165 protein-coding genes and 1 pseudogene (2 of these 166 cut by a window edge) are annotated in these 230,686 nt (G+C 70.7%); 73 read left to right on the top strand and 93 right to left on the bottom strand.

Going from position 1 to position 230,686, the window contains the following annotated elements:
* The 3 genes from K8640_RS07700 to K8640_RS07690 all read right to left on the bottom strand — a co-directional run.
* Positions 1 to 1,267, bottom strand: the 5' portion of a protein-coding gene (locus tag K8640_RS07700; protein WP_223746464.1) for a radical SAM protein. The gene continues 278 nt to the left of window position 1, outside the view; 1,267 of the gene's 1,545 nt are visible here — the first part of the coding sequence; the start codon lies at positions 1,265 to 1,267; its stop codon lies off the left edge, out of view.
* Between the two features lie 117 nt (positions 1,268 to 1,384).
* Positions 1,385 to 2,080 (bottom strand): hypothetical protein, encoded by a 696-nt coding sequence (locus K8640_RS07695; protein WP_223746463.1) that lies wholly within the window; start codon positions 2,078 to 2,080, stop codon positions 1,385 to 1,387.
* 36 nt (positions 2,081 to 2,116) lie between these two features.
* Positions 2,117 to 5,323, bottom strand: a complete 3,207-nt coding sequence (locus tag K8640_RS07690; RefSeq protein WP_223746462.1) for a TonB-dependent receptor — start codon at positions 5,321 to 5,323, stop codon at positions 2,117 to 2,119.
* A gap of 231 nt (positions 5,324 to 5,554) precedes the next feature.
* Here K8640_RS07690 and K8640_RS07685 point away from each other — a divergent pair, with 231 nt between their 5' ends.
* The 5 genes from K8640_RS07685 (at position 5,555) to K8640_RS07665 (ending at position 8,802) form a co-directional block, all read left to right on the top strand.
* Positions 5,555 to 6,307 (top strand): energy transducer TonB, encoded by a 753-nt coding sequence (locus K8640_RS07685; protein ID WP_223746461.1) that lies wholly within the window; start codon positions 5,555 to 5,557, stop codon positions 6,305 to 6,307.
* A gap of 66 nt (positions 6,308 to 6,373) precedes the next feature.
* On the top strand, positions 6,374 to 7,057 hold the full coding sequence (locus K8640_RS07680; RefSeq protein ID WP_141325234.1) for a MotA/TolQ/ExbB proton channel family protein: 684 nt from the start codon (positions 6,374 to 6,376) through the stop codon (positions 7,055 to 7,057).
* A gap of 128 nt (positions 7,058 to 7,185) precedes the next feature.
* Positions 7,186 to 7,599 carry a biopolymer transporter ExbD gene (locus K8640_RS07675; protein ID WP_223746460.1) on the top strand — a complete coding sequence of 138 codons (414 nt, stop codon included), beginning with the start codon at positions 7,186 to 7,188 and terminating at the stop codon, positions 7,597 to 7,599.
* Positions 7,599 to 8,099 (top strand): biopolymer transporter ExbD, encoded by a 501-nt coding sequence (locus tag K8640_RS07670; protein ID WP_046711534.1) that lies wholly within the window; start codon positions 7,599 to 7,601, stop codon positions 8,097 to 8,099. Before K8640_RS07675 ends, K8640_RS07670 begins: the two co-directional genes overlap by 1 nt.
* A gap of 79 nt (positions 8,100 to 8,178) precedes the next feature.
* Positions 8,179 to 8,802: a DUF2378 family protein gene (locus K8640_RS07665; protein WP_074949874.1), complete on the top strand. Its 624-nt coding sequence runs from the start codon at positions 8,179 to 8,181 to the stop codon at positions 8,800 to 8,802.
* Here the strand turns inward: K8640_RS07665 and K8640_RS07660 are convergent.
* A complete protein-coding gene (locus K8640_RS07660; RefSeq protein ID WP_223746459.1) occupies positions 8,703 to 9,275 on the bottom strand; it encodes a hypothetical protein in 573 nt (190 codons plus the stop codon). The two genes, K8640_RS07665 and K8640_RS07660, sit on opposite strands and share 100 nt — an antisense overlap.
* Positions 9,276 to 9,572: 297 nt before the next feature.
* Between K8640_RS07660 and K8640_RS07655 the strand changes: the two genes are divergently transcribed.
* Positions 9,573 to 11,333 (top strand): YifB family Mg chelatase-like AAA ATPase, encoded by a 1,761-nt coding sequence (locus tag K8640_RS07655; RefSeq protein ID WP_223746458.1) that lies wholly within the window; start codon positions 9,573 to 9,575, stop codon positions 11,331 to 11,333.
* Here the strand turns inward: K8640_RS07655 and K8640_RS07650 are convergent.
* Positions 11,216 to 12,577 (bottom strand): NAD(P)/FAD-dependent oxidoreductase, encoded by a 1,362-nt coding sequence (locus K8640_RS07650; protein ID WP_223746457.1) that lies wholly within the window; start codon positions 12,575 to 12,577, stop codon positions 11,216 to 11,218. The two genes, K8640_RS07655 and K8640_RS07650, sit on opposite strands and share 118 nt — an antisense overlap.
* Positions 12,578 to 12,875: 298 nt before the next feature.
* On the opposite strand from K8640_RS07650, the gene recA (K8640_RS07645) reads away from it, so the two are divergent.
* Positions 12,876 to 13,904, top strand: a complete 1,029-nt coding sequence (gene recA, locus K8640_RS07645) for a recombinase RecA (RefSeq protein ID WP_223746456.1) — start codon at positions 12,876 to 12,878, stop codon at positions 13,902 to 13,904.
* Here the strand turns inward: recA (K8640_RS07645) and K8640_RS07640 are convergent.
* The 4 genes from K8640_RS07640 to pssA form a co-directional block, all read right to left on the bottom strand.
* A complete protein-coding gene (locus tag K8640_RS07640) occupies positions 13,901 to 14,410 on the bottom strand; it encodes a DUF1285 domain-containing protein (RefSeq protein ID WP_223746455.1) in 510 nt (169 codons plus the stop codon). The genes recA (K8640_RS07645) and K8640_RS07640 overlap by 4 nt on opposite strands.
* 58 nt (positions 14,411 to 14,468) lie before the next feature.
* Positions 14,469 to 15,929 (bottom strand): hypothetical protein, encoded by a 1,461-nt coding sequence (locus K8640_RS07635; RefSeq protein ID WP_223746454.1) that lies wholly within the window; start codon positions 15,927 to 15,929, stop codon positions 14,469 to 14,471.
* Complete coding sequence (locus K8640_RS07630; protein WP_223746453.1) at positions 15,926 to 17,188, bottom strand: CinA family nicotinamide mononucleotide deamidase-related protein; 1,263 nt, start codon at positions 17,186 to 17,188, stop codon at positions 15,926 to 15,928. The genes K8640_RS07635 and K8640_RS07630 overlap by 4 nt, the downstream gene beginning before the upstream one ends.
* 189 nt (positions 17,189 to 17,377) lie before the next feature.
* On the bottom strand, positions 17,378 to 18,238 hold the full coding sequence (pssA, locus tag K8640_RS07625; protein WP_223746452.1) for a CDP-diacylglycerol--serine O-phosphatidyltransferase: 861 nt from the start codon (positions 18,236 to 18,238) through the stop codon (positions 17,378 to 17,380).
* Between the two features lie 123 nt (positions 18,239 to 18,361).
* On the opposite strand from pssA, the gene K8640_RS07620 reads away from it, so the two are divergent.
* Complete coding sequence (locus K8640_RS07620; protein ID WP_223746451.1) at positions 18,362 to 19,483, top strand: alpha/beta fold hydrolase; 1,122 nt, start codon at positions 18,362 to 18,364, stop codon at positions 19,481 to 19,483.
* A 19-nt stretch (positions 19,484 to 19,502) separates the two neighbouring features.
* On the opposite strand, the gene K8640_RS07615 is transcribed toward K8640_RS07620, so the two are convergent.
* Entirely contained in the window at positions 19,503 to 20,990 is a 1,488-nt protein-coding gene (locus K8640_RS07615) for a hypothetical protein (RefSeq protein WP_223746450.1), read from the bottom strand.
* 450 nt (positions 20,991 to 21,440) lie between these two features.
* Here K8640_RS07615 and K8640_RS07610 point away from each other — a divergent pair, with 450 nt between their 5' ends.
* Complete coding sequence (locus tag K8640_RS07610) at positions 21,441 to 21,710, top strand: HU family DNA-binding protein (RefSeq protein WP_002635502.1); 270 nt, start codon at positions 21,441 to 21,443, stop codon at positions 21,708 to 21,710.
* 109 nt (positions 21,711 to 21,819) lie between these two features.
* Here the strand turns inward: K8640_RS07610 and K8640_RS07605 are convergent, their stop codons facing one another.
* Together K8640_RS07605 and ltaE are read right to left on the bottom strand one after the other, a co-directional pair.
* On the bottom strand, positions 21,820 to 22,728 hold the full coding sequence (locus K8640_RS07605; protein WP_255652698.1) for a M23 family metallopeptidase: 909 nt from the start codon (positions 22,726 to 22,728) through the stop codon (positions 21,820 to 21,822).
* A gap of 596 nt (positions 22,729 to 23,324) precedes the next feature.
* Complete coding sequence (ltaE, locus tag K8640_RS07600) at positions 23,325 to 24,350, bottom strand: low-specificity L-threonine aldolase (protein WP_223746448.1); 1,026 nt, start codon at positions 24,348 to 24,350, stop codon at positions 23,325 to 23,327.
* A gap of 47 nt (positions 24,351 to 24,397) precedes the next feature.
* Here ltaE and nth point away from each other — a divergent pair, with 47 nt between their 5' ends.
* Positions 24,398 to 25,162, top strand: a complete 765-nt coding sequence (gene nth, locus K8640_RS07595; protein ID WP_223746447.1) for an endonuclease III — start codon at positions 24,398 to 24,400, stop codon at positions 25,160 to 25,162.
* Here the strand turns inward: nth and def are convergent.
* The 4 genes from def to K8640_RS07575 all read right to left on the bottom strand — a co-directional run bounded on the left by def (position 25,122) and on the right by K8640_RS07575 (position 37,850).
* Complete coding sequence (gene def / locus K8640_RS07590; protein ID WP_223746446.1) at positions 25,122 to 25,649, bottom strand: peptide deformylase; 528 nt, start codon at positions 25,647 to 25,649, stop codon at positions 25,122 to 25,124. The two genes, nth and def, sit on opposite strands and share 41 nt — an antisense overlap.
* An 88-nt stretch (positions 25,650 to 25,737) precedes the next feature.
* The gene (locus K8640_RS07585) at positions 25,738 to 32,244 is read right to left on the bottom strand and encodes a hypothetical protein (RefSeq protein WP_223746445.1); all 6,507 of its coding nucleotides are present in this window, start codon (positions 32,242 to 32,244) and stop codon (positions 25,738 to 25,740) included.
* 15 nt (positions 32,245 to 32,259) lie between these two features.
* Complete coding sequence (gene priA / locus K8640_RS07580; protein ID WP_223746444.1) at positions 32,260 to 34,653, bottom strand: primosomal protein N'; 2,394 nt, start codon at positions 34,651 to 34,653, stop codon at positions 32,260 to 32,262.
* A 170-nt stretch (positions 34,654 to 34,823) separates the two neighbouring features.
* The gene (locus tag K8640_RS07575; RefSeq protein WP_223746443.1) at positions 34,824 to 37,850 is read right to left on the bottom strand and encodes a sensor histidine kinase; all 3,027 of its coding nucleotides are present in this window, start codon (positions 37,848 to 37,850) and stop codon (positions 34,824 to 34,826) included.
* 346 nt (positions 37,851 to 38,196) lie between these two features.
* Between K8640_RS07575 and K8640_RS07570 the strand changes: the two genes are divergently transcribed.
* Entirely contained in the window at positions 38,197 to 38,868 is a 672-nt protein-coding gene (locus K8640_RS07570; protein WP_223746442.1) for a GNAT family N-acetyltransferase, read from the top strand.
* Positions 38,869 to 39,134: 266 nt separating this feature from the next.
* On the opposite strand, the gene K8640_RS07565 is transcribed toward K8640_RS07570, so the two are convergent.
* From K8640_RS07565 to galU, 3 genes are all read right to left on the bottom strand, one after another.
* On the bottom strand, positions 39,135 to 39,764 hold the full coding sequence (locus K8640_RS07565) for a glutathione S-transferase family protein (RefSeq protein WP_141332251.1): 630 nt from the start codon (positions 39,762 to 39,764) through the stop codon (positions 39,135 to 39,137).
* Between the two features lie 160 nt (positions 39,765 to 39,924).
* A complete protein-coding gene (locus K8640_RS07560) occupies positions 39,925 to 40,680 on the bottom strand; it encodes a hypothetical protein (RefSeq protein WP_223746441.1) in 756 nt (251 codons plus the stop codon).
* Positions 40,677 to 41,579, bottom strand: a complete 903-nt coding sequence (galU, locus tag K8640_RS07555) for a UTP--glucose-1-phosphate uridylyltransferase GalU (RefSeq protein WP_223746440.1) — start codon at positions 41,577 to 41,579, stop codon at positions 40,677 to 40,679. The genes K8640_RS07560 and galU overlap by 4 nt, the downstream gene beginning before the upstream one ends.
* Positions 41,580 to 41,639: 60 nt before the next feature.
* Between galU and K8640_RS07550 the strand changes: the two genes are divergently transcribed.
* Positions 41,640 to 42,491 (top strand): hypothetical protein, encoded by an 852-nt coding sequence (locus K8640_RS07550; RefSeq protein ID WP_223746439.1) that lies wholly within the window; start codon positions 41,640 to 41,642, stop codon positions 42,489 to 42,491.
* A 4-nt stretch (positions 42,492 to 42,495) separates the two neighbouring features.
* Here K8640_RS07550 and K8640_RS07545 read toward each other — a convergent pair whose 3' ends face one another.
* Complete coding sequence (locus tag K8640_RS07545; protein WP_223746438.1) at positions 42,496 to 48,297, bottom strand: hypothetical protein; 5,802 nt, start codon at positions 48,295 to 48,297, stop codon at positions 42,496 to 42,498.
* On the opposite strand from K8640_RS07545, the gene K8640_RS07540 reads away from it, so the two are divergent.
* Complete coding sequence (locus K8640_RS07540) at positions 48,296 to 49,339, top strand: glycosyltransferase (RefSeq protein WP_370640320.1); 1,044 nt, start codon at positions 48,296 to 48,298, stop codon at positions 49,337 to 49,339. The two genes, K8640_RS07545 and K8640_RS07540, sit on opposite strands and share 2 nt — an antisense overlap.
* A 6-nt stretch (positions 49,340 to 49,345) precedes the next feature.
* Here K8640_RS07540 and K8640_RS07535 read toward each other — a convergent pair whose 3' ends face one another.
* A complete protein-coding gene (locus tag K8640_RS07535; protein WP_223746436.1) occupies positions 49,346 to 50,269 on the bottom strand; it encodes an RluA family pseudouridine synthase in 924 nt (307 codons plus the stop codon).
* A gap of 139 nt (positions 50,270 to 50,408) precedes the next feature.
* On the opposite strand from K8640_RS07535, the gene K8640_RS07530 reads away from it, so the two are divergent.
* Complete coding sequence (locus K8640_RS07530) at positions 50,409 to 51,923, top strand: peptidase M3 (RefSeq protein WP_223746435.1); 1,515 nt, start codon at positions 50,409 to 50,411, stop codon at positions 51,921 to 51,923.
* Positions 51,924 to 51,941: 18 nt separating this feature from the next.
* Here the strand turns inward: K8640_RS07530 and K8640_RS07525 are convergent, their stop codons facing one another.
* The 3 genes from K8640_RS07525 to K8640_RS07515 all read right to left on the bottom strand — a co-directional run bounded on the left by K8640_RS07525 (position 51,942) and on the right by K8640_RS07515 (position 54,365).
* Positions 51,942 to 52,286: a hypothetical protein gene (locus K8640_RS07525; RefSeq protein WP_046711509.1), complete on the bottom strand. Its 345-nt coding sequence runs from the start codon at positions 52,284 to 52,286 to the stop codon at positions 51,942 to 51,944.
* Positions 52,287 to 52,429: 143 nt separating this feature from the next.
* Positions 52,430 to 52,957 (bottom strand): hypothetical protein, encoded by a 528-nt coding sequence (locus tag K8640_RS07520; protein ID WP_141332550.1) that lies wholly within the window; start codon positions 52,955 to 52,957, stop codon positions 52,430 to 52,432.
* 370 nt (positions 52,958 to 53,327) lie between these two features.
* Positions 53,328 to 54,365 carry a hypothetical protein gene (locus tag K8640_RS07515; RefSeq protein ID WP_141332551.1) on the bottom strand — a complete coding sequence of 346 codons (1,038 nt, stop codon included), beginning with the start codon at positions 54,363 to 54,365 and terminating at the stop codon, positions 53,328 to 53,330.
* 499 nt (positions 54,366 to 54,864) lie between these two features.
* On the opposite strand from K8640_RS07515, the gene K8640_RS07510 reads away from it, so the two are divergent.
* Positions 54,865 to 55,362: a DUF2058 family protein gene (locus tag K8640_RS07510; RefSeq protein WP_223746434.1), complete on the top strand. Its 498-nt coding sequence runs from the start codon at positions 54,865 to 54,867 to the stop codon at positions 55,360 to 55,362.
* A gap of 78 nt (positions 55,363 to 55,440) precedes the next feature.
* Here the strand turns inward: K8640_RS07510 and K8640_RS07505 are convergent, their stop codons facing one another.
* The gene (locus K8640_RS07505) at positions 55,441 to 56,622 is read right to left on the bottom strand and encodes an acyl-CoA dehydrogenase family protein (protein ID WP_223746433.1); all 1,182 of its coding nucleotides are present in this window, start codon (positions 56,620 to 56,622) and stop codon (positions 55,441 to 55,443) included.
* A 126-nt stretch (positions 56,623 to 56,748) separates the two neighbouring features.
* On the opposite strand from K8640_RS07505, the gene K8640_RS07500 reads away from it, so the two are divergent.
* Entirely contained in the window at positions 56,749 to 57,510 is a 762-nt protein-coding gene (locus K8640_RS07500) for an SDR family NAD(P)-dependent oxidoreductase (RefSeq protein WP_223746432.1), read from the top strand.
* Positions 57,511 to 57,714: 204 nt separating this feature from the next.
* Here the strand turns inward: K8640_RS07500 and K8640_RS07495 are convergent, their stop codons facing one another.
* Positions 57,715 to 59,541, bottom strand: coding sequence for a methyl-accepting chemotaxis protein (locus tag K8640_RS07495; protein ID WP_223746431.1), 1,827 nt, complete (start codon positions 59,539 to 59,541; stop codon positions 57,715 to 57,717).
* Between the two features lie 149 nt (positions 59,542 to 59,690).
* On the bottom strand, positions 59,691 to 60,437 hold the full coding sequence (locus K8640_RS07490) for a PP2C family serine/threonine-protein phosphatase (protein WP_194869534.1): 747 nt from the start codon (positions 60,435 to 60,437) through the stop codon (positions 59,691 to 59,693).
* Positions 60,438 to 60,740: 303 nt separating this feature from the next.
* Here K8640_RS07490 and K8640_RS07485 point away from each other — a divergent pair, with 303 nt between their 5' ends.
* Positions 60,741 to 61,796 carry a hypothetical protein gene (locus K8640_RS07485; protein WP_223746430.1) on the top strand — a complete coding sequence of 352 codons (1,056 nt, stop codon included), beginning with the start codon at positions 60,741 to 60,743 and terminating at the stop codon, positions 61,794 to 61,796.
* An 86-nt stretch (positions 61,797 to 61,882) separates the two neighbouring features.
* Here the strand turns inward: K8640_RS07485 and K8640_RS07480 are convergent, their stop codons facing one another.
* The 3 genes from K8640_RS07480 to K8640_RS07470 all read right to left on the bottom strand — a co-directional run bounded on the left by K8640_RS07480 (position 61,883) and on the right by K8640_RS07470 (position 65,380).
* A complete protein-coding gene (locus K8640_RS07480) occupies positions 61,883 to 63,187 on the bottom strand; it encodes a choice-of-anchor X domain-containing protein (protein ID WP_370640319.1) in 1,305 nt (434 codons plus the stop codon).
* A 21-nt stretch (positions 63,188 to 63,208) separates the two neighbouring features.
* Positions 63,209 to 64,093: a hypothetical protein gene (locus K8640_RS07475; protein ID WP_223746429.1), complete on the bottom strand. Its 885-nt coding sequence runs from the start codon at positions 64,091 to 64,093 to the stop codon at positions 63,209 to 63,211.
* Positions 64,094 to 64,261: 168 nt separating this feature from the next.
* Positions 64,262 to 65,380: an aminotransferase class I/II-fold pyridoxal phosphate-dependent enzyme gene (locus tag K8640_RS07470; protein WP_223746428.1), complete on the bottom strand. Its 1,119-nt coding sequence runs from the start codon at positions 65,378 to 65,380 to the stop codon at positions 64,262 to 64,264.
* Positions 65,381 to 65,542: 162 nt separating this feature from the next.
* Between K8640_RS07470 and K8640_RS07465 the strand changes: the two genes are divergently transcribed.
* On the top strand, positions 65,543 to 66,013 hold the full coding sequence (locus K8640_RS07465; RefSeq protein WP_141332529.1) for a TlpA disulfide reductase family protein: 471 nt from the start codon (positions 65,543 to 65,545) through the stop codon (positions 66,011 to 66,013).
* Positions 66,014 to 66,034: 21 nt separating this feature from the next.
* A complete protein-coding gene (locus K8640_RS07460) occupies positions 66,035 to 67,084 on the top strand; it encodes an SDR family oxidoreductase (RefSeq protein WP_223746427.1) in 1,050 nt (349 codons plus the stop codon).
* A gap of 20 nt (positions 67,085 to 67,104) precedes the next feature.
* Here K8640_RS07460 and K8640_RS07455 read toward each other — a convergent pair whose 3' ends face one another.
* Positions 67,105 to 68,202: an MJ1255/VC2487 family glycosyltransferase gene (locus K8640_RS07455; RefSeq protein WP_223746426.1), complete on the bottom strand. Its 1,098-nt coding sequence runs from the start codon at positions 68,200 to 68,202 to the stop codon at positions 67,105 to 67,107.
* Here K8640_RS07455 and K8640_RS07450 point away from each other — a divergent pair.
* Both K8640_RS07450 and K8640_RS07445 read left to right on the top strand, forming a co-directional pair.
* The gene (locus tag K8640_RS07450; RefSeq protein ID WP_223746425.1) at positions 68,201 to 68,572 is read left to right on the top strand and encodes a hypothetical protein; all 372 of its coding nucleotides are present in this window, start codon (positions 68,201 to 68,203) and stop codon (positions 68,570 to 68,572) included. The two genes, K8640_RS07455 and K8640_RS07450, sit on opposite strands and share 2 nt — an antisense overlap.
* Positions 68,573 to 68,709: 137 nt before the next feature.
* A complete protein-coding gene (locus K8640_RS07445; protein ID WP_046711496.1) occupies positions 68,710 to 69,615 on the top strand; it encodes a LysR family transcriptional regulator in 906 nt (301 codons plus the stop codon).
* A 7-nt stretch (positions 69,616 to 69,622) separates the two neighbouring features.
* Here K8640_RS07445 and rsmB read toward each other — a convergent pair whose 3' ends face one another.
* The 4 genes from rsmB to K8640_RS07425 are packed head-to-tail and all read right to left on the bottom strand — an operon-like array spanning position 69,623 to position 73,557.
* Positions 69,623 to 70,939 carry a 16S rRNA (cytosine(967)-C(5))-methyltransferase RsmB gene (gene rsmB, locus K8640_RS07440; RefSeq protein ID WP_223746424.1) on the bottom strand — a complete coding sequence of 439 codons (1,317 nt, stop codon included), beginning with the start codon at positions 70,937 to 70,939 and terminating at the stop codon, positions 69,623 to 69,625.
* Entirely contained in the window at positions 70,936 to 71,970 is a 1,035-nt protein-coding gene (locus tag K8640_RS07435) for a type II 3-dehydroquinate dehydratase (protein ID WP_223746423.1), read from the bottom strand. Before K8640_RS07435 ends, rsmB begins: the two co-directional genes overlap by 4 nt.
* 41 nt (positions 71,971 to 72,011) lie before the next feature.
* A complete protein-coding gene (fmt, locus tag K8640_RS07430) occupies positions 72,012 to 72,947 on the bottom strand; it encodes a methionyl-tRNA formyltransferase (RefSeq protein WP_074949816.1) in 936 nt (311 codons plus the stop codon).
* A gap of 28 nt (positions 72,948 to 72,975) precedes the next feature.
* Complete coding sequence (locus K8640_RS07425) at positions 72,976 to 73,557, bottom strand: hypothetical protein (protein WP_046711492.1); 582 nt, start codon at positions 73,555 to 73,557, stop codon at positions 72,976 to 72,978.
* Between the two features lie 107 nt (positions 73,558 to 73,664).
* On the opposite strand from K8640_RS07425, the gene K8640_RS07420 reads away from it, so the two are divergent.
* Positions 73,665 to 75,257 (top strand): HEAT repeat domain-containing protein, encoded by a 1,593-nt coding sequence (locus K8640_RS07420; protein ID WP_223746422.1) that lies wholly within the window; start codon positions 73,665 to 73,667, stop codon positions 75,255 to 75,257.
* A 9-nt stretch (positions 75,258 to 75,266) separates the two neighbouring features.
* Here the strand turns inward: K8640_RS07420 and K8640_RS07415 are convergent, their stop codons facing one another.
* The 4 genes from K8640_RS07415 to K8640_RS07400 all read right to left on the bottom strand — a co-directional run bounded on the left by K8640_RS07415 (position 75,267) and on the right by K8640_RS07400 (position 80,913).
* Positions 75,267 to 77,378, bottom strand: coding sequence for an FUSC family protein (locus K8640_RS07415; RefSeq protein WP_223746421.1), 2,112 nt, complete (start codon positions 77,376 to 77,378; stop codon positions 75,267 to 75,269).
* Between the two features lie 297 nt (positions 77,379 to 77,675).
* Positions 77,676 to 78,365, bottom strand: a complete 690-nt coding sequence (locus K8640_RS07410) for a dienelactone hydrolase family protein (protein ID WP_223746420.1) — start codon at positions 78,363 to 78,365, stop codon at positions 77,676 to 77,678.
* Positions 78,366 to 78,501: 136 nt separating this feature from the next.
* On the bottom strand, positions 78,502 to 79,866 hold the full coding sequence (locus K8640_RS07405; protein ID WP_223746419.1) for an LETM1 domain-containing protein: 1,365 nt from the start codon (positions 79,864 to 79,866) through the stop codon (positions 78,502 to 78,504).
* Positions 79,867 to 80,067: 201 nt separating this feature from the next.
* The gene (locus tag K8640_RS07400) at positions 80,068 to 80,913 is read right to left on the bottom strand and encodes a metal-dependent hydrolase (protein WP_223746418.1); all 846 of its coding nucleotides are present in this window, start codon (positions 80,911 to 80,913) and stop codon (positions 80,068 to 80,070) included.
* 216 nt (positions 80,914 to 81,129) lie between these two features.
* Between K8640_RS07400 and K8640_RS07395 the strand changes: the two genes are divergently transcribed.
* The 3 genes from K8640_RS07395 to K8640_RS07385 all read left to right on the top strand — a co-directional run bounded on the left by K8640_RS07395 (position 81,130) and on the right by K8640_RS07385 (position 84,670).
* On the top strand, positions 81,130 to 82,977 hold the full coding sequence (locus K8640_RS07395) for an HSP90 family protein (RefSeq protein ID WP_223746417.1): 1,848 nt from the start codon (positions 81,130 to 81,132) through the stop codon (positions 82,975 to 82,977).
* A complete protein-coding gene (locus K8640_RS07390; RefSeq protein ID WP_223746416.1) occupies positions 82,977 to 84,095 on the top strand; it encodes a hypothetical protein in 1,119 nt (372 codons plus the stop codon). Before K8640_RS07395 ends, K8640_RS07390 begins: the two co-directional genes overlap by 1 nt.
* A 290-nt stretch (positions 84,096 to 84,385) precedes the next feature.
* Entirely contained in the window at positions 84,386 to 84,670 is a 285-nt protein-coding gene (locus tag K8640_RS07385) for a hypothetical protein (protein WP_223746415.1), read from the top strand.
* Between the two features lie 84 nt (positions 84,671 to 84,754).
* Here K8640_RS07385 and K8640_RS07380 read toward each other — a convergent pair whose 3' ends face one another.
* The 11 genes from K8640_RS07380 to glmU form a co-directional block, all read right to left on the bottom strand.
* Entirely contained in the window at positions 84,755 to 85,123 is a 369-nt protein-coding gene (locus K8640_RS07380) for a VOC family protein (protein ID WP_223746414.1), read from the bottom strand.
* Positions 85,120 to 85,554, bottom strand: coding sequence for a MarR family winged helix-turn-helix transcriptional regulator (locus K8640_RS07375; RefSeq protein WP_223746413.1), 435 nt, complete (start codon positions 85,552 to 85,554; stop codon positions 85,120 to 85,122). Before K8640_RS07375 ends, K8640_RS07380 begins: the two co-directional genes overlap by 4 nt.
* Positions 85,555 to 85,616: 62 nt before the next feature.
* Entirely contained in the window at positions 85,617 to 86,036 is a 420-nt protein-coding gene (locus tag K8640_RS43070; protein ID WP_223746481.1) for a DUF6438 domain-containing protein, read from the bottom strand.
* 430 nt (positions 86,037 to 86,466) lie between these two features.
* Positions 86,467 to 88,863 (bottom strand): helix-hairpin-helix domain-containing protein, encoded by a 2,397-nt coding sequence (locus K8640_RS07365; protein WP_223746412.1) that lies wholly within the window; start codon positions 88,861 to 88,863, stop codon positions 86,467 to 86,469.
* Positions 88,864 to 88,908: 45 nt separating this feature from the next.
* Entirely contained in the window at positions 88,909 to 89,454 is a 546-nt protein-coding gene (locus tag K8640_RS07360; protein WP_223746411.1) for a GNAT family N-acetyltransferase, read from the bottom strand.
* A gap of 48 nt (positions 89,455 to 89,502) precedes the next feature.
* Positions 89,503 to 89,682 (bottom strand): hypothetical protein, encoded by a 180-nt coding sequence (locus tag K8640_RS07355; RefSeq protein ID WP_223746410.1) that lies wholly within the window; start codon positions 89,680 to 89,682, stop codon positions 89,503 to 89,505.
* 217 nt (positions 89,683 to 89,899) lie between these two features.
* Positions 89,900 to 92,062 carry an alkaline phosphatase gene (locus K8640_RS07350; protein ID WP_223746409.1) on the bottom strand — a complete coding sequence of 721 codons (2,163 nt, stop codon included), beginning with the start codon at positions 92,060 to 92,062 and terminating at the stop codon, positions 89,900 to 89,902.
* A gap of 229 nt (positions 92,063 to 92,291) precedes the next feature.
* Positions 92,292 to 93,380, bottom strand: coding sequence for a recombinase RecA (recA, locus tag K8640_RS07345; protein ID WP_141325914.1), 1,089 nt, complete (start codon positions 93,378 to 93,380; stop codon positions 92,292 to 92,294).
* Positions 93,381 to 93,492: 112 nt separating this feature from the next.
* Entirely contained in the window at positions 93,493 to 94,320 is an 828-nt protein-coding gene (locus K8640_RS07340) for a hypothetical protein (protein WP_223746408.1), read from the bottom strand.
* Positions 94,321 to 94,493: 173 nt separating this feature from the next.
* Positions 94,494 to 96,329 (bottom strand): glutamine--fructose-6-phosphate transaminase (isomerizing), encoded by a 1,836-nt coding sequence (gene glmS / locus K8640_RS07335; protein ID WP_223746407.1) that lies wholly within the window; start codon positions 96,327 to 96,329, stop codon positions 94,494 to 94,496.
* 109 nt (positions 96,330 to 96,438) lie between these two features.
* Positions 96,439 to 97,848 (bottom strand): bifunctional UDP-N-acetylglucosamine diphosphorylase/glucosamine-1-phosphate N-acetyltransferase GlmU, encoded by a 1,410-nt coding sequence (glmU, locus tag K8640_RS07330; RefSeq protein WP_223746480.1) that lies wholly within the window; start codon positions 97,846 to 97,848, stop codon positions 96,439 to 96,441.
* Positions 97,849 to 98,306: 458 nt separating this feature from the next.
* On the opposite strand from glmU, the gene ggt reads away from it, so the two are divergent.
* The 3 genes from ggt (at position 98,307) to K8640_RS07315 (ending at position 103,105) form a co-directional block, all read left to right on the top strand.
* Positions 98,307 to 100,103, top strand: coding sequence for a gamma-glutamyltransferase (gene ggt, locus K8640_RS07325; protein WP_223746406.1), 1,797 nt, complete (start codon positions 98,307 to 98,309; stop codon positions 100,101 to 100,103).
* Positions 100,104 to 100,107: 4 nt separating this feature from the next.
* Positions 100,108 to 100,890, top strand: coding sequence for a TatD family hydrolase (locus K8640_RS07320; RefSeq protein ID WP_223746405.1), 783 nt, complete (start codon positions 100,108 to 100,110; stop codon positions 100,888 to 100,890).
* A 319-nt stretch (positions 100,891 to 101,209) separates the two neighbouring features.
* Entirely contained in the window at positions 101,210 to 103,105 is a 1,896-nt protein-coding gene (locus K8640_RS07315) for a M3 family metallopeptidase (protein WP_370640323.1), read from the top strand.
* A 112-nt stretch (positions 103,106 to 103,217) separates the two neighbouring features.
* Here K8640_RS07315 and K8640_RS07310 read toward each other — a convergent pair whose 3' ends face one another.
* The gene (locus tag K8640_RS07310) at positions 103,218 to 103,496 is read right to left on the bottom strand and encodes a hypothetical protein (RefSeq protein WP_046711478.1); all 279 of its coding nucleotides are present in this window, start codon (positions 103,494 to 103,496) and stop codon (positions 103,218 to 103,220) included.
* A 285-nt stretch (positions 103,497 to 103,781) separates the two neighbouring features.
* Here K8640_RS07310 and K8640_RS07305 point away from each other — a divergent pair, with 285 nt between their 5' ends.
* From K8640_RS07305 to K8640_RS07290, 4 genes are all read left to right on the top strand, one after another.
* The gene (locus K8640_RS07305) at positions 103,782 to 104,027 is read left to right on the top strand and encodes a hypothetical protein (protein WP_141325909.1); all 246 of its coding nucleotides are present in this window, start codon (positions 103,782 to 103,784) and stop codon (positions 104,025 to 104,027) included.
* Positions 104,028 to 104,174: 147 nt separating this feature from the next.
* Positions 104,175 to 104,552, top strand: a complete 378-nt coding sequence (locus K8640_RS07300; protein ID WP_046711476.1) for a response regulator — start codon at positions 104,175 to 104,177, stop codon at positions 104,550 to 104,552.
* Between the two features lie 63 nt (positions 104,553 to 104,615).
* Positions 104,616 to 105,434, top strand: coding sequence for an ABC transporter ATP-binding protein (locus K8640_RS07295; protein ID WP_141325908.1), 819 nt, complete (start codon positions 104,616 to 104,618; stop codon positions 105,432 to 105,434).
* Positions 105,431 to 107,086, top strand: a complete 1,656-nt coding sequence (locus K8640_RS07290) for a hypothetical protein (protein ID WP_223746403.1) — start codon at positions 105,431 to 105,433, stop codon at positions 107,084 to 107,086. The genes K8640_RS07295 and K8640_RS07290 overlap by 4 nt, the downstream gene beginning before the upstream one ends.
* Before the next feature lie 211 nt (positions 107,087 to 107,297).
* Here the strand turns inward: K8640_RS07290 and K8640_RS07285 are convergent, their stop codons facing one another.
* Positions 107,298 to 108,539, bottom strand: coding sequence for a VWA domain-containing protein (locus K8640_RS07285; RefSeq protein ID WP_223746402.1), 1,242 nt, complete (start codon positions 108,537 to 108,539; stop codon positions 107,298 to 107,300).
* 252 nt (positions 108,540 to 108,791) lie between these two features.
* Between K8640_RS07285 and K8640_RS07280 the strand changes: the two genes are divergently transcribed.
* Positions 108,792 to 109,496: a hypothetical protein gene (locus tag K8640_RS07280; protein ID WP_223746401.1), complete on the top strand. Its 705-nt coding sequence runs from the start codon at positions 108,792 to 108,794 to the stop codon at positions 109,494 to 109,496.
* A gap of 97 nt (positions 109,497 to 109,593) precedes the next feature.
* Here K8640_RS07280 and K8640_RS07275 read toward each other — a convergent pair whose 3' ends face one another.
* Both K8640_RS07275 and K8640_RS07270 read right to left on the bottom strand, forming a co-directional pair.
* The gene (locus K8640_RS07275) at positions 109,594 to 110,289 is read right to left on the bottom strand and encodes a pirin family protein (RefSeq protein ID WP_223746400.1); all 696 of its coding nucleotides are present in this window, start codon (positions 110,287 to 110,289) and stop codon (positions 109,594 to 109,596) included.
* A gap of 161 nt (positions 110,290 to 110,450) precedes the next feature.
* Positions 110,451 to 110,999, bottom strand: coding sequence for a YceI family protein (locus K8640_RS07270; RefSeq protein WP_223746399.1), 549 nt, complete (start codon positions 110,997 to 110,999; stop codon positions 110,451 to 110,453).
* A 257-nt stretch (positions 111,000 to 111,256) separates the two neighbouring features.
* On the opposite strand from K8640_RS07270, the gene K8640_RS07265 reads away from it, so the two are divergent.
* The 6 genes from K8640_RS07265 to K8640_RS07240 all read left to right on the top strand — a co-directional run bounded on the left by K8640_RS07265 (position 111,257) and on the right by K8640_RS07240 (position 118,863).
* A complete protein-coding gene (locus tag K8640_RS07265) occupies positions 111,257 to 111,637 on the top strand; it encodes a peptide chain release factor-like protein (RefSeq protein WP_223746398.1) in 381 nt (126 codons plus the stop codon).
* Between the two features lie 209 nt (positions 111,638 to 111,846).
* Positions 111,847 to 116,091 carry a hypothetical protein gene (locus tag K8640_RS07260; RefSeq protein ID WP_223746397.1) on the top strand — a complete coding sequence of 1,415 codons (4,245 nt, stop codon included), beginning with the start codon at positions 111,847 to 111,849 and terminating at the stop codon, positions 116,089 to 116,091.
* On the top strand, positions 116,088 to 116,666 hold the full coding sequence (locus K8640_RS07255; protein WP_223746396.1) for a type II secretion system protein: 579 nt from the start codon (positions 116,088 to 116,090) through the stop codon (positions 116,664 to 116,666). Before K8640_RS07260 ends, K8640_RS07255 begins: the two co-directional genes overlap by 4 nt.
* Positions 116,663 to 117,736, top strand: a complete 1,074-nt coding sequence (locus K8640_RS07250) for a PilW family protein (protein ID WP_223746395.1) — start codon at positions 116,663 to 116,665, stop codon at positions 117,734 to 117,736. The genes K8640_RS07255 and K8640_RS07250 overlap by 4 nt, the downstream gene beginning before the upstream one ends.
* A 14-nt stretch (positions 117,737 to 117,750) precedes the next feature.
* The gene (locus K8640_RS07245) at positions 117,751 to 118,350 is read left to right on the top strand and encodes a hypothetical protein (RefSeq protein ID WP_223746394.1); all 600 of its coding nucleotides are present in this window, start codon (positions 117,751 to 117,753) and stop codon (positions 118,348 to 118,350) included.
* A gap of 90 nt (positions 118,351 to 118,440) precedes the next feature.
* Positions 118,441 to 118,863, top strand: coding sequence for an HD domain-containing protein (locus K8640_RS07240; protein ID WP_046711464.1), 423 nt, complete (start codon positions 118,441 to 118,443; stop codon positions 118,861 to 118,863).
* A 105-nt stretch (positions 118,864 to 118,968) separates the two neighbouring features.
* Here the strand turns inward: K8640_RS07240 and acnA are convergent, their stop codons facing one another.
* The 5 genes from acnA to K8640_RS07215 all read right to left on the bottom strand — a co-directional run bounded on the left by acnA (position 118,969) and on the right by K8640_RS07215 (position 126,867).
* On the bottom strand, positions 118,969 to 121,704 hold the full coding sequence (acnA, locus tag K8640_RS07235; protein ID WP_223746393.1) for an aconitate hydratase AcnA: 2,736 nt from the start codon (positions 121,702 to 121,704) through the stop codon (positions 118,969 to 118,971).
* A 214-nt stretch (positions 121,705 to 121,918) separates the two neighbouring features.
* Positions 121,919 to 123,166, bottom strand: a complete 1,248-nt coding sequence (locus K8640_RS07230) for a phosphatidylserine/phosphatidylglycerophosphate/cardiolipin synthase family protein (RefSeq protein ID WP_370640318.1) — start codon at positions 123,164 to 123,166, stop codon at positions 121,919 to 121,921.
* 138 nt (positions 123,167 to 123,304) lie between these two features.
* Positions 123,305 to 124,906, bottom strand: a complete 1,602-nt coding sequence (locus K8640_RS07225; protein WP_223746391.1) for an FHA domain-containing protein — start codon at positions 124,904 to 124,906, stop codon at positions 123,305 to 123,307.
* Between the two features lie 6 nt (positions 124,907 to 124,912).
* Positions 124,913 to 125,842, bottom strand: coding sequence for a YafY family protein (locus tag K8640_RS07220; RefSeq protein WP_141332140.1), 930 nt, complete (start codon positions 125,840 to 125,842; stop codon positions 124,913 to 124,915).
* The gene (locus K8640_RS07215; RefSeq protein ID WP_223746390.1) at positions 125,839 to 126,867 is read right to left on the bottom strand and encodes a YafY family protein; all 1,029 of its coding nucleotides are present in this window, start codon (positions 126,865 to 126,867) and stop codon (positions 125,839 to 125,841) included. The genes K8640_RS07220 and K8640_RS07215 overlap by 4 nt, the downstream gene beginning before the upstream one ends.
* A gap of 246 nt (positions 126,868 to 127,113) precedes the next feature.
* Between K8640_RS07215 and K8640_RS07210 the strand changes: the two genes are divergently transcribed.
* Positions 127,114 to 127,578, top strand: a complete 465-nt coding sequence (locus tag K8640_RS07210; RefSeq protein ID WP_141332142.1) for a hypothetical protein — start codon at positions 127,114 to 127,116, stop codon at positions 127,576 to 127,578.
* Positions 127,579 to 127,588: 10 nt separating this feature from the next.
* Here the strand turns inward: K8640_RS07210 and proB are convergent, their stop codons facing one another.
* A complete protein-coding gene (gene proB / locus K8640_RS07205; RefSeq protein WP_223746389.1) occupies positions 127,589 to 128,716 on the bottom strand; it encodes a glutamate 5-kinase in 1,128 nt (375 codons plus the stop codon).
* Between the two features lie 163 nt (positions 128,717 to 128,879).
* Here proB and hflX point away from each other — a divergent pair, with 163 nt between their 5' ends.
* Together hflX and K8640_RS07195 are read left to right on the top strand one after the other, a co-directional pair.
* Positions 128,880 to 130,532 carry a GTPase HflX gene (gene hflX / locus K8640_RS07200; RefSeq protein WP_141332144.1) on the top strand — a complete coding sequence of 551 codons (1,653 nt, stop codon included), beginning with the start codon at positions 128,880 to 128,882 and terminating at the stop codon, positions 130,530 to 130,532.
* A 51-nt stretch (positions 130,533 to 130,583) separates the two neighbouring features.
* Entirely contained in the window at positions 130,584 to 131,024 is a 441-nt protein-coding gene (locus tag K8640_RS07195; RefSeq protein ID WP_223746388.1) for a hypothetical protein, read from the top strand.
* A 157-nt stretch (positions 131,025 to 131,181) separates the two neighbouring features.
* On the opposite strand, the gene K8640_RS07190 is transcribed toward K8640_RS07195, so the two are convergent.
* Together K8640_RS07190 and K8640_RS07185 are read right to left on the bottom strand one after the other, a co-directional pair.
* Positions 131,182 to 135,120, bottom strand: coding sequence for a non-ribosomal peptide synthetase (locus K8640_RS07190; RefSeq protein ID WP_223746387.1), 3,939 nt, complete (start codon positions 135,118 to 135,120; stop codon positions 131,182 to 131,184).
* Positions 135,121 to 135,241: 121 nt separating this feature from the next.
* Entirely contained in the window at positions 135,242 to 138,262 is a 3,021-nt protein-coding gene (locus K8640_RS07185; RefSeq protein ID WP_223746386.1) for an amino acid adenylation domain-containing protein, read from the bottom strand.
* A gap of 365 nt (positions 138,263 to 138,627) precedes the next feature.
* Here K8640_RS07185 and K8640_RS07180 point away from each other — a divergent pair, with 365 nt between their 5' ends.
* Complete coding sequence (locus tag K8640_RS07180) at positions 138,628 to 142,347, top strand: type I polyketide synthase (RefSeq protein ID WP_223746385.1); 3,720 nt, start codon at positions 138,628 to 138,630, stop codon at positions 142,345 to 142,347.
* Here the strand turns inward: K8640_RS07180 and K8640_RS07175 are convergent.
* The 3 genes from K8640_RS07175 to K8640_RS07165 all read right to left on the bottom strand — a co-directional run bounded on the left by K8640_RS07175 (position 142,344) and on the right by K8640_RS07165 (position 159,039).
* Positions 142,344 to 156,944: a non-ribosomal peptide synthase/polyketide synthase gene (locus K8640_RS07175; protein ID WP_223746384.1), complete on the bottom strand. Its 14,601-nt coding sequence runs from the start codon at positions 156,942 to 156,944 to the stop codon at positions 142,344 to 142,346. The two genes, K8640_RS07180 and K8640_RS07175, sit on opposite strands and share 4 nt — an antisense overlap.
* A 123-nt stretch (positions 156,945 to 157,067) precedes the next feature.
* Positions 157,068 to 157,334, bottom strand: a complete 267-nt coding sequence (locus K8640_RS07170) for a phosphopantetheine-binding protein (RefSeq protein WP_223746383.1) — start codon at positions 157,332 to 157,334, stop codon at positions 157,068 to 157,070.
* A gap of 22 nt (positions 157,335 to 157,356) precedes the next feature.
* Positions 157,357 to 159,039, bottom strand: a complete 1,683-nt coding sequence (locus K8640_RS07165; protein ID WP_223746382.1) for an AMP-binding protein — start codon at positions 159,037 to 159,039, stop codon at positions 157,357 to 157,359.
* Between the two features lie 221 nt (positions 159,040 to 159,260).
* Between K8640_RS07165 and K8640_RS07160 the strand changes: the two genes are divergently transcribed.
* The 8 genes from K8640_RS07160 to K8640_RS07125 all read left to right on the top strand — a co-directional run bounded on the left by K8640_RS07160 (position 159,261) and on the right by K8640_RS07125 (position 166,946).
* Positions 159,261 to 160,070, top strand: coding sequence for a 1-deoxy-D-xylulose-5-phosphate synthase N-terminal domain-containing protein (locus K8640_RS07160; RefSeq protein WP_223746381.1), 810 nt, complete (start codon positions 159,261 to 159,263; stop codon positions 160,068 to 160,070).
* Complete coding sequence (locus K8640_RS07155) at positions 160,067 to 161,101, top strand: transketolase family protein (protein WP_223746380.1); 1,035 nt, start codon at positions 160,067 to 160,069, stop codon at positions 161,099 to 161,101. The genes K8640_RS07160 and K8640_RS07155 overlap by 4 nt, the downstream gene beginning before the upstream one ends.
* Positions 161,098 to 161,949 (top strand): RimK family alpha-L-glutamate ligase, encoded by an 852-nt coding sequence (locus K8640_RS07150; protein WP_223746379.1) that lies wholly within the window; start codon positions 161,098 to 161,100, stop codon positions 161,947 to 161,949. The genes K8640_RS07155 and K8640_RS07150 overlap by 4 nt, the downstream gene beginning before the upstream one ends.
* Positions 161,946 to 162,989: an N-acetyl-gamma-glutamyl-phosphate reductase gene (gene argC, locus K8640_RS07145; RefSeq protein WP_223746378.1), complete on the top strand. Its 1,044-nt coding sequence runs from the start codon at positions 161,946 to 161,948 to the stop codon at positions 162,987 to 162,989. Before K8640_RS07150 ends, argC begins: the two co-directional genes overlap by 4 nt.
* 45 nt (positions 162,990 to 163,034) lie before the next feature.
* Positions 163,035 to 164,033 carry a sulfotransferase gene (locus K8640_RS07140; RefSeq protein WP_223746377.1) on the top strand — a complete coding sequence of 333 codons (999 nt, stop codon included), beginning with the start codon at positions 163,035 to 163,037 and terminating at the stop codon, positions 164,031 to 164,033.
* A 228-nt stretch (positions 164,034 to 164,261) separates the two neighbouring features.
* Entirely contained in the window at positions 164,262 to 165,044 is a 783-nt protein-coding gene (locus K8640_RS07135) for an SDR family oxidoreductase (RefSeq protein WP_223746376.1), read from the top strand.
* Entirely contained in the window at positions 165,041 to 165,898 is an 858-nt protein-coding gene (locus K8640_RS07130) for a [LysW]-aminoadipate kinase (protein WP_223746375.1), read from the top strand. Before K8640_RS07135 ends, K8640_RS07130 begins: the two co-directional genes overlap by 4 nt.
* On the top strand, positions 165,885 to 166,946 hold the full coding sequence (locus tag K8640_RS07125) for a M20/M25/M40 family metallo-hydrolase (protein ID WP_141325651.1): 1,062 nt from the start codon (positions 165,885 to 165,887) through the stop codon (positions 166,944 to 166,946). Before K8640_RS07130 ends, K8640_RS07125 begins: the two co-directional genes overlap by 14 nt.
* Before the next feature lie 4 nt (positions 166,947 to 166,950).
* Here the strand turns inward: K8640_RS07125 and K8640_RS07120 are convergent, their stop codons facing one another.
* From K8640_RS07120 to K8640_RS07110, 3 genes are all read right to left on the bottom strand, one after another.
* On the bottom strand, positions 166,951 to 168,189 hold the full coding sequence (locus tag K8640_RS07120) for an MFS transporter (protein ID WP_223746374.1): 1,239 nt from the start codon (positions 168,187 to 168,189) through the stop codon (positions 166,951 to 166,953).
* Between the two features lie 71 nt (positions 168,190 to 168,260).
* On the bottom strand, positions 168,261 to 169,262 hold the full coding sequence (locus K8640_RS07115; RefSeq protein ID WP_223746373.1) for an NAD(P)H-dependent glycerol-3-phosphate dehydrogenase: 1,002 nt from the start codon (positions 169,260 to 169,262) through the stop codon (positions 168,261 to 168,263).
* Positions 169,263 to 169,298: 36 nt separating this feature from the next.
* Positions 169,299 to 170,261 (bottom strand): hypothetical protein, encoded by a 963-nt coding sequence (locus K8640_RS07110; RefSeq protein WP_223746372.1) that lies wholly within the window; start codon positions 170,259 to 170,261, stop codon positions 169,299 to 169,301.
* Positions 170,262 to 170,447: 186 nt separating this feature from the next.
* Between K8640_RS07110 and K8640_RS07105 the strand changes: the two genes are divergently transcribed.
* Positions 170,448 to 171,026: a hypothetical protein gene (locus K8640_RS07105; protein ID WP_223746371.1), complete on the top strand. Its 579-nt coding sequence runs from the start codon at positions 170,448 to 170,450 to the stop codon at positions 171,024 to 171,026.
* Positions 171,027 to 171,055: 29 nt separating this feature from the next.
* On the top strand, positions 171,056 to 171,778 hold the full coding sequence (locus K8640_RS07100) for a double-CXXCG motif protein (RefSeq protein ID WP_223746370.1): 723 nt from the start codon (positions 171,056 to 171,058) through the stop codon (positions 171,776 to 171,778).
* Between the two features lie 101 nt (positions 171,779 to 171,879).
* Here K8640_RS07100 and K8640_RS42475 read toward each other — a convergent pair whose 3' ends face one another.
* Together K8640_RS42475 and K8640_RS42470 are read right to left on the bottom strand one after the other, a co-directional pair.
* Entirely contained in the window at positions 171,880 to 172,308 is a 429-nt protein-coding gene (locus tag K8640_RS42475; protein WP_370640322.1) for a transposase, read from the bottom strand.
* A pseudogene (locus K8640_RS42470) lies at positions 172,286 to 172,450 on the bottom strand (transposase); the annotation flags it as partial. The pseudogene K8640_RS42470 and the gene K8640_RS42475, both read right to left, overlap by 23 nt.
* Positions 172,451 to 172,674: 224 nt before the next feature.
* On the opposite strand from K8640_RS42470, the gene K8640_RS07090 reads away from it, so the two are divergent.
* Together K8640_RS07090 and K8640_RS07085 are read left to right on the top strand one after the other, a co-directional pair.
* Positions 172,675 to 173,379, top strand: coding sequence for a TIGR02269 family lipoprotein (locus K8640_RS07090; protein ID WP_223746369.1), 705 nt, complete (start codon positions 172,675 to 172,677; stop codon positions 173,377 to 173,379).
* On the top strand, positions 173,380 to 174,129 hold the full coding sequence (locus K8640_RS07085; protein ID WP_223746368.1) for a double-CXXCG motif protein: 750 nt from the start codon (positions 173,380 to 173,382) through the stop codon (positions 174,127 to 174,129).
* A gap of 504 nt (positions 174,130 to 174,633) precedes the next feature.
* On the opposite strand, the gene K8640_RS07080 is transcribed toward K8640_RS07085, so the two are convergent.
* Complete coding sequence (locus K8640_RS07080; protein ID WP_223746367.1) at positions 174,634 to 176,628, bottom strand: c-type cytochrome; 1,995 nt, start codon at positions 176,626 to 176,628, stop codon at positions 174,634 to 174,636.
* Between the two features lie 259 nt (positions 176,629 to 176,887).
* Between K8640_RS07080 and K8640_RS07075 the strand changes: the two genes are divergently transcribed.
* Together K8640_RS07075 and K8640_RS07070 are read left to right on the top strand one after the other, a co-directional pair.
* The gene (locus K8640_RS07075) at positions 176,888 to 178,420 is read left to right on the top strand and encodes a cell wall metabolism sensor histidine kinase WalK (RefSeq protein ID WP_223746366.1); all 1,533 of its coding nucleotides are present in this window, start codon (positions 176,888 to 176,890) and stop codon (positions 178,418 to 178,420) included.
* A complete protein-coding gene (locus tag K8640_RS07070; RefSeq protein ID WP_141332557.1) occupies positions 178,417 to 179,109 on the top strand; it encodes a response regulator transcription factor in 693 nt (230 codons plus the stop codon). Before K8640_RS07075 ends, K8640_RS07070 begins: the two co-directional genes overlap by 4 nt.
* 9 nt (positions 179,110 to 179,118) lie before the next feature.
* Here the strand turns inward: K8640_RS07070 and K8640_RS07065 are convergent, their stop codons facing one another.
* A complete protein-coding gene (locus K8640_RS07065) occupies positions 179,119 to 179,817 on the bottom strand; it encodes a bifunctional 2-polyprenyl-6-hydroxyphenol methylase/3-demethylubiquinol 3-O-methyltransferase UbiG (RefSeq protein WP_223746365.1) in 699 nt (232 codons plus the stop codon).
* Positions 179,818 to 180,019: 202 nt separating this feature from the next.
* Between K8640_RS07065 and K8640_RS07060 the strand changes: the two genes are divergently transcribed.
* Positions 180,020 to 181,624: a hypothetical protein gene (locus tag K8640_RS07060; RefSeq protein WP_223746364.1), complete on the top strand. Its 1,605-nt coding sequence runs from the start codon at positions 180,020 to 180,022 to the stop codon at positions 181,622 to 181,624.
* Between the two features lie 95 nt (positions 181,625 to 181,719).
* Here K8640_RS07060 and K8640_RS07055 read toward each other — a convergent pair whose 3' ends face one another.
* On the bottom strand, positions 181,720 to 184,410 hold the full coding sequence (locus K8640_RS07055) for an amidohydrolase family protein (RefSeq protein WP_223746363.1): 2,691 nt from the start codon (positions 184,408 to 184,410) through the stop codon (positions 181,720 to 181,722).
* A 128-nt stretch (positions 184,411 to 184,538) separates the two neighbouring features.
* Between K8640_RS07055 and K8640_RS07050 the strand changes: the two genes are divergently transcribed.
* Positions 184,539 to 185,903, top strand: a complete 1,365-nt coding sequence (locus K8640_RS07050) for a sigma 54-interacting transcriptional regulator (RefSeq protein WP_046711432.1) — start codon at positions 184,539 to 184,541, stop codon at positions 185,901 to 185,903.
* A gap of 5 nt (positions 185,904 to 185,908) precedes the next feature.
* Here the strand turns inward: K8640_RS07050 and K8640_RS07045 are convergent, their stop codons facing one another.
* Positions 185,909 to 186,727, bottom strand: coding sequence for a M15 family metallopeptidase (locus K8640_RS07045; RefSeq protein ID WP_223746362.1), 819 nt, complete (start codon positions 186,725 to 186,727; stop codon positions 185,909 to 185,911).
* Positions 186,728 to 186,865: 138 nt separating this feature from the next.
* On the opposite strand from K8640_RS07045, the gene K8640_RS07040 reads away from it, so the two are divergent.
* A complete protein-coding gene (locus tag K8640_RS07040) occupies positions 186,866 to 187,510 on the top strand; it encodes a DUF3332 domain-containing protein (RefSeq protein WP_141328777.1) in 645 nt (214 codons plus the stop codon).
* 243 nt (positions 187,511 to 187,753) lie between these two features.
* On the opposite strand, the gene K8640_RS07035 is transcribed toward K8640_RS07040, so the two are convergent.
* Together K8640_RS07035 and K8640_RS07030 are read right to left on the bottom strand one after the other, a co-directional pair.
* A complete protein-coding gene (locus K8640_RS07035; RefSeq protein WP_223746361.1) occupies positions 187,754 to 188,305 on the bottom strand; it encodes a hypothetical protein in 552 nt (183 codons plus the stop codon).
* On the bottom strand, positions 188,302 to 189,669 hold the full coding sequence (locus K8640_RS07030; RefSeq protein WP_223746360.1) for a hypothetical protein: 1,368 nt from the start codon (positions 189,667 to 189,669) through the stop codon (positions 188,302 to 188,304). Before K8640_RS07030 ends, K8640_RS07035 begins: the two co-directional genes overlap by 4 nt.
* A 137-nt stretch (positions 189,670 to 189,806) precedes the next feature.
* On the opposite strand from K8640_RS07030, the gene K8640_RS07025 reads away from it, so the two are divergent.
* Together K8640_RS07025 and K8640_RS07020 are read left to right on the top strand one after the other, a co-directional pair.
* Positions 189,807 to 190,460 (top strand): gluconate 2-dehydrogenase subunit 3 family protein, encoded by a 654-nt coding sequence (locus K8640_RS07025; RefSeq protein ID WP_223746359.1) that lies wholly within the window; start codon positions 189,807 to 189,809, stop codon positions 190,458 to 190,460.
* A complete protein-coding gene (locus tag K8640_RS07020; RefSeq protein ID WP_223746358.1) occupies positions 190,457 to 192,127 on the top strand; it encodes a GMC family oxidoreductase in 1,671 nt (556 codons plus the stop codon). Before K8640_RS07025 ends, K8640_RS07020 begins: the two co-directional genes overlap by 4 nt.
* Here K8640_RS07020 and K8640_RS07015 read toward each other — a convergent pair.
* Positions 192,124 to 192,612, bottom strand: a complete 489-nt coding sequence (locus K8640_RS07015; RefSeq protein WP_223746357.1) for a hypothetical protein — start codon at positions 192,610 to 192,612, stop codon at positions 192,124 to 192,126. The genes K8640_RS07020 and K8640_RS07015 overlap by 4 nt on opposite strands.
* Positions 192,613 to 192,660: 48 nt before the next feature.
* On the opposite strand from K8640_RS07015, the gene K8640_RS07010 reads away from it, so the two are divergent.
* A complete protein-coding gene (locus tag K8640_RS07010) occupies positions 192,661 to 193,107 on the top strand; it encodes a hypothetical protein (RefSeq protein ID WP_223746356.1) in 447 nt (148 codons plus the stop codon).
* Positions 193,108 to 193,423: 316 nt separating this feature from the next.
* On the opposite strand, the gene K8640_RS07005 is transcribed toward K8640_RS07010, so the two are convergent.
* From K8640_RS07005 to K8640_RS06980, 6 genes are all read right to left on the bottom strand, one after another.
* Complete coding sequence (locus tag K8640_RS07005) at positions 193,424 to 195,850, bottom strand: hypothetical protein (protein ID WP_223746355.1); 2,427 nt, start codon at positions 195,848 to 195,850, stop codon at positions 193,424 to 193,426.
* 14 nt (positions 195,851 to 195,864) lie between these two features.
* Positions 195,865 to 197,613 (bottom strand): VWA domain-containing protein, encoded by a 1,749-nt coding sequence (locus K8640_RS07000; RefSeq protein WP_223746354.1) that lies wholly within the window; start codon positions 197,611 to 197,613, stop codon positions 195,865 to 195,867.
* Positions 197,610 to 199,598 carry a cell-cell cohesion protein MtsD gene (mtsD, locus tag K8640_RS06995; RefSeq protein WP_223746353.1) on the bottom strand — a complete coding sequence of 663 codons (1,989 nt, stop codon included), beginning with the start codon at positions 199,596 to 199,598 and terminating at the stop codon, positions 197,610 to 197,612. Before mtsD ends, K8640_RS07000 begins: the two co-directional genes overlap by 4 nt.
* Positions 199,599 to 199,632: 34 nt before the next feature.
* Positions 199,633 to 200,961 (bottom strand): cell-cell cohesion MYXO-CTERM protein MtsC, encoded by a 1,329-nt coding sequence (mtsC, locus tag K8640_RS06990; protein ID WP_223746352.1) that lies wholly within the window; start codon positions 200,959 to 200,961, stop codon positions 199,633 to 199,635.
* 170 nt (positions 200,962 to 201,131) lie between these two features.
* Positions 201,132 to 202,721, bottom strand: coding sequence for a thrombospondin type 3 repeat-containing protein (locus K8640_RS06985; RefSeq protein WP_223746351.1), 1,590 nt, complete (start codon positions 202,719 to 202,721; stop codon positions 201,132 to 201,134).
* A 142-nt stretch (positions 202,722 to 202,863) separates the two neighbouring features.
* On the bottom strand, positions 202,864 to 205,206 hold the full coding sequence (locus tag K8640_RS06980) for an MtsA protein (RefSeq protein ID WP_223746350.1): 2,343 nt from the start codon (positions 205,204 to 205,206) through the stop codon (positions 202,864 to 202,866).
* Positions 205,207 to 205,439: 233 nt separating this feature from the next.
* Between K8640_RS06980 and K8640_RS06975 the strand changes: the two genes are divergently transcribed.
* The 8 genes from K8640_RS06975 to K8640_RS06940 all read left to right on the top strand — a co-directional run bounded on the left by K8640_RS06975 (position 205,440) and on the right by K8640_RS06940 (position 216,810).
* Entirely contained in the window at positions 205,440 to 205,847 is a 408-nt protein-coding gene (locus K8640_RS06975; protein WP_223746349.1) for a hypothetical protein, read from the top strand.
* A gap of 39 nt (positions 205,848 to 205,886) precedes the next feature.
* The gene (locus K8640_RS06970) at positions 205,887 to 208,109 is read left to right on the top strand and encodes an AgmX/PglI C-terminal domain-containing protein (protein ID WP_223746348.1); all 2,223 of its coding nucleotides are present in this window, start codon (positions 205,887 to 205,889) and stop codon (positions 208,107 to 208,109) included.
* A gap of 63 nt (positions 208,110 to 208,172) precedes the next feature.
* Entirely contained in the window at positions 208,173 to 208,808 is a 636-nt protein-coding gene (locus K8640_RS06965) for an outer membrane beta-barrel domain-containing protein (protein ID WP_046711417.1), read from the top strand.
* The gene (locus K8640_RS06960; protein WP_223746347.1) at positions 208,805 to 210,454 is read left to right on the top strand and encodes a hypothetical protein; all 1,650 of its coding nucleotides are present in this window, start codon (positions 208,805 to 208,807) and stop codon (positions 210,452 to 210,454) included. Before K8640_RS06965 ends, K8640_RS06960 begins: the two co-directional genes overlap by 4 nt.
* Positions 210,451 to 213,723 carry a tetratricopeptide repeat protein gene (locus K8640_RS06955; protein WP_223746346.1) on the top strand — a complete coding sequence of 1,091 codons (3,273 nt, stop codon included), beginning with the start codon at positions 210,451 to 210,453 and terminating at the stop codon, positions 213,721 to 213,723. Before K8640_RS06960 ends, K8640_RS06955 begins: the two co-directional genes overlap by 4 nt.
* The gene (locus K8640_RS06950) at positions 213,720 to 214,250 is read left to right on the top strand and encodes a hypothetical protein (protein WP_223746345.1); all 531 of its coding nucleotides are present in this window, start codon (positions 213,720 to 213,722) and stop codon (positions 214,248 to 214,250) included. The genes K8640_RS06955 and K8640_RS06950 overlap by 4 nt, the downstream gene beginning before the upstream one ends.
* Positions 214,247 to 214,885, top strand: coding sequence for a hypothetical protein (locus K8640_RS06945; RefSeq protein ID WP_223746344.1), 639 nt, complete (start codon positions 214,247 to 214,249; stop codon positions 214,883 to 214,885). The genes K8640_RS06950 and K8640_RS06945 overlap by 4 nt, the downstream gene beginning before the upstream one ends.
* Positions 214,885 to 216,810 (top strand): tetratricopeptide repeat protein, encoded by a 1,926-nt coding sequence (locus K8640_RS06940; protein ID WP_223746343.1) that lies wholly within the window; start codon positions 214,885 to 214,887, stop codon positions 216,808 to 216,810. The genes K8640_RS06945 and K8640_RS06940 overlap by 1 nt, the downstream gene beginning before the upstream one ends.
* Positions 216,811 to 217,015: 205 nt before the next feature.
* On the opposite strand, the gene K8640_RS06935 is transcribed toward K8640_RS06940, so the two are convergent.
* The 10 genes from K8640_RS06935 to K8640_RS06890 form a co-directional block, all read right to left on the bottom strand.
* The gene (locus K8640_RS06935) at positions 217,016 to 217,864 is read right to left on the bottom strand and encodes a DMT family transporter (RefSeq protein ID WP_223746342.1); all 849 of its coding nucleotides are present in this window, start codon (positions 217,862 to 217,864) and stop codon (positions 217,016 to 217,018) included.
* A gap of 65 nt (positions 217,865 to 217,929) precedes the next feature.
* Complete coding sequence (locus K8640_RS06930) at positions 217,930 to 218,322, bottom strand: hypothetical protein (protein ID WP_223746341.1); 393 nt, start codon at positions 218,320 to 218,322, stop codon at positions 217,930 to 217,932.
* Positions 218,323 to 218,835: 513 nt separating this feature from the next.
* Positions 218,836 to 220,587, bottom strand: a complete 1,752-nt coding sequence (locus K8640_RS06925) for a hypothetical protein (RefSeq protein WP_223746340.1) — start codon at positions 220,585 to 220,587, stop codon at positions 218,836 to 218,838.
* A gap of 210 nt (positions 220,588 to 220,797) precedes the next feature.
* Entirely contained in the window at positions 220,798 to 221,601 is an 804-nt protein-coding gene (locus K8640_RS06920; RefSeq protein ID WP_223746339.1) for a heme ABC transporter ATP-binding protein, read from the bottom strand.
* On the bottom strand, positions 221,598 to 222,695 hold the full coding sequence (locus tag K8640_RS06915; RefSeq protein WP_223746338.1) for an iron ABC transporter permease: 1,098 nt from the start codon (positions 222,693 to 222,695) through the stop codon (positions 221,598 to 221,600). The genes K8640_RS06920 and K8640_RS06915 overlap by 4 nt, the downstream gene beginning before the upstream one ends.
* Positions 222,692 to 223,564 (bottom strand): hemin ABC transporter substrate-binding protein, encoded by an 873-nt coding sequence (locus K8640_RS06910; protein WP_223746337.1) that lies wholly within the window; start codon positions 223,562 to 223,564, stop codon positions 222,692 to 222,694. The genes K8640_RS06915 and K8640_RS06910 overlap by 4 nt, the downstream gene beginning before the upstream one ends.
* A complete protein-coding gene (locus K8640_RS06905; RefSeq protein WP_255652692.1) occupies positions 223,561 to 224,652 on the bottom strand; it encodes a hemin-degrading factor in 1,092 nt (363 codons plus the stop codon). The genes K8640_RS06910 and K8640_RS06905 overlap by 4 nt, the downstream gene beginning before the upstream one ends.
* A 37-nt stretch (positions 224,653 to 224,689) precedes the next feature.
* Positions 224,690 to 225,370 (bottom strand): HmuY family protein, encoded by a 681-nt coding sequence (locus K8640_RS06900; protein WP_223746336.1) that lies wholly within the window; start codon positions 225,368 to 225,370, stop codon positions 224,690 to 224,692.
* Between the two features lie 29 nt (positions 225,371 to 225,399).
* Positions 225,400 to 227,541, bottom strand: coding sequence for a TonB-dependent siderophore receptor (locus K8640_RS06895; RefSeq protein WP_223746335.1), 2,142 nt, complete (start codon positions 227,539 to 227,541; stop codon positions 225,400 to 225,402).
* A 1,157-nt stretch (positions 227,542 to 228,698) separates the two neighbouring features.
* The gene (locus K8640_RS06890; RefSeq protein ID WP_223746334.1) at positions 228,699 to 229,337 is read right to left on the bottom strand and encodes a hypothetical protein; all 639 of its coding nucleotides are present in this window, start codon (positions 229,335 to 229,337) and stop codon (positions 228,699 to 228,701) included.
* A gap of 56 nt (positions 229,338 to 229,393) precedes the next feature.
* Here K8640_RS06890 and K8640_RS06885 point away from each other — a divergent pair, with 56 nt between their 5' ends.
* Complete coding sequence (locus K8640_RS06885) at positions 229,394 to 230,236, top strand: LEA type 2 family protein (protein ID WP_223746333.1); 843 nt, start codon at positions 229,394 to 229,396, stop codon at positions 230,234 to 230,236.
* Positions 230,237 to 230,248: 12 nt separating this feature from the next.
* Positions 230,249 to 230,686: the 5' portion of a leucyl/phenylalanyl-tRNA--protein transferase gene (gene aat, locus K8640_RS06880; RefSeq protein WP_223746332.1), read on the top strand. It continues 261 nt past the right edge of the window; the window shows 438 of its 699 coding nt (coding positions 1–438); the start codon lies at positions 230,249 to 230,251; its stop codon lies off the right edge, out of view.

Here is a 230,686-nt window from a genome sequence, read left to right as displayed (position 1 = left end):
GCCGGTTCTCCACCTCGCGGATGCCCGCGAAGGGCGCGCCGTCCAGCGGCGTGTTCCGCTTGGCCACGAAGGGTGCCACGCCCAGCGCCACGGGGAGGATGCGCGACAGCTCCGCCGTGAAGCGGATCAACTCGTCGATGTCCGTCTCGTCCTCGAACGGAAGGCCCACGACGTTGTACACCTTGAGCTGCTTCATGCCGGCGGTCCGGGCATACCCGGCCGCGCGCACAATCTGTTCCTCGGAGTGCTTGCGGTCCACCATGTCCCGCATCCGCTGCGAGGCCCCGTCGGCCGCCACCGTCAGGTTCGTCGCCCCGCCCCGGCGGAGTTGATCCACCAGCTCCTGCGTCAGCCGATCCGCCCGGAGCGACGACACGCCCACCTCGCGCCCCGAGTCCACGAGGGTGCGCAGCAGCTCGACGATGCGCGGGTGGTCCGTCACCGCCGCGCCCACCAGGCCCACCCTCTTGGCGTTCTCCGGGATGAGCGACAGCACCCGCTCGGGCGGCACCGTCCGCATGCCCCCGTTGGTGGTGCGCCGCATGACGCAGTAATGGCACCCGCGAGAGCAGCCGCGCTCCGGCTCGATGAGGAACATCGAGCGCAGCTCCGTGTGCGGCGTGATGATCTGCGAGCGGGCGGGCAACCGCGAGTCCGTCGCCCGGGCCACGTGGTAGCGCGCCCCTCCCCTGCCCGGCACCCGGAAGCCGGGGATGCGCGCCAGATGATCCAACAGCGCCTCGCGCTCCATGGAGGCCGCGGCCTCCACCAGGACGTGGATCAGCTCCTCGGACTCGCCCTGGACGAGCACGTCGACAAAGGGCTCCAGCGGATCCGGGTTGGAGAACGTCAGGGGCCCACCGGCGACCACCAGCGGATGGCGACCATCCCGGCGCTCCTCCGCCAGCACGGGCAGCCCGGCGAGCTCCAGCAGCGAGAAGAACCCCGTCAGCTCCAGCTCGTACGCCACCGAGAACGCCAGCATCTGGAAGCTGGAGACCGGGGCCTGGGACTCCCAGGTGAACAGCGGCGTGCGCGTCTTCTTGAAGGCCTCCACGTCATCCGGGAGGAACACACGCTCGGCGGTGGCACCGGGGTGCTGGTGGATTTCCCGGTAGATGGCCTGGAAGCCCAGCGAGCTCATGCCCACGTGGTAGGGGCTCGGGTAGCAGAGCGCCACGCGGAAGGGCGCGTCCTTGTAGAGGGTGCCCTCTTCGTCGTCCAGCAGCGAGCGGACGTGGTGGATGAGTGAGTAACGGCCCTCCATGTGCCTCCAGTGGGTACTGCCTCCAAACACCGCGGCCCCGACAATCCACTCCCTGAGGAGGGCTGCCGGGGCCGCGAGGCGCCACCCAGGCGGGTGGCGCTGTTCAGCGATGGACGACTACTTGAACGACGGGACCGGCTTCGACGGCACGCAGATCGCCGTCGTCGCGCTCACCTGGAGGCACTCCGTGGCGAAGTCCGGGTTCAGGTTCGCGTTGGTCGCGCACGAGGTGGCATCGGACGGGTCGCAGGCGACCGCCGGCCACATCGAACGGATGGCGTAGTTCGAGGTGCACCCATTGCGCGTGTACTTCACCTGGCCACGCAGCTGCGTACCCGGCGTCGACGGCGCCGCGTACACCTGGATGTTGCTGAACTCGTAGCTGATGGTCGTCGCCGGAAGCGTCTGGGTGGCCGCGGCGTTGACCGAGGCAACCGAGAGCGTCTCCGCCGTGCAGAACTCATCCGCGTCCGGCTCGGTGTCGAACCGGCCCAGCGCCGTCTGATCCGTCGTGGGGCCCGGGTCGCGGTTCGCGATGGACGCCACGCCCTGCGGACGCAGGGTGAGCAGCGAGTTGCTCAGGTCATCCGGATCGCTGAACTTGTAGACGCCCACCAGCTCACCGACGGGAGCCCGCAGTTCACAACCCACGCCATTGGCATCGACAGGGTCGTCGATGGGGTCATACCGGGTCGCCCAGCTCGCGCTGTCCTGCACGAAGCAGGGAGCCTCGGGCTGGTCGAAGTTGCAACCCGTCAGCAGACCCGCCGTGCCAACAAGGACCATTGCCGCATTGAAGATGTTCTTGGTCATGTGACTTGAAATCCTGGTTCCGTGAATGGCCAGTGACTAGAACGTGTACCGGACACCAAGGCGCATCTGGCGCGGCGGCTGGTAGCTGGTCGGGTTCTTGAAGTTGGGGTTGACGTCGTTCTCGACCGTGCCGAACGGCTCGTCGCGCTCCTCGCCGGCCTGCCACTGGACGTTGCCAGGGAGGTCGGACGGCTTGCCGCCCGCGATGGGCTGCACGGAGAGCAGGGTGTACGTCTGGTCGACCGTGCTCACGCCCTGGAAGTTGAACAGGTTGAACACGTCCAGGGTGACGGAGATGACGCTGTCCTTGCTGACGCGGTAGTTGACGCCGATGTTGGAGTCAATGACGTTCAGCCAGGGCGTACGACCACCCGCGCCACGAGGGAGGACGAAGGACTCGTCCGGACCGTAGAGCGAGTGCGCGCCGAAGTAGTTGATCGGCGAGCCGGAGTTGCCGCGGTAGGACAGACCCAGGCTGGCGGACAGCTCGTTCGTGAAGTTGAACTCCTTCGCGCCGAACACCTTGATCTGGTGCGTACGGTCGAACGGCAGCGGACCCGTGCGGTTGGCCAGGAGGCTGACGAGGTCGAAGTCCGACAGGATGTTCGGGTCGAGCTGAGCGGTCTCCGGGCGGAACAGACCGGGGTAGTTACCGTTCAGGCGGGACCAGGTGTAGTTCGCCGCGGCGAGCCAACCATCCGAGAACGTACGGTTCAGGTAGACCGTGACGTTGTCGTAGTTACGCTCCGGCTTCGGGAACTCCTTGGCGAAGCCGCTGCCCGGGTTGCCGAGGAAGTACGACGCACCGTCATCGCGGCTCATGTCCTCGATGACCATGTTCATGTTGCGGTGCGTGTAGCTGGCGCCCACGCGGGTGTTGGCGATGAGCTCGTACTCAGCGCCGACCACCAGCTCGTTGGACGACTGCGGCTTGATGTCCGGGTCGATCGGCTCGTTCTCGACCTTGCCACCCGTGTAGAGGCGGTTCGGGTTGCGGTTGCTCTCGGGCTGCGCGAGCACGTAGGCCGGGTCACGGCACTCCGTCTGCTGGCTCTGGCGGTCCGTGGGGTTGCAGCCCGCCTGCGTGTCCGACGCGAGCGCGCGGCGGGCCTCGTAGCGACGCTCACCCGGGAACGCGCGGTCGAGCATGTTCAGGGGAACCTGCTCGTAGTAGCGAGCGAAGTTCACGAAGAACTTGGTGCGGCCGTTGGCGAACGGGTCGACGATGGCGCCGAGGCGGGGCGACCACTGGTTGCCCATGATGAGCGCCAGCTCGCCGTCGCCGCCGTACATCGCCTGCACGTCGTAGCGCACGCCGAGGTTGAGCGTGACGCGGTTGGCGATGGACCAGGAGTCCTGCAGGAAGCCACCGACCGTGGTGCTGGTGGTCTTCGACTGCTGGGTCAGCTGGGTGATGGGGCTGTCGGGCGAGGCCTGGTAGCCGTAGCGACGGTAGTCCTGCACCGCGCCGCCGGAGTAGGGCTGGCCGTTGAGCGTCGCGCCCGCATACGGAGCGGACTCACGGAAGTACACGCCACCGCCGTACGCCTTGAGCTGGTCGTAGGACAGGAACTCCGCGTCCGCACCGGCCTTCAGCACGTGGGTGCCGAGCGCGTTGAGCAGGTAGGTGGCCTTCGCGTTGAACTGGTAGCGATCCAGCTTCGAGTCGTTCATGTAGCCCGGGCCACCGACCGTGTAGCCGATGACGGGGCAGCGCTCGACAACGACGGGATTGCCGTCCTCATCGACCGTCTCGAACGGGGCGCAGGCGCCCTCCTGCCCGGCGGGCAGGGCCTCGAGGTCCGCCAGGGAGCGCTGGCTGGTGTACTGGAAGCGGGAGTAGCCCGCGAGGCCCTCGGAGGAGCCCAGCTTGCTGCCGTCCGCCGGCAGGGTGGACGCCGTCTGGTGGAACCAGCCGGCCGTCGCGTCGACGAGGACCTTCTTGTCCATGAACGCGCCGCCGTACTTCAGGGCGACGGACGTGGCGTTCGCGTTCGTCTCCGTGAAGGCGAAGTCGCCCGGACGGGAGAAGATCGCGCCCGGCAGACCACCGGACTGCGGGTTGATGGACAGCTTGCCCATGCCACCCGTGGTCGTCGGCGTGCCGTTGAGGGCGAGCGAGACCGTGTGGTCCTGGTTGATGAGGTAGGTCAACTTACCCATGTACTGCACGGTCCGGGAGTCAGCGTAGTACTGACGATCCGAGCCCGCGATGGGGTCGACGACCGTGAAGCCCGTGTCGTCCGTGACCGTGTTGCCCTGCGCATCCAGGCGGATGGCGTTGAGCGTGCGGGTGTGCTGGTAGCGCGTGAAGGACGGCGCGAAACCGGCGAAGAACCACAGCTTGTCCTTGAGGATCGGACCACCGAGGGTGGCGCCGAAGTCGCCCATGTTCTTCAGCTCGTTGAGGCCGCTGATGACCGAGCCTTCCGACCGGATCGTCTTGCGGGTACCCTCGAACGTGCCAGGCGTCCAGTTGGCGAACACGGAGCCGTGGAACTCGTTGGAGCCCGACCGGGTCACCGCGTTGATGACGCCGCCCGTGGAGCGACCGAACTCCGGCAGGTAGCCGCCGGTGATGATGTTCACGTCCTGCACGAACTCGATGCTCATCGGGCTCGCGTTCACGCCGTAGGCCGGGTCGTTCGTGGACAGACCGTCCACCACGTAGCCGTTCTCAGGCGAGGTCGCGCCGTTGATGGAGACACCGTACTGGTCGTTCTGGGCGCCAGGCGCCAGCTCGGCCAGGGACTCGAAGGAGCGAGCCGCGCCGCTCTTGCCACCCGGACGGGCGACCGCGATGCGCTTGATGAACTCCTGATCCACGTTGACGCCCGTGGTCGTGGAGCCCACGTCGATGGTCGGCGGGGCGCCGACGATCTCGACCACCTCACCGAGGGACTCGGGGAGCAGCTCGACGTTGACGCGGATGGTGCGGTTCAGACGCAGCTGCACGTCCGACCGGGCGTAGGGCTTGAACTGCTCCTTCTCGAACCGCAGGGTGTAAACACCAGGCGGAAGCTGGGGAATACGGTAGTTGCCCTGTGCGTCGGAAACCACGGTCTGCTCACCCTGAAGGTTGGGCGAGGTCGCGGTTACCACCACGTCAGGAACAGGCTGCCGACTCTGAGCGTCGATGATCGTTCCGATCATCGTGCTCGACTGCGCGAAAGCCGCCGATCCATAAAGCAGACCTGCGGCCAGGACAACTCCGGTTTCCCGGAGCACTCGGTTCAAGTGCATACCAGACCCCTCCAAGGTGGGCTGCAACCGAAAATGACTGGGGAAAATATCCGAGGTCGAGCAGTTGTCAATAGACCGTTGCTTTTTGGTAACCAGTGGGGCAATTGCGCGATCACGTCAGTTACCCTTGACCGTGCTCACTTGAACCCGGAACGCGTTTCTGTATGGTGGCGCGCCCTTTCAGCCGGGGGTGGCGTGGTGGGTGTCCACTGGTGAAGAGGAGTCTAGTACATGTTTGATTCAGTCCTTGACCGCGGTCAGGCGCCCAAAGCGCGGTTCGGTGTGGGAACCACCATCTCGGTGATCCTGCATGTGGCGCTGTTCGTGGTGGCCTACGTTCTTTCGACGAGGCCTCCGGTCGAGGAGGAGAAGGAGATCGAGGTGACGCTGAAGGCCACCATGGCCCCGCCGCCTCCTCCGCCGCCGCCCCCTCCCCCGGCGGCGACCTCCAAGCCGAAGACGACCCCGAAGAAGCCCAAGAAGCCCGACGCCATCGTCCAGCCCAAGGAGATCCCGAAAGAGGTCCCCAAGGAGGTCGAGCCGACCGAGCAGCCGGAAGAGGCCGCCGAGGAGCCCAGTGAAGAGGCGGTCGAGGGCGGTGTCGAGGGTGGCGTGGCCGGTGGTGTCGTGGGCGGCGTCGTCGGTGGTGTGATCGGCGGCGTGGTCGGTGGACAGCTGGGTGGGACGGGCACGGAAGTGCTGCCGTTCGGTGCGGGCATGACCCGTCCGGAGAAGGTCTCGGGTCCGCAGCCCGAGTACACCCGCGAGGCGCTCGAGTCTCGCGTGCAGGGCACGATGATCGTCAAGTGCGTCATCACCGTGGAAGGCCGTGTGGAGCGCTGCCGAATCATCAAGCCCCTGCCCCACATGGAACAGGCCGTCATGGACGCCCTGACGTCGTCACGTTACAAGCCCGTCACGTTCCAGGGCCGTCCGGTCCAGGTGGATTACACCTTCACCCTGAATCTGAAGCTGCCGCGCTGATCCGGGCGCGCCGTAGAGAAGCACCGCCGACCACCCCGCGCTCGTGAGGAGGAGCGCTCCAAAGCCATGCAATTCACTCTCGTCGAAATCTGGGCACACACGGGCCTCTTCGCCCGTATGATCATCTTCACCCTGGCCATCATGTCGGTGGCGTCCCTGGTCGTGATGGCGGAGCGGATGATCGTCTTCCGCAAGACCCGGTCCGACAGCCGCAACTTCGCGGCCAAGATGGGTGCCATCCTGGCAAAGGGTGACCTGACCACCGCGGCCAACACGAACCTGGGCAAGGACGTGGGCCACCTGGGCCGGGTGATCAACTCCGGTCTGACGGCCTACCGCATCAGCCCCAACAACAAGGACGTGGCGGTGGAGTCCGTGGCCCGCGCGCTCGAGCGCCAGGCGCAGCGCGAGGTGCAGAGCATGAAGCGCGGCCTGGGCCTCCTGGCCACGGTCGGGTCGACGGCCCCCTTCGTCGGTCTGCTCGGCACGACGATGGGTATCGTCAACGCCTTCCAGCTCATGGCGGCGGCCGGCTCCGGCGGTCTGGGCACCATCTCGGCCGGTATCGCCGAGGCGCTCATCACCACGGCCTTCGGTCTGCTCGTGGCGATCCCCGCCGTGATGGCCTACAACTTCCTGCAGGGCTGGGTGGATGCTCGCGCGGTGGACATCAGCGAGTCCTCCAACGAGTTCCTCGACGTCGTGGCCCGCCACCTGGGCGGCGGCGCGCAGTCCTCGCACGCGGCCTGAGCAGTCACCGGCGAGCCCGGGGACGACCCGAGGCCCGCCTCCTGACGTGAACGCGGCTCCTGAACCTCGGGGCCCGCGACGCCACCTTGGGAAGGCGGGCTTCCACCATCCGGAAGCAGGTTAAACGCATGGGAATGTCAGCAGGCCCCAAGGGGGGCATCAAGAGCGACATCAACGTCACGCCGCTGGTGGACGTGGTGCTGGTGCTCCTCATCATCTTCATGGTCGTCACCCCCATGCTCCAGCGCGGCAAGTCCGTGGAGCTGCCCAAGGCCACCGAGATTGAAAAAGAGAAGGGCAAGGACTCGGACCCTCTCTACGTCTCCATCACCCCGGACAAGAAGGTGTTCGTGGAGAATGATCAGGTGGACGAGCAGGCCCTCCAGGACCGCATCGCGGAGGAGCTGGTGAAGGACCCGGGCAAGAAGATCCTGCTCAAGGGTGACAACACGGTGAACGTGGGCGACGTGCGCAAGGTGCTCGACGTGGCCCGCAAGGCCAAGGCGAAGCAGATCGCGCTCGGCGTCGAGGAGAAGAAGTAATGGCCGGCCACAAGCAGCGCCAGTGGGTGAAGCCGCAGTCGGCGCCCAACTCGGAGATCAACGTCACGCCGCTGGTGGACGTGGTGCTGGTGCTCCTCATCATCTTCATGGTCGTCACGCCCCTGCTGGAGAAGGACATCCTGGTGCGCGTGCCGGACACAGAGGTTGAGAACGAGCCTCCTCCCGAGGATCCGAACAACCAGCAGCTGGTGGTCCTGCTGGACAAGGACGGCAGCTACTCCATCAACACGGAGAAGGTGCCCGCGTCGGACTACATCAACCGGCTCAAGCGCATGCTGGCGGCGAAGAAGGCGGACGAGAAGGTCGTCTTCTTCATGGCGGACGACGCGACCAACTACGGGCGGCTCATCGCGGCCCTGGACGGCGCGAAGGCGGCCGGCGCGAAGGTGCTTGGCATGGCGACGGAGCTGCCGTCGAACGCCATCATCCAGGGCACGCAGGTGGACACGGGCACCCCGGCGCCCGCTCCCACGCCCTGACATCTCCCTCCCGGAGCCTACGCTCCGGGTTGGAGTCGCGGTTCACAATCAGAAGCTCGTCGGCTAGAGTCCACTCCTCATGGCCGACGAGCTTCTCGTCTTTGAACAGACCATCGAAGCCCTCTTCCTGCGCGCGCTGCACGGGCGGCTGACGCCTGCCTGCAAGCAGCGCCTGAAGCAGGCGGGGCTCGACGTGGACCAGAAGCTGCGTCCCGCCTACTCCTTCACGTCCTGGATGGCGTTCCTACGCATCGCCGCGGAGGAGCTGTTCCCCCAGGAGGCCGTCGCCCAGGGGACCTGGAAGCTCGGTGAGGCTTATATCGAGGGCTTCCGCGAGACGATGCTCGGCCGCGCGGTGCTGTCGCTGCTGCGGGTGCTGGGGCCTCGCCGGACGCTGATGCGGGCCACGCAGAACTTCCGGGCGGGCAACAACTACACCGAGTCGAAGCTGGTGGAGCTCACGCCCACCCAGTTCGAGCTGTGGATGAACGAGGTGGGCGACTACCCGGACTTCACGGCGGGCATCATCCACGCCGGCCTGCGAGTGGCCGGCGCCCAGGAGGTGCGCGTGGAGCCGTCAGGCTACGACGGCCACGCCTGCACCTATCGCATCAGCTGGAAGGAAGCCTCGGTCTCCTCGGGCGTGGCCGGCAGCGGCGACTCCAAGGCAGCCATGAGGTCCGGGTCCATCAGCTCCCTGTAGATGAACTCGGCGATGAGGCCGGTCACCATCCAGATGGGCAGGATGTAGAGCGACGTCATCTGCCCCATGATGGCGCCCGCGTCGCCGTAGTACCAGATGCGGTAGCCGGTGAGCCGCTCCAGGACCAGGCCGCTGAAGCCCTCGAACAGCAGGATGCCCACGCCATAGACGGCGGCCCGGAGGCTGGCGTGCTGGTAGAGCATCCAGCGGAAGACGGGCTCCACGAAGAAGAAGCAGGCGATGGCGTAGATGAAGAACATCCACAGCGAACACTGCCCGTAGGCGGTGACGGCGGGGGTGTCCCAGATGGCGTTGAGCCCCAGGCGGTCATCCACCCGCCACTGGAACTGGAAGAGCGAGCCGAGGACGGGCACGTCCCGGGATACGCGCACCAGGTTGTAGAAGAAGATCTCCGAGCTGATGCCCACCATGCCGTAGAGGCAGAAGCGGAACATCGCGAAGGCGACCTTCATCCGCTGACCCCGCTTCATGTCTGCCCGGCGGATACGGACCGGACGACGCCGCTGAATCTCCTGCGACTCCATTTGCGTCATTCCCCCTGCGTTCCCCAACTCCCCGTCAAGCTACCCAAGGCGCACCCGCCCTGGCTAGAGGCCCCTTCACTTATCCAGTGAGTGTGGAACCCTGGTGTTCCTGGGGATGGGACAGGCATCCGCCCCAGGGGATTGGCTCTCCACGGGATTCTCCTCGGAGGGCTGGCGGTACGCGGGTTGCTCCACGCGGAGCCGGGCGATGCGGGAGGGGGACGGATGCTGGCGAGGGTGCGGTCGGGGGCGTTGATGGGCATCGACGCGGTGGTGGTGGAGTGCGAGGTCGACATGGCGCTCGGCCTCCCCTACTTCAACGTGGTGGGACTGCCGGAAGGCGCGGTGCGCGAGTCGAAGGTGCGCGTGGTCTCCGCGCTGAAGAACACCGGCTTCGAGCTGCCACAGAAGCGCGTCACGGTGAATCTGGCACCGGCGGACCTGCGCAAGGACGGCGTGGCGTTCGAGCTGCCCATCGCGTTGGGAGTCCTCGCGGCGGCGAAGCTGCTCGAGGAGGCCCCCCTGGGGCGCTATCTCTTCGGCGGGGAGCTGTCGCTCGACGGCACGCTCAAGCCCATCAAGGGCGTGCTGCCGCTCGCGGTGGCCGCGCGGGACAAGGGCTTCGAGGGGGTCATGGTGCCCGCGGCCAACGCGGCCGAGGCCGCGCTCGTCGAGGGCTTGAGTGTGTTGCCCGTGACGAGCCTGCGCGAGGCGGTGGACCACCTCACCGGGACGCGCGTCATCCCTCCCTTCTCTCGTCAGGGTGTCTCGCATCCGGTGGGCCGTGGACGCGCGGAGCCGGACATGGCGGACGTGAGGGGACAGCCCGACCTCAAGCTGGCGTTGGAGCTGGCGGCGGCGGGCGGGCACAACGTGTTGATGTGCGGCCCCCCCGGCTCGGGCAAGACGATGCTGGCGCGCAGGCTGCCCGGCATCCTTCCGGCGATGACCTTCGCCGAGTCACTCGAGGTGACGAAGGTCTACTCGGTGTTGGGGCTGCTCAACGAAGGCCACGCCCTGGTGCGCGAGCGTCCGTTCCGCGCGCCCCACCACACGCTGTCCGACGCGGGGCTCGTGGGAGGTGGCCCCCTGGCCCGTCCTGGAGAGCTGTCGCTGGCGCACCACGGCGTCCTGTTCCTCGACGAGCTCCCGGAGTTCCGTCGCAACGTGCTGGAGGTGCTGCGACAACCGCTGGAGGAGGGAATCATCCACCTGGCGCGCGCCAACCAGAACATCAGCTACCCGTGCCAGGTGATGCTGGTGGCGGCGATGAACCCCTGCCCTTGCGGCTACTTCAACGTGCCGGGACACACCTGCACGTGTCCGGAGCACCGCGTGTTCGACTACCACGCCCGCGTCAGTGGCCCGCTGTTGGACCGCGTCGACATCACCTTGCAGACCCGGCCGGTGGAGTACCACCACCTCGCGCGCGCGGAGGCGAAGGAGTCCTCCAGTCGCCACCATCGGGAGCGCGTGGAGGCCGCGCGGCAACGTCAGCGTGAGCGGTACCGGGACGAGCCGAGCGTGCACTGCAACGCGCAGCTGCCGTCCCACCTGCTGCGGCGTCACTGCGTCCTGAGCCCCGGCGCAGAGCGGATGCTGGAGCTGGCGGTACGGCGCCATGGGCTGTCCGCGCGAGCCCATGACCGGCTCCTGAAGCTCGCCCTGACTCGCGCGGACCTGGAGGACCACGGACGCATCGAGGACGTGGACATGCGGCTCGCCATCGACTCCAGGGCGCTGGACCGACGAGGCTGGCTGCACTCGAACACCCAGGGAGGTCCCCCTCCCCTTCGTTCAGGCGCGGGCGGGCGGTGGAGACCGCCCGCCGCCGATGGGTCCCTGCCCAGTGCCCGAGGCGTCAGGCCTCAGTGGGTCGACGGAGGAGACAGCTCATTCGAGGAGGAGACGAGGCGCGACGCCCCCTCCGTGTCATCCGTGGGGGCCCCCTTCCCGTCCGGCGACGAGGCCACGAGCGTGAGCTGATCCAACCTGGGCGCGGGGCCGGTGATGATTCGGGCCGACTTGCCGAACGTCAGATAGGAGTAGGCCCAGTTGAGCATCACCGCCAGCTTGCTCCTGAAGCCGATGAGGAACATCAGGTGGATGAACAGCCAGGCGCCCCACGCGGGCAGCCCTGTCTGTTTGAAGCGCCGGAAGGCGATGCCCACGGCGTGGCCACGGCCAATCACCGCGTAGGAGCCCCTGTCCCAGTACTTGAAGGGCACCATGGGTTCCCCGCGCAGCCGGCGCAGGATGTTGGCCGCCGCGTGCTTGCCCTCCTGCATCGCGGCGGGCGCGAGCCCCGGCACGGGCGTGCCGTCCTCTTGATTGAGCGAGGCCAGGTCTCCCACGACGAAGACGTCCTCGTGACCGGGGACGGTCAACTCAGGCGTCACATGCACGCGCCCCGCGCGGTCCAGCGGCACACCGAGCGAACGAGCCACCGGCGAGGCTGCGACACCGGCGGCCCAAATCACGGTGCGGGCCGCGATGAACTCCGTGCCGATGTAGACGCCCGTCTCGTCGATGTTCGTCACCCGGGCGCCCGTGCGGACCTCCACCCCAAGCTTCTCCAACGTGCGACGCGCCTTGTCCGTCAGGTCGTCCGGGTAGACGGGCAGGACCTTGCCCAGGCCCTCGATGAGGATGATGCGCGCATCGCGCGGGTCGATGTTCTTGAAGTCGCCCGACAGGGACTTGCGGCTGATCTCCGCCAGTGAGCCCGCCATCTCCACGCCCGTGGGCCCCGCTCCGATGATGACGAAGTTGAGCAGGGCCTTGCGGATGCGAGGGTCCGTCTCACGCTCGGCCAGCTCGTACGCCAGCAGGACCCGGCGTCGAATCTCCACCGCGTCCTCGATGGACTTCAGACCCGGTGCATGGCGCGCCCACTGGTCATTGCCGAAATACGAGTGCGTCGCCCCCGTCGCGATGACGAGGTAGTCGTACTTCAGCTCTCCATCCGAGAGCAGCACCCGCTTCCCCGCGGTGTCGACACCCGTCACGTCCGCCAGCACCACCGCGACCCCCTGGGGTCCGAGCAGGGCCCGCAGCGGCGCGGCAATCTCGCTCGGGCTCAGCGTCGCCGTGGCCACCTGGTACAGCAGCGGCTGGAAGAGGTGGTGGTTGTGCCGGTCGACCAGGGTGAGACGGACCGGCGCCTTGGCGAGCTGCTGCGCGGCCCGAAGCCCGGCGAACCCGCCGCCGAGGATGACCACATGGGGCATGTCTTCGCGTTGGGTTTTCACGAGCGAAAGGTCATGCCGCCCCTTCCAAACTTCAACGCAAAGCGCCGTGAATTCAGCAGACGGGCGAGCAGCCGCTCGCTCATCCTGGAAATCCAGACGTGGGCTCGCCCTCCACCCCGTGAGACGCCCGCAGTCCCTCGCGGACGCCTCTCTTCATGTGTTCACAGGGAGTACCTCGCGGCATGCCTGTTGCTCTCTCCCGCGCCGATGCGTCGGGCGCCCCGCTCCGGGGCGACAGGGCGCAGCACGGACTCAAGGACAGGGCGGCGAGGGAGCGATGAGCAAGCTGACGGAGAAGCTGAAGGCAGTGGCGGCGGCGGTGGCGTCCATCGAGAAGCAGTTCGGACGTGGCTCGGTGATGACGTTGGGCGGGGACACGCAGGAGCACAAGGTCGCGGTGATTCCGTCCGGCTCGGTGGGGCTGGACCGGGCGCTCGGCGTGGGAGGCTATCCGCGGGGCCGCGTGGTGGAGGTGTTCGGCAACGAGTCGTCCGGCAAGACGACGCTCACGTTGCATGCGATTGCGCAGGTCCAGGCCGCCGGCGGCGTGGCGGCGTTCATCGACGCGGAGCATGCGCTCGACATCTCCTACGCGCGCAAGCTGGGGGTGCGGGTGGAGGAGCTGCTGGTGTCCCAGCCGGACACGGGTGAGCAGGCGCTGGAAATCACCGAGCAGCTCGTGCGCTCGGGAGCGGTGGACCTCATCATCGTGGACTCGGTGGCGGCGCTGGTGCCTCGCGCGGAAATCGAGGGTGAGATGGGCGACGCGCACATGGGTGTGCAGGCGCGGCTGATGAGCCAGGCCCTGCGCAAGCTCACGGGCGCGGTGAGCCGCTCGGGGTGCTGCATCGTCTTCATCAACCAGATTCGGATGAAGATTGGCGTGATGTTCGGCAACCCAGAGACCACCACCGGAGGGAACGCGCTGAAGTTCTACTCCTCGGTGCGCATGGAGATTCGGCGCACGGGCAACCTCAAGGAGGGAGACGCCGTGGTGGGCTCGCGGGCCCGGGTGAAGGTGGTGAAGAACAAGCTGGCCCCGCCCTTCCAGGAGGCGGAGTTCGATTTGTTGTACGGCAGCGGCATCCACCGCGCCGGGGAGGTGCTGGACCTGGGCGTGGCCACGGGACTCATCGACAAGTCCGGCAGCCACTTCAGTCTCCGAGGCGAGCGCATCGGCCAGGGAAGGGAGCGCGCCGCGGAGTGGCTGCGTGAGCACTCCGACACGATGGAGGCGCTGGCCCGGGAGCTCGCGGGGACACCGCCGCTCCCCTGCCCCTCGCCCGCCGTGGAAGCCGCCGCCTAGACGGAGCCGGTCAATGACTCCAGGGAGAGCGCCACCGGGTGCTGGCGCTCTCCGGCGCGCACGACCAGCCCGCCATCCGGGCCCGACTCCAACAGCGCTCCGAACTGGTACTGGCCATCTCGCGAGAAGCGCGCCTTGGCCCGGCCCTGCTTCACCCGACATGACAGGACGCCCGCGCCATCCACCTGGAGCGAGTCCAGCTCCAGGGCCTCGGCGGTGCGGTCACTCAAGCGGATGGACACACGTGCGTCCGGCGTGACGTCCACGGTCCGGACTTCGTACGCGGCGTCCTCGACCTGCACGTAGCACCAGTCCTGCCCGATGCGCAGTTGGTAGCGACCCTCGTCGTCCAGGATGAGAGAGGCGTTGAAGAGTTCGATGATTTTCGGGTGCTCGATGGGCTCGTCGTCATGCCACCAGCGCAGGGCGGCATCGAGGCGGATGCCGCTGTCCTCGCGAGTGTGCCAGCGCTTGCCGGCGGGGGGCTGTCCGGTGGGAGGTTGCATGGCTCTTCTCTATCTGCGCGCCCGGCCCGGGGGTTTCAACCCCTCGGGAGGCAGCGCCCTACCAGTTCCGGACAAGCTCCGTGTAGCCACGGAAGGCCACCGCGCCCCAGAAGTTCACCAGCACGCCCAGCACCAGCGTGCCCATCACCACGCGCTGGCGGAGCGACCAACCCCCGATGGCGAAGAGCAACAGGAGGTAGGGCGTGTAGTCGAGGCTGAAGCGGAAGCCGAACTGCATGTAGCCCGTGTTCTGGTAGAACAGACCGGGCAGCGCGCACACGGCCACGGTGAGCCACAGGGGCCAGTGAAGGCGAGGCCGCAGCTTCGGCACCAGCAGGAAGACGAGCAACGGCAGCGTCAGGAGCAGCGTGAGCCCGCGCGGGTCATACCCGAGCTTGAGCGGCGACAGCGACAGGGAGGGCCACTTGAGGAAGGCGGCCTCCAGGTTGCGCCCCAGGTATTCCCAGTGGAAGAGCCCCCACCGGTCGATGTCCACGTTGACGCGGTTGTTGAAGAGATACGCGTGGCCGAACTCGCTCAGGCGACCGAAGCGATACACGTTGTAGCCGGCGGCGAGCAGGCCCAGGGGCGCGGCCCCCAGGGCGAACAGGCCCACCTTCCTCGCGGCCTGCTTCCAGTGGCGCCCCAGTTCCTTGAGTTGCTGCAAGCGGGGCTCGGGGCCCGGACACAGGGCCTCCAGCACGAAGAAGAGCCCCGCGAAGAACAGCGGCGTGCGCGTGAGCGTCGCCATGGAGAAGAACACACCCGCCAGGACAGGACGGCGGGCCCGCAGTGCATTGCGCACATAGAGGCAGGTGAGGGCCACGCCCATGACCTCGGCGCTGAACCACACCTCGCCACGGATGGCGCAGTAGAAGAACAAGGTCCCGAAGGCGAGCGTCAGCGCGAGCACGACGTTCTCGTCGCGGGTGCGCGCCGTCTCGCCTTCCCGGGCAAGGAAGCGCAGCAACGAGTAGAACAGCGCCACCGCCAGCGCGCCGATGATGACGCCGAAGGAGGTGTCGTTGAACTGGTACCCGTGCAGCGCGACGAAGGGCAGCATCGCCACGGCGGGGAACGACGGGAAGCTCACGAACCAGCGGTCATCGGGCAGCGGCCGGCCCTCGCAGCGGACCTTCTGGCCATTCACCTGCCGCACACAGGCCCAGTCCTCCAGGTTCGGAAGCACCTGGGGGTCCACGTCCAGCCGCCCCTCCAGCCACCCCTGCGCCTGGTAGATGAAGTGCGGCGCGGCGCTCTGGCGCAGGAAGCGCTGCGAGCTGAAGCTGGCGAGCACGACGAACGCCACCAGGAACAACAGCACCTCCACCCGGTAGGCCGCGAACCACACGCGAAGGACGGCGCCGACCGAGCCTCCACTGCCCACGGGCCCGGCCACCCCTTCGGTGACGGCGGGAGCGGCGGGCTCCACGGGCGCGGTGGCGGCGGGCTCGACCGCGGGCGCGGGCCGAGGCTCGGGCATGGACGGCGCGGGGCGCTTGGACTTGGAGCGGCTCATGATTGGGCGGCGGTCAGCAGGTGCTGCCGCAGCATCTCCAGGGTGTGGGAGGCAGCGAAGAGGCGCACGCGCTCCCTGTCTCCGGAAAAGGACATGCGCTCGCACCGCGTGGCGAACCCCGGCCCCGCGAGCGCGCAATACACGGTGCCCACCGGGTCATCGGGCGTCCCGCCTCCGGGCCCCGCATACCCCGTCACCGCCAGGCCATATGTGGCGCCGCAGGCGGCACGCACACCCTCGGCCATGGCCACGGCCGTCGGAGCGGAGACCGCGGTATGACGCTCGAGCACTTCGGTGGGGACGCCCACCCAGGCGGTCTTCATCTTCTCCGAGTAGACCACCGCGCCACCGATGAAGACGGTGCTCGACCCCGGCACCGCCGTCAGCCGCTGGGCGATGAGGCCTCCCGTGCAGCTCTCCGCCGTGGCCAGCGTGGCCCCGGCGCGCCCCAGCGCCGACAGCAGCGCGGGCGCGTACTCCTCGCCGTCCGCGGCGAAGACATGCCGCCCCAGCAGGCGACGACACTCGGCCTCCACCGCGGCCAGGGCCTGGTCGGCCTCGGCCTGCGTGGGCGCCTCCGCCATCAGCTTGAGGTGGTTCTCCGGCGCGTGCGTTCGGAAGCCGAACACCACCCTGGGGTGGCTGGGCACGAGGGGCGCCACGGCCAGGTCCAGTTCGGACTCGGGGATGCCGACGGTGCGCAGCAGCCGGAAGGCCCGGAACAGACGGCCCGGCCTCGACTCCAGCTCCGCGCGGATGCGCGGCAGCACCTCGTTGTCCAGCAGGGCCCGATATTCGCGCGGCACCCCTGGCAGGAAGAACAGGCGACAGCGCCCCAGCGTGAGCACGACGAGCGGCGCGGAGCCCGCGGGATTGCGCACCGGCTCGGAGCCACGGGGGATTCGCGCCATGCGCAGCGCGCTGGGATTGATGGGGATGCCCCGCGCCGCGTAGCGCTCGCGCAGCCACTCCAGGACCCGGGCGTCCTCCTCCAACGGAACCCCCGCGGCGGCCGCGGCACACTCCAGGGTGAAGTCATCCGCCGTGGGGCCCAGCCCGCCGGAGACCACCACGACATCCGCTCGCGCCGCGGCCTCGAGCAGCGTCTGGGTGATGTCCGGTCGGACGTCCCCGACGAGCACCACCCGCTCCACCTTCACGCCCAGGTCGAAGAGCCGGGCCTCCAGGTAGGTGCTGTTCGTGTCCGTGATGAGGCCGGTGACCAGCTCGTCACCCGTGCACAGCAGTTCGACCCGCATGGGGCGCGCATCCTAGCGACACGCGAGGACCTCGGCACGGACGGATGCGTCTTCGGGCCCTGCCCTCCAGGCGGGAAGCCGGCCGGGTGTCTGGCAGCCTCCACCCTGGACCCGGCTGGCGAGCGGGCCACACCCCCCGGGACGGGCCGGGCAGGACGTGCTGCCCGGCGGCGGCCTGGGGACCTCAACTCAGAGGAAGGCGGGTCCGTTGCTGCGGGGACCTTCGCCGTCCTCGGACTCCTCGTCGTCGTCCTCGTCATCGATGACGCCAGCGACGGCCGCGGAGCCCGCGGCGAGCTTGCGCGCGGCCAGGTGCGTGCGCACCTGCACCGCGGACTCCACCAACCCGAGCGCGAGGTAGGCGCCACAGCAGGCCACCAGCAACCAGGCGGGATGATACTGCGTCGCGATGGCCACACCGGCGGCCACCATCAACATGAACACGGCCGCGCTCTTCCGGTTGGGGCGGGTGTCCTTGAAGGTGCGGTAGCGCACCGTCGACACCATGAGCAGCGACAGGCCCGCCACCGCCACCGCCACCGGGACGTAGGCAGACTCGCGCAGAGACTCCCCCTGCGAGGCCACGTGATGGGAGATGATGACCGAGACGAGCATGCCCGCGGCGATCGGGATGGGCAGGCCCACGAAGAAGCTCCCGCCCCCCCCGTGGGGATTGCGCGCCGCCAGCACGTTGAAGCGCGCCAGCCGCAGCGCGCCGCACGCGGCGAACGCGAACGAGACGAACAGCCCCGCGAAGCCCAGGGGCGCCAGCGCCCACTTGTAGACCAGCAGCGCGGGAGCCGCCCCGAAGGAGACGACGTCCGCCAGACTGTCCAGCTGGACACCGAAGTCGCTCTGCGTCTTGGTCAACCGGGCGACGCGGCCGTCGAACCCGTCGAAGAACATCGCGAAGAAGATGGCCAACGCGGCCTGGTAGAGGTGGACCGGCTCCGCCTCGCCCGCGCACAGCGTGATGGCATAGAAGCCACAGAAGATGGACGTGACAGTGAAGAGGTTCGGCAGCACGAACATCAGTTTCCGTAACTTCATCGATCCCTCGACTTCCTCTGATGCCCATGAGTTCCTGGCAGCAGGACGGCCGGAGAACGAACCTTAGCAGGGTTTTATTCGAGGAACCGTCAGCCCCAGGGGTCGGCAAGGAGAGCAGGCGCGATGGGAGACGGGCGCTGGGTCGTGTGGGTGCTGGTCGCTGGCCTCGTCGTGGTGCTGGGGAATGTCCTCTGGGTGGCGCTGGTCCGGCGGTGGTACCGTCTACGCACGCCCCTTCCCCAGGCCTTCAAGGCACGGTGCGCGGACGGGTGGGAGGTGGCGGTCCATGTCCGGCGCGCGCCGGTGAGGCGCTTCGAGGAGCCGGTGCTCCTGTGCCATGGGCTGGCGGCCAACCGGTTCACGTTCGACTTCGAGCCCCCCTACTCCGTGGCCCACTACCTGGCCGAAGCGGGCTTCGACTGCTTCAGCGTGGAGTGGCGGGGCACCGGGCACTCACGCCTGCCACCGCGAGGGCGGCGGTACACCGACTTCACCATCGACGACCACATCCTGCAGGACGGGCCCGCGCTGCTGGAGCTGGCGCTGAATGAGACGGGCGCGAAGCGGGCGTTCTGGCTGGGGCACTCGCTGGGCGGGCTCGTCGGTTATGGGCTGGCCCAGGGGCCGGAGGGCAAAAAGCTCGCGGGGCTGCTCACGCTCGGCGCGCCCGTGCACTTCAAGTCCGAGCCGTTCCTGCGCACGCTCATCTCGCTCGGCGTGCGCGCCGCGTGGCCGGCCCGCTTCCGACAGGAGTGGATGAGCGCGAGCCTGGCGCCGTTCCTGGGCTACGTGACACTGCCCCTGTCCGACCTGGTGGTGAATCCGCTGCACATCCCTCCGCGCATCCAGCGGCAGGTGTACGCGAACATGATGTCGTCGATGAGCCGCAAGGTGCTGCTCCAGTTCCAGGACTGGATCGAGCACGATGCGTTCCGCTCGTTCGACCGCACCCGCGACTGGCGCGCGGGCATCGCCGGGCTCCAGCTGCCCATCCTCGTCATGGGCGGAAGCGCGGACCGGCTCGCCACCGCGGAGAACGTGGAGAGCCAGTTCGCCCTCGTCACCGCGCCGGACCGCACCCTCCACGTCTTCGGCAAGGACCACGGCGACGCGATGGACTACGGCCACGGAGACCTCGTGTTCGGCAAGGGCGCTCCCACGGAGGTCTATCCCGTCATCCGCGAGTGGCTCGAGAAGCATGCCACGCCGCTCGGCGCCTCCGCCGCGCCCCCGCCGCCCGCCTGAGCCGCCGCGTGCCCGCGGCTCAGCGCGGCCCCGGTGCGGGCTCGACCGTTCGCTTCACGCAAGACAGCTCGGTGCCACGCGAGTCTTCGCTGTCCACGCGCCCCAGATGGATTCGCGTGGCCCCGGTGCACTCGGCCCCGACCAGGCCCTGGCCGCTCTTTCTCGAGCGGAGGACGTCCACGCGGAGGACACCGTCGCCCATGGCCGACAGGGCCGTCCGCGCGCTGTCGCGCACCTCCACGCTCCGGGCATCGAGCGTCGCGAGCGTGTCCGCGACCAACGCGGCCTGACCACAGCGTTCGAGGTCCGCGTCACGCAGCGCCACCCGTGCGTTCTGCGTCGCCAGCACGCAGGCGCCCGAGGCGCCCCGCACCACCACGCCCTCCACGTCCGCGACGACCTGGCGCAGGTGCAGGGCATCACCCGTGATGCCGTCCGACGAGTGCACGCGCGACACGATGGCATCTCGCAGCCGCAGGCGACCTCCCACCGCGAGCACCCCATACTCCTCCGCGGCCTCCACACGCAGCCGCCGCACCTCCACCTGCGAGCCCGTGAGCTGGAGCGCGCCGTGGCTGCCGCTGCCCCGCACCACCACGTCCTGCAACAGCACGTTTCGCGAGGCGACCACGGCGAGCCCCGCGCGCCCGGCGCCCACGGACTGGAAGCCGCGGACCTCGAGCCGAGGTGACTGCACGACGGAGAGCGCGAGCTCGTGGCCCGCCACACTCACCTCCCGCAGCACCAGCGTGCCCTCCACCACCGAGAACGCCGCGCCTGTTCCCGCCTGGGCCGACGAGCGCCGTACCTCGGCGTGGCCGCCATCCATCCCCAGGGCCGACACCGCGCCCGAGACGACCACCTCCTCCAACAAGGCGGAGGCCTGCGCGCCGCGAACGCGCACGGCCCGGCGGAAGGGGCCCGTGAAATGGATGTCCCGGAGGCGCGTGGTCCTCGGTGACACGGGCGCCACCGCGGCCTCCGGCGGGGCCTCCAGAACCACGCCCACGGTCTCCGGAATGCTCGCCTCGAAGCGCGAGGACTCGGCGTCGAATCGGCCGGCGCGGACCTGGACGCCGCCTCGACGCTGCCCGGTGAAGGACACCTTCTCCGCGCGCACCTGCCGGCCACGCGTCACCTCCACCCCCCAGGCCCCCCCTCGGATGGACAGGTTGCGAAGGAGCGTCACGCCCTGCTCGGCAACGAGGGGTTGATCCGCGCCCGAGGCGCTTCGTGATTCCGGGCTCGGCGCGTCGAGGACCGGGGGCAGGACGTTCTGCTCTGATCCCTCGGCTCGCAGCACCACGGCCTCCGGGCCCTCCGCCACCAGCACCGTGGCGGGCCCCTCGCCCTCCAGCCGGACACCCTCGGGCAAGGTGAAGCTCCCCCGGTACTCCCCCGCCGCCAGGTGCACCGTCACCACCCCTGGCCGCCCCAGGGCCTCGGCCAGGGACGACCACGGTCTCTCGCGCGTGCCGTCCCCTGGCCCCGGGGTCGTACCGTCCACCCAGAGCTCCGTCCGCCCGGACTCCGGCCTGGAGACGACCGCGGGCGCCTGGGCCGAGGGGCCCGGACTCCGGCAGGCGCCCAGCGCCAGGATCACGACGGTCGGAAACGTTTGGAAACGCACGAGAGGCAGCAGCCTACCCCATTCCGGCCCCGCCCCGCCCGGGCGCGATCAGCCACACACGCCAAACGATCGGAATCTCAAAGACTTTCTTCCAATCACGATCAGCCAGAGTGCTTTTGGCGTGTGATTTCCGCGCGGTGTGTCGGTGGCTCCGACGTGGATTCCCCACTCTGTCTACGCCCGGTGTTTCACCGAGCCAACTTTTCGTCCGGAGGCCGATTTTCCGGCCTCGGAACGCGGTCAGCATTGACAGGGAAAAGAACGATTTGTTACCACCGGTTGGCTTTCGCGCATTCAAGGCCAGACAACGCAGGACGGAGGGGCGTAATGACCAAGGCAGAGCTCGTCGAGGTGGTGGCGGCGCAGACACGTCTCACCAAGAAGTCGGCGGCGCAGATCCTCGACATCGTCTTCACGAACATCGGCAAGGCCGTGAAGAAGGATGCGCGCTTCAGCTACCCCGGCTTCGGCACGTGGTCCGTGCGCTCCCGCAAGGCGCGCAAGATCCGCAACCCCCAGACGAACGAGATGATGAAGCTCAAGGCGTCGAAGACCATCGGCTTCCGCCCGGCCAAGGAGCTCAAGAACTCGCTGTGAGCTGACGCCACCCCGGTCCAGCCCGCGGAGTCCCCGGGACTCGCGCTGGGCCGGGCTCCTCCTCAGGGGCGCTACCTTCGTGGGTGGCGCCCCTGATGCGTTGCGGGCCTCAAGAGCCCGTCGCGCCGCGGGCCACGGGCGGCGCGCGAGGGTGCTCGTCACCGGCGTCCTCGAGCGCGTCCAGCGGGTCCACCACCTCGCCGTCCTTCCACAGCTCGAAGTGCAGGTGCACGCCCGTGGCCAGCCCCGTCTCGCCCGCGAGCCCCACCGCGTGGCCCGGGTCCAGTATCTCGCCGGGCTCCACCAGCACGCGGGACAGGTGGCTGTAGCGGGTGAGCCAGCGTCCCTCGTGCTGGACCTCCACCTGGAGGCCATGGTCGCCGTTCCAGCCCGCTCGCAGCACCACGCCCTTCGCCGCGGTGTAGATGATCTGCCCCTGCTTCGCCGCCAGGTCCACGCCGAGGTGACGGCGCTGCTCGCCCCGGATGGGGTGCCAGCGCTGACCGAAGACGCTGGTGATGGTGACCGGGTCCACGGGCCAGGCCAGCCGGGGCAGGCCGTCCGCGTTCTCCGGGTGCTCGAGCCGGCGCAGCTCCGCCATGCGGACCGCGAGCCGTCCCACCCTCAGCACCACCGCCTCGGCGAGCGCACCCGGCATGTCGCCGTACGTCCTGCCGTCCTGCTCCAGCTCGGTCTCCAGGACGCTTCGGGCCTTCGCCACGTCGCGGGCGTCCGTGCGCTCCAGGGCGCGCTCCAGGAAGGCGTCGAGGACGCCGTTCATCACCTCCCAGCCCTGCACCTGTGCCAGCGGCATCGGGCCGCCCCGGGCCACCTTGCGGCGATGGGCGCGGGCCCGCTCCGCGAAGGTGGAGAGGGCGCCCTGCAGCGCCTCGGAGGGCTCCGGCGAGGCCATGCGCGAGAGCGTCCGCGCGGGGGCGGGCTGGGGCTCGCGGGGAGCGACCGGGGCGGGCTCGGTGTCGACGTACTCCGAGGTGTCGTAGACCTCGTCAAAGCTCATCTTCTGCTCCGACCGGGTCGAGGAGCAGGCACAGAGACCGACGAAGGCGAGGAGGGGCAGTCGACGCACGGCCCGGCGAGCGTACCACGCCCCTGCCGCGAGGCATGCCCACCCCGCCCCCCGGTGCAGCAGGCAAGGGAGCTCGGCCGAGGGGCTCCATCCGTTGGCGCCGAGCCCGCATCCGCGTTGCGCCCAGGGCACACCAGAGTCGCCGCGGGCCCTGCCCTGCGGCGCTGCGTCCCGCGGCCACCGCGCGACATGCTCACGGATTGAACGCCCAGGCTGCCCGGCGGCGACTGCCGGCACAGCAAGCGCGGATGCCGTGTCCACGATGACGGCAACCCATCGCATCGAAGTGAAACGAGAGGGGCCTGACCTGAGCACGCGGTGGACGCAGGCAATCGCCTTGTCGATGCCGGTGGCGGACGTGCTCCGCGGTGTCACCCCACGGCACAGCTCGCGCTGCCGGGCACTCACGCGCGACGGCAGCGTGCGACGTACGCACGCCGTGGCCTTGTCTCGAGGCCCGTGGCGGACACCTTCGCAAGGTGCGGCCCTCCACGGTCCAGCTCAAGCCGCCGGGCGCGGCACGCGCGCTACTTCAGCGCGCGACGCACACGCGCCACGGCCTCGTCGATGTCCGCGGCGGACACATCCAGGTGCGTCACCAGGCGCACCGTGTGGGGGCCGCCCGCGGGGTTCGTCAACACACCTTGGGTGCTCAGCAGCGGCACCATCTCCCGGGCCGGACGCGCGAACTCGGCGAAGACCATGTTCGTCTCCACCCGCTTCACGTCCACCTTCACGCCCGGCACCTCCGCGAGCCCCGCCGCGAGGCGACGCGCGTTCGCGTGGTCCTCCGCGAGCCGCTCCACGTGATGCTCCAACGCGTACAGCGCCGCGGCCGCGAGGATGCCCGCCTGACGCATGCCTCCGCCCAACCGCTTGCGAAGCCGGCGCGCCTCGCGGATGAGGTCCGCGCGTCCCACCAACGCCGAGCCCACCGGCGCTCCCAACCCCTTCGAGAAGCACACCGCCGTCGTGTCCGTCAGCTTCGCCCACGACGACGCGGGGACTCCCGCCGCCACCTCCGCGTTGAACAACCGCGCGCCATCCAGGTGCACCGCCAGCCCCGCGTCACGCGCCACCTTCACCACCTGGGCGAAGCGCTCCACGGACCACACCGCGCCACCGCCCCGGTTGTGCGTGTTCTCCAGCGACAACAACCGCGTGCGCGGATTGTGGATGTTCTCCTCGCGCACCGCCGCCGCCACCACCTCCGGCGACAACACACCCCACTCGCCCGGCAAAGGCTGCGGCTGTACGCCCCACAGCGCCGGAACCGCGCCGCCCTCGTAGTGCAGGATGTGACTGCCCGCCTCGGTCAGCACCTCGTCCCCCTGCCGGCAGTGCGCGCCGATGGCCAGCTGGTTGGCCTGCGTGCCGGAGGGCACGAACAGCGCCGCCTCCAGCCCGAGCCGCTCGGCCACCTTCGCCTCCAGGCGCAGCACCGTGGGGTCCTCGCCATAGACGTCGTCGCCGACCTCCGCCTCGGCGATGGCTCGCCGCATCGCCGCGGTGGGCTTCGTGACGGTGTCGGAGCGAAAGTCGATGGGCTTCATGGTTCTCCCGAGAGTGGACACAGCCGGTGCTTGGGGACCCGGCAAGGGTGACATACAACGGCCGCGTGCCCGGACGTGAGACAGCGGCGGCGAAGCGCGAGCGCGCGGTGAAGGTCATGGAGCGACTGGAAGCCTCCATGCCCGACGCGCGCATCGAACTGGACTACCAATCCCCCCTGCAGTTGCTCGTGGCGGTGATGCTGTCCGCCCAATGCACCGACAAGCGCGTCAACATGGTGACGCCCGCCCTCTTCCAACACTTCCCCGACACCCAGGCGTACGCCCAGGCCAAACCGACCGACGTGGAGCCGTTCATCCGCACCTGCGGCCTGTACCGCGCCAAGGCGAAGAACATCGTCGCGGCGGCGAAAATCCTCGCCGAGAAACACGGCGGCAAGGTGCCACTCGAGCGTGACACGCTGGCGGAGCTCCCCGGCGTGGGCCGCAAGACGGCGGGCGTGGTGTGCATCCACCTGGGCGGCGACAACGCCTTCCCCGTGGACACGCACGTCAAGCGGCTCGCGTACCGGCTCGGCTTCACCCTCCAGGAGGACCCCGACAAGGTGGAGGCCGACATGCAGGCCGTCCTGCCCCCGGAGCGCTGGATGATGGGTCACCAGCTCCTGGTGTGGCACGGACGACGCACGTGCTTCGCCCGCTCGCCCGAGTGCGCCCGCTGCGTCGTGGCGGAGCTGTGCCCGAAGAAGGGCGTCGATGCGCGTGAGGCGGGGCCGGAGAAGTCCCCGGCCCCGGCTCGCGTGAAGAAGACGGCTACCGCGAAGCGCCCAGCTCGTTCTCGCGCGAAGCCTTGAGGCGCTTCATCCGCTTGCGGATGAACTCGCGCTTCAGCGTGGAGACGTGGTCCACGAACACCGTGCCGTTCAGGTGGTCCGTCTCGTGCTGCACGGCGATGGCGAGCAGCTCGTCACAGCGCAGCGTCTGCTCGTTGCCGTCCACGTCCAGGTACTTCACCGTGACGACGGCGGCGCGGTCCACGTCCTCCGACTCACCGGGGATGGAGAGGCAACCCTCGGTGTAGGTCGTCTCGCCCTCCAGGGTGATGATTTCGGGGTTGATCATCGCCAGGGGCTTGGACTCGGGCTGGCGGGGCGTGGTGTCCAGGACGATGACGCGCTGGAGCACGCCCACCTGCGGCGCGGCGAGCCCCACGCCATCGGCGGCGTACATCGTCTCGAACATGTCCTTCACCAGCGCGCGGACGGAGTCGTCCACCTTCGTCACCGGCTTGGCCTTCTGCTTCAGGATGGGGTCGGGCCAGATGAGGATTTCACGAACCATGCGGGCCGTCTTAACGCCCCCCGCGCGGACGGGCAACCCCGCCCCGGCCGCCGCCCGCCCTCCCTTCGCGCAGGACGTCCACCCCACGTCAGTCGAGCAGGCTCCGTGCATACTCGGCGCGCAGTCGGTCATCCCCCAGGGCCTGGGCCGCCTCGGACAACACGCTGCGAATCTGCTGCGCGCGGTGCTGGAGGGCCGGGTCCGGATGACCCGCGAAGCGCAGGGGGTGGAACTCGGCGGTGAGCAGTTCGTAGGCCCGCTTGACCTCCTCGCCGCCCGCCGTGCGCGCCAGCCCCAGCACGGTGAAGTAGTCCGCGTCTTGAATCTCCTCGAACTTCGACTCCAGCCGGCGCACGTCAAGCTCGGGAGGCAGCTCGTCGGAGTCCTCGGTGCTCGCGGGCTGGAGGGTGATGAGGCCCAGCGTCCTCGCCACGGAGAGGGCCTTCAGCGCCGAGTCCTGGGGCAGCCCCGCCCCGAGCAGCAGCGCCTCCAGCGTGTGCTCGCCGTCCACCTGGGAGAGCAGCTGCAGGTCCCTGGCGGGCAGGCCGAAGTCGTCGGGCGCGAGGTGCAGGTCGCCACGGGTGACGCGGGCGCGCAGGCTGCCGGCGGCCTCGAGCAGGGACTCGGCGGTCAGCGTGTTGCGCAGGGACTCGGCCAGGAGGAACAGGGGCGGCCGGGTGGCGGCGGCGAGCGCCACCTCGTGCGGCACCGGCTCCTGGACCAGTCGGTACAGCGTGGAGGGCTCGGAGAGGGCGTCGAGGAAGACCTGCTCCGTGTAGCGCTGGACCAGGGGCACGGACTCGGACTCGCGCAGATAGCCGCGTCCCCGGAGCGCGTCGAGCAGCGCGCCGGTGGTGGCGCTGCGCACCAGCCGCAGCTCGCCTTCCTGCCTCGCGTCGATGAGGCCATCCGCGCGGGCGCGGTCGATGAGCGACTCACCGGGAGCCGATGAGACGGCGCCCACGAGCAGGCCGTCTCGCAGCCACAGCACGCGCAGCGCGTTCATCACCTTCAGCTCCAGGCGCACCTCCATGCGCGCCTCGCAGAGCCGGAGCACCAGTCGGGCGAGACCTTCCTGTGTGACGCTGCCGCTGCGCGAGACCGCGAGCTCCGGACGTCCTGGAGGTGCCTCCAGGGGGAGCAGCGCCGCTCGGGCCTGCGCGGCGGCCTCCTCGGCCTCGCGACGACCCCGCTCCTCGAGCTCCAGTCGCTCCTGCTCGGCGCGGACACGCTCCTCCGCGGAGTCCTTCTCCAGGCGGGCCTTCTCCTCGCGCAGCGCCTCCAGGGCCGCGCGGGCCTCCTCGTGCTCCGTGCGCAGGCGCGCGAGCTCCGCATCCGTCTGCTCGAGCTGTCCCTGAAGCTGGGTGGCGCGGGCCTCGGCGGCGCTCAACGCCTGGGCCTGTTCCTCGATGCGCGTCTCCACGGCGGCGCGCTGACGGGCTTCCGCCTCCAGGCGCACTTCCAGGGCGGTGCGGTGACGGCCCTCCGTCTTGGCTCGAGCCTCCGCGTCGACCAGGGCCTGCTCCGCCTTTCGGGCGCGGGCCTCGGCGTCCGCGCGGACCTCGGCCTCGGCGGCGGCTCGCGCGTCCGCCTCCGCTCGCTGACGGGCCTCTGCTTCCGCTCGCGTCTCCGCGACGACTCGCTGCTTCGCGTCCGTGTCCGCTCGGGCCTCGGCATCGGCGCGCTGACGGGCCTCCGACTCGGCGAGCGCCTGGGCCTGCTTCGTCTCGGATTCGGTTTCCTCGCGCCGCTTCGCCTCGGCTTCGATTCGGGCCTCGGCCTCCTCGCGCAGCTCCACCTCGAACGCGGCCTCGGCTTCGGCGTCCTCGCGCCGCTTCACCTCGGCTTCGATTCGGGCCTCGAGTTCCGCGCGCTGTCTTGCCTCGGCCTCCGCCCTCGCTTCGGCTTCCTGGCGCTGCTTCGCTTCGGACTCGGCTCGCGCCTCCGCGTCCTTGCGCTGCGACTCCTCAATCTCCGCACGGGCCTCGGCTTCCTTGCGCTGCTTCTCCTCGGCCTTGGCGCGAGCCTCGAGTTCCTTGCGCTGCGACTCCTCAATCTCCGCGCGGGCCTCGGCCTCCTTGCGCTGATTCTCCTCGGCCTTGGCGCGAGCCTCGAGTTCCTTGCGCCGTGATTCCTCGGCCTTGGCGCGGGCTTCGAGGTCCTTGCGCTGCTTCTCCTCGGCCTTGGCTCGGGCCTCGAGTTCCTTGCGCTGCTTCTCCTCGGCCTTGGCGCGCGCTTCGAGGTCCTTGCGCTGTTTCTCCTCGGCCTTGGCTCGGGCTTCGAGCTCCTTGCGCTGTTTCTCCTCGGCCTTGGCTCGGGCTTCGAGGTCCTTGCGCTGCTTCGCTTCGGATTCGGCTCTCGCTTCCGCCTCTTCGCGGCGCTTCGCTTCGGATTCGGCTCTCGCTTCCGCCTCTTCGCGGCGCTTGGCTTCAGCCTCGGCGCGTGCGGTGGCTTCCTCTCGCTGCTTCTCCTCGAGCTCCGCTCGCGCCTCGGCCTCCTCGCGCGCCTTGGCTTCCGCTTCCGCTCGGGCTTCGGCCTCTTCACGAAGCTTCGTCTCGGCCTCGACCTTCGCTTCGGCTTCGGCGCGAGCCTGCTCCTGGGCTTCGGCCCGGGCTTCCGCCTCTTCGCGCGACTGGGCCTCCTGCGCGAAGCGCTCTCGTGCCTCGGACGAGGCTTGGGTCTCCAGTTGCGTGAGCGCCTGGACCTCGGCCCTGGCGCGCGCCTCCGCCTCCTGGCGCGCCTTGGCTTCCGCTTCCGCTCGCGCCTCGGCTTCGCTCCTCGCTCGCGACTCCAGCTCCGCCTGGGCTTCCGCTTCCGCGCGAGCCCTCGACTCCGCCCTCGCTCGAGAGTCCGATTCGAGCCGGGCCGCATCCGCGACCTCCGCCCGGGCCTCGGCCTCTGCTCGGGCCAGGGCCTCCGCGCCCGCCCTCGCCTCCGCTTCGACGAGCGCCACTTCCGCGGACTTCACTCGTGCCTCGAGCGCCTGTCTCGCACGGACCTCCGCCTCGGCTCGCGCCTCCGCGTCGACACGGCCCGCGGCCTCGTCCTCGAGGCGGAGCTCGACCTCCTTCATCGCCTGCGCCGACGCGGCCTCTCGCGTTTCAGACTCCGCGAGCTTCGCCTCCAGCTCCACGAGCCGGGCCTGCGCCTCCGCCCGGGCGAGCGACTCACGGTCGGCGCGCTCCTGCGCATCATCCCGGGCGATGAGCGCCTCGCGGACCTCCGCCTCCGCGCGCGCCAGGGACTCGGCCGACTGCTTCGCCTGCTCGCGCGCCTCCGACGTCGAGGTCTCCAACAACGCGCGCAGCTCGATGAAGTCCTGCTCTCGCGACTCGATGCGTCCGAGCGTCGCCTTCGCGGCCTCGTCCACGGAGGCCCGCGCGCGCGCCTCGGCTTCCGCGAGCGCCTCCGCCTCCACCAGTCGCGCCTGGAGCTTCGCGAGCTCCGTGCGCAGGGTCTCCGCCTCCGAGCCACTGCGCACACCCTGCTCGGACTCACGCTGGCGAAGCAGCTCCAGCTCGGCCTCGAGCTCCCGCCGCGCACGAGCCTCCCGCGCGAGCGCCGCCGCGTTCTCGTCTTCTCTCGCTCGGGCTTCCTGGAACTGCTGGTCCACCTCCGCCAGCAACGTCGCGTCGCCAGAGCGCTCCTCCTCGAGGACCTCGAGCCGCGTCTGGAGCGATTGGAGCTGCTCCGTCTGTCGGTCTCGCGCGGTCTCCGCGTCCACGCGCAGCGCGGCTTCGCGGTCCAGGATGGTGCGCAGGGACTCGCTCAGCTCGCGGGCCTCCTGGGCCTGTCGCCCGGTCTCCTGGCGAAGCGCGCGCTCCTCATCCAACGCGGCCTTCAGCGCGTGGACCCGCTCGTGCGCTTCCTCCAACTGGCGCTCGAACTCCTCCCAGCGCGCGCGCAGGGTCGGGTCGTCCACGGTGCTCGCCGACACCGCGTCCGCGGTCTGCTCCGGCGCGGTTCCGACGGAGGGCTCATTCGGCCCGGGCTCGTCGGGAGAGGCGGTCCTCGCGGTCTCATCCGGAGACTCCGTGTCGGCGTCGAACCACCCTTCGCTCGCGGAGGGCAGCGTCGAAGCAGGCAGCTCGGGCTCCGCGTCGAACCAACCGGAGGAGGCCTCGGGCTCTTCGGGAGACGCGACGGCTCGCGCGTCCGCATCCGCTCCCGACGCGGTGGGGTCGGAGGGCTCGACCGTGTCAGCCCAGCCCGCGGCGACGTCCGCCATCGAGGTGTCGGCGTTGGCTCCCGCCGTCCCCCAGCTCACCGCCACGCCGGATGCCGAGGCGTCCGCCCTGGCGCTGGTCCAATCGTCGTCGTCCCCCGGCTCCGACTCTCCGAGGGCAGAGGGTGGAGTCGTGGACTCGGCCGACTCCGGTGCATCACCGGAGGGCTCCGGATGCGCTGCTTCCGTCGTGCCCTCTCGAGTGTCGAGGGCGGGCGCCTCGAGGTCGCTGCCGCTCGAGGCCGTGACCTCCGGAGGCGACTGCTTCTCGTCGGACTCGGAGTCGAACCAGTCCTCGCCCACCTGGCGGTTGTTGGCGGACTCGGGGGGCGTGCTCGCGGGGTCTTCGTCCTCGGCTCGGACCTTGGCTTGGAGCTCGGCCTCCAACACGTCCCAGGGCGAGGCAGGCAAGGCCTCTTCTTCTTCGCCTGTCGCTTCGGCGGAGGACTCGGTTGAAGGTGCATCCGCGCTCGCGTCGATGTGCGCGGGCAGGGTCGGTTCATCCGACGTCGTGAAGCCCTTCGCGGCGTTCTCGACCTCGGGGTCGGGCGGAAGCTCGGTCCAGGCAGACGCGTCGACCGGCTCGGGTACGCGTTGCTCGGCATCACGCATCGCGGCCAGCTCCGCCTCGGCCGCCGAGAGCGCATCGCCTTGTGGCGCGGGAGCGTCGACGTCGAAGAAGCCTTCCTCACCGAGCTGCGGCGACTGGGTCTCGGGCCGAGTGGCGGCGGAGACGGGCTCCTCCGTCCAGGCGAGCTTGCCCACCGGCAACGGGGCTTCGTCCCCCGCCGAGGACGCGGCGGACCACTCCGCGGAGACGGCCCCCGTGTCGGAACCACTCACGCCATACAGCACGGTCGCTGGACCGCCTGAGGCGCCACTCGTGCTCCCGGCGTCTGACGCGGGAGGCCCGAAGCCAGCCGAGAACGTGTCGTCTCCCGCTCCCTCCACCATCGCGTCGGGGCCCGGAGCCACTGCGTACCCCGTGTCGGTTCCCTCCGCGGGAAGCGCATCCGCGCCGTCGGACAGTTGCGCGTCAGCGGGTGACGTCGTGGCCGCCGTGAAGCGGGCCTCCGCGGACTGGGGCGACGTGGCCTCGAACGCCCCCTGTTCCGTGGGCTCGCTCGTCCACTCGTCGCCGATGGACGCGTCGTCAGCGCCCTCGCCCAGGAGGTCGCCGCGCTCGTCGGTGACGGCTCCCGTCCACGGCGCGTCGCCGTACACGCGGGTGTCTCTTCCGACACGAGCCACGCCTGGTGGTGTTCCCCATGCATCGGCGCCGTAGTCATCCGACGCATCTCCCTGCTCGGGAGCGACACCTGTCCAATCCGTGCCGTCGTTCGTGCTCACGGAGTCCAGGCCGGGTGTGGTGCCGTGCTCCGGAGTCCCCTCCGTCATTCCATCGCCACCGTAGGCGTCCGCGCCCGAAGGCGTGCCCTGTTCCGCCGCGTCGTCGAACCAGGTCTGTGGACCGTGGGCTGCTTCCGGATTCGAAGCGGGGGCCGTTTCCTGCTCGGTCCATTCAGCGTTCTCCGTCGCCGGAGCCTCGCCCTCCCACGACGGTGCATCCGCCTGGGGCCCCGCGGCGCCATCGCCCGGAAACGCGGACTCGCCCTCGCCCCGGAACACCTCGTCCGCGGGCAGCGCGCTCTCGTCGAACGCGCCCTCCCCCGCCACCGCCGCGCCCCAGTCCTCGCCGCCTCCCGCCAACGCGGTCTGCGCCGAGGCCAGCACCGCGGCCTCCTCCTCCTGCTGAACCTTCTCCAGCGTCGACTGCACGTCGAGCGGCGCGCGCCGAGCCTGCTCCTCGTGCTCGCTGCGCTCCTCGCGCGTCATCGCCGCCAGCTCCCAGTCCGTCTGGTGCAGCGGCGCCAGGTCGCCGAACAGCGCGTTCGCCAGCGTCGGGTCCCCACCCACCGCGGACCCGGGCGCCGTGGCGTGCCACGTCTCCGCGTCCTCCGCCCCCTTCGCCTCGGGCATCCCCGGCAGGCTCCGGTTCTCCAGCACATGCCACGCGTCCGCCGCCGACGGCGCGCGGATGAGCGAGTCCACCAGCTCCACGAAGCTCGTCCCATCCAACGGCAGTGGCGCCACCGGCGCGCTGAACCCCGCGATGGGCTCGCCCAACAACAGCACCCGGGCAACCTTGCCGTCCGGATGCTGGAGCAGCTCCTCCAGCACCAGCCGACCCCGGCCGCTCTCCACGCCAGGAGCCAGCACGATGAGCGCCGGCAGGTGATGCCCGTAGGCGATGAGCGCATCCGCGGCGGAGGTCGCGAGGATGACCTCGTGCCCCTCACGGGTGAGCAGACGCCGCACTGCGGCGATGGTGGCGATGTCGTCGTGGACGAGGAGGACCGGTGCGCCCATGGGGGGGCACCGAGTCTACAGCATGGCCCCCGGATCCACGTCGAGGACGACCTTCACCGCGGAAGGAACGTCGGCCAGGGCCGTCTCCACCCTGGCGAGCAGCGGGGCGAGCGCCACATGTGTCGGCCCCTTCAAGAGCAGCTGCCAGCGCGTCTTCCCCCGGATTCTGGCGATGGGCGCCACCGCCGGCCCCAACAGCCGCACCCCCGCCGACGCCGGGGGCATGTTCCGGGAGACGAGGTTGCCCAGGTGCCGGGCCACGCTGGCCACCTGCTCCGGGTGCTCCCCCTCCAGTCGAATCGAGGCCATGCGCGCGAAGGGCGGGTACGCCAACGCCTTGCGCCACTCCAGCTCCTGCTGGGCGAACCCGTCGAAGTCGTGCGCCAGCACCCGCTTCACCGGCTCCGCGTCCGGGTTGTAGGTCTGCACCAGCACCCGCCCCGGGTCCTTGCCCCGCCCCGCCCGCCCCGCCACCTGGGTCAACAGGTGGAAGGTCCGCTCGGCGGCTCGGAAATCGGGAATGGCCAGGGACGTGTCCGCCATGACGACACACACCAGCGTCACGCCCGGGAAGTCGTGCCCCTTGGCCACCATCTGCGTGCCCACCAGCACGTCCAGCTCCCGGCGGGCGAACGAGGCCAGCAGCTCCGTCAGCCGCTCCGCGCTGGTGGCCGAGTCCCGGTCCAGCCGCGCCACCCGCGCGTTCGGGATGCGCTCGACGACCTCCGCCTCCACCCGCTCCGTGCCGATGCCCAGCTTCAGGATGGGGCCCGTGCACTCCAGGCACCGCTCGGGCACGGGCATCGTCAGCCCGCAGTAGTGGCACACCACCCGGTTCTGCGAGCGGTGGTGCGTCAGGCACACGTCGCACGAGGTGCACTTGAGCGACAGGCCGCACACCTCGCACAGGAGCACCGTGCTGTGGCCCCGGCGGTTCAGGAACAGGATGACCTGCTGGCCCTTGGCGAGCGTCTCCTCCATGGCCTGCAGCAGCGGCGGGCTCAGGATGGGCGCCTCCTCCGTCACGATGCCCTCGCGGGGGCGCTCCTGACGCAGGTCCACCAGCTCGATGGAGGGCATGGGCCGGTCATCCACCCGCCGCTTCAGCTCGAGCAGCCGATAGCGCCCCTTCTTGACGTTCTCCAGCGTCTCCAGCGCCGGCGTGGCCGAGCCCAGCACCACCACCGCGCTGGCCTGCTTGCCGCGCACGACGGCCAAATCACGCGCCTGGTAGCGCAGGCTGTCGTCCTGCTTGAAGGACGGGTCGTGCTCCTCGTCCACGACGATGAGCCCCAGGTTCTCCACCGGGGCGAACACCGCCGAGCGCACGCCCACCGCGATCTTCACCTCGCCCCGACGCAGGGCCTGCCAGTGGAACAGCCGCTCGCGGTCCTTCAGCGCCGAGTGCAGCACCGCCACCTCCGCGCCGAAGCGGCTGCGGAAGCGGCCCACCAGCTGCGGCGTCAGGGCAATCTCCGGCACGAGGATGAGGCTGCTCTTGCCCAGGGACAGCGCGTGCTCGGCCGCGCGCAGGTACACCTCCGTCTTGCCGCTGCCCGTCACGCCGTGCAGGAGGAAGGGCTGGAACGCGCCCGCGTCCAGGGCGCCGCGCAGCTGCTCACCGGCGGCGGCCTGTTCGGGGGTGAGGCGGTCGGGGCGGCCCTGAATCAGCCCCTCCTTCACGCCCGCCTCCAGCTTCTTCTCCTCGATGCGCACGAGGCCCTTGGTGGCCAGGCTCTTGAGGTGCGCTCTCGCGCCGGGAATCGCGTGGCTCACCTCCTCCAGCGGGGCGCTGCCGCCCACGGCCAAGAGGTACGCGAGCGCGGCGGACTGGGCATGCGCGCGCGCGAGCGCCGCGGGCACCTCGTTGACGAGCGCCACCGCGAACTGCTGCACATCTGGCTGGGCCTCCTTGCCGTCCACGGGCTTGGACAACCCCGGGGGCAGCGCGCCGCGGATGACCTCGCCCAGGGGGTAGCGGTAGTGCTCGGCCGCGAAGCGCAGGAGCGCGATGAGGTCCTTGGGCAGTGACGGCGAGTCCTCCAGCACGCGCTGGATGGGCTTGAGCCGGACCTTCTCGCCCAGCGTCACGGTGGAGGGGCCCAGGTAGAAGCCGAGCGCGGTGCCTCGGCCGAAGGGCACGAGCACGCGCTGCCCCGGGGCCAGGTTCCCCAGGAGGGCCTCCGGCACGGAGTAGGTGAATTCACCCCGGACGGGGCGGGCCACGGCGACGGAGGCCAGGACGGGAGGGTGCTCGCTCACTGCGAACGCCACTGTAGCGGCCTGTTCCGGTTGGGACAGTTCCCGGCGACGTCTCGCACCCAAGGTACGCAGCGGGATGGAACCCCTGGTGGAGGCCTCCTCCGCGTCGTCCGCCGTCGGCTCGTCCCACAACGGTCGCTGTTCCATGGCGCTCCCTTCGACCCACCGCCCCTGCCCCGTCCGTCCTGCTACCGGGGTCCACAGTGCCAGGGCTGTCTGACATGGGCGTCCCGAGGGACGTGGGCCGTCCGGCGCCAGCGCGTGCTCGCCCACCACCCGTCCGGGCGTGCGAGCCGTCCGACTCCGGCACGCGGACCTCAGCGCCGACCGAGCCGAGGCACCAGTCGCCGCAGTCCCTCCAGTGGCCGGCGCAGATAGGCGCGCTGGGCTTGCACCACGACCTGGATTTCGGTCCCGCGTCCCTCGCCGCTGATGATGTCGAGCCGGCCGCCGACCTTCTCGGCGCGCTCGCGCATGCCGCGCAAGCCCCAGTGCCCGGCGCGTCCGCCCCGCTCCAGCGTGGCCACGTCGATGCCTCGGCCGTCGTCACGCACGCACAGCCGCAGCTCGGGGTGCTCGAACAGCAGGCTCACCTCGACCTCGCGCGCCTGGGAGTGCACGAACGCGTTGCCGATGGCCTCGCGGCCGATGCGATAGAGCTCGTCCGCGACCAGGGGCTCCAGCGTGCGCGCCTCGCCCCGCACCACCATGCGCAGCCGGGGCCCCTCCCGCTCGTCGAGCTCCCGCGCCAGGGACGTGAAGGCCTCGGCCAGGTCGTCCTTGCTCGCGGAGGTGTCCCGCAGGGAGCTCACCCGGTCCCGGCCCTCCGTCAGCACGGAGTCCGCGCGGTCCAACGCGGACTCGAGCCCGAGCCGCGCATCCCCCGCTGGAAGACTCGACGTCACCACGTGCACGTTGAGCACGAGCCCCTGGATGCCCTGCAGCAGGGTGTCGTGCAGCTCCCGGGCGATGCGCTCGCGCTCCGCGTGGCGCTCCTCCAGGCGCAACCGCAAGCGCTGCGTCACGCGCCACATCCGCAGCGCGTACAGCAGCCACAGGAGCCCCGCGCCTCCGACGACACACAGCACCGCGAACGCGCGCGTCTGGAAGAAGGTCGGCGCGATGTCGACCTCGAGCGACGCGCCCTGCTCGTTCCAGACGCCGTCCTCGTTGGCCGCCATCACCTGGAAGCGATAATGGCCCGGCCCCAGGTTGGTGTACGTCGCCTCGCGCCGGGCGCCCGCGTCCTTCCAGCCGTCATCCACGCCTTCGAGCCGGTAGCGGAAGGTGACCCGCTCCGGCATCCCCAGGCTCAGCGCCGTGTAGGCGATGCGCAGCTCGCGCGTGCGCGGCGGGAGCGCCAGTCGCGCGGTGCCCGCGTACGACGTCTCGCCGGAGGACACGGAGCGAATCATGACCGGCGGGGGCAAGGCGTTGCGCTCGATGCGGCGCGGGTCCATCCAGCCCAGGCCGTTGACGGCGGCGAACCAGAGCCGACCGTCTGCTCCCCGCACCAGCGTGGGCAACGGGCGGATCTGCTGCGCGCCGCCGGGCATGCCGTCGTTCATGTCGAAGCGCTCGACGGGCATCACGAAGTCCGGCTCCGCCAGCGCGCGGCGCAGGTCCTCCGCGGCGATGCGCGCGCCACCCGCCTGGCCGTTGAGCCACAGTGCTCCGTCGTCCGTCTTCACCAGGCCGGTGAGGCCCGTCAGCACCTCGGCCTGCGTCGCCTTCAGCATCCGGAAGCGCGCGCCGTCGAACGCGGCCAGCCCCAGCGCGCCGCCCACCAGCGTGGTCTCTCCAGGGAGGATGGCCGTCACCGTGCCGGTGCGCAGGCCCTGTGCCTCGGTGAAGGAGCGCACGTGCGCGCCCTCGAGGATGACGACCTGGTTGGAGCTGTAGCCGAACCACAGGCGGCCCTGGTCATCCAGCACCGCGCGCGCGGGCGGCAGGTCCGGCAGCGCGGCGAGGCCCCCCTTCGGCGTCCAGGTCTCCCCATCCAGCCGGTACACCGTCGAGGCGCGGAATGAGACCCACAGCCGGCCCTCGGCGTCGCGCACGATGGCCTGGATGCGCTGTTCCTCTTCCTGCTCGGGGCGGGAGAGGGTCTCCACGTGGCCGGTCTCCGGGTCGAAGCGCCAGAAGCCCGACGAGCCGCCCAGGAGCAGGCGCCCGTCCGAGTCCAGCAAGGTGGCGGTCATCTCCCCTTCGATGCCGGGCACGCGGACCGGGGATGCCTCCAACCGCCACCAGAAGTCGGTGTTGCGCACCCGCATGGCGGAGCCCGACCACACGCGGCCCTGACGGTCCGCCACGAGCGCGAAGTAGCTCGTATGCGTGGGGAAGCGCAGGGTGGCGACGTCATTGCGCCGGAAGCGGTCCACGCCGAGCTGGGTGCCGACCCAGACGTTGCCCTCGCGGTCCCGGAACAGCGTCATGGCCGCGTCCGACGAGAGCCCCTCGCGAGCGCCGAAGACATCGGTCGCCTCGGTGCGCCGGACGAACCGCCCCCCTTCGAAGGGCTTCGCGACCCGGCAGATACCGCCTTGCGGACACCCGACGAGCCAGTTGGAGCCATCCCGGTCGAAGACGGAAATCACCGCGTGGCTGCTCCACGCCTCGGCTGGGACGTGGGCCGAGGGCGCTGGAAAGCCAGGTCCTCGCAGGGGGCTGGCGCCGCGCTCGTCGTACCGCCAGAAGCTCCCATCGTGGCCCAGGACCAGGGAATGCAAGGTGGGGCCGTCGTGCTCCACGCGCTCGAAGCGACGGGTCCCGGGTCGCAGCACGTACACGCCGCTCGAGCCCACCATCCACAACGCGCCGCTCACGTCCTGGAGGCTATCGGACCATTCATCCTCCGGCAGCCCCCAGCGAGCGTCCGCACGCGACCAGCCGCCCGCCTCGAAGACATGCAGCCCCTGGGGCGTGTGGGCCCAGGCACGCCCGTCGCCGTCCTCGTCGAAGGACTCCACGGGCTTGCCCTCGGGCAGCCCGCCCGGGGCGAAGTGGCGCACCTCGCCGCCCGCCCCGAGGACACTCGCGCCGCCGAAGGAGTAGCCGACCCAGAGGTCTCCGTTGCGAAGGGCGTGAAGCACGCCCACCGAGCGCGACGCGAGGCTCCCCTCGGGCAGCAGGTCGTGGCGCTCGAAGTGGACGCCGTCGAAGCGATACAGCCCCGAGGCCGTCCCCAACCACAGCCAGCCATCGCGCGTCTGCGCCATGGCCCAGACTCCGGCGGGCGCGCCGTCCTTCTGGGTCCACGCCGTGTGATGGAAGTCCTGGAGCGTGGCGTTCCGAGGCGCCTGGGCCCACGCCACCGACGAGGTCAGGACGAGCGCGAGCACGAGCCCACGGAGTCGTCCGCTCCTGTCATCGCATCGCGCCGGCCCGGGGGTGGCCTGGCCCCCGTCACACCCTGGTCGAACACCCATCGGGTCGCACCATAGAACGAGTCCCCACCCCGGCCAGGGCCCACGTGACGCGAGGGCTCCGACGTGAAGCCGGTCGGTTCGCCCGCGACCTGGCTGGCACGAAGGCGAGCGTGTCACCAGGTGCTCGGCGGAGGCCCTGGGTGGTGAGGCTCGCTCCAGGAATGGCGCACCGCGGAGGCGCCTGACTTCAGAGCAGGCGGACGGCACGAGCGGGATGACGGACCCGCGCAGGGTGAGCCCGGGCTACAGTCCCTGACGCATGAGCGTGGGCATCGAGAGCCTGGGGCCGGAGCTGTTGGGACAGGTGGGCCCGATGTGCGCGCGTGCCTTCGATGACTACCCGTTCCTCGCGGAGCTCTTCCCCGGCCCCTCCGAGCGCCGGGCGCGGGTGTCGGCCGAGTTCTATCGGGCCACCGTGGAGGACTGCCTCGCGCACGGCGTGGTGCATGCCACCGTCGCGGACGGGCAGCTCACGGGCGTGGCGGCGTGGTTGAGTCCGGGCGGCTTCCCCCAGTCACTCGGGCGGCAGGCCATCTTCCTGCCCACGGTCTGGGCCGGACTGCGGTACTTCCCAGGGCGCGCGCGGCTGGCCCTCCAGGCGCTGGCGAGGCTGGAGCGATACCACCCGCACACGCCGCCCCACTGGTACCTGGCCACCATCGCCGTGGACCCGGCGCACCAGGGCAAGGGCGTGGGCGCGCGGTTGATGCGCGCGGGGCTGGCGCTGGCCGAGGAGACCCGCGCGCCGTGCTTCCTCGAGACGGCCAAGGCCTCCAACCGCGACTGGTATCAGGGCTTCGGCTTCGACCTGCAGCGCACCGAGCCCTGCTTCGACGGCGGCCCGCCGCAGTGGTTCATGTGGCGCCCCGCGCCCGCGCACGAGGCGCCCCGAGCTGACTCCGACGTCGCCCGGCGCACCTCGGGGGCATAGCAGGACGCACCCGCGAGCATCTCGCGCGAGGTGGCGGTCCGCCGACGAGCGACACACCACTGCATGCGCGAAGCACGTCGAGCGAGGGACCTCGCCCGCGCGAGAGGGGGCTCCCGACAAACGCCGCACCGCCACACGCGCGGCACCGGGCTCGACGCGCATCCGTCCACGGCCGTCGGGCCCGATGCGAAGCCGCGCGACAGCACCTCCCGCTCAAAGCCCACGGGACCGCGCTCACGGGCGAGCACGGCCCCGTCGCCGCTCGGCTACGCTCCGGTCACCTTGCGCCACGCGGGGCGGCCGCTGATGCGCTCCCACCACGCGGCCACGTGCTTGTGCTCGGCCAGCAGGGCCTTCTCCTCGTCGAAGGTGAGGAAGAACGTCAGGTCCGGCAGCCACGCCACCTCCGCGAGCGAGAAGCTGTCACCCGCGAGGAACGGCTGCTTCGCCAGCACCGGGTCGAGGATGGCGAACACCTTCGCCACGCCCTGACGCCCCTCGGCCACGCGGGCCTCGTCCACCGGGCCGCCGCCCATGTGCGGCTTGAAGAGCCGCTCCCACGACACCTTGAAGGCCGAGGGAGAGAAGTAGCACTGCTCCACGCTGAGGTACTGCTCCATCAAGCCGTAGGCCTTCGGCGCCGCGGGCGTGAGCGACGGCCCCGGCAGCACGCGGTCCAGGTAGCGGATGATGGCGCGCGACTCGTACAGCATGAAGCCGTCATCGTCCTCGAGCGTCGGGATGACGCCGAACGGATGCCGCGCGAAATGCGCCGGCGACTTGTGCTCGCCCTTCGTCAGGTCGACGAGCACGAGCTCCGCCTCGCGCCCCTTCTCCGCCAGCGTGGCGAGGACCTTGCGCGTACAGGTGCTCAGCGGATGGCCAAAGACCTTCATGTGCGTTCCTCCGTCAGTGGGCCGGCGGACAGCGACCGGACGGGCGTGACTCTTCAACGCGCCACCGGAACGTCGCAAGCGAGTCGCAAGGAACACCCGGCACCGCCCTCGCGCCTCGCCGTGACGCGTCAACGTCTCCGGCGAGGGGAGCGGTGTCTGGCTACGGCGTGAAGAGCTTTTCGGGCACGGTGGCCCGGGTGTCGCCCTTCAGCGCGGTGAAGCGCACGGCGCGCTGGTCTCCACGCCACACCTCGATGGTGCGCGGCATGGCCTCACCCACCGCGGGCGAGTTGTAGTCGAGGAAGCGCACGTCCCAGGCCACCTTCGCCGCGTCCGTGTAGCGCAGCCGCGCGGGGCGGAACGAGTCCTTGTACACCCAGAACTGGGGACGGTTCTCCCCCTGCTCGCCGAGCACGTACGTCACCTCTCCGCTGAAGCGCGCCAGGCCCGTGCGCGTCGTGTCGACGCCCAGCCCCTGCAGGTACTGCTGCACGGACTCCTTGAGCTGCTGCACGGGGCCGCCGCCCGCGGCGAACAGCGGGCACACCTGCGCGACGAGCACCGACAGGGACGCAATCTCGTTGCCCTCCAGCCGGCGACGCCCCGCCACCTGCACCACCGCGGAGCGCGAGTTGCCATCCGGCACGGACGCCTCGAAGCGGCAGCGCCCCGGCATGCGCAGGTACAGCACGCCGTCTCCCTGCACGTCGGGGCGGTCCGTCGCCGCGCCCAGCGCGGCGCCAGCCTCCTTCACCGCGGGACCCAGGAAGCTCAGCGAGCCCTCCACGCGCAGCCCGGACAGCTTGAGCTCGTCGCGCTCGGTCACCATGCGCCGGAGGATGGAGCCCCCGGGCAGCACGTAGGCGAAAGCGGTGAAGGACAGCAGGACTGCGACGAGTGCGACGATGCGCTTCACGGCTTCTCCGTCTTCACGACCTCACGCATGTACTCGAGCAGCCCGCCCCGCAGGTCGGGGCGCTTGAGCGCGTAGGCGATGTTCGCCTTGAGGTACCCCACCTTGTCGCCCGCGTCATAGCGCTGACCCTTGAATTTGTAGCCCAAGAGACCGTGCGACTGCTGCAGCGTGGCCAGACCGTCGGTGAGCTGGATTTCCCCGCCGACCCCGGGAGTCTGCTTCTCCAGGATGGGGAAGATCTCCGGCGGCAGCACATAGCGGCCGATGACGGCGAGGTTGGAGGGAGCGGTGCCCTTCTTGGGCTTCTCCACCACGCGGTCGATGCGGATGACGCCGTCGCCCAGGTCCGTGCCCGCGGCGATGCCGTACATGTGCGTCTCGTCGTCGGGCACTTCCATCAGCGCGATGACGGCCTGGTTGTACTTGCGGAACACGCGGGCGAGCTGGCGGATGCCCGGCTCCTCGGCGTCGATCATGTCATCGCCCAGGAGGACGCCGAAGGGCTCGTCACCGATGGCGCTCTTGGCGCAGAGCACCGCGTGGCCCAGGCCCTTGGGCTCCTTCTGGCGGATGCTGACCACGCGCACCAGGTCCGCGATGGCGCGCAGCTTGTCGGCGTCCGCCGTCTTGCCGCGGGCGCGCAGGGTGGTCTCCAGCTCGAAGCCGATGTCGAAGTGGTCCTCGATGGCGCCCTTGCCGCGGCCATTGATGAGGACGACATCCTCGATGCCGGCGGACACGGCCTCCTCCACGATGTACTGGAGGGTGGGCGTGTCGACGATGGGGAGCATCTCCTTGGGCACCGACTTGGTGGCCGGCAGGAAACGCGTGCCCAGCCCGGCTGCCGGGATGACACACTTGCGGATGAGGGACTCTGCCTTCGGTGTGTTGGCGGACATGAGGGCAGCGAATCTATTGGCGCCCTTCCCCCCCATCAAGCTGGTTAGGATGGCCATCCCATGTCGCTCCGTCCCGTCGTCCTGTTGTTGGCTGTGTGTGTCTCCACCGCCGCTTCCGCCCAGCCCTCCGAGGACCTGAGGGACATCATGAGCGCGCGCGCCTATGGCATGGGGGGCGCGTACCGCGCCCTGGGGTTGGGCACGGAGGCGGTGCTGGGCAACCCCGCCGCCATGGCGCTGTGGCCGGCCTACCGCTTCGAGGGCACGGGCGCGTGGGACACGGCGCTCAAGGAGGGCATGCTCGGCATCTCCGTCATCGACGGGGCCACCAGCAAGCTGGCCATGGGGGTGGACTACCACTGGGTCAGCCTGGGCCGGGGCGGTGCTCGCACCAGCGCGCATCTGAGCTCGCTGGGCGTGGGGTTCCCGCTGACCCCGGGCATCCTGATTGGTGGCGTGGCGCGCTACCTGCGCATGAGCGGCACGGGGCGATATGCCAACTCGGTGACAGTGGACACGGGCGTGCTGATGCGGCTGTCGCAGTCGTTCGTGGCCGGCGTGTCGGGGCACAACCTCATCAACACCGACAACGTGGAGCTGTCGCGCTACTACACGGGCCACATCGGCATCATGTCGGGGATGTTGACGCTGGCCGGTGACGTGCGCGCGGACTTCGAGACGGACGACAAGACGACGCTCACGTACGCGGGTGGGCTGGAGTACCTGATGGGGATGCAGGTGCCGATCCGCGCCGGCTATTCGTATGACGGCTTCACGCGCACGTCGCGGCTGAGCACGGGCCTGGGCTTCATGACGGAGCAGGGCGGCGGGCTGGACATCGCGTACCGGCACGAGCTGGGTGGGGAGAAGAGCCGCATGCTGGCGCTCACCATCCGCCTGCAGGTGAATTGAGGCTTCAGCGCGAGGGGGCGCGCAGCGCGAGGTAGCGCTCGGACGCGGCGAAGCGCAGCAGCTCCACCAGCTCCGGGTCCTGGGAGCGGCGGGAGCGAATCACCGTGACGGCGGGGCCCACGCCGCCGCAGGCCACCAGGCCCGCGCGGTTGGCGGAGTCGCGCGCGGCGTCCGCGAGGGCGGAGGCGTTGAAGTCGCGGGTGCCGGGCTCGAGCAGCTCCAGGGTGCGCTCCAGGGCGCGCGGGGACAGCGCGTCGCGCACGAGCCGCGCGTCGGCGCTGGAGTCCTTGGGGTCCTTGAGGACGGTGGACAACAGGGCGAGGGCGCGCAGGAGCTGGGCGCCCTTGAGCGCGCGCAGGGCGAGCAGGTCCGGGGAGAGGGACAGGAGGGCGCGGCCGGCGTGGAAGCGCAGCTCGGCGGCGGGCAGGGGCTGGCGGATGGCGGCGCGGCCGACGAGCAGGCGCGGCTTGTCGGTGTGGACGGCGGTGAAGGGCGGGCCGTCGTCGTCGGCGAGCACGAGCTCCGGCAGGTTCATCGCGAGGATGCGCGCGGAGGTGTGGAGTGCGTCGAGGACGGCGGGCGCGCCCGGGCCGGCGACGGCGCGCAGGGGCTCGGAGGCGTCCGCGGCGCGGCCCTGGGCGGGGAACAGGCGGCACAGGGCGATGCCGGCGCAGGCGAGCAGCTCGCCCGAGGCGGTGCGCAGGCCCGGGTGACGCAGGCCCGCGCGCTCGTCGCCGGTGAGGGGTGGACGCTGGAGGCGGGGGGCGGGCGTTTCGCGACCGGCGAGGGCCTCGACGATTTCGCGCATGAGGACGGCGCGGGGGGCGTCGCCTCGGGTGTCGAAGAAGTCGGCGAGCTGCTCGTAGGTGGCGGTGTCGAGCGGGCGCTCGCGGAGCTGGCGGAAGACCTCCGGCTCGGTGTCCGAGGCGGGGGCCGGTTCGGGGACGACGATGGGGTTCTCGCGCGTCTCGGCGGCGCCGACGAGCGGAGCGGCGGGCGGCGGGGGCTTCGCGATGAAGGTGCGGCCCGGCGCGGGGCCGGCGGCGGTGCCCTCGGGGCGGTTGGCGCGGTGGACGCGGCGCACGGGGTCCATGCGGCCCGGCGGGGCTTCCCAGGAGATGATGCGCGTCTCGGGCACGGGCGGAGCGTCGAGGTCCATGGCGCCGCCGCTCATCAGGTCGATGGCCCTGCCACCTCGCGGCTGGGGCTCCGGGGGACGCGCGGGGCTCGGGGCTCGGGGCTTCTCGTCTCGGGGCGCGCGGGGCTGCGGATCCGCGCGAGGCGCGGGGGCGCTCTCGCCGAAGACGACCGTGGAGCCCGACGGGGCGGGACGCTCCAGCTCCGGACCGAGCGCGGCGAGACTGTCCTCGCGGGGCGCGGGCTTCTCCACGCGAGCGAGGACCGGGGGCGCGGGTTTCTCCGTGCGCGCACCGGAGGGCGCAGGCTTCGCGGCGCGGGGCGCGGGGTTCTCCCCGCGAGACGCGTTGCCGGACGCGGCGCCGGTGGAGAGCGCGGGCTTCTCCGGGCGAGACGCGTTGCCGGGCGCGGCGCCGGTGGAGAGCGCGGGCTTCTCCGGGCGAGGTGGGTTGCCGGGCGCGGCGCCGGTGGAGAGCGCGGGCTTCTCCGGGCGAGGTGCGTTGCCGGCCGCGGCGCCGGTGGAGAGCGCGGGCTTCTCCGAGCGAGGTGGGTTGCCGTCCGCGATTCCCGCGGACGCAGCAGGTCTCTCCATGCGAGATGCGTTGCCACCAGCGTCTCCCGCGGACGCAGCAGGTCTCTCCGTGCGAGATGCGTTGCCAGGTGCTGCGCCCGCGGATGCAGTTGGCATCTCCGAGCGAGGTGATTTGCCGGCTGCGGCTCCTGAGGACGCAGCAGGATTCTCCGGACGAGGTGCGTTGCCAGATGCGGCCCCCGCGGACGCTGCAGGCTTCTCCGTACGAGCTGCCTTGCCGGATACAGGCCCTGCCGAGGGCGCCGGCTTCTCCGTGCGAGATGCGTTGTCGGGAGCGGCGCCGGTCGATGGAGCGGACCTCTCATTACGAGGCGCGTTGCCGGATACCGCACCTGCGGAGGGGCCAGGCCTCTCCGTGCGAGATGCGCTGCCGGGTGCCGCACCCCTCTCCGTACGAGGCGCGCTGGCGGGCGCACCACCGCTGGGCAGAAGGCCCCTCTCCGCACGAGATGCATTGCCGGGCGCGACATCGGCGGACGCAACGGGCTTCTCCGCGCGAGGCGCGTTGCCAGCCGCTGCACCCTTCTCCGCACGAGGCGCGCTGGCGGGCGAGACACTCGTGGGCGCATGAGTGCGCGGAGAGGAAGCGTTGGCGGACAGCCCGTCGGCGGGCTGCGCGGACTTCCCACCTCGCGGACCCGGGCTGTTCGTACTCGACGGCGTCGCGACGTCGCCGGGTACGCCCCTCTCGCCCCTGGCACTCGGGCTGTTCGCCCCCGGGGGAAGTGCGGACCTCTCGGCTCGTGGTGCGCCGGAGGGAACGGCAGCGGCGCCCGCCTGCGGCTGTGAAGCGGCTGCCCCGGACGCACCACTCGCCGCCGACGGTCCCGTCGTCCTGTCGCCTCGAGGAGGCGCGATGCTCGTCGCCTCGACGCTCCCTTGTCCCGGAGGGACATTCGGGTCGGAGCTCGAGGTGATCTCCTCGGACAGGTCTCCGCCCGCCGCCACGAGCGACGTCGACTTCGCGGGCGAGGGAGCCAACGGAGACCTCGGCCCACTGGACTCGCGGCGAGGCGTCGCGCTGCGGGGCGGCTCGGGCGGCGGCAGCGCCGCTTCCCGCTCCTCACGCGCCAGCCTCAACCCTTCCGCGCGCCGCGCGTAGACCTGCGCCCGCTCCGCGTTGCCGAGCGACTCGCGCCACAGGCGCGCCAGCCGCTCCCACGTCTGCTCGCGTTCGAGCTCGTCCTCGGTCGCGGTGGCCGCATGCTCCAGCGCCCAGGCCGCCTCGCCCTGGTTGCCACGCGCCCACAACCGCTCCACGAGCAGGAGCCACGCCTCCTTGTGCCCCGGCTCGAAACGCACCGCCTGGCGAAGCTCCCCCAGCGCGGCCTCCATCTCCCCGGCGGCCTCCAACGTGGCCACCAGCTCGAGCCGCGCCTGTCGCGCCGCGGGGCCACGTGACTCCCGAGCCAGCTGCGCGCGCAGGAGCTTCCCCAGCGACTGCGTGTCCCCCAGCTCGCGCGCGAGCCACAAGAGCCGCTCCCGAGCCTGCTCACTCTCGGGGTTCTCGGCGAGCACCTCACTCCAGGCCCACTGCGCCAGCTGCGAATCACGCAGCTGCTCCTCGGCGGTGCGCGCGAGCACCCGAAGCGCCTCGGCCCGGTCGGGCGTCCGACGCTGCAATCCCGCGAGCACGGTGCGCAGGCGAGACGCCAGGGAGCGTCTCTCTTCGCCCTCGACACAGAGCAGCAGCCCCGCCAGCGCGGGCACCATCCCCGGCACCAGCGCATCCGCGACCTCGAAGTCCGCACGGGCCTTCTGGAGCTCCCCCATGTGCAGCCAGCGCTCGCCTCGCGTCAGCAGCGCCGTCGCACGCGCCCGCCCGGTCCGCGCTCGCTGGATGGCCTCGTCGAGCGCGCGCCGGACCAGCGAGGCATCATCACGAGAGGACAACAGCCGCACCTGCTCACGAAGCGCGACGCGATCTCCCGTCAGCTCGACGATTTCGCCGTACATGCGCGCGGCGCCCGCGGGGTCCTGGAGCTCGGTCTCCATCACCTCCGCCAGTCGCGTCAGCGCCTCCGCGCGCATCGCCGGGTCCTTCGCCCGGTCCGCGCGCTTCAGGTACAGCTGGGCCAGCTCCTTCCACGCACGACGGGCGATGAACTGGGCCTCCAGCTTCTGGGAGTGCGCCCACTCCTCCGTGTCCTCGCCGTGGACATGCTCGCCCGACCCCGGACGTCCCGAGCGCGGCGGCACCGGGGCGCTGCTGCTTCCCACGGGAGCAGGCGCGGCTCGACCCGCGTTATCGCCGCCCGTGGATGCGCGCCCGAGCGCGGCGAGGAGGTCCGCTAGCGGAACCTCCGTCGTCTCCGAGCGCGGAGCATCCTCGATTCGAGTGGGGCCAGCGCCCCGCGCGGACGGCTCCGTCTCCGCGGGCTGGAGGACGGGAGGCTCCACAACCGACGGGTTCCCCTTCGGGGGTGCGGGCCGCGGCGCAGCCGGCTCCTCGGACGCGTCGTCCCAGGGAACCGAGAGTGCACCCAGGCGGACCGCGGGCATCTCGACCTGGGTCTTCGCGGGCAGGTCGGTCTCGGAGGGCGGAGCCTCCAGCAGCGGACGCGCGGAGCCCTCGATGGCATCCGTCGAGGAATCATCCGGAGCCCAGTTCCGGCCGATGGCGGCCGAACCGCTCGCGTCAAGAGACTGAGGACCCGACGCGCCTCCAGCGCCCTGCTCCGCGTGAATCATTTCCGCAGGATTCCTGAACGACGAAGGTGTCTCCGGACGGATGCTCGGAGCCGCGCGCTCGGTCGGACTCGTGCCCGATGAAGTCTCGGCCGCCGCAAAGCCCAGGCCGACGTGTGCTTCGCTTCCTTCCGCCGAGGCCCCGCTCGCCCCTTCGCCAGCAGACGCATCCGCGCGGTCAGCAGCCAGCGCACTGCCGACCGCCGGGGTCGTACTCGACGAAGCATCGGCAGCCGTATCCGTCGGGCCAACACGCGTCGGGAGCCCGACAGCAGGGACCGCGCCCGACGAACCATCGGGAGCCCCTTCGACGGGGACACCGTTCGTCGTGCCCGACTCTTCGCGAGCTTCATCGCCCAGTGGCAGGGCCAGCACATCGGTACGACTCACACTCGGTTCCGTGCTGGCGAGTGGCGAGGCCGCCACCTCCGTCGGCTCACGCGTCTGCGCGTCCTCTCCCGCCGAAGCCCGAACATCCTCTCCCGCACCAGACTCGGAAGACCGACTGGCCGCGCTCGACGCCTCGACCCGCGACACACCCTCGACCGCCGACGCCTCACCCGTCGTCGCCGAAACCCGCGCGTGCGCCACCGGCTCCGTCGGCGTCACCTCCCATGGCACGGCTCCACCACGCGTGCTCTCCCGAGGCTCGCCCTCCAGCGACCGAGCAGCCCCGGACGTCTCCAATCCCAGGGGCGGTCCCTCCACCTGGAACTCCACCCGCGACAACTCCATCGTCAGCGAGCGCGGCGGCGGCGCCACCGGTGTCACCTTCGGCGCCACGCCCGAGGTGTCCACCACCGTCGCCGCGTGGTAGTCGACCTCGTCCTCCTCCCAGATGGACACGCCCTGCGCGCCCGTCTTCTTCGTCGGCAGCTTCTCCAGCACGCTCCCCACGGGCGCGGCGGCGGGCTTCGTGCTCTTCGCACGGAGCGCCTCCAGGACCCGCCGCGCGCGGCGCTCGTCCGGGAACTCCCACGTCAGCGCGTCGAGCACCGCCACCGCGCGGGTCCCCTGCCCCGTCTTGCGCAACAGGCGCGCGAGCTGTCGGCGCACGGCGAGCCGGACGTCGGCGGACTCGGTGGGCGGCACGGCTTCCAGCAACCCGATGGCAACAGTTTCGGCCCCCGCCAGCCGCCCGAAGCGCACCAGCGCGGCGGCCAGGCGCGGCGTCATCGGCAGGGTGCGGCGGGCGGTCGTCAGCTCCTCGAACGCCCGGGCGGCGGAGCCCTCGCGCAGCCAGCGCGCGGCGGCCCGGAAGTGCCGAGCCACCCCTTCCGCCGCCTCATCCGTCGACCCGACGTCGAGCGTGCCGGCTCGCGGCACCTCCTGTCGGACGGCCGCGGGCTCCGGCGTTCCGGCGCCCTTGCCGTTTCTCACGCCACCCATGGGTGCGGCAGTCTACACAACGATGGCCATCCCGGTTGTCACCGTCCTCCTTCCCGCTCGAAATGCCGAGGCCACCGTGGCCCGCGCCGCCCGGAGCCTGCTCGACGGCACCCTCCAGGACCTCCGGCTGCTGGCCATCGACGACGGCTCCACCGACGCCACCCGCGCCGTCCTGGAGGCCCTGGCCGCCCGGGACTCGCGCGTGGAGGTCCTCACCGGCCAGGGCCGGGGCCTCGTCTCCGCGCTCCACCTGGGCCTCCGGCAAGCCACCTCCCCCTACGTCGCCCGGATGGACGCCGACGACGAGGCCCTGCCCCGGCGCCTCGAGGCCAGCCTCCACGCCCTGGAGGCGGACCCCGGGCTCGCCGGCGTGGGCACCGCCGTGGAGCTCTTCCGGGACGACCAGCCCGTGAGCCCCTCCCTCCAGTCCTATGCGCGGTGGATCAACAGCCTGACCTCCCCCGAGCAGCTCTTCCACGCCCGCTTCATCGAGAGCCCCCTGTGCCACCCGTCCGTCTGCCTGCGCCGCGACGCGCTGACGTCCACCGGCGCCTGGCGGGACGGGGACTTCCCCGAGGACTACGCCCTCTGGTTGGAGCTGCTCGAGCAGGGCCACGCCCTCAAGAACCTGCCCGAGGTCCTCCTGCGCTGGCGCGACAGCCCCGCGCGGCTGACGCGGACGGACCCGCGCTATGGCCTCGAGAGGCTCATGTGGACCAAGGCCCGCTACCTGGTGGCCCGCCGCGGCCCCCTCTCGAAGGCCCGCGTCTGCACGCTCTGGGGCTCGGGCCCGAGCGGCAAGCGGATGACGCGACTGCTCCGTGAGCACGGCGTGGAGGTGCGGCGCTACATCGATGTGCATCCGCGCAAGAAGGGCACCCGGCTCAACGGGATTCCCGTCGTGGGCCCCGAGGAGCTGGGGCCGCCGGGACAGGAGCCGCTCCTCGTCTGCGTCGGCGTGCGCTGGGCCCGCGAGGAGCTGCGTCAGGACCTGGCCCGCCTGGGCTGGGTCGAGGGCCGGGACTTCACCTGCGTGGCCTGAGGCGCGCTACTTCTCGGGCACCGCGCCGCTCGGCACCGCGACGCCCGCGAGGGTGAAGAAGCCCAACAGGTCCTCGGGCACCGGCGCCTCCACCGAGAGCGTCCGCCCCGTGTCCGGATGGGCCAGCTCCAGCGCGTGCGCATGCAACAGGCACCGCGCCGCCTCCGTCCCCGCCGCCCTCGCCGCGCCGCCATAGCGAGCGTCCCCCAGAATCGGTGCCCCCAAGGCCGTCAGGTGCGCGCGCAGCTGATGCGTGCGGCCCGTGTGCGGCAGCAGCTCCACCACGCAGAACTCCGGCCCGGCATACAGCGTGCGGAAGTACGTCAACGCGGGCACCCCGTTGGCGGCCCGGCTCGCCCGCCACCGCCCCGGACGCGACGGGTCCTTGGACAGCGGCAGGTCCACCTTGCCCGACGCGGGCAGCCCCGGCCCCGTGGCCGCCACGTAGCGCTTGCGCGCGCGCCCCTCGCGAAACTCCGCCGCCAGCGCGGACGTCGCCCGCGCCGACTTGCCGAACACCGTCACGCCCGACGTCTCGCGGTCCAACCGGTGCACCAGCCCCGCCTCGCGTCCCAGGTACCGGCTCACCTGGTCCACCAGGTTGCCCCCCACGCGCGCCTCCGTGGGCTGCGCGGGGAGCCCCGCTGGCTTGTCCACCGCGAGCACCTCCGCGTCCTCGTGAAGGACCCGGAACGTGGGGGCCTCCGGCGCCTGGGCCAGCGAGCTCGTCCCACCCTCCTCCAGCACCACCGCCACCACCTGCCCGGACGTCAGCCGCAGCTTCGCGTCGCGGCAGCGCTTGCCGCCCACGTACACGGCGCCCACGTCCACCAGCTCGCGCGCCTGCGCCTCGGACAGTCCGAGCTCCCCGGCCACCGCCTCCGCCACGGCGCGCCCCGCGCCCTCCACCCGGAATGTCCGACGCTTCACTCGCGGCACCTCACTTCCAGTCCGCTCGCTACAGAAAGGCGCGGCCCACCACAAGGCCCACCCGCCAGGTCCACGAGCCACCAGGGCCCCTCACCTGTTCCCCCGGGCGAGCGCGTCCCCTGGTAGCTTGCGCGGCCCCATGGACCGCCCCCTTCACTCGGTGCGTACGCGGCTGGACGACTTCCTCGCCGAGCTGGCCACGCTCCAATATCGCCACGGCGCCGGGCTCTCCTCCGAGCCCCCCAGCCTCCACGCCTCCTTCCCCGAGCTGTCCTCCCCGGACACCTTCATCGCCGCCAACGAGGCGCTCGCCAAGGCCCGCGCCAAGGAGGACCCCCTCGCGGTGCGCCGCATCCAGCTGTTGCGCGAGCTGGTGGCCACCCACGTCGAGGAGGCGCTCGCCGCCCGCGCCGCCCGGGCCGTGGCCGACCTCGAGAGCAAGGCGGTGCTCACCGTCGACGACCAGACCTACGCCTTCACGGAGGCCCTCGGCCGCCTCCCCCGCGAGCCCCGCCGCGCGCGCCGCGCCGGCCTGGAGCGCGCCGTGGGCAACTTCCTCTGGGAGCAGCGCGGCCCCTACGGAGACCGCCGCGACGCCGCCCTCCACGCCGCCGAGCGCCTGGGCGCCACCGACTACCCCACGCTGCGCCAGGACGTCACCGGCATCCCCTACGCCGACCTCGCCAAGGCCGCGGACGAGACGCTCCGGCGCACCGAGGACGCGTACCGCGACGTGCTCGCGTACGTGCTCAAGAAGGTGGACCCGCTGCTCAGGCCCCTGCCCGGCGGCGACGCGCGCCGACACGACGTGCAGGCCGCGCTGCTGGCGCCCTGGATGGACGAGCACCTGCGCCGCGAGGACGCGTGGCCCGCCGTGGTGCGCTGGCTGATGGAGTGGGGCTTCACGCCGCACGCGGACGGCCGCATCCGGCTGGACGAGGAGGACCGCCCCGGCAAGTCCTCGCGCCCCTTCGTCGTCACCGTGCGCGTGCCGGACGACGTCCGCCTGGTGCTCCAGCCGCGCGGCGGACTGGACGCGCTGGGCAGCCTGCTCCACGAGCTGGGCCACGCGCAGCACCGCGCGCACGTGTCCGCGACGCTGCCCATGGAGCTGCGCCGCCTGGGCGACGCGGGCATCACCGAGGCCCACGCCGCCGTCTTCGAGCGCCTGCTGCTCTCCCCCGAGTGGCTCAAGCGCTACCTGGGGCTGGGCGCGGTGCTCGCGCGCGACACGGCGAGGCTGGCCGCGTTCCAGGCCCTGGCCGTGCTTCGGCGCCACTGCGCGAAGCTGTCCTACGAGCTGTCCCTGAGCCAGAAGGGCGCATCCACCGAGCGCGCGGACGAGTACGCCGACGGCCAGCGCCGCGCCCTCTTCGCCGAGCCACATCCCGGCTTCTTCCTGTCCGACGTGGACCCGCAGCTCTACGTGGCGCACTACCTGCGAGCGTGGGCGCTGGAGGCCCGGCTCACCGGGCGCCTCACCGAGCGCTTCAACGAGGACTTCTGGCGCAACCCGCCCGCCGCCGCCTGGTTGAAGGGGCTGTACGCGCGGGGTGGAACGGATGACGCGGAGGGACTGGCCACGGAAATCTCGGGCACGCCGCTGGCGCTGCCCGAGGCGGGAGAGCGCCTCGTGGCCATCCTCAACCGGTAGTGGTGACCGCGCGGGCGACTACTTCTTCTTGCGCAGCGCCCGGACAATCTTGTCCTTCGTCGGGTTGGCGGCCGTCTCGCGAGCACGCGGCGCGGCGGGCGCCGCCGCCTTCGTGGCGGGCGTCTTGGCCGCGGCCCGGGCGCGCATGGCCTTCATCAGCTGCATCTCGATGAAGAGCAGCTCGTCACCCAGCTCCTCGTTGTCCCCTGCGGCGCGCGGCAGCGGAGCCCGCGTGCTGGAAGCGTCGGCGCCGTGCCGCATGCGCAGCACCTTCTCCTCCTCGGCCGACAGCGTGCGCGTCTTCTCCAGCGCCGCCTTGACCTCCTTGGCCGTCACCGTGCTACTCCCGACCTTGCGCTCCATCTCCGCTCCCTTGCTGTACAGCCCACTGAACTTCCGAGCATGTCGGACGCGTCTGGGCCGCAACCGACGAGGATTGTAGAGGACGCAAGAGTCAGCGCAAATTTTCTTCCAACAGGTTGGGCCCGCCCTGTAGCGCGAGGCGCCTACAGGTGCATTCCCAGCCCCAGGAATCCGGACGAGAGCGCCTGTCGCTCCCCGGCGAACGGGGAGCCGGTGGCGGAGAAGTTCTGGTAGCGGGCCTCGGCGGAGAGGAAAAGTCCCCGGCCCAGCTCCACGTCCAGGCCCCCGCACAGCTCCGCCCCCAGTTGGAGGGAGCGCGTCGCCCCCTCCTCCCGGAGCGCGTGGGCCACCATGAAGCTCAGCCCGAGGCCCAGGTAGGGACGGACCCGTCGGGGCCCCGGGGGCGTGATTCGCAGGGACATGGGCGTCGCCTCGGTGAGCTGTCGACTGGAGGCCACGTGGCCGCCCACCTCGAGGAGGGACGCCTCCCGGCGATAGCTCCAGGCCAGTCCCGCGCTGTAGCCCGCCTCGCGCCCGCCCTCCGTGTCCGACAGGACGTAGGCGCCCACCGGGAACACGGTGACGCCCAGGCTCCGGGCAGGGGGCTGCGCCTGGACGCGGGACGCGAGCAGCCCGCAGAGACAGGCCAGGAGGGGGCGGAGACGACGCATGGCCCTGCGGGAGAGCAAGCCACACGCCACGGTGGAACCCGTGTGAAAACAGTGGGTTGAGGCGATTCTGCGTGGCCCTGACGCGGGCGTCCGGGCGGAGCCGTCAGGGCAGGCGGGCGGACGTCGAGACGACGGAGAGGAGGGGCCCCATGACGCGACTGTCCGGGTGCGGCGATCCCCTCGAACCGGGCCCAGGCGGAGGCGTCACCCGCCTCCACGCCCAGGACGTCCAGCGACTTCAAAGGGGCGTCACGGGAAGCCCCGCTCGGGGCGACTCGCCGCCACCATCGTCCTCGGGCGACGAGGACGCCTCACACGGGGCGACTCGCCGCCGCCCCATCCTCGGGCGGCGGGAACGCCCCGCAGCGGGCTACTCGCCGCCGCCCTCGTCCTCGGGCTCCGGCGGAGCCTCACCGGCCGTCGAACCCTTGGCGCCCTCGGGCTTGGCGCGCTCGATGCCGAAGCGGTCCAACGCGTCGGCGATACCCTGCGGCTTGTCCGCGTCGGGCAGGAAGCTCTCGGGAGGCGCCAGCTTCTGGTCCTTGCCCACCTCGGTCAGGGCCGCCTCCAGCGTCATCCGCAGCTCCGCCGCCTCGGGCGTCTTGTCCGACGGCACGCCGATGCGCCCGTCCAGCCGCGCCTTGAGGACCACCGACGTGGCCGCGTCCACCAGCACCTCGCCGTCCAGCGAGCGCGGCAGCCGGTGGGCGAAGAAGTTCCCTCGGCGACGCGTCGTCTCGTCCGCCCCGTTCTTGGGCTGCAGCAGCGCCGGCAGCGGCCGGGAGGCATCCCCTTCCGAGGCGGGAGCCAGCGTCACCTGGTAGCGCCACGCCGTGCGCCCCTCGTAGGTGACCGTGCCCTGGGGCGACAGCTTGAGCCGCCCCTGGAACAGGCTGTCGAAGTCGCGGATGGCGCCGGTCAGCTCCGCGCGGGTGCGCTCGGCCATGCCGCGGTCGCGCAGCCGCTGACGGAACGGGCCATACCGGTTGCGGGCGAACACCTGCCCCGCGATGCGCATCACCTCCAGGCCCTGGTCCCGGGAGTTCTCCAGCACGCCGTGGAAGTCCCCGCTGACCCCGCCCGCGCCCGCGCGGAAGGTGCGCGTCTCCGTGAGCTTCACCGGGTTGGACTCGGCGGAGGTCCACTCGTAGCCCAGGGTGGCCTGGTAGCGGTGGGGCCCCAGCCGCTCGGTCACCTCGGCGGCGTCCATGCCGAGGATGCGGCGCGCCACCTGCGGGTTGTCCGCGACATCCTCCGGGGGCAGCTTCTGCTGGGCGGAGGCCACCACCTTGGGCGGGTCCTCGGGGGAGAAGATGCGGGCCTTGGCCGCCTTGTCGACCGGGTCCGAGCAGCCCGAGGCCGCCAGTGCCACGGCGAGGATGAAGGCGGACTTCTTCGAACGGCTCACGACTCCTCCGGAGGGGGTACCACGGGGGCGGCAAGTTACGTGGCGCGTACAGGAGCGGCAAGCTGCGGCTTGCGTGCGGCCGTGCAAGGGATAGAACGCCCATCTCATGCAGAACCTGCGCGACAAGTTGTTGAAGGCGGGCCTCGTCACCGAGGAACAGTCCAAGAAGGCTGATACGGCGGCCAGCCAGGCGGAAGCCCGGAGGCCCTCGTCCCAGGACGGCGGACGTCCAGGCGGAAACCGTCCCCCACCCCGACGTGATGACCACCGGACATCCGGGGGTCCTCCGGCGCGGAGTGAGGAGCGGCCTCCCCGCGAGGGTGGCGGTCGTCCCGGTGGCGGCGGTGGCAGGCCGGGTGGCGGTCGTCCCGGTGGCGGCGGCTCGTTCCGTCCCAGCGGCGGTGGCGGCGGTGGCTCCTTCCGTCCCAGCGGCCCCCCCCAGCACGGCCGGCCGTCCTCCTCCGCTCCGCCCGAGCGGCCCATCCCGAAGCTGCCCCCCATGCCGGGCTCCAAGGCCTACCAGCGCGCGGAGTCCAAGCGTCAGGTGGAGCTGGACAAGGCGCTGCGCGAGCTGGTGATGGGCTCGCAGGTGGCCCAGGAGCCGGGCGAGACGGCGTTCTACTTCATGACCCGCAAGGGCAAGCTGCGCCGGATGGAGCTGACGCCGGAGCAGGCCAAGCGGCTGGAGGACGGCGAACTCGGCGTGGTGGAGCGTCCGGACCCCGCGCAAATCGAGCACGCGCTGGTGCCGGCCGCGGCGGCCGAGCAGATGTTCGCGCTCTCGAAGAAGGCGGTGCGCTTCCTCAACCGGAAGGACAGCCCCATCGGCTTCATGAACGACGAGGAGCTCAAGGCGCAGCAGGCGGCGGAGGCCGCTGGCACCGCGCCCGAGGTCTCCGACGAGCCCGAGGCCGAGGCCGCCCCCGAGGCGCCCCCCGCCGAGGCCGAGGCGTCCGCCGAGACGCCCAAGCCCGAGGGCGGCGAGAACCAGGGCTGACGTCAGGCCCCCGCGAAGCGCACGAGGCCCTCCCCTCTTCCCAACGGAACGAGGGGAGGTGCCTGGCGCGGAGGCCTTTCAGTCGAACGCGTCGAGGCCGGTGATGGCCTTGCCCAACACCAGCGTGTGCACCTCGTGGGTGCCCTCGTAGGTGAAGACCGATTCGAGATTCAGCATGTGGCGCACGGGCGGGTACGCGTCGGTGATGCCATTGGCGCCGTAGATGCTCCGCGCGACGCGGGCAATCTCCAGCGCGCTCTTCACGTTGTTGCGCTTGGCCAGGCTCACCATGACGGGCGTCACCTTGCCCTCGTCCTTGAGGCGCGCCACGCGCAGGCCCACCAGCTGCGCCTTCACGATGTCCTGGAGCATGTCCGCCAGCTTCTCCTGCGTGAGCTGGTAGCCGGCCACGGGCTTGCCGTGGAACGACGCGCGTGACAGCGCGTACTCGCGAGCCCCCTCGAAGCACGCGATGGCGGCGCCGGTGACGGCGAAGGCGATGCCCAGCCGCGCGTTGTTGAGGCACGACAGCGGACCGCGCAGGCCCACCACGCCGGGCAGCACGTTGCGCGCGGGGACTCGCACGTCCTGGAAGGACAGCTCGCTGGTAATCGACGCGCGCAGGGAGAACTTGCCGGGGATGTCCCGCGCGCTGAAGCCGGGCATGCCCTTCTCCACGAGGAAGCCGCGGACGGACTCGGGGCCGCCGTCGTCCGTCTTCGCCCAGACGATGGCCACGTCGGCGATGGCGCCATTCGTAATCCACGTCTTGGTGCCGTTGAGGACGTAGCCGTCGCCGTCCCTGCGCGCGCGGGTGCGCATGCCGCCGGGGTTGGAGCCGAAGTCGGGCTCGGTGAGGCCGAAGCAGCCGATGCTCCTGCCTCGCGCCATGGCCGGCAGGAAGCGCTCCTTCTGCTCGTCGCTGCCGTACGCGTGGATGGGGAACATGCACAGCGAGCCCTGCACGGACGCGAAGGAGCGCAGCCCCGAGTCACCGCGCTCCAGCTCCTGGAGGATGAGGCCGTAGCTGACGGTGTTCATCCCCGCACAGCCGTGGCCGTGCAGGTTCGCGCCCAGCACGCCCATCTCCGCGAGCTGGGGGATGAGGTGCACGGGGAAGGTGCCGTCGCGGAAGTGTCCGCCGATGATGGGGAGCACCTCGCGGTCCACGAAGGCGGCCACGGTGTCGCGCGCGGCCTTCTCCTCGGGGGACAGCAGGTCGTCGAGCCGGAACAAGTCCGTGATGTCCGCACGTGCCATGGCGCCGTCCTAGTGCCCGCCTCGGGGAGCGTCAAACGGGGCGAGGGCTTGTTGGCACTGACGGGCTGCGAAACGCAGGTGAAGACGTGCCCCTTGTCGACGCCGGGGGCGCTAGGCTCGCGCGCCATGACGACGACCCAGAAGACCGTGGTGGTGACGGGTGCGAGCCGGGGCATCGGCCGCGCCGTGGCGCTGTCCTTCGCGCGTGAGGGCTATCGCGTCTGGGCCCTGGCCCGCGCGGCGGATGCACTCGAGGCGCTCGCGAAGGAGGGCGGCGAGGGCGTCCGGCCGCTCGTCGTGGACGTGGCGAGCGAGGACGCGCTGATGGCCGCGACGAAGACCATCCTCGCGGAGGGCGCGCCCCGGGTGCTGGTGAACAACGCGGGCATCACCGTGTCCGCGCCGCTCACCAAGACGCGCACCGAAGACCTGGCGCGGGTGATGGCCATCAACGTGACGGCGCCCTTCATCCTCTGCCGGGAGCTGATGCCCGCCATGGCCAAGGAGGGCGGCGGCCGCGTCATCAACATCGGCTCCATGGCCGCGGTGCGCGGCATGAAGTACACGTCCGCGTACTGCGCCTCCAAGCACGCCCTCCTGGGCCTGACGCGCGCGCTGGCGGTGGAGTACGCCAAGAAGAACATCACGGTGAATGCGGTGAACCCGGGCTGGGTGGAGACGGACATGTTCTCCAACGCCACGGCGGCCATCACCCAGACGACGGGCCGCAGCGGAGAGCAGGCGCGCGAGGCGCTGGCGTCGATGAACGCCATGGGCCGCATCGTCCAGCCGGAGGAGGTGGCCGCGCTGTGCCTGTTCCTCGCCTCGGACGCCGCGGGCGCCATCACGGGCGCCGCGCACGCCATCGACGGCGGCGAGCTGGGCTGAGCGCCCGCGCCTCGGCCCCTCGTTCACGCACGGGGGCCGTCGCGCCTCACGCGGCCCGCCCGCGCCTCGCCAAGCGGAGCACCACGCCTCCGGTTGCGAGCGGTGGGGGTGAGCCGCTCCTCGTCCCGCCCATCAGCGGCCTCCCGCCTCGACGCACGGAGCAGCCCACAGGGGGGCGAGCCGCTCGACGGGCCTGCGGGCCCCTCAAATCTGGTAGCGGCCGACGATGGCGGAGAGCTCGCCCGACGCGGCGGAGAGCTGGATGGCGGCCTGCTCGCTCTCCGCCATGCGGTCGACAATCTGGTCCGCCACGTCCGCCATGGAGCTGAGCGCGGCGAACAGCTCCGCGATGCCCGCGTCCTGCTGGCGCACGGCGTCCGAGATGCTCTTCACCGTCTGGCCATTGCTCTGGATGATGCCGGCCAGCGAGCGCAGGCTCTCACCCGCCGCGCGCACCTGCTCCAGGCCACCCTCCACCTCGCGCGCGCCGCCCTCGCTGATGCGCACCGCGTCCGAGATGGCCCGGCCGATGTCGCCCAGGATGCCCTGCACCCGCGTCGTCGCGCCCGCGGACTGGTCCGCCAGCGAGCGCATGTTGCGCGCCACCACCGAGAACGCCCGGCCCTGGTCCCCGCTGCGCGCCGCCTCGATGGACGCGTTGAGCGCGAGCACGTTGGACTGGTCCGCCAGGTCCTTCACCGTGCGGGTGATGTCGCCCACCAGCCGCGTGCGCTGATGCAGCTCGGAGATGGTGCGGCCGATCTGCTCGACATGCGAGCGGATGTGCGTGAGCCCGCCCACGCTGCCGGACACCGCCGCCTCGCCCGCCTGACCGAAGCCGCTCGCCTTCTCCGCCTCGCGCTGAATCGTCTCCACCCGCTTCGCCGCCGCGCGCGAGCTCTCCTGGAGCTGCTGCGCCGCCAGCTGCGTCTCGTGCAGCGCCACCGCCTGCTGGGACACCGCCTCGTTCTGCACCGTCGCGGAGTCGGTGAGCTGCGACGCCGCGGCCTCCAGCTGCTCCGCCGAGCCCTTCAGCGCCATCAGCAGCGAGCGCAGCTGCACCATCATCTCCGCGAAGGACGACGCCAGCTGACCAATCTCATCCCGCGAGTGCACCTCCAGCGTGCCCCGGAAGTCGCCCTCCGCCACCACCCGCGCCGCCGCCGCCGTCAGCTCCCGCAAGGGGCCCGTCATCCGCCGCACCAACAGGAAGATGATGCCGCCGGCCGCCAGCGCCGTGAACAACCCCAACCCGACGATGAGCACCACCGCCGTGGTGAAGCGCGACGCCTCCGTGCTCTCGTCCCGCGCGAGCACCAGCTCCAGCCCCGCGCCCACCGGCTGACGCGCCACGCGGAAGCTCACGTCCTCCACCTCCACCCGTCCCTCCCCCTCCGCCGCGTCCACCGCCGCCAGCAACGCCTCCGGCGACACCGTGTCCACCGAGCGCGCCACCAGCCGCGAGCCCGCGTGCAGCACCAGCTCCACGCCCCGCTGGTTGCGCAGGTCCTTCAGCGGCGCGTCGTCGAACCGGCTGCCGAGCACCAGGTGCCCCACGCCGCGCCCGTCCACCTCCACCGGCCGGGACACCGCCCAGTACGGCGTCTCCCCCACGAACAGCACGCCCGGCGTGCCGGACTTCACCATCCCCACGAGCGCGGGCAGCGCGCCCGCGTACGAGCCCGCGACGAGCTCACCCTCGGGCCGGGTGATGAGCAAGAGCTCCACCGACACCAGCGCCTGCTGCTCCTTGGCGAAGGCCTGGAGCGCGGCGGAGTCCAACGTGGGCCCGGACAACAACTCCCGCAGCCGGGCGTTCGCCGCGGCGCTGCGCAGGAGGACCCGCAGCGTGCGGCCCTCCTGGGCCACCAGCCGGCTCCAGGCGGACTCGTCCTGGGTGAGGGAATGCGCCAGCTCCGTGTCCATCCGGGAGCGCAGCACGACGCCCGTGAACGTCACGCACAGCGCGGTGAGGACCAGGATGACCAGCGTGATGGCGGCGGTCAGACGAGCGGCGAGGCTGTGCGTCATGCGCTGCGATGTCGGACGAGAGGGGGAAGGGCCCCGGATGGGAGCGCCACCGGGAGGGCCCACCCTACCGCAACATCCGGGGATTTCGCAGTAAGGCGAGGATGACCCGGGAGCCCCCGGTTGACCCTCCCACCTTCACTGACGTGTTCTCACGCGTCGGCCACGCGCAGGACGACGGCGGTGATGTTGTCCTTGCCCCCCGCCTCGAAGGCATCCGCCACCAGCGCGTCGCAGACCTCACGCGCCGAGGACAGACACAGCCTGCGAGTCAGCCCCTCCAGGCCCAGCGGCTCGTAGAGGCCATCCGAGCACAGGAGGAAGACGTCGCCGGGCTGGGCATGCAGCCGCTGGAGCGTGGGCTCCGCGTTGTCGGTGCCCAGCGCCCGGGTGATGAGGTGCCGCCAGTTGGAGGCGCCGCCGGGGGGCTCCATGCCCACGTCGCGCAGCTCCTCGATGAACGAGTGGTCGCGGGTGAGCGACTCCAGCTGGCCACCCCGCAGGCGGTACAGGCGGCTGTCGCCGACGTGCACCACCGCCGCGCCGTCCCGCCCCACCGCGAGCGCCACCACCGTGGAGGCCATCTCCGCCAGCCGGCCCACCCGCTGAGCCCGCAGGTTGGCCTGGGCGAGCTGTGAGCACGCCGCCAACAGGTTCTCCTCGCGCGTGCGCCGGGGGTCGGCCACCTCCGGCCACGCCGCCTCGTGCTCCCGCTCCCATCGCTGGCCCAGGCCCGCGAACGTATCCACCACACAGCGGCTGGCGACCTCGCCGCCCTCCTGCCCACCCAGCCCATCCGCCACCACGTACAACCCCAGCTCCGGCAGGACACAGTAGGAGTCCTCGTTGTGGGGCCGGCGACCGATATGGGTCTGTCCCGCGCTCTCGAAACGCAGCATGACACCGCCTCCTCGGGCCCTCCCCCAGCAAGCGGGAGGCCAGCGCCCATCCCCAGGTGGGCACCCACTACGGATACCTCTCTTTGTGTGACGGCTGGGACCTGAGTGCCAGGGGACCTCGGCGCGCGCCCCGCACTCGTTCGCTGGCGGACGTTGCAAGCGCCCGGGGCTCGCGATTGTTGACCAGCCCAAGGGGGGTGCACCCCCCAGGTGATGGGCGCGCTCCCCCCGTCCCCTGGCAACTTCTCCGTGGGAGAACCGACAATATGGATGCAGCCCGTCGTGCGTCCCGGGAGGTGACAGATGACATCCATCCGCCGACTGTCCTCGAGCATCCTGTCGTCCCTGCGGCGCACGTCGCTGGACGCGGACGTGGGCTCCGTGGCGCCCACGAAGCCTGGCGAGTCGCTCGAGGCCGTGGAGAAGGTGCGCCGGGGGTTCTCCGACGAGAGCGACTTCCAGGTGGACGGCGCGGACGGCGCCGACGCGCTCCTCGCCTCGCTGGAGTCGGCGGACATGGAGCCGGGCGACACGCGCGAGCTGGACCACGCCGCCCTGCGCGTCTTCTCCGGGGAGAGTTCCTTCGAGGCCGCCGCGCCCCGCTACGCGCAGCGCCTGGGCTCGCAGCTTCCCTCGTCGCTGGGCGCGCCTCGCGACTCGGGCAACGCGGTGGGGCCGTCGTCGCGTCGCGGGGGCGCGAGCGTGCCGGATGCCTCGGACATCCTGTCGCCGGACGAGGCCGCGTGGGAGCTGCAGAACCTGGACACGTCCTCGCCCAGCGTGGATGCGCCGGAGGATCTGCTCTCCATGCTGGACCCGCCGGGCAACGCGTGGGGGCCGGTGCACCCGGCGCTCGACCTGCACATGGACGGGTTCGAGGACGCGGTGGGCGGCGCGGATGGACTGGACGCGGGGAGGTACGCGGCCGCGGAGTGGATGGACGCGTCGGTGCGTCCGGCGGGGCCGAGCGAGTTCCTCGCGGACCTGGATGACCTGGGCGACATGGTGCCGGAGGACATCGGCCCGGGGGACGCGGCGCTCGCGGGCGTCATGGGCTCGCTCGCGGCGAACCCCGCGGCGGCCAGCGTGCCCGTCAGCGCGGCGATGAGCGCGCAGGGCGTGGACGTGGTGGCGGAGTCGGTGGAGCTCCAGCCGGACGCGCAGCCCGTCGACACGGCGACGTCGCTTGATTCGTTTGCCTCGCCGGGCGTCGTCACCGAGGCCTCGGCCGAGGCGCTCTCGCAGCAGGTGGCGTCGCTCACGGAGCAGTCGGTCTTCGTCGAGCCCGCCGTGGCCCAGGCCGACCTCCCGGGCGAGCCCTCCGCCTCCGAGCGCGGCACGGAGCCGACCTCGACCTGAAGCTCGCGAACCGCCGCGTCACGCGCGGCCTCGAGCCCACCGGGCCGCTGGCGACGCCTGCCGTGCGTGGCAGGCCCGTCCCTCCCTCAAGGCCGCTTCTCGCTCGGCTCCTCGAAGGTGGCGTCGTACTCCCGCTGGGCCTCGTCCACCTGGCGCTGGTACTCGTCGATGTAGCGCAGGCGCTGCTCACCCTGCCACTCCGAGGGAGAGAACACGGACGACGGATACACCTGGGTGGTGTGCAGATAGCCACGCTTCGTGGCCATCAGCTCGCGGTCCGGGTCTCCGGACTCCTTGAGCAGGAAGCCCTCCACGTCGCGCAGCTGCAGCGGGAACGTGGGCGCGTCGTCGAGCACGAGCTTGCCGAAGACGGTCAGCTTCACCTCCCGCGCACCCTCTTTCAGCTCCTCGTTGAAGGACACGTGCGCGAAGGGCTCGCCGCTCTCGTCGTCCAGACGACCGGCGACGACGTACCGCCCCGCCTTGCGCACGTCGATGCCCAGGTACAAGGACAGCGAGCCATCCTCCACCACCTCGCGCACCTTGCCCGTGAGCACCGCGGGCGGCGTCGGCGTGTAGAGGATGTCCAGGAACGCCGACCCCTCCGCGCGCCCCGAGCGCACCTGCACGTCCACGCGCAGCGTGCCCGAGTACAGCGGGAAGCCCTGCTTCGACGGCTGGAAGCGCCCGGTGAAGACACCATCCCCCGCGAGCGCGTCACCCGCCGCGCCGTCGTCCGTGAAGGCCACCGGCACCGCGGGCATGCCCCCCGCGCCCGGCATGTGGTCGGCCTCGCGCGCGGTGGCGGACAGCACCTCGCACGGCCTCGGCGCGCGGTGCGCGTCCTCACAGGACACGGAGAAGAGCACCACCTCGTCACCCACCACGAACACCCGGTCCTGCTTGAGCCGCAGCTGCACGTCGGTGTGCTCGCGGCTCAGCGGACGCGTGCGCTCCGGCTCGGCGAGCACCACCTGGTCCGGATGGTCGCGGATGGAGCGGGACTGCGGCGGATATCGCGTGGAGGCCACGTACGACTCCAGCGTCTCCTTCGCCCGCGCCAGTCGCTCGGCCCACAGCTCCCGCCGGGCCAGGCGCTCGCGCTGCTCCAGGTTCACCACCGACACGTGCGTGCCCTGCGCATTCGGCGACGGCCCCTGTGCCAGCCCCACGCCGTCACCGATGCGCTCCATCCTGGACGCGGGGCCGGCCGGCGAGCCCCTCCAGGCGGCTTGCGCAGTGGCGGACGCCACGTCGGCGTCCCCCTGCCCGGACCTCACGCTCCATCGCCACCACGCCGCGCCTCCGAGCGCCAACGCAATCACCACGAAGCCCCCCCCGAGACGGCGCGGGAGGGAGACACGAGCGGACTCAGGGCGGGCGGGCATCATGCGTGCTTCGCGGCGACGTCCCTACTTCGCTTCCGCCACGACGGCCTCGCGAACCTTGGCGACGATGCCGCCCCAGTTCCCGTTGGCGTAGTGATTGAACGACTCGCCGTCGTCCCGCAGCTTCACGTCGTGGTTGAGCCACTTGGCCAGGCCGTTGCTCGTCTTCCCCGTGCCCGTGGTCAGCGTGCCGCCGCAGAACCAGTCACCGGGGTTGCACAGCGAGCTGCCGGCGCTGCCCGACACGCCGCCCGTCGAGTGGTACGCCACCGCCTCGTCGTCCTGGCCCGGCAGGAGCCCCGAGTACAGCGTGCCCTTGGAGGCCGCGTACATGTAGAACTTCACGTCCGCCGTGACGTTGTGGTTGTACATCGTGCGCGCCGTGGTGGTGACCAGGTCGCTCACCAGCGGCTCGCTCACCGCCCACTCGCCCAGGTCCGCCAGCTCGCTGCCGCCGCCGGCGCCGGACGCCACGCGCACCGAGCGGATGTTCCAGCCCGTCTGGGTGGAGCCGTCCGTGTTGCCACACACGCCGCTCGCGTTGGGCGACGCGTTCTTCTTGGTGCGCTGGCTCGTCCCATACATGGCGAGCGCATAGCCAATCTGCAAATCACCCGCGCTGTGCACGGCGATGTAGCACCAGTTGTTGCCCGTGCAGAAGCAGTCGAGCGCGTCGCGGATGCGCGCGTTCTGCCCGCCGATGCGCTCCTTGCCGTTCCAGTTCACCGCCTTCTTGTTCACGCCCGCCGCGGTGCCGGCCGGTCCCCAGTAGCTGAAGTCGGCGTAGTTGCCCGCCTGCGTGGTTCCACCGTTGCGTCCGTGAATCCACAGCGTGTAGTCGGTCGCGAAGGCCTGCGTACCGAACAACAGCGTTGCTGCGGCAACCGCCGTACCCATCAGCTTCTTCATCGTGGAACGCCTCCGGCTCGGAGTGGGGGAGCTGCCCGTCGGGTGGGGGACCGGACAGGGGAGCGTCCACTCTAGAGTCTCGGGGTGTAAAAGGTCGAGAACACGGAAACCGTGAACCCGGCGCAAAACCTGACGCACTGCGTCGCCCTCTGTCACACGTGTGTTGCCTCACCGGGTGTCGGAGACGAAGCGCTCCAGGCGTGACAGGGCTTCGGGCAGGCTGGTGCGCCCCAGGCCGAGACGGAAGTGATTGCCCGGGAAGTCATAGACGTCTCCGGGGAGCAGCAGCACGCCCTCGCGCTGGACGAGCGCGTCGGTGAAGTGCGCCACGGGCTGTTCGCGGAGCAGCCGCGGGAAGGCCACGCTGCCGGCGCGCGGACGCACCCAGTGGAACGTGTCCGCGTGGCGCGCGAAGAAGTCGTCCAGCAGGGCCAGGTTCGAGGCGAGCAGCGCGCGGCTCCGCGCCAGCACGCGCTCCTTGGCGCGCAGGGCGATGAGGGAGAGCACCTCGCTGGGGGCGCTGTTGCAGATGGTCGTGTAGTCCTTGTACGCCATGCACCGGCGCAGCACGTCCACGTCGCGGCAGGCGAGCCACCCCACGCGAAGCCCCGCGAGGCCGAAGGCCTTGGACATGACGCCCAGGCTGAAGGCGCGCGGCGACAGCGACACGGCCGCGGGCAGCCGCGCCGACGCGTCGTGCTCCAGCAGCCGGTACACCTCGTCGGAGAGCAGGTGGATGCCGCGCTCGTCGCACAGCGCGCACAGCGCCTGGAACGTGGCCAGGTCCGGCAGCGCGCCGGTGGGGTTGTGGGGGAAGTTCACCACCACCAGCTTCGTGCTCGGCGTGAGCGCGCGGCGAAGCGCCTCCACGTCGAACGCCCAGCCATCTTCCTCGCGCAGGGGCAGCAGCGTCACGTCGGCGCCGGTGGCGCGCGCCACCTCGTACAGGGACTGGTAGCCCGGCCAGGTGACGACGGCGTGGTCGCCTGGACCCAAGAGCACGTTCATCAGGATGAACACCGCCTCCTCGGCGCCCGCGAAGGTCAGCACCTCGTCCGACGACAGGCCCGGGTAGAGCGTGGCGATTTCGTCGCGCAGCGCGGGCAGCCCCGGGGCCTCCGTGTAGCCGAGCGTGAGCGCCTCCCAGCGCCCCAGCGCGTCCGGGTCGGCGAGCGCCAGCAGCTCCTTCATCTTCCAGCCCTCGATGTCGGAGGAGCACAGCGTGTAGGGCGCGGCGAACTCCCAGCGCGCGAAGTACCGCTCCAGCTTGAAATCGGGGATGCGCATGAGAGCGACTGTCTGCCCTCTCGGAGGGCCTGCCGTCCAGCGACAGCCGCTCCGGACGTTCTGCTCCGGGCAGGCGGCCGGCACCCCGGTCCGGGCGGGCGTTGGGGGATGCATAGCTTGAGGAGCGTCCCTCAAGTCCCAGCCCCTTTCGCGGGAGCCCGTATGCCCACGCATGACATTCCCCTCACCCTGTTGGACCCGGATGGCGGGTGGATCAACGCGCCCGTCCACGTCTCGGAGCTGGACGAGCTGCCGGTGCTCCTCCACTTCTTCTCGCTGGCCGAGGACGCGGACGCCAACGACTTCGCGTCCCTGCAGCGCTTCCTCGCGGAGTTCGGTCCGCGCGGGCTGAAGGTCATCGGCGTGGACGTCACCCACTCCGCCAGCGAGCTGCGCGACACCAACGCGGTGGAGGCCTTCGCGCGCGAGCACGGGCTGGTCTACCCCATCGCCGTGGATGACGGCTCCATGGCCCGCGCGTACGGCGTGAAGCAGACGCCCGCGTGGCTCGTCTTCGACGCGGACGGGCGGCTGCGCCACCACCTGTGCGGCAAGGACGCGGCCCGGCGCGTGCGCCCGCTGCTCGAGCGCTTCACCCAGTACGACACCTCGGCCGCGGCTCCCGCGCCCTGAAGGCTTCCCGGAGGTCACCTCATGGCGGACTGGCGCAAGAACAGGACGGCGGCGCGCTTCACCCCCGGCACGCTGGCGGCGGCCGGCATCGGCGCGGCGCTGGGGCTGCGCGGGCTCCTCAGACGCCCGCGCTATTCATTCGAGGGGCGCACGGTGCTCGTCACCGGCGGCTCGCGCGGGCTGGGGCTGGTGCTCTGCCGCCAGCTGGTGCGCGAGGGCGCGCGCGTGGCGCTGTGCGGCCGCGACACGCAGTCCCTGGAGCGGGCGCTCGAGGAGCTGGAGCGCGAGGGCGGCGAGGTGCTCGCGCTGCCGTGCGACGTGCGCGACTCCGTGCAGGTGGAGGCGATGGTGGGCGCGGTGCTGGAGCACTGGGGCGCGGTGGACGTGCTCATCAACAACGCGGGCACCATCCAGGTGGGGCCGATGGAGTCCATGACGGTGGAGGACTTCGAGGACGCGGTGGACACGCACCTGTGGGGCCCCCTGTACACGACGCTCGCGGTGCTGCCCGCGATGAAGCAGCGGCGCGAGGGGCGCATCGTCAACATCGCCTCCGTGGGCGGCAGGCTCAGTGTGCCGCACCTGTTGCCCTACTCCGCCAGCAAGTTCGCGCTGGTGGGCCTGTCGGATGGACTGCGCGCGGAGCTGCGCCAGGACGGCATCCGGGTCACCACCGTGTGCCCGGGCCTCATGCGCACCGGCAGCCCGCTCAACGCGCGCTTCAAGGGCCAGCACGAGGCGGAGTACGCGTGGTTCTCCATCAGCGACTCGCTGCCCGGCGTCTCCGTGAGCGCCGAGCGCTCCGCGCGCATCATCCTGGACGGCTGCCGTCGGGGCGACGCGGAGGTGCTGGTGGGCGCGGCCGCGAAGCTGGGCGCGGTGGGCCGCGCGCTCGCGCCCGAGCTCACCGCCACGCTGCTCGCCTGGGCCAACCGGCTGCTCCCGCAGAGCAGCAGCCAGGACGCGCACCGAGGCGTCGACAGCCAGACGCCCCTCACCCGCTCCTGGCTCACCGAGCTGTCGCGCAGGGCCGCGGAGCGCAACAACAACCAGGACGTGCCCCTGCACTGACAGGGGCGCCGCGCGGGGCGTCAGTCCTGGGCCATCTCCATGGCCCAGTGCCCCCGGTGCTCGTACGCCAGGGCGAGCTGCTCCTCGAGCGCGGTGAGCATCTTCGTGTTGCCCTCCTGCTCGTAGCCCTGGAGCGCCTGCTGGCAGCGCGGCACGCGCGAAAGGAACTCCTTGAGCGCGTCCACCGTCAGCGTCTTCACGTACATCCCGTACCCCAGCTTCTCCAGGTACAGGGCGTTGATGATCTGCTCGAACTGGCCCTCCAGCGGGATGCTCAGCACGGGCTTGCGCAGGTAGACGGCCTCGCTCATCAGCGTGAAGCCGCCGCTGGCGACCACGCCGCGGGAGGTGCGCAAGTCGTCGATGAAGCCCTTCTCGCTGAACGGCCGGTACGTGAGGTTGGCGTCCACCAGGTCCTCGGTGAGGTCCCTTCGCAGCCCGTACACGCGGCAGGGGATGCCCGCGGCCTTGAGGATGTCCGGCAGCGCGGTGTTGGTGGTGGACGTCTGGTAGACGAGCAGGTGCTCGCCGGGCTCCGACCTCGCCTCGATGATTTCGGGCCGCAGGATCGACGGGGCCAGCGTGGTGCGGCGCTTGCGCACGGGCGGGTAGAAGAACGTCGTCACCAGGTAGTGGAAGGCGCCCGGCAGCTTCGCCTTCACGATGGCGCGCGAGGTCTCGAAGCTGTCCTCGTACCCGGCCAGCAGCGACGGCTCGTGCTGACAGCGGTTGATGACCTGCATGTTGTCCACGCTGATGACGGGCAGCCGGTGGGTGCGCGCGAACAGGTAGCTGAAGGACTCGAAGTCGCTGACGACGACGTCGGGCTTGAAGTCGTCCACCAGCTCGAAGTACTGGCGCACGTTCTGCGGCCAGCCCTTCACCGCGCCGGTGAGGTTCTGCAGCACCGTCTGCCACTTCTTCACCGAGTTGCCCTCGTACGCCAGGGTCAACCCCCAGATGCCGTGCACGTTCTGGAAGCGCCTGGCCAGGTAGTCCTGGGCCCGCCCGGAGACGACGATGTGGACCTCGTGCTTCTTCGTGAGCTCCTCGAGGAGCACGCGTGAGCGCGTCGCATGGCCCATGCCTTCGCCGACGACACCGTAGAGGATTCGCATGGTGCGCGAGCATACGCGGCCTGCCCCTCGCCCGTTGAGCCCGCCCGCCGCTCGCGGCTATAGCTACCCTCCCACCATGCCCTCCGCTCCGCCGCCCCCTCCCAAGCCCTCGCTGCCGCGCGCCGCCGCGCTGGGGCTGGCCGGAGGGCTGCTCCTCGGGGGCCTGGGCCTCCTCGCCGCGGGTCTCAGGGGACTGTTCGGCACGCTGGAGTGCGCGGGGCTGTCCGGCCCCGAGTGCGAGCTGCTCCAGCAGGCCACGCACGAGCTGGGCCGCTTCCAGAGCCTCGCGGGCGGCGCCCTCGTCGCCCTGGGCAGCGCCCTCTTCGTCCTGGTGCGTCGTCGCCCGCCCGTCCCGCCCCAGGCGCCCTGAGCACCAGCCCTCCGGGGCCCTCGTCCTTCTTTCGCCCGACAGCCGGCCGACTTGAAGGGTTAGCTCATTTGGCGGTGTGACGTAGGCTGACTAATTAATAGTGGCCAGGCCATTAGGTTCGGGAGTAGGGAGCGGCCATGCAGCTCGAGTCCCTGAAAATGTTCTGTGATGTGGTGGAGACCGGCTCCTTCTCGCGAGCGGCGCAGCTCAACCACGTCACGCAGTCGGCGGTGAGCCAGCAGATTCGCGCGCTGGAGAACCGCTACGAGCAGAAGCTCCTGTCGCGCAGCGCCCGGCAGGTGACGCCGACGCCGGCGGGTGAGCGGCTGTTCCGCGGCTGCAAGGAGATTCTGGCCCGCTTCGCGGAGGTGGAGCAGGAGATTCGCGAGCAGGCGACGGAGGTGGCCGGCACGAGCACCGTGTCCACCATCTACTCGGTGGGTCTGCACGAGCTCAACGCGGTGCAGAAGCAGCTGCTCAAGGCGCACCCCAAGGTCAACATGCGGCTGAACTACCGCCGCAACGACCAGGTCTACGACGACGTGATTCTGGGCGCGGCGGAGATTGGCATCGTCGCGTACCCGCAGCCGCGCGCGGGCGTGGACATCCTGCCCTTCCGCGACGACAAGCTGGCCGTCGTGTGCGCGCCGGGCCACGCGTTCGCCTCCAAGGCGAAGGTGAGCCTCACGGCGCTGTCGGGCGTGCCCTTCATCGCGTTCGACCGCGAGGCGCCCACGCGCAAAGCGCTGGACCGGCTCTTCCGCGAGAAGAACATCGACATCAACCCGGTGATGGAGATGGACAACGTGGAGACCATCAAGCGGGCGGTGGAGATGGGCCTGGGCGTGGCCATCCTCCCGGTGTCCACCGCGCAGGGCGAGGTAAAGGGCGGCTCGCTGGTGGCCAAGCCCTTCGCGGAGGGGCCCGTGTCGCGGCCCATCGGCCTGCTCATCCGCAAGGGCAAGTACCTGGACCGCGCCTCGGCGGCGGTGCTGGAGGCCTTCAAGGCGGCGGCGAACCTGCCCGCCACCGAGGAGGCCTGAGCGTCTCTCAGTAGAGCTTCCGGAGGCGCGCGGCGAAGAACCCGTCGAAGCCCTCCGGACCCGGCAGGGTCCTCAAGTAGGCCTGGGTGAGCGGCAGCTTGAGGCCCGGCAACACGGGCGGCTCCGCCGTCCACTCCGGGTGGCTGCGCAGGAACATCTCCACCTGGTCCTGCCCCTCCTGCGGCTCCATGGTGCACACCGCGTAGACGAGCAGCCCGCCCGCCGGCACCGACTCCTGGCAGTTCTCCAGGATGCGCCGCTGCAGCGTGGCCAGCCGCGAGAGGTCCTCCTCCTTGCGGCGGTAGCGCAGCTCCGGGTGACGGCGCAGCGTGCCCAGCCCCGAGCACGGCGCGTCCACCAGCATCGCGTGGAACTCGCCCCACGCCTCCGGGAACGGCTCCGCCGCGTCGTGCGCGTAGGCCTTCAAGCGCGACGTCAGGCCCAGGCGCTTCGCCTCGCCGTCGATCTTCCTCAGCTTGTGGGCGTGCAGGTCCACCGCGACGACGTCGTGCTCCTGCGCCAGGTGACAGGACTTGCCACCGGGGGCGGCGCATGCGTCCAGCACGCGGGCGGACGCGGGGATGGCGCCGTACACGCCGACGAGCTGGGCGGCCTCGTCCTGCACCTGCCACAGGCCCTCCGAGTAGCCGTAGACGTCCTCCACGCGGCCCACCGGCGGCAGGATGATGCCCACGGGGGACACGGTGGCGGCCTTCGCGTCGACGCCCACCTCCTGCAACTGGGTGAGCAGCGCGTCGCGCGTCACCTTGGAGGTGTTGGCGCGGATGACGACGGGCGGGGACTGGTTGTCGGCCACCAGCATGGCCTCGGCGCGCTCGCGGCCGAACTGGCGCAGCCAGCGCTCCACCAGCCACTGCGGATGGCTCTCGCGCACGGACAGGTGGTGGGCCACGTCGGACGGCGACGGCAGCGGCGGCGAAGGCAGCTCCGCGAGCTTGCGCAGGATGGCGTTGGTGAAGCCCGCCGCGCGGGTGAGGCCGACCTCCTTGAGCGCCTGCACCGTCTCCGCCACCGCGGCGCGAGCGGGCACGCGGGTGTGGAAGATTTGATAGGCGCCGATGCGCAGGGCCGCGAGCACGCGGTCCTCCATGGCGTCCAGCTTGCGGTCGGCGAAGCGGGTGATGGCGTAGTCGAGCGCGAGCTGCCGGCGGGTGGCGCCGTAGGTCAGCTCCGTGGCGAGGCCCGCGTCGCGCGGGTCCTTGGGCGGTGACTCGGACAGCATCGTGTCCAGCACCACGTTGAGGTAGGCGTCCGTTGCGCGGACGCGCGCCAGCACGAGGATGGCGAGAGCGCGGGGATTCATCCTTCGTCGAGCCGGGTCATCAGGTCCACGAGCTGCTCATCGGAGAGCCGCGTCGAGGGAAGGTGGGACAGCGTGAGGCGCTGGAGCTGCTCCTCGAGCACGGCCCGCTGGCCCTGCTCCGCGGGCAGTCCGCGCTGGAGGGCCTCATAGCGGGAGCGCGCCCAGGAGGCCAGCTCCGCGGCGGTGAGCCGGCCCGCGAGCCGGTCGGAGATCTTCTGGTGCACCAGCGCCCGCGTGAGCAGGTCCGTCGTCACCGAGGCGGACTTCGTCCCCCGCCCCAGCGTCTTGCCGCCCTTCGACTCGGGGGCGTCGTCCTTCGACGGGGATGCCTTGCGCCCGAGCGTCTTGCCGCCCTTCGAGGCCGGCGCGTCGTCCTCGTCCGAGGACGCCTTTCGCCCGAGCGTCTTGCCGCCCTTGGGCTCCGGAGCGTCATCCTCGTCCGAGGAGGCCTTGCGCCCAAGGCTCTTGCCGCTCTTCGACGCGGGCGCATCCGCCTCCGAGTCCTTGCGCCCCAGCGTCTTGCTCGGAGCGAGCGCCAGCGCCTTCGCGGGCGCGCTCTTGGACCTCCTCGGGGACTGGACGAGGTCATCGTCACCATCGGGCGCCTTGCTCGCGCTCCCCGGCGTGAAGACGCCGCTGGCGAAGGTCTCCAGCGCCTCCAGGTACGGCTCGAAGCCACCGGCCCCGTGCACCTGGAGGACACACGCCTCGGCCACCACGGACTCGCGCGCGGGCGGCCGCAGCATGACCTCGATGGCGGGCAGCCCCACCAGCTCCAGTCCCTCCTTGAGCGCGTAGGAGCCGAACAGGCCCGCCGGGTTGACGAGGACGCCGTCCACCTTCTCACGATGGGCGGCGAGCGCGTCCAGCAGCGCGCCCTCGTGGTTGGACTGGAGGACGGTCAGCTCCATCCCCAGCGACTTCGCGCGCGCCTTCAGCGCGGCATCCAGGTCCGACAGCCCGCGCCCGCCCTCACGCACGCCCAGCAGGTTCAGGTTCGGCCCGTGCAACACCAGCAGTCTCATACCCATGCGCCTGTACTCGAAAGAGTCCGTCTCGTCGTGGCCATCGACTAGGTGCCGAACGGCTGGCTGCCCACGGCCAGCTTGTGGCCCGTGAGGAACTCCGCCGCCTTCATCACCCGCTTGCCTTCCAACTGGATGTCCAGCAGCACGAGCGAGCCCTCGCCGCACGCCACCTCGATGCCCTCCGCGCCCGCAGACAACACCGTGCCCGGCGCGCCCTTCCCCTGCGCCACCTTCACGCGGTGCACCTTCACCAGCTTGCCGCCCATCGAGGTGAACGCCCCGGGCCACGGCGTGAAGGCGCGCAGCCTGCGCTCCAGCGCGATGGCGGGACGGGTGAAGTCCAGCTTCCCCTCCTCCTTCTCGATGATGGGCGCCAGCACCACACCCTCCGAGGGCTGGGGCACCGGCTTGAGCGCCCCGCTCAGGTACGCCGGCAGGAACTCGCGCAGCACCTCGCCGCCCAGCGCGGCCAGCTTCGGGTACATGGTGGCGCTCGTGTCCTCGGGGCCGATGGGCAGGCGCTTCATCGCGAGCACGGGGCCGGTGTCCAGGCCCTCGTCCATCACCATCAGCGACACGCCCGTCTCGGTGTCCCCGTGCGCGATGGACCACTGGATGGGCGCGGCGCCCCGGAAGCGCGGCAACAGCGAGCCGTGCACGTTGACGCAGCCCTTGGGCGGCAGCTCCAGGATGTCCTTGGGGAGGATGCGGCCATAGGCCGTCACCACGCAGACATCCGGCGAGAAGCGGCGCAGCTCCTCGACGAACGGGGGCGTGCGCAGCTTGGCCGGCTGGAACACGGGCACGCCGCGCGCGACGGCCAGCTCCTTCACCGGCGGCGCCGTCACCGTGTTGCCGCGCCCCTTGGGCTTGTCCGGCTGGGTGACGACGGCGACCACGTCGCCCAGGTCGAAACAGGCTTCGAGCGATGACACGGCGAAATCCGGCGTGCCCATGAAGACGATGCGGGGTCTGCTCATGTTGTTCGGGCTCTCCTCGGGGCAGGCTTCAAGCCACGGACTTGAAGGTGCTCGCGGTGGGATTGTCCACTGCTTGACGCTTGCGCGTGCACAGCGCGGACAGGGTTTCCAGCGCCTCGCGCGCCTCAGGGGTGGTGGCCACCGGCTTCAACGCGGCCAGGGCGCCCTCCAGGGCGTGCGCCTCGTCCGCCTCGCGCTGGCGGATGCGGTCCACCGCCTCGCTGAAGCGGTCGAAGAAGCGCTTCAATTCGTCCTTCTTGCGCAGGGGCCGCAGCCGGGGATAGCGCCCGGCGGCCAGCGCGGCGACATACAGGCTCATCACATGGACGGGGCCCGCCACCCGATGGGTGAAGAGCAGGCCGAACAGGCCCAACAGCGCCCCCAGCCCCACCGAGCCCAGCACGGTGAGCCACATGATGGAGTCACCCGCTTCCACGCCGGAGTCCACCGAGGAGGCATGGAGCCGGTACGCCAGGGCTCCGAACACCGCCACGCTGCCCGCACCGATGCCAGCCAGCAGAAGGATGTACTTGAGCTGGAATTCCCGGTCGAGCAGGTAGGTCCGTCGGGTGTAGCCCGGGCGCGGCGCCTTGTGAGTGTCGTCGGACATGTCGTTGACCAGCGTACCCCAGGTGACCTGGGTGGTTTGCTTCCTTCGTGACAGGAGGTTTACGACTGCCGACAGGACAACCCCGCAGACGACGCCCAGGAGCCTCGATGAGCCGCCCCCTCGCAGCGTGGTGTGTTGCCGCTGTTCTCTGTTTTGTCGCCTGTAAGTCGGACCCGAACTCGCCCGACTACTGGGCCGGGACGCTCCAGCAGACGCGGCGAGCCGAGGACCGGGTGCGCCTCATCGAGGCGATGCGGACGAAGACGAAGATCAACGAGAGCTTCCTGCCCATGCTGCACGAGGCGCTCTCGCAGGAGCGCAAGCCCGAGGTGAAGGCGGCGCTGGCCCGCGCGATTGGCGACGTGCACCACGCCTCGTCGGTGGAGGCGCTGTCGGCGGCCATCGACCCGGCCGCGGGCGACATGTCCTCGCAGCTGGCGAACAAGGCGATGGTGACGGCGCTGGGCGCCATCGGCGACGTGCGCGCCGTGCCCGCGCTGGTGCCGCTGTTGAGGGCCAAGGACACGTACGCGCGCATCGAGGCCATTCAAGTCCTGGGGAGCATGAAGGCGAAGGAGGCGGTGGAGCCGCTCATCGTCCTGGCCACGGACGAGGGCGTGGAGCCGTTCCTCAACAAGAAGGCCATCGAGGCGCTGGGCCACATCGGTGACGGCCGCGCGGCGCCGGCGCTCATCCGGATGCTGACCAAGGAGCGCAAGGGCAAGTCCTTCTACGTGGAGAGCAGCTTCGCGCTGTTCCAGCTGGGCCAGCCCGCGGCGGACGCGCTGCTGCCCGCGCTGGAGGGGCGTGACGCGGAGCTGCTCGCGTGGGCGAAGACGAACGGCGTCAACCCGGCCAGCTACCCGATGAAGGCGGCGACGGTGCTGGGGGATTTGCGTGAGAAGCGCGCGGTGGAGCCGCTGCTCAAGCTGCTGTCGTTCTCGCACTCGGACGTGCAGATCCAGGCGCTGGTGCGGATGCAGGCGGCGGACGCGCTGGGCCGCCTGCGCGCGACGGAGGCGGTGAAGCCGCTGACGACGCTGGTGCTGGAGACCGACCCCACGGTGCGCGACGCGTACGTGAAGGCGCTGGTGCGACTGGGCGGTCGCGACGCGCTGCCCGCGCTGGAGAAGGCCGCGGGCACGGGTGACTGGTATGCGCGCGAGGTGGCGGTGAAGGGGCTGGCGATGTTGGGTGACGCACGCGAGCAGCCCATCCTGCAGAAGCTGGCCACCGGTGAGCCGGCGCGCACCGCGGCCGACTGCAAGGCCACGCAGGAGGAAGGCTGCGAGGACGCGGCGGGGCTGGGCAAGAAGCGCGCGGATGAAATCACCGCGCACGCGGCGCTGCTGGAGGCGGGTCAGGCGTGCACGGGCAACGCGGGCTGCTGGGTGCAGCGCATGGACAAGGCGACCAAGCCGATGATGGAGCGCGCGGCGCTGGAGGTGGGGCGCGCTGGCTCGGCGGAGCACGCGCCGGCGCTCGCCGCGAAGCTGTCCGAGCGCGACACGGAGGTTCGCCTGGCGCTCATCCTCGCCATGGGGTGGTTGGTGGACGGCTCGCAGGACGCGGCGAAGAAGGTGCGAGAGACGTCGCTGCCGGACCTGCGCAAGCAGCTCCAGGCCGAGCAGGGCGTCACCCAGTACGCCAGCGTCAACGAGGACCTGCGCCGGCTGCTGGCGCGCATCGAGCGGACCTGATTCGAGGACTCACCCCGTGAGCTGCGGCGCCGCGCGCACAGTGGCCTTGTGAAGCACGGTGAGCTGACGCACCAGCCGGTCCATCTGGGTGCGGGAGAGCACGTCCAGGCCCTCCTGCGCCGCGGACCGGGGCAGCGGGGACGGTGCGCGGCGGTGCTCCACGGCGAGCGCCAGGTCCTCGAGCACGTTGCCCGCGTAGCCAATGACGGGCGCCAGGTCCTTGCGCCCCTGCCGACTGGCGGCGAGCGCCGTCACCGCCGAGCCGAAGCGCCGGGCATACGCGAGCAGCGCCATGGCGGGCTCGAGCTGGTGTGAGGAGCCGCGCCACTCGGAGAGCAGCCGCTGGAAGGAGGCCTCCGCGGACAGCAACTGGAGGCCCAGCTTGCGCCGCGCCTCGCGCACCTGGGGCTCCGCGTCCGAGCGCGCGGAGGCCACGCTCAACAGGTAGTCGCGGTCGGCGCGCAGCGCGTTGGCCACCTCCTCCGGGAAGCGCGAGTGCTCGGGGCTGGGCCACAGGAGCCACGCGCCCACCAGGGCCAGCACGCCGCCGAGCAGCGTGTTGATGACGCGCACTCCGGCCAGCTCCCAGTCTCCGGTCTGGATCTCCGCGAGCAGCACCAGCGCGGGCGCGAGCAGCACCTGGAAGGCCGCGAGGCTCATGGGCTTCACGGCGATGGCCACGGCGAAGAACGCCATGATGGCGCCGAGCAGCACCACCGGGTCCCTCACGAGCGCCACCAGCCCCGCCGCCAGCGCGCCACCGAGCAGCGTGCCCGCGGCGCGCTGCACCCCGCGCTCGAAGGTCATCCCCGAGTAGGGCTGGAGTACGACGATGACGGTGATGATGACCCAATAGCCGTGATTCAGCCCGAGTCCGCGCACGAGCGCGGTGGCGAGCGCGGCGGTGATGCCCAGGCGAATCGCGTGGCGGAAGATGACGGAGTCGGTGCCCCAGTTGTCGCGCAGGGGCTCGAGCAGGGGACGGCTCCGCGCCGACGCGGGATGCGGCCCCATGGGCAGGTCCGACTCGACGGGGCCGCCGTCCTCCAGGTGGTTGGCCACCTCCAGCAGGGCCTCCGAGTATTCGCGCAGACGGACCAGCAGGGCCTCCGCATGTGAGTACGCGGCGCGCGCGGAGTCGGGCAACCGGCCCTCGGTGACAAGGGACGCGAGCGCGCGACGGACCCGGTCCGTGCTCCAGACCGAGGGCTCCACCTCGCGCTTCTCCTGTTCCAGCGCGCGGGCGATGTGCAGGAGGTCCCGCGAGTGGTCCGCGAGCGCTCGCTGAATCTCGGCGCGCAGGGCGTGGAAGCGAGGCTCGCGGGGCGCGAGCTCCAGGGTCTCCGGCAGCGCGACCAGCATCGCGAGCAGCGCGTCCGCGCCTTCGAGCAACACGAGCAGGTGCTCACCCCGGTTGCTCTCACCCGCGCGGTTGCGGCGGGTGGAGGCCAGCACGCTTCGCGCGTCCTCGAGCGACATGCGCACGCGCGACTCCCAGTCGACGACCTCCACCAGGTTGGCGGGGGGAGGCGGACCCTCGAGTGGCCAGCGACCGACCTCCTCGGCGCGGGAGGCCAGCGCGCGGTAGCAGCGGGAGATGGCGAGGCGCGCGGGGCGATAGGGGCGCAGCGGCCAGAGCACCAGCGCGAGCATCATGGCCCACAGGCCACCGAGGATGAACAACCCGGAGCGGGACAGCGCGTCGGCGAAGCCCTGCGCGGGCAGCGCCAGTGAGACCACCGTGTAGTTGGCGAGCACCACGCCCATGAGTCCGGGGGTGTCGCCATAGGAGCGCGCGAAGCCGCACGCCGTCACCCAGGCGAGGGTGAGCAGGACATCGGCCCAGTCGGGGAGCTGCAGCGCGGACACGAGCCCCATCACTGCGCCCAGGAGCGTCATCGCGCCCATGTTGATGGCCCTGTCGCGGTAGGGACCGCCGCGGTCCACGAGCGTGACGAAGAGGCCCGCCATGCCCACCCACGTCACGGCGGGCAGGTGCTGGGTGGCGGCGACCACCATGGGCAGGCCCACCGCGAGCGCCGCGCGCAGGCCCGCACCGAGCGCGGGGCGCACGGGCTCCACCCGGACGAACGACTCCAAGTGGCGCCGGAACACATTCATGGAACCCGCGACTCCCTCATCACGCCCCTCCACGCCACAGCACCGGAGTAACGCCAGGGCGCGGCGCTCGCCATGCGAGGCGACGAGCGCCATCGAGCCGTACGTGAGGCATCGATAAGCCACGGAGATGAGGCGCACCATGCGGACGCGCGCCGCGCGGTCCAGCGCACGTTCCGTTCAAGCCGCCCGCGCCCATCCGGCTCCGACATGGCCGAATGGCGCCGAGAGCACCAACCTCCCGCGGTCGCGGTGTCCCCGCTCGTCCAACATGTGACGAGAGAGGCCATTCGCAGGGGGTCACGCGGTGCCCTCGCTCCACTCGACGACCCCGGGCCCCGCGACCGCGCGGAAGCAATCCGAGAACCACGCCGCCGCCATGCGCGCCGCGCGCGCCCGTGGCTCCGCCTCCTCGAACCGCCGGCTCGCGCCCTCGACCAACTGGAGCCCCTTGCGCACCCCCGGCGCCAATCCGTCGAACACCCGCCGCGCGAGCATCGCCCGGTCCGCGTCCTCCCCTGCCCCGAGCACCAGCGTGGGCACGCGCACCTCCGCCACCACCGAGCCCGCCTTGTCCGGCCTTCCCCCCAGCGTGACGACCGCCTGCACCCCCCGAGGTTGATGCGCCGCCGCCACCAGCACCGCGGCCGCGCCCAACCCCATCCCCAGGAACCCCACGGGCAACAGCGACAACACGTCGTCACGCTGCAACCAGTCGCGCGCCACCTCCAGCCGATGCGCGATGAGCTCCACGTGCGCGCCCTCGCGCACCGTCCAGTCCTCGGCCTGCTCCTCGTCCGCGGTGCGCCAGTCGAGCCCCAGCGTCGCGAGCCCCGCCGCGTGCAGCACCTCGCGCACGGAGGAGTCCTTCGCCAGCTCCTCGTCCCCCACGAGCATCACCAGGCCGCTCGCCCGCTCGGGGACACACAGGAACCCCGCGAGCAGGCGTCCGGCGACGCCGACCTCCACATCACGCTGATGGACGCGCATCGGCCTTCCTCCCGCGGGGAATGGGCGCCACGCGGGCCCGGTCCGCCCCCTGAAGCTGGGGACCGTCCGCGCCGATGGCAGCGCCTTCACGCCAGGAGCCAGGGCAGGCCGACATCCAAGCGGCCGACCTCCCGTCTCACCCCGCCTCGCGCTCCGGGCCGAAGTCCTCGACATCGTCGGGGAGCACGTCGGGCACGTCGTCGTCCTGGAACGCGCTGGGCAACAGGCTGAACGGCAGCAACTTGGCCAGCGCCGCCAGCAGCAGCAACCCACCGGGCGCCGCGAAGATGGCGAGCGCCGGAATCGCCTTCGCCACGTCGATGAGCTGCGCGCGCATGCGCTGCCGCTCGTCCTCCGTGAGCTTCTGACGCCGCGCCACCTTCGCCACCAGCACCGCCAGGTCCCCCGTCTCGCGGACCTCCTGCATCAGCCGGTAGAAGTTCTTCTCCAGCGTCTCCTGCATGCCGGCCACCATGTCGTCACCCATGGCGCTGGCCGCGTCCCGCACCGTGAACACATCCACGATGGAGCGATGGCGCGCGTAGAACTCCGCCATCTCCAGCTCCAGCCGATGCAGCTCCTCCTTCGACACGTGCAGCGCGTCTGCCAGCGTGTCGATGAAGGCCCGCTCCCGCCGCGTGCGCCGCCCGTCCACCAGCGCCGCCAGCAGCGTCTGCTCCAGCAGGAAGTGGCGCATGTCCACGCTGCGCACCTGGCGCACCACGTCCCGCACCGAGCGCCGCCGCTCGAAGGACTGCTTCACCGCTGACTTCAGCTCGGACGCCATCGCCGCCGGCAGCCGCAGGTCCTCCACCTGCTTGAGGATGGCCCGCCGCGCGGGCGTCCCCGGCAACCGGTCCACGCACGCCAGCCCCGTCAGCACCTCCACCAGCAGCGCCTTCTGCTTCGACGCGAAGTCCAGCCGCCGCCGCGTCTGCTCGCGCGACAAGCGCCCGCTCGCGAAGTAGTCGATGGCCTGCCGACAGAACAGCTGCGCGTCCGCGTACTGCGCGCCGTTGTGCAGCACCAGCCCGTACACGGGGTCACCGGCCAGCGTGGGCTCGCGCTTGCGCAGCGCCATCTCCACCTTGGCCACCTGCCGCTTCGTCACCGGCGTGCCCTGGGCCAGCTGCTCCGCCAGCACCTCCGCCAGCACCAGCTCCCCGCCCAGCACGCAGAAGAGCACCAGCAGCTGCTCCACCCGGCGCCCCTCGGGCGCGCCCACCTGCCGCGCCAGCTCCAGCGCGAGCGCCGCCAGCGTGCGCAGCACCGCGTGGAAGAGCTGGTCCTCCAGCGCCTGCGCCTGGAACTCGGTGTCCGGCATCGCGTCCAGCGCCGTGGGCGCGTCCGCGGGAGTGCCGTACAACAACCCGCTGGCGCGCAGGGTGCGCCGCAGATACGCCCGAGCCCGGGCACGCCCGGGCCCCAGCCGCAAGGCGCTCTCCTCCGGAGCGGGCGACCCCAGATGGGCCGCGACCGCCTCGTTGAGGAGCGGGGTCAACCACCCCGCCTTGCTGAAATCCAACACCGGAACACCCCCGGACCCGCCGACGGACGCCTGGAGACGGTCCGCCGGATGTAACCCAGGGGGCCTCCGCGACGCCACCCGGCCTTCGGGAGATTCGACCGCCCGGAGTCAGCCCCTCCAGAACCCAGACTTCTACGGCGCCGGAAGAGTCCCACCCCGGACGCAGACCCGGGCCTACAGCGCCGTGGACTTGCCCGGCTCCAGCTCCAGCACCTTCGTGCCCGGGCGCGTCTTCTTCAGCTCGCCACGCAGCGCATCGGGCGTGCCCTGCAGGAGCGGGAAGGTGCCGAAGTGCATGGGGACGATGCTCTGCACCTTCAGCAGCCGCGCTGCCTGCGCCGCCTCCGCGGGCCCCATGGTGAAGTGCCCGCCGATGGGCAGCATCGCCACCGTGGGCTTGAACTGGGTGGCGATGAGCGACATGGACTCGAACGCGCCCGTGTCACCCGCGTGGTACAGCGTGGGCCCCTTGTCGACCTTCAGCACGTAGCCCAGCGGCGCGCCCGCGTACTGCGCCGGGGCCTTGGGGTCCGCCTGGTAGCTGCTGGAGTGCACCGCCTCCACCAGGTGCAGCGTGACGTCCTTCACCTGGAACGTCCCGCCCGCGTTGGCGCCCACCGCCTGCGTCTCTGGCAGGCCCAGCTGGTTCACCAGCTCGAACGAGCCGAACACCTTGGCGCCCGTCTTCTGCGCCAGCGCCTTGGCCTCGCCCACGTGGTCGAAGTGGCCGTGGGTGAGGAGGATGGCGTCCAGCGCCTCCGGCTGCGGGGCGTCCTTGGGCGCCTTCGGGTTGGTGAGCCACGGGTCGATGGCAATCACCGCCCCGCCCGGGGTGCGCACCACGAAGGCCGCGTGGCCCCACCACGTCACCTCCACCTTGCCCTTGGTGGCCGCGGGCTTCGCGGCGTCCGCCTTCTTCGGGGCCGGGGCCGCCGGGGGCGTGGCGGCGTCCTGCGCCATGGCCGTGCCACCGAAGGTCAACAGCGCCCCCACCGCGACTGCCCTGAGCTCGTTCCGCATGGTTGTCCTCTCTCGGGTCGAAAGTCTCGACGTGTCGCCGGGTTGCCACGAGGGCACACCCCCGGCCGGGCCGCCGCTTGGCACTGTCCGGGCGGCCAATCAAGGGCCTGCGCACATCGCCTGCCCCGGGGCGGACAGATGCCCCGGCGGCGCGAAGGCCGCAATCTCGAAAGAACGGTCGACATGACGCCCTCCGGGAAGGATGGTGGACCCAGCGTGGACCACCGATTCCAAGTCAGCCTCCGTGGGGTCATCGACCTCCTGTCCCACCATCTGTACAGCTCCCCCGGCGTCTACCTCCGAGAGCTGCTCCAGAACGCCACCGACGCCATCCGGGCCCGCCAGCACCTGGAGCCCTCCCACACCGGCACCGTGCGTCTGGAGCTGGTGGAGAAGCAGGACGGAGGCCCCCCCACCCTGGTCTTCAGCGACGACGGGGTGGGCCTGACGGAGGAGGAGATCCACCGCTTCCTGGCCACCATCGGCGAGTCCTCCAAGCGCGAGGCCCTGGAGGCCCGCCGCAAGGACTTCATCGGCCAGTTCGGCATCGGCCTGCTGTCGTGCTTCATGGTGTGTGACGAGCTGCTGCTCGTGACGCGCTCGGCACGCGGGGACGGGCGGACGCTGGAGTGGCGCGGCCGGCACGACGGCACCTACGCGGTCCAGGAGTCCGCGCATCCCTTGGACAAGCCGGGCACGCAGGTGTTCCTGGTGGCGCGCGCGGACATGGCGGAGTGGTTCGCGGTGGAGCGGGTGCGGCAGCTGGCGCGGCACTACGGCGGCCTGCTGCCCTTCCCCATCCAGCTGTCGGTGGGCGGCGAGGTGGAGCGGCTGGACGCCGACGGGCCGCCGTGGCGGCGCGAGTACGCGAGCGCGGCCGAGCGTCGCAAGGCGCTGCTCGACTACGGGCGCGAGGTCTTCGAGACGGACTTCATCGACTGCATCCCGCTGCGCTCCGAGGCAGGCGACGTGGACGGGGTGGCCTTCGTGCTGCCGGCGTCGCCGCACTTCAATGCGAAGCAGAAGCACCGCGTGTACCTGAAGCACATGCTGCTGTCGGAGAGCGCGGAGAATCTGCTGCCGGAGTGGGCCTTCTTCGTGAAGTGCGTGGTGAACGCCAACGCGCTCAGGCCCACCGCCAGCCGCGAGTCGTTCTACGAGGATGACTCGCTCGCCCAGGCCCGCGTGGCGCTGGGACAGGGGCTGCGCAAGTACCTGATGGACCTGGCGCACGAGGACCCGCGCGCGCTCCAGCGGCTCATCGGCCTGCACGGGTTGAGCGTCAAGGCGCTGGCGCTGGACGACGACGACTTCTACCGGCTGGTCATCGGGTGGCTGCCGTTCGAGACGTCGCTGGGCGTGACGACGCTCTCGGAGTACCGCCGGGCATACCCGGTGGTGCGCTACACGTCCACGCTGGATGGCTTCCGGCAGGTGGCGCGGGTGGCGGGCGCGCAGGGGCTGTGCATCATCAACGCGGCCTACACGCACGACGCGGCGCTGCTGGAGAAACTGCCGCACGTCATCCAGGACGCGCAGGTGGAGCCGTTCTCCTCGTCCGACCTACCGCAGAGCTTCGAGGAGCTGACGATGGACGAGCGCGACGCGGTGTTCCCGCTGTTGCGCACGGCCGAGCAGGTGCTGGCGCCGTTCCACTGCGGCGTGGCGGTGAAGAAGTTCTTCCCGGCCGAAGTGCCCACGCTCTACAGCTCGGACGAGGAGGGCTCGTTCCGGCGCGACGCCGAGCGGGCCCGTGACGAGTCCGACGACTTGTACGCCAGCGTGCTGGAGGGCGTCATGGCCGCCGCGGGCGGCGAGCCGGTGCAGCTGTGCTTCAACCTGCACAATCCGGTGGTGCGGCGGCTGGCGGCGGTGTCGGACCGGAACATGATGAAGCTGTCGGTGGAGATGCTCTACGTGCAGGCGTTGCTGCTCGGGCAGCACCCGCTGAACGCGCAGGAGATGACGCTGCTGAACCAGGGACTGTTGGGGCTCATCTCCGCGCAGTTGGGCACGGGTGGCGGAGAGGGAGACGGAGGCGGAAGCTCGGGAGGGCTGCACTGATGTCGACGGACTGGCGCGAGGAGGCCCAGGCGCTCTGGGACAGGGCGAGCCGGCAGCGCTCCAGCGAGAGCAAGGTGCGGCTGCTGGAGGAAGCGGTGCGGATGGCCGACTCGCACGGCGACGTGCAGCTGGGCTACGAGCTGCGCGACGACCTCATCGACGCGGCGACCTTCGGTGGCTACCCGGACAAGGCGCTGGTGGCCTTCGCGTGGTGCCGGGGTCAGCAGAAGAAGGACCCGGAGCGCTTCGACCCGGAGGCGATGCTCTGGAAGCAGAAGTGGGTGGTGGGGCGCATCAAGGAGTTCCCGCACATCTCCCGCAAGCAGATCGTCGACGCGCTGGACGACATCGAGCAGTGCTTCACCAAGGTGGACGCGGGCAAGCGCTCGGTGCTGAAGCTGCGCTACCAGGCCGCGCGGGACATGGGGGATGACGCGGCGGAGGTGGACCGGCTGTGGGAGGCGTGGCTCGCGGCGCCCCGGGACCACCTGACGGACTGCCGGGCATGTGAGCTGGACGACGAGCTGGACCACCACGTGGAGAAGGGCGAGTGGGAGCAGGCGCTGCGCAAGGCGAAGCCCATCCTGGACGGGCGGGTGAAGTGCGCGGAGATTCCGCACCTGACGCTGGGCACGCTGCTCTATCCCCTGTTCAAGCTGGGGGAGCTGGAGCGCGCGGCGGAGCTGCACCGGCGTGGCTACGCGCTGACGTCGAAGAACCGCGACTTCCTGGCCACGGTGGGAGACCACCTGGAGTTCCTGACGCTGACGGGCAACCTGGCGCGAGGGCTGACGGTGCTGGAGAAGCACCTGGAGTGGACGCTGGACCACGGCAGCTACAATGACCGGTTCATCTTCCTGGTCGCGGCGACGTTCCTGCTGGAGCGCGTGCTGGCGGCGGGAGACCGGGACGTGGTGAGCCTGCGCCTGACGAAGTCGTTCCCCGAGCACCGAGCGGACGGCGGCTACGAGGTGAAGGCGCTGCACGCGTGGATGCGCCAGCAGGCCCAGGCCATCGCCACGCGGTTCGACACGCGCAACGGCACGGACCGCTACGCGCGCAGGCTCGCGCGCATCCAGCGGCTCACCGAGGAAGTGCGCGAGTTCCCGCTCGATTGATGGTGAGAGGCGCCCACGGGGTCATCACGGCCTCGTGGGAATCCACCAGGGATTGATTGGAATCCTGCGTTTGTCTCGCGGTGTCTGTGAAGCAGCCGGCAATCCAGACACAGCCCATACCCTGGCCGGATGGACTTCCCTTACAAGGGTCCTGCGCCCATCCCAGGCGCTCCCGGCGGATGTCTGCCATTCGCACGGACACTCGAAGCCAGACAGGACCCACCATGCATCTCGCGAGGCACTCCCTTCTGACGATGTTCGCAGTGGTCGCAACGGCTTGTGGTGGCGGTATGGAGTTGGACGAGGGTGGCGCGACGGAGCCCGTCACGCCGCCCGCCGAGGAGCAGGTTTCGCCCGACACGTCGTCCGAGGACGGCCGGGTCAGCGCGTTCGCCACGTGTACCGGCTATGACGGCAACAACTACTGTCTGGCCGAGTGCAACGACTCCGTCAGCTATTGGTACGTCGTCGGCCACGTCTCCGTGGTGGGCTATGGCAACTGCGCCTCGGCGGCGTTCGATTTCTGCCGGTCCCTTGGCTACAACGGCCACAACGGCGCCTGCTGGGGCTACTAGTCGTCAGTCATTGCTTCGCCGCACATGAACAGACGTCATGCCCCACCACGTTTCAGTGGTGGGGTGTGGCGCACGGGCCTGGGCTCAGCACGTCACCTCCCACAGGTGGCCATTGCTGTCATTGAAGTACACGCGGCCCGCGCCACCGAGGGGGTCCTGGGTCTGCCCGTTCGCCGTGTCGAAGTGGTCATTGCCGAAGGGGACGCGCTCGGCCTGGAGCCGCTCCACGACCTCCGCGAATCGCTTCGCGTCGACGCGGAAGGCCACGTGCGAGAAGCGCGGCTCGGACGAGGCCGAGAACAGGACGAAGCACCCGTGGTCCAGGTCGATGCGCCGCATGTCGTCATCGGCGCCCTCGGGGACGGGGGCCTGCGCGCCCAGGATCCGCGCGAGGAATCGGGAGGACGCGTCGACGTCGCGTGCGTCCACGGCCAGGTGGTCCAGCTGCATCATGTTGGTTCTCCTTCGAGCTCTGTGAGGGCGGCTTCGAGCGCGGACACCAGCCGCTGCTTCGTGGGCTCCGAGAGGCGAGCGGAGCCCAGGGCGAGCTCCTCGGCGCGCACCTTCTTGAATGCGGCGAGGAAGCGGCTCGCCTTCGGAGTCACCTGGAGCGACTTGCGCCGGCGGTCCTCCGGATCCTCCCGCCGCGTCACATAGCCGAGCCTCACCAGGCGCTCGGCCATCTGACTCACCGAGGGCAGGGAGAGCCCCATCCGCTCCGCGAGGCTCGACAGGGGCTCGCCCGGCTGCTCGCGCACGTGGCGCAGCAGGATGCCCTGGTCGGCCGTGACGCCGTGCTCCGAGAGGAGCGAGAGCACCTGGCCACGCGAGTGCGACACGTGGCCCAGGAAGGATTCGAGGAGGCGGCCGAGCCGTTGGTTCATGCGCCCATATAGTTAACGCGCATGAATCAAATTCGCAAATGAAGCAGGCCCTGGAGCTGGCCTCAACACCCGCCGAATCCCTTCAAGTCGGCAGCGCACCCCGCCCAACGGTGGCTGCCGACAAGCTCTTCAATCAGGTAGTCGACCCCACCCAACAAGGGGGGGGCTCGGAGGAAGACATAATTCACATAGCAGATGGGCTCGGACACCCCCACCTCCGGAGCCAGGAGCACCACCCCCCCGAGGCCCAGGCCTCTGTGGGGGCACGTATACCAATCCCGCTCGCGCTCGCCGTAGATGACCTCGGTCTTCACATGCTCGGCGAGGGTTCGTCTCAATCGCGCCAGTTGTTCGGGCGTCAGGCGAGACTCTCGCCTGCCTCGGACCTTCACATGGAATTCACATGCGTAGACCACCCGCCCATCGCCATGGATGGAGAGACTGTAGTGAGGGCAAACCCCGTCACACCCCGTCCGTCGCATCTCGACGACAAGCCCTGGGTCTTCAGGTGCTGTTCGCACGTCGGCACGCTGTGGTGACGAAGGTGTCGCCGCTCCACTCCGGCTTCCACCGCACCCCAGCATCAGGAGTACACACCCCATCGACATGCCCAATGAGCGCAGCGTCCATGGATGCGGACGAGCCATGAAGGAGAACCTACTCGCGTGTGTCGAAGACATGTCCCGCAGACTACGAGGGGGCTTCACCTGTCGCGCCATCCGCCACACATCATGAAGATTTCATGCGTGAGCGATGTGTGAAGCATGCCTTTGCGCGGAAAAGGTGAGTCCTCGACAAGCGCGACTGAGGGGCCATGGAGGCGCCCCCGAGGGCCCTGTTTCGAAACGTCGAGTCATCCGATGACGCGGGCACTCACCGGGTGAGCACACGCGCCATCGGCTGGGTTCCACATCAGCGCTTCAGCTTCGCGAACGGATTGTTGAATGGCTCCGGGCCCTTCTTGTCGCCGCCACCCGGACGCTGGCCACCTGACGACGAGCCCGCGCCTTGCGGCCCTCCGGGGCGTGCGCCCGACGAGCCCTTGCCACCCGTGCCCGCGCCACTGGGCCGAGGCGCCCCCGCCCCACCCCGCTCCGTCATCCGCCCCGCCCCAGAAGCCCCACCCACCGCGGGCCGGCCCGAAGGCTGCGCCGCCCCGCCCTCCTGTGCCGCGCGCACCGACAACGCCAAGCGCTTGCGCTGCAAGTCCACGCTGAGCACGCGCACCGTCAAACGGTCCCCGACCTTCACCACCTCGGACGGGTCCTTCACGAACTTCGTCGAGATTTGCGACACATGCACCAGTCCATCCTGGTGCACGCCCACGTCCACGAACGCGCCGAAGGCCGTGACGTTCGTCACCACGCCCTGCAACACCATCCCCTCCTTCACGTCCTCCAGCGTGCGCAAATCATCACGCATCGTCGGCGCCGAGAAGTCTCCACGCGGGTCCCGGCTCGGCTTCTCCAGCTCCGACAGGATGTCCTTCAACGTCAGCTCGCCCAGGTCCGGGCCCAGGTACTTCTTGGGGTCGATCTTCCGCACCAGCGACGCGTTGCCCACCAGCGCCCCCACCTCCACGCCCAAATCCTTCGCCATGCGCTCGACCACCGCGTACCGCTCCGGGTGCACCGCGCTCGCGTCCAGCGGCTCCGGCCCTCGCACGCGCAGGAAGCCCGCCGCCTGCTCGAACGTCTTGGGCCCCAGCCCGCTCACCTTCAACAGCTCCCGCCGCGTGGTGAACCGCCCCTTCGACGCCCGGTGCGCCACCAGCTTCTTCGCCAGAGACGGCCCCACGCCGGACACGTGCTCGAGCAACTGCGGCGACGCGGTGTTCACATCCACGCCCACCGCGTTCACACACGAGTCCACCACCTCGCCCAGCTTCTTCTTCAACAACCCCTGGTCCACGTCGTGCTGGTACTGCCCCACGCCGATGCTCTTCGGGTCGATCTTCACCAGCTCCGCCAGCGGGTCCTGCAACCGCCGCCCAATCGACACCGCGCCGCGCAGGCTGACGTCCATCTCCGGGAACTCGTCACGCGCCACCTCCGACGCCGAGTAGATGGACGCACCCTGCTCGCTCACCGACACCACCGGCACCTGCACGCCCAGCGCCTTCAGCGTGTCGCGAACGAAGGTCTCCGCCTCGCGGCTGCCCGTCCCGTTGCCCACCGCGATGAGCTCCGGCTTGTGCTTCTGCACCACCGCGGACAACAGCTTCGCCGCGCGCACCCGCTCGTCCGCGCTCCGCTCCGAGTACAGCGTCAGCGTCTCCGCCACGCTCCCCGTGTTGTCCAGCATCGCCAGCTTGATGCCGGTGCGAAGCCCCGGGTCCAACGCCAGCACCGCCCGAGCCCCCGCCGGCGCCGTCAACAACAGGTGCCGCAGGTTCTCTCCGAACACACCGATGGCCCCCTTGTCCGCGCGCTCCTTCAGCTCCGCGCGCAGCTCCGACTCCAGCGACGGCCCCATCAGCCGCTCCCACCCATCCTCCACCGCCGCGCGCAGCTCCGAGGCGAACAGCGCCTGCGGCTTCGTCACCACCCGGCTCGCGAGCAGCGCCTTCACCTCGTCGTCCGGCAGGTTCAGCCGCACCTTCAACACGCCCTCCTCCTCACCCCGCAGGAGCGCCAGCACGCGGTGGGACGGGGCCTGCGACAGCGGCTCCTCGTGGCCGTAGTAGTTCTCGAACTTGGTGGGCTCGCCCTTCTTCGCCGGCACCACGTCCGAGCGCAGCGTGCCCCGCTTCGCGCACACCTCGCGCGACTCGCGGCGCAGCCCCGCGTCCTCGCTCACCCGCTCCGCGCAGATGTCCCGAGCCCCCGCCAGCGCCGCCGCCAGGTCCGGCACCTCCTTCTCCGCGTTCACGAACGGCCGCACCTTCGCGTCCGCGGCCTCGCCCTTGCGGCCATCCTGCTTCCACAGGAGGTCCGCCAGCGGCTCCAGCCCGCGCTCCCGGGCAATCGCCGCGCGCGTGCGGCGCTTGGGCCGGTACGGCAGGTAGAGGTCCTCCAGCTCGGTGCGCGTCTTCGCCGCCTTCAGCGCCTTCGCCAGCTCCGGCGTCAGCTTCCCCTGCTCCTCCACGGAGCGCAGAATCGTCTCGCGACGCGAGTCCAGCTCGGCGCGCTCGCCGGCCCGGTCCAGGATGGTCTGGATCTGCACCTCGTCCAGCCCTCCGGTGACCTCCTTGCGATAGCGCGCGATGAAGGGGACGGTGGCTCCGTCGGCGTTCAGCGCCAGGGTGCGGTCCACCTGCTCGGGCTTCAGCCCCAGTTCCTGCGACAGCTCAGCGGCGTAGGCGTGCATGACGCCGCTTCTATAACCCGCCCCCCACACGGCTCCCAGCGCGCGTCACCCGCGCCGGCGCGCCTCCCAGTCACTGCGCGACATTCCCCAGAATTGCTGGTCCTTGCGCTCCCCCCGCAGGACGCTGTGCCCCCGCATCGTCCCCTCCAGCGAGAAGCCCAGCTTGCGCGCCACGCCCTGGGAGCCCAGGTTCTCCGACAGCGTCGTCAGCCACACCCGGTGCAGGAACGGCAGCGTGAACAGGCGCTCCAGCATCATCCCCACCGCGCGCGAGCCCAGCCCGCGCCCGTGGTACGCCTCCGCCATCATGTAGCCAATCTGCAGGCGCCCGTGCTCCCGGGACACGTCGCGCGCGGACACCGTGCCCACCCACGCGTCCCCCAGGCGCACGAACCAGCGGAACCCCTTCGCGCGGGGCTCCTCCAGCGTGCCCGCCTCCAGGATGCGCTTCACCAGCACCTCCCGCGAGTCGTCCTCCGTGTCCACGTAGCGCCGGGCTCCGGCCTCGGCGCGCAGCGCCAGCCAGAAGTCCACGTGCTCGGGATGCGCCGGAACGAGCAACAGGTCCGAGGCCACAGCGCCAGTCACCATGCCCGGACTTCTAACCCGTTCCGGCGAGCGGGACACTTCCCGCGGAGCTCAGCGCGTCTTCAGCGTGAGGCGGCTGGGGTCGTGCGTGGCGGTCAGCGTGACGGCGTTCTCGAGCCCCAGGCCCGCGCCACCGACGACGCCCTCCAGCAGCGACGGCTCCACCGTCTCGAGCGCGCGGAGCGTCTCCTTCTTCAGGGTCAGCTTCTTCTTCGGGGACTGAGCGCTCATCGTGCTGCCTTCCTTTCCAGGTGAACCCGCCAGGTGTCTCACCGTGCCGGACGACGACACGGAGGACTCGAGGGTAATTCACGGAAAACGCCAGTCCCTAGGAAATTTTCCAATCCCACCAAAGCGGCAAGGGCCGCCACCGGAAGAAGCCCTGGGCTTCCGGCGCGGCCCTCGTCCTCCCACGGGTGAGCGTGGGAGCGCTTCGGTGCCCGTGGGCTCAGAGCTTCGTGATCGCCCCGTTCTGCACGCGGAAGTCCACGCGGGTGAACTGCGCCTGCAGCTCCGCGGCGCCGCGCACCGAGTAGTCCTTCGTCACCTCGGTGCTGGGGATGAGGTGGAAGGCGGCCAGGGCCTCGTCGCCCTTCACCTCCAGCACCACGAAGCCATGCGCGTCACCGTTCACGTAGCGCATGCCGGGGTTGCCCGCGGCCAGCGACTCGTTGAGCTCCGTGACGACGTACTTGTAGACGGCGCTGCCCGGGCCGTAGCCCGCGCCGATGACGGCCAGCCCCGCCAGCTCCTTGATGGAGCCGGAGGTGATCGCGGGCGCCGTCAGCGCGGGCACGCCGCCCTCCACGGACGCGAACGACGCGTGGATGTCGCCGGAGATGAACATCGCGTTCTTCACCTGGTTCTGCGCGATGAACTCCAGCAGCTCCTTCTTCTTCGCGGGGAAGCCGTCCCACTGGTCCGCGTTGAAGTAGAAGACCTGGCGCAGCGTCGGGTCCGGGATGTCCGTCTTCGCCGACAGGTCGAACACCATGGACGTCATCGACACGGAGCTGACGACAATCTTCCAGGTGTTCGCCGCCTTCAGCTGGTTCTGCAGCCACGCCTGCTGCGTCGCGCCCAGCGCGTCCTCGCTCAGCCCGGCCGAGGTGGCGTAGCGCAGGGCGGAGAACAAGTCGTAGATGGGCTTCACCACGATGTAGCGCGAGCCCTGGATGTTGAAGAGCGAGCCCTTGCCCAGGTGCACGTACGCGAGCCCTCGCAGCGTGCCCGCCGTGGAGAGCAGCGGAATCGCGGGCTGCCCCGCAGCCTCGCGCGCCGCGTTCACCGCCGTCAGCACCTGGTTGGCGTAGAAGAGCGACACGTTCCCGGACACCCACGTCTGGGCCTTCACCGTGGCCGCGTCCTGGGTGAGGCCCGCCGCCACCGCCTGCTGCACGTACGCGCCCTGGAGCACCGCCTTCTGCGTCGCGTGCTCCGGCAGGTCCAGGCTCGTGTACGCGAACGTCTCCGACTGGAGCAGCGCCTGCACCGGCGCCGGCAGCGTCGGCAGCGCCAACCCCAGCACCGACGCCTCCACCGCCACCTTGCCCGGGTACGCGTCCTCGGGGATGAGGTGGTCCGGGCGGTAGGTGCGGTAGTCGGACACCGCCAGCTTCAGGTGCTTGCCGAAGTCGAAGTCCCGGTAGACGCGCGTGTTCGGGAACACCGGCGCGCTCGCCACGTCGATGGCGCCCTCCGCCGAGGCCGTGTTGTCCAGCGGGATGTACTCGAAGAAGGCGCGCTCCGAGTTGCGCTTGCGCTCAATCTGGTTCTCCGCCGCGCGCCCGTCCAGGTACGTCGCGTTGGAGCCCCAGCTGTCGTCGGAGAACTCGTGGTCGTCCCAGATGATGATGAACGGGTAGCGCTCGTGCACCTGCTGGATGAGCTTGTCGGTGCGCAGCGTCTTGTAGAGGTCGCGGTAGTTCGACAGCGCGTTGGCCGCGTAATACGTCGACTCACCCGAGCCCAGCTGCAGCGCCTTGTCCGGCTCGCTGAACACCACGCGCCGCTCGGTGTTGCCCGACTGGAACGACTTGTCCCCCGTCGTCTCGTAGATGTAGTCGCCGAGGAACACGATGAAGTCCAGGTCCTCGTCCAGCTCCAGCAGCCGCTGCCACGCGTTGTAGTAACGGCCGATGTAGTCCTGGCAGCTGGCGAAGGCGAACTTCACCGCCACGTCCGCCCCGGCCGCCGGCGCCGTGCGGGTCCGGCCCGTCGCCGTCGTGTACTCCGTCCCGTTCTTCGTCAGCACGAAGCGGTAGTAGTACGTGGTGCGCGCTGACAGCTTCGTCACCTTGACCTTGAGCGCGTGGTCGTTCGCCGCCAGCGCCGTGAAGTCGCCCCGGAACACGAAGTCGCTGAACTCCGCGCGGGTGGACACCTCCAGCCGCACCGGCGCGTCCGCGCCCGCGTTGTCCGGGTCCCACGCGCGCACCCACAGGATGACGCTGTCCGGCCTCGGGTCTCCCGAGCAGACCGACTGCGGGAAGTACTTCGCATCGGCGGTGGGCTTCTTCGTGTCGTCATCATCCGAGCACCCGAATGAGGTACTCGCCGCGACGGCGACCACGGCCTGAAGGAAGCTGCGACGATTCAGACGGTCGAACAAGGTGACACTCCCAGGGGCAAGCGCTAGCGAAACGAAACGCCCGGGAGTCTACGGCCCTCGTCCATCACTCCGGCAACATCCCCGCCACACGCCGGACACAACGCGTCGTGTCAGCACTCGGCGCCCGGGGCCACCCGTGCGCCCCGCATGCGTGGGGCCGGCAACGACGACGGGGCCGCCCCCACGAAGGAGGACGACCCCGTCTGTCGAAGTTCCGCGAGGGAAGGCGTTACTTCACGGCCTTCACGCGCTGACGCTTCTCGCTGGCACCCTCGGCGGGGGCCTCCTCTGCGGGGGCCGCGGAGAGGGGCGCGCCCTTCGCGATGCCGTACTTCTCCAGCACGCGGGTCTCGATGTCGCGCGCCACCTCCGGGTGCTCCCGCAGGTAGTCCTTCGCGTTCTCCCGGCCCTGACCGATGCGCTCGCCGTTGAACGAGAACCAGCTGCCGCTCTTCTCCACGATGTTGTCGTTGGAGGCCAGGTCGATGAGGTCGCCTTCACGGGAGATGCCCGTGCCGTACATGATGTCGAACTCGACCTCCTTGAACGGAGGCGCCACCTTGTTCTTCACCACCTTCACGCGGGTGCGGCTGCCCACCACGTTCTCGCCATTCTTGATGGCGCCGATGCGGCGGATGTCCAGGCGCTGCGACGCGTAGAACTTCAGCGCGTTGCCGCCCGTGGTCGTCTCGGGGTTGCCGAACATGACGCCGATCTTCATGCGGATCTGGTTGATGAAGATGACGCACGTCTGGCTCTTGGCAATGGTGCCCGTGAGCTTGCGCAAGGCCTGGCTCATCAGACGGGCCTGCACACCCATGTGCGCGTCGCCCATCTCGCCCTCGAGCTCCGCCTTGGGAACGAGCGCGGCCACCGAGTCCACCACCAGCACGTCGATGGCGCCCGAGCGCACCAGCATCTCCGCGATTTCCAGCGCCTGCTCACCGGTGTCCGGCTGGCTCAGGAGCAGGTCGTCGGTGCGCACGCCCAGCTTGCGCGCGTAGCCCACGTCCAGCGCGTGCTCGGCGTCCACGTAGCCGCAGATGCCGCCGCGCTTCTGCGCCTCGGCGACGATGTGCAGACACAGCGTCGTCTTGCCGGAGGACTCCGGTCCGAAGATCTCGATGATGCGGCCCTTGGGCACGCCGCCCACGCCCAGGGCGATATCCAGCGAAATCGAGCCCGTCGAAATGGCCTGCACGTCCCGCATCAGCGGCTCGTCGTTGCCGAGCCGCATGATGGACCCCTTACCGAACTGGCGCTCCACCGCGGACATCGCCAGCTCGATCGCCTTTTCCTTCTCCTGATTCACGGCCATTTCTCTTGGCTCCTTGTATTGGCGAGCCACCCCGGCTCACCTGAACGCGCTTTTAGTACGCGATGGGTAGACCCTAGTCCACCCCTCTGACATCCGTGTTGAATCCTGCCGGTCAGCTCTCGCGGAGGGCAGCCAGGAGGACGGCCACCGCGCCTGCCACACCTGCCCACAGCCCCCCGGCATGCCCCGCCGAGCCGAGGGCCAGCAGCAGCCCGTAGCCCGACACGAGGGCCAGCAATCCCAGGCCCAGGCGGTACACGGGAGTCCGGGGCGGGGCAAGCCACAAGGCCAGCATGGCCAGCACGCACAGGCCCACCTGCAAGGTCACCGTGCCCTCGACCACGCCGGGACGCAGGAACTCCTCCACCATCTGGGCGAAGAGGCCGCCGCCCAGCACCAGGGCGGGGACCTCCGGGCCGAAGTCGAGCGCGCCGGGGCGGCCCTGGGGGCGCGAGGCGTGGTTGGCGCGCAGGTGCTTGAGGTCCTCGGGCTGGACCTCCAGGGCGTAGGGGAAGCCCAGGGACAGGAGCGCCTCCACGGCCACGGCGCGGCACGAGCGCCCCCGGGCGTCCACCAGTCCCTCCAGCCGGCCGCTGTCGAGCAGCCGGTGCAGGGTGTCCGCCACCTGACGCTCCCCGCCGCCCTGGGCGAGCTGGGCGAGGACTTCATTGAGCCGCGAGGCGGCCTCGGGGCGCTCTGCCTCGGGCGCGGCCACGGCCTGCTCCACCCGGACGAGGACGGGCAGGGGCAGCTCCACCGGAGGCGTGGGCCGGACCAGGTGCGCCGGGGCGGGCGCGGCCCAGGAGGAGAGGTCCGTCAGGCCCTGGGTCCCGGCCTCGGCGCCAGTGGGCGTCCAGGGCGCCAGGTCCCCCAGACGCTCCTCGCCGGGCTCCTGCTCGGTCTGGTGCAGGGGAGGCTGGGTGCGCGTGGCGTCCGACACCCGGTGACTGTATCCACGCAAGCGGGTGGGCATCAAAGCGCGAGGCGCCCGCGACTTCCTCCGGGCGACAGCATGCCGGCCCACCGGGGAGGCCCGAGCCCCGGGATGACAGGAGCCCGGGCCCCCATCAGGGGAACCCGGGCTCCGCGTGCATCAGGAGGCGCGAGCGACGGCTACTCCACCGTCACGCTCTTGGCCAGGTTGCGCGGCTGGTCCACGTCGTTCCCGCGCATCTCCGCCACGTGGTACGCGAGGAGCTGCAGCGGAATCGTGGCCACCACCGGCGCCAGCAGCGCGCACGCCGCCGGAATCCGGATGACGTGGTCCGCCAGGCCGTCCACCTGCTTGTCGTCCTCGTCGATGACGGCGATGACCTTGCCGCCGCGCGCGCGGACCTCCTCCACGTTGCCGATGATCTTCTCGTAGGCCACGTGCGGCTGCTTCGGCGCGATGACCACCACCGGCATCTTCTCGTCGATGAGGGCGATGGGGCCGTGCTTCATCTCGCCACCCGCGTAGCCCTCCGCGTGGATGTACGAAATCTCCTTCAGCTTCAGCGCGCCCTCGAGCGCCACCGGGTGCATGGGGCCACGGCCGAGGAAGAGGAAGTCCTGCGCGTTCATGAACTCACGCGCCACGCGCTTCACGGCCGGCTCGCACTTGAGCACGTCCTCGATCATCTTCGGGATCTCGGTCAGGTGCGTCAGGTGCTCCTGCGCCGCCTGCACCGACAACGTCCCACGCATGCGGCCCAGCTTCACCGCCAGCAGGTAGAGCGCCACCAGCTGCGTGGTGAACGCCTTGGTGGACGCGACGCCAATCTCCGGGCCCGCGTTCGTCAGGACGGAGAACTCCGCCTCGCGCGTCATCGCGCTGCCGATGACGTTGCAGATGGCCATCGCCGTGGCCCCGCGCGCCTTGGCCTCCTTGAACGCCGCCAGCGTGTCCGCCGTCTCACCCGACTGGCTGATGGCGATGGCCAGGTGCGTGCCCTCGACGATGGGGTCGCGGTAGCGGAACTCGCTCGCCAGCTCCACCTCGACCGGCAGCCGCGCCAGCGTCTCAATCATGTGCTTGCCGGCCACGCCCGAGTGCCACGACGTGCCGCACGCGAGAATCGTGATCTTCGTGAGCGAGCGCACCTTCTCGGGCGTCAGGTTCCAGCCCTCGAAGTGGACGTCGCCCTCGGACAGGAGCATCCGGCCGCGCAGCGTGTCCGCGACGGCGCGGGGCTGCTCCCAGATCTCCTTGTGCATGAAGTGCTTGTGGCCGCCCTTCTCCGCCATCATCGGCGTCCAGTCGATGCGGCGGGTGGCGCGGTTCACCGGCTGACCCTGGCGGTTGAAGATGTCCACCTTGGAAGCGGTGACGATGGCCAGGTCACCCTCCTCCATGTAGACGATGTCGCGCGTGTGCTCGAGCACCGCGGGCACGTCGCTGGCGATGAAGTTCTGCCCCTCGCTCAGGCCCAGCACCATGGGCGACGCGTTCTTCGTCGCGACGATGCGGTTGGGGTCCGTCGCGCTCACCACCGCCAGCGCGTACGTGCCCTTCACCTGCTCAATCGCGCCGCGCACCGCGTCCGGCAGGTCCTTGCCCTTCTCCAGCTCCTCCGAGATGAGGTGGGCGAAGACCTCCGTGTCCGTCTCCGAGGAGAAGACATGGCCCCTGGCGCGCAGCTGCTCCTTGAGCGCCAGGTGGTTCTCGATGATGCCGTTGTGCACCACCGCGACGTTCTTGTACGTGTGGGGGTGCGCGTTCTCGTCCGAGGGACGCCCGTGCGTGGCCCAGCGCGTGTGACCGATGCCGATGTTCCCCTTCGGCTGGTCCGCCACCACGCGGTTCTCCAGGTTGCGCAGCTTGCCCGTGGCGCGCACCACGTTCAGCTCGTTGCGGTTCACCACCGCCACGCCCGCCGAGTCATACCCCCGGTACTCGAGCTTCTTCAGCCCGGAAACGAGGATGGGAGCCGATTCCTTGTCACCGACGTAACCAACAATCCCGCACATGTTCTGACCTCTCTCTCACGCCCACGCCCGCCGGAGCAAACCGAGGGATACCCGTACATCTCCGGGAGCGGCAGTCCGGCCGCTCCCCAAGCAAGAGCCACGCCCTGGCTCAACCACCCTTGGCCGCGCGACGCGCCTTCTTCGCGGCCACCCAACCTTCCTTCGTCACCTGTGGCGCACGTGACACAGCGAGGCTCCCAGGAGGCACGTTTTTCGTCACCGTGGTGCCCGCCCCGACATAGGCCCCGTCGCCCACCTTCACGGGCGCCACCAGCTGCGTGTCGGAGCCGATGAAGACCCCGTCGCCCAGCTCCGTCAGGCTCTTGTTCACCCCGTCATAATTACAGGTGATGGTGCCCGCGCCGATGTTGCAGCCCGCGCCAATCCGGGCGTCCCCCAGATAAGTCAGGTGGTTGGCCTTGCTGCCCTTGCCGATCTGCGCCTTCTTCGTCTCCACGAAGTTGCCCAGATGCACGTCCTCTGCCAGCTCCGTCCCCGGGCGCAGGCGGGCGAACGGGCCGATGACGTTCCGCACTCCCACCTTCGCCTCCTCCAGCACGGAGTAGGGCTTGAGCACGGAGCCGTCCGCCACCGTGGAGGCGCTCACCACGCAGCCGGGGCCAATCACCACGCCCTCGCCGATGACGCTGCCCGCGGTCAGCGACACACCCGGGCCCACCTCGGAGTCCGAGCCCACCACCACGTCCTCCTCGATGAAGGTGGTGTCCGGGTCGTGCAGCGTGACGCCCGCGCGCATGTGCGCGTCGTTGATGCGCCGCTGGAGCACCTTGGCCCGCGCCGCCAGCTCCACCTTGTCATTCACCCCCGCCGTCTCGGTGGCGTCCGCCACGACGGTGCCCACCGGGCCCTGCCTCGCGGCCAGCTCCACCAGGTCCGTGAGGTAGTACTCGCCCTGCGCGTTGTTCGGCTTGATATCGGCCAGCGCCTTCCAGAGGAAGGCCGCGTCGACGGAGTAGATGCCCGCGTTGCACTCCTTCACCGCGCGCTGCTCGGGGCTGGCGTCCTTCTGCTCCACCACCCGCGTCACCCGGCCGCCCTCGCGCAGGACGCGCCCGTAGCCGGTGGGGTCCTCGAGCACCGTCGTCACCATCGCCAGCACGCCGCCCGCCGCGTCATGCGCGGCCAACAGCGACGCCAGGGTCTCCTTGCGCAGCAACGGCACGTCCCCGTAGAGGATGAGCACGCGCCCGGAGAACCCCTTCAGGGCCTCCTCCGCGGAGCGCACCGCGTCCGCCGTACCCCGCTGCTCACGCTGGAGCGCGAAGGTGAGGGGCGCTTGGGGGAACAGGGCGCGGACCTCCTTCTCCACGCTCTCCGCTTGATGGCCCACCACTGGCACCACCGACGTGGCACCGAGCTCGAGCGCTCGCTTGAGGGGATACGCGCACAGGGGCTTTCCGAGGATGGCGTGAAGGACCTTGGCCTTCTTCGACTTCATCCGCGTGCCCTTGCCCGCACACAGCACCACCGCCGACAGAGCTGTCATGCGGCGGAGGATTAGGGACCGGGATTCGAGTCGTCAACCGGGCGAAGCTCCGAAGTCTCCGAGGTGTTGTCGGGTCGGGGCTTTGCCTGCACGGCGACACACAGCGCGTTGCTCTTCACCGTGATTCCAAAGCTGGGCTTGAGGAAGAGGGTGACCCGGCCGGAGGGCGGAACAGACCCGGGTCGGGGCTGTTTGTCTGGGATGACCGGTGCGCTCATGTGCTCCCCCACTCGCGGCTCATGATGGGGGAAGGATGCTCCCTCTGGAGGAACAATCCAAGAGGAAAAATGTTGCCGAGTTGAAATCATGGTCCGGTGCGGACAGTTCGTGCATACCGGGAGAGGTGTAGTCGCTCAGGCGCCCCCGAGTCCCGGCCCCAAGGTGTGGGTGAGTGTCCGCCGGGTAACACATCCCCTGCGACGAATGCCAGCCACAAGGTATTGATTGCGCCCCGAGGAGGGGTGGATTCCGTGAACGACACGAGCTTCGAGAAGCAGGCCCCGCGCACGCGCGCGAAGGTGCTGGAGGCGGCGGCGCTGGTGGTGCTGATGCTGGTGGCGGGCGTGGCCCAGGCGGCGCGACCGTACCGGGGTGGCGCGGTGGCCACGGCGTACCCGCCCGCGAGCGAGGCGGCGCTGAAGATGCTCGAGCGCGGCGGCAACGCGGTGGACGCGGCGGTGGCGGCGGCCTTCGTGGCGGCCGTCGTGGGGCCCTACCACTCGGGCGTGGGCGGCGGCGGCTTCGCGCTGGTGCACGACGCGAGGACGGGCACCACCCGGGTGCTGGACTTCCGCGAGGTGGCGCCCAAGGCGGCCACGCGCGACATGTTCGTCAAGGACGGCAAGGTGGTGCCGGGGCTGTCCACCGACGGCGTCTTGAGCGTCGCGGTGCCGGGCGCGGTGGCGGGCTACCTGGAGCTTTTGGAGAAGCACGGCACCCTGCCGCGCGCCGTGGTGCTGGCGCCGGCCATCGAGGCGGCGAAGAAGGGCCTGTGGGTGACGCCCCGCTACCGCGCGCTGGCGGAAGGCCGGCTGGAGTGCCTGCGCAAGGACCCGGAGGCCCGCCGCATCTTCCTGACCAAGAACGAGCAGGGCGAGGCCATCATCCCCCCGGTGGGCCACCTGGTGCGCCAGCCGGACCTGGCGCGCACGCTGACGGCGGTGTCGAAGAGCGGCGCCAGGGGCTTCTACGCGGGCAGCGTGGCCAAGGGCATCGTCGACACGGTGAAGGCGGGCGGCGGCATCGTCACGCTGGAGGACCTGTCGTCGTACAAGACGCGCGAGCGTCAGGCGCTGGAGGGCAGCTACCGCGGCCACCGCATCCTCACCATGCCGCCGCCGAGCGCGGGCGGAGTGGCGGTGCTCCAGGTGCTGGGCGCCATGGAGCAGCTCAGGCCCCAGGGCTTCACCTGGAGGGAGCCGGACAGCGTGCACCTGTACGTGGAGGCGCTGCGGCGCGCGTACGTGGACCGGGCCAGGTACCTGGGCGACCCGGACTTCGCGGACGTGCCCACCCAGCGGCTCATCTCCAAGGGACACATCGCGGACCTGGCGGGCTCCATCGACCCGAAGAAGGCCACCTCCAGCCTGGCGCTGCTGCCGCAGGCGGCGGGCACGCAGCAGGGCTCCACGCTGACGGACAAGCCCGCCACGCTGACGCCGGAGCCGGAGCGCAAGAACACCACGCACATCTCCATCGTCGACAAGCAGGGCAACGCGGTGGCGCTCACCACCACGGTGAACTACAGCTTCGGCTCGTGCGTGGTGGCCAAGGGCACCGGCGTGCTGCTCAACGACGAGATGGACGACTTCGCCGCGCAGCCCGGCGTGCCCAACGCGTACGGCCTCGTCACGGGCGAGCCCAACGCCGTACACCCCGGCAAGGTGCCCCAGTCCTCCATGTCCCCCACGCTGGTGTTCTCCAGGGAGGACCCGAAGAAGGTGATGCTCGCGGTGGGAAGCCCCGGGGGCTCCACCATCCCCACCACCGTCATCCAGGTCATCAGCAACGTGGTGGACGGCGGCATGGACGTGGTGCGCGCGGTGAACGAGGGCCGCGTCCATCACCAGTACCTGCCGGACGAGCTGTGGGTGGACCGCTGGGGGCTGGAGCCCGCCACGCTGTCGGCGCTGGAGGCCAAGGGCCACAAGGTGCGCCGCGTGGAGCAGTGGGGCGACGCGGAGGCCGTCTTCGTCGACCCCAAGACGGGGCTGCGCTTCGCCGCGAGCGACCCTCGCAACGAAGGTGTCTCCCTGGGACAGGATTGACGCCGTGGCCGAGCCCCTCCCCATCTTCGACGCGCACCTGCACCCCGAGAGCCTGAGCGACCAGGACCTGGAGTCGATGCGCTTCTTCGGGGTGGAGCGGGCGCTCGTCGTCGCGCACCACTTCCCAGAGCCCACGTCCAAGGCGCTGCTGCGCCACTTCGACGACATCGTCGAGCGACAGCTCCCCCGGCTGGAGAAGCTGGGCATCCGCGCGTACGCCGCGCTGGGCGTCCACCCGCGCTGCATCCCCCGGCGCGGGCTGTCGGAGGTCCTCTCCACGCTGCCCGACTACTTCCAGGGCGGCCGCGTCGTGGCGCTCGGCGAGACGGGGCTGCACGCCGGCGGCGAGGAGGAGGAGGAGGCCTTCCTCGAGCAGCTCGCCCTGGCGCGCCGCCTCAAGCTGCGCGTCGTGGTGCACACGCCTCTGGCCGACAAGGAGCGACACACGCGCCGCATCCTCACGCTGCTGCGCCAGTCCGGCGTGCTGCCCTCGCGCGTGCTGGTGGACCACGCCAGCGCGCGCACCGTGCGCACCATCCTGGAGGTGGGCCACTGGGCCGGGCTGACGCTGCACCCGGAGGCGCTCGTCGCCGAGCGCGCCGTCATCCTCGTGCGCAGGCTCGGCAGCGAGCGGCTGGTGCTCAACTCCGACGCCGGCGACGGCGCGGGCGACATCCTGGGCCTGGCCCGCGTCACCAACCTCCTGTCCAAGGCCCGCCTGTCCGAGCGCCTCGTGCGCCGCGTCACCCGCGACAACGCCGCCCGCTTCTTCCAAATCACCCCCTGAGCGGCCCTCGGCGGCGCCTCAGGCCCCACGCGGGGTGGCCCGCACGACTCCGCTTTCACTGAAATTTTGCAACAAACTGGACTCCCATCCGTCCTCTTTGCGAAAGCGGGTACGGGTTAGCCCCCAGGTGGCGCGCTCCGCTTCCACACTTGCCGGTTCGGGAGGGCCTTTGCGTTTCAGGTTCGTCATCGTCGTCACGCTGCTGCTGGCGGGCTGTACGGGCCCGTCCCGGCAGGGCCCTGTCCGCGCGGGCGACGCACGAGGCGCGCTGCTGGTGCCGGACGCGGGGCGACTGCTGGCCGTGAGCCCCTCGCGGTTCATGGAGGCGTGTCGGCGCGACATCCAGACGGCGCGCGCGGCGGTGGCGAAGCTGACGGCGCCGTCCACGCGAGCGGCGCCCGAGGTGGAGGTGCTCACCACGTACGACGACGCGATGGCGCTGCTGGACGACGTCGTGGGGCGCTCGGGCATCGGCGCCAACGTGCATCCGGACGCGGCCTTCCGCGCCGCCGCCGAGCGGTGTGAGCAGGCGGTGGAGCGGGTGCGCACGGACATCGCGCTGGACCGGCGCGTCTACGACGTGCTGTCGGGGCTGACGCTCGCGGGCCAGGACGCGGTGACGCGGCACTGGATGGCGCGGGTGCTGCGTGGCTTCAAGCGCGCGGGGGTGGACCGCGACGAGACGACGCGCGAGCGCGTGCGGCAGCTGCAGGAGGAGCTCATCCTGCTGGGCCAGGAGTTCAGCCGGCACATCCACGAGGACGTGCGGCACCTGGACGTGGCGCCCTCGGCGCTCGCGGGCCTGCCGGAGGACTACGTGCGCGCGCACCCGCCGGGCCCGGACGGGCGGGTGCGGCTGCGCACGGACACGTCGGACCTGGGCCCCTTCATGACGTACGCGCGCGACACGGCCACGCGCGAGGCGCTGTGGCGGCTGGGCCGGCGCCGGGGCCACCCGCGCAACCTGGTGACGCTCGCGCGCATGCTCCAGGCGCGCCACGCGCTGGCGACGCTTTTGGGCTACCCGACGTGGGCGGCGTACGCGGCCGAGGACAAGATGGTGAAGCGCCAGGACGTGGCGGCGGACTTCATCGAGTCACTCTCCACCACCGTCACCGGGCGCGTGCGCGAGGAGTACGACGCGCTGCTCGAGAGGAAGCGCCGCGACGAGCCCGAGGCCACGCGCGTGGAGCCCTGGGAGCAGGCCTTCCTGGAGGACCGGGTGCGCGCCGAGCGCTTCCGCTTCGACTCGCGCGAGCTGCGGCCCTACTTCGAGTACACGCGCGTGAAGGAGGGCGTGCTGGACCTCACCGCGCGCCTCTTCGGGCTCACCTACCGGCGCGTGGTCGACGCGCCCGTGTGGCACCCGGACGTGGAGGTCTACGACGTCCTCGAGGGCCCCGTGCGCCTGGGCCGCTTCTACCTGGACATGCACCCGCGCCCGGGCAAGTACACCCACGCGGCGCAGTGGGACCTGGCCGTGGGCCGCGCGGGCAAGGCGCTGCCCGAGGGCGTGCTCACGTGCAACTTCCCCCGCCCCGGCGCGCGCCCGGCGCTCCTGCAGCACTCCGAGGTGCGCACCTTCTTCCACGAGTTCGGCCACCTGCTGCACCACCTCCTGGGCGGCCGCACGCGCTGGGCGGGGCTGTCCGGCACGCGCACGGAGGTGGACTTCGTGGAGGCGCCCGCCCAGGTGCTGGAGGAGTGGGCGTGGAGCGTGGAGACCCTGCAGCGCTTCGCCCGGCACGTGGACACGGACGCGCCGCTGCCCGAGGACCTCATCACGCGGATGCGCCGCGCGGACTCGTTCGGCAAGGGGCTGTGGGTGCGCCAGCAGCTCTTCTACGCCGCCGTCAGCCTGCACCTGCACGACGGAGACCCCGCCGGCCGCGACTCCACCGCGCGCGTGCTGGCGCTCCAGGAGCGCTACCTGCCCTTCCGCGCCGTGGACGGCACCTACGCCCACCTGGCCTTCACCCAGCTCGACGGGGACTACTCGGCGCTCTACTACACGTACCTCTGGTCGCTCGTCATCGCCCGCGACCTGCTCACCCCGTTCGAGGCGCACGGGCTGATGGACGTGGAGACGGCCCGGAGATACCGCGACAAGGTGCTGGCGCCCGGGGGCTCCGAGGACGCCGCGGACCTGGTGCGCGACTTCCTGGGACGGGGCTACGACTTCGGGGCCTACTCGCGTTGGCTGGAGGGCCGCTGACGCGTCACGCCGGCGGCTGTAAATTCAAAGGGCCCCGCGATGTGAATCGCGAGGCCCCTTGTGTTGTGAATCCGTCAAACCGGCTCCGCCGCGCTCACGAGGAGCGTGGGAGTCAGTGCACCGCGGGTGCGGACGGAGCCACTTCGGGCTGGAGGGTGATGGCCTGCGCCTCCGGATCCAACCGGACCTGCACGGGCACGCCCTGGTAGCGGTACTGGGCCAGCGAGTCCGCCGCCCCGTCGAGCAGGAGCTGGTAGCGCTCCTCCAGCTCCACCGCGATGAGCAACATGGTCTCACCCGCGTCCGCCACGCCCGGGCGGTACACCTGGCACCGCTGGAACCGCGCCCAGCGACCGTTCTGCATCTTCACCAGCTCGCCGTCGTAAGCCATGCGCAGCTCCTTTGCGTCCAATGCGACGTGGGCAATGTAGGGATCAATTAACTTCCTGTCATCCCCCCTCTTGAAAATTCGTTAAGCGCCTTTGATATCCGTGGGTTACGCGACAGTCAGGGGGTGCGGGCGAGCGAGGTCCGCGGTGACTGCTCAAAAATGTAAATTTGCTGGGCCATCAATCCGGTTAAGGGGCCTGGCGGCGCCCGGTCTGGAGGCCCGCGCGGCGCCCGGGCCCCGTGGGGGCGGTGGCGCGGGGCGTCGGGGTCTCCTAGATTTGGAGGAATGAGGTTGCCAGGGCTGTTCCGCAAGGAGCGAACCACCATCAAGAACGCCGATGCCCAGGACCACGCCGAGAAGTTGTTGGCGGAGTCCTTGAGGCTCTTGAGCCAGGTGTGCACCAAGGTCGCGGACGCCATCGAGTCCCAGCGACTGTCTCGCCAGGGCTACGCGCACAACACGTACCTGCGCCGCACGGACACCGCCCAGGCGCCCGGCGACGCGGACGTGACGAAGAAGACGCACGAGTGACGCGGGTCCCGAGGATGGCTGTATCCCGAGGGTGGTTGGCTGTTGAAAAGTCGCGTGCCCCCTTCCGGAATCCCGCAGCCGTTCCCATCTTGCGGCCCATAGAATCCCGCGGTTAGAGACGCCGCAGCTCCCCTCTGAGGCCCTGCCATGTCCCACATCCTGGTCGTCGATGACGACGCGAGTCACCGCACGCTCATCTGCGATGCCCTCGAGGAGATGGGTTACCAAACCGCCCAGGCCGCCAATGGCCGGGAGGCGTTGGATCATCTCGAGGGCGACATGCCCGCCGCCGTGCTGCTCGACCTGCGAATGCCGGTGATGAGCGGCTGGGGGTTGCTCGACGCGCTGAAGAAGATGCCGCGTGCGCGCGGGCTGCCCATCATCATCATCTCGGGCTACGGCTTCGAGTGGGAGGCGGAGCTGGTGGGCGCCGCCGGCTACATCTCCAAGCCGGTGGACCTGGACAAGGTCCGGCAGACGGTGCAGCAGATCGTCGGCATGCCGGAGATGACGTTCGTGCACTGACGCCTCCGGGCCCCGGGTGGGGTTGTCGGCGGGGTGCCGGCTCGGGTGAGATGGCGCCACTTCATGACGCCCTCCTCTTCCGATGAACTGGCCGTCGACGCGCGCGGACTCGTCAAGCGCTTCGGTTCCTTCACCGCGCTCAACGGCCTGGACCTCCAGATTCCGAAGGGGGCCTTCTACGCGTACCTGGGCCCCAACGGCGCGGGCAAGTCCACCAGTATCGCGCTCCTGACGGGCGTGTATGGCCCCGACGCGGGCAGCATCCGCATGCTGGGCGTGGACGCGGTGCACAAGCCCATGGAGGTCAAGCGCCGGGTGGGCGTGGTGCCCGAGGAGCTGAGCCTCTTCGAGCGGCTCACCGGCCGGCAGTACCTGACGTTCTGCGCGCGCATGTATGGCCTGGACGGCGACGAGGCGGCCTCGCGCGCGGCGGAGCTGCTGGAGCTGACGGAGCTGACGTACAAGGCGGGCGCGCTCGTCGCCGAGTACTCCAAGGGCATGCGGCGCAGGCTCGCCATCGCCGCGGCGTTGATCCACGCGCCGGAGCTGGTGCTGCTCGACGAGCCCTTCGAGGGCATCGACGTGCTGGCCGCGGGCGTCATCCGGGAGCTGTTGCGCGAGCTGTCGCGTCGCGGGGTGACGCTGCTGCTCACCACACACGTGCTGGAGATCGCGGAGCGGCTGGCCACGCACGCGGGCATCATCCAGGGCGGGCGGATGCTGGACCAGGGGACGGTGTCGTCGCTGCTCGGACGCTACGACTGTCCCTCGTTGGAGGCGGTGTTCGAGAAGCTCATCGCGGTGCCGGCCTCGCGCAACGCGCGCCTGTCCTTCTACGGTGAGGCGCCCGCGCCCGTCGTCGCGCTGCGGGAGCCGGCATGAGCCGCCCCGCCGTCCCGGGCTTCTTCCGGCACCTCTTGTTGTTGTGGGGGCTGCGCTTCGACATCGGGCTGAACCAGGGGCCGGGCAAGAGCCGGCTCCTGGCGGTGGGCGCGTTCCTCGCGTCCAGCGCGCCGGGTGTGTTCTTCGGCCTGTTCTTCTTCGGGCTGATGCGGCTGGGCCCGGTGGCCCGGAGCGACGTGTGGCCGTACTTCATCCTCAACCTGCTGTGCTTCGTCACCTTCTCCGTCTGGGTGACGTGGCCGCTGTTGTCCGCGGGCGTGGATGACCACTCGGAGCTGAGCCGGTACGCGGCCTTCCCCATCTCGCCATTCCGGCTGCTCATCGCCTCCACGGTGGCCAGCCTCTTCGAGCCGCGCGCGCTGGTGTTCTACGCGCCGCTCACCGGCGCGGCGCTGGGCTTCGCGTCGGTCAACCGGCTGTGGGCGCCGTGGCTCGCGGTGGTGCTGTACGTCTTGTTCGCGCTCCTGTGCGCCGCGTGGAGCCGGGTGGCGCTGTACGCCGTCATCAACGTGCTGCGCGAGAAGCGCAGCGCGGAGATCATGGGCGGCGGCCTGCTGGCCTTCCTGGTGGCCGCGTCGTTCATCCCGCCCATCGACACGTCGTGGCTGACGGCGGTGGGCACCGAGGGCGTGGACGCGCTGGACATGAGCCTCATCATCAACGCGGCGGTGGCGCTGGGCCGCGTGCCGCCAGGCTTCTTCGGGGACGGGCTGGGGCAGCTCGCATGGTTCCGCCCGCGCGTGGCGATGGCGGAGGCGGTGGGCCTGTTGTTCTTCGCCGCGCTGGGCATGGGCGTGGCGTACGCGCTGCTCATGCGCTTCCACCGGCAGGCGGGGCGCGCGGGGCCGCAGTCGAAGGACTCGCAGGATGGGAACCCGTTCGCGCGCACGCGCACGCGCTTCTCCACGCTGGTGACGCGCGAGGCGCTGGACCTGTGGAGAAACCCGCGCGCGAGGCTGCTCGCGTCGGTGCCCTTCATCCTGGCCATCCTGCTGAAGCTGCTGTCCGGGCGGGACCTGTTCGTGTTCCTGCTGGGGGCTTCCGCGGACACGTGGTTGATGGGCGGCTTGTGCATCTATGGCGCGGTGGTGATTGCGTCCACGTTCTCGCAGAACACATTCGCCTATGACGGGCAGGGCTTCGCGGCGTTCCTCGCGGCGCCGCTGAACCTGGCGGAGGTGCTGCACGCGAAGAACCGGGTGCAGGCGGCGGCCGCGCTCGGGATGGCGGTGCTGGTGGCGCTGTTCTACCGGGTGTACTTCGGCTTCGGCACGTGGGTGGACATCTCGTGCGCGCTCGCCGCGGTGGTGGGCGTGCTCCCCATCCTGCTGGCCGCGGGCAACTTCCTGTCGCTGTACTTCCCGGTGAAGTTCCACGCGAACCTCAAGCGGCGCGACAAGGTGCCCCTGACGGCGTCGATGCTCGGCATCATCGCGGCCAGCATCGGGTGCATGCCCTTCGGCTGGACGCTGAAGCTCGCCGGCAAGGACGGGCCCACCTGGCAGTCCGCGATGATGATCGCGCTGTGCGCGGGGCTCTACCTGGCCATCTACCGGGCCTCGCTCCCGCTGGCGCTGCGCCTCTTGGACCGGCGGCGCGAGGCCATCCTCCAGGCGGTGACGCGCGAGTAGCTCGTCGCGCCGACGAGCCCCGCGACGCGAGCAGACTCCACGCAAGGAGCGGGTCCTTTTCCGGACGCATCGCACCGGGCGGCGTCGCAAGCATCGGCCTTGCGAGGGGCAGCCCGTCTCGTGCGGCACCACATCAAGTAGCGTCGCCACGCCGCGCCGACACGCATGCGCCTCTGGCGCCGGAGCCCCCCGCTCCGGCCGCCCAGCGACCTCAGTACGTCACGCCGTGCCGCGCGGCCTGCGCCTTGACGCCCTTCATCACGTTGGCGTCGAAGGCGTCCTCCTTCTCGGAGCGGTTCTTCGCGAGCCACGCCTCGCGCTCCGCGGCCAGCTTGGAGGCCTTCGCCTCCAGCACCTTCTTCTCCTCGCCCAGCTGCTTCACCTTCGCCGCGCGCGCCTTGTCATCCAGGCCCTTGAGTTCATCGGGCAGCTCGTCGGCACTCACCCGAGCGAGTGCCCCCGGCGCGACCACCAAGTCCACCGCGCCATCCACCGCGACGGGCGCGCTGCTCGGAGCGGCGGCGCCGGACGAGCCCTTGTCCGCCGTCTTGCGCATGTAGCTGATGCGCTCCGACGCGGCCTCCGGCGCCAGCTCCGCCATCGCCTTGGCCCGCTCCTTGTTCTTCGCCTGGACCGCCGCCTTGCCGGTGTAGAGCGTCTTGGAGGCCAGCTCCGAATTCACCTTCGCCAGCTCCGCGTCATAGGGCGTGGTCACCGCCACCATGCCGCCGGACTGGTCGATGGAGTCGTAGGTGCCGTCCGTCAGCTTCGCCACGAACTTCCACGACTTCTGCGTCTCGGCATCCAGGCCGCACCGCACCGTGTTCACCACGATGTGCTTGTCGCGCGCCCGCTGCGCCCAGTGATTGAAGTCCCAGTCGTCGTTGCGCGCCGCGGGAGGCGCGTCCCCCACCAGGAAGATGGCCTTCATCACCGTGCGGTCCTGGCTCCACGACAGCTTCGACACCGCCTCACCCAACCCGCGCCCCACGTGCTCGGGCGTGTCTCCTCCACCGCCCGCCTGGAAGCGACGCAGGTTCGCGAACACCGTGTCCAGGTCGTCGCTCAGGTCGAAGCGCTTCGTCACGTAGTCATCGCCGACGTCCCGGTACGCCACCAGGCCGACCTTCAGGTGCGGCGTGGGCCGACCCTGCGCGATGCGCGAGGCGATGGAGTAGATCTTCTGCTTGGCCCCCTCCAACAGGCCGCTCATCGAGCCCGTCGTATCCAGCACGAACACCACCTCGATTTCGGGCCGGGCCGCATTCACCTCGACCTTGTCGGGGACCTTGGGCGCCACGACGTCCTGGACCTTGGGCGCCACGTCGCCCTGCGGCAGGGCAGGCGTGGTGACCGCGGCCCTCGGCAGCGACTCGGCCAGCGCGGGGGTGGAGGACAGGGTGAGGGCGAGCGCGGCCGACAGCACGGCCCGCGACAGGGACGAAAGGTCCATGGCGAACTCCGGAGGAAGGGTCTGCGTGGAAAAAGGGGTGGCTGCGCGCGCGTTCCCCTCCATGAACGGACCAGCCCGTCCAAAGGTCTACGCCCCCCACATTTCGCCGAGGAATGCCCCTGAATCCCGGACGTTGGGATGTCCTGCTTCCTTCACGCCGCCGATGTCGCTCCGCGCACGCTGTCCATCCAGGCGGCTTGCTCCACGGGGGCGGCGGTTTCATGCTGAGCCGTTCCCGGGAGAACCACGCCCATGATGCCCGTCCTCCGCCGAAGCCTCTTCCTCCTCGGCTGTCTGCTCGTCGCCTCGTGCAACAGCAACTCGCCCTACTACCGGCTCCAGTTCACCATGCCCTGGGCCGTGAGCCTCGAGCCCGGCCAGTCCACCCAGTTCGAGGTGACGCTCAACCGCGTGGGCGACCAGCCCGGTGAGCTCCGCGTGAACATGGAGTCCGCGCCCGAGGGCATCACCATGACGCCCGAAATCATCGTCCCCGAGGGCGAGGGCATCACCACCCAGATGGTCACCGTCAGCGTCGCGCAGGACATCGCCGTCACCGGCGCCCAGCGCACGCTGCTCCTGGCGAACGACTCCGGCAAGGACCTGGTCTCCGGCGCCGAGCTCTACGTCGTGGTCCTCCCGGCCACCACCAGCCAGCCCGACTTCTCCATCGCCCTCGCGCAGCGGCAGCTCACCCTGTTCGTCGGACAGTCAGAGCTCACGCCCGTGCAGCTCACGCGCGCCGAGGGCTTCACCGGCCCGCTGACGCTCACCCTGGAGTCCGACTCGCGGCGCATCACCGCCCAGCCTGTCGTCGTCCCCGGTGACCAGGCGTCCGCCAACATCCTCATCGCCACCACGACGAGCGTCGCCCGCATCCCCGTGGCCGTCACCGTGGTCGCCACCGCCGAGGACGGGCGCACGGCCAGGACCAGCCTCACGCTCGACATGCGCTGAAGTCCCAGGACGCACGAGGGCCGGGGAGCAGGGACCTTCATCCAGGTCCTCGCCACCCGGCCCGGGTGCGACTCGCGAACGCCCGGCGCTCGCGCGCTCAGGCCATGTCGAACAGCAGCGCCTCCACCGGCGTGTCGGCGGTGAGCACCAGCTTGTCCTCGGACGACACCGCCACGCCGTCACCCGCCTTCACCTTCACCCCGTTCAGCGTGCCCGAGCCCCGCGCCACCTGCACCCAGGCGTGACGCCCCGGCGAGAGCGTGTACTCGGCGGACTCGCCCTTGCCGAGCAGCGTGCCGTGCAGCAGCAGGTCCTGGTGCACCGTCAGCGAGCCCTCCCGCCCATCCGGCGACGCCACCACCCGGAAGCGCCCCTGACGCTCCTTCACGTCGAACGCCTTCTGCTCGTAGCCCGGCTTCAGGCCCTTCTCGTTCGGGAGGATCCAGATCTGCAGCATGTGCAGCGGCTCCGAGAAGTTGTTCATCTCGCTGTGCACCACGCCCGTCCCCGCGCTCATCCGCTGCACCTCACCCGGCTGGATGACCGCCTGGGTGCCCATGCTGTCGCGGTGCTCCACCTTCCCGCCCAGCACGTAGGTGATGATCTCCATGTCCCGGTGCGGGTGCATGCCGAACCCGCGCTGCGGCGCCACGGTGTCCTCGTTGATGACCCTCAACGTGCGGAACCCCATGAAGTCCGCGTCGTAGTAGTCCGCGAACGAGAACGTGTGATGCGTGTCCAGCCAGCCGTGGTTGGCATGGCCCCTCTCCTCTGCATTCCGGACGTAGATCATCGCCTGCCTCCCTTTCCCTTCGAGTTGCAACTCAGATGCATCAACCTCGCCCCGCGTTGCGGGGCGCGACAGGAGCCCGCCACCCACCAGGCCCGAGGCTCCGACCAACAGCCCGCCCGTCACGGACCTGCGGGACAGCGGGCGCCCCGCCGCATGCCACTTCACGCCGCCTGCTCCGCCGCCACCGCCACCGCCTGCACGTCCAGGGTGATATCGACACGCTCACCCACCAGGAGCCCGCCTGCCTCCAGCGCCTGGTTCCACGAGAGCCCGAACTCCTTGCGCTCGATGCTGGTGCTCGCCTGGAAGGCCAGTCGCTCGTTGCCCCACGGGTCCTTCACCTTGCCCAGGAACTCCGTGTCCAGCGTCACCTCGCGCGTGACGTCGCGAATCGTCAGGTCGCCCACCACGCGGTAGTGCCCCTTGCCCGCGTCCTGCACGCGCTTGCTGCGGAAGATGAGCTTGGGGAACGCCGCCGCGTCGAAGAAGTCCGGCGAGCGCAGGTGGTTGTCACGCTGCTCCACGCCCGTGTCGATGCTCGCCGCTTCAATCTTCACCTCCGCCGAGCCCTGCGACAGGTCGTCCCCGTTCACCACCACCTTCCCCTCGAACTTCGTGAACCGGCCGTGCACCTTCGCCACCACCATGTGGCGAACCATGAAGCCGACCGTCGTGTGCGCCGCGTCCAACTGCCAGGTCTTGAGGGCCATGTCCGTGTCTCCTTGGGTTACCGCGTCTGACCACCCATAGAGCAACCGTCAGGCCAACATGTAACCCATTGGAATTACTTCAGACCCAAGCTTGAGTCGGCACAAATCATCTCAAATTGATACAACCACCCTCTCACCCCGAGAGCCTGCCCGGCCGCCTGGAGGACGGAGGCAGGCCGGGTGGGAGCGGGAGCGCGAGGGCGCCGAGTCAGTCGGTGCAAGACACCGGCGTCGAGGGCTACCTTTCGAGAGACGCCATGACCACCACGACCTCACCCACCCGCCGACAAGCCGCGCGAGAGGCCCTCGCGCTCGACGACGAGGCCCTGCTGAAGACGTGCGAGGTGGATTACTTCATCGCCTCCGGTCCCGGCGGGCAGCACCGCAACACCACCGCCAGCGGCGTGCGCCTCACGCACGCGGCCACCGAGCTGTCCGTCTCCGCCACCGAGCGGCGCAGCCAGACGCAGAACAAGGGCGTGGCCCTGGAGCGACTGCGCGAGGGCCTGAAGGCGCTCACCATCGTCCCCAAGGTGCGCCGGCCCACGCGCCCCTCCGCCGGTGCGAAGCGACGCAGACTCGAAGGAAAGAAGCGCACGTCGGAGAAGAAGTCCCTGCGCGGCAAGGGCGACTGGTAGCTCGGGATTCCCGGGCGCCTGGCTACGCAAGCCGTTGCGGAGTCGCAAAGTTTTCATAGCCGTTCGTCCCCCGAGCATTCGGGGCTGAAGAGAAGTTTCCAGCGCCCTACTGGGAGCAAGCGGGCGTCGGAGCCGGGCACAGGGTGTGCAGTCGGGTGGCCAGGCTGACCCTGTCCCGGGTCGGCTCACCCCCCCGGTGGGAGCACCCCATGAGCCCTCGGCCCCCCTCCTTGCTGCTGCGTCGCGCGCTGGTCGCGATATGCGTCCTGCTGGCGCTCCCCGCGTCCGCGGCGGACCTCGTCACCTTCAGTCGCGGCTCGCTCATCATCCCCGAGAACGCGACCTTCCAGCAGGGCTGCGGCTCGCTGTCCGCGTACGGTCTGGTGTGGCGAATCCTCCAGGCGAACCAGCCGGGCGGCTTCAACGCCAACAACCCGGTGACGGTGTATCTGGCCATCAACGACCAGAAGACGTCCCCCAACCGGTGCGTGCCCACCAACCGTCACACCGCGCCGGCGCCCGCCAATGACGACCGGTGGAACGACGGCTGCGACTTCACCATCACCAACACCAAGGAGAACGAGCAGCCCGTGGTGCCGGTGAACTACGGGGTCCCCTTCCCCGCGAGCGGCGTCTATCCCAACGCCGCCATCGAGAACTTCACCACCACCGCGACCCAGGCCCGGCCCTACTTCACCGCGGTGACGCTGAACCACACCGTCGCCAACCCGCGCTTCACCACCGCGCGCTACTCGGGCGGCGCCTTCATCATCGCCGCCGAGGACGCGAAGAACGCCATCGACTTCATCCGCTCGGGCTCCGGCGACCTGTCCCCGGAGAAGTTCCGCACCACCTGCGCCCGGGGCTGCGCCACCTTCACCAACAACAGCGGCTGCCACCACGTGCGCATGCACCAGGCCACCATCGAGTTCACCGCGCCGGTGGCCCGCCGCATCAACCGCGTCCCGCCCAAGATCGCCCTGCTGGACTTGTCGGACGGCTTCAACAGCGCCGGCGACCCGCTGGTGAAGGGCGGCATGCTGGACGACTACCTGCGCAACGCCGGCCTGGACTTCCCGGGCGCGGGCGGCTGCCCCGAGGGCACGACGTCCGGCTGCACGCTCAACGGCAAGAAGCCCGGCCTCATCTACGACGCGCTCCACGCCAACGCGGACCTGGTCTCCACCGCCACCTTCAAGAACGGCCTGCTCAACGCGGTGGACCCCGTCACCAAGAAGCCCCGCTACAAGGTGTTCTGGGCGCCCCACTGGGAAATCGGGAACATCGCCCGCCGCGAGTACGTGCCCAACGGCGACGGCGCCACCACCCAGCGCGAGAACGCCCTCAACAACGTGGAGTACTTCACCAACCAGCGCGGCAACGGCCTGTTCGCCGAGTGCGCGAGCATCTGGTCCTACGAGGCGACGCTCAAGCCGGACCGCACGCCCGTGCTCTCCTCGCGCTTCCAGGCCGAGTCCGGCTTTCAAATCAACCAGCTCAGCGGCGGCAGGAGCTGGGACGGCCGCAACTGCACGGACCCGGACTACATGGCGCAGGCGGAGCGCAACCGCGGCCAGTGCGTCATCTACCCCAACGCCGGGGACCCGTTCTCCCAGATGGGCGACTTCCGCTTCAACAACGTGGTGGGCCACACGGAGAACTACCGCGCGACGTACAAGGACGGCGTGCGGCGGCTCGCGGTGAGCTGGTACGGCCACAAGGACGAGCACGTCTACGACAACGCCACCCACGTCGGCCAGGACGCCCGGCGCGGTCACGACTTCTTCTCCTTCAACCAGAAGGACAACGACCCGAAGAAGGCGACCATCGTCTACCTCGCCGGGCACGACTTCAAGGCGAGCGTCCCCGGCACGCGCATCGTGCTCAACACGCTGCTCAACCTGGGCTCGGAGCCCTTGAGCAACGAGCGCGCCCTCTCCGCGCCCGTGGCCTTCGAGGACCCCAACGGCAGTGACGGCGACGGCTCGCGCGCGCTGGTGATGGCGGCCACGTACGACGCGGTGAGGGGCTACCCGCCCGGCGCGGACACGTTCCTGCCGACGCAGGGCTCCCACTGGGTGTTCCCCTACTACCCGGGCCACCTGCGCGCCCACTCGCTCATCGGCGGCAACGCGCTCGCCACCGGCGAGAGCGCGCTGGACGAGGCCACCCTGTGGGACGCGGACACCGTCATGCCCCACCCGCGCGAGCGCAACCTGTTCACCTACTTCGGTGGCCAGGTGAAGGAGAACCCGTCCCTGGGCACCGGCCTGCGCGCGCCGCGCGGCGTGCTCCAGGTGGGCTGGAAGCCGCAGAACGTGGCCGGCACCGCCATCAACGCCAACTACGGCTCGGGCCCCAACCCCCACTGCGTGGACGTGCTCAAGCTGGGCGAGGTCAAGAACCCCGACGGCACCTCGCGCTTCGACTTCGTCACCACGCCCACCGGCGACGGCGTGTGTGACTTGCAGCAGGCGGTGCAGTTCACCGAGCAGCTCGCGGGCACCGACTTCGGCCAGAGCACCGCCGCCGTCAACAAGGCGAAGCTGGCCAACGACTTCAACGCGGTGGCGCAGATGCTCCAGCGCGTGCGCGGCTTCTGCTACGCCACCTCCACCGGCAACGACGGCTCGGGCAGCCCCGTGCTCGAGCCCTCCGACAGCCAGTGCAACAACGAGGACGCGGAGAACCGCGCGCGCCTGGGCGGCTTCGTGCACTCCTCGCCCGCGGTGGTGAAGCCCAGCGGGTACATCCCGGACAAGGTCGCGCCCCGGCCCACCGTGGCCTACGCCGCGGGCCTGGACGGTCAGCTCCACGCCTTCTACGTGTCCGGCGGCGCGCGCTACGCGGGCCCCGCGGAGAACCTGTCCTTCCCCAACGTCAGCCCCGCGGACACGGCCTTCCCCAAGAACTGGAGCGCCAGCTTCCAGGGCGGCTCCACGCCCCCGCCGGGCACGGAGCTGTGGAGCTTCCTGCCCGCCACCCAGCTGCCGTGGCTGCGCAGCAACGCGGCGGCCGTCAACAGCGCGCCGGTGGTGCTGGACGTCTTCGCGGACTTCGTGGGCAGCGGCAAGCGCGAGTGGCACACGGTGCTGGTGGCCAACGCGGGCCAGAAGGGGCGGGACCTGTTCGCGCTCGACATCACCAACCCGCTCAGGCCCGTGCTGCTGTGGCACCTGGTGGGCAGCCACTTCCAGGCGGGCAGCTTCCCTCCGCACGCGCCGGTGGAGCTGGCGGACCGCGACACGGGCGGCACCCAGTGGGCGGCGAAGTGGCGCGAGGAGACGGCCCACTTCGTCATGGCGCCCCTGGACGACCCGGGCCGCCACCCGACGGGCCTCTACAACTACACGGAGATGGGCGGCACCCGGGGCCTGTCGGTGGGCGTGGTGCGCCAGGGCCTGGAGCCCACGTACACCGTCTTCGTCGGCGCCAGCAGCTCCGGCGCGCAGGGCTCGCCCACCTTCGGCATGCAGGTGTTCGCCATCGACATCGCCACCGGCCAGAAGCTGTGGCAGTGGGAGCGCGGCTACACCCAGGCCTGGGTGGACAACACGCCGCCCCACGCGCCCACCGTCCTGACGGACACCGGCGGCGCGGCGCGCGTGTACACGGGCGACATGGAGGGCAAGCTGTGGGAGCTGGACGGCGCCACCGGGCAGAACGTCAACGTGGCGCGCGCCAACCCGCCGTGCGCCACGCCGTGCAAGTTCACCGGACTGGACGCGCAGTCCGTCACCGGTGACCGTCGGCCGCTCTCCACCAACGTGGCGCTGGCGCGCCTGCCCCAGAACATCACCGCGGGCAGCGCCCTGAAGAACTACGAGGGCGAGCTGGTGGCCCTGGTGGGCACGGGCGGCGTGGACTGGGTGCCGGCCGACGACGCGGGCCAGCTGCACCTGGCGCTGCTGGGCACCTCGCGCCGGCTGCCGCTGGGCACCGCGGGCCTCAAGCTGGACGGCACCAACATCAGCGCCTCGGAAGCCAAGGGGCTGGCCACCCAGCAGGGCATCCTCCAGGAGCCCACGCCCTTCCCGCTGACGTTCGGCGCTCCGCAGCACGTGTACGGCACCATCACCGTCGCGGGGCGCACCGCGTACTTCTCCACCGCGAACGGGAAGATCGGCTCCGACCTGATGTCCGTCGAGGGCAACATCAGCGGCAAGACGTGGGCGCTGGACCTGGGCAACACGGCGACGTCGGGGACGGGGGCCGTCAGCAGCCTGTCCTCCATGACGGTGGCCAACTTCGGCGGCGTGGCGGTGTTCCAGCAGGGCAGCGGCGCGTCGTCCCAGAGCCACGTCATCGGCCTGGGCGTGAGCAAGATTGCCCGCCACACGATGAACGACCCGGCGGGGGCGAACACCCCCGAGGCGAAGGAGCAGATGCGCGTCAACGGCCAGAACGGCTTCGTCTTCCGGCTGCTCAACTGGAGCCAGAGGTTCTTCGAATGAGCTCGCAACGTCTCGCCGCGCGCCGCGGCGCAAGTCTCGTCGAGGTGCTCGTGTCCATGGGCGTGCTGGCCCTGGCCGCCGCGGGCGCGGTGGGAGGCATGGTGTTCGCCTCCCGCGACGTCCATGACGGGCAGCTCTTGCAGGCCAAGCGGATGATGCTCGACGCCAGCATGCAGCGGCTGCGGCTGGCCTCGAAGTCGAGGCTCATCGTCGACGCGGTGGAGCGCCCCGCCACCTTCCCCACGGAGCTGGCCCCGGGCGCGGCGCCGTGGAAGGCGGACGTGAGCACGCACGTGCCGGGGGACCCCTCCTCCGGCGCCTACTTCAAGCTGTCCGCCGACGGCACGGTGGAGCCCCTGGCGGGCATCCCCGCCGGCACGCCGTGCAACGCCCCCGCGCTGCCGGACGGCACGTACTGCCGGGAGATGCTGGTGACGAAGGGGCTGCCCAGGGAGCCCGCCGTCCCCGGAGTCCTCCCCCCGGGCGCCCAGCCGGTGACGGTCTGGGCCCGCATCGTGCGCAAGGGCGACACGGCCGCCCGCGCGCAGGCGCACAGCGAGGTGTTCGTCCAATGAAGACGCGAGGCATGACGCTGCTGGAGACGATGGTGGCGCTGGCGCTCACCAGCATCATCATCGCGGCCGCCGCGGCGCTGATGGTGGCCGGCAGCCGCGTGGTCCACAACACGGAGCACACGACGGACAGCCACGACTCGGCGCGCCTGGCGGGCGAGGCCATCATGAGCCTGGTGCGGCAGGCGGGCGCGGGCGCGCCCAACGGCATCTGGGTGCGCCGCAACGGCGTCCCGGTGCGCACCAGCGCCTTCTTCGGACGCGACGGCACCACCGGCGCGGGCACCTCCGGCAACGTCACCACGGCCGACGGCAGCGACGACCTGTGGCTGGTCGTGCCGGACCGCGACTACCTGGGCGAGCCCTGCGTCACCCCGGGCGCCGCCGTGTCCGTGGTGCGCCCCGGCACCGGCGAGCTCGAGGTCAACTGCACCCAGAGCCTCAAGGCCCCGCAGCTCCACCTGGTCAGCAACATGACCTCCGCGGCGCTCATCTCCGAGCTGAACATCGTCCCGTCCACGCCGGGCGTGCCGGGCCGGGTGAACTACGCCGAGTCCGGCACGCCGGGCTTCTCCAACGCCCCGGAGAAGGGCGGCTTCCAGAAGGGGGATTTGGTGTACCCGGTGCGGCTGGTGCACTTCTTCATCGGCCCGCATCCGGTCTCCAGGCGCCCGTCGCTCCTGCGCACCGAGGGCCGGCTGGTGGCGGACGCGCTGGGCCGCCCCTTCTCCGACATGGCCGGGGCGACGCCCTTCGTCGTGCAGGAGAACGTGGAGGACTTCCAGGTGGCCTTCGGGTTCGACACCACGGGCATGGATGACCCGGCGCAGTACACCTGGAGGCACGGCCAGGGCGCCGACCATCAGTCGGGGCTGCGCACGCTGCGCATCAGCGTGGTGGCCACCGGCCGCAACCCGCGCCGCAACAGCCAGAGCTCCGCGGTGCTGGCGGACGACAAGCCCGTCACCGTGGAGAACAACGTCCGGGCGCCCACGGTGGCCGCGGACGGCTACTACCGCAGCCTCTTCACCCGTCGCATGGAGCTGCCCAACCTGGCGGCCGCCAACCTGTGAGCCCGAGGATTCCCATGCGCACCCCTCCCTCCCCTCGCGGGGCCACGCTGCTGGTGGTGGTCCTGCTCGTCACCGTGCTGCTGGGCCTGGTGGCCAGCCTGATGATGTACGCGGGCGGCGAGCGCATCCGCGCCGTGGCCAGCAGCCGCGCCAGCCAGCGCCAGAGCTGCGCGGACAGCGGCCTGCAGCTCGCGCGCAGCTACTTCGGGCGCAACTACCCCAGCTGGAACACCTACCTGTCCCAGCCTGCCGTCTATGACCCGGTGCGCTCCAGCTTCAACCCGAACCCGGCCAACCCCGCCGACCCGACCCTGCGCTCCAACCACCCGGAGCTCTTCGCGGACGTGGACGGCGACGGCAAGCCCGACGTCTACATCTACATCCGCGACAACGAGGACGAGTTCGCGCCACTGACGGTCGACTGGCGGCGGGACAACGACCAGGTGGCGCTGGTGGGCGCCATCTGCATCTCCGAGACGCTGCGCCCCCGCCGCGCGGACGGTGCCCAGACGCCCACCCAGCTCGCGCTCGAGGGCCTGCTCAGCTACAACGGCGGAGGCGGCACCAACTGCGCCCAGGGCACCGCGGGCTCGGGCTCCGGCAACTGCAACTGACGACGCGTCGCGCGAGGGGGCCCACCCACGCGCGACGCCCCGGCCTCCCGCGGCGACATCCTGGGCCTCCCGTCACGGAGGACACCTGGAATGCGCACGCTCGAAGACGCGATTGCCCTCGCGGTGGAGGCGCACCGCGGGCAGCGGGACAAGGCCGGACAGCCCTACATCCTGCACCCGCTGCGGCTGATGCTGAAGCTGGAGACGGAGGAGGAGCGCACCGTCGCCATCCTCCACGACGTGGTGGAGGACACGCCCTGGACGATTGAGCGCCTGCGCGAGCAGGGCTACGCGGAGCCCGTCCTGCGCGCGCTGGAGGGCCTCACCCGCCGCCAGGAGGAGTCCTACGAGGCCTTCATCGAGCGGCTGCGCCCGGACCCGCTGGCGCGCCGGGTGAAGCTGGCGGACCTGGAGGACAACATGGACGTGCGCCGCCTCACCCAGGTGACGGCGAAGGACATGGACCGGCTGGCGCGCTACCGCGCCGCCTGGGCGCGCCTGAAGCAGCTCTGAAGACACCACGGCCCGGAGCGCCGCAGCGGGCACTCCGGGCCGTCGTGTGAGCCGGCACCCCGCCGAGGAAAGCGGGGCCCGTCTCGTCTTCGTCTTCGCGGCGCGCTACGCCTTCGCCAGCTGGCGCAGCACGTACTGCAGGATGCCGCCGTGGCGGTAGTAGTCGAGCTCGTTGGGCGTGTCGATGCGGCACACCACCGTGAAGCTCTTCTCGCCGCCCTCGCCCGTGGCCTTCACGGTGAGCTTCTTCTGCGGCGCCAGGTCCTGCGCGACTCCGGTGATTTCGAACGCCTCGTGGCCGGTGAGGCCGAGCGACTGCGCGTCCTGGCCCGCCTCGAACTGCAGGGGCAGCACGCCCATGCCGACGAGGTTGGAGCGGTGGATGCGCTCGAAGCTCTTGGCGATGACGGCCTTCACGCCGAGCAGCTGCGTGCCCTTGGCGGCCCAGTCACGGCTGGAGCCCGTGCCGTACTCGGCGCCGGCCAGCACCACCAGCGGCGTGCCGTCCGCCTGGTACTTCATGGACGCGTCGTAGATGCTCATCCGCTCGCGGGTGGGGATGTGGACGGTGACGCCACCCTCCACGCCGGGCACCAGCAGGTTCTTCAGGCGGATGTTGGCGAAGGTGCCGCGCACCATCACCTCGTGGTTGCCGCGGCGCGCGCCGTAGGAGTTGAAGTCCTTGGGCTCCACGCCCTCGGCCATGAGGTACTTGGCCGCCGGGCTCGTCTTGGCGATGTTGCCCGCGGGCGAGATGTGGTCCGTCGTCACGGAGTCACCCAGGAGCGCCAGCACGCGCGCGCCCTTGATGTCCTGCGTGGCCTTGGGCTCCTTCGGCAGGTTCTCGAAGAAGGGCGGCTTGCGCACGTAGGTGGACTTCTCATCCCACTGGAACGTGGAGCCCTTGCCCACGGGCAGCTGCTGCCAGAGCGCGTCGCCCTCCATGGCGTTGGCGTACTGGCTGCGGAACTGCTCGGGCTTCACCGACGCGCGGATGACCGCCTTGATTTCGTCGTTGGTGGGCCAGATGTCCTTGAGGAACACCTCGCGGCCGTTCGGGTCCGTGCCCAAGGGCTGCGTGTCCAGGTCCAGCCCCACCTCGCCCGCCAGCGCGTACGCCACCACGAGCGGGGGGCTCGCCAGGTAGTTCATGCGCACGTGCGGGTTGATGCGGCCCTCGAAGTTGCGGTTGCCGGAGAGCACCGCGGCCACCACGAGGTCGCCCTCGACGACGGCGTTGGCGACGGGCTCCGTCAGCGGACCCGAGTTGCCGATGCAGGTGGTGCAGCCGTAGCCCACCACGTGGAAGCCCACGGCCTCCAGGTACGGCAGCAGGCCGGAGTCACGCAGGTACTCGGTGACGACGCGGCTGCCCGGCGCCAGGCTGGTCTTCACCCAGGGCTTGGGGTTGAGGCCCTTCTCCACGGCCTTCTTGGCCAGGATGCCCGCGCCCACCAGCACCGCCGGGTTGGACGTGTTGGTGCAGGACGTGATCGACGCAATCACCACCGCGCCGTGGCCCAGCTGGTAGCTCTGGCGGCCCTGCTTCACGGTGACGCTCTGGGCCAGCCGCTCGGCGGGGACCTCGGCCGCGGGGGCCGCCTTGGCCTTGCCGCCGCCCTCGTCATCCTCGCCCTTGCTCTTGCCGGCGGAGAGCATCTCCACGAGCGACTTCTCGTAGCCGGACTTCATGTCCTTGAGGGGCACGCGGTCCTGCGGGCGCTTGGGGCCGGCGAGGCTGGGCACCACGGTGGACAGGTCCAGCTCCAGCGTGTCGCTGAAGACGGGGTCCTTCGCGTCGGCGGCGAGCCACAGGCCCTGCTCCTTCGCGTACGCCTCCGTGAGGGCCACGACGGCCTCGGGGCGGCCGGTGAAGCGCAGGTAGTTGAGGCTCTCCTCGTCCACCGGGAAGAAGCCGATGGTGGCGCCGTACTCGGGCGCCATGTTGGCGATGGTCGCGCGGTCCGGCAGGGACAGGCCCTTGAGGCCGCTGCCGTAGAACTCCACGAACTTGCCGACCACGCCCTTCTTGCGGAGCATCTGCGTGACGGTGAGGACCAGGTCCGTCGCCGTGGCGCCCGCGGGCAGCTGGCCGGTGAGCTTGAAGCCCACCACCTGGGGGATGAGCATGGTAATCGGCTGGCCGAGCAGCGCGGCCTCCGCCTCGATGCCGCCCACACCCCAGCCCACCACGCCCAGGCCGTTGATCATCGTGGTGTGGCTGTCGGTGCCCACCAGCGTGTCCGGGTACACGGTGCTGCCCTGGCGGAACGTCACCTGCGCCAGGAACTCCAGGTTCACCTGGTGGCAGATGCCGATGTCCGGCGGGACGACGCCAAAGCCCTTGAACGCGCTCTGGCCCCAGCGCAGGAAGGCGTAGCGCTCGCGGTTGCGCTCGAACTCCAGCTCCGCGTTCTCCTTGAAGGCCGCCGTCGTCGCGAAGGAGTCGATCTGCACCGAGTGGTCGATGACCAGGTCGGCGGGGTTGCGCGGGTTGATCTTCGACGGGTCGCCGCCCATGGAGGCGAGCGCCTCACGCATGGCGGCCAGGTCCACGACGGCGGGGACGCCGGTGAAGTCCTGCAGCAGCACGCGCGCCGGGTGGAAGGAGATCTCCACGTCCGGGGTGGCCTTGGGGTCCCACGCGAGCATCTTCTCCACGTGCTCGCGCTTGACGACGCGCCCGTCCTCGTTGCGCAGCAGGTTCTCCAGCAGCACCTTCAGCGAGAAGGGCAGGCGGTCCACCGACGGGTGGGCCTTGGCCAGCTTGCTCAGGCTGAAGTAGTCATAGGTGGCCGAGCCCACCTGGAGCTTGGACTTCGTGCCGAAACTGTCGGTCATGTGCGGTGCCCTTCCGTGCGCAGGATGTGGGGACTTCTAGGCTCGCCTTTGACGCGTTGCAAAGGGTTCCTGCACACGCATCCGGCGATGGACGGTTGACCCAGCAAGGGTCCAGCCCCGCTCATCGGAACCATGCGTCCCGCTGGGGGAATGTCGTCCGCGACACCTCTTGCGTCACGGCGGGGCAGCCCCAGGACAACCCCGGGGCGGGCCTTCAGAGCACCTTGCGCAGGGCGTACAGGGCGCGCTCCAGCAGCTTGCGCCACAGGGGCCGGCGGCGGAACTCCGCCAGCGTCACCTCGCGGCAGTCGCCGCAGTCCGTCCGGAAGGACTCCTCCAGTTGCCGGCCCAGGCGCGGGTCGGCGAAGACGGCGTTGACCTCGTGGTTGAAGGCCAGGCTCAGCCGCTCCAGGTTGAACGAGCCCAGGGTACCCCAGGCCCCGTCCACGACGGCCGTCTTGGCGTGGAGCACGCCGCGCTGCCACTCGAAGATGCGCACGCCCGCGCCCAGGAGCTTCTCGTAGAAGGCGCGGGTGACGAACTCGAGGAGGGGGTGGTCCGAGCGGGCGTTGAGCAAGAGGCTCACCTCCACGCCCCGCCGGGCCGCGTCGCGCAGCGCGGCGACGAGCCGCCGGTCCGGCACGAAGTAGGCCGCGGCGATGAGCACGCTCTTGCGCGAGCGCTGGATGGCGTGCAGGTACGCCCGGTGGATGCTGCGGCGGCTGGACAGCACCGCCAGCCCCACCTGGCCCCGCGCGCCCCCGCCGCGCCGGCGCCGCAGCCGCCCCAGGCCCGTGGCCCAGCGGTGGAAGCGGTCCTGGAACATCATCCTCCACGTGGCGAGGAAGCGGCGCTCCAGCGCGTGCACCGCGGGCCCCTCGATGCGCAGCACGTCATCGCGCCAGCCGCCGCCCTCCCCCGCCGGCGCCCAGTGCGCGGAGATGTTGACGCCCCCGGTGAAGGCCACCTCCCCGTCGACGATGAGGATCTTCCGGTGGTCCCGGCGCAGCAGGTGGCGCCAGCCGCGCGACAGGTTGAAGGGCTTGAAGGGGCGGATGTCCACGCCGCGCTGGCGCAGGGTGTCGAAGTACGACTTGCGGCTGGTCCACGAGCCCACCGCGTCGTAGAGCACCTTCACGTGCACGCCCCGCTCGGCCGCCTCCGCGAGCGCCTGGCCGAACAGCTCACCGACGGCGTCGGTGATGAACATGTACGTCTCCAGGCGGATGTAGCGCCGCGCCCGGCGGATGGCGTCCAGCATCGCCGGATAGGCCTCCACGCCGTCGCGGAGCAGCTCGCACGCGTTGCCCCGGACCACCGAGTGGCCGCGCGGCAGGTAGTAGCGCGCCAGCAGGAGGCTGGAGACACCAGGGCTCCAGACGGGCGCCTGCTCCGGCAGGGGGCCCTGGGAACAGCCGGCCTCGGGCGGCTCCTCACCCGAGACACCCGTCCTCTCGCTCATGACCTCCAGGTCGCGCATGGCGACCTTACGGTGCGGACGGCCCCTCGCGCCGGCAACCCGACGGGCCTCGCGGACGGCCCCTCGGGGTGATGCACCGTCCTGTGCAGGACGGTGCATCCCGGCGAAAACCCGCGACGACTACAGCCCGTACTCGGCGCGCTTGTTCTCGGCGCGCGTGGCACACGGCTGGTCGTACTCGGGGAAGTACTGCTTCACGTGGTCCAGGGTGGCGGCGGCGCCCTTGTAGTTGCCCTGGTTGTAGTACTTCTCCACCTCGAGCAGGAGCTTGGCGCAGGTGCGGTCCAGCTCCTGCTGCGCGGTCTGCATGCGCTCGCGGGCCTCGTAGTAGAGGTCCGGCTTGGGCTCCGGGTGGGCCTCCAGCATCAGCCACGCCTCGCGGAAGCCCTTCCAGGCCTCGTAGCGGTTGCGCGCGCCGATGTCCGGCGTGTCGCTGTTCTTGCGGCCGCGCTTGTAGGACTCGCTGGCCTGGCGCACCAGCTCCTCGGGGAGCAGGTCCGGCAGGAGCGCGCGCTCCACCCACACGTTCCAGATGCGCCAGGGGTCCTCACCCGGCGGGTTCTTCGTGTTGTCGAAGACGATGCGGTTGGGCTCGCCCTTCTTCAGGTGCTGGGCGGGAATCATCAGCTCCAGGGAGCGGTCCTGGCTGGCCAGCGTGTCCGGGGGCACCTTGCCCACGTCCACGCCGTTGACGCTCACCATCACCTCGTCCTTGGAGATGCCCTGCGCCTGGTAGTGGAGGATGACCACCGCGCGGGTGGCGGCGGTGTACTCCCACTCGAAGATCTTCATGTCCGGGCGGTTCCACGTCACGTCCGGCCCCAGGCCGAACGAGTCGCGGATGGGCTGCCCGGTGAGCATGGCGGGCTCCTCGCCCACGGGGCCCGTGTCCACGCCGCTGAGCACCAGCCAGTACAGGAGGCCGAAGATGCCCAGCACCAGCACCACGGCGCCGCCGATGATGCCGCCGCGCACCATGTTGGTGGCGTCCGCCCAGAACAGCTTCGCGCTGGCGACCAGGCCCGGCGACTCGCGGCGGATGCGGGCGCGCTCGGCGGCGGACAGGCCGCTGGCGGCGCCCGCGTTGGAGGTCGGCCTGGAGCGCACGGGCGCTGAAGCCCCCGTGCCGGGACGGGCGCGCGCGGGGGCGGAGGACGCGGCGCGCTCGATGGCCGCGGGGGCCTCCGCCGACGCCGACGCGGGCAGCGCGGCGCGCGCGCCACTCTGGCCGGCCGGACGCAGGGCCCGGAGGTTGTTGCGCGTGGCGCCCTGGCGCATCTCCGCCAGGGACTGCTCGTCGGCGCCCTCGGGGGCCAGGGCCACGCCCTTGTTGCGCTGACGCTTGAGCGCGTCCACGGACACGATGCGCGTGCTGTTCGCGCCGTCCTCGGCGCCGGCGGGTATCTCCTCCTCGCCGGTGGCGGCGTCGGCCGTCATCAGCGTGAAGACGAACGTCACCGGCCCCAGGGTCAGCTTGTCGCCGTCCTCCAGGGCCTGCGTCTGCACGGAGGTGCCATTGAGCAGGGTGCCATTGGCGCTGCCCTGGTCCTCGACGCTGTAGGCGTCACCGTCGAGGAACAGGCGGCAGTGGCGGCGGGAGACACCTGGGTCGTACAGCACGACGTCGCATTCGGACGTACGACCGATGAGCACGGAGTCCTGGTCGAAGACGAACTCCTTGCCGGCGTCTTTTCCCTCGGAGATCGTCAGCTGGAAAGGCATGGGGCTCTACAATCCTATCGAGGCTCGCGCCGCTCGGGCAACGGCGGCTCGCGCGGAGACGGGTTCCATCACCTCCGCCTCGCCCCCGAAGGACAACACCCACTGCGTGAGCCAGCGCTCGCTGTCGCCGGCCACCAGGACCTCCACGCCCCCGTCAGCGAGCGGGCGGGCGTCCTGGCCGAAGCGCTCCTTCACGTAGGGCGCCGCCACGGGCGAGAAGCGCACGCGGACGGACGCCTCGGAGCGGCTCCGGGCGGGATTGGGGACATCCGCCCGGGCATCGGGCGGGGGGAGGAAGGGGGTGTCGGTGACGGCCAGGTCCTCCATCCGGTCCAGCCGGAACAGTCGGGCGTCCTGCCGGGTGTGGCAGAAGCCCTGCAGATACCACTGCCCCCGGTGACTGAGCAGTTCGTACGGGCGCACCCTGCGGGGCTCGGCGGGGCGTCCGGGGCTGGCATATCCGAAGGTGACTTCTCGCCGCTCGAGAATCGCACGGGTGAGCGGCCCCAGGGCCTGGGGCGCCTCGGCGGAGGCGTCGATCTTCCGGTACATCTCCCGGTAGCGCTCGCGCACCTGGGGCGGCAGCACGCGCTCCAGCTTCTGCAGGGCGCTCTGCAGCGCGTCCCCGGAGGCCGGCCGGAGCAGCTCCGCCGCGGCGGCCAGGGCCGCGGCCTCCCCCGCCGTCAGCCGGGGCGGCGCGAACAGGCGCTGGTCCAGGTCCACGTAGACGCGGTCGTTGTCCACGTAGATGTCGATGTAGTCGTCCGGGTTGAAGGGCGGCCGGCCCACGCACGTGAGCAGGTCCAGCTCCTCCAGCAGGTCCTCCCGGCTGACGTTGAGGGCGCGCGCGAGCGCCTCCACCGTGACGCCGGGGTTCTTGGACACGTAGGGGACGAGGAACAGCAGGCGGCGGAGCCGCTCGTGGACGTTGCTCATGCGCTCACCTTGTCTTCCTGCGCGTCCGCGTGGCGGTTGGCCACGCGCGCGGCCATCTCCCGCAGGCGGGCACAGGCGCTCTCGGGTCCCTCCACCACGCAGTCCGCCCCCAGCGACAGGCAGAAGCGCACCAGGCCATCCAGGAAGCTCACCTTGAGGTGGGCCCGGGTGATGCCCCCTTCGGCCACCTGCTCCAGCACGGCGCCGGGGAACAGGCCCGAGGCGCGCGAGGCCAGCGCGCCCGACAGCCGCAGCACCACCTCCTGCGGCTCGTGGAAGCGGTGCTGCCACGGGAAGTACGCCACGTGGTTGTCGAGCGAGAAGTCCTCCGGCACCTGGAAGTCCGGGGTGCGCGGGCGCGCGGTGTTCACCTTCAGCTCACGCACGCGGTGGACATGGAAGGTGCGCAGGCCGCCGCGCAGCTGGCAGTGGCCCACCAGCGTCCACACGCCGCGCCGGAGCGCCAGGCCATACGGGTCCACGCGGCGCTGGGTGGCGTGGGGGTGCTTGGGGCTGGCGTAGGAAATCTCCACCCACTTGCGCGCGGCGCACGCGTCCCAGAGCTGCTCCAGGCGGGCGGAGATCTCCTTCTCCTGTCCCTCCTGCACCGCGCCCAGCTCCATGCGGACCCTGGGCGTGGGCAGCGACTGGCCGGCGAAGAAGCCAATCTTGCGCAGGGCGTGCGCCAGGTCATCGCGGCCGGGGAAGGCGCCGGACGTGAGCGCGGCGGAGCCGGCGGCGTAGAGCACGGCCAGCTCCTCCTTGGTGAGGTCCGCCTCCGGGAGGTAGTAGGCGTCGCGGTCGACGATGTAGCCGTCGCGGCGCTCGTCGTCTCCCTGGACGTAGGTGAGCGGGAAGCCCAGCTCCACCAGCTCCGCCTTGTCGCGCTCGAACTTGCGCTCGGCGGCGTCGTCCGAGCCTCCGTAATCAGCGGGGAAGTGCTCGCGCAGCTCGGCCCAGGAGATGGGCTCGCGCGCGTCGAGCAAGAGGGCCACGAGGTCGAGGATGCGTTCGGTGCGGTCCATTCGGGAAGGTCGGCGACGATGCCGGGCGGACCCCAGGGGGTCAAGGAAGGGGCACGTGACAGGAGGAAAACAACGGCCCGGCCCGCGCGCGTCCAGGCTGATAGCCACCCAGGACTGAACAGGCAAGCAGGTAATTAATTGTGTGATGGTTGCAACACAGGTGGGAAGGTTGAACCCGCCAAGGAGGGCTCGCACTATGGGCGCGACTTGGGATATTCCTGCGCCAGCTTCAGAAGGGACCTCTCCATGAACCGCACCTTCCGTGACGTGGTCGCCGGGCTGGCACTGCTGGTGGGGTTGTTCTGCGGGATGATGCCTGCCTCCGCTGAAGCCGAGCCCCTCTATTTCGCCGTGGAGGTCTGGCGCGACGGGCGGCTGGTGGCCCAGCCCAAGCTGCTCGGAGAGACGGGCCGCACGCTGCGCGCCGAGCGCCGTCGCCCGGGCGCCGCCACGGCGGACTACCGACTGGTGCTGATGCCGCGCGCCGAGGGCGAGTCCTTCCTCCTCCAGCTGGACCTGCTGCTGCCGGAGGCCAAGGGCCACTCGGAGCTGGCGCTGCTCCACGGCCAGCAGCGCAAGCTGCAGCTCGGCCGCGTGCCGGGCGAGCTGGAAGTGTCGCTGCTCCTGATGAAGGTGGACTCGCCCGAGTTCCGAGCCCTCATGCAGCTGGGCACCGACGGCGGCAAGAGCGGCACCTCCTGCTCCATCTGATCCACGCCGGCTACAGCACCGCCAGGTCGTCGCGGTGCACGGCCTCATCCAGGTAGCGGTACCCCAACACGGACTCGATGTCCGACGTGCGCCGTCCGGCGATGCGCCGCAGCTCGTCCGCGCCGTAGGACGCCAGCCCCCGCGCGAACACCTCGCCGGACGCGTCCGCCAGGTCCACCGGGTCGCCCCGGTCGAAGTCGCCCGTCACCTGCTTCACGCCGCTGGGCAGGAGGCTGCGCTTGCCGTGGACGATGGCCTCGCGCGCGCCGGCATCCACGGTGAGTGTGCCCAGGGGCCGCAGCGCATGGGCAATCCACGCGGCGCGGGAGCCCCGGCGCGCGCCGGTGGGCTCGAAGAGGGTGCCCATGGGCTCACCCTCCAGCACGGCGCGCAGCCGGCCGGGCAAGGCGCCCGAGGTGATGACGCCCCGGATGCCCTGCTCGGCGGCGCTCGCGGCGGCGCGGACCTTGGTCGCCATGCCGCCGGTGCCCACGCCGCTGGAGGTGCCCCCCGCGAGCGCGAGGACGTCGGAGGTGACCTCCTCCACGGTGTCCAGCAGGCGCGCGCCCGCGTCGCGGCGGGGGTCCGCGGTGAACAGGCCCTCCACGTCGGAGAGCAGCACCAGCGCGTCGGCCTCCACCACGCCGGCCACCAGGCCCGCCAGCGTGTCGTTGTCACCGAACTTCAGCTCGTCCACGGAGACAGTGTCGTTCTCGTTGATGACGGGCACCACGGACGCGGACAACAGGCGCTCCAGGGTGTGCTTCACGTTGAGGTAGCGCCGCCGGTCCCGCATGTCCTCGTGGGTGAGCAGCACCTGGGCCACCGCCTGTCCCTGGGCGCCGAAGACGTCCTCGTACGCCTGCATCAGCCGGCTCTGTCCCACCGCGGCGCACGCCTGCTTGCCCGGGATGTCGCGAGGGCGCGAGCCCAGGCCCAGCCGCTCCATGCCCAGGGCGATGGCGCCGCTGGACACCACCACCAGCTCGCGGCCCTGGGCCGCCCACAGCAGGTCCTCCCCCAGCGCCACGAAGTGCTCGCGGTTGAAGCGGCCGGTGGCGTGCGTGAGGGCGTTGGTGCCGATCTTCACCACCACGCGCTTCGCGGCGCGCAGGGCGTTACGTCCCGAGTGAGTCACGTCCGCGAGCGTAGGACGGAAAAGGAAACAGGGCGCAAGGGCCGTGTGTTCACTACGGTTCCGGCAACCCGGGCCGGAGGGGCGTGTCAGCCACATCGTTGGGGCGCCGTATAAAGTGCCGGGAAGGACGGGGTCAGCCGGCTTCCGTCAGGAGAGCAAGCGTTTGAAGGAAATCTACGGCAACACCCTGGGCCTCAAGGCGAACGAGCAACACCGGCTGCGGAACACCTTCCGCCGGCGCGTGTCGCCTCACGAAATCGTGTCGCCCGAGCTCGCCCGCCACCTCACCGAGCTGTCCCACGAGACGAACCGACAGGTGGGCGTGCTCATCAACCGCAAGGGGGAAATCGAGCACGTGGTGGTGGGCAATGCTCACAAGCTGGAGCTGCCGGACATCGGCCGCGCGCGTGCGGGCCAGGTGCGTCTGCGTGGCCTGCGGCTGGTGCACACGCACCTCAAGAGCGAGCCGCTCACCAAGGACGACCTGACGGACCTGGCGCTGTTGCGCCTGGACTGCGTGGCCGCGGTGGGCGTGGGACAGGAGGGGCTGCCGGGCGTGCTGCACTACGCCCACCTCGTGCCGGAGAACGGCACGGGTGAGTTCTGGCAGGTCACCACCCTGCCCTCCGTGCACCTGGAGCAGCCGGACCTCATCGACACGCTGGACGCGCTGGAGGAGGAGTTCAACCGCAAGGCGGCGGCGCGCGCGGTGAGTGGGCGGGAGAAGGCCATCCTCGTGGCGGTGTGCCTGGACGGCAACCGGGCGCAGGCGGAGGCGAGCCTCGCGGAGCTCAGGGAGCTGGCGCGCACCGCGGGCGTGGAGGTGGTGGACAGCGTGCTCCAGGTGAAGCGCGAGGCGGACCCTCGCTACCTCATCGGGCGGGGCAAGCTGGAGGACCTGAACCTGCGCTCGATGCAGTCCATGGTGGACCTGCTCATCTTCGACAAGGACCTCACCCCCTCGCAGGGGCGCCACATCGGCGAGGCCACCAGCCTCAAGGTCCTGGACCGCACCCAGCTCATCCTCGACATCTTCGCGCAGCGCGCGCAGAGCGCCGAGGGCAAGCTCCAGGTGGAGCTGGCGCAGCTGAAGTACCGGCTGCCCAGGCTGGTGCAGAGCGATGACTCGCTCAGCCGGCTCGCGGGTGGCATCGGCGGGCGCGGCCCCGGTGAGACGAAGCTGGAAATCGACCGACGCCGGGTGCGCGAGCGAATCACGCATCTGGAGAAGCGCATCGACACGATTGGCCGGGAGCGCAGCGTGCGGCGGGCGCAGCGAAACCGCCGCGAGCTGCCGGTCATCTCCATCGTCGGGTACACCAACGCGGGCAAGTCCACGTTGCTCAACGCGATCACGAACGCGCAGGTGCTGGCGGAGAACAAGCTGTTCGCCACGCTGGACCCGACGAGCCGCAGGCTGCGCTTCCCGCAGGAGCGCGAGGTCATCATCACCGACACGGTGGGCTTCATCCGGGACCTGCCCAAGGACCTGGTGGCGGCCTTCCGCGCGACGCTGGAGGAGCTGTACGACGCGAGCCTCCTGCTGCACGTGGTGGACGCGGGCGACCCGGCGCGCGACGACCAGGTGGAGGCGGTGGAGAAGATCCTGTCGTCGCTGGGGTTGATGGAGAAGCCCCGGTTGATGGTGTGGAACAAGGCGGACCTGCTCTCCGCGGAGGAGGTGGAGTCGCTGCTTCGCTCGCGGGGCGGGGTGGCCATCAGCGCCCAGACGCGCGACGGGCTGCAGACGCTCCTGGCGAAGGCGGACACCACGCTGTTCGCAGAAGGGGCGTCCGAGTCGATGGGCATCGTCTGACGCGGCGTGCGGGTTGCGAGGTGGCATGGCTCCCCCTAGAGTCGGGGGGCCGTGTCCATCTCCCTCGCGTCCACCTTGTCGTCGGTCCTGCTCGCCCAGGCGGTGCCGGACTACACCCGTCCCGTCTCCTCCATGTCTCCGAAGTACTTCGAGATTTTGGAGCAGAACAGCCACATCATCTACCCGCTGGTGGCGATACTGACGCTGGTGCTCATCGCCGCGGGCATCCTCCAGGCGTGGAGGACGCAGGACCTGGACGGCCTGCAGAAGAGCGAGTTCAAGAAGGCCATCGTCAACGAGCTGCGCAGCAACATCACCGGACTGCCGGGTGACGTGCTGGCGAAGGCCGTGGGGCTGGACCGACTGAAGACCCACCGTTTGCTGGAGCAGATGCAGCAGGACGGCATGGTGGTGAGCCACACCAACTCGCAGCGCCTGACGGTCTGGCGCATCCGTGGCGCCGCCCCCGAGGCGAGCGCTCGGCGCTACTGAGGTCGTCTGTGAACGAGGGGGGAAGCATGCAGTTCACGATTGCTCACTGCGACTACCCCAGCTCCGGGGAGATGTTCCTCTACTTCAGCCTCTTCCTTGTCATCACTCTCGGTCCGTTGCTCGTGTGGTGGCTGCGTCGCGGCGCCAGGCGCTCCGGCTACGGACTGTCTTCGACCTCGTCCAGGTAGCCCCGAAGGACTGACGCCACCTGTCCCACGTCGGGGGCGCGCAGGATGGAGTAGTGGTCTCCTGCAATCGCGTGCACGGTGAGCGCGCCTGTCGCCACCTGCTCCCAGCCGTGAACACGGCGAGTGCCCGTCGCTTCGATGGAGACGACAGGCCCTGAATAGGGCTTGGGCACGTAGCGCCACGCGGCCAACAGGTTCACCTCGAAGACGCGGCGCAAGGCACTGAGTGACGGTGTGACGCCACTCCCCTGCTCGCGAGCGTGGGTCTCCAGGATGCGCAGCAGCGCCTCGGGTGTCTCGGCGCTCTGCGCGGCTTCGCCGTGTCCCATCGCGCGCAGCAGGTCGAGGTGGAACAGCTCGCCGAAGCGCTGAGCCTCGTCGTGCCCTGGCGCGGCGCCGTCTCCATCGTACGGACGCACGAAGCCGTCGATGAGCGCGAGCACCTCCACCCGCTCTCCTCGCTGCTCGAGCTGCTGCGCCATCTCCCACGCGATGCTGGCGCCCATCGACCAGCCTCCGAGCCGATAGGGCCCGTGCGGCTGCACGTCTCGCATCGCCGCGAGGTAGAGGCTCGCCATCTCGGGGATGCTCTCGCAGGGCGGCGCTTCACCATCGAGCCCGCGTGACTCGAGCCCGTGGAACGGCTGCTCCGGCCCCAAGTGCTTCGCGAGCTCCGCGTAGCTCAGCACCGTGCCGCCCACGGGATGCACACAGAAGAAGGGACGACGTCCACGTCCCTCGGTCAGTCGCACCAGCGGCGTCCAGGACGACGACTCACGTCGCAGCACCGAGGCCACGTGCTCCACCGTCGCGCGCTGGAAGAGCGCGGCCACCGGCAGGCTCCTGCCCACGACGCCACGGATGCGCGCGAGCAACCGGATGGTCATCAGCGAGTGACCTCCCAGCGCGAAGAAGTCCTCCGTCACGCCGACAGGGCGGACGCCCAGCACCTCTTCCCACACGCCCACCAGCGCGCGCTCCAGTGCGTCGCGAGGTTCCTGGTGTCCTTCGCGAGCCACGCGTTGGAACGAGCCCGGAGCGGGCAGCGCCTTGCGGTCCACCTTACCCGTGGGAGCCAGGGGCAGTGTGTCCAGGCGCACGAGCACACTCGGCACCAGATACTCCGGCAACCGTGCTTCGAGGCGCCCGCGCAGCACCTCCACGTCACACGGCGCCTCGTGCACCACGTAGCCCACCAGTCGCTTCTCGCCGCCCTCCTCCTGTCTCGCCACCACCACCGCGTCCCTCACACCCGGCAGCGCCTTCAGCGCCACCTCCACCTCACCCAACTCCACACGGAAGCCACGCACCTTCACCTGTCCGTCCACGCGCCCCAGGAACTCCAGGTTCCCGTCGCCGAGCCACCGCGCCTTGTCGCCCGTGCGATACAGCCGCGCACCCGGCACCTCACTCAGCGCATCCGGGATGAAGCGCTCCGCGGTCAGCTCCGTCCTGCCCCAGTACCCGTGCGCGAGGCTCGCGCCGCCGACGTACACCTCTCCCACCACGCCCACGGGGCTCGGCGCGCCCCGCTCATCCAGCACGTACACCTTCACGTTGGAGATGGGCGTCCCCACGGGAGGCAACGCTGGCCAGGTCGATGGCGGGCCTCGCGCCCTCCAGGCCGTGACGACGTGCGCCTCCGACGGGCCATACTGGTTCTCCAGCACGCAGCCTGGCAGTCGCTCGAAGAAGGACACCAGCGCGGGCGTCACCTGCAACTGCTCACCCGCCGTCACCACCTCGCGCAGGGGCGGCAGCTCCGCTTCATGCTGCGCCACCTCGCACAGCGCCTGGAGCGCCACGAAGGGCAGATACAAGCGCCCCACTCCATGCGCCACCATGCGCCCGAGCAGCGCCACCGGGTCCTTGCGCTCCGCCTCCCCCACCAGCAACACCGTGCCGCCCAGACACCACGTGCCGAACAGCTCCTGGAACGACACATCGAAGTTCAGCGACGCGAACTGCAGCGTCGTCGCACCCGGGTCCACGGTGCGCGCGAGCAGCCACCGCAGCATGTTCCCCACCGCGCGATGGGACATGAGGATGCCCTTGGGACGCCCCGTGCTCCCCGACGTGTAGACGAAGTAGCAGGGCGTCTCGGGAGACAGGGACAGCGCTGGAGCCTGTCCGGGCCTCGTCCGGATTCGCGAGGCCTCATCCTCCAGGCGCACCCGCCTCGTCCCCGGATGCTCGGGAAGCGCGCGTCCGAGCTCTCCCTGCACCAGCACCACCGGCGCGCCCGTGTCCTCCAGCATCTGCGCCAGCCGCTGTGCCGGATAGCTCGGGTCCAGGGGAAGGAACGCCGCGCCTGCCTTCAGCGTGGCCAGCACCGCCACCGGCATCTCCAAATCACCGCGCTCCAGGCACAGGCCCACCGTGCTCCCAGGCGTCACCCCCAACGCGAGCAGGTGATGCGCGAGCTGGTTCGCGCGCTGCTCCAGCTCGGCGTAGGTCAGCGAGGCCACGCCATCCGTCACCGCCACGGCGTCAGGCGAGCGCGCCACCTGGGCCTCGACCCACGCGTGCATCAGCCCCGCGACAGCGTCCGGGGTCTCGCGCCCGCTCCACTCGCGCAGCAGCTCCCGCCGCTCCGACTCCGCGAGCAAGGGCGCATCACCGACGCGCACGCTCGGGTCGGCCACCAGCCCCTCCAACAACGTGACGTAGTGCCCCGCCATCCTCCGCGCCGTCGCCGCGTCGAACAGCGCGGTGTTGTACTCCCAGAAGCCCACCCACCCCTCGGGCGTCTCGCGCAGGAAGCAGATGAGGTCGAACTTCGACATGCCGGAGTCGAAGGACACCTCCTGCTCCACCAACCCCGGCAACGACGGCAGCGAGCGCGGCCCCTGGATGACGAACATCACCTGGAACAGCGGCGAGCGACTCAAGTCACGCGGCGGGCGCAGCGCCTCCACCAGCGTCTCGAACGGGACGTCTTGTCGCGCATAGGCGCCCAGACATACCTGCCGCACCCGGCCCAGGAGCGAACGGAAGGACTCCTCCGGGTCCACGTCCACACGGGGCGCGAGCGTGTTGACGAAGAACCCGATGAGGTTCTCCAGCTCGCGCCGGTTGCGTCCCGAGATGGGCGTCCCCACCACCACGTCCCGCTGTCCGCTGTAGCGCGACATCAACACCTGGAAGCACGCGAGCAGCAGCATGAACGGCGTCACGCTCTCGGCGCGCCCCAGGGCCTTCACCGCCTGGGAGAGTGATGGAGACAGCGGCACCGCCACGGTGGCGCCCAGGAAGGTCTGCACGGGAGGTCGGGGCCGGTCCAGGGGAAGCTCCAGCGAGGGAGAGGCTCCCGTCAGCAGCTCCGTCCACCACGCGAGCTGCTCATCCAGCAGCTCCCCCTTCAGCCAGTCGCGCTGCCACACCGCGTGGTCCGCGTACTGGATGGGCAGCGCGGGCAACACGGGCGCGCGCCCTTCGGTGTGGGCCGCGTAAAGCTCCCGCAGGTCGCGCTCCAGCACGCCCAGCGACCACCCATCGCAGGAGACATGGTGCAGCATCAGGAGGAACACATGGTCGTCTTCCGCCACGCGCAGCAGCCGGGCGCGCAGCATCGGCCCCGTGCCCAGGTCGAACGGGCGCCGCGTCTCCGCCTCCGCTTCGCGCCGTGCCTCGGCCTCGTCGGCGACCTGCGTCACCCGCAGCGTCACCTCGACGTCGGGCAGGATGTGCTGCACCGGCCGCCCCGCCTCCTCGCCGAACGTGGTGCGCAAGGACTCGTGCCGTCGCACCAGGTCCGACAACGCGCGCTCCAGCGCCGGGACATCCAGGCGCCCCTGGAGCCGCGCGAAGAAGGGCACGTTGTAGGAGAAGCCTCCCGCGTCCACCTGAGAGAGGAACCACAGGCGCTGCTGGGCGAAGGACAGCGGAGGGGCCGTGTCCCTCGACACGGGCACCAGAGGAGGGAGCCCCCGCCCCCTCCCCACCACTCGCTTCGGCTCGGGCGCGGCCATGGCTGCACCTCCGCCGACACTTATAGCGCCAAGCGACGTGCGGGTTCGAGCAACGGCCTCAGCCCGCCGCCTTCCACCGCTGCTTGGGGCGCCAGGACATCATCCCCGGGCTGCCGCGCACCTTGTCCAGGTAGAAGCCGAGCAGCTCGGGGTTGAAGGTGGGCTCCTGAATCCCCGAGCCGGCCAGGTGCTGGCGCACATGGGTGCAATCCCAGACGTAGTTGTCCTGGTACAGCTCCACCATCGCCTGTCCCCCACTCAACGGGTCCCTGAAGATGCTCAGCAACGGGAAGATGGGCGCCTCGGGGTCCGTGTCCCACAGGGAGACCCATTCCTTGAACGGCACCACCGGCAGGGGACGTCCCAGGGACTTTCCCACCCGCTCGAAGAACTCCAGGAGCGTCAGGTCGTGCTCCGGGGCGGGCGCGACGTGGAACTTCTTGCCCAGCCCCTTCGGGTCGCGGGCAATCACGGCAATCGCCGACGTCATGTAGTCCACCGTGGTCAACCCCTCGTGCAGCCCCCGCAGGTCCGGGACGGCATCCAGGATGAGGCAGGTGCTGACCAGCCGTCCCCACCACTGGTAGCTGGCGAAGGCGCCCGTGCGGCTGTGCAACGTCGCGTAGCCCAGACGGAACGTCATCAAGGGCAGGCCCTGCGACTGCGCGAGGTCGGCGATCTTCTCCATCACCCACTTGCTGCTCGCGTAGCCGATGTCGGAGATGACGGCGGGGAGGTTCTGGTCGATGTCGTCCGTCTCCCGCATCACCTTCTTGCCGGTGAGCCGGTTGCCCCAGCTGTGGATGGAGAGCGTCGAGAACAGCATCAGCGCCTTGACCCGCTGATGGCCGGCGAAGGCAATCACCTGCCGCACGCCCTCGACGTTGTCGCGCTTCATCTGGGAGTAGGGCTCGATGAAGTTCACCGCGCCAGCCGAGTGATAGATGACGTCCACCGACGCGGACAGCTGGCGGTAGTCCTCCTCGGACATCCCGAAGCGGGGCGCGGCGATGTCTCCGGCATGGACCCGCACCCGCTCCCAGTCACGCTCGCTCAGCGGCACCTGATAGTGGTCGACCACCTGTCGCAGCCGCGCGCGTCCCAGCGCGTCGCTGACATCGCGCACCAGACAATGGACGTCGGCGTCGTTGCGCGAGAGCAACTCCGACAGCAGGTGGACGCCCACGAAGCCCGTGGCCCCCGTGAGCAGGATGTGCCGCGGCCGCGCGAGCCGCCCGGGGTCGAAGCCCGAGGAGAAGTCCGTGCCGGGCAGGAGCCAGACATCCTCCCGGAGCGCGCGCAGGGGCTCCGGGTCATGCATCGCGCCCCCGTGCGCGGCTCGCGGCTCCAGCGCCGAGGCGAGCTTCCGAACGGTCCTGTGCTCGTAGACATCACGAATGTAGGCCTTCAGCCCGAGACGACGGGAGACGCTGGCGGCGAGCGTGGAGGCCAGCAACGAGTGCCCTCCCACCTCGAAGAAGCTGTCGTCCGCCGTGAACCCGGAGTGGCCGAGGACCTCCGTCCAGGCGCTGGCGAGGCTCTTCTCCAGTTCGCCGGAGAACGCCTCCTCGCCCTGCGTCCGCACCGTGGAGGTCCGCAGCATCTCCCGCAGGGCCTGCTTGTCCGTCTTGCCATTGGCGGTGGTGGGGAGCGAGGCCAGACAGAGGTACTGGCCAGGCAGCATGAAGTCGGGCAGCTCCACGCGCAGCGCCGCCCTCAGGCTCGCGATGAGCGTCGAGGTGGGGACCTGGGTGTCACGCGGCGAGACGAACGCCACCAGTCGCTTGTTGGAGGGACCCGCGGAGTCATCGACCAGTACCGCGGCGGCCTTGAGCGCCGGGCCGCGCATGAGGACGGACTCCACCTCGCCCATCTCCACGCGATTGCCGCGAATCTTGATCTGCTCATCCTGTCGCCCGAGGAACTGGATGCTCCCATCCGGCAGCCCACGCGCCAGGTCCCCCGTGCGATAGACGCGGCCACCGAGCGAAGGCGGCGTGACGAAGCGCTCGGCCGTCAGCGCGGCATCTCCGAGATAGCCGCGCCCCAGGCAGTCACCCGCGATGCACAACTCCCCCGCCTCCCCCCAAGGCACCACCTCCAGTCGCTCATCCAGGATGAAGACCTCGGCGCCGGCGACGGGCGTCCCGATGGAGGCGGGCCGGTTCAGGCGCCTGCTCTCCACCACCCGGTGGGTGACGAAGATGGTGGTCTCCGTCGGTCCGTAATAGTCCACCAGGGTGTAGGAGAGTCCCTCGGTCTCCACCGGATGGAGCTTCTCGCCCCCGGTGAAGAGGTAGCGCAGGGCCAGCTTCTGGTGTGCGGACCTTCCGACGAAGTCTGGCACCATCACCGTCGGGAGGAAGGCGTGGGTGATGCCGTGCTCGGCGTAGAACGCCAGCAAGGCCCCCACGTCCAGACGGATGTCGTCCGTGAGCACGTGGATGCAAGCCCCCGCCGCCAGGGCTGAGCCCACCTCCCATTGCGAGACATCGAAGGCCACGCTGGCCATCAACAGCGTGTGACTGCCAGGCCCCATGTCGAACCGGGCGTTGTGCCACCGCACCAGCTTCGCCAGGGAGTGGTGCTCGATGACCACGCCCTTCGGCTGCCCCGTGGTCCCCGACGTGAAGATGGCATAGGCCGCGTCATGCCCCTGGATGTCCACTTCACGGAAGGCCTTCACGGGCGCCTGGCGCAGCAGCTCATCGAGGGACTGCACCTCCCAGCCCGGCAACGTCATGGTCGAGGACGTGGTGGAGAGCACGAGGGGCGCATCACATTGGCTGGCAATGGCTTGCTTGCGGCGGTCCGGGAAGGCCTTGTCGATGGGCACGTACGCCGCGCCCGCCTTCATGACGGCCAGGAAAGCGACGATGAGGCTCTCCGAGTGCTCGGTCACCACGGGCACCAAGGAGCCCCTGGCGACACCTCGCGCCTGGAGATGGGCCGCGACCTTGCTGCTCCTCGCGTCCAGCTCCGCATAGGAGAGGCGCTCACGGAGCCCCACCACCGCGGGGGCACTGGGATTGAGGGCACACTGACGACGAAAGCCGTCGAGCACGGATTTGTTCGACACGAGAGGCCTCCATGGACAGAGAAGGAGCCAACAATGGAAGACACAACCGCTGGCCCACACAACAATCACACAACAACCGCGCCTCATTCCACCCGAGCCCTCGGACGCAAACCCATCGCGGCATACCCAGTCCCGCAAGCCCTCTCGGGCTGAAAGACAGTTCATCCAACACCCCGCACCTCCCTGCGCCTGCGGGCCAGGCACGACCCGCGACACAACGCGGGTCTGGAACCTGGGCGACCTCGTCGGAACGGGTGCGCCGCTCCCGCGCGGGATGGCAAGCGGTGGCACATCCCCTCGGGACTCCACTGGAAATATCGTGGTGCGGGCTCAACTCGCGGAGCGGGGCATGCTCTATTTCAGGGATGAGTGAGCATGCGTCCGCCATCGCCATCATCGGGTTGTCGCTCCGCTTTCCGGGCGCCTCTGACGCGCGGAGCTTCTGGTCCAACCTCATCTCGGGTGTCGACAGCGTCACGGTGCTGGACGCCGAGCAGCGGGCGAGGGCCGGCCATCCCTCGGAAGAGGGGTGGGTCGCGGCGGCGGGTGTCATCGAGGGCGCGGACCTCTTCGATGCGCGCTTCTTCGGCTACTCACCGCGCGAGGCCGAGCAGTTGGACCCGCAGCAGCGGCTCTTCATGGAGTGTTGCTGGGAGGCGCTCGAGGCCGCGGGCTACACCGCTCGCGCCCGGCCCCTGCACGTGGGCGTCTACGGCGGTGCGTCCCTCAGCAGCTATCTGCTGACGAACGTCCTGCCCAACATGGAGCGCCGCTCCAGCGACTGGACGGAGAGCGTCCTCGGCACGCACAGCGACTTCCTGGCGACGCGCGTGGCCTACAAGCTCAACCTCACCGGCCCCGCGATGACGGTGCAGACGGCGTGCTCCACATCGCTGACCGCCGTGCACCTCGCGTGTCAGTCGCTGCTCGCGGGCGAGTGCACGCTCGCGCTCGCCGGTGGCGCGGCCGTGCGCTCGCCGCAGTTGAGCGCCTACCCCACGCAGGAGGGTGGCATCTCCTCGCCCGATGGACACTGCCGCGCCTTCGATGCCCAGGCGGCTGGCACCGTGCCGGGCAACGGCGTGGGCGTGGTGCTGCTCAAGCGCCTGGAGGACGCGCTCGCGGATGGCGACCCCATTCGCGCGGTCATCCTCGGCTCGGCCGCCAACAACGACGGCAGCGGCAAGGCGGGGTTCACCGCGCCCTCCGTCTCCGGACAGGTCACCGCCATCGGCGATGCGCTGGCGCTCGCGGGCGTCGAGCCGGGCTCCGTCTCCTATGTCGAAGCGCATGGCACGGGCACGCCACTGGGTGACCCGGTGGAGGTCACCGCCCTCAAGCAGGTCTTCGAGGGCGTGGCGCCGGGCTCCATCGGCCTGGGCTCGGTGAAGAGCAACCTGGGCCACCTCGACTCGGCGGCCGGCGTGGCGGGACTCATCAAGACCGTGCTGGCACTGGAGCACCGCCAGCTCCCTCCCACGGTCCACTTCCGTCGGCCCAATCCGCTCCTGGGCCTCGACGACAGTCCCTTCTACGTCGTGGCCGAGCCTCGTCCGTGGGACTCCAGCGGGCCGCGCCGCGCGGGCGTGAGCTCCTTCGGCATGGGCGGCACCAACGTGCACGTGGTGCTCGAGGAGGCCCCTGTCCGTCCCGCGTCACCTGCGTCCCGCGGGACGGAGCTGCTGCTGCTCTCCGCTCGCTCCGACGCCGCGCTGGAGCGGATGACCACCGAGCTGGCCGAGCACCTGGAGCACACCCAGGACGCGCTCGCGGACATCGCACACACGCTCCAGGTCGGACGTCACCGCTTCGAGCACCGGAGCTTCGTCACCGCGAGCACCGCGAAGGACGCGGCCGCGCGCCTGCGCGACCCGGGACAACGTCCACGCACGAGCCACGACCCGGCGGAGAAGCGTGGCGCGGTCTTCTTGTTCCCCGGCGCGGGCTCCCAGCGGGTGAACATGGGCGCGGAGCTGCTCGACGAACCCGTCTTCCGACAGGCCATCGACCGCTGCGCGGCGCTGCTCCGAGGTCCTCTCGGCGCCGACGTGCGCGACGTGATGTTCGCCCCCGCCGAGCGCTACGACACCGCGGCGCGAGAGCTGTCACGCCCCCTCTGGACCCAGGCCGCGCTGTTCACCTGCGACTGGGCGCTCGCGCAGCTGTGGCTCGCCCGAGGCGTCCAGCCCGAGGCGCTGCTCGGCCACTCCCTCGGCGAGTACGTGGCGGCGTGTGTGGCGGGCGTCTTCACGCTGGAGGAGGCACTGGAGCTCGTCACCGCGCGCGGAAGAATCATGGAGCAGCTCCCGCCCGGTGGGATGACGGCGGTCCTCGCGCCCGTGGCCCAGGTGGAGGCGCTGCTCCATCCACGACTGTCCGTGGCCGCGCTGAACACGCCCTCCGATTGTGTCATCGCCGGCGCACTGGAGGCGCTCGACGCCCTCGAGTCGGAGCTCGGCGCGCGAGGCATCGAGGCCCGACGGCTCCGGCTGGGACAGGCCGCGCACTCGTTCATGTTGGAGCCGCACCTGCCGGACTTCGCGCGCGTCGTGTCCCGCATCAAGCCGCGCGCGCCCAAGCTCCCCATCGTCTCCAGCCTCACCGGAGACTGGCTCACCGAGCGCGAGGCCGTCACCGTCGACTACTGGTGCCGGCATCTGCGAGAGACGGTGCGCTTCTCGGAAGCCCTGCACCTGCTGCTCTCGGGCAAGGAGCGAGCCTTCATCGAGGTCGGCCCCGGAACGGCCCTGTCCTCGCTCACCCGACGCCACCCGAGCCGCTCCACCCAGCCCGTGGTCTCCACGCTGCCGTACACCTCCGAGGAGCCGACGCATCCGCTCGCGTCACTCGGCGAGGCGTGGCTCGCGGGCATCACCATCGATTGGGAGCGCTTCCGAGCGGGCGACCAGCGGCGGCGTGTCACCCTCCCCGGCTACAGCTTCGACCGCGAGCGGTACTGGATTGAACCCGTCACGGCCACTCCGCGCTCCGTGGGGCCCCGTGAAGAACCCAGGCCCGCGCCACCACGGCCCGAGGGTTCGCGCGCCGCGCCACCTCGCAACGACACGGAGGCCACGCTGCTGGAGTGCTTCCGCCTCACGTTCCACCTCGACAACATCGGCATCCACGATGACTTCTTCGCGCTGGGTGGCGACTCCCTGCTCGCCTTGCGCCTGAGCGCCCGCATCCAGGAGCGCCTCGGCGCGAAGCTGCCCTTGAAGGCCGTGCTGGAAGCCTCCACCGTCGCCCGACTCGCCGAGCGCATCAGCGGTGCTCGCCCGACACCGAAGACGAGCCCCGACTGTGTCGTCCAGCTTCAGACCGGCACGTCCTCGAAGGCCCCCCTGTTCTTCGTGCATGCCGCGGGCGGACAGGTGCTCTTCTATCGGGAGCTGGCCCGACAGCTCGCGCCCGACCGGTCCGTGTACGGATTCTCCGCCGTGGGCCTCGAGAGCGACGAGCCCTGCCTCACCACCGTGGAGCAGATGGCGGCGCACTATGTCGCCGCGCTCCGAGTCATCCGACCGACAGGCCCCTACCTGCTCATCGGCGCCTCACTGGGCGGCACCATCGTCTACGAGATGGCGCGGCGCCTGTCGGCCGAAGGCGAGGCCGTGCCCCTGTGCGCACTCCTGGACACGCCGCCTCCTGGCTCCTTCTCCACCGAGCTCGCCGACCGGATATCCCTGCTCGCCTTCCGCGCGGGGGAGATGTTCGACCCCGCCGCGAAGTGGCCCGAGGACCTCCCCGTGGAGGAGCAGTTCCGCAGGCTCCAGGAGGAGGCGGAGCGCCAAGGTCTCGCGCCGCCCTTCGCCACCGTCGAGGACGCGCGTCGGCAGCTCGACGTGCTGCGAGCGAACTCCCGGGCCCTGAGCCTCTACACGCCACCGCGCTGGGAGGGAGGAGAGGTCCAGTACTTCCGCGCCCGACGTCCGCCCCCGGGGTTCCCTCCACACCCCGAGCTGGGCTGGCTGGACCTGGGCGCGGCGACGCGCGTGGACATCACTCCTGGCGACCACTACACGATGCTCCAGGCACCTCACGTCGAGGTGCTCGGAGCGAAGCTGGCGCGGCTGCTGCCCTAATCCGAGCCCGGCCGCTGACGCCGCTGGCGCGCGAGCCGCTGGAGTCCCTCGCGCCGGTTCTCCGCCGTCGACGGAGACTTCGGCGCCTCCTGCGTCGGGGACAGGTGCTCGGCCAGCGCTCGCACGGAGGGGAACTGGAGCAGGGACACCAACGGCACCTTGCGCGACAGCTCCGCCTCCACCTTCACCTGGAGCGTCTGCAACAGCAGCGAGTTGCCACCCAGGTCGAAGAAGTTGTCTCCCGCGCCCACGCGGTCCAGCCCCAGCACCTCCGCGATGAGTCGCGCGAGCACGGCCTCCAGTCCCTCCCGGGGCGCCACGTAGCCGCCACTGAGCTCCGGGCGACTCGACTCCGGCGCGGGGAGCGCCTTCCAGTCCGGCTTCCCGTTCGGCGTGAGGGGCAGCTCGCGCAACAGCACGAAGGCCGACGGAATCAGCGCCTCCGGGAGCGTGCGCTTCATCCACGCTCGCAGCACGTCCACCGTCAGCGTGACGTCCTCCTCGGGCACCACGTAGGCCACCAGTCGCATGTCCCCCGGAGTGTCCGCGCGGCCCATGACGACGGACGACCGCACTCCCGGGCACGTCGCGAGCGCCGCGTTCGCCTCGCCCGGCTCGATGCGCACGCCACGCACCTTCACCTGGGTATCGGCTCGACGCAGGTACTCGAGCCGTCCGTCCTCCAGCATGCGCACCACGTCGCCCGTGCGGTACAGGCGGCCTCCGTCCGCGTACGGGTCCGGGACGAAGCGCTCCGCCGTCAGGTCGGGTCGGCCCAGGTAGCCTCGCGCGAGCCCCATCCCTCCGAGATACAGCTCACCCCAGACACCGGGCGGCACCAGGTGCCCCGCCTCGTCCATCACCCTCACGACCACGTTGTGCAACGGCCGGCCAATCGTGAGCCGGGCGCCCGCGAAGCACTCACCCCAGGTGCCGCACACCGTCCCTTCCGTGGGGCCATAGCCGTTGACGAAGCGACGCCCGGGGCTCCAGCGCGCCACCAACTCCGCGTTGCACGCCTCGCCCGCGGAGAGCAGGACCCGAAGCGAGGGCAGCTCCACCACCGGGGACACCGCGAGCACCGAGGGCGGGAGGATCGTCACCGTGACTCGCTCCCGCGCGAGGAGCTCCGTCAACGGGCTGCCGGGTGACATCTGCTCGCGACGCGCCAGGCACAACGTCGCCCCGTTCAACAACGTGGGGATGAGCTCCGCCACCGAGCCATCGAAGCTCACGGGCGCGAACTGCAACACGCGGTCTCCTGGCCCCAGCCCTCCGAGCACCGTGGGGAAGGACCGCGCCAGATTCGCCGCGCCACGGTGCTCCAGCAGCGTGCCCTTCGGGCGGCCCGTGCTGCCGGACGTGTAGATGACATACGCGAGGTTTCGCGCCGTGACCTCGGGCGCCACCTCGCCCGCGCGGCCCTCCGGCACCACCACCCGGTCCAACAACACAGTGTCTCCCGAGTAGTCGAGCCGCGAAGCCTCTTCCGAGCGGGACACCAGCAGCCGCACTCCGGAGTCGTTCAGCAGGTAAGCGAGCCGCTCCGTCGGATGGTCGGGGTCCAGCGGCATGTAGGCGCCTCCCGCCTTGAGGATGGCGAGCATCGCCACCACCCACTCGAAGCCCGGCCGCAGACACAGGCCCACCACCATGTCGGGCCTCACACCCCGCTCGCGCAGCAACACCGCCAACGCCTGGGAGCGCAGGTCGAGCTCCGCGTAGGACAGCCGCTGTCCGTCCATCTCCACCGCGACGCCGTCGGGCGTGCGCGCGGCCTGGGCAGAGAAGAGGCGATGCAGGCACTCGCCTTCGGAGGGTTCCGCGTGGCCTTGCTGGGTGAGCAGCTCACCGTGCGCGGCCCCGGACAGGAGCGGGAGGTCCCACAGGCGCGTCCGCGGCGCCTCCACCGCGGCCTCCATCAACCGGACCAGGTGCTCGGAGAAGCGGGCCATGGTCGAGACGTCGTACAGGTCCGCGCCGAACTCGAGGAGGCCGTCGATTCCATCGGCCGTCTCCCGCAGGCCCAGCGACAGGTCCACCTTCGCGGCCTTCAGTCCCAGGTCCAGGGGACGCTGCGTGAGTCCCTGCAGGGACAGGTCTCCGGACGGCGTGTTCAGCAGGTGGAACACCACCTGGACCACGGGCGCGCGGCTCATGTCCCGCTTCGGGCTCAGCGCCTCCACCAGCTTCTCGAACGGCGTCTCCTGGTGGCTGAACGCACCGAGCACGGACTCCTTCACGCGCCCCAACAGCTCCAGGAACGTCAGCGCCCCCGTCGCCTCCGTGCGCAGCACCAGCGTGTTCACGAAGAAGCCGATGAGTCCTTCCACCTCCTTCACCGTGCGGCCCGACACCGGCGAGCCCACGACCACGTCCCACTGTCCGGTGTAGCGCGCAAGCAGCACCTGGAACCCCGCCAGCAGCGTCATGAAGAGCGTCGTGCCCTCCTTCTGGCTCAAGCGCTTCAACTTCTCGCTCAGCTCCCGCGAGAACCGCACCGGGACGCTCGCGCCCCGGTAGCTCTGCACCGGCGGCCTCGGGCGGTCCGTCGGGACCTCCAGGTACTCCGGCGCTCCCGACAGCCGCGTCTTCCACCACGACAGCTGCTCGTCCAGCACCTCACCCTTCAACCACTCACGCTGCCAGACCGCGTAGTCGGCGTACTGCACCGGCAGCTCCGGCAGCGTCGCGGACTCCCCCCTCACGTATGCGCCATAGAGCGTCTCCAGCTCCTTCGCGAGCACACTCATGGACCAGGCGTCGGACACGATGTGGTGCACCACCAGCACCAGCACGTGCTCCCGCTCGCTCAGCTTCAACAGCGTCACGCGCAGCAGCGGGCCCGTGACGAGGTCGAACGGACGACGGCTGTCCTCCGCGCCCAGACGCAGGGCTTCCTGCTCGCGGGCCTCAAGCGTCAGCCCACTCAGGTCCACCACCGGCAGCACCAGCGCCGCGGAGGCGTGGATGTGCTGCACCGCCCCCCGTGCCTCCTGCTGGAAGGTGGTTCGCAGCGACTCGTGACGCTGGATGAGCGTGTTGAAGGCGCGCTCCAGCGCCGCGACGTCGAGGTCTCCCTCCAAACGCATCCCGAAGGCGATGTTGTAGAGCGAGCCCCCGGGCTCCAGGCGGTCCAGGAACCACAGGCGCTGCTGCGCGAAGGACTGCGGCATCCCCTCGACCCGCGTCACGGGGACGAGCTCCGGCCGCCCCGTCCCGCCTCCGCCGCGCACCAGCGACTCCAGCTTCGCGGCGAGGGCGGACACCGTGGGCGCCTCGAAGAGCAGGCGCACCGGCACGTCGCGCCCCAGCACCTTGCGCAAGCGCGAGGCCACCTGCATCACCAGCAACGAGTGTCCACCGCGCTCGAAGAAATTGTCCTCGGCGCTGATTCGCTTCACGTCCAGCAGCGGGGCCCAGGTCTCCACGACCAACTCCTCCATCGCTGTCCTCGGCGCGATGAAGCCCTCCGTCACCTGTCGCGACTCCGACCTCGTGGAGCGTCCGACCTGGATGCGCGACACAGGGTGCTTCACCGGCACCTCGCGATGCCCCGGCATCGCCAGCTCGCTCAGCTTCGTCTCCGGCACTTCGACCGCAGCCTCCAGGAGCGACTGGAAGTGGTCCGCCATGCGCTCGATGGCCGCGCGGTCGAACAGGTCCGTGTTGAAGACCCAGTACCCCGCCAGCCCCTCCGCGTCCTCGCGCATCGCCAGGGCGAGGTCGAACTTGGCCACCTGCGAGCCCAGGTCCAACGGTCGCTGCGTGAGCCCCGGCAAGGACAGCTCACCCACGGGCGCCGTCTGGAGCGCGAAGGACACCTGCACCAACGGCGAGCGGCTCAGGTCGCGACTCAACTGCAACGCATCCACCAGCTTCTCGAACGGGACCTCCTGGTGACCGAACGCGCCGAGCACCGACTCCCGCACCCGTCCCAACATCTCCCGGAACGTCAGCTCTCCGGCCGCCTCCGTCCTCACCACCAGCGTGTTCACGAAGAAGCCGATGAGCCCCTCCACCTCCTTCACCGTGCGCCCCGACACCGGCGAGCCCACCACCACGTCCCACTGTCCGCTGTAGCGCGCCAGCAGCACCTGGAAGCCCGCCAGCAGCGTCATGTACAGCGTCGCGCCCTCCTGTCGGCTCAGGTGCTTCAGCTTCTCGCTCAAGGCCGGAGAGAGTCGCGCCGGCACGGCGGCGCCGCGGAAGCTCTGTACCGCGGGCCTCGGACGGTCCGTCGAGACCTCCAGGTACTCGGGCGCGCCCGTCAGCTGCTCCTTCCACCACGACAGCTGCTCCTCCAGCGCCTCGCCCTCCAGTCGTCCCCGCTGCCAGACGGCGTAGTCCGCGTACTGAACCGGCAGCTCCGGCAGCGTCGCGGCCTCGCCTCTCACGTCCGCGCCGTAGAGCGCCTCCAGCTCCTTCGTGAGCACCCCCATCGACCAGCCGTCGGCCACGATGTGGTGCACCACCAGCACCAGCACGTGCTCGTGCTCGCTCAGCTTCAGCAGCGTCACTCGCAGCAACGGCCCCGTGACGAGGTCGAACGGACGCTGCTCCTCCTGGGTCCCCAGTCGCAGGGCTTCTCGTGCTCGCTCTTCCGGGGGCAGGCCCGTCAGGTCCACCCGGGACACCTGGATGGAGGCGGCGGGGTCGATGTGCTGCACCGCGCCCTGCTCGGTCTGGCGGATGGTGGTCCGAAGAGACTCGTGGCGCCGGACCAGTTCCTGGAACGAGCGCTCCAACGCTCCGACCTCGAGCGCACCCTCCAGCGTCAGCGCCAGGGCGATGTTGTAGAGCGGGCTGTTCGGCTCCAGTCGATCTAGGAACCACAGGCGTTGCTGGGCGAAGGAGAGCGGCGGGGCTTCGTCTCGTGTCGACTGGACGAGCACCGGGCTTCGAGGCGTCGTGCCCCCTCGGACCCATCCCTCCAGGCTCTCCGCGAGCGAGGACACGGTGGGGGACTCGAACAGCATCCGCACCGGGACCTCGACGCCCAGCGCCTCACGCAGACGGGACGCCGCCTGCATCACCAGCAACGAGTGGCCGCCCTTCTCGAAGAAGTGGTCCTCGGCGCCGATGCGCCCCACGCCCAACAAGGGCTCCCAGACCTCCGCGACCCGCGTCTCCATCGCCGTCCTCGGCGCGATGAAGCCTTCCGCCTGGGAGCCCTGCGCCTTGCCCCGGGCGGAGATGCGCGCGCCCGTGACCTTCCGTGACGGCTCGCGATGGCCCGGCATCGGGAGCGCATTCAGCTTCGCCTCCGGCACCTCCGCCGCCACGTCCAGCAAGCGCAGGAGGTGCACGGTCATCCGCTCCACGGTCGCCGTCTTGAACAGGTCCGTGTTGAACTCCCAGGCGCCGACCAGTCCCTCCTCGTCCTCCCGCAGGGCCAGGGCGAGGTCGAACTTGGCGGTCCTCGTTCCCAGGTCCAGCGTGCGCGCGGTGAGCCCCGGCAAGGACAGCTCACCCACGGGCGCCGTCTGGAGCGCGAAGGACACCTGCACCAACGGCGAGCGGCTCAGGTCACGGCTCAACTGCAGCGCGTCCACAAGCTTCTCGAACGGGACCTCTTGATGCGTCAGCGCTCCGAGGACGGCGTCCTTCACCCGTCCCAGTATCTCCCGGAACGTCAGCTCCTCCGCCGCCTCCGTGCGCACCACCAGCGTGTTCACGAAGAAGCCGATGAGTCCCTCCACCTCCTTCACCGTGCGCCCCGACACCGGCGAGCCCACCACCACGTCCCACTGTCCGCTGTAGCGAGCCAGCAAGACCTGGAAGCCCGCCAGCAGCGTCATGTACAGCGTCACGCCCTCCTGTCGGCTCAGGCGCTTCAGCTTCTCGCTCAGCTCCCGCGAGAATCGCACCGGAGCGCTCGCGCCTCGGTAGCTCTGCACCTTCGGTCTCGGACGGTCCGTCGGCACCTCCAGCGCCTCCGGTGCTCCAGCCAACCTCGCCCTCCACCAGGACAGCTGCTCCTCCAACACCTCCCCCCGCAACCACTCTCGCTGCCAGACGGCGTAGTCCGCGTACTGCACCGGCAGCTCCGGCAACGTCGCGGCCTCGCCTCTCACATGCGCGCCGTAGAGCGCCTCCAGTTCCTTCGTGAGCACCCCCATCGACCAGCCGTCCGCCACGATGTGGTGCACCACCAGCACCAATACGTGCTCGTGCTCGCCCAGCTTCAACAACGTCGCTCGCAGCAGCGGTCCCCTGCCCAGGTCGAACGGGCGACGTCCTTCCTCGACGGCCAGCCGCAGCGCCTCCTGCTCACGACGCCCCCCGGACACGCCACCCAGGTCCACCACAGGCAGCGCCACGGGGCCTGCGGCCTGGATGGACTGAACCGCACCCTGCCCTTCTTGATGGAAGGTCGTCCGCAGGGATTCGTGGCGGCGGACCAGCGACGCGAAGGCACGCTCCAAGGCACTGACCTCGAGCGCGCCTTCGAGTCGCAGCGCGAGCGGGATGTTGTAGAGCGGGCTGTCGGGCTCAAGGCGGTCCAGGAACCACAGGCGCTGCTGCGCGAACGACTGCGGCAAGGCGCCGATGCGCGGCACGGGCAGCAGCGCGGAACGCTCCTCTCCAGTCCCTCCACGGACCAGGGTCTCCAGGCTCCTCGCGAGCGAGGACACCGTGGGGTTCTCGAAGAGCGTCCGCACGGGGACGTCTCGCCCGAGCACGTCACGCAGCCGAGAGGCCACCTGCATCACCAACAGCGAGTGCCCCCCCTGCTCGAAGAAGTGGGCCTCCGCGCTCACATGCTTCACGCCCAGCAGCGGCGCCCAGACGCCCGCCACCAGCTCCTCGAAGCCCGTCCGAGGCGCGATGAAACCCTCGGGCACGGAGTCGCGCGCCACACGCTCGAGCCGACGCGCCTGGATGCGCGCGACGTCCACCTTCTCCGGCACCTCGCGATGTCCCGACAGGGGCAGCGTCCCCACTCGCGCCTCGGGGTCCGCCACGGCCGCCTCCAGCACCTGCTGATAGTGCGCGGCCATCCGCTCCACGGTGGAGACCTCGAACAGGTCCGTGTTCAGCTCCCAGAAGCCCGTGAGGGCCTCCGCGTCCTCCCGGACGGAGAGCGCGAAGTCGAACTTCGCCATCCCGGGCTCGTACTTCACCTCCGACGCCTTCAGGCCTCTCAACGCGGGCAGCCGCGCCGGCCCGTTCAATCCGAAGGCCACCTGGACCAACGGAGCCCGACTCGTGTCACGCGTCGCCTGCAGCGCCTCCACCAGCTTCTCGAACGGCACCTCCTGGTGACCGAACGCACCGAGCACCGACTCCTTCACCCGTCCCAACATCTCCCGGAACGTCAGCTCTCCCGCCGCCTCCGTCCTCACCACCAGCGTGTTCACGAAGAAGCCGATGAGCCCCTCCACCTCCTTCACCGTGCGGCCCGACACCGGTGAGCCCACCACCACGTCCCACTGTCCGCTGTAGCGCGCCAGCAGCACCTGGAAGCCCGCCAGCAGCGTCATGTACAGCGTCGCGCCCTCCTGTCGGCTCAGGCGCTTCAGCTTCTCACTCAGCTCGGAGGGCAGGCCCACCTCCACCGTCGCCCCTCGGTAGCGCTGCACCGCGGGCCTCGGCCGGTCCGTCGGCACCTCCAACACCTCGGGCGCTCCTGTCAGCCTCGCCCTCCACCAGGACAACTGTTCCTCCAGCACCTCGCCCTGCAACCGCTCGCGCTGCCAGACCGCGTAGTCCGCGTACTGCACCGGCAGCTCCGGCAGCGGCTCAGCGCTCACGCCGTAGAGCGACTCCAGCTCCTTCGCGAGCACCCCCATCGACCAGCCGTCCGCCACGATGTGGTGCACCACCAGCACCAGCACGTGCTCACGCTCGCTCGACTCCAACAGCGTCGCCCGCAGCAGCGGCCCCGCGCCCAGGTCGAACGGCTCGCGCGCGAGCTTCTCCACCGCGTCACGCAGCTCGCCCTGCACGGAGGCCACCGCGAGCCGCACCACCGCCTCGGAGGCGATGCGCTGCACCGGCTGTCCCTCCACCTCCTCGAATGTCGTCCTCAGCGACTCGTGTCGCCGCACGACCTCCGCGAGCGACCGCTCCAACAACTCCACGTCCAGCGGGCCACTCAGGCCCACGACGAACGGCAGGTTGTACGAATACCCGCCCGCGTCGAGTTTCCCCAGGAACCACAGACGCTGCTGCGCGAACGACAGCGGCATCCCCGCGAGCCTCGGCACGCGCGACGGCACGGAGAGGCTCGCACCGGAGCCTCGCGCCGTCAGCCCCTCCAGTCGCTCCGCCAGCGCCTCCACCGTGGACGTCTCGAACAACCACCGCACCGGCACGTCACGCCCCAGTGCCTCCCGCAGTCGCGACACCACGCGCGTCGCCAGCAGTGAGTGGCCCCCCAACGCGAAGAAGTCGTCCTTCACGCCGACCCGCGCCACGCCGAGCAGCGGTGTCCAGATGCGCGCGACCAGTGACTCCATCACCGTCCGAGGACTCTGCACCTCCTCGATGCCCGGCCCCTCCTGGTCCGGCGACGGCAAGGCCCTGCGGTCCACCTTCCCGTTGGCCGTCAGCGGCAACGCCTGTAGTCGCACGAAGGCCGAGGGCACCATGAACTCGGGCAGCTTCTGCTTCAGCCAGTCGCGCACCTTCAGCGTCTCGGGCCCTTGCTGCTCGACGTAGTACGCGACCAGCCGCTTGCCGCCGGCTCCGTCCCGCACCACCACGAGCCCCTCCTTCACCGAGGGATGCGCGAGCAACGCCGCCTCCACCTCGGCCAGCTCGATGCGATAGCCCCGCACCTTCACCTGGCTGTCGCGTCGCCCCAGGAACTCCAGCACCCCGTCCGGGCGCCACCGCGCCAGGTCCCCCGTGCGGTAGAGGCGCTCTCCCGGCGCCGCGCTGAAGGGATTCGGGATGAAGCGGTCCGCCGTCACGTCGGGCTGGCGCAGATAGCCTCGGGCCAGTCCATCGCCACCGATGAACAGCTCTCCCGCCACGCCCACGGGCACCGGCTCCATCCCTTCATCCAGGATGTAGACCTGCGTGTTGCCGATGGGCCGGCCGATGGGCACCGACGTCCCCACGTCCTCCACTCGCGTCATCCGATGCGTCGAGGTGAAGAGCGTGCTCTCCGTGGGCCCGTAGCAGGCCGTCACCGGGATGCGCAGCTCCTCCAGCGAGCGCCTCACGTGCGGCGCGGACACCACGTCGCCGCCCGTCAGGAGCTGACGCACCGTCTTCAGCCCCTCCAGCCCCAGCTCCACCATCTGGCTGAACAAGCCCGACGTCAGGTGCAGCAACGTCACCGAGTGCCGACGGAGCACCTCGGACAGGAGGTCCAGGTCACTCGGAGAGCGCGGCGGGAAGACCACCAGTCTTCCGCCGAGACACAGGGGCCCCCAGACCTCCAACGTCGACGCGTCGAAGGAGATGGGCGCGATGAGCAGGAACGTCTCCTCCGGTCCCAGCTTCGCGTAGGGCGCGCCGTACAAGAGCCGCAGCACGCCCCGGTGCTCCACCGCCACGCCCTTGGGACGGCCCGTGCTCCCGGACGTGAAGTCCACGTACGCCAGATTGCGTCCCGACACCGGCATGCGCGGCGCCGTCGTCGGCTGTCCGTCCAGCCGCTCCTCCTCCAGCAACATCAGCTCGGGACGTCCCTCCCGAGGCAGCTGCTCCAGGAGGACCCGGGTGGTGATGAGCAACCGCGGCGCCGAGTCCTCCAGCATCTGCTCCAGTCGCTTCGCCGGGTAGCTGGGGTCGAGCGGCACGTACGCGCCACCGGCCTTGAGGATGGCCAGCAGCGACACGATGAGCTCCACCGAGCGGTCCAGACACACCGCCACCAGCACATCCACGCCGACACCGCGCCCTCTCAGGGCCCAGGCGAGCTGATTGGCCCGTGACTCCAGCTCACGGTAGGTGAGCCGCTCGTCCCCGAACTCCAGCGCCACCGCGTCGGGGCGCAGTGCCACCTGCTCCTCGAAGAGGTGGTGGACACACGCCTCACGCGGGAACTCGACCGACGTCTGGTTCCACTCGACCAACAGCCGCGCGCGGTCCTCCGCGGGCAGCAGGGACAGCGTCGACAGTCGGGCCTGGGGACGGGCGGACAGGTTCGACAACAGCTCCAGGAAGCACGCGGCGATTCGCTGCACCGTGGACGAATCGAAGAGGTCCGCGTTGTAGATGAACTGGCCCTCGACGCTCGCGTCGGGGGCGTCCACGAGCAACAGCTCCAGGTCGAACTTGGCGATGGTGCTCGCGAAGTCCCAGGGGCTCGCGGTGACACCGGGCAACGACAACAGCGGCGCGGCGTCCTGCAACGTGAAGAGCACCTGGAACAGCGGCGAGCGGCTCAGGTCCCGCTCCGGACGAAGGTGCTCCACCAGTCGCTCGAAGGGCACGTCCTGGTGCGCGAGCGCCCCGAGCACCGACTCCTTCGTCTGACGCAGGAACACCTCGAAGGAGCGCGCCGCATCCGGCTGCCCCCGCAGGGCCAGCGTGTTGACGAAGAAGCCCATGAGGCCCTCCGTCTCCCTCGCCGAGCGACCCGACACCGGTGAACCCACCACCACGTCCCACTGTCCGCTGTAGCGCGCCAGCAGCACCTGGAAGCCCGCCAGCAGCGTCATGTACAGCGTCAAACCTTCGCGCCGCCCCAGCTGTCGCAGGGACTCGCTCAGCTCCGCGGACAGCCGCACTGGCACGCTCGCGCCCCGGTAGCCCTGCACCGGCGGCCTCGGCCTGTCCGTGGGCAGCTCCAACACTGGCGGCGCGCCCTTCAACCCCTCGCCCCACCACGCGAGCTGCGCGGACTCCACCTCGCCCTTCAACCAGTCCTGCTGCCACGCCGAATAGTCCGCGTACTGCACCGGCAACTCAGGCAGCTCCGCCCCGACGTACAGCGACTCCAGCTCCCGCGTAAGCACGCCGAGCGACCAGCCATCCGCCACCAGATGGTGCAGCACCACCACCAGCACCTGCTCGTCCCGGCCCGCCCTCAACAGGCTCGCCCGGAGCAGCGGGCCTCGCGTCACATCGAAGGGCGACTGGACCTCGCGAACCACCTGCTCATGCACCGCCGCCTCCACGTCGACGGCGTCCTCGACGGACGTCACGCACAGGGAGATTGCCGCGTCCGGGGCGATGCGCTGCACGGGCTCTCCGCCCACCTCCACGAAGCTCGTGCGCAGCGCCTCGTGTCTGCGCACCACCTGCGTGAGGGCCTGCTCCAGGACACGCGCGTCCACCGCCCCCTGGAGCCGGACGACGAAGGGCAGGTTGTACGAGTGTCCGCCCGCATCCAGCTGCGCGAGGAACCACAGCCGTCGCTGCGCGAACGACAGCGGTGGGTCCACCGGTCGGTCCCCGCGAGTCAGCGAGGGGCGCCGCGGACTCCCGCCCGCCGTCGTGCCCAGTCGCTCGGCCAGCGCCTCCACCGTGGGCACCTCGAACAACAGTCGCACGGGGACGTCGTGGCCCAGCTCGTCCCGCAGGCGCGACACCACGCGCGTCGCCAGCAGCGAGTGTCCACCCAGCGCGAAGAAGTCATCTCGCACGCCGACACGCGGCACGCCCAGCACCTCGCGCCACACGTTCGCGAGCATCTCCTCCATCGCGGTGCGCGGCGCTTCGTAGCGCGTACCCGGCTCTTCTCGTGCTGACTCCAGCTGGGGCAATGCCCGGCGATTCACCTTCCCGCTCGGCGTCAGCGGCAGGGCCTCCAGCGGCACCAGCACCGAGGGCACCATGTACTCGGGCAGCCGCTTCGCGAGACGACGCTTCAGCGCCTCGGCATCCCAGGCGCCCGTCGCGACGACGTAGCCCACCAGTTGCTTCCCACCCCGCTCGGAGACACGCGCCACCACCACCGCGTCCTCCACGCCCTCCACTTCCTTCAGGGCGACCTCGACCTCGCCGGGCTCCACGCGGAAGCCACGCACCTTCACCTGCTCGTCCGAGCGCCCCTGGAGCTCCAGGTTCCCATCCGCGAGCCACCGTCCCCGGTCACCCGTGCGGTACAGGCGCCTCCCGTCCCGGCCGCCCTGCACCGCATTGGGGACAAAGCGCTCCGCCGTCGGCTCCGGACGTCCCCAGTAACCGTGCGCGAGGCTCCGTTCTCCCAGGTACACCTCTCCCGTGACGCCGATGGGACACGGTTCTCCGAACGCATCCAGCACGAACACCGTCGCGAGCGTGATGGGCTTGCCTACCGGGGGGAGCGCGGGCCACGTCGACGGCGGGCCCTCCGCCCTCCAGGCCGTCACCACGTGCGACTCCGTCGGACCGTACTGGTTCTCCAGCACGCACCCGGGCAGCCGCTCGAAGAACGCCACCACCGCGGGCGTCACCTGCAGCGGCTCGCCCGCCGTCACCACCTGCCTCAACGGAGGGAGCGCCGGCTCGTGCCGGGCTCGCTCGGCCAGTGACTGGAGCGCGACGTACGGCAGGAAGAGCCGCTCCACGCCATGCTCCCGCATGTGCGCGAGCAACAGGGCCGGGTCCTGCCGCGTCGTGGCCGAGACGAGCACCAGCGTCCCGCCCTCGCACCACGTGCACAGCATCTCCTGGAACGACACGTCGAAGCTCAACGCGCTGAACTGCAACGTCCGCGCGCGCGGCGCCGCCGTGCTCTCGAGCTGCCAGCGCACCAGCGTGTCCAGCGCGCCGTGGGACATCGTCACGCCCTTGGGCCGGCCCGTGCTCCCGGACGTGAAGAGGACGTAGCAGGGCGTGACGGGAGACAGCACCCACGCGGGCGCCAGCGTGGACGCCTCGGCGATTCGCTCGGCCTGCTCATCCAATCGCACCCGACGCGATGCACCCTCCGGAGGAAGCACGGCCTCCAGCGACGAGTGCGCCAGCACCACCGGCGCGCCCACGTCCTCGAGCATCCGGGCCAGTCGCTCCCGTGGGTAGCTCGCATCCAGGGGCATGCACGCAGCGCCCGCCTTCAACGTCGCCAGCACCGCCACGGGCAGGTCCAGGCTGTCCCGCTCCAAGCACAGACCCACCACGTCACCCGGGAGCACCCCCAGCGTCCGCAGGTGGTGCGCGAGCTGATTGGCCCGCGCCTCGAATCGCGCGTACGTCAACGACTCGCGTCCATCCGTCACCGCCACCGCGTGCGGCGTGCGCGCCACCTGGGCTTCCACGCGCCGATGCAGCAACCAGGAGGGAGACCGGTACTCCTGCCTCCAGTGCCACTCCTGCACCACCGCCTGTCGCTCCTCGTCATCCAGGAGCGGGACCGTCCCCACCCGGGCCTCCGGGTTGCCCACCACGCCCTGCAGGAAGCGGACGAAGTGCCCCGCGAGCCTGCGCACCGTCGCCTCGTCGAAGAGCGCGGTGCTGTACTCCCACAACCCCATCCAGCCGTCCGGCGTCTCGCGCACGAAGAGCGTGAGGTCGAACTTGGCCACGCCGGGCTCGAAGTCCGCGTCGCGCGACTCCAGCCCCGGCAGTCGCACCAGCGGCGGCGCGCTCTGCAGGACGAGCAGCACCTGGAACAGCGGCGAGCGGCTCAGGTCACGCACCGGCCGCAGCGCGTCCACCAGTCGCTCGAAGGGCACGTCCTGGTGCTGATACGCCCCCAGGCACGAGCGGCGCACCCGCGCGAGCAGCGACTTGAAGGACTCGCCCCCATCCACGTCCGTGCGCAGCGCGAGCGTGTTGGCGAAGAACCCGATGAGCCCCTCCACCTCGCGCCGCGTGCGCCCCGCGATGGGCGTGCCCACCACCACGTCCGGCTGGCCGCTGTGCCGCGACAGCAGCACCTGCAGGCTCGCGAGCAGCCACATGAACGGCGTCACCGACTCCTGCTTGCACCGCTCGTGCAGCGCCCGCATCAACTCCGCGGGCAGCGGCACGCCCAGCACCGCGCCTTGCGTCGACTGCACCGCGGGCCTCGGCCTGTCCGTGGGCAGCTCCAGCGCCGGCGAGGCCCCCGCCAGGTGCTCTCGCCACCATGCGAGCTGCGTCTCCAGCACCTCGCCCGTCAACCACTCCCGCTGCCACGCCGCGTGGTCCGCGTACTGCACCGTCAGCGCCGGCAGCGCGGGCTCGCGCCCCTCGACGAGCGCGCCGTACAGCTCGCGAAGCTCGCGCTCCAGCAGCGACAGCGACCACCCGTCGCACGCGATGTGGTGCAGGGTCAGCAGCAGCACGTGGTCGTCTTCGCCCAGCCGCAGGAGCCGGGCGCGCAGCATCGGTCCGGTGCCCAGGTCGAACGGACGCCTCGCCTCCTCCTCCGCGTGCCGACGCGCCTCCTCCTCCCCTTGCACCCGCTCCGCGTGCAGCGTCACCGTCGCCTCGGGCGAGATGTGCTGCACCGGCTCGCCCGCGACCTCGGCGAAGGTGGTCCGCAGCGCCTCGTGCCGGCGCACCACCTCCGTCAGCGCCCGCTCCAGCGCGGCCACGTCCAGCCGGCCCTTCAGCCGCGAGAAGAACGGCGCGTTGTAGGCGAAGCCCGAGGGGTCCAGCCGCGAGAGGAACCACATGCGGCGCTGGGCGAAGGAGAGCGGCGGCGCGCCCTCGCGGCGGACCGGCACCACGGGGGGCGGCCTGCGAGCACGGGGGCTCGCGGGCTTCGACTCATTCGCGGACATGTCGACACCTCAACTCAAGGAAGCAGATCTCGAAGACACGAAGCCCCACGACACGGACAGGTCGCTTCACTTCGCGAAGGCGTGAGGCGTGAGGCGTGGGCCCGGACGAAGCCGGGCGGGACTTCAAGCCGCGGGGAGGGTGCGGCCCTGCTCGCGCAGCTGCTCCTCGCAGACCGCGGTGACGTGCTCCAGCGTGTCGAACAGGTCCACCATGGAGAGCTGGACGCCCAGCTCCTCCTCGATGCGGTTGGCGAGCATCGTCGCCATCAGCGAGTTGCCGCCCACCTCCAGGAAGTGGTCCTGCGGCCTCACCACCTCGGCCCCGAGCAGCTCGCGCCAGTACGCGGCGAGCCTGTCCTGAAGCGGCGTGGTGCTCGTGTCAGTGCTCACGTGTGCTCCTCATGGTGACGCCTCAGCCCACCTTGGCGGTGGGGCCCTTGAGCCGCTCGCGCAGCAGGTACTTGCGAATCTTTCCCGACGGCGTCTTGGGCATCTCCTCCACCACCTCCAGCCGGTCCGGCCAGTACTGGTTGGACATGCCCAGGCCCTTCAAGTGCGTGCGCAGCTCGTCCAGCGTCGGCGCCTCGTCGCGCGCCACCACCACCGCGCACACCCGCTCGCCGCCGATGCGGTCGTCGGAGTGACCGATGACGGCCACCTCCTTCACCTTCGGATGCGAGTACAGCGCCGACTCCACCTCCACCACCGGCACCTTCTGGCCATAGCGGAAGATGACGTCCTTGAGCCGCCCGACGATGCGGATGCCCCCGCGCCCGTCGTCCCGCGCGAGGTCCCCCGTGTCGAACCAACCCTCCGCGTCCACGCTCGCGCGGTAGAGGTCCTCCCGCTTGAAGTAGCCCAGGCACTGGCTCGCGCCCCGGACGAGCAGCCGTCCCGTCCCTTCCGGATAGGGCGAGCCGTCCTCCGCCAGCGCGGGGACGATTCGCACCTCCATCCACTCCACCGGGCGCCCGTCGCTGTGGGACGGCCAGTCCGGCGGGTCGTCGCGCCGCGTAATCGTCACCGCGCCGTTCTCCGTCATCCCCCACAGCGTGTGCAGTGGCACGCCAAAACTCTCGCGGACCGCGGCGATGAGGTGCGGCGGCACGGGGATGGAGCCGGTGGACAGCCGGCGCAGCGAGGATGTTTCACCGCCGCGCTTCTTCTTCGCCGCGATGACGTTCATCACATACGTGGGAATCCCATACATGAACGTGACGCCGTGCTCCTGGATGCAGCGCAGCGTGAGCTCCGGGTCCCCCACGTCCATGTAGACAGCCGTCGCCCCCAGGTTCACCGCCATCAAGTACAGGTAGGTAAATCCGCTGGAGGCGGTGAGCAGCGAGGGCAGGCACACCACGTCGTCCTCGCCCAGGGCCATGACGTCCGCGATGGCGCGGGTGATGCCGTAGTTGGTGTTGTGCGAGTGGACCACGCCCTTGGGCTCGCCCGTCGTCCCGGAGGTGTAGAGGACATTGCAGATGTCGTCGGCGCGCGCGGACCTGGCGTCCAACGTCGCCGGGGCGACTTCGTCCTCCCAGCGCCGCTCGACGAAGCAAGCCTCGAAGTCCAGCTCGCCCGGCTGGGTGGCGCCCTGCGCGCCGAGGAAGACGCGGTGCTTCAACGCCGGCAGCGACGACACGGCCTCGCGCAGCATGTCCCGGTGCGAGTGGCCGCTCCAGCTCAGCGGTCCGATGTAGACGGAGGATTCCGTCCTGCCGAGGATGAACTCCACCTCGCGGCGCCGGTAGTCGGGAGGGATGGGCGCGATGACGGCGCCGATGCGCGCGCACGCCAGCGCCAGCGCGGTGAACTGCCACCAGTTGGGAAGCTGCACCGCCACCAGCTCGCCCCGGGCCACGCCCAGCGACACGAGCGCGCCCGCGAAGCGCTCCGCGTACCGTCCCAGCTCCGCGTAGCTGATGCGCGTGACGTCCTTGGCGAAGTAGCGCGCCGCGACGATGGCCGGCTTGTCCGGGTGCTTCTGGATGGCACGACGCAGGTCGTCCAGCACCGTCTCGTCACGCCACCAGCCCCTGCTCCGGTACAGCGCCGCCTGCTCCCGCGTGGGGCCGCTTCCGAACCGTGCGTCCATCGTCCACATCCTCCATGGACCGCGTGACTTTCCGGACCGCGCGAACCATACCGATTCGCATGTAAAACCAGCAAGACTGCGAAAGCTCACATGTCTGCACCCCAAGGACCCTCACTCACATTGACGGGGCCGCTCTCGGTTTCCTACTTTGGAATGAATAGCCAGGATTGTGCGTCCCACGCGATGATGACACCGGGCACGCTTCCACCGGCATGACACCCATGGTCCAGGTACCCCTCGAGGAGCGCGCCCGTCGCATCCGCCGGACCATCCTCCGGCTCGCCGCCACGCCCGTGGGCTGCCACCTGGGAGGCTCGCTCTCCATGGTGGAGCTGCTCGTGGTGCTGCTCGGCCGCGTGATGAACGTGCGGCCCCAGGAGCCCCGCTGGGAGGAGCGCGACTCGCTCATCCTCTCCAAGGGCCACGCCGCCGCGGGGCTCTACGCCGCCCTGGCCGAGTTCGGCTTCATCGACGCTGAAGAACTGGTGCAGCGCTACAACGCGGAGGGCAGTCCCTATACCGGACACGTGAGCGCGGCGGTGCCGGGTGTCGAGTTCCCCACGGGGAGCCTGGGACACGGCGTGGGCCTGGGCGTGGGGATGGCGCTGGGGCATCGGCTGCGGCAGCGCGCCAACCGCGTGTTCGTCATCTGTGGAGACGGTGAGATGGGCGAGGGCTCCAACTGGGAGGCGCTGCAAATCGCGGCGCAGCACAAGCTGAGCGGGCTCACGGTGCTGGTGGACCGCAACGGCGGACAGAACGACGGGCCCACGGAGAGCATCCTCTCCCAGGCCGCGCTGGTGCAGCGGCTCTCCGCGTTCGGCCTGGGCACCGTGGAGGTGGACGGGCACGACCTGGACGCGCTGGCCTCCGCGCTGGAGGCGCCCGCCGAGGGGCCTCGCGCCATCGTGGCGAACACGAAGAAGGGCGCGGGGGTGCCGATGCTGCGCGGCAAGGGGCCGCACTACGCGACGTTCAACCCGGAGCAGCTCAAGCGGGCGCTCGCGTCGCTGGGGGAGGTGACGCCATGACGAGCTCCACCTCCAGCGGCGCGGACCTGCTGACGGCGCCCTCGGACTGGCTCGCGGAGCAGCCGGGCCTGTCCAACCGGCTGGTGTTCCGGCACGCGCTGGCCCGGCTCGCGGACCAGGATGAGCGCGTGGTGCTGCTCGAGGCGGACCTGGCGGGAGGTGGAGACCCGTACGCCGCGCGCCACCCGGAGCGTTTCCTCAACCTGGGCATCTGCGAGGCGGCGATGCTGGACATCGCCAGCGGCATGGCGGCCACCGGCCACGTCGTCTTCGCGCACACGTTCGCGCCCTTCGGCGCGATGCGCGCGTGCGAGCAGGTGCGGTTGGGGCTGGCCTATGCGCGCGCCAACGTGAAGCTGGTGTGCGACTACGGCGGCCTGTCCGGCGCGTTCTTCGGCCCCACGCACCACGCCATCGAGGACCTGGCCATCCTGCGCGCCATGCCGAACATGACGGTGGTGTCGCCGGCGGACGGGTTGGAGACGATTCAGGCGACGCGGGCGGTGCTGGAGCTGGAGGGCCCGGTGTATCTGCGGCTGGGCCGCAACCGCGTCACGCGGCTGGACGTGGCCCGGCCCGCGTTCGCGCTGGGGCGCGCCATGTGCCTGCGCGAGGGCGGCGACGTGGGCATCATCGCGCACGGCGAGGTGGGCGTGAGCGTGGCGCTGGACGTGGCCGCGAGGCTGGAGACCCAGGGCGTCTGTGCGCGCGTGGTGAACCTGCACACGCTCAAGCCCTTCGACGAGGAGGCGCTCCTGGAGACGGCCGAGCGGACCCGGCTGCTCGTCACGGTGGAGGAGCACTCCATCCTCGGCGGCCTGGGCGGCGCGGTGTGCGAGAGCGTGGCGAGTCATGGGTTGGGCCGGCGCGTGGTGCGCGCGGGCATCCAGGACCGCTACGACTCCACGGCCGGCACACACGAGTCGCTGCTGCGGCGCCACGGCCTGGAGGCGGGCGCGCTGGTGGAGACGATTCTCGGCGCCCTGCCCCGCCCCCGGCTGGCGGCGCTGGCACCGGCCAGGAGGGGATGATGCAAGGCCACGAGGTCCACCTGGTCTACACCCGCCTGCGCACCGAGGAGCGCATGCTCGCGGACGCGCTGCGCGCGCGGGGCTTCGGGGTGAGGACGCACGCGGACTCGGAGCTGGTGCTCCCGCTGAGTCGCGAGCGCTGGCAGGACGGCGGCCCCGTGCTGATGCGCAGCATGTCCTTCACGCGGGCTCGCTACCTGGCCTCCATCCTGGAGGTGAAGGGCTCGCGCGTGCTCAACACCGCGCAGTGCATCGCCACGTGCGGGGACAAGGCGCTCACCACGCTCGCGCTCGCCAGGGCCGAGGTGCCCATCCCCTGGGCCTTCGTGGGCTTCGAGGAGGAGGCCTGCGTCGCGCAGATGCAGGAGCGCGGCTTCCCCGTGGTGACCAAGCCCGTGCTCGGCTCGTGGGGGCGCATGGTGGCGCGCGTGGACGGCGTCCACGCGGCGGAGGGCATGATGTCCATGCGCTTCGAGATGGGCGGCGCGCAGGACCACGTGGCGCTGGTGCAGCAGTACATCGACAAGCCGGGCTACGACTTGCGCGTGTACGTCATCGGCAAGGCGGTGGGCGGGATGCGCCGACGCTCCGAGCACTGGGTGACCAACACCGCCCGGGGCGCGGTGCCGGAGCGCTACGAGGTGCCCGAGTCCCACGCCCGGCTCGCCGAGCAGGCCGCGCGCGCCGTGGGCGGGGAGATGGTGGCGGTGGACCTGCTGGAGACGCGGACAGGCGAGGTGATGGTGAACGAAATCAACCACTGCGTGGAGTTCGCGCGGAGCATCGAGTTCACCGGCATCCCCCTGCCGGAGCTGATGGCGGACTACGTGCGGGAGACGTTGCGATGACGCGCGTCGCGGTGCTGGGGGCCGGGGGCTACGCGGGCGGCGAGGTGCTGCGGCTGCTCCTCGCGCACCCGGCGGTGGAGGTGGCCCAGGCCACGTCCGAGCAGCACGCCGGCAAGCGGCTCGACTTCCCCCACCCGCACCTGCGCGGCGCGAGCACGCTGCGCTTCGCGCCCCACGACGCGCTGGAGCCGTGCGACGTGCTCGTCTCCTGCATGCCCTCCGGCGAGCTCATCCGCCGCTGGTCGCAGGTGAGTCCGCTCGCCGCGCGCATCATCGACCTGAGCGCGGACTTCCGGCTCGGCCCCGTCGAGCACGCGCGCTGGTATCCCCGCGCGCCCCGGCCCGCGGAGCTGCCCGAGTTCGTCTATGGCCTGCCGGAGTGGGCGGGCGCTCGACTGAGGGACGCGCGGCTGGTGGCGGTGCCCGGGTGCATGGCCCACGCGGCGCTGCTCGGGCTGTTGCCCCTGGTGCGTGCGGGGCTGGTGCGTCCCGAGATGGTGGTGGTGGACGCGAAGACGGGCTCGTCGGGCGGCGGAGCGACGCCGGACCGCTCCTCGCATCATCCCGAGCGGGCCTCGGCCCTGCGCTGCTATCGGCCCACGGGACATCGGCACACGGGCGAAATCGAGGCCGCGACGGAGCGCTTCACCGGCACGCGCGCCACGGTGCACTTCAGCGCGACGGCGGTGCCCAGCGTCCGCGGCATCCTCGCCACCGTGCACGCCTTCGCCGCGCGTCCGCTCGAGGACGCCAACGAGCCCCTGCGCGCGCTCGCGTCGACGTACCGTGAGCATCCGTTCGTGAACGTGCTGCGCGCCAACGCGAGCGCGTCACCGTTCCCCGAGCCGGGCCCGCTGTCGGGCACGAACCACTGTGACTTGTCGGTGGACGTGGACGCGGAGCGCGGGCGCATCGTGGTGAACGCGGCGCTGGACAACCTGGTGAAGGGCGCGGCGGGTACGGCCGTGCATGCGTTGAACCTGATGCTGGGCAGGCCCGAAACGGAGGGCCTCGGCTTCCGCGGCCTCCACCCCCTCTGACGTGAAAGACTCCCCCATGCGCCACCTCCCCCTCGGTGCCCGCCCATGAGCACGCTGACCGTCCTCTACATCACCGGCTGGTGCCGCAGCGGCAGCACCATCATCGGCAACGTGCTCAACGAGGTGGCGGGGTGCTTCCACACCGGTGAGCTGAGCTTCCTGTGGAAGAACGCCTACGGGAACGGCTCCAACACGATGTGCGGCTGCGGCACGCCGCTGGTGCAGTGCGCCCTGTGGGCCAAGGTGCTGGAGCAGGGCGTGGCGCCGGGTGAGTCTGCGCAGGGCCACGCCGCGCGGGTGGTGCGCCGACAGCTGGACACGGTGCGCACGCGGCACACGTGGCGCGTGCTGCGGCAGGGCACGCCCTCGCCGGCGCTGTACGAGCACGCGGAGCTGCTCGCCCGGACCTACCGCACCATCGCGGACGCCACCGGCAGCCACATCATCGTGGACAGCGGGAAGTTCCCCTCCGAGGCGGCGCTGCTGCCGCACGTGGACGGAATCACTCCGTACTACCTGCACCTGGTGCGGGACCCTCGCGCGGTGGCGCACTCGTGGACGAAGACGAAGCAGTACGTCGTGCCGATGTCCGCCGCGCGGAGCACCGCATACTGGCTGGGTTTCAACGTGGCCTCGGAGCTGGTCACCCGGCGTCACCCGGAGCGCTCGCTGTTCCTGCGCTACGAGGACTTCATCGCGTCGCCTCAGGCCACCATCGACTCGCTGCTGGAGCTCATCCAGGTCGACCGCTCTGTGAATCCGGTGAAGGGGCGCACGGTGGTGCTGGGCCGCAACCACACCGTCACCGGCAACCCGGACCGGTTCCTCAGTGGCTCCACGCTGCTGCGGCCCGGCGACGATGCGTGGCGCAAGGAACTTCCGGCGAAGGTGAAGACGCTGGTGTCCACGCTCGCGTGGCCGCTGACGGGGCGCTACCAGTACCGGGGAACGCCAGCCCCCGTGGACGTCGGCTCCGGAGCGGAGCCCGCGAAGAATGTGTCGAACGCTCGGAGTGGGAACCTGGGGACCGGGACTCATTCATAAGGCCGCGCTCATCGACGGTGGAGCCCGGGGACCGGGGCTGGCGAGGAGCCCCGCGATGGTGCAGGCCCCACCAGGACATGTCGGACACTTGAGGGAGAACCGTGGAACCGGGACTCATCCATGAGGTCGCACGCATTGCCGGAAGCATCAGTGGACTGGGGCTGGCGATGAACCCCTGCGCTGGAGCAGGTCCCGTCAGGCCCGTGTCGGACATTCGGAGGAAGAACCTTGGAACTGGGACTCACCCATAAGGTCGCACTCATCGCCGGTGGCTCCAGCGGACTGGGGCTGGCCGTGGCCGAGGAGCTGGTGAAGGAAGGCGCGCATGTCGCCATCGGCGCGCGCGACGCTGAGCGGCTGGCTCGCGCCGAGGCGCACCTGCGCTTGATGTCGCGCGGCGGGAAGGTCCTGGCCACGCGTGTGGACCTGAAGGAGCACGGCGCCGCGAAGGCGTGGGTGGAGGACGTGGCCAGCAAGCTGGGCGGCCCCCACATCGTGGTGACGAACAGCGCCGGGCCTCCGCCGGGGCCTGCGACGAAGTTCGACATCAGCGCGTACCAGGAGGCCATCGACACGGTGATGTTGCCGGCCATCAACCTGGCCCTGGCCTCGCTGCCGTACATGAAGGCCGCGAAGTGGGGACGGCTCTTGCTCATCACCTCGGAGACGGTCGTGCGGCCGGTGGCGCGCTTCGCCCTGTCCGGAACGGCGCGCCTGGGCATCGTGGGGTTTGCTTCCGCGCTGGTGCAGGAGCTGGGCGACTGCGGTGTCACCGTCAACGTGCTCGCGCCGGGCTATACGCGCACGCCTCCCGTGGAGCGCACGGCGGGGAGCAATACGTCGGGCGATGTCGAGGCGGGGCTTCGGGCCATGGCCGCGCACATCCCGCTCCGGCGGGTGGGTGAGCCGGAGGAGTTCGCCGCGGCGGCCGCGTTCCTCGCCAGTGAGCGCGCGTCGTTCATCACCGGCACCGTGCAGCTCATCGACGGCGGCGCGAGCGTCATCGGATGAGCACCGTGTCCCAGCCGGCGCCCCTGGTGGTGAAGATTGGCGGCGCCGCGGGCGTGGACCTGGAGAACGTCTGCGCCGACGTGGCGGAGCTGCGTCAGCGTGGCGAGCGGGTCGTCGTGGTGAACGGGGGCTCGGAGGCGGGCGACTCGCTGCTGGCCTCGCTGGGCATGGAGCGCACCGAGGCGCTGACGGCCTCGGGCAACGTGGTGCGGCTGACGAACGAGGCCACGCTGCGCGTGCTGACGATGGCGTGGGTGGGGGACGTCAACAAGCGCGCGGTGCTCGCGCTGCTGTCGCGCGGTGTCCCCGCGATGGGGATGTGCGGCGCGGACGGGCGGGTGCTCGTGGCCCGGCGCAGGCCGCCCTTGAAGATTCAGGACGGGACTCGCACGCGCATCGACCGCACGCACCTGGCCGGGGAGATGACCGAGGTGAACACGCGGCTGCTCGGCGTGTTGATGGACGCGGGCCAGACTCCGGTCGTGTGTCCTCCGGCGGTGACGGAGGACGGGACGTTGGTGAACGTGGACGCGGACCAGGTGGCCGCCGCCATCGCCGCCGCGCTGGGGGCTCGCGCGCTGGTGATGTTGTCGAACGTGGCGGGGCTGCTCGAGGACCCCACGGACCCAAGCTCGCTCATCCGCGAGAGCGATGAGGTCGAGCGGGTCATGGGCTTCGCGCGGGGACGCATGCGCTACAAGCTGGAGGCGGCTCGGCGCGCGCTCGCGGGAGGCGTGCGGTCCGCGCACGTCACGGCCTCGGCGGCGCCCCGCCCCGTGCTGTCCGCGCTGGCGGGCGAGGCGGGTACGAAGCTCACTTCTTCGGGTGTGAAGGTGGCTGATGCGGGTGCGTGAGGCGAGCTCGGAATTGCTGCGGTGGATGCTGGAGCACTACAGCCCCAGTCACCAGGAGCGCGATTTCTCCCGCGCGCTCGCGGACCGGCTGGAGCGTCGCGGCTGGCGCGCCCATGTCGACGAGATGGGCAACACCGTGGCCAGCCTCGGCGACGGCGACACCTGCGTCGCGCTGCTGGGCCACATCGACACCGTGCCCGGCGACATCCCCGTGCGCCTCGAAGGCACGCGCCTGTTCGGCCGAGGCGCGGTGGACGCCAAGGGCGCGCTGGCCGCGTTCATCGAGGCCGCGGAGCTGCTCGATGACTCCGAGCGCGCCGGCAAGCGCTTCCTGCTGCTGGGCTGTGTGGAAGAGGAGGTCGCCATCACCCGGGGAGCGCTCCACGCTCGCGAGCACCACCGCCCGGACTTCGTCGTCAACGGCGAGCCCAGCGGCGCTCACGCCATCACCCTGGGCTACAAGGGCCTCGTCCGGCTGGAGCTGGAGTACCGCGCCGCGCGCAAGCACACCGCGAGCCGCAACTATCGCGCCCCCGCCGAGCACCTCGTCGACGCCTGGAACGCCCTGCGCCGCCGCTGCGACGAGCGCAACCCCGGCTGCACCCTCTTCGAGCAGGACCTGCCCTCGCTCCTGTCCTTCCACACGGGCACCGACCACGACACCGAGTGGGCCACCGCGAACATCAACATCCGCACCGGCCCCACCAGCGACGTGGACGCCCTGCTCGCGTGTCTCACCCGCGTGCCCGACGTCTCGGTGAAGACGGTGTCCCGCAAGGGCGCCGTGTCCGCCGAGGGCAACGACGCGCTCACCCGCGCCTTCAAGCAGTCCATCCGCGAGCGCGGCGCGCGCCCCACCCTTCGCGTGAAGACGGGCACCTCGGACTGGAACACCGTGGCGGACACCTGGGCCGTGCCCACCGTCGCCTATGGCCCCGGTGACTCGGCGCTGGACCACACGCCCGACGAGCACATCGAGCTGGGCGAGTACGAAGAGGGCGTCGCCGTGCTGGCCCGCGTGCTCGCGCTCCTGCCGAACAAGGGCTGAGACGTCAGGTGCTCGCGACGTCCGCCGTACGCGGGCGCTGCCAGCGCAGCCCCACCATCGACAGGAAGAACAGCGCCGCCGCCGTCGCCGTGACGCCACGCACGCTCACCCGGTCCGCGAGCGCACCCTGCGCCCAGACGCCCACCGAGTAGCCCACGTTGACGAGCATCATCGCGAGGCTGCTCACCCGGCCCTGCAGCTCGCGCGGCGCGCGCTCCTGGTTGCGCGTGCTCAGCCCCGTCATCACCACCAGGTACACCGCGCCCAGCACGAACATGCTCCCCATCGCCACGGGCAGCGTGGGCGACAGCCAGTACGCCATCGTCACCGGCCCCATCAACATCATCGACAGGTCCACCACCCGGTCCTTGCCCCAGCGCACCGCGAGGCCGCCCACCAGGCCCGACGCGACGAGCGCGCCCACACCCTGCACCGCGATGAGCACCGACGCGGCGGATGCATCCGCGCCGAACACCTGGAGCGCGAACACCGGCACCAACGCGATGAAGGGCGAGATGAACAGCGCGAGCAGGAACAGCGCCACCATCGACAGGCGGATGCCCGAGTCGCCGCGCGCCAGCCGCGCGCCCTCGAGGATGTCGCCCCACAGCCCCCGGGAGGATGCGGGCAGCGAGGCCCTGGGCTCCGCGCGCACCTGCGCCACCGCGAACAACACCGCGAAGAACGACAGCGTGTTCGCCACCATCACCCACGCCACGTTGCCCGCCGCGAGCAACCCCGCCGCGAGCACCGGCCCGACGATGCGCCCCAGGTTGAACTGCGCCGACATCAGCGTCATCGCGCTGTGCAGGTCCTCCTTCGCCACCAGCCCCGCCACCAGCGCCGTGTACGCCGGCCCCGACAGCACGTGCACGCAGCCATTGAGGAAGCAGATGCCCGCCACCGCCTGCACGGTGAGGCTCCCGGTGAAGGCCAGCGTCGCCAGCACCCCCGCGAGCAGCGCCTGCGACGCCGCGCACACCGCGACGTACTTGCGCCGGTCGAACCGGTCCGCCAGCGCGCCGCCCAACGGCGACAGGATGAGCGAGGGCAGGTACGTCAGCGCCGCCACACCGCCCGTCCACTCCGCGCGCCCCGTGACCTTCGTGACGAAGACGCCCAGCGCGAGCACCTCCATCCACGTGCCCACGTTGGAGACGAGCGCCCCCGACCACACCGCGAGGAACTCCCGGTGACGGAAGGCACGGAAGGACGGCAGGTTCGCCAGGCTCGAGAGGGACACGCTGAGCCCGGTTTCTAACAGCACCCCGACGCGCGCCGGAACAGCGCGCGGGGCCCACATCCCAACCCGTGTCAGACGAGCTCGGACTTGGGCTGCCGCGTCATCAGGTCCACCACCGCCATCTTGGCGTTCTTGTCCTCGTAGGCAATCAGGTAGACCTGCTGGCAGATGGGCAGCTCCACGCCCGTCTTGAGCGACAAGTCCCGGGCGCTGCGCGCCGTCTTCACGCCCTCGGCGACCTCCTTCATCTGCCCGAGGATGTCCGCCAGCTTCTTGCCCTTGCCCAGCTCCATGCCCACGTGCCGGTTGCGGCTGAGCTCACCGGTGCACGTGAGCACCAGGTCGCCCATGCCGGACAGGCCCGACAGCGTCAGGGGGTTGGCGCCCTTGCGCACCGCCAGCCGGGTGATTTCGGCCAGGCCGCGCGTGATGATGGCCGCGCGCGCGTTGTGGCCCATGCCCAGGCCGTCCGCCATGCCCGCGGCGATGGCGATGACGTTCTTCAGCGCGCCGCCGTACTGCACGCCCACCACGTCCGTGGACGTGTAGCTGCGGAAGGTCTCCGTCTGCAGCGCCTTCTGGCAGCGCACCGCCACCTTGTCCCAGTGCGACGCGATGGTCACCACCGTGGGCATGCGCCGCGCCAGCTCCTTGGCGAAGCTGGGGCCGGAGAGCACGGCGATGTACGGGTGGAACTCCTCGGGCAGACAGTCCTCGAGCAGCTCCGTCATCGTCAGGAGCGTCTCGTTCTCGATGCCCTTGGACACGGTGATGATGGGCACGTTGCGCGGCAGGAAGTCCTTGGCGCGCGCGAGCACCTGGCGCGTGGCGTGGCTGGGCGTGGCGAGCACCACCAGCTCCGAGCCGTCGAGCGCCTCCTGCAGGTCCAGCGTGGCGCGCACGCGCTCGGAGATGGGGATGCCGGGCAGGTAGGTGGGGTTCTCGTGCCGCGTGTTGATGGCGTCCACCACCGTCGGCTCACGGCCCCAGAGGCGGACGTCCTCGCAGTTCGCCGCCAGCACGTTCGCCAGGGCGGTACCGAAGGAACCCGAGCCGATGACACTGCCACGCATGAAGACCTCGCTTCGAGGGGGTGGAGGACACCGGCGCTAGAGGCCGGTGACGATGCCGATGGAGACGACCGGCATGAAGGTCGCGTCCTCGGGGCGGCTGCGGAAGTCACCGCCCAGGGAGACAGAGTAGGACGTTTTCTCGCTCAGCGGCACTTCGGCGCCCAGGCGCACGGGCACGGAGCCGGAGGACACCAGGTCGGGCGGCAGTCCGCCCAGGGGCGTGCGCTGGATGGGCTCGGTGTCCAGGGCCACGTGATAACGCACGTCGGCGAAGAAGCGCGTGGCGCGTGGGCCGCGCAGCTGGAAGGTGCCGACGAGGCCGGGCATGAGGTTCCAGTTGCGGCGTCCGCTCAGGTAGCGCGCGCCCCGGTCCTCCAGGCTGGCCGAGCGCAGGAAGAACGCGTGGCTGCCCTCCATCACCAGGCCCAGGCTCCAGCGCGGGCCGCCGTCCAGCGCCGTCCAGCGCAGGCCCAGGCGCGGCTCGTTCATCATCCCATAGAGGGTGTCGAAGCCCGCGAGCACATCGACGCGGGGCAGCACGCCCAAGGCCGCGCGGACGGAGGCGACGGGGAAGCCGAGCGACAGGCCCACGGCCACGCCGCCCGGGCCCACGGAGCGCGCGCCCAGGAGGCTGACGCGGTTGGGGACGGGAGGCGGGCCGGGTGGGGGCTCGGGGATGCGCGGTGTCGAGGGCGCGACGGGGACGGGCTCCTCGTCGTCCGGCACGGGGACGAGGGGTGGGACTTCGGGCAGACGGGGCAGCGTCGCGGCTTCCGGTCCGGTGGGCGCGGTGGCGGCTCCGGGAAAGCCGGTCCAGGAGGTGTCGTCCGGGGAGTCGTTCCGGGAGGGCGCGGGCACCTGCTCGGCGGGCTGTGGGGCCGAGGGGTCCCACGGTCGCTTCTCGGGCGGCGGGGTGCGGACCACGGGGGCCTGGGCCCAGGCGGTGGCATGCCCGAGCGTGAGGGCGAGCGGCACCAGGAGCAAGCGGACGGAGGGCATGGAGACGGCCGCGAGCTTAGTCCACGGCGCGGGAGGGACACGAGCCGGGTGCGGGACGGAGCGCGACCCTGGGTGTGCCCCGTCGGCTGGTAGGCAGGGGGCGGTGGGAAACGTGTCCTCGCCAGCGCCGCACCGGTCTACCATCCGCGGCGCGCCGGGTGGTGGGCGACCGAGGAGAGCCAAGGGATGAGGGCAGGAGGGCGCGTGGCGTTGTGGGTGACACTGGCCATGGGGTTGGCGTGTCGCTCGCGCGCGACGGAGGCGGACGCGGATGCGGGAGTGGCGGCGCGGGTGGCACAGGTCAACGCGATGCTGCCCGCGTGCGAGGTGCTGCTGCCCTCGGACGTGCGTGAGTCGATGCTGCCGGGCTTCACGATGAAGGAGGACCGGGCGTGTCCCACGTGCGGTCCGCTGTGCACGTTCCGCTCGGCGTCGGAGAAGGACGTCACGGTGTCGGTGACGTGGGACTGCAAGCCGCACTATTCACAAGCGGACACGCAGGCCTTGTTGCAGCCGACGTTGAACCTGGGCGGCGAGGAGATTCCGGCGCTCGGCAAGGCGGCGGCGCGCAGGGCTCCGGCGCAGGGGATGTTGCAGGTGATGGCGTGGGACGACGACACGCCGTGCGCGCTCATCGTCACGTGGCTCGGGGGTTCGCCGGAGCAGGCGCTGGATGTCGCGCGCCTCGCGCTCGGCGCCACGCGTCCGGACTCCTTCCGCGTGCCGACGCCGCCGGAGCCCGAGGTGGACTCCGGGACGCCGTGAGCCGATCCCGGCCGGGAGCCTCGCCACGAATGAGCCGCTACTTCTTGTTGGACGAGGACAAAGCAGCCACGGCGAGGCACGGCGGCGAACTCGATGGAATGCACAAGTGGCGACTGCCCGGTGTCCGCTGCCACGCCTGTGGCGCGACCTGGAGCAGCGTGGGTCATGACCATCCCGAGGTCGACCTCTCGGGGATCACCGAGCACGCTGAGTTCGAGCGACCAAGACCCGAGCCCTTCACGGAGTTCGTGCGCCTGCGGGAGTTGGCCCGCCCCTTCGTCCCACCCGGAACGCCCCTTCCACCAGGAACGACCTTTGGGCCCCTGGTGGGACGCGCCTCGGGCAGGTTCGGCCCCATCGACTGGCTCGGAGGAATCCGGCTGCTGATGCAGCCCGATGCGCTGGAGCGACTTCAAGCCGAGGGCATCCGCGGTCCCCGAGGCTGCCGCACCGAGCTGCGCTTCCGGCAGAAGAACCCACCAGAGCTGCTGGAGATTCAGCTCAACCCCCTAGGGCGACTGCACCTCGACTGCATGCCGCCCGACCATCCACCGCCCTGCGCAACGTGTGGTCGCCTCAACCTCCGGTGGCCCGAGGCCCCCATCCTGGATGCGGCCTCACTCCCCACGGAGCTGGACCTGTTCAGGCTGGGCAACTTCGCCACCATGCTCATCGGCACCGAGCGCCTCGTGGACACCGTGAGCCGCCTGCAACTGGACGGCATCACGTTCCGCGAGCTTCCCATCCGCTGAGCGCACGCCTCACAGCGTACGCAGGTACTCCACCAGGTCGTCGACCTCCGACTCCGTGAGGTCCACGGTGGTGCCGTGCTTGTTGGACGCCCTGCCCTGCATCAGCCAGCCCTTGAGCGACAGCGCGCTGCCGTCGGTGACGAAGCGCGTCCGAGGGCGCCCCTACTCGCCCCCTTCTTCACGGGTAGGTGCGGCGCAGTTCCTGGAGGGCCTAGCGCCAGCTCCCATTTACGCGCTGCTCCCACCGTCTCGGGCACACCTACCGCCTTGCGCCGCACTGTGTCCGTGACCCGGTCCTCGGGCAGGTACAGCCGCATGCCGATGCATCCGCTGCCTCGCCGCCCTGCCAGATGCAGGCTGACGGCCACCTGGCAGTTGTCCGTGCGCCCCAACGTGCCCGAGGACTGCCGGCCACCCCACCGAGTGCTGCCCCTTCTTCGGAAACCCCGTGTCGTCCACCACCAGGGTCTCCAATTCCGGCACCTCGGTTTCCAGTGTCCTCGCCAGCCGCTCTCGCAGCGCTTCGTCACTCCACGTCCCCTGCGAGACGCACTGCTGCAGCCGCTGGCGCATCACCTCCACCTCGCGGGTGTCCTCAACCAGTCGGGACGCCATCGGCTCGACGCTCTTGCGTTCCCCGTCCAGCAGCAGGCCCGTCAAATACGCCTCCATGGCCCGGCGGCGCTCCAGCCGTCCCATGCCGACCACCATCTCATCGAGGTAGGCGCTCAGCGCTTCATCCAGCTTGCACAGATGTGCGGGTGTCTTCCCGACCGAAGATCATGACCGCCACCTGGATTCATGTGACCGGGCAACACTAGCACTGACTGCAAATCCGTAAAAACATGCACTCACAACACGACTGCATCCAGCGATTCAGCGTGGCCGGGGACCTCATGAAGACGCTCAGGTGGTGGGTTTTGCTGCTGCTGTTCTCCGCTGGCTGCGCAGGTGCGCCGGCACATGTTGGAACCGACGACTTGCGCACGGCCAACGTTGAAGACTCCTCGGAGTCCTGCGCCGCGTCAGCAGGGGCGTCCGAGGAGGGCTGCTATGCCCCGTCGTGCAGCGAGGACGAGTGCGGCCTCTTCCGCTGCGAGGATCTCGCCTCGCCGCCGTATGCCCTTCGAGTTGCACCTGCCCGGAGCGCAGACGCCGCGACAGCACGTATCCAACGGTACTGGGGTGGTGCGGTTCCCCTTCCAGGCCGCGAGGCTGTTTTCATCATCCCGTGGTACCGAAAGGAGGAGCTGCCGAGCGTCAAGGCTGCACGGAAGGCAATCTCGGAGTGGAAGCGCCGTGAGAAGGAGCGACACCATATCTTTCCGCGCGCCTTCGAGGCGTACTTCCGGAGGAACGGCATCGACATCCACAAGTACACTCTGCTCGTCGACGTTGCTGAGCATCGGAGGGTTCACGCCGGAAATGATGGCGGACCATGGAATCGAGATTGGCGCATGTGGATTGAGAGTCAGCGAACACCACCGTCTCAAGCGGCGCACTTCCGGCATGGCGGAGTGATGGTCGAGCGCTATGGGCTCATCGGTGTTCCAATGACGTACTGGCAGAAGCTGGCGATGACCGCTGCCGCGGGAGAGTGAATGCGCTACTACGCGCTGAGGGAACGACGCGATGTGGAGCGGTCTAAATGGAGCGGGAGCTTCCACCTCGACCGGCAGTGGGGATTGCCCGGAGTGAAGTGCCCAACCTGTCGGGAGACTTGGGCTGGTGTCGGCTACGACTATCCGACCGTGGACCTCTCCTCACTGACGGAGAGGCGCGAATTGGAACGAGCGCAGTGCGTGCCCTGGGAGCAGTTCGTAAAGCTGAGGGAGCGGGTGTTGCCGCTGGTGCCCCGCGGAGCCGTCGTTGAGCCGGGCACTGGGTTTGGCGCGTTGACGGGGAAGGCCAAGGGGAAGTTCCCCCCGGTGGTCATCCACATGCCGTGGCTACTCCTCATCCAGCCGGCATTGGCGGCGCGACTCACGGGGCTCACCGGCGCCATCCCTGTCCCGACACGCTTCAAGGCACGTCCGGGAGTGGCAGAGCTGCTGGAACTTGAGGTTCAGCCTGGCGGGAGCATTCGGGGAGTCGATGCCGGCGAGCCCTGCAGGACGTGCGGCCGCGGAGACTCCGAGATGCCGCTGCCCCCGTTCGACGAGATGCGCCTGGACAATGTGCCAACGGTCGATTTTTCGAGAGTCTTCCGGACCGTCGTGGTCGTAAGCGAGCGCGTCCTCGAGCGGCTGGGCCGCGAGTTGGAGGAGTCGGAGATTCTCGCGGTGGACGTCACCAGCGACCGACCGACGAGGACGTCGGCCCGGCGAGCCGGTGTTGACGTTTCGCCGTGAGCTGGTGGTCCGCGGCCTCGTCGGCTGCCGCTATCCCGGGCTCGTCAGCCTCCGGGCGCCGCCGAGGCCTCCACGCGCGATCCAGCGCCGCCGCGCTCACCGCGCCAGGGACTACCATCCGCTTTACCATCTGCGTCTTGAATGCATCCGTGTACGGCACCAAGTCCTGCCTGCTCTCGCCCCCAAGGCGTCGTCAGCTCGGCTTGTTCGCCGAGGCGACAACTTCCCTGACACAGGGGGCTACTCTCCCTACCCGAAGGATCGTCCCGGCACGGAGCTTTCGACCGCTGCTGACCTTATCGATGTCTCGCAGGTGCGAGTCCTGAAACACATCGGACTTGATGGAATTGGAGAACCGCTCGTGGACCGGGGTATCAACCAAGGCCTCCATGACATCGCTCACCCATGAAACAGGCGTTGTCACAAGCTCGACCAAGGTGCTGGCCCAGTCCTTCGGCATCGTTGACCTCGCGTTCTTCCGTCACATCGTCGAACGCTGTCACCTCACAGCGTGCGCAGGTACTCCACCAGGTCGTCGACCTCCGCCTCCGTGAGGTCCGCGGTGGTGCCGTGCTTGTTGGACGCCCTGCCCTGCATCAGCCGGCCCTTGAGCGACAGCGCGCTGCCGTCGTGCAGGTACGGCGCCGTGCGCGCCAGGCCCAACAGCGACGGCGTGTTCAACCCGCGCTTGCGCGTGTTGTCGTCGTCCCGCATCGGCCCCGTGGTGATGAAGGTCCCCACGTCCGCCTGCTTGTTGTTCGTGAAGTGCGCGCCCTCGTGACACGTGTCACACGCGGCCTTCTTGAACACCTGCTCCCCCCGCGCCTGCGCCGCCGTCTGCACACCGCTCCGATACGGATTGTCCGGCGTGGGAATCACGTCGATGAACGCGGACAGCTGCGCCACCATCACCCCATCCAGCGACGTGCCGCCCATCCGCCCTCGCACCGTCGCGTCCAGGAAGTCCCTCATCGACGGGAACTCCCCGCTCCAGTGGAACGGCCCCGTCTCGGTCACCTTCCGCCCCGCCAGGCTCGGCGTCTGCCGCGGCCCGTCCGGGAAGCCCCACACGTGCCCGTCATCCCGCCCGTCCAGGTGACACGACGCACACGACGCCGCCACCCCCGCGCTCGTCATCCGCGAATCCAGCGCTGAATAGAACAGCTTGCGCCCCGCCGCCTCCTGCGCCGTCAGCACGTCCTCCCCCACCACCGGAATCGGCGCCCCCTGCGTGCGCACGTTCGCCACGTTCCCCGAGCCGTCGTTCACCAGCGTCGTCACCGTGTGGTCGAACGCGTTGTAGACGTACACCTTGCGCCCATCGCGCGTCATCGCGATGCCGCTGGGCCCCGAGCCCACCCGCACCAACTGCCGCACCGTGCTGCCCCGCTCCCCCGTCAAATCCAGCCCCGTGCGCCGCTGCGTCGGAAGGATGGCCACGTTGTCCGTCTCGCGGTTCACCAGGAACAGCCACTGCCCGGACGGGTCCACCACCGCCGCCACCGGCCCCTGGATGGGGTGACTCGACTCCGGGCTGACGATGGTCGACGGCGGGAAGTCCGGCTCCTCGCTCGGCGGCGGACGGCACTGGTCCAAGTCATCCACCCGCGGCGAGCCGTCCTCCGTGTTGAACGTCAACACGCCCGGCGCCACCACGCCCGCCGTGTTGCACGGCCCACCCCCGCCATAGAGCGACCCCCCAGGCCCCCGCCCGTCACTCGTGAGCGAGTCCTCGCGCGCCCACAACGTCGGCGCGAAGGCCCGCGCGCCGTCCGGTGCCACCACCACGTCCGCCATGCCTCGCGGACGGAACAGCACGTCCGACGAAGGGAAGGGAATCGGCTCATCCGCCACCACGCCCTGCCGCGTGTTCGCCCGCGCGTACAGGTCCGTGCCCTCGCGCTGCATGCGCGGCTGGTGCGCGTCCGACAGGTCCACCGTCACCAGGTCCGCGTGCCGGAACAAGCTGACCAGCGCCCTGCGTCCACCATCCACCAGCGCGACACCGCGCGGCTCCTCGCCCACCGGCAGCTCCCAGCGCACCTCCAACGTGCGCGTGTCCACCGCCATCAGCGTGCCGTACACCGAGGAGTCCAGCGCCGTGCTGTTCACCACGTAGAGCGTGTCCCCGTTGGGAGACACCGTCAGCCCCATCGGCTCCACGCCCACCGCCACCCGCGCGGCCTCGTTCCAGTCACCCCGGCGGATGACGGACACGCTGCGGGCCCCGCGGTTGGAGACGTAGACCGTGTCGTCCGGGCCCACCACCACCCGCTCCGGCCCCGCGCCCACCTTCACCTCGCCCACCTTCTGTCCGCTCGCGGTCTCCACCACGGCGAGCACGCCGGTGTCCGCGTCCACCACGTACAGGAAGGCGTCGTCCCGGCTGAGCGCCACCGAGCCCGAGGCGTTGGTCCACGCCGCTCCCGTGGAGCGGTCCTCGCACGCACACAGCCCGAGCGCCGCCGCCAGGACCCCGGCCAGAAGATGCCGCTTCATGAAGTCTCCTCTCGCGTCCCCCGACGGGACCCCACCCACCGTGCCTCGTCGTCGGAAGTTGCCGCGCTGTGTCGGAGGGGAGGACACGCCCGGCCCTGGTCGCTCGCCTCCCCCGCGAGCCTGGCATGCTTGCACCAGACACCCCGCGAAGTCGATGGCCTCCCGGGGCGGCCTCCGGGTGCCGGACAGACGGCCTGGCCGCCCCCCGGGGTGAAACGCCACGAGCGTGTCGCACCGGGTGGGAGTAAAGGAGTGGGACGTGTCCCGTTCGTCCTCCGTCATCCTGAGCTTCCGGCGCACCTTCGCCCTGCTCATCATCCTGGTGGTGCTGCCCTCCGCCGGCCTGTCCGGCTTCGGCGTGGTGGCCATCATCAACGAGCGCGCCGCGGTGGAGAAGCGCCTGGAGTCCGCCTGGCGCGGGACGCTGGAGACGCTCTCCCAGGAGCTGCCCCGGCAGCTCGCCGAGGCCCGGCTGGAGCAGGAGGCCGGCACCCTGCGCCTGGAGGCCGCCGACGGCCGCATCCTCTCCGAGCCCGACGGCACCTTCCAGTTGGAGGGCGGTCGCGCCATCACCGAGGACCCCCAGCTCGCCGAGGCCCTGGGCACCGTGCTGCCAGAGGTCGGCTCGCTCCCCGAGGCGCCCACCTTCTTCTCCCTGTCCACCGGTGGACGCTCCGTCGTCGTGGTGGCCGAGCGTGACGGCGCCGTCGTGCGCGGCGTCCGCCTGTCCGTGCGCGCCCTGGAGACGCTGATGACGGAGCAGGTGGAGCCGCGCGCCGTGTCCAGCGAGCCGGTGCGCTTCGGCCTGATGCCCGTGCCCCGCGAGTCCTCCGGCGAGGGCGGCCTCATGGGCAAGCTCGTGTCGGAGGTGGCCCAGGCCCGCGCCAGCGCGCTGGGGCCGCAGGTGCTCGCTGAGCGCGTGCTGTCCCCGCCCCTGCAGGACTTCCGGCTGGTGGTGCTGCCCACCGGCGAGGACCCGGTGGCCCGCGCCTCCACGCGCAACCGCGCCGTGTACGGCGTGCTCTTGGGGCTCTTCTACCTGACGCTCACCTTCGGCGTCGTCTACACCGGCCGCGTGCTGTACCGCGAGGCGCGGCTGTCGCGCATGAAGACGGACTTCGTGTCCCTGGTGAGCCACGAGCTGCGCACGCCGCTCACCTCCATCCGCATGTTCATCGAGACGCTCGCCCTGGGACGCCTCAAGGACCCCGCGCAGATGCAGGAGGTGCTCACCCTGCTGACGCGCGAGACGGAGCGGCTGTCCGTCTTCATCGAGCGGGTGCTGGACTGGTCGCGCATCGAGGGCGGACGCAAGGTGTACCAGCGCGAGCCCCTGCCGGTGATGGACGTGGTGGACACCGCCGTGTCCGCCTTCCGCGCCCAGCGGCTGGAGGGCGGCGTGGACCTGAAGGTGGACGTGGCCGGCGACCTGCCGCGCGTGGACGTGGACAAGGAAGCCGTCGCGGGCGCGCTGCTCAACCTGCTGCAGAATGCCTACAAGTACAGCGGGCCGGCGGACCGGCGCATCCAGCTGAGCGCGCACCGCTCCGGCCGGTGGATTGACTTGACGGTGGAGGACAACGGCGTGGGAATCGCTCCGAAGGAACGCAAGCGCATCTTCGAGCGCTTCTACCGGGTGGACAACCTGCTGACGCGAAAGACGGAGGGCAGCGGGCTGGGACTGGCCATCGCCCGGCGTATCATCGAGGCCCACGGCGGCAGCATCACCGTGAAGAGCGAGCTGGGCCGTGGCAGCCGGTTCACCATCCACCTTCCGGTGCAGAAGGCATGAGCGACACGACGCGGCGCATCCTGGTGGTGGAGGATGACTTGTCCATCCTCACCGGCCTCTCCATGAACCTGCGCTTCGAGGGCTACGAGGTGCTCCAGGCCCAGGACGGCCGCACCGGCCTGCAGCGCGCGCTGGACGACAACCCGGACCTGATGGTGCTGGATTTGATGCTCCCGGAGCTCAACGGCTTCGAGCTGCTCAAGGAGCTGCGCCAGCGCGGCCGGGACACGCCCGTGGTCGTCCTCTCCGCCAAGGGCATGGAGACCGACAAGATTCTGGGCCTCAACCTGGGCGCGGACGACTACGTGGTGAAGCCCTTCGGCCTCCAGGAGCTGCTCGCGCGCATCAAGGCCGTGCTGCGCCGCCGCTACCCGACGCCGGGGGGCGCGCCGCCGGTGACGTTCGGCGACGTCAGCGTGGACATGAACGCGCGCACCGTGGCCCGGGGCGGCGCGGCCGTGGAGCTGACGGCGCAGGAGTTCAAGCTGCTGGCGCACTTCCTGGCGCACCCGGAGCGCACCTTCACCCGCGAGGAGCTGCTGTCCGGCGCGTGGGGCTACCACTACGAGGGCAGCGCGCGCACCGTGGACAACTTCATGCGCCAGCTGCGGCTGAAGTTCGAGCCGAACCCCGAGGAGCCGCGCCACTTCGTCACCGTCCGGGGCCTGGGCTACCGCTTCGAGAAGTAGCCGTGGGGCTCACGGCCCCGCGACGCCGATGTGGCGCGAGTCCTCCAGGTCGAAGGGCTTGCCGTCGAAGCGCCCGTAGCGCTCGCGCGGGATGAAGCCCGCGGCGGTGAGGGCGCTGTCCAGCTCCTGGGGCGAGAAGTGCCGCAGCTTGAGCCGGCGGATGGGGCTGGGCACGCCCGGCTGCTTGCGCTCGCGCAGGTGCAGGGCGAACAGCGGGCGGCGCGGCTCCAGGCCCGCGTTGGGCTCTTCGTCATCGCGCGGGAGCACCGGCTCGCGCGGCGTGTTGAGCACGTCGTAGACGAAGGTGCCGTCGGGCGTGAGGTGGTGGCGCACCGTCGCGAGGAACGCCTCCAAATCGTCATTGCCCGGCATCAGCCCCAGCGCGTGCTGGGGGGCGAGCACCAGCGGGAAGCGGTCCGGCATCCGCAGCGCGCGCGGGTCCGCGACGAGGAAGCGGGCGCGGTTGGAGACCTCCGCGGGCTCCGAGGCGCGGCGCTCCTCGGCGGAGCGGATCATCACCTCGGAGGGGTCCACGCCCACCGCGGTGTAGCCGTGCTCGGCCAGGGCCCAGACCACCCGGCCGTTGGCGGCGCCCAGGACCAACACTGGCCCGCCGTGCTCGGCCGCCTGCCGTGTGTAGAAGAGGAGGTCCGGCTCCTGGCCCACCAGGGACAGCGGTGTGCGACCTCGCGCGTCGTTCCCACCCATGGAGGCAAGCCACTAGCACGTTTGCTGGGGTCTTCGGGACAGCGACTTGCCCTGGCAGGGCAGCCGATTGCCCACCCGTTGTCCGGGAGCGGACGAAGGGCGGCTTGGAGCGGCGGTAAACCCTGGCATCGGCCTTGCGATGCAGGTGCCCGGACGACGGTCGCCCATCCGGGGCGGTCCGGGTTTCGCGGGGTGGATGCGGATGACGCGGGGATGGCGCTGGGCGGGTGCGCTCTTCATGGCGGGCGCGATGTGGACCGTGGCGGGTTGCGACTCCAAGAGCAGCGACGAGTCGCAGCAGGACAACCCAGGCATGGACGACCCGGGTCCTCCGCCCGAGCGGCCGGGCCCCTCGGACGGGACGGACGCGGGCACGCCGGACGGCGGGGGCGGTGAGCCCACCGAGCCGGACGCGGGCACGCCGGACGGCGGGGGTGGCGAGCCCACCGGGCCGGATGCCGGCACGCCGGACGGCGGTGGCGGCCCGACGACGCCGGACCCGCGCGCGGACGCGGAGATTCCGCCGCTGCCCTCGGCGCCCGGCTGGCGCTTCTACGGCGCGGACCAGGGCGGCCCGCTCACCGTGTACGGCGTGAGCGCCGACGAGGCGGGCAACATCTGGGTGGCCGGCGGCGAGGAGGGCCTGTTCCTGCTCAAGCGCGGCGCGGAGCGCTTCGTGCGCTACGGCATGGAGGACGGCCTGCGTCCGTACGGGTACATGGACGACGGCAGCACGCCGCCGGGCGCCAAGTACCTGAAGGTCATCTCCGTGGCGGGCGGCAAGGCGGGCACCGTCTTCGTCGGCTACGAGGGCATGCCCGGCAAGGGCTCCGAGCACTGCGAGAACAACTGGGACGGCCCCAGCCCCGACCCCGCGCGCTACAAGAGCGGTGACGCGGACAAGGTGACGCTCAACGGTGACGGCACGCTGGACGTCATCCACTACGACATCTTCTCCGGCCCCAACGTGGTGGCCGCGGAGCCCCGCGGGCGCGAGAAGCTCTGCAACATCCTGCGGCTGCGCTACGACAAGCGCACCAACAGCATCTGGTTCGGCGGCAACCACGGCTTCGCGCGCGGCAACGCGGAGTTCAACGGCGCGCCCATGTGCAACGGCCAGCTCAACTGCACCGGCGTGTTCGAGCACGTGCACCCGCACGTCAACGCGCTGGACGCCAACGGCCGGGTGATTCTCCTGACGGACGCGTACTACGGCGTGGCGGTGGACCCGGGCGGCGACGTGTGGTTCGGCGGCTCGGACCGCACCACGCGCTTCCGCTACGGCACGCTGGGCGGCAACTTCTGGCGCGCGCAGACGGGCTCGGAGAACGACTCCAGCAACAAGCTGGACCTGTGGCCGGACGCCAAGCCCGAGTACTCCACGCCCGCCGAGCGCGTGCCGGACAACATCTCCGGCGCGGTGGTGGCCAACGACGGCACGGTGTGGCTGAGCTCCTTCAGCAACGGCCTGGTGCGCATCGACGCGAACGGCGCGGTGCTGGGCCACCTGGGCAAGGGCTCGGGGCTGGTGGACAAGTACCTGTCCGCGCTCGGCAAGGACCCGTCCGACGGCAGCATCTGGACGGGCGCGTCGTGGGGCGGCGGTCTGTCGCGCGTCAAGGGCGGCAACATCACCAACTATGGCCTGGACGTGTTCGGTCGCCGCTACGGGATGTCCCGGGTGAGCGACATCCAGGCGGATGCTTCCGGCAGTGGCCGGCGGATGCTGGTGTCCTTCCTGGGCTACCAGGACTCCACCACCAAGAAGTGGGTGGCGGGGGTCATCGGCATCTATGAAGGGAACTGAGTCGGGCCCGCGCCTCGTGTCCCGATGAAGGCACGCGGCGGCCGTCCTCCTCGGGGGGCGGTCGCCGCGTGGTTAATTTCAGCGAACGTCCCGCGCTACTTCGCGGGCAGCGCGCGGTGCTTCTCGAAGAGCGCCTGCTGACGGCTGACCAGCGGCACCTGCCGTCCGGCCAGCCACATGCCCAAAGGCCGCGTGGCCGACTCCAGCGGGTCTCCGTTCCACAGCACCACGTCCGCCGTCGCGCCCGGGGCGAGCCGCCCCACCGGCAGCTCGAGCGCGTCCGCGACGTTCGACGTCATCGCCTTGAGCGCCTCGGTGTGCGGCAGGCCCCAGGCCACCGCGTTGCCCGCCTCCTGCGCCAGCGTGCGCACCATGCCGGGCTCGCCCAGCACGGAGAACAGCACCTTCACGCCCGCCGCGCCCAGCAGCGCCGACGCGTCCAGCCGGCTGTTGAGCCGGTCGAAGTCCAGCGGCAGGTTCTGCGTGGGCTGAAGGATCACCGGCACCTTCGCGTCCGCCAGCTCCTTCGCCACGAGCCACGCCTCGCTGGCCCCGGCGATGACGAGCTTGAGGTTGTACTCGCGCGCGAGCGTCAGCGCCGCCCGGATGTCCGACGCCTTCTGCGCCACCATCACCACCGGCAGCTTGCCCGCGAGCACCGGCTGCAGCGCCTCCAGGTCCAGGCGGCTCGCGCCCACGTCGCGCATGCGCCGCTGCTCGAAGTCACCCTTGCGCCGGCCGTACTCGCGCGCGTCCGACAGCACCTCGCGCAGCCGCTCCAGCACCAGCGCCCGCGAGCCCGACACCGCGTCCCGCCCGCCGATGCCCAGGTGGATGTGCATCGCCAGGGGCGTGCGTCGAACCGCGCCGTCCGTCGACACGAGCGCGCTCTGTCCCGAGATGAGCCCGCCGTGCTGCACCGTCAGCGCGCTGGTGACGCCGCCCAGCCGCGCCACCGCGAACGCGGCGGACACGGGGTTGACGTCCTCCGCGGACACCAGCGCCGCGCGCACGTCGCGCTTGTTCGCCTCGCCGCGCAGCCCGTCGTCCTGCGTCGACACCTCCGCGCCCACCTCCACCAGTCCGAGCTGCGTGAGCGGGTCCACCAGGCCCGGCGTCAGCACGCGGCCCTTGCCGTCCACCGCGCGGCACCCCGAAGGCACCGCGCCGCCCTCGCCCTGCTGGCGCACGCTCGCGACCTTGCCGCCGTCCACCACCACCGTGGCGCCCTTCACCCAGGCGGCGCCCGTGAAGGCCGTCACGCCCTGGAACACGGTGCAGGCCTCGGCGCCCAGCGCCAGGGGCTGCGCGCACTCGCGCGTCTTCGTCACGTCGCAGCGCTCGGTGAGGCCCAGGTCGGTCAGCGACGGCACCGGCGCGGACGCGGCCACCAGCTTCGCCGGGCCCTGGGCCATCTCGCCCACCTCGAAGTCGCTCGCCTCCACCGCGCCCGAGCCCGCGTCGAACGTCACCACGCCGTCCGCCCACACCTTCTGGGCCCGCGCGTAGACGCTCAGCGGGTGGCCCTTCCACAGCACCACGTCCGCCATCTTCCCCGGCTCCAGCGAGCCGGTGACGCCCTCCACGCCCATCACCCACGCGGCGTTCAGCGTCACCCAGCGCAGCGCCTCGTCCTCCGGAATCGGGATGCCCGACTCCCGCGCGCGCCACATCGCCTTGCCGGCCTCCTGGTTCAGCCGCTGGATGCCATAGGCGGAGTCCGAGTGGATGACGGCCTTGCCGCCCGCCTGCGACAGCAGACCCGCGTTCTCCGGGATGCCGTCCCACGCCTCCAGCTTGAAGCCCCACCAGTCCGCCCACGTCGCCACCGCCACGCCCTTGGCGGCCAGGCTGTCGCGGACCTTGTAGGCCTCCAGCGCGTGGTGGAAGGCGCGGATGGTGTAGCCCGCCTCCTGGGCCACCTGGAGCATCACCTCCATCTCGTCCGCGCGGTAGCAGTGGTTCTGCACCAGGATGTTGCCGCGCAGCACCTCCGCGAGCGTCTCCAGCTTCAAATCACGCATCGGCTCCGGACCCGCCTCGTCCGGGCTCTTCTCCTTCTTCTTCGTCCACTCGTCCCGCTTGGCCATGTAGTCGCGGGCCTGGGCGAAGGCCTGCCGGTAGCCGGCCACGTTGGCCATGCGGGTGGCGGGCGCCATGTTGCGCCCCGCGCCGTAGACGCGCCGGGGGTTCTCGCCACACGCCATCTTCAGCGAGTCCTTCGCCCCCGGGAAGCGCACCTCCGCCGCCGAGCGGCCGAAGTGCAGCTTCACCGGGAAGCCCCGGCCGCCAATCAGGTTGGCGCTGCCCGGCAGCACCAGCAGGGACGTGACGCCGCCCGCCGCGGCGCGGCGAAGCCCGGGGTCCTGCGGCCAGAACGAGTGCTCCGCGGAGACCTCCGCCGTCACCGGCGCGGTGGCCTCGTTGCCGTCCGAGTTGGAGAAGGAGTCGGGCGACGCATAGACGCCCAGGTGGCTGTGGGCGTCGATGATGCCCGGGGTGACGTAGAGGCCGGTGCCGTCCACCTCCTCGGCGCCCGGGGGGCTCGTGACCTCGGCGTTGCGTCCCACCGCCGTCAGCTTTCCATCCACCCAGGCCACCGCGCCGTCCTCGATGGCCGGGCCGGAGGCGGGCAGCACCGTGGCGTGGCGCACCACCACCGCGCGCGTCTGCTTCCAGACACGCGTGGCCCCGGGGGGCGCCTCGGCGGGGGTGGTGGGAGTGGGAGCCCGCGGCACGGTGGCGCAGGCGGAGGCCAGCAGCAGGAGCAGGGAGGAGGAGCGCATAGGGGTGGCCCGTCGTATCACGGCCCCCTGGGGCTCCAACCATGCCCGGTCGCCTGGAGGGCGGCCTGAACCCCACCCGACAGGAAGTCACCTCGCGACGAGAAGCCGTCTAGAATCCCCGCCCGGTCATGCCCCCTCTGCCCCCAGCCCCCATCCCCTCGCACACCGTCATCAACGCGCGAGGCCAGGGTGAGCGACTCTCCGCGCAGCAATTCCACCTCGTCCTCCTCGACACCGAGCGCGCCGGCACCGTCTTTCCGCTCGCCAACGAAGCGCTGCGCGTCGGCAAGGCGGCCGACAACGACGTCGTCATCGACCACCCCACGGTGAGCCGCAACCACCTGGTGGTGCGCCGCCAGGGTGACCGCTTCCTCGTCCAGGACCTGGGCTCCACCAACGGCACCTTCCTGGACGGCGCCCAGGTGCGCGAGGCGTACCTGCGGCCCGGCGCGCTGCTCGAGGTGGGCGATGTCCGCCTGCGCTTCAGCCCCCAGCTGGCCCCCGTGCAGGTGGAGCCCACGCTGGAGGACCGGCTGGGAGACTTGGTGGGCCGCAGCCTGCCGATGCGGCAGATCTTCGCCCTGCTCCAGAGAATCGCCCCCACGGACTCGACGCTGCTGCTGGTGGGCGAGACGGGCTCCGGCAAGGGCGCCGCCGCCAAGGCCATCCACAAGTTGAGCCCCCGCGCGCCCGGGCCGCTCGTCGTCTTCGACTGCGCCAGCGTCTCCGACTCCCTCATCGAGAGCGAGCTGTTCGGCCACGAGAAGGGCGCGTTCACCGGCGCCGTCAGCCAGCGCATCGGCTGTCTGGAGCGCGCCAACGGCGGCACGCTGTTCCTCGACGAAATCGACGACCTGGCGCTGGACCTCCAGCCCAAGCTCTTGCGAGCGATTGAGGACCGCGAGTTCCGCCGGCTCGGCGCCTCCACGCCCATCTCGTTCGACGCGCGCATCGTCGTCGCGAGCAAGAAGGACCTCTGGGCCGAGACGCAGGCGGGCCGCTTCCGCGAGGACCTCTACTTCCGCCTCTCCGTGTTCACCGTCAGCCTGCCGCCCTTGAGAGACCGCAAGGAGGACATCCCGCTGCTGGTGGACGCCTTCGCGGGCGAGGGCCTGTGGCTGCGGCTGCCGGAGAAGATTCGCGAGCAGTTCAACGGACACACCTGGCCGGGCAACGTGCGCGAGCTGCGCAACGCGCTCGAGCGCGCGCGGCACATGGTGGACATCCCGGAGCTGGCCGGGGACGCGCTGCTGCGTGAGTTCACCCGCGAGCCCCCCGCCCCCGCCGGCGACTTCCTGCCCGCCGAGTTCACCGGCCCGTTCAAGGTGTGCAAGGACGAGCTCATCCGCGCCTTCGAGCGCGAGTACCTCACGCGCCTGTTGGGCCGCGCCAAGGGCAACATCGCCCGCGCCGCCCGCGAGGCGGAGCTGGACCGCAAGCACCTCTACTCGCTGCTGCACAAGTACGGGCTGGTGCAGAGCGAGGGCGACTGACCTCGTCACCGGGCCGGAGCACACGCGGCGTCGAGCAGCTCCGGCCGGTACTCGAAGTGCATCGTGTCGTAGTGGTACCAGCGGCCTCCCCAGATGAAGCCCTCCGCCTCGAAGGCGTCCACGAGGGCCTGGGGGATGGAGTTGTGCCAGCGCACGGGATTGCGGGGCTTCTGCCATTCCCAGTAGTGCGAGCGCGCGACGTTGAGGTCGATGGAGACGCCGTACGCGTGGGCGCTGCGTCGGTTCGTGTTGGCGATGTTGCGCCAGACGAACGTGCCGCCCACGCCCTGGAGATAGGGCTTGAGCGAGGCGTCCTTCGCCACGAGTGACGCCAGCCGGGCGCTGACGCGCTCGAAGGCGGGCGCCACCTTGCGGTTCACCTTCAAGCGCTGGCCCAGGAAGTCGATGGGGATGACGTCCACCTGCTCCCGGGCAGCGCCGTAGGTGGCCTCGAACAGCGGCTCGAAGCGGATGCGGCCGGGGTCCTCGTCCTCGCGGGTCACCGGGGTGATGGGCCCCTTTCGATAGGGAATGGACAGCGTGTCCTCCAGGTCCGGGGCCTCCAGCTTGCGGGCGAACGACTTCGTCTGTCCGTCGTCGAACGGGAAGGAGCGTCCGTCGGGCAGCAAGAAGCCCCAGCACGAGTCGAGTCGCACGGGCGTGAGCGCCGGATACCACCGGGCCAGACACACGAGCGCGGCGGGTGGCGCATCGGCCTCACGGGGCTGTGCGCGCGTCTCGGCGTCGACGGGCTCGGCGGCGTGCACCGGCAGGGACAGGAGCCACGCGACGAAGGCTTTCGATGACAAACGCGGGGAAGGCATCCCCCGCATCCTCGCACCTCCAAGGGCTGGGAAGTGCTGTCCATCGGATGAAGCCACGAACACGGTGTGCCGGGGAAAACCGACGTGGCATGGTGCGTCTGCCTTCGCAGTCCTTCCATCCCCCCAGGAGGGTTCACGATGAAGCGTCCGTCTCCCTGGCTCGCCGTGCTGTGCGCCGGTTTCATCTCGATGCACGCGACCGGGTGCTTCGGCAGTTTCAAGCTCACGCAGAAGATCTGGCAGTTCAACAAGAACATCTCGGGCGAGAAGTTCGTGCAGTGGCTGATGTTCCTCGTGCTCGTCATCGTGCCCGTGTACCAACTGGGCTCGCTCATCGACGCGCTCATCATCAACAGCATCGAGTTCTGGAGCGGCAACAACCCCGTGTCCAGCGTGGACGGCGAGGACGACGGCACCCGCGTGGTGCGCCTGAGCCCCACGGACGTGCTGCGCATGTCGCGCGACGCCCAGAGCGGCGTGATGCGGCTGGAGCTGGAGCGCGAGGGCCAGGAGCCCGTCATCCGCCACTTCGAGCCGCTGGAGAACGGCATGGCGGTGCGCGACGACGCGGGCGCCCTGCTGGTCCGCGCCGAGGGCGCCGCGGACGGCACGGTGGCGGTGACGGACGCCGCGGGCCAGACGCTGACGGTGCACGCCAGCGAGGCACTGGCGCTCGCGCGGCGCATCTACGAGGAGGGCGGCGCCACGGCGCTCGCCCGCCACACCGTGGACCAGGCCCGCGTGTCCCAGGGGCTCGCGCTCAACACCTGCGCGGCGCACTGACGGGGCTCCGCGAGCAGCGCGCCCGGCGGCCCTCCCGCACGCTGACGGAGGGTTCGCGCCAGGCGCTGGCGCGGCGGCGGCGCTCCTCGAGGCCGACGTGCTGACCTGAGGCGCGCGAGTGGACCGCGCACCGACCTGAGACGCGCGAGCGGGCCGACGCGCCGGCCTGAGACGCGCGAGCGGACCACACACCTCGCGCGCAAGGCGACGCCCGAGCCTCCGGGCGTCGCCTCCGCCTCGGTCCTACGGAGGCGTGCCCGCGTCGAGCGGCTCGCCCTCTTCCGGCCCGAAGCCCGCGTCGCGCGCCTCGGAGGAGAACGTCCCCTCCAGGCTGCGACCGGCGCCGTAGCCCTCGCCCTTCTTGAAGGACATGGAGAAGTCCCCGCGCGTCTGCTCGCCGGGGTTGCCTCCCGACTCCAGTTGCAGGTCCCCCTTCTCCACCGGCGCGAAGACACGCGCCGGCTCGCCCGCGTTGAGGTGCACCACCGTGGCGCGCGCCACACCCGACGGCGTCGTGCCCGCCAGGTTCACCTTCGCGCCGGGCCGCAGGTCCAACCCCTCCGTGGACACGGTGAGCCGCACCACCAGGTCCACGTCCAGGTCGTTGTTGCGGAAGTAGCTCACCTGCAGCGCCTCCGCGTTGCGGAGGATCTCCACCCGCGACACCTCGAGCGGGAACAGCTCCGACACGCTGCCGGACAATGAATTGTCCGGACGCGCGCACGCGAGCATCCCCGCGCCCGAGACCACACCCGAGAGCGTCAGCGCCGCGAGGGCGCGGAGCGCGCTCCTCATTGCTCCACCGCCAGACGCAGGACACCCTTCTTGGACGGCGCCATCACCGGCAGGCGGTACAGCACCACGCGCTTGCCCGTGGACAGGTAGGCGAGCTTCGGGGACCACGCGCCGTCCTCGTCCACCACCGTCTCACGCCAGATGCCGCCGATGCGCGTGCTGATGAGGAGCCGGTCCTCCGTCGGGTTGCAGCCCGTGTCGTTGTTCCCCGACTCCGACGAGCAGAAGTAGTGCGCGATGGAGGGCTCGTGGTTGATGGGGTCGAACGCGAGCGACGGATACCAGCCACCCGTGCCACGGCCGAACACCGGGTCCGGCGTGGACCACTCCCCCTTCGTGTTGCAGCTCGTCGCGGTGGGGCTCGGGCAGTCCAGGTACAGCAGCACGTCGCCACGCGACGAGGAGCCGCGGTTCTGCACGGCGATGCCGAAGCCCTGCTCCGGGTCGAACGCCATGGAGGGCCCCAGCTGCGTGTTGCCGATGCTCTCCGCCGTGGCGACCTCCACCGGAGCGCTCCACGCCACGCCATCCGCGGCGCGCCGCTGGAACACGATTCCGGCGCCCGTCGCCTGCGCGCCCTCCTTCACGTAGTCGTGCACCACCGCCGGCTGCGCGCCCGCCATGATGAGCCCGATGTGTCCGCCGTAGCCCGCCTTGGTGTCACCCGACGCCGCCACCATGCGGAACGCCCAGCTGGACGGGGGACCGCCGCTCGCCAGCTCCAGGTCCGCCGACTCCCAGTCCTGGCGCCCGAAGTTGCCGTTGTGCCCGTCGCGATACGCGATGAGCGCCTGGCTGCCCGAGAACACGATGGACGAGTTGAGCCCCACCAGGAAGCCCACGTCGCTCAGCGGGTTGTTGATGGCCGCCGCGTTGGAGCGCGTGGCGACGATGCTCTCCGTCCACACGCCCGCCGCCGAGCGGTAGGACACCGCCAGGTCGCTCTGCAGCCAGAACGTGGAGTTGTCGCGTCCGCCGCCCAGGTACGACACCGCCGGCTGGCCGTTCGCGCCGAAGGCCACCGACACGCCGTACACCCGCTGCACGGTGGCAATCTTCTCCACGGGCCCGAGCACGCCCGCGTCGAACTCGCGGTAGCGCAGGTCGTAGTTCGTCTCGCTCCCCGTCGCCGTCCCGTTGTTCACGAAGTACACCATGCCGATGCGGTCGTTCGGCCCCACCGCCATGGCGATGTTGGAGATGGGATTGAACTCGCTCGCGTCCGCGTCCACCTCCAGCTTGGTGAAGGTCTCCGTCGTTCCCCCGCCGCCATCCGGCCGGCCCGCGTCCGGGTTGTCCGGCTTCGAGTCCTTGCCGCAGCCCATCGCCAGCGCCAATCCCAGTGCCCAGGCATGACGTCTCATCTTGGTCTCCTTGCGTTTCCGGCCGTGCACAACGTTGCGTCGCATCCTAGTTCACCCACGCACCCGAGGGAGCAGACGAGCAGCGCGCATCCAGACACGCGCCAGGCACGCCCCCGCTGGGTTACGCTTCCGCGCCTATGTCCCGTGCGCGTCCTGCTCGTCGGCGCCTGACCCGGCGCTCCTTCATCCAGCGGCTGAGCTTCCTCGGCGGAGGCGTGGTGTTGCTGGGGCCCCTGGCCTGCAAGCGCTCCTCCGAGGAGCCCAAGCCCGCGAAGGACCCCGGCCCGCTGGGCACCACCTCCGGAGGGCGGCAGACGCACACCTTCTCCGCCTTCGAGTTCGCCGTCGTGGCCGCCGCCACCGAGCGCATCCTCCCCAAGGACGAGGACCCGGGCGCGCTCGACGCGGACGTGCCCGTCTACATCGACCGCATCCTCCAGACACCCTCGATGCAGCCCATGCGAGAGGACTTCATGTCGGGGCTGGCCGCGCTGGAGCACCGCTCGCAGCGAATGTTCCAGAAGGGCTTCGCGTCGCTCACGCCCGCGCAGCAGGACGAGCTGCTCACGCTCTTCAAGGACAGCCCGCCCAGGAGCGGCGAGGCGCACTTCCTGGAGCTGCTCACCGTGCTGACGCTGGAGGGCTTCCTGGGAGACCCGTCCTACGGCGGCAACAAGGGCAAGGTGGGCTGGAGGCTGATGGGCTTCGACACGGTGGGCACCGTGGCGATGGCGCCCCCCGAGGGCTACGACGGCCCGAAGTGCCTGCGCGAGTGCGGGGTTCACAAGTGAGCCTGCCCCCGGTGGATGTCTGCATCATCGGCAGCGGCGCGGGCGGCGCGCCCATGGCGCTGGAGCTGGGCCGCGCGGGCTTCAAGGTGGTGGTGCTGGAGAAGGGGCCGCACTACCGGCCGCAGGACTTCGTCCACGACGAAATCCTCAACAGCCGCCGCAACTTCTTCATGCCGCTGCCCTGGGAGGAGCCGCACCTGGTGCGCAAGGGCGCCCAAGGGAAGTACGAGCGCAGCACCGCGGCGTGGACCGCCAACTGCGTGGGCGGCGGCACCGTGCACATGAGCGGCTTCTTCTACCGCCTCAAGCCGGTGGACTTCCGGCTGCGCACCACGCTGGGCGCGGTGCCGGGCAGCACGCTCGCCGACTGGCCCATCTCCTACGAGGAGCTGGCGCCCTTCTACGACAAGGCCGAGGCGGAGCTGGGCGTGTCCGGACAGGCCGTGCCCCACCCCTTCGCCGAGCCCCGGAGCGGCCCCTTTCCGCTGCCCCCGCTGGACGTGCACCCGGTGGCGTCGGAAATCGACAAGGTCTGCCAGGCCATGGGCTGGCACTCGATTCCCACCGCGCGCGGCATCATCAGCCGCCCGTACAAGGGCCGCGCGCCGTGCGCGTACTGCGCGCTGTGCGGCAGCTACGGCTGCGAGATGGGCGCCAAGAGCGGCACCAACGCCAGCCTCATCCCCGCCGCCGTCGCCACCGGCAACGTCCAGGTGCGCCCCGGCTGCATGGCGCGCACGGTGGAGGTGGACAAGAAGGGGCGCGCCAAGAGCGTCGTCTACCTGGACGCGGACGGCGTGGCCCAGGAGCAGCCCGCCAAGGTCGTCGTCGTGTCCGCCACCGCGGTGGAGAGCGCGCGGCTCCTGCTCAACTCCACGTCCAGGCGCTTCACGCGGGGCCTGGCCAACGGCAACGGCCTGGTGGGGCGGAACCTCATCTTCAGCTCCTTCGGTGAGTCCCAGGCGACGTTCCGGCTGTCGAAGCAGGCGGAAAGGCGCCCGTGGCTGACGGACCCTGGGCCCTTCGTCAACCGCAGCCTCCAGGACTTCTACCTGATGCCCGACGCGCGCTTCGGCTTCCGCAAGGGCGGCACCCTGGGCTTCATGTGGACGCACCCCAATCCCATCCACGCGGCGTCGGGGCTGGCGGGCAGCGGCGCGTCCGCCGTCTTCGGCAAGGAGCTCAAGGACCGCATGCGCGCGTACCGCGACTCGCGCGTCCTGCTGTTCGAGGTCTACGCGGAGTACCTCCCCACGCAGGGCAGCTACGTGAGCGTGGAGGGCGACGTGAAGGACAAGCACGGCATCCCCGTGGCCGCCATCACCGTGGAGCGCCACCCCATGGACCTGGCGGCGACGCGCTTCCTGGTCGAGCGCGGCGAGGAGGTGCTCTTGCGGCTGGAGCCGGACTCGCTCGAGCGCAAGAGCGTCGCCGGCGAGACGACCATCCTCCAGCACGGCACCTGCCGCTTCGGCGACGACCCGGCCGAGTCCGTGCTGGACCGGAACTGCCGCGCGCACGAGGTGGACAACCTCTACGTCGTGGACGGCAGCTTCATGCCCACCGGCGGCAGCGTGCCCTCCACGCTGACCATCGCCGCCAACAGCTTCCGGGTGGCCAGCCACCTGGTGCGCACGCTGAAGCAAGGCGTCTCCTCCGGCGGCTAGCGATTGCGCAGGGGCGTCACGTCCACCTTCACGGCGTAGCGCGCCTGCATGTCGGACTCGAACTCGATGAGGTGGTCTCCCACGCCGGTGAGCTCCGCCTCGCGCGTGAAGACGCTGAACTTCTCCATCGAGTCGAGCACCGCGCGGCCGTCCGCCGCGGTCCGGATGCGCGCCCGACAGCCCTCCTCGTGGAAGATGACCACCGTCTCCTCGCCCGCCGCGGTGACCTCATCCAGGTAGAAGCTCACCTTGATGTGAGACGCCTCCGGCACCTGGACGATGAACTGGCTGCGGCCGGGGAAGCGACCCTCCGAATAGCCTTCCTCGCCCAGGATGCAGCCGGCGACGCGGCCACACACGGGCCATGACTCATCACACACATCCTTCACACGCGGACCGATGAAGTCGTCGCGAGTGTCTCCGCATCCCACCGCCAGCAACGTGAGCAGGAATGCACCGACGCTCTGGGCCTTACGACAGAACACTGTTACAACATTCATCATCATCGACCCTCTAGCGAGGAGTGAACGTCCATGCGACTGCACACCCCGTGGCTCCCCATTCTCTTCTTCTCACTCGCCGCCTGCGGCGAAGGCGCCGAGGAAATCCCCAAGGCCCCGCAGCTCATCTCGGACCGCGACGAGATGGCTTTCGACCAGGAGTTCCGCTCCGGAACCTACGTCGGAACCACGGGCTTCAACTCCGTCCAGGTGAAGAACATGGGCGAGGATACGCTGGATGTCTCCAGCATCGCCCTCTCCGGTCCGAATGTCTTCACGATGAAGGTCTCCAAGGACGGCCAGGACCTCAATCCCCAGGAGGCCTTCCAGGTGAAGTCCAAGGAGCGCTTCTTCGTCGAGGTGGCGTTCCGCCCCCGCGAGGCCCAGCAGTATCAGGGCGCGCTGGTCATCAAGTCGAACGCGGCGAACCTCCCCGAGAAGAGCATCACGCTCAACGGGCTGGGCATCGCGCCTCCCTGAGACACGTTGGACGAAACGATGACGGGCGGCCCTGACCGCCCCATCCACCCTGGCGCCGTGCGGTCGACTGCCCGCCAGGGTTTGCGCCACGAGGCCCTGCCCGCGGCCTCGCGCGAGCGCCCCCGTTGCAATGACTTGCATGCCGACCGCGTCGGCATCCCGACGGCGGACGCGCGAGTCGTTCCGGACGACCCCTTCATGGCCAGACACGGCTTGCTCGCGTGGGGGGAGACCTTGTCCCGGTGGGAGCCGCGCCCGCCGGACACGACGGCCCGGGAGCGCCCACCCGAAGGTGGGCCCCCGCCCCCCACGACGCTCAAGGCTGACGCGTGAAGACACAGCCACCACTCAGCGGAGCCACGCCGCCATCCGGGTCCGTGCCCGCATCCGCGGGTCCCGGGCACTGCGTGGTGACACCGCCATCCCGCGTATAGGATTGCGGGTAGTCCGCGTAGCCGGTGCGCAGCGTGTAGCCCACCTGCTCGTAGGAGTTGCGCTCGGACGCGGAGACATCCACGCGCATCTTCCCGCCGCGCACGAAGCGTCCCTCCAGGCAACCGCAGGCATACGGCGCCAGGGTGACGACGGTGGAGTTGGGCCGCTCCTCCAGCGTGTACAGCGGCTGCAGGGTGCTGGCCGAAGCACCCGCCGGCGTGTGCCAGGCCCTCAGCGCATCCGAGCGGTAGCCCAGCGTGAGCCCCTGGTTGCGGCTGCCCGCGCGCACCACCGCGCAGTTCTCGATGCCCGCGTCCGGCGTCGCCGGGGCGTCGCCGTCACAGAACGTCAAATCCAGCGCGAGCCCGTGCGCGGTGCCACCGTCCGGTGACTTCGCCACCTCCCACTGCACCAGCCACGCGCGGTCCTCCGGCGCGGGCACGGCGGGAAGCGTGAACAGGTACGAGTCCACGTCGGAAGGCACCGCGTCGTAGTCCATGGGGCCGCGCACGCCGCGGCCGTTCACCCGGTCGTCACCGCTGCGCAGCCGGCCGTAGCCGTGGGACAGCCTGCCGGAGACGCTGTACTCCGCGGTGTCCGGCGGCGCGGGGAACGCGGTGGTGGAGGCCATGGCCTTGGTCACCACCTGCTCGACGCCGCCCGAGTAGCGCCCCTGCTCGTCCGCGTCCTCCTCGCGCCACGTCACCACCAGGTCGTAGTCCTTGTCGTCCGCCCAGCCCACGCCGTTGTCCTGGACGTTGAAGAGGTAGCGCTTCTCCCCGGTGAACACCGGCACCGGGATGACGCCCCGGAAGTTGCTCAGGTTCACGAAGCGCGGGTTCTCCGACACCTCCTCGCGCAGCGAGTGCAGGCACATGGGCGCCGGCAAGTCCGTGCGCCGGCAGTAGTCCTGCACCAGCGGGGCGATGTCCGGGTTCTCCCCGTAGCCCTTGGGGCACTCGGTGCTGTCGTTGACGCACGCCGTGCGCCAGTCCTCGATGGTGGCGCCCTTGGACACCAGCGTGAAGACGAGCACCTGACGGTCCGGGATGTCCGGCAGCGGCGGGAAGCGGCCCCCCTCGCTCTTGGGGACCAGGTGGTAGTGCAGCCGCGTGGGCGCGGCGGTGGCGGGCAGCCTCACCTCGTACCAGTCCTCGTCGCCGATGTAGCCCAGGCGCCCCGTGAAGGTCGTCGTCGCGCCCGAGGGAATCGTCGTGGCCAGGTCCTGCGCCGGAGCGGTCAGCCCGCGCGCCAGCGCGTCCGCCACCTTGTCGTTGCCCACGACCACGCCGTCCACCACCCGCGAGTCCTGCGCGTCGGCCTCGTCCAGCACCCGGACGTCCACCTGATAGGCCTGCTGGATGTCACCCGGCGCGGTGTCCCGGTCGCTGATGCCGCGGTAGCCGCGCACCACCAGCATCCACTTGCCGCCGTACTTCGCCTCCTTCACCTTGCGCGCCGTGGCCAGCACGCCGGGGCGCACGCTCGGGCGCACCTGGTCCTCGTCCTCCTTCTCCTCCTTCACGAGGAAGCCGGGACGCAAGAGCTGGTACGACAGCCGCCAGTTGGGCACGAAGCCCTGGTCCGGCGCGGTGAGGCCCACGTAGAGGACCTTCCCCTGTGGCACGTCGAAGGTGAAGCGGTCCACGTCGTTGTCCGTGGCCAGGTAGCCGGTGGCCGTGCCCGTAAGCCCCCCGCCCGCCGACGTCAGCGCCACCGGCGTGGCGGCCGCCATGGCGTCGTTGGGCTCGTTGGTGTCCGGGTTCTCGGTGATTCGCGCCGTCAGCCGGTAGGGGCTGCGCGCATCGAACTTGGGCTGGGAGACGACGTCCGGCGAGTCCTGCACCAGCACCAGCAGCGTCTTGCCCGCCAGGTCCGCGCGCAGGGGCAGCACCATGTCCACCGGCTTGGGCGCGCCCTGGCCATGCTTGTCGTCCTTCTTCGCGAGCGCCGCCTCCTTGCCGTCCGGCAGCGTCTCCAGCACGGTGAGCGACAGCTGCACCGCGGTGCTGGAGGCCACGTAGACGCCGTTGAGGTTGAGCAGGGTGCGCGCGGTGGTGTTGGCGGGCAGCACGATGCGGTACCAGTCCTGGTCACCCTCGCGCTGCGGGCCCTCCTTCGCCAGGAAGCGCTCCAGCGTCTCACCGGGCTTGAGCTCGCACTCGTCCAGCGTCAGCGCCTCCTCGCGGCTGTTGCAGACATCCACCACCGCCACGGTGCCGGCGTCCTCCTTGTCATCACCCTTGGAGGAGCAGGCGGCGGCGAGGGCGAGCAGCGCGAGCGACAGCAGTCGGGCTTGGGTCTTCATGGCAGCGTCGTTTCTCACGGCGTCGGGAGGGTGACGTCGGGACGGCCGGGGCAGCCGTCGACGAAGTCCTCGGGATTCACGCGGATGATGCCGTCGGCGGGGGACTTGATGCCCCCCACCGGGTAGCGCACGTGGTTCACCCGGAAGGTGCGCACCTGCGTGCGCGCGGTCGGGTCGTCGGCGGGCACCATGGCCACCGACAAGGCGATGTCGTTGTAGCCGGCGCCCCGCACCACCACGCCCGCGTCGTCCGCGGAGGCGATGGTGGGCGCCAACAGCACGTTGTCCACGCGCAGCGTGTAGCACTGCCGGCCCAGCTCGTCCGGTGGGCCGTCCGCCTCGAAGGAGTAGCGGTAGCCCTCCGCCGCCAGGTTCGCGGTGTCCACCACCAGCGGGCGGGTGTGCAGGCGCAGCTCGGCGCGGCTCGACAGCCCGTCGTTGTCCGGGTCCTCGTCCAGGTCGTCGCTGGCGCCCTGGGTGCCGCCGCGCCACTCGATTCCGTCGGGCACGCCGTCGCGGTCGCTGTCGGCCAGCGTCGCGTTGGTGCCGATGAACTGCTCGTCGCAGTCGAGCAGGCCGTCACAGTCCGAGTCCGACGCGCGCAGGAGCGGCGGGCAGCCCTTGTCCAGGCCACCGCCGTCCGGGTCCGCCACCTGCGTGGGGTCGAAGTCCACGCCGCGGTCTCGGAAGTACACCTCCACGCCGTCGCTGAAGCCGTCGCCGTCGGTGTCCACGCGGTTGGGGTCCGTGCCCTCCTCCCGCTCGCGCGCGTCCGACAGCCCGTCGCCGTCCGTGTCCGCCTCGTCGAAGGGGCTGCCCGGCGGCGAGGAGAAGTTCGTCGCGATGACCTCCTTCACGATGAACGTCCGGCGCACCTGCCCGAAGCTGAAGTCCAGGAAGTTGATGGGCTCGTTGTTGCGGAAGTCGCGGAAGTTGCCGCCGCCCAGCGCCGCCATCTTCTCCAGCCGGTCCGAGTTCTGGTTGATGATGAGCAGCGGGCAGCCGCCGTCGCCCGACAAATCACACACCGACGACACCGGCTGCGTGGGGTTGAAGACGTGCACGGTGTTGACGCGCACGTCCTCCACCAGGTCCCGCAGCTGGCGGATGCGCACCACCGCGTCACCCTGCAGCAGCTCGTCGTCCTGGTCCGTGGTGGGCCGACCATCGGACAGGAAGAGGACCGAGTAGCGCGCCTGGGCCAGCGCCTGCGCGCCGCCCGGCTCCAGCCGGCTGCGCGCGATGTCCGTGTTGATGAGCGAGTAGATGTCCGACAGCGGCTTGACGAAGTCCGTCGAGTCGCGGTTCGGGGAGTTGTCCGGGTTGCGGAAGGTGAGCAGCTGCTCGGTGAGCTGGCGCATCCGCGCGTCGTCGAAGCTGGCCACCTGCACGAAGCCGTCCTGCGGCGGGCTGCCCGGCGTCTGGGTGAGGAACGCCGTGGTGCTGCCGGCGAAGAGCACCACCGCCAGGTGGACCTCCGGGTCCCTGGGCAGGTTCTCAATCAGCTCCACCAGCGCGGTGGCGCGGGTGCCGTCCGGGTCGCTGACGCGCATGGACTGCGAGGCGTCCATGGCGACCACCAGCTTGATGGGCCGCACCACCTCGTTGGAGCCCGTGCTGCAGAAGCGGCCCTGGATGGACACCGAGCGGTCCACGGGGACCTCCACGTCGCGGCGCGGGTCATACAGATACGAATCGGTGCAGGCCACCGTCACCGCCACCGCGACCACCAGCCCCGCCAGGATACGTGCGGCCACACTCACGGAAGCAGACCTCCCTGCTGGCCCGAGGGCGGCGCGCCCACGCACCGGCCCTGGCTGTCCCAGGGATTGCTCAATTCCGTGGGCACCATGAAGTTGTCGTTCGTCAACGTCAGCTCCGGCCCCACCGGCACGCGCACGCTGGGCGGCGAGTACTGGGACCACGCGCAGGCCGCGCGCCACACGCCGTAGTCGGTGGCCACGCCGCTCTCCGGCGCCTCCGCGAACCACAGCTTGAACAGGTTGAAGCCCTGCTTGGTGCCCGGCCGGTCCGGCGTGGCGACCATCTGGAGGTTCGAGACGGTGTAGTCGTAGCAGATGCTCCCGTTGGGGAGGACCTCGGCGATGCGCGTCTCGTACTGGAAGCCGTTCTTCTCGAAGAAGGCCCTGTCGCGCCGCGTGGGGTCCGTGCCCGCGCGCAGCTCCACCTCGTCCGGCAGGCCGTCACCGTCCGTGTCCAGCCCCGCCACGCTGGGCTCCAGCGGGTTCAGGCCCCAGCGCGCCTCGATGCTGTCGGGGATGCCGTCGCCGTCGCTGTCGACGATGGTCTCGCGCGTGCGCAGGTAGGCCTCGGCGAACTGGGAGAGCCCGTCACCGTCCGTGTCACGGCACGTGCAGCGCGGCGTCAGCGGCGAGTTCGGGTTGCAGCCGCGCGCGTCCAAATCGTTGGCGGCCCTGAAGCCCTGGTCCTCGCGGCGGTGCTCGAAGCCGTCGTCCAGGCAGTCGCTGTCACTGTCGGAGGTGAAGGGGTGGGTCTTCAGCGTGAAGGAGTTGTCCACGTCGTCCGGCACGCCGTCGCCGTCGCTGTCGATGACGCGTCCATCCAGTCCGGGCGAGGAGCTCAGCGGCTCCACCAGCAGCGTCTTCATCACGTTGCGCGACGCGAAGGACGAGTAGTCCAGCGCGCCCAGGCCCAGGTTGGAGATTTCGGCCGTGTCGTTGAACTCCTGGTAGACGCCGTTGCCCATGTCCGCGAAGCGCTTGAGCAGCCAGGAGGCGATCTTCTTGGCGGCCTCCGGGTACTGGGCCTGCGGCACGCCGGGGTAGATGCCGTAGATCTCCTGGCAGATGGGGCCGCACGCGCGCACCGCCTCCTGGTTGAAGAGCAGCACCGTGTGCATGCGCACGTCGCCGACGTTGTACTGGTCCTTGAGCTCCATCAGCCGGCGCACGTAGCTGAAGAGCTGGTAGTTCTGGTTGCGGTCCGTGCCGATTTCAAACCCGTCGATCTGGTCCGTGGTGTTCGTGGCGTTGCAGAAGCTCACGATGGAGTCCGCCCACGTCAGGTCCGGGTTGTCCGGATTGGCGTACACGCTGAGGTTGTCGGTGGCCGAGCAGCGCGGGTACGGCGTGCCGTCCGTGAGGAAGACGACGACGTAGCGGGTGCGCGGCAGCACCTCCGGGTTGGACAGGGCCACGGCGTTGATGTCGCTGGCGATGAGGCTGTACGCGTACGACAGCGCGCCCTGGTAGTCGGTGCCCTTGCCCAGCTGGCTCTGCAGGCCGTCGATGTAGCTGTCGATGTTGGTGTCGGGCCGGGCGAAGCGGTTGCCCGTCGTGGCCGGCGGCCAGACGTTGCGCACGTTCGTCTCGAAGGGGGCCACGGACACCTGCACGTTGCCGCCCGCCGCGTTGACCTGACGGAACTGGTTCACCAGGCGCTTGAGGGCCCGCACGCGCGCGGGCTCGGTGACGCCCGGCGGGATGATGGCCTGCACCTCGGCGCGCTGACAGAAGCCGCTGTCGGTCTGCGCGCCCGGCGGGTCGCTGATGCACATGCTGCCCGACTCGTCGATGACCACCACCACCTTCACCGGGAAGCCGGAGGGGTTGGGCGGGCGCGTGCACACGCGCCCCTGGAGCATCACGCGGTCATCGACGTGGGTCTGCTGCTCCGTCCGGGGCTCCAACATGGAGTCGGTACAGGACAACAGCCCCGTGGCCAGGAGGCCCGCCATCAGCAGCGGGAGTCGGACAAGGCGACGCATGCGGTACGACCTCCTGGCGAGGGGGACGACGAGATTACTGCTCGCTGCGACGACGGCGCATCAGCATGCGCAGCAGCGCGGCGCCCAGCGCGGTGGCGCTGAAGCCGGCGGGGACGGAGCTGCAGTTGCCGCCCTCGCCGTCACCCTCACCCACCGTCAGCACGAGGGTGCTGGTGGAGACGCGCTGCTCGGGGAAGACGCGGTCGGCGAAGGCCAGTCGGGCCTCCACGGTCAGCTCGTACGTGCCCTCGGTGTCGGGCACGAAGTTGGGCACGCTGCCGTCCACGTACGAGTACTGCCAGTTGCGGCTGAGCGTCACCGCGCCCTGGGGGTTCTCCACCACGGCGTTGGAGCCCGAGGGGCGCTTGGTCACCGTCCAGCGGTACTCCATGGCCGCGCCGTTGCGGTTGGCGAACAGCGGCGGGCGCAGCGACTCACCGGAGCGGGAGAGCTTCATGGTGCCGCCGGCGCTGACCGCGAAGGCCTTCTTCGGGTCCAGGCAGTTCTGCTTCTGCGTGGGGTCCACCACGACGCAGAAGAGGATGTCGCACGCGTCGCCGTCGCCGTCGCCGTCGCTGTCGGCCTGGTCGCGGTTCGCCACGTCCTTGCAGTTGTCGGCGTCATCGAGGACGCCGTCGTCGTCGTCGTCCGGGTCGCACGCGTCACCCACGCCGTCGTTGTCCCTGTCGGTCTGCTCGGGGTTGGCGAGCCCGGGGCAGTTGTCGCTGCTGTCGGCGATGTTGTCGCCGTCCGCGTCCACGCGGCACTGGCTGCCGTCCGCCGGCATCACCTGGTCGGGGTTGGCGACGCGCGGGCAGTTGTCCGTGCCGTCCGCCACGCCGTCGTTGTCGTCGTCCGCGTCGCAGACGTCGCCCTGCGCATCACCGTCCAGGTTGGCCTGGTCCTGGTTGGGAATCAGCGGGCAGTTGTCCTGCTCGTTGGCGATGCCGTCGTTGTCGCGGTCCGGGTCGCAGTCGTCGCCGATGCCATCACCGTCGGCGTCGCGCTGCTGGAAGTTGGAGAGCGTCGCGCAGTTGTCGCAGACGTTGCCCACGCCGTCGCCGTCGCTGTCCGCCTGGTCGCGGTTGGACGCGAACGGGCAGTTGTCGCGGTCATCCGCGCGGCCGTCGCCGTCCGCGTCGTCCGTGTAGGCGAGCGTGTCGCCGTCGTCCGTGTAGTTCACCCACACCGAGCCGCCGCACCCGCACCCGCACCCGCCGCCCTCCTCCTGGGGCTTGCCGCAGCTGTCGCCGAGACACTCCGGGTTGTCGGGATTGTCGTTGGACTGTGCCTGGGCAAGACCGGGGTTCACGACCAGCATTGCCCCGAGCATCAGCACCGGAGCGAATCGAACGCGTGACATGGTGACTCCTTTCAGCCCCGAGCCCTTAGCAAGAGTCGATCCGCTCCCCGTCGTGAATCAAACATCCGTGATTCCAGAGGGTTGCGCATGGAGTGAAGAGGACTGGGCGGAGGAGTGTGGGGGGCACTCCCCAGCCCGGGCGAGGGGAAGACCCCACACCCACGGGTGGATCAGGTTCCGAGGATGAAGGCCTCGGGGTCCAACAGGAGGGTACCGGAGGGGGTGCGTCCCTCCTTCTCGTCGTACTGGATGCTCTGGATGAGCAGCGAGCCGATGCCGGCGCCGCGCGGGTCGTTGTCCCGGCCGGCCTGGAGGTACAGGTAGATTTCGTTGGTGCCCGCGGGGATGGTTTCGCCGGGCACGAGCGGGTGGGGCCGCGCCAGCGTGCGCACCAGCGTGATGTTCTCCACGCGCGAGTCGTAGCAGGTGCGTCCGTCCACGGTGGGCTCGGACTCCACCAGGTCGTAGCCGTAGGCGCGCTCGCGGTGGAAGTCGAGGTCGGCGCTCAGCGGGTCTCCATGCGCCTCGATTTCGGCGACGTTGGTGATGCCGTCGCGGTCCGAGTCGAGCAGGTCCTCGGGCACCAGCGGGTTGGTCTGCGACAGCACCTCCACCAGGTCCGGAATCGTGTCGCCGTCGCTGTCGCCGATGCAGGGGTTGGTGCCCAGCACGCGCTCCTCGCAGGTGTTGAGCCGATCTCCATCCTCGTCGAGCGACAGGTTGCAGCCGTTGATGATGTCGGGGACGAGCGGATCCAACCCGACGCGGACCTCGATGCCGTCCATCAGCCCGTCCTGGTCCGAGTCGACCACCGTGGGGTCCGTGCCCAGGGCGACCTCGTCCACGTCCGGCAGGCCGTCTCCGTCGCTGTCGACGAGCACCTGGCCGGCGCGCACCACCACGTTGCGGTTGAAGGCGAGGAAGCGCTTGAGCTTGAGGGTGTTGGTGCGCGCGGCGTACTGGATGCCGGAGAGCGTGGGGGACAGGCCCGCCGCGTCCGTCTCCACCGCCTGGGTGCCGCCCGCGTGGGCGATGGCCGCCACGTGCGCGCGGGTGTTGGGGTCCGCGACGTCGCGCACGTAGATGGGCTGCACCACCACCTCGCCCGCGCCGTACTGCTGGGCCAGGGCCTTGATTTCGCCGGTGACGGCGGTGAGCTCACACTGGCTGCAGGCGACCTTGTCCGTCAGCGCGTTGCACGTGGCGTCCAGGCCGATGTTGAAGGCCGGGTTGGCGCAGCTGGTGTCCTGGCTGCGCACGACGACGACGACGACGTAGCGCGTGCGGGCCACCTCGCCGCGACACGACGTCTGCATGTCACCGGCGAGCAGCGTCTTGGCCAGCCGCAGCGAGGAGCGGATGCTGACGGGCCCCGTCTCCTGATAGGTGGCGAAGCGCGGCAGCGCGGCCTGGAAGTCCGCCGCGTCGGAGAAGCCGCCCAGGATGCCGGTGGCCACCGAGTGGTACGCCACCAGGCCGAACTTCACGAACGGCCCGGAGAAGCGGCTGGAGAGCGTGGCGAGGCCGTCGGTGGCGTAGCCCACGATTTCCGTCTCGACGCCCTCGCCGCCCTGCAGCGCGAAGAGGACCTTGGTGGGGAACGCATCGCCGCCGGCGAGCGGCACGCAGACCTTGCCGGAGAAGTTGGCGCGGTCTCCGCCGTTGGCCCCACGCCCGTCGATGGCGTACAGGCCCGCGTCGGAGCAGGACAGGAGCAGAATCGGAAGCAGCGGCCACGCGGAGCGCGGAAGGGGGCGCATCAGATGGATTGTAGACCGCAGCCCCCCACGACAACGCAAGCGACAGCCGCGTCCGCGATGAAATCTCCCCGCGCTCGCACACAGCGATGGCGGTGATTTCGCCCCGCCACGGAACCTGGACGCGCGGGGTTCGGCCTCGCGCTCACAATGTGAGCAGGAAGGCGAGCACGTCGTCGCGCTCCTGGGGACTGAACGCGCGCGCGTCTCCATGGGCGGGGCCCGCCATCTCCAACACCTTCTTCAACGGGAAGCGCGTGTCCACCACCAGGCGGCCATCCTTCACCCCGTAACCCGCCGAGGCGCTGGTGAGCAGCGGCCACACATCCCACGTGCCCACCAGGGACGGAGGCGCCGCGCCCACCACCAGGTCCTGCTGCTCCAGCCGCAAGGGCAGCGCCACCGGCGTGCCCACGTCCAGGTACTGGCCGCGCGTCGCCGCGTCCTGGTCCAGCGTGTAGAGGGGCGCGGGGTGACAGGCGACACAGCCGCCCTTGCCCTCGAACAGCGCGCGGCCCCGCGCCGGGTGCCCCACGGCTCCGTCGGGGAGCGTCACCGTCGGCGGCGGCGCGCCGTCCCCGCCCCGGTACGGGTTGGGCGGCGTGGCAATCAACGACGAGAAGAGCGTGAGCGCCTCCACCTCCGAGGGCGACGGGTCCGGGTTGTGGAAGCGGTTGCGCGCGCCGACGAAGCTCGCCGTCTCCGCGAGGCTGTGCTGGCTGGCCGGCGTGAAGAAGGGCGGCGTGTCGCGGCTGCCCTGCACGGTGGGCGAGCGGTAGATGCGCAAAGGATACTTCTTCGCGTAGAAGAGCCCGCCGGTGTGCCCCTCGATGTGGCACCCGTCGCAGGTGATGCCCGTGCGGCCCAGGTCCGCGGAGTAGAGCACCTGCCCCAGCTGGCGCTTGGCCTGATGCCGCAGCGCCACCACGGGCAGCCGCCGCGCCACCACCGCCCCGCCCTCGCGCGCCTCGCGCGCGTCCACCACCGCCACCTCGCGGGTGAAGCGGTTGAGCACGTAGAGCCGCTGGCCGTCCTGGGACAGCACCAGCGAGCGCGGCCCCGAGTGCAGCTCCGGGCCCGCGCGGCCCTTGACGGAGAAGTCCTCCGCGGGGCGCACCAGCGGCGTGCCCTCGGGCGGCGCCAGCACCAGCTCCTGCAACACCGCGTCGCGCGCCACCCGGTCGTCGTTGGACACCAGCGCCCGCGCGTCGAGCACGCGCACCTGGCCCAGCGCCACGTCCGCCGCGTAGAGCAGCCCCGCCGCATCATCCAGCGCCAGCCCCTCCGTCATGCCCACGCCGAAGCCCCGGTGGCGCACGAAGTCGCCGGTGGCCGGGTCGATGACGGACACGCCGCTGCTGCCGTGCACCTCCTTGCGCTGGGGCATGGGGCCCACGTTCGGCCCCAGGCTCCCCATGAACAGCCGCCCCAGCCGGGCGCTGGCCACCAGCGAGCGCGGCGCGTGGCCGCCCATCACCTGCGCGCGGAAGGGCTCCGTGCGTCCGCCGACGATGGCCACGCCCGGCCCCGGCGCCACGGTGAACACGGGCGTGCCGTCCCGCAGCCGCAGCAGCTCCACCTGCCCCGTCTGGAGGCTGCCCACCGCGAGCACGTCGCGCCACCGCGCCAGCGCGCGCGGATTGGGGTCCACCGGCGTCGCCCACTGCTCGCGCCCGTCCTCGAGCGACACCGCCCGCACCGTGTCGCGCACCTGCTCGGCGATGTAGGCCACGCCCCGCGCGCCATCCACCTCCAGCCCCGAGGCCCCCAGCGGTGCGGGCCACACCCGCGGCGCGCCGCGCGCCTCCAGCGCATACACCCACAGCTCCGGCTGGAAGCGGTGCACCACGCCCAGGAAGGCCCTGCCGCTCGCGTCCTTCCACGTGGCCAGCGCGGAGGGCCCGTCACCCACGGGGAGCGCCTCCACGTGGCCCGAGCCCACGTCCAGCGCGTACACCGTGTCCGTGGGCGGCGAGACGACGAACAGCGTGCGCCCATCGGGCGAGGCCACCATGCCCGTCAGGTCCGGGAAGGCGGTGTCGTTCACCACCGTGAGCGCGTCCTGTCCCTCGCAGCAGTCCGCCCGCTCCGACACCAGGCGCGCCTCCACCACGACCTGGGGCGAGTCCTCGGGCAGCTTCAGCCCGGAGGGCAGCCGCGCGAAGGCGTGGCGCGAGTCCACCACCCTCAGCGGCAGCTCCAGTGACAGGGGTGGACCCAGTGACAGTCGCAACCCGGTCACCAATTGCTCGCCATGCACGGAGAGCGGCTGGGAGGTCTCGTTGCTGGTGAGCCTGGGGCCCACGCCGGTGAGCCGGGGCCCGGTGGTGGGTGGAGTGGGACCTTGTGCCCGCGGGGGCGGCTGACCCCGGGGCTCCCGCGCGCTGAGCCGGTATCCGACGACACCCGCGGCGGACCAGAGCAGGACGCCCACCGTCAGGAGACTCCATCTGCGCAGCGCGCTCGTCACGCGCGCAGCATCTCTCATCCCCCGCGTCGCCGCGATGATTCTCCGGGCGCTCGCCCGGTTGGACGGCGCCTCCTTGGATTTGGATGCGGAGCGGCACGCCACATTTCCAGTCGGCCGGCAACGCGAGACACGAGTCGTGGAGCACGCGCCCCACATGGGGTGGAGTGCCCCCCACACCTGTCGCACCACGCCTCGTGAATGGCCCTGGAGTGTGCGTTGACAGGTCCATACGCGCATCGCTTAACCTGTTGATGATGCGACGCTTCCTCCTCTGCATGGTCGTCGCCCAGCTCCTCGGCATCGGTACGTTGTTGCACCCGAGCGACGCATGGGCCCAGGGCCGCGGCCGTTCCGCGAAAACAGCGAAGGCCAAGAAGGCGGCGGGCAAGAAGTCCGGCCCCAAGGCTCCGCCCAAGATCGAGACCAAGGGCGCGCCGGTGACGGACCCGGTGACGGGCGAGCCGGACGCCACCGCGTCCGCGGCGCCGCCGCAGCGCGGGCCCTCGCGCATCGACTTCGATGACCGGCTCATCCAGGGTCAGACGAACAAGTCGGGCGCGGTGTATCTGTATGACCGCAAGGAATTGAAGACCCGGTCGATGATCCGCGAGCGCGACAGCTTCCGCGCCGAAACGCTCGCCACCGTGTACGACCAGTAGGGCAGTACCGCCCACCCGCCCTTGAAGGGAGCGTCACCGTTGAGCGGCCAGCCCAGCGTCCTGCAAGTCGTCATCCTCCGCGACGGACTCCTCGTTGGGACGGAAGTGTTCGTCCCCGGCACGTATGCGCTCGGGTCGGACCCGACGTCGGACCTGCGCCTGGATGACCCGGCCGTGGAGCCGCGTCACGCGCTGCTCTACTTCCAGAACGGTCGCGCGGCCATCCAGGACGCGGGCACCGCCACGGGCCTGTTCGTCAACGGCCACCGCGTCACCGCGTGTGAGATCCGCTCGGTGGACGAGGTGCTCTGCGGTCCCTTCGTCCTCAAGACGCGCGTGCTCGCGCAGCGCCCCCAGGAGGTGAAGCCCCAGCCGCCGCCGGAGGTCGCCGCGCTGTTCGGCGCGCCGCAGCCCGCCCCGCCCCAGCCGCCCGCGCCGCAGGCCGCGCCCGTGCGCCAGCTGCGCCCCGTGCAGGCGGCGCCGACGCAGCCGCTCGCCACCACCGTCCCCGCGGTGCGCGCGGTGCCGCAGCAGACCGCGCCCTCCGCCGCGACGCAGGCCATCTATCCGCAGCACGCGGCCCAGCCCGCGGTGGTGCCCATGCCGGCGCCCGTCGCGCCGCAGGCGTCCGTCCACGGCGCGGTCGCGCACGCCGCCCCGCCCGCGCAGCCCATCCCCCTGCACGCGCCGGTGCCCGCGGGCACCGTCCCGTCCGTGCGCCGCCGCGCGACCCAGGAGCCCGCCCCCGCCGCCGCCGCGCCCGTCAACACCGGCATGCTGCTGGCGGACGACCTGCTCGCGGACGTGGCGCTGGACCCGCTCCCCGTCGCCCAGGGCCCGCTGCTGCAAGAGCCGCGCGTCACCGCCTCCCGGCCCACGCACGCGCCGCGCATCGACCCGGGCAAGGGCGCCTCCCAGCTCTACCTGGAGCTGTACTGGGGCACCGTGCGCCGCGACGCGCGCCGCTTCGCGCCGGACAGGAAGAAGCCCGTGGTGGCCTCGCTCGAGCTGCCGGAGGCGATGCCGCTGTGGGGCTTCACGCTGCCGGAGACCGGCGCGCCCTTCACGCTGGCCGAGTCCATCAGCGGCTCCTTCCGCCTCTTCGTGCCCCCGGGCACCGAGGTCGAGAAGAGCGGCTCCGACGGCCGCTTCACGCCCGTCACCGGGGCCTCGCTCGAGTCCGACGGCAGCCGCCGCTTCATCACGCTGCGCGAGGGCGTGGGCGCCCGGCTGACGCAGGGGCAGATGTCGCTCGTCGCCTACGCGGCGCCCGTGCCCGCGCGCGTGTTCGTCAACCCGCTGCGCGGCCTGCCGTGGCTGGCGCTGACGTGCTTCGCGCTGTTCGCGTCGGGCCTGGGCGCGTTCATCGCGCTCAAGCCGCCCACGCCGGAGACGGCGGACTTCACGCAGAAGAACCTGCCGCCCGTGGCGCTGCGCCTCATCGCCCCCGAGCCCAAGAAGAAGGAGGAGGCGAAGAAGAAGCTGGAGGCGCTCAAGGAGAAGGCCAAGCCGGTGAAGAAGGAGGAGGCGAAGGTGGCGGAGAAGGCGCCGCCCAAGCCGGTGGAGAAGACGCCGCCGCCTCCCCAGCCCGCCAAGGCCGTGGCCGCCGCGCCGCCGGAGAACAAGGCGCTCAAGGCGCTCGCGAAGCTGTCGGCCGCGGGCCCCGCCACCAACGACCTGCTGGCCGCGGTGGACAAGCTGGGCAGCGGGCCGGGCAGCAAGAACGTGAAGAACTCCAACTACAAGCTGTCGGGCCTCATCGGGAAGGCGCCCATCGCCAACGCGGGCCTGGGCACCTTCGGCCTGGGCGGCGGCGGCAAGGGCGGCGGCGCCACGCTGGGCGCGGAGCTGTTGCGCGGCAAGGGCGGCGGCGGCATCGGCGCCCTGGGCGCGGGCTCGGTGGGCAAGGGCAAGGTGGGAGGCACCGTCACGCGCGCCACCGCGCGCAGCATCGCCTCCACGCAGGGCACGGTGGACCGCGAGGCCGTGGCGCGCGTCATCAACAGCCACCTGAACGAGGTGCACGGCTGCTACGAGCGCGCGCTGCTCAAGGACCCGGGCCTGGCCGGCAAGGTGGTGCTCGAGTGGACCATCGGCGCCAACGGCCGCGTGGCCGCGGCGAAGACCAAGTCCTCCACGCTGCGCAACGCCTCCGTCGAGGCGTGCATCCTCTCCAACCTGAAGACCTGGACCTTCCCCGCCCCCAAGGGCGGCGTGGTCATCATCACCTACCCGTTCCTCTTCAACTCCGTCGGCTACTGACGCGAGGGGGCCCACCCCCTCCCCCCGCGTTCCGTTCCGCTCATCCGCCAGGAAGCCCCCACCGTGCGATACGCCCTGCTCATCCTCTTGTTCCTGGCGCCCGGCCTTGCCCGCGCGCAGGCCGAGGCGCTCGAGAACCCCGGCTCCGTCTCCGCCATCCAGGAGCGGCAGTACCGGATGCACCACGAGCTGTACCTCGGCGTCGGCGTGCTGCCGGCGGACGCCTTCTACAAGGGCCTCACCGGGAGCGTCTCGTACACGTACCACTTCAGCGACACGTTCGCGTGGCAGGTGGGCCGGGGCACGTACAGCTACAACATCCAGACGTCGCTGCGCCGCCAGTTGGAGCGCGACTTCGACGTGGCCCCCACCGCGTCCGCGTTCGAGGACCAGGTGCAGTGGATGGTGGGCTCCGACCTGGTGTGGAGCCCGCTGTACGGCAAGACGGCGGTGCTCAACAGCTCCGTGCTGCACTTCGAGGCGTTCCTGCTCGGCGGCGGCACGGTGGTCAAGATTGACCGGCAGGACGGCTTCCGCCCCGCCGTCAACCTGGGCCTGGGCGTGCGCATGTTCTCCGGCAAGACGGTGTCGTTCCGGTTGGACGTGTCCAACAACGTCGTCTTCGCCGGCGCCTCGCGCATCATCAACGTCCCGGTCGTCCAGCTCGGAACCGCGTTCAACTTCGGCGCCACGGAATGACTTCCCGCTCACTCATCGCCGCGCTCGCCAGCGCCGCGCTCGTCGTGTCTCCAGCGGCCGCCCGCGCCCAGTCCGGCGCCGGCGCGCTGCCCATGCCACCACCCCCGGGGAACGCGAAGCCCGCGTCCGCCCCCGCCACGCCGCCCGCGTCCGGCGCGCCCGCCGCCAAGCCCGCGGAGGGCAGCGCCGCGCCAGGAACGCCCGCCGCCGCGCCCGGGGCCGACAAGAAGCCCGAGGGCGACAAGAAGGCCGAGGCCCCACCGGCGTCGCTGCCGCAGAAGGTGGACCCGGCCACGTTCGACCGCGCGCTGCAGGACTACTTCGACGGCAAGCCGCGCGACGCCGCCGGCCCCCTGTACGCCTGGCTCGAGGCCGCGCCCAAGACGGACGACAACTACGCCTGGGGCCAGTACTTCCTGGCCAGGAGCCTCATCGACCTGGGGCTCACGCACGCGGGCGCGTCGTACCTGGCGCGCATCGCGCGGGAGCGCTCCAACCCCAACGTCATCCCGCGCGCGCTCGACGCCCTCAAGGCGCTGACGGACCAGCCGCACGATGACGTGATGATCGACGAGCAGGTGTTCGGCGCGCTGGACCTGGGCTTTTTGCCCGAGGACACGGGCGCGTACGCGCACTACCAGCAGGGCCTGGTGGACCTGCGCGTGGGCAACGAGCGCTGGGCCAACACGCACTTCGCCAAGCTGTCGGAGACGAGCGCGGAGGCGAGCCACGCGAAGTTCGCGCTGCTCGTCACCCGGCTCAAGCAGGTGAAGGAGCCGTCCGAGGAGCTCATCTCGGACTTCCTCACGCTGTCCAAGGACGAGAAGCTCACCCGCTCGGCGCGCAACGAGGCGGCGCTCGCGGTGGCCCGCCTGCGCTACGAGCGCCAGGACTACACGGGCGCGCTGGAGGCCTACAACCTGGTGAAGCTGCCCCAGCTGGACCCGGGCCGCGCCAGCCTCTACCTGGAGGAGGCGTGGACCCGCTACAAGCTGGGCGAGCCGCGCGCGTCGCTGGGCATCCTCACCACGCTGGACGCGCCGTCCTTCCGCGACGAGTTCCTGCCGGACAAGTACCTCTTGCGCGCGCTCATCTACCGCGACCTGTGCCACTACCTGCCCGCCAAGCGCGCCGCCAAGGAGCTCACGCGCCGCTTCGCGGACTCGCTGGAGGCGGTGCGCAACCGCGATGACCTGACGCAGGACATCCGCCTGCGCCGCGCGGCCAACTCGCACGGCGGCACGAAGCGCGCCTCTCGCTTCGTGGAGACGCTGGATTTGGAGGGCGAGCGCCTGGGCCGCTACGCCGGCAGCTTCGGCGACCGGCTCTTCACCCACCTGACGAAGCTCTATGACCTGTCCCGCGCGGAGGCCGTGCGGGTGTACGACGCGCGGCTGGCCAAGGCGGTGCGGCAGGAGGCGGACACGCTCTTGCGCGCGGCCGAGCAGGTGCGGCTGATGGAATACGAAGTGGGACTGAAGCTGTACGAGCGCGTGAAGAAGGGCTCCAAGCTGGTGGTGCCGGTGGACGAGCCCCTGTTGACGCCCGACAGCGTCGCCTTCCGCTTCGACGGCGAGTACTGGAACGACGAGCTCAAGTCGTACCGGGTCAGCATCGAGAGCCGCTGCATCGAGGAGACCCCATGACCGGCCAGCTTACCGGCCTGATTGCCGCCGCCCTGCTGGCGGCCGCCCCTGGAAGCCCGGGCCGCAACGCCGCGGGCTTCAACCCCATCGTGTCCAAGGCGAAGGAGCGCGACGAGCTCATCGCCAAGCTCAAGCGCGACATCTTCAAGGTGGACCGCGCCATCGGCGAGACGGAGAAGCTCATCTCCAAGAGCCGCAACGCGCCGTACCTGCCGGACCTCCAGTTCCGGCTGGCCGAGCTCTACGTGGAGAAGAGCCGCTACGTGTACTACCTGCAGGCCGAGTCCCGGCCCGAGGGAGCCACGGGCGCCATCGTCTCTCCCGAGACGCGGCTGATGAAGCAGAAGGCGGTGCAGATGTACTACCGCCTCCTGCGCGAGTACCCGGACTTCAAGGACGGCGACCAGGTGACGTTCTACCTGGCGCACGAGCAGCGCGAGCTCGGCCAGTTCGACGAGATGCTCAAGACGCTGGGCGATTTGACGCGCAAGTTCCCCAACAGCCCGCTCAGGCTGGAGGCGGAGCAGATTCTCGGCGACCACTTCTTCGACAAGGCCGACCTGGTCGAAGCGGAGAAGCACTACCAGGCCATCCTCGAGGCGCCGCCCTCCCCTGTTCACGACCTGGCCCGCTACAAGATGGGCTGGATTCGCGTGAACCAGGCCAAGCACGCGGAGGCGGTGACGTTCTTCGAGGCCGCGGCCGCGAGCGCGCCCCTGCCGGGCGTGGACGTGAAGAAGGCGCTCAACGTCAAGCGCGAGGCGCTGCTGGACCTGGTCTACAGCTACACCGAGGCGAAGCCGCCCAAGGGCGCGCTCAACTACTTCGAAAAGCTCAGCGACAGCCGGGCCACGTACGCGCTCGCGCTGGACAAGCTGGGCAACCGCTACTTCATCAAGCAGCAGTACGAGTGGGCCATCCCCGCGCTGCGCAAGCTGATGGAGATCCAGCACGACCCGGAGATGGACCTGGAGCGGAGCCAGAAGCTCTACGACGCGCTCAAGGCGTCCAAGGGCAAGGTGCTGCCGGAGCCGGAGGACCTGCGCGTGCTGGTGCGCGCGGCGGTGCAGAGCAAGACGGACCCGGAGCTGGTGGAGGTCGAGCGCAAGAAGCAGCTCGCGGAGCTGGAGGAGATGGGCCGCGACCTGGCCACCCAGCTGCACCTGGCGGCGCAGAAGAAGGAGGAGAAGGAGCTCTACCTGAGCACCGCCGAGGCGTACGAGGCGTACCTGAGCCTCTTCCGTCCCGAGCAGTACGTGCGGCCGATGATGAAGAACCGCGCGGAGGCGCTCTTCTCCGCCAAGGCCTTCCCGGAGGCGGCGCGCCAGTTCGAGGAGCTGGCCCGCTACGAGGCCAAGGCCAAGGACGTGAAGGGCGAGGAGGACGCCATCTACGCGGCGCTGCTCGCGCACTTCTCCACGCTCAAGCCGGAGGAGGCGCTCAAGCGCAACGCGTATGAGGTGGCGGACGCGCGCCAGGCCATGAAGCTGCTCGGCGCGGAGTACGTGTCGCGCTACCCCAAGAGCCCCAACGCCCTGGACGTGAAGTTCAACATCGCGCGCGCCTTCTACGAGGACGGCGACTACCCCAAGGCCGCGGAGCTGTTCACCGCCTTCGCCCTCTCCCACCCGCAGCACAAGGAGTCCACCGTCGCCGGCAACCTGGCGCTGGACAGCCTGCGGCAGGTCAACGACTTCAAGGGCCTGGACGAGACGGGCAAGAAGTTCCTCGGCGCGCCCTTGCCGGGCAACTTCCGCGCGGAGGTGCAGAAGATCCTCACGCAGAGCCGCGCGGAGGCGCTCGACGAGCTGGCCTTGCAGAGCGCCCAGGAGACGGGCGACGTCATCCAGGGCCTCGTGAAGGTGGCCGACGAGAACAAGAACAGCGACATCGGCGAGAAGGCCCTGTACGGCGCCTTCACGGCGGCGCGCGAGAAGAGGGACCTGCAGGCCGAGCGCGAGCTGGGCTCCAAGCTGTCGCAGGACTACCCCAAGAGCCAGTACCTGTCGGACGTGCTCCTGACGCTCGGCCGTCACGCGGCGGAGGCGGCGGCGTTCGGCGAGGCGGCCAGCTGGTTCGAGCAGGTGGGCCAGAAGCTGGGCTCGGACGTGGCCGGCGTGGACGGGTGGCTTGCGGGCGCGCGGCTGCGCATGGCGCTGGGTGAGTACAAGGAGGCCGCGCGCAACCTGGAGACGGCGGCGGAGTCCTCCGGCGCTCGCAAGGGCGACGTGCTGGTGCTGCTGGCCGAGGCGCGGCTGAAGGCGAAGGACTACTCGCGCGCGAAGCTGGCCGCGGAGGCCGCGCTGAAGCAGGACCCGAGGAGCGCGGGCGCGGCGGCGGTGCTCGCCGAGGTGCAGGCGACCACGGCGCCCACGGCGAGCGCGGACGCGCTGGTGGCCACGCTCACCACGGCGGTGCAGGGCCCCAACGGCCAGACGGAAGAGGCGGCCAAGGGCCTGTGGTACCTCGGCGAAATCCTCTACCGCGGCTACAAGGACCTGCCCTCCGACAAGGTGGAGGAGAAGGTCGCCGCGCTGCAGGGCCTGGAGGGCATCTACACGCAGGCCGCGTCGCTGGGTTATCCCGAGTGGGCGGTGGCGTCGCTGTGGCGGCTGGCGCTGGCGTACGGGCACATCGCGGACGTGGTGGAGTCCACGCCGGTGCCGGGCGGGCTGTCGGCCTCCGAGTCGCAGCAGTTCCAGGCGGCGGTGAAGGAGCAGGTCGGGCCGCTCAAGGCGCGCTCCGAGGAGGCCTTCAAGGCGTGTCTGTCCCGCGCCGAGTCGCTGGAGGTCTTCAACGCCGCGGTGGTGGGCTGCCGTGCCCGCTCCGAGCAGGCGTCGCTGCCGGTGCCGCAGCCGGGCGCGCCGATGCAGTCGGCCGCGCTGGACGAGCTGCGCAAGAAGGCCGAGCGCACGCTCAGCGTGGAGGCGCTGGAGGCGCTGGGCATGGCGTACCTGGACGCGCGGCAGTTCGGCGTGGCGCAGCTGACGTTCGGCCGCGTGACGGAGTTGCAGGACACCAAGGCCTCGGCGCACTCGGCGCTGGGCTGGGCGCTGCTCAACATGGGCGACGCGATGGGCGCGCGCGAGGCCTACGCCAAGGCGATGGACTCCGACCCCACCTACGACAAGGCCCGCCTCAACCTGGCCGCGCTGCGCTGCCGCTTCGGCGACGTGGACGGGGCCCGGCGGGAGCTGGCGGTCCTCAAGGACGTGGGCTCGCTCACGGGCTCGGACGTGGACAGCGCGGGCTGGAAGGCGTGCAAGTGAGCCCGGGCATCCACGCCACGTCCATCTCCAGCGTCCGGCCCCTCCGGGGGCTGGCGCTGGCGGCCGTGCTGGTGGCCGGCCTGTGCGCGTGCGGCGACGAGGGCGGCCGGCTGGAGGGCAGCGTCTCTCCGCTGCTCGACTTGCGCTACACGCGCGCGGAGGCGGTGCTGGCGGAGGGCGAGCTGTCCATCAACTTCGTCAAGCCCCAGGGGCCGGGCGTCAACACGCTCCTGAAGGTCAGCGCGCGCGTGGGGGACATGATTCCCGAGGGCTATACGGGCGGGTTGGACATCAACCTGGCCGAGGTCCTGGAGGGTGGCGCGCAGCGGGGCGCCATCGGCCGCAGCGTGCTGGACGAGCCGGCGCGCGTCTTCCCTCCGCTCGAGCGGGGCTCGCTGGTGGTCCAGCGGATTCCCACGGCGCAGGGCCAGCGCATCAGCGGCGAGTTCCACGTCACGTTCGTCAACGGCACCGACATCTATTCCGGCCGCACCATCTTCGGCAGCTTCGAGGCCACCGTTCCATGAAGCACTTGCTCCTGCTCACCCTTCCCCTGCTCGCCGCCGGCTGCGGCTCCAGCTACGGCATGAAGGTGCCCAACTCGTTGGTGAAGAAGCTCCCGTTCGAGGTCCGCATCGAGCTGCTCGAGGCGGAGAACGAGCTGGCGCTCGCCGTCGACAAGGTGGACGAGGCGAACAACGAAATCGACCGGGCCCGCGACAACATCCGCCGCGCCAAGGACCGCCAGGAGGCGGCCGAGGACGAGGTGGACCGCGCCACGGACGAGGTATCGCGCGAGGTGGCGAAGCTGGCCATCGAGGAGTCCGAGGCGCGCGTGGAATACCTGCGCGCGAAGCAGCGGCTGTCGGTGGGCCTGCGGGACGTGTCGGAGCTGGCGCGCGACTGCGCCTTCGCGAAGTTCGAGCTGGCCAAGCTGACGTCGGCCCGCAAGGCGAAGGTGCAGGGCAGCGAGGAGCTGGACCCGAAGGAGTACGAGGAGCAGGTGGCCGAGTGCGAGGCGGAGGTGAAGTCGGAGAGGGCCGAGCTCGCCGAGGAAGAGAAGGAAGAGAAGGCGGCGCGTGAGGCGTGGGAGGCGAAGAAGTCCGCCCTCGCCAAGAAGACGTTCGACGCGCGCGCCAGTCCCTACGTGGAGAACCTGTGATGACGAAAGCCGGCGTCCTAGTCCTCCAGTTGCTCACCGCCCAGGCGCCTCCCCCCGACGCGGCGGCGCTCGAACGCACCGCGGCGGTGGAGAGTGCCCGGTTGCGCGCGTCCCCGGACGACGCCGACGCCCTCTACCGTCTGGGCACGGCCTTCCTCGCGCTGAACAAACCGAAGAAGGCGGTGGAGCCGCTGACGAAGCTGGTGGAGCTGGAGCCGGAGCTCGTCCCGCCGAGGCTGGCGCTGGGACGCGCGCTCAGGCTGGCGGGCGACGCGCAGAAGGCGCGCACGCTGCTGGATCAGGCCATCGCGGCCTTCCCCGAGGACGCGACGCTGCGCTCGGAGCGAGGGCTGCTGGCGCGCGTGCTGGACGAGACGGACGTGGCCATCAGCCAGTACTCGGTGGCGGTGGAGCTGGCGCCGCAGGACGCGGAGCTGCGCTTCAACCTGGGTGAGGCGCTGCAGCGCGCCAACCGCACGGACGACGCCATCGAGGCGTACCGCGAGGCGCTGAAGCTCAACGCGCAGCTGAACGTCGCGCGCATCAACCTGGGCAAGGCGCTGGCGGAGAAGGGGCTCAACGGCGAGGCGAAGGCGACCTTGCGCGAGGCCACGCGCGAGAAGCTGGGCGACGCGGAGGCGCACTACAACCTGGGCGTCATCCTGCTGCGCGAGAACGACTTCGACGGCGCCATCGGCGAGTACCAGCGCGCCATCGCGGCGGACCCGAAGCACGCGCGCGCGCAGAACAACCTGGGCGTGGCGCTCAACGAGAAGGGCGACCCGCGCAAGGCCACCGACGCGTTCATCAAGGCCATCGCGGCGGACCCGAAGTACGCGGAGGCGCACTTCAACCTGGGGCTCGCGTACTACCAGCTGGGCGACAACGTGCGCGCCACCAAGGCCTTCGAGAAGGCGCTGGTGCTCGAGCCGCGTCGGGCCAGTGGCCCGTACACGCAGCTGGGCCACCTGTACCTGGAGCAGGGCAAGAAGAAGCAGGCGGTGGAGGCGTTCAAGAAGGCCATCGAGAAGAGCTCCGACGACGGCAAGAAGACGACGGAGGCGTACCAGGGCCTCGCCCGGGCGTACCTCTCGCTGGGCAAGGCGGACGAGGCGGTGGCCACGCTGAAGACGGCGGTGGAGGCGTTCCCCAAGGACGCGGCGGCGCGCGCGGGTTACGGCGAGGCGCTCAAGGCCAAGGGTGACCTGGATGGCGCCATCGCGGAGTACGAGGAGTGCGTCGCCCTGTCGCCGACGGTGGAGAACCGGCTGGCGCTGGCGGACACGTACGCGAAGAAGCGCGTGGCGGCGAAGGCGCAGCCCCTGTTCCTGGGCGTGCTGAAGGAGGACCCGAACCACCGCGCGGCGAAGCTGGGGCTGGCGGACCTGCTGATGGCGATGGGGGACTACCCTGGCGCGGAGACGTACCTGCGTCCGAAGGAGGGCGAGGAGGCCGACACGGCGGCGCTGGCGCGGCTGGGCATCGTCCACTCGCGGCGCGGGCGGCCGGAGCAGGCGGTGACGGAGCTGGAGGCGGTGGTGGCCAAGGACCCGGCGCAGATTGAAGCGCGCGCGGAGCTGGGCTTCCTGTACCTGCGTGGTGGTGATGGGGCGAAGGCGCGCAAGGTGCTGAGTGATGCACTGGCGGTGGAGCCTCGCAACGCGCTGACGTTGTTGTACCTGGGCCATGCGCTGTACCAGCAGGGCAACACGAAGGACGCGGAGAAGTCCTTCCGGGGCTCCGCGCAGATGGACCCGACGTTCGCCGAGCCGCACAACGCCCTGGGGCAGTTGCTCGAGGCGACCCAGCGCGTGGATGAGGCGAAGCAGGAGTATCAGACGGCACTGAAGCTCCAGCCGAATCACGAGGATGCGCAAATCGCCCTGAAGCGACTGGGTGGTGCCGCGTCCGCGAAGGCGGAGTAGTCAGCCGGCGGGTGGATGCCCGCCCTCGTCGACCCGGGGCCACGGCCCTGGCCCGGGTCCGAGTGGCGGAGATTCGCGCCGGGATGCCGAGCAGCACCGACTGACGCGAGCACCGTGTCCGCGCTGGCGCGTCCCCCCGGCCAGCGGCTTCACGCCAGCGGGCACAGCAGCGCCTCCTCCTGAGCTCACTCCGCCTGGGCGGTTGTTACGCCGGGATGCCGAGCAGCACCGCGCCCACGGACACGAGCACCGCGCCCGAGAGCTGACGGTGTCCGAGCCGTTCCCCCTGGAACGCGGCAAGCAGCAGCGCGAAGGCGATGGACGTGTTGCGCAGCGTGAGCACCACCCCTGCCCCGCTGTCACTCAACGCCGTCAGCAGCAGCGAGAAGGACAGCATGCTGATGGTTCCCCCGATGAGCACCAGCCAGGGCCGGCTCCACGCCTGTCGCAGGAGTTCCATCCAGCCGAGCTGTCGCCCGCGCTCCACCATCAACACTGGGAGCGCGATGAGCAGGCCCGTGGTGAACAGGGCGGGCGGCAGCGCGCGCTCCGCCAGCGCCAGCTTGTAGCTCAGGTGATAGCCAGCAATCGCCACCGCCGACAGCGCCGCCCACGCGACGCCCGAGGCCGCGCGTCCCTGAGGACGCGACACGTGCATCACCACCAGCCCCGCGCCCAACACCCACGCGCCCGTCAGTGACCACACGGACACGCGCTCCGCCAGCAGCAGCACCGACACCGGCCACACCAGCAACATCGCGCCACCGCGCGACACCGTGTAGGCGAGCCCCAGCGGTGCTCGGTGCAGGGCTCGCGCGAGCGCCACCAGGTAGACGCTCTCGCACGCTCCCGCGCACAGCGCCCACATCAATCCTCGCGTCGTCGGGAACGCCTCGCCCCTCATCCCGAGCGCCCACAGTCCTCCGCCCACTGTCGCCACGGTGATGACGCCCACCACCCCGGCCTCGGGGTTCGGATGCCGCTTGAGCATCGCGTTCCACGACGCGTGAAGGAACGCGGACAGCAACACCAACACCAGGGCAGCGGTCTGCAACGAGGCACCTCGGAACGACGAGGCCCCGTATCTACTCCAGCCCCCCCGCTCGGGTCCTCATCTGCTCACGGCACGTCGGAGTCACTCCCCGAGAGGAACCGGGCCGGCAACACCGGCCCCGTGGGTGCGGGAGGTCGCTCGAGCCGACTCGCACGTCCGAAGGTGTACCGCGCCTCCGCGTGCGCCCCGAAGGACCCGCCTCGAGCCTGCGCGGACAACACCAGGTCCGTCTCCGGAACCACGCCGGGAGCAACCGCCACCACACAGGGCGTCACCCGAGCATGGGCCCCCGCGCTCCTCGGCAACACGAACTCCGTGGAGCCCTCGACGACACGCGCACCCTCGGGGAGCACGATGCTCACCTCGATGTCCGCGTCGAAACCCGCGCGTCGCTCCACCTCGGCCACGAGTGACAGAGCACCGTCCTCGGACACCACCTCGCGCCAATCGACCCGCATCGGCGCGGGCATTCGCGACGTCAGCCCCCTCGGCGCGCCCGTGGCACTTCCCGAGTGGACATGTTCGTCCGACGAGGTCCGGGGTTCTTCCTCGCGACCGCGCGAAGAAGGTGTCCGCAAGAACGCCTCTCGCACCTGATGACGTGCTCCCGACTCGCGCACCACGGCGGTCGCCGTCGACACGCTCCCGCGAGACGAGGCCCGAGCAGGTGCCTCCACTTCGCGCGCCATCCGAGGCGCGACACGTGAAGACACTCCATGGCCCACGGCCGCGCCCTCCTGCTGTGAGAGCGGCGGCGAAGGCTCCAGACTCCTACGCGGTCGCCCTCGGGCTCGCTCCACTCCCGAGGCCACTCCCGCCGAGAGCGCTCCCACCAACGCCAGCGCCAGCACCGCACCCGCGATGCGCCGTCGAGGACTCGCGAGCCACCTCATGGGCGACCCGCGTCCACTTCCCATCATCGACACGACGAACTCCCTACGGCCCCTGGCGCGAACATGGACATGCTCCGCTCACCTGCACAGGGGCGCGTGGCTCGGATACGGATACGCCACGGAGGGCTCGGTGGCGGCGTCCATCAGCTCGCGGGGAAAGCCTCCGCACATGAGCGCATCCAGGAAGTCCGCCAGACACGGCGCGGCCTCCAGCGTCTCCGCCACATCCACGGGCGTCCCCTCCTCCATGCGCCACGTGTGCTTGCGATAGCCACGCGCCCACGGAGCCAGGTTCATCGCCGGAGCCGCGAGCGACTCGTACAACAGCTGCCGCGACGGCGTGCTCGTGCCCAGCCGATAGAGGATGGCGGCCACCTCGTTCTCCTCGATGGGCTGGAGCAGCCCGTCCTCGGGACGAGGCCGGCTCCACGCAATCATCTCCGGTGAGCGTGTCTCCAGGTCCAGCCAGAACATCGTCCCGCCCTGGCGGTCGTAGTAGCGGGGACTGCCACGTGTGTCCGAGCTGAACCATGTGGCCCACCCCTCGCTCCACGCCTGACCCGGAAACGTCGGCACGCCCAGGAAATGAGGCCCGCCCTCGGCCGGGCTCGTCCCATGGCTCGCCATGGCCCAGTGTCCCAGCTCGTGGAGCACCATCGCCTCGGACCACCACGCCGCATCCGAGTCCCCGGGCAGCCAGAGCTGCGCGGACCAGCGGCGCCCCACCGCCGTCACCTGCCACGGCGCGAAGCACGCCCCACAGGACCACGTCGTGCCGAAGCCCAGCCAGGCCACCAGCGGCAGCCCCGTGTCGCCATATCGCTCCCGCGTCCCGTGCCACGCCGCGCTCACCGCCTCGAACACCGCCGCGGCCCCGGAGCCCTCGGACTCCTCGATGGCGACCACGGGTGAATCGAGCAGCGCACGCGTCGGCCTCGACCAGCTCCAGATGCGCGCCGAGGAACCAGGCGTCGCGGGCACGCCCTGCGCACCCGACAGTCCCGGGTCCGCCACCGCGTACTCCACCAACCCCGTCTGCCCCTGCCCCGCCGCGTACACCACCACGGCGTCCTCCGCGCCCACCTCCCGCGCCACGCGCACCGTGAATCGCCCCGAGCCATCCGTCACGGCCAGGTCCACGAGCGCCCCGCCCTGGAACGACGCGACGAGGAAGCCCCGCGCGGACACCCACTCCGCCTCCGGCGCCCAGTCGCGGAACGACGCGTCCGGCAGTCGCCGCGCATAGCGGGCCACGCCGCTCAGCGTCCGCCCGGGAGCGCCGCAGAAACCGCGGTTCCCCTCCGCCACACAGCCCGCGTCACACGCGGCGGATGCCCAGCGCCCATCCGCGCAGCGCTCCAGCGCGCCCGCGTCGGAGCAACGGGACATGCCCTCCACACAGGCCGCCGCGGCCTCGCAGTGCGCGCCGCCTGCTTCCACACAGGCCTCGCCCATCGCGCAGTCCCGCTGCTGGAGCTGTCCATCGACACAGCGCTCCACCACGCGAGGGCCCAGACATCGCCCCTCGGGGGGAAGCGCGTCACAGGCGATGCGCATCCGAGGGCTCTCCTCGGGCAGGGCGCCGCACGCGCTCTGTCGGCACGCCTCATCGGAGGGCTCGCACGCGGAATCGCAGGGCGCGCCCGCGCCGCACGCCAGCAACCCCACGCTCCACACCACCAGCGCCCACGCTCGCACCGCGGACTCGAAACCCACCAGGGGGACATCCTCCACGCCCGCCACACTGGTGACGGGTGCGCGGCAGGACAACACGCGCTCCTCCGAGGACTGCAGGAGCAGGAAGCGCGGGGGTCCCCTGCTCGCTCGCATCCGAGCGCGCACTCTGTCCATCAGGAGACAACAGCAGCTGGAACACCGCCTGCCCGGCTGCTCCACGCCCGAGGACGGGCGGTCAGCCTGGGGTCAGACAAGAACACTCCTCGCGGGGGCGGGCGCCCGGCGGTACAGCCTGGAGGGAGGCCGGGTTCGCCGCACACCCCCGCGAGAAGCAGCTTCAGACAACGACTGCCAGACTCCCGCTCACGCGGGAGGTGAGACGCGGCCCGAGGGGATGACGAAGGGACCGGGCACCTCCGGCCACTCGACGACCTGGACCTGCAGACCAAAGGTGCTCGCGATGAGGTCCGCGCGGAGCACCTGCGCGGGAGGGCCCAGCTCCACCAGCCGACCTCCCGCGATGACGGCGATGCGATGCGCGTACCGCGACGCCAGGTTCAAGTCATGGAGCACCGCGAGCACCGCGCCACCGTTGCGCGCGAAGTGCGTCGCCTCTTCCAGCACCAGGTGCTGATGCGACAAATCCAGACTCGACGTGGGCTCGTCGAGCAACAGGTAACGGCCCCCATGCGCGGGCGCATCCCAGAGTTGCGCCAACACGCGCGCCAGCTGCACGCGCTGCCGCTCGCCGCCCGACAGCGACGTATACGGACGCGAGGACAGGTGACGGATGTCCATCACGTCCAGCGCCGCCTGCGCCACGTCCAGATCCGCGCCACTGTCACCGCGCATCGGATGCGGACTGCGTCCCAGCAGCGCCACCTCCAGCACGGTGAAGCCGAACCCCAGGGATGACTCCTGCGGGAGCACGCCCAGCCGCAGCGCGCGCTCGCGAGACGGCCACTTCAAGAGCGGGCGCCCATCCAGCAGCACCTCGCCCACGGAGCAGGGCAGCTCGCCCGAGAACGCGGACAGCAGCGTGGACTTGCCCGCGCCGTTGGGCCCCACCACGGCGAGCACCTCGCCGGGCACCAGCTCCAGGGACAGCGGCCCCAGCGTGCGCCCTCGGCCCCGCCACACCTCGACTCCTCGTGCCTCCAGGCTCATAGGGTCCCCTTGCTGCGCGCCAGCAGAGCGATGAAGACGGGCACCCCCAGCGCCGACGTCAGCGCGCCCACGGGCAGCTCCACCGGAGCCGCAAGGGTGCGTGTCAGCGTGTCCGCCACGACGAGCAGCGCCGCGCCCAGCAGCGCCGAGGCCCCCATCAACCGACGGTGGTCCGGCCCCATCCCGAGCCGCAGCAGCGCGGGGACCATCAGGCCCACGAAGCCGATGACGCCCGACGCCGACACCGCCGCCCCGACGCCGAGCGCTCCCGCCAGGATGAGCCTGCGCTTGAGCCGCTCCACGTCCACGCCCAGGTGCCACGCCTCGCGCTCCCCCAGCAGCAGCAGGTTGAGCGAGCGCGCCTCTCGCAACAGCAGCGCCAGCGCCACCAAGAGCGGCGCCGCGGCCGCGCCCACCACGCTCCACGAGGACCCGCTCAGGCTGCCCCACGTCCAGAAGGTGATGGTGCGCAGCTGCGCGTCGGTCGCGATGTGCGTGAGCAGGCCGATGCCTGCCCCCGCGCCCGCCGTCACCGCCACGCCCGCGAGCAGCACCCGCGTCGTCTCCGAGCGTCCTCCCCCCGTGCCCAGCCGCTGCGCGAGCAACGTCGCGCCCAGCGCGCCCATGAAGGCCATGCCCGGCACCGCCAGCAGCCGGAACGCGCCCAGCCTCGAATCGATGGACAGGTCCAGGATGATGGCCAGCACCGCGCCCAGCGCCGCGCCGCCCGAGGTGCCCAACAACCCCGGCTCCACGAGCGGGTTGCGGAACAGGGCCTGGAGCGCGGCGCCGCACGTGGCCAGCACCGCGCCCACCATCACCCCGAGCACCACGCGCGGCAGGCGGATGGACAGCAACACCGCCTCCTGCACGGCCTCCAGCCGATGCCCCGTCTCCACCCCGAGCGCTCCCAGCACGCTGCCCGCCAGCCCCAACAGCGGCACCCGCACCGAGCCCACCGAGAGCGACGTCAGCGCGGCCACCCCGAGCGCCGCGCCCAACACCCACCACGGACGTGGACGGAGACGGGCCGGATTCACCGACTCGCGCGCGGGATAGCTCGCGGGGGCCGGTGCCACGTCCGAGGCGCTCATTTCGCGTCCCGCGCCGGCAACCCCATGCCGTCCTGGATGCGCTGCACGGCTTTGCCCAGATGCGGCCCCAGGCTCATGAAGTGCACGTCCTCGACGGTGGTCGCCTTCCAGCCCTTCGCCTGGGACAGCCCCGGCACGTTGCGCAGCCCTGCCTCCCCGCCAATGGCCGTCAATGTGCCATCCGGAACCAGGATGATGTCGGGCGCGGCGAGGATGACACCCTCCGCCGTGAGCGGCCGGTGCCCCGAGTACTCCGTCACCGCGTTGACGCCCCCCGCCAGACGGATGAGCTCGTCGGTGGGCGTCTCCTTGCCCGCGACCATCAGCGCGTTGGCGCCCCGCGCGTACAGCGCGAGGATGCGCACGGGCTTGTTCTGCTTGCCCTTCGCGGCCCGCGCCGCCGCGTCCTGGAGCTGCTTCTCCAGGTCCGCCACCAGCGCCTCGCCCTGGGACTCGCGCCCCAGCTTCCTGGCGAGCACGCGGACGCGGTTGCGCGCCTCGTCCAGCGTCGGCTTGTTGGACAGGATGACGACGTCCATGCCCGCCGAGCGCAGCTGCTCGAGCACGCCCGGAGGCCCCGCCTCCTCGGACGCGAGCAGCGCCGTGGCGCCGAGCGCGACCAGGGGCTCCGACGCGAGCGCGCGCTGGTAGCCCACCTTGGGACGGCCACGCGCCACCGGCAGCGCGAGGCTGGTGTCGTCCACGCCCACCACGGCCTCGCCCATCCCCAGCGCGAACACCGTCTCGGTGACGGCGGGCCCCACCGTCACCAGCTTCACCGGCGCGCTCTTCGCGGCGGCGGCGGGCGCGGCGGCCAGCGCCCCCTGCGACAGGAGCAGCGCGGCGAGCCCCAGGCTCCAGCGCTTCATGACACCACCCCGGGCGCGGGCAGCACGGCGACGAGCTCTTCCACCAGGGCCCGCCAGTCGGTGGACTCGGGCACGCCCGGCTTCCGCTTGCCGAAGATGAGCGCGATGTTCTCGCCGTCCTTGTCGAACAGCTCCAGCGACGTGACGACGCCGTCCCGCGTGGGCTTGCGGACGATCCAGGCCGAGTGGATGTGGTCGGTGCGCAGGTGCAGGTTGAAGCTGGGGTCCAGCACGTTCATCCACGGGCCCATGGCCTTCACCGTGTGCACCGGGCCGGTGTGGATCTGGATGGCGCCGGGGTTGCCCACGAACACCATGATGGCCAGCCCCGAGGCCGCCACCTTCTCCAGCACCCACGTCAGCGACGCGGGCGCCACGGGCGTGACGAACTCCTTGCCCACCAGCCGCAGCGCCTGGGTGCGCGCGACCTTGAAGCGGCGCAGCAGCGGGAAGAAGTCATGCGTGTCCTGCAGCCCGCGCCAGCCCTCCACCAGGCCCGCCACGTCGATGTCCGCGTCCGGACGCGGCGCCTCGGGAGCGGTGGCCGCCTCCACGGGGACGACCTTCGTCTGCTCCGCGTGGGTGAAGTCCTCGACGATGCGCTCGAACGCGGAGACGCCCTGCTCGTCCTCCAGATAGATTTTGTGCAGGGCCATGCCGGTGGCGTCGAAGAAGTGCAGGCTGCGGCGGATGCCCTCGGGCCGCGTCTCGCGCACCGCGTAGCCGAAGCGCCAGCGCGTCAGGAACAGGCGCAGGTCGATGTTCTCGTCGAGCACCAGCGCGACGGCGCCGTTCACCTCGATGTTGCGATACAGGCCGCGCTTCTCGTGCACCGCGCTCTCGTTGCGCGTGAGCGTCATCACCTTGCCCAGCGTGTCCAGCCGGGGCAGCAGGGCATCGAGGCGCAGGTCCAACCGGACGACGTCGCCGCCCACGCCGGTGGCGAGCAGCTGGGCCTCGCTCACGCCCAACTGCTGGGCCGCGTCGCGGATGCGCGTGCGCGGCTCGGCCTCGCGCAGCGCGTTCCAACGCTGGAGGAGGGCGGTGGGCTCGGAGGAGGAGGCCGTGGAGGCAGGGTTGGAAATCATGGCGGACACCTGGAAAGGGGGGAACAGGACGGCGACATCAACGCGAGGCCTCGGCGGAGATTTCTTCGGACGGCACGTCATCGACGGCCGCGCCACCCGTGGGCGCCGTCAGCTTCGACCAGCGCAGCTTCAGCATCGCGGGCGTGCCGGCGTCGTCGTAGTAGGACTCCATCTTCACCTTGACGTACGCGCCGGAGTCGGTGCGCACCACGTACACCTGCGCGCGCGGCGTCAGCTTGTGCGTGGACACGTCATAGGAGTACCAGGCGCCGTTCGCCTCGAAGACGGTGTCGGGGTCCGAGCCCTCGTCGTCCCCGTCGTCCTGGTCCACCGCGTAGCCGCTCGCGGGCGCCTGGGTCAGCCCCGCGAAGTCCTGACCGGACACCACCGCCACCTCCACGCCGCCCGTGCCGTTGACGCCGCCGCGCGAGCGGATGTGGTAGCGATTGAAGGACAGGTCCCAGAGCGCGTCCGTCTCCGGCGGCACCTGCGCGCCCTCGTCCAGGTCCAGGCCAATCCAGACCGACGAGTCCGTGGCGTTCACCGTGGTGGAGATGGAGCCGTCCGCGTTGCTCACGTGGCTGATGTGCGTGCCGTCCGTCGGGTCCAGGTCCTCGCCCGGCGTGGGCTCCAGGTCGTCACCGCAGGCGGCGAGCAGACCGGACAGGCACAGCGCGGCGGCGACGCGGGACGCGGAGAGGAAGGTGGGACGGGACATACGGGCTCCTGGGAAGTGGGGGTGGAAGCTCACAGCCGGACAGCGACGCCGGCCTGGAAGGAACGCGGAGGAATGGGCAGGTCCGTCGGGTTGCCCGCATCGGCCAGGTTGGAGCCGATGACGAAGAACTGGAGCGCCTCGCGCGGACGCCACGCGATGCGCGCGTCCAGGGAGAGGTACGCGTCCGAGTCGTACGGGTTGGCGACGCCGTCCCCATCCGTGTCCGGATAGAAGGGGCGCTTACCGACGAGCGCGCCGCGCACCCACGTCTCCAGGCCCCACTCGCGGTGGCGCCAGGTGACCTGCGCCGTCAGCCGGTGACGCGCCTGGCCCTCCAGCGCGCGCTCCTGCGACTGGTCGCGGCCGTCGGTGAGCGAGTACGCCAGCTCCCCCGACAGTCGCCACGGGAACTGCTGACGGAGGCCCAGCTCGCCGCCGCGCACCCGCGCGCGCGCCACGTTGACGTAGGAGAACTGCTGCTGCTCGCCGCCCTGCTCCACCGACGTCCCAATCATGTCGCGCAGCGAGTGCTGGAACGCGCTCACCCACAAGAGCGAGCGCTCCGTGGGGCGCACCTCGGTGGCGACGCTGAAGCTGCGCGAGCGCTCCGGCTTCAGGTCCGGGTTGCCGCGCACGACGTAGCCCACCAAGGGGTTCTCGAAGTCGATGAGCAGCTCCTGGAAGCCCGGCGCCCGGTAGCCCCAGCCGTAGCTGGCGCGCACGGTGAGCCACGACAGCGGGTCCACCTTCGCCGCGAGCCGGGGCGTCACCGCCGAGCCGAACTGCGTGTCCACGTCCACGCGCGCGCCGGGGACCACCACCAGCCTGGGCTCCGTCAGGAGCGTCCAGCTGTCCTGTGCGTACAGAGAGCCTCGGCCCCGCTCGCCCGTGCCCGTCTCCAGCCGGTCCGCCGTCAGCCACTCGCCCAGCGCCTCCGCGCCGACGACGAGCGCGTGCCGCTCACCCAGGCGCGCGTCCAGCTGCGTGCCCAGGCGGGCCTGCTGGTCGCGCGTCTGTTCCACCGTGTCCAGCGCGGAGGAGCGGCGCTGGTCGCGCAGGTACGTCCGCTGGAAGCGCGAGTACGAGCCCTCCACGCGCAGCGACGCGTCGTCGCTCAGCTTCCACGACGGCGCCACGCGCGAGTTGATGGACGTGTCTCGACTGGCCCGGTCGAACACCGCGCCGGTGGCGCCCAGGTCGATGCCGCGCTGGGTGCGCCGCGAGACGCCCGCGGACGCCTCCAGCGACATCGCCCCCTGGTTCTTCAGGTCGCCGCTCGCCGAGACGTCGAAGCCGTCCAGGCTGCTGCCGCTGGTGCCGACGTCCGTCGTGTCCAAATCGTAGGACGCGCGGCGCTGCAGGCCGCCGCTCAGCCGCAGCCCCCAGCTCTCGCCTCGCGCCTCACCCGTGGCGTCCAGGTCCAGCCGGTCCAGCTGGCCGTATGCCAGCCGCAGCTCTCCGCCGAGCGGCCTGCGCGCGCGCCGCGTGATGAAGTTCACCACGCCGCCCACCGCGTCGCTGCCGTAGAGGACGGACGAGGGACCTTTCACGATTTCGACCTGCTCCACGTCCTCGAGGGACAGGCGCGACAGGTCCACGCTGCCGGCCACGCGGCCCGCGACGCGCTCGCCGTCCACCAACACCAGCACGTACTCGGGTCCCAGGCCCTGCACCTGGAGCGACGCGCCCGCGAACGTCTGGTTCACCACCAGGCCCGGGTGCGCTGCGAGCAACTCCGACGCGTCGCGCGCGCCGCTGGCGACGATCTCCGCGCGGGTGATGACCTCGGTGGCCACCGGTGTCTCGCTCAGCCGCTCCTGCCTGCGCGACGCCGTCACCACCGTGCGCGCCGTGGGCACCTCGTCGAACGACGCGTCCGTCGGCGCGGGCACGGGCGTCGAAGATGCCGAGGTCGTCGAGGCCCCTGGACCCGCGACGACCTCGGCCTGCTTCGACTGCTCCGCCGCATCCTCGGTGACGCCCGACGCGGAAGACTCCGACTGCGCCGGGACCTGCTCCCCGGCGGACTGAACTTCAGAAGGGACAGAGAACTGGGGCGCGGCGTCCCCGGGTGCCTGGGCCGTGACAGCCCCGGGCTCCGACGCCATCGAGCCCCACGCCATCGACGGCGCGGCACAGGCCAACACGAAGAGACACCAACTGCCGCGCATACAACGTCCTCCGGCCCGCGACCGGTCGAGACTCCCCAGCGTCCTGGAGTCCCCACGGGGCACTGGGCTCAACGGCCTCGGGCCTCAAAGTCCAAACCTGTGACACCCCGGGACGAGCGCCCCGGAACTCCCACCGCTCCACCGTGCGCGCCCTTCGCGCTCCCATCACCCGGCGGCCGCTCCAGCGGCACCACCCGCGTCCGATGACACCGCCGGCACTTGAGCTCCACGCCCTCGGGCACCCGCCTTGCCAGCAGACTTCCGCACAGACACCGCAGCTCGCCCGCCTCGCCCTCCCGCTGGCATCCGTCGCGCATCTCCACCCCGGTGTCTGAAACGCGACTGACGATATTGATACTCATTATCAAAGTCAATCTTCTCTCCCAGGTTCTGTCCCGGGGCGGACAAGTGCGGGTTCCAGGAGGACGGTGAGTGGGGATTGGCGCACCCAGGGACAGTCCGGGGCGGACACTCCGTGGGGCCCGGGGCGAGCGGAGGGCGCGCGGCCAGGGCCATGCCGCGCGGGCGGGGGCACCGTGGAGCTGGGCGCGGACGGCCTCTGGATGAGGAGCGGCACCGCGCGGGCGGGGCGCCGTGGAGCTGGGCACAGACGGCCTCTGGGTGAGGAGCGGCACCGCGCGGGTGGAGGCACCGTGGAGCTGGGCACAGACGGCCTCTGGATGAGGAGCGGCACCGCGCGGGTGGAGGCACCGTGGAGCTGGGCACAGACGACCTCTGGATGAGGAGCGGCACCGCGTGGGCGGGGCGCCTTGGAGACGGGCGCTGACGGCCTCTCGATGAGGAGCGGCACCGCGCGGGCGGGGCGCCGTGGAGCTCGGCGCAGACGGCCTCGAGATGAGGGCTCGGCCCAGGCGGCTCAGCGCGGCGGGGGCGCCGTGGAGCTCGGCGCAGACGGCCTCGAGATGAGGGCTCGGCCCAGGCGGCACCGCGCGGGCGGGGCACCGTGGAACTCGGCGCAGACGGCCTCTGGATGAGGGCTCGGCCCAGGCGGCACAGCGCGGGCGCGCGCGCCGTGGAGGCTGGCGCGGATGGCCTCGCCGCCGAGGAGGGAACCCGGCGCTAACCCTCGGCGCTGCGGCGCTTCGCACAACTGGCGGCCTCGCCGTCGAGGCGAGCGCCGGGCGCTTCCCCTCGACCTAGTGAAGCTTGGGGCGCGCGGCGGCCTCGCGCTGGATGCGAGGCTTGGGCGTCACCATGCGGGCGATGCCGTAATAGAGCTGGTCCTCGGTGTAGACCTTGCGCACGCGCCGGTGGGTGCCGGGGACGTAGGCGGGGCCGGGACGCTCCAGCCACTGGAGCACGCGCACCTCGCCGGTGAGGGCCAGGGCGGAGAGCAGCTCCGGAGGGCACTGCTTGAGGTAGCGGCGCACCAGGGGGCGCAGCTTCCGGGAGAAGTCCTTGCCGAGCACCGCGTGCCTGCGCCCCGAGTGCAGCGTGCCGTCGAAGCGGCGCGACATGTGGAAGAGCTCGTGCATCACCGTCTCCAGTCGGGCCCGGGCGGTGGACCCCCGGAAGAACAGCGGCCGGAGGGTGATGCAGTAGAGCATCCGCCGGCCGCGGATGCGGATGACGGGCTTGCGCCGGCCCCGGCGGTCCTTGCTCTTGCCACCCCGGAAGCACAGGGGCTTGACGGTGCCGCGGGAGGCTCGGCGCGCCTCACCCGCCACCACCAGGATGCGGCCCGCCTTCACGTGGGCGAACTCCGGCAGCTTCGTCGCGATGTCCCGGATGAGGGCGCGGACCGTCTTGTTGAAGTTGGGGCGGCGTCGGACCACGAGTGGTGGACAGTCTAGCGGAAAAGCCCTTGGGGAGGCCCTCCAGGGTGCACACAATGTCTAGCGTCATGCGCAAGACTTCGCTCGTCGTCCAGCTCGCGGCACTCGTCTGCTTGGGTCTGGGGTGCGCCTCGGCCCCCTCCCGTCCGTCGGCCTCGGCCTCGCTGACAGGCCAGCAGACCTCCGTGGAATCCCAGGGCCTCACCGAGGCCACCCTGCGCTTCGGCGCCCAGCTCGAGAGCGCCGGCCCCGGCATGGTGGAGCGGGCCGACTACGAGCTCGTCTCCGACGGGAAGGTCCTCAAGAAGGGCTCCGCCAGGCTGGAGACAGCCCTCCAGCCCGGGACCGCGACGGAGGTCTCCTTCGAGGAGAAGGCCGCCTACGTCCAGAGCCCCGAGGACCTCGCGCGCCTGAGCGCCCAGGGCGGCACGGTGCTGCTCGCCCTCCGAGGCGTATTGGTGGTGCGCTCCGGCGACGCCGAGCAGCAGGTCCCCTTCGCCGCGAGCCGCGCGGTGCGCGTGCCCCGCCTCCCCACCGTGGTGGTGGAGGAGCTGGATGGGGCGCGCTACTCGGCCGAGGAGGTGCAGCTCAACCTCCGGCTGGGTATCCGCAACCCCAACCCCTTCCCGCTGAAGCTGGATGGGCTGACGTGGCAGGTGGCGGTGGCGGGCAAGGCGCTGGACAGCGGGACGCTGGCCCAGGCGGACAGCGTGGATGCGTCCGCCACGGGTGTGTACCCGGTGGAGGTGGCGGTGACGAAGGACTCGTGGGGGCCGGAGGTGAAGTCCCTCATCTCACGGGGAATCCTGCCCTATGGGGTGACAGGAGAGCTGACGGGTCCACTGATGCGGGTGCCGTACTCGCTGACGGGCGAGGTGAAGCTGAACGTGTCCCGCTAGGATGGGCGATGCGTGCCCATCTATCTGTTGAGTGAAGAGCACCCGGAGCTGTTCCCTCCTCCGGACCGCGCGGACAAGAGCGGCGTGCTCGCCGTGGGCGGGGACCTGAGCCCCGAGCGGCTGCTGGCGGCGTACTCGCGTGGCATCTTCCCCTGGTTCAGCGAGGGGGACCCCATCCTGTGGCACTCGCCGGACCCGCGCTTCGTACTGGAGCCGGACAAGCTCCACGTGGGCCGCAGCCTGAGGAAGACGCTGGCGCGGGGCGAGTACGAGGTGCGCTACGACACGGCCTTCGCGCGCGTCATCACCGAGTGCGGCCGCGTGACGCGCCCCGGGCAGAACGGCACGTGGATCACCAACGAGATGCTGGAGGCGTACGTCGCGCTGCACGAGCGCGGCTATGCGCACTCGGTGGAGGCGTGGGCGGGAGGCGAGCTGAAGGGCGGGCTG

This window comes from Myxococcus sp. XM-1-1-1, from assembly GCF_020037095.1.
In the GTDB taxonomy this organism is placed as follows: domain Bacteria; phylum Myxococcota; class Myxococcia; order Myxococcales; family Myxococcaceae; genus Myxococcus; species Myxococcus fulvus.
Note: the sequence above shows the minus strand (reverse complement) of the source record. Positions and strands in the feature narration are given on the sequence as shown.

What these genes read in the sequence shown, in the direction of transcription:
- K8640_RS07695 (WP_223746463.1), bottom strand. Translation starts at nt 2,080, where the DNA reads ATGACCAAGAACATCTTCAATGCGGCAATGGTCCTTGTTGGCACGGCG.
- K8640_RS07690 (WP_223746462.1), bottom strand. Translation starts at nt 5,323, where the DNA reads ATGCACTTGAACCGAGTGCTCCGGGAAACCGGAGTTGTCCTGGCCGCA.
- K8640_RS07685 (WP_223746461.1), top strand. Translation starts at nt 5,555, where the DNA reads ATGTTTGATTCAGTCCTTGACCGCGGTCAGGCGCCCAAAGCGCGGTTC.
- K8640_RS07680 (WP_141325234.1), top strand. Translation starts at nt 6,374, where the DNA reads ATGCAATTCACTCTCGTCGAAATCTGGGCACACACGGGCCTCTTCGCC.
- K8640_RS07675 (WP_223746460.1), top strand. Translation starts at nt 7,186, where the DNA reads ATGGGAATGTCAGCAGGCCCCAAGGGGGGCATCAAGAGCGACATCAAC.
- K8640_RS07670 (WP_046711534.1), top strand. Translation starts at nt 7,599, where the DNA reads ATGGCCGGCCACAAGCAGCGCCAGTGGGTGAAGCCGCAGTCGGCGCCC.
- K8640_RS07665 (WP_074949874.1), top strand. Translation starts at nt 8,179, where the DNA reads ATGGCCGACGAGCTTCTCGTCTTTGAACAGACCATCGAAGCCCTCTTC.
- K8640_RS07660 (WP_223746459.1), bottom strand. Translation starts at nt 9,275, where the DNA reads ATGAAGGTCGCCTTCGCGATGTTCCGCTTCTGCCTCTACGGCATGGTG.
- K8640_RS07655 (WP_223746458.1), top strand. Translation starts at nt 9,573, where the DNA reads ATGCTGGCGAGGGTGCGGTCGGGGGCGTTGATGGGCATCGACGCGGTG.
- K8640_RS07650 (WP_223746457.1), bottom strand. Translation starts at nt 12,577, where the DNA reads ATGCCCCATGTGGTCATCCTCGGCGGCGGGTTCGCCGGGCTTCGGGCC.
- recA (WP_223746456.1), top strand. Translation starts at nt 12,876, where the DNA reads ATGAGCAAGCTGACGGAGAAGCTGAAGGCAGTGGCGGCGGCGGTGGCG.
- K8640_RS07640 (WP_223746455.1), bottom strand. Translation starts at nt 14,410, where the DNA reads ATGCAACCTCCCACCGGACAGCCCCCCGCCGGCAAGCGCTGGCACACT.
- K8640_RS07635 (WP_223746454.1), bottom strand. Translation starts at nt 15,929, where the DNA reads ATGAGCCGCTCCAAGTCCAAGCGCCCCGCGCCGTCCATGCCCGAGCCT.
- K8640_RS07630 (WP_223746453.1), bottom strand. Translation starts at nt 17,188, where the DNA reads ATGCGGGTCGAACTGCTGTGCACGGGTGACGAGCTGGTCACCGGCCTC.
- pssA (WP_223746452.1), bottom strand. Translation starts at nt 18,238, where the DNA reads ATGAAGTTACGGAAACTGATGTTCGTGCTGCCGAACCTCTTCACTGTC.
- K8640_RS07620 (WP_223746451.1), top strand. Translation starts at nt 18,362, where the DNA reads ATGGGAGACGGGCGCTGGGTCGTGTGGGTGCTGGTCGCTGGCCTCGTC.
- K8640_RS07610 (WP_002635502.1), top strand. Translation starts at nt 21,441, where the DNA reads ATGACCAAGGCAGAGCTCGTCGAGGTGGTGGCGGCGCAGACACGTCTC.
- K8640_RS07605 (WP_255652698.1), bottom strand. Translation starts at nt 22,728, where the DNA reads ATGAGCTTTGACGAGGTCTACGACACCTCGGAGTACGTCGACACCGAG.
- ltaE (WP_223746448.1), bottom strand. Translation starts at nt 24,350, where the DNA reads ATGAAGCCCATCGACTTTCGCTCCGACACCGTCACGAAGCCCACCGCG.
- def (WP_223746446.1), bottom strand. Translation starts at nt 25,649, where the DNA reads ATGGTTCGTGAAATCCTCATCTGGCCCGACCCCATCCTGAAGCAGAAG.
- K8640_RS07585 (WP_223746445.1), bottom strand. Translation starts at nt 32,244, where the DNA reads ATGGGCGCACCGGTCCTCCTCGTCCACGACGACATCGCCACCATCGCC.
- priA (WP_223746444.1), bottom strand. Translation starts at nt 34,653, where the DNA reads ATGGAACAGCGACCGTTGTGGGACGAGCCGACGGCGGACGACGCGGAG.
- K8640_RS07570 (WP_223746442.1), top strand. Translation starts at nt 38,197, where the DNA reads ATGAGCGTGGGCATCGAGAGCCTGGGGCCGGAGCTGTTGGGACAGGTG.
- K8640_RS07565 (WP_141332251.1), bottom strand. Translation starts at nt 39,764, where the DNA reads ATGAAGGTCTTTGGCCATCCGCTGAGCACCTGTACGCGCAAGGTCCTC.
- galU (WP_223746440.1), bottom strand. Translation starts at nt 41,579, where the DNA reads ATGTCCGCCAACACACCGAAGGCAGAGTCCCTCATCCGCAAGTGTGTC.
- K8640_RS07550 (WP_223746439.1), top strand. Translation starts at nt 41,640, where the DNA reads ATGTCGCTCCGTCCCGTCGTCCTGTTGTTGGCTGTGTGTGTCTCCACC.
- K8640_RS07540 (WP_370640320.1), top strand. Translation starts at nt 48,296, where the DNA reads ATGGGTGCGGCAGTCTACACAACGATGGCCATCCCGGTTGTCACCGTC.
- K8640_RS07545 (WP_223746438.1), bottom strand. Translation starts at nt 48,297, where the DNA reads ATGGGTGGCGTGAGAAACGGCAAGGGCGCCGGAACGCCGGAGCCCGCG.
- K8640_RS07530 (WP_223746435.1), top strand. Translation starts at nt 50,409, where the DNA reads ATGGACCGCCCCCTTCACTCGGTGCGTACGCGGCTGGACGACTTCCTC.
- K8640_RS07525 (WP_046711509.1), bottom strand. Translation starts at nt 52,286, where the DNA reads ATGGAGCGCAAGGTCGGGAGTAGCACGGTGACGGCCAAGGAGGTCAAG.
- K8640_RS07520 (WP_141332550.1), bottom strand. Translation starts at nt 52,957, where the DNA reads ATGCGTCGTCTCCGCCCCCTCCTGGCCTGTCTCTGCGGGCTGCTCGCG.
- K8640_RS07510 (WP_223746434.1), top strand. Translation starts at nt 54,865, where the DNA reads ATGCCGGGCTCCAAGGCCTACCAGCGCGCGGAGTCCAAGCGTCAGGTG.
- K8640_RS07505 (WP_223746433.1), bottom strand. Translation starts at nt 56,622, where the DNA reads ATGGCACGTGCGGACATCACGGACTTGTTCCGGCTCGACGACCTGCTG.
- K8640_RS07500 (WP_223746432.1), top strand. Translation starts at nt 56,749, where the DNA reads ATGACGACGACCCAGAAGACCGTGGTGGTGACGGGTGCGAGCCGGGGC.
- K8640_RS07495 (WP_223746431.1), bottom strand. Translation starts at nt 59,541, where the DNA reads ATGACGCACAGCCTCGCCGCTCGTCTGACCGCCGCCATCACGCTGGTC.
- K8640_RS07490 (WP_194869534.1), bottom strand. Translation starts at nt 60,437, where the DNA reads ATGCTGCGTTTCGAGAGCGCGGGACAGACCCATATCGGTCGCCGGCCC.
- K8640_RS07485 (WP_223746430.1), top strand. Translation starts at nt 60,741, where the DNA reads ATGACATCCATCCGCCGACTGTCCTCGAGCATCCTGTCGTCCCTGCGG.
- K8640_RS07480 (WP_370640319.1), bottom strand. Translation starts at nt 63,187, where the DNA reads ATGATGCCCGCCCGCCCTGAGTCCGCTCGTGTCTCCCTCCCGCGCCGT.
- K8640_RS07475 (WP_223746429.1), bottom strand. Translation starts at nt 64,093, where the DNA reads ATGAAGAAGCTGATGGGTACGGCGGTTGCCGCAGCAACGCTGTTGTTC.
- K8640_RS07470 (WP_223746428.1), bottom strand. Translation starts at nt 65,380, where the DNA reads ATGCGCATCCCCGATTTCAAGCTGGAGCGGTACTTCGCGCGCTGGGAG.
- K8640_RS07465 (WP_141332529.1), top strand. Translation starts at nt 65,543, where the DNA reads ATGCCCACGCATGACATTCCCCTCACCCTGTTGGACCCGGATGGCGGG.
- K8640_RS07460 (WP_223746427.1), top strand. Translation starts at nt 66,035, where the DNA reads ATGGCGGACTGGCGCAAGAACAGGACGGCGGCGCGCTTCACCCCCGGC.
- K8640_RS07450 (WP_223746425.1), top strand. Translation starts at nt 68,201, where the DNA reads ATGGTGCGCGAGCATACGCGGCCTGCCCCTCGCCCGTTGAGCCCGCCC.
- K8640_RS07455 (WP_223746426.1), bottom strand. Translation starts at nt 68,202, where the DNA reads ATGCGAATCCTCTACGGTGTCGTCGGCGAAGGCATGGGCCATGCGACG.
- K8640_RS07445 (WP_046711496.1), top strand. Translation starts at nt 68,710, where the DNA reads ATGCAGCTCGAGTCCCTGAAAATGTTCTGTGATGTGGTGGAGACCGGC.
- rsmB (WP_223746424.1), bottom strand. Translation starts at nt 70,939, where the DNA reads ATGAATCCCCGCGCTCTCGCCATCCTCGTGCTGGCGCGCGTCCGCGCA.
- K8640_RS07435 (WP_223746423.1), bottom strand. Translation starts at nt 71,970, where the DNA reads ATGGGTATGAGACTGCTGGTGTTGCACGGGCCGAACCTGAACCTGCTG.
- fmt (WP_074949816.1), bottom strand. Translation starts at nt 72,947, where the DNA reads ATGAGCAGACCCCGCATCGTCTTCATGGGCACGCCGGATTTCGCCGTG.
- K8640_RS07425 (WP_046711492.1), bottom strand. Translation starts at nt 73,557, where the DNA reads ATGTCCGACGACACTCACAAGGCGCCGCGCCCGGGCTACACCCGACGG.
- K8640_RS07420 (WP_223746422.1), top strand. Translation starts at nt 73,665, where the DNA reads ATGAGCCGCCCCCTCGCAGCGTGGTGTGTTGCCGCTGTTCTCTGTTTT.
- K8640_RS07415 (WP_223746421.1), bottom strand. Translation starts at nt 77,378, where the DNA reads ATGAATGTGTTCCGGCGCCACTTGGAGTCGTTCGTCCGGGTGGAGCCC.
- K8640_RS07410 (WP_223746420.1), bottom strand. Translation starts at nt 78,365, where the DNA reads ATGCGCGTCCATCAGCGTGATGTGGAGGTCGGCGTCGCCGGACGCCTG.
- K8640_RS07400 (WP_223746418.1), bottom strand. Translation starts at nt 80,913, where the DNA reads ATGCGGAACGAGCTCAGGGCAGTCGCGGTGGGGGCGCTGTTGACCTTC.
- K8640_RS07390 (WP_223746416.1), top strand. Translation starts at nt 82,977, where the DNA reads ATGTCGACGGACTGGCGCGAGGAGGCCCAGGCGCTCTGGGACAGGGCG.
- K8640_RS07385 (WP_223746415.1), top strand. Translation starts at nt 84,386, where the DNA reads ATGGAGTTGGACGAGGGTGGCGCGACGGAGCCCGTCACGCCGCCCGCC.
- K8640_RS07380 (WP_223746414.1), bottom strand. Translation starts at nt 85,123, where the DNA reads ATGATGCAGCTGGACCACCTGGCCGTGGACGCACGCGACGTCGACGCG.
- K8640_RS07375 (WP_223746413.1), bottom strand. Translation starts at nt 85,554, where the DNA reads ATGAACCAACGGCTCGGCCGCCTCCTCGAATCCTTCCTGGGCCACGTG.
- K8640_RS43070 (WP_223746481.1), bottom strand. Translation starts at nt 86,036, where the DNA reads ATGCGACGGACGGGGTGTGACGGGGTTTGCCCTCACTACAGTCTCTCC.
- K8640_RS07365 (WP_223746412.1), bottom strand. Translation starts at nt 88,863, where the DNA reads ATGCACGCCTACGCCGCTGAGCTGTCGCAGGAACTGGGGCTGAAGCCC.
- K8640_RS07360 (WP_223746411.1), bottom strand. Translation starts at nt 89,454, where the DNA reads ATGGTGACTGGCGCTGTGGCCTCGGACCTGTTGCTCGTTCCGGCGCAT.
- K8640_RS07355 (WP_223746410.1), bottom strand. Translation starts at nt 89,682, where the DNA reads ATGAGCGCTCAGTCCCCGAAGAAGAAGCTGACCCTGAAGAAGGAGACG.
- recA (WP_141325914.1), bottom strand. Translation starts at nt 93,380, where the DNA reads ATGGCCGTGAATCAGGAGAAGGAAAAGGCGATCGAGCTGGCGATGTCC.
- glmS (WP_223746407.1), bottom strand. Translation starts at nt 96,329, where the DNA reads ATGTGCGGGATTGTTGGTTACGTCGGTGACAAGGAATCGGCTCCCATC.
- K8640_RS07315 (WP_370640323.1), top strand. Translation starts at nt 101,210, where the DNA reads ATGGAGGCGTGTCGGCGCGACATCCAGACGGCGCGCGCGGCGGTGGCG.
- K8640_RS07310 (WP_046711478.1), bottom strand. Translation starts at nt 103,496, where the DNA reads ATGGCTTACGACGGCGAGCTGGTGAAGATGCAGAACGGTCGCTGGGCG.
- K8640_RS07305 (WP_141325909.1), top strand. Translation starts at nt 103,782, where the DNA reads ATGAGGTTGCCAGGGCTGTTCCGCAAGGAGCGAACCACCATCAAGAAC.
- K8640_RS07300 (WP_046711476.1), top strand. Translation starts at nt 104,175, where the DNA reads ATGTCCCACATCCTGGTCGTCGATGACGACGCGAGTCACCGCACGCTC.
- K8640_RS07295 (WP_141325908.1), top strand. Translation starts at nt 104,616, where the DNA reads ATGACGCCCTCCTCTTCCGATGAACTGGCCGTCGACGCGCGCGGACTC.
- K8640_RS07290 (WP_223746403.1), top strand. Translation starts at nt 105,431, where the DNA reads ATGAGCCGCCCCGCCGTCCCGGGCTTCTTCCGGCACCTCTTGTTGTTG.
- K8640_RS07285 (WP_223746402.1), bottom strand. Translation starts at nt 108,539, where the DNA reads ATGGACCTTTCGTCCCTGTCGCGGGCCGTGCTGTCGGCCGCGCTCGCC.
- K8640_RS07280 (WP_223746401.1), top strand. Translation starts at nt 108,792, where the DNA reads ATGATGCCCGTCCTCCGCCGAAGCCTCTTCCTCCTCGGCTGTCTGCTC.
- K8640_RS07275 (WP_223746400.1), bottom strand. Translation starts at nt 110,289, where the DNA reads ATGATCTACGTCCGGAATGCAGAGGAGAGGGGCCATGCCAACCACGGC.
- K8640_RS07270 (WP_223746399.1), bottom strand. Translation starts at nt 110,999, where the DNA reads ATGGCCCTCAAGACCTGGCAGTTGGACGCGGCGCACACGACGGTCGGC.
- K8640_RS07265 (WP_223746398.1), top strand. Translation starts at nt 111,257, where the DNA reads ATGACCACCACGACCTCACCCACCCGCCGACAAGCCGCGCGAGAGGCC.
- K8640_RS07260 (WP_223746397.1), top strand. Translation starts at nt 111,847, where the DNA reads ATGAGCCCTCGGCCCCCCTCCTTGCTGCTGCGTCGCGCGCTGGTCGCG.
- K8640_RS07255 (WP_223746396.1), top strand. Translation starts at nt 116,088, where the DNA reads ATGAGCTCGCAACGTCTCGCCGCGCGCCGCGGCGCAAGTCTCGTCGAG.
- K8640_RS07250 (WP_223746395.1), top strand. Translation starts at nt 116,663, where the DNA reads ATGAAGACGCGAGGCATGACGCTGCTGGAGACGATGGTGGCGCTGGCG.
- K8640_RS07245 (WP_223746394.1), top strand. Translation starts at nt 117,751, where the DNA reads ATGCGCACCCCTCCCTCCCCTCGCGGGGCCACGCTGCTGGTGGTGGTC.
- K8640_RS07240 (WP_046711464.1), top strand. Translation starts at nt 118,441, where the DNA reads ATGCGCACGCTCGAAGACGCGATTGCCCTCGCGGTGGAGGCGCACCGC.
- acnA (WP_223746393.1), bottom strand. Translation starts at nt 121,704, where the DNA reads ATGACCGACAGTTTCGGCACGAAGTCCAAGCTCCAGGTGGGCTCGGCC.
- K8640_RS07230 (WP_370640318.1), bottom strand. Translation starts at nt 123,166, where the DNA reads ATGAGCGAGAGGACGGGTGTCTCGGGTGAGGAGCCGCCCGAGGCCGGC.
- K8640_RS07225 (WP_223746391.1), bottom strand. Translation starts at nt 124,906, where the DNA reads ATGCCTTTCCAGCTGACGATCTCCGAGGGAAAAGACGCCGGCAAGGAG.
- K8640_RS07220 (WP_141332140.1), bottom strand. Translation starts at nt 125,842, where the DNA reads ATGAGCAACGTCCACGAGCGGCTCCGCCGCCTGCTGTTCCTCGTCCCC.
- K8640_RS07215 (WP_223746390.1), bottom strand. Translation starts at nt 126,867, where the DNA reads ATGGACCGCACCGAACGCATCCTCGACCTCGTGGCCCTCTTGCTCGAC.
- K8640_RS07210 (WP_141332142.1), top strand. Translation starts at nt 127,114, where the DNA reads ATGAACCGCACCTTCCGTGACGTGGTCGCCGGGCTGGCACTGCTGGTG.
- K8640_RS07180 (WP_223746385.1), top strand. Translation starts at nt 138,628, where the DNA reads ATGAGTGAGCATGCGTCCGCCATCGCCATCATCGGGTTGTCGCTCCGC.
- K8640_RS07175 (WP_223746384.1), bottom strand. Translation starts at nt 156,944, where the DNA reads ATGTCCGCGAATGAGTCGAAGCCCGCGAGCCCCCGTGCTCGCAGGCCG.
- K8640_RS07165 (WP_223746382.1), bottom strand. Translation starts at nt 159,039, where the DNA reads ATGGACGCACGGTTCGGAAGCGGCCCCACGCGGGAGCAGGCGGCGCTG.
- K8640_RS07160 (WP_223746381.1), top strand. Translation starts at nt 159,261, where the DNA reads ATGGTCCAGGTACCCCTCGAGGAGCGCGCCCGTCGCATCCGCCGGACC.
- K8640_RS07155 (WP_223746380.1), top strand. Translation starts at nt 160,067, where the DNA reads ATGACGAGCTCCACCTCCAGCGGCGCGGACCTGCTGACGGCGCCCTCG.
- K8640_RS07150 (WP_223746379.1), top strand. Translation starts at nt 161,098, where the DNA reads ATGATGCAAGGCCACGAGGTCCACCTGGTCTACACCCGCCTGCGCACC.
- argC (WP_223746378.1), top strand. Translation starts at nt 161,946, where the DNA reads ATGACGCGCGTCGCGGTGCTGGGGGCCGGGGGCTACGCGGGCGGCGAG.
- K8640_RS07140 (WP_223746377.1), top strand. Translation starts at nt 163,035, where the DNA reads ATGAGCACGCTGACCGTCCTCTACATCACCGGCTGGTGCCGCAGCGGC.
- K8640_RS07130 (WP_223746375.1), top strand. Translation starts at nt 165,041, where the DNA reads ATGAGCACCGTGTCCCAGCCGGCGCCCCTGGTGGTGAAGATTGGCGGC.
- K8640_RS07125 (WP_141325651.1), top strand. Translation starts at nt 165,885, where the DNA reads ATGCGGGTGCGTGAGGCGAGCTCGGAATTGCTGCGGTGGATGCTGGAG.
- K8640_RS07115 (WP_223746373.1), bottom strand. Translation starts at nt 169,262, where the DNA reads ATGCGTGGCAGTGTCATCGGCTCGGGTTCCTTCGGTACCGCCCTGGCG.
- K8640_RS07110 (WP_223746372.1), bottom strand. Translation starts at nt 170,261, where the DNA reads ATGCCCTCCGTCCGCTTGCTCCTGGTGCCGCTCGCCCTCACGCTCGGG.
- K8640_RS07105 (WP_223746371.1), top strand. Translation starts at nt 170,448, where the DNA reads ATGAGGGCAGGAGGGCGCGTGGCGTTGTGGGTGACACTGGCCATGGGG.
- K8640_RS07100 (WP_223746370.1), top strand. Translation starts at nt 171,056, where the DNA reads ATGAGCCGCTACTTCTTGTTGGACGAGGACAAAGCAGCCACGGCGAGG.
- K8640_RS07090 (WP_223746369.1), top strand. Translation starts at nt 172,675, where the DNA reads ATGAAGACGCTCAGGTGGTGGGTTTTGCTGCTGCTGTTCTCCGCTGGC.
- K8640_RS07085 (WP_223746368.1), top strand. Translation starts at nt 173,380, where the DNA reads ATGCGCTACTACGCGCTGAGGGAACGACGCGATGTGGAGCGGTCTAAA.
- K8640_RS07080 (WP_223746367.1), bottom strand. Translation starts at nt 176,628, where the DNA reads ATGAAGCGGCATCTTCTGGCCGGGGTCCTGGCGGCGGCGCTCGGGCTG.
- K8640_RS07070 (WP_141332557.1), top strand. Translation starts at nt 178,417, where the DNA reads ATGAGCGACACGACGCGGCGCATCCTGGTGGTGGAGGATGACTTGTCC.
- K8640_RS07065 (WP_223746365.1), bottom strand. Translation starts at nt 179,817, where the DNA reads ATGGGTGGGAACGACGCGCGAGGTCGCACACCGCTGTCCCTGGTGGGC.
- K8640_RS07060 (WP_223746364.1), top strand. Translation starts at nt 180,020, where the DNA reads ATGACGCGGGGATGGCGCTGGGCGGGTGCGCTCTTCATGGCGGGCGCG.
- K8640_RS07055 (WP_223746363.1), bottom strand. Translation starts at nt 184,410, where the DNA reads ATGCGCTCCTCCTCCCTGCTCCTGCTGCTGGCCTCCGCCTGCGCCACC.
- K8640_RS07050 (WP_046711432.1), top strand. Translation starts at nt 184,539, where the DNA reads ATGCCCCCTCTGCCCCCAGCCCCCATCCCCTCGCACACCGTCATCAAC.
- K8640_RS07045 (WP_223746362.1), bottom strand. Translation starts at nt 186,727, where the DNA reads ATGCCTTCCCCGCGTTTGTCATCGAAAGCCTTCGTCGCGTGGCTCCTG.
- K8640_RS07040 (WP_141328777.1), top strand. Translation starts at nt 186,866, where the DNA reads ATGAAGCGTCCGTCTCCCTGGCTCGCCGTGCTGTGCGCCGGTTTCATC.
- K8640_RS07035 (WP_223746361.1), bottom strand. Translation starts at nt 188,305, where the DNA reads ATGAGGAGCGCGCTCCGCGCCCTCGCGGCGCTGACGCTCTCGGGTGTG.
- K8640_RS07030 (WP_223746360.1), bottom strand. Translation starts at nt 189,669, where the DNA reads ATGAGACGTCATGCCTGGGCACTGGGATTGGCGCTGGCGATGGGCTGC.
- K8640_RS07025 (WP_223746359.1), top strand. Translation starts at nt 189,807, where the DNA reads ATGTCCCGTGCGCGTCCTGCTCGTCGGCGCCTGACCCGGCGCTCCTTC.
- K8640_RS07010 (WP_223746356.1), top strand. Translation starts at nt 192,661, where the DNA reads ATGCGACTGCACACCCCGTGGCTCCCCATTCTCTTCTTCTCACTCGCC.
- K8640_RS07005 (WP_223746355.1), bottom strand. Translation starts at nt 195,850, where the DNA reads ATGAAGACCCAAGCCCGACTGCTGTCGCTCGCGCTGCTCGCCCTCGCC.
- mtsD (WP_223746353.1), bottom strand. Translation starts at nt 199,598, where the DNA reads ATGCGTCGCCTTGTCCGACTCCCGCTGCTGATGGCGGGCCTCCTGGCC.
- mtsC (WP_223746352.1), bottom strand. Translation starts at nt 200,961, where the DNA reads ATGTCACGCGTTCGATTCGCTCCGGTGCTGATGCTCGGGGCAATGCTG.
- K8640_RS06985 (WP_223746351.1), bottom strand. Translation starts at nt 202,721, where the DNA reads ATGCGCCCCCTTCCGCGCTCCGCGTGGCCGCTGCTTCCGATTCTGCTC.
- K8640_RS06980 (WP_223746350.1), bottom strand. Translation starts at nt 205,206, where the DNA reads ATGAGAGATGCTGCGCGCGTGACGAGCGCGCTGCGCAGATGGAGTCTC.
- K8640_RS06975 (WP_223746349.1), top strand. Translation starts at nt 205,440, where the DNA reads ATGATGCGACGCTTCCTCCTCTGCATGGTCGTCGCCCAGCTCCTCGGC.
- K8640_RS06960 (WP_223746347.1), top strand. Translation starts at nt 208,805, where the DNA reads ATGACTTCCCGCTCACTCATCGCCGCGCTCGCCAGCGCCGCGCTCGTC.
- K8640_RS06955 (WP_223746346.1), top strand. Translation starts at nt 210,451, where the DNA reads ATGACCGGCCAGCTTACCGGCCTGATTGCCGCCGCCCTGCTGGCGGCC.
- K8640_RS06945 (WP_223746344.1), top strand. Translation starts at nt 214,247, where the DNA reads ATGAAGCACTTGCTCCTGCTCACCCTTCCCCTGCTCGCCGCCGGCTGC.
- K8640_RS06940 (WP_223746343.1), top strand. Translation starts at nt 214,885, where the DNA reads ATGACGAAAGCCGGCGTCCTAGTCCTCCAGTTGCTCACCGCCCAGGCG.
- K8640_RS06930 (WP_223746341.1), bottom strand. Translation starts at nt 218,322, where the DNA reads ATGCGGGTCGATTGGCGCGAGGTGGTGTCCGAGGACGGTGCTCTGTCA.
- K8640_RS06925 (WP_223746340.1), bottom strand. Translation starts at nt 220,587, where the DNA reads ATGCGAGCGAGCAGGGGACCCCCGCGCTTCCTGCTCCTGCAGTCCTCG.
- K8640_RS06920 (WP_223746339.1), bottom strand. Translation starts at nt 221,601, where the DNA reads ATGAGCCTGGAGGCACGAGGAGTCGAGGTGTGGCGGGGCCGAGGGCGC.
- K8640_RS06915 (WP_223746338.1), bottom strand. Translation starts at nt 222,695, where the DNA reads ATGAGCGCCTCGGACGTGGCACCGGCCCCCGCGAGCTATCCCGCGCGC.
- K8640_RS06910 (WP_223746337.1), bottom strand. Translation starts at nt 223,564, where the DNA reads ATGAAGCGCTGGAGCCTGGGGCTCGCCGCGCTGCTCCTGTCGCAGGGG.
- K8640_RS06905 (WP_255652692.1), bottom strand. Translation starts at nt 224,652, where the DNA reads ATGATTTCCAACCCTGCCTCCACGGCCTCCTCCTCCGAGCCCACCGCC.
- K8640_RS06900 (WP_223746336.1), bottom strand. Translation starts at nt 225,370, where the DNA reads ATGTCCCGTCCCACCTTCCTCTCCGCGTCCCGCGTCGCCGCCGCGCTG.
- K8640_RS06895 (WP_223746335.1), bottom strand. Translation starts at nt 227,541, where the DNA reads ATGCGCGGCAGTTGGTGTCTCTTCGTGTTGGCCTGTGCCGCGCCGTCG.
- K8640_RS06885 (WP_223746333.1), top strand. Translation starts at nt 229,394, where the DNA reads ATGTCTAGCGTCATGCGCAAGACTTCGCTCGTCGTCCAGCTCGCGGCA.